General features: G+C 36.9%; 161 protein-coding genes, 2 tRNA genes, 1 pseudogene, 1 CRISPR repeat array, 2 riboswitches and 3 other annotated features (1 of these 170 cut by a window edge). Of the genes and pseudogenes, 144 read left to right on the top strand and 20 right to left on the bottom strand.

What is annotated here, in order from left to right; translation table 11 throughout:
* From H0Z36_RS03540 to pseI, 5 genes are all read left to right on the top strand, one after another.
* A partial coding sequence (locus H0Z36_RS03540; RefSeq protein ID WP_296863848.1) for a DegT/DnrJ/EryC1/StrS family aminotransferase occupies positions 1–449 on the top strand: 449 nt, incomplete at its 5' end.
* Positions 446–1,180 carry a glycosyltransferase family protein gene (locus H0Z36_RS03535; protein ID WP_296863847.1) on the top strand — a complete coding sequence of 245 codons (735 nt, stop codon included), beginning with the start codon at positions 446–448 and terminating at the stop codon, positions 1,178–1,180. The genes H0Z36_RS03540 and H0Z36_RS03535, both read left to right, overlap by 4 nt.
* Positions 1,181–2,245 (top strand): UDP-2,4-diacetamido-2,4,6-trideoxy-beta-L-altropyranose hydrolase, encoded by a 1,065-nt coding sequence (gene pseG / locus H0Z36_RS03530; RefSeq protein ID WP_296863846.1) that lies wholly within the window; start codon positions 1,181–1,183, stop codon positions 2,243–2,245.
* A 57-nt stretch (positions 2,246–2,302) separates the two neighbouring features.
* A complete protein-coding gene (locus H0Z36_RS03525) occupies positions 2,303–2,863 on the top strand; it encodes a formyltransferase family protein (protein WP_296863845.1) in 561 nt (186 codons plus the stop codon).
* A gap of 84 nt (positions 2,864–2,947) precedes the next feature.
* A complete protein-coding gene (pseI, locus tag H0Z36_RS03520; RefSeq protein ID WP_296863844.1) occupies positions 2,948–3,940 on the top strand; it encodes a pseudaminic acid synthase in 993 nt (330 codons plus the stop codon).
* A 155-nt stretch (positions 3,941–4,095) separates the two neighbouring features.
* On the opposite strand, the gene H0Z36_RS03515 is transcribed toward pseI, so the two are convergent.
* From H0Z36_RS03515 to motA, 5 genes are all read right to left on the bottom strand, one after another.
* On the bottom strand, positions 4,096–5,811 hold the full coding sequence (locus H0Z36_RS03515; RefSeq protein ID WP_296863843.1) for an acyl-CoA dehydrogenase family protein: 1,716 nt from the start codon (positions 5,809–5,811) through the stop codon (positions 4,096–4,098).
* Between the two features lie 39 nt (positions 5,812–5,850).
* Positions 5,851–6,609, bottom strand: coding sequence for an enoyl-CoA hydratase/isomerase family protein (locus H0Z36_RS03510; RefSeq protein WP_296863842.1), 759 nt, complete (start codon positions 6,607–6,609; stop codon positions 5,851–5,853).
* Between the two features lie 97 nt (positions 6,610–6,706).
* A complete protein-coding gene (locus tag H0Z36_RS03505) occupies positions 6,707–8,572 on the bottom strand; it encodes a long-chain fatty acid--CoA ligase (protein ID WP_296863841.1) in 1,866 nt (621 codons plus the stop codon).
* Between the two features lie 239 nt (positions 8,573–8,811).
* On the bottom strand, positions 8,812–9,567 hold the full coding sequence (locus H0Z36_RS03500; protein ID WP_296863840.1) for a flagellar motor protein MotB: 756 nt from the start codon (positions 9,565–9,567) through the stop codon (positions 8,812–8,814).
* Between the two features lie 3 nt (positions 9,568–9,570).
* Positions 9,571–10,287 carry a flagellar motor stator protein MotA gene (gene motA / locus H0Z36_RS03495; RefSeq protein ID WP_296863875.1) on the bottom strand — a complete coding sequence of 239 codons (717 nt, stop codon included), beginning with the start codon at positions 10,285–10,287 and terminating at the stop codon, positions 9,571–9,573.
* On the opposite strand from motA, the gene H0Z36_RS03490 reads away from it, so the two are divergent.
* From H0Z36_RS03490 to H0Z36_RS03370, 25 genes are all read left to right on the top strand, one after another.
* The gene (locus H0Z36_RS03490; protein WP_296863877.1) at positions 10,175–10,435 is read left to right on the top strand and encodes a hypothetical protein; all 261 of its coding nucleotides are present in this window, start codon (positions 10,175–10,177) and stop codon (positions 10,433–10,435) included. The two genes, motA and H0Z36_RS03490, sit on opposite strands and share 113 nt — an antisense overlap.
* Before the next feature lie 158 nt (positions 10,436–10,593).
* The gene (locus H0Z36_RS03485) at positions 10,594–11,514 is read left to right on the top strand and encodes a putative sporulation protein YtxC (RefSeq protein ID WP_296863839.1); all 921 of its coding nucleotides are present in this window, start codon (positions 10,594–10,596) and stop codon (positions 11,512–11,514) included.
* A gap of 85 nt (positions 11,515–11,599) precedes the next feature.
* On the top strand, positions 11,600–12,202 hold the full coding sequence (locus tag H0Z36_RS03480; protein ID WP_296863874.1) for a DUF445 family protein: 603 nt from the start codon (positions 11,600–11,602) through the stop codon (positions 12,200–12,202).
* Between the two features lie 39 nt (positions 12,203–12,241).
* A complete protein-coding gene (gene thrS / locus H0Z36_RS03475) occupies positions 12,242–14,152 on the top strand; it encodes a threonine--tRNA ligase (protein ID WP_296863838.1) in 1,911 nt (636 codons plus the stop codon).
* 190 nt (positions 14,153–14,342) lie between these two features.
* Positions 14,343–14,942 carry a translation initiation factor IF-3 gene (infC, locus tag H0Z36_RS03470; protein WP_296863873.1) on the top strand — a complete coding sequence of 200 codons (600 nt, stop codon included), beginning with the start codon at positions 14,343–14,345 and terminating at the stop codon, positions 14,940–14,942.
* Positions 14,942–15,139: a 50S ribosomal protein L35 gene (gene rpmI / locus H0Z36_RS03465; protein ID WP_296863837.1), complete on the top strand. Its 198-nt coding sequence runs from the start codon at positions 14,942–14,944 to the stop codon at positions 15,137–15,139. The genes infC and rpmI overlap by 1 nt, the downstream gene beginning before the upstream one ends.
* A gap of 19 nt (positions 15,140–15,158) precedes the next feature.
* On the top strand, positions 15,159–15,515 hold the full coding sequence (rplT, locus tag H0Z36_RS03460; protein WP_296863836.1) for a 50S ribosomal protein L20: 357 nt from the start codon (positions 15,159–15,161) through the stop codon (positions 15,513–15,515).
* A 95-nt stretch (positions 15,516–15,610) separates the two neighbouring features.
* The gene (locus H0Z36_RS03455; protein ID WP_296863835.1) at positions 15,611–16,399 is read left to right on the top strand and encodes an RNA methyltransferase; all 789 of its coding nucleotides are present in this window, start codon (positions 15,611–15,613) and stop codon (positions 16,397–16,399) included.
* 165 nt (positions 16,400–16,564) lie between these two features.
* Positions 16,565–16,793: a binding site (T-box leader), on the top strand.
* A gap of 105 nt (positions 16,794–16,898) precedes the next feature.
* Positions 16,899–17,921, top strand: a complete 1,023-nt coding sequence (pheS, locus tag H0Z36_RS03450) for a phenylalanine--tRNA ligase subunit alpha (RefSeq protein WP_296863834.1) — start codon at positions 16,899–16,901, stop codon at positions 17,919–17,921.
* A 12-nt stretch (positions 17,922–17,933) separates the two neighbouring features.
* Positions 17,934–19,985 carry a phenylalanine--tRNA ligase subunit beta gene (gene pheT, locus H0Z36_RS03445; protein ID WP_296863833.1) on the top strand — a complete coding sequence of 684 codons (2,052 nt, stop codon included), beginning with the start codon at positions 17,934–17,936 and terminating at the stop codon, positions 19,983–19,985.
* A gap of 103 nt (positions 19,986–20,088) precedes the next feature.
* The gene (locus H0Z36_RS03440; protein ID WP_296863832.1) at positions 20,089–21,759 is read left to right on the top strand and encodes a nucleoside kinase; all 1,671 of its coding nucleotides are present in this window, start codon (positions 20,089–20,091) and stop codon (positions 21,757–21,759) included.
* Between the two features lie 299 nt (positions 21,760–22,058).
* Complete coding sequence (locus H0Z36_RS03435) at positions 22,059–22,766, top strand: response regulator transcription factor (protein ID WP_296863831.1); 708 nt, start codon at positions 22,059–22,061, stop codon at positions 22,764–22,766.
* A complete protein-coding gene (gene pnpS, locus H0Z36_RS03430) occupies positions 22,759–24,534 on the top strand; it encodes a two-component system histidine kinase PnpS (protein WP_296863830.1) in 1,776 nt (591 codons plus the stop codon). The genes H0Z36_RS03435 and pnpS (H0Z36_RS03430) overlap by 8 nt, the downstream gene beginning before the upstream one ends.
* Before the next feature lie 132 nt (positions 24,535–24,666).
* On the top strand, positions 24,667–26,586 hold the full coding sequence (locus tag H0Z36_RS03425) for a long-chain fatty acid--CoA ligase (protein WP_296863829.1): 1,920 nt from the start codon (positions 24,667–24,669) through the stop codon (positions 26,584–26,586).
* Between the two features lie 168 nt (positions 26,587–26,754).
* Positions 26,755–27,618, top strand: a complete 864-nt coding sequence (locus H0Z36_RS03420; protein WP_296863828.1) for a phosphate ABC transporter substrate-binding protein — start codon at positions 26,755–26,757, stop codon at positions 27,616–27,618.
* A gap of 235 nt (positions 27,619–27,853) precedes the next feature.
* Positions 27,854–28,801 carry a phosphate ABC transporter permease subunit PstC gene (pstC, locus tag H0Z36_RS03415; protein WP_296863827.1) on the top strand — a complete coding sequence of 316 codons (948 nt, stop codon included), beginning with the start codon at positions 27,854–27,856 and terminating at the stop codon, positions 28,799–28,801.
* Complete coding sequence (gene pstA, locus H0Z36_RS03410; protein ID WP_296863826.1) at positions 28,788–29,624, top strand: phosphate ABC transporter permease PstA; 837 nt, start codon at positions 28,788–28,790, stop codon at positions 29,622–29,624. Before pstC ends, pstA begins: the two co-directional genes overlap by 14 nt.
* Positions 29,625–29,651: 27 nt before the next feature.
* Complete coding sequence (gene pstB / locus H0Z36_RS03405) at positions 29,652–30,413, top strand: phosphate ABC transporter ATP-binding protein PstB (RefSeq protein ID WP_296863825.1); 762 nt, start codon at positions 29,652–29,654, stop codon at positions 30,411–30,413.
* Positions 30,414–30,427: 14 nt separating this feature from the next.
* Positions 30,428–31,105 (top strand): phosphate signaling complex protein PhoU, encoded by a 678-nt coding sequence (gene phoU, locus H0Z36_RS03400; protein ID WP_296863824.1) that lies wholly within the window; start codon positions 30,428–30,430, stop codon positions 31,103–31,105.
* 142 nt (positions 31,106–31,247) lie between these two features.
* A complete protein-coding gene (gene zapA / locus H0Z36_RS03395; RefSeq protein ID WP_296863823.1) occupies positions 31,248–31,526 on the top strand; it encodes a cell division protein ZapA in 279 nt (92 codons plus the stop codon).
* 6 nt (positions 31,527–31,532) lie between these two features.
* On the top strand, positions 31,533–33,206 hold the full coding sequence (gene polX / locus H0Z36_RS03390) for a DNA polymerase/3'-5' exonuclease PolX (RefSeq protein ID WP_296863822.1): 1,674 nt from the start codon (positions 31,533–31,535) through the stop codon (positions 33,204–33,206).
* Positions 33,207–33,289: 83 nt separating this feature from the next.
* A complete protein-coding gene (locus H0Z36_RS03385; protein WP_296863821.1) occupies positions 33,290–34,021 on the top strand; it encodes a DUF421 domain-containing protein in 732 nt (243 codons plus the stop codon).
* On the top strand, positions 34,011–34,979 hold the full coding sequence (locus tag H0Z36_RS03380) for an NGG1p interacting factor NIF3 (protein WP_296863820.1): 969 nt from the start codon (positions 34,011–34,013) through the stop codon (positions 34,977–34,979). The genes H0Z36_RS03385 and H0Z36_RS03380 overlap by 11 nt, the downstream gene beginning before the upstream one ends.
* Positions 34,980–35,005: 26 nt before the next feature.
* The gene (locus H0Z36_RS03375; protein ID WP_296863819.1) at positions 35,006–37,486 is read left to right on the top strand and encodes a U32 family peptidase; all 2,481 of its coding nucleotides are present in this window, start codon (positions 35,006–35,008) and stop codon (positions 37,484–37,486) included.
* A 1-nt stretch (position 37,487) separates the two neighbouring features.
* Positions 37,488–39,830, top strand: coding sequence for an endonuclease MutS2 (locus H0Z36_RS03370; RefSeq protein ID WP_296863818.1), 2,343 nt, complete (start codon positions 37,488–37,490; stop codon positions 39,828–39,830).
* Between the two features lie 47 nt (positions 39,831–39,877).
* Here the strand turns inward: H0Z36_RS03370 and H0Z36_RS03365 are convergent, their stop codons facing one another.
* The gene (locus H0Z36_RS03365) at positions 39,878–42,277 is read right to left on the bottom strand and encodes a transglycosylase domain-containing protein (RefSeq protein ID WP_296863817.1); all 2,400 of its coding nucleotides are present in this window, start codon (positions 42,275–42,277) and stop codon (positions 39,878–39,880) included.
* A gap of 159 nt (positions 42,278–42,436) precedes the next feature.
* Between H0Z36_RS03365 and tyrS the strand changes: the two genes are divergently transcribed.
* Positions 42,437–43,654 (top strand): tyrosine--tRNA ligase, encoded by a 1,218-nt coding sequence (gene tyrS, locus H0Z36_RS03360; protein WP_296863816.1) that lies wholly within the window; start codon positions 42,437–42,439, stop codon positions 43,652–43,654.
* Between the two features lie 36 nt (positions 43,655–43,690).
* Here the strand turns inward: tyrS and H0Z36_RS03355 are convergent, their stop codons facing one another.
* The 3 genes from H0Z36_RS03355 to flgG all read right to left on the bottom strand — a co-directional run bounded on the left by H0Z36_RS03355 (position 43,691) and on the right by flgG (position 45,310).
* Positions 43,691–43,942 (bottom strand): hypothetical protein, encoded by a 252-nt coding sequence (locus tag H0Z36_RS03355; protein ID WP_296863815.1) that lies wholly within the window; start codon positions 43,940–43,942, stop codon positions 43,691–43,693.
* A 214-nt stretch (positions 43,943–44,156) separates the two neighbouring features.
* On the bottom strand, positions 44,157–44,498 hold the full coding sequence (locus H0Z36_RS03350) for a rod-binding protein (RefSeq protein WP_296863814.1): 342 nt from the start codon (positions 44,496–44,498) through the stop codon (positions 44,157–44,159).
* Positions 44,499–44,524: 26 nt separating this feature from the next.
* A complete protein-coding gene (gene flgG, locus H0Z36_RS03345) occupies positions 44,525–45,310 on the bottom strand; it encodes a flagellar basal-body rod protein FlgG (RefSeq protein WP_296863813.1) in 786 nt (261 codons plus the stop codon).
* Between the two features lie 267 nt (positions 45,311–45,577).
* Between flgG and H0Z36_RS03340 the strand changes: the two genes are divergently transcribed.
* The 12 genes from H0Z36_RS03340 (at position 45,578) to H0Z36_RS03285 (ending at position 54,018) form a co-directional block, all read left to right on the top strand.
* Positions 45,578–45,868: a YlmC/YmxH family sporulation protein gene (locus H0Z36_RS03340; RefSeq protein WP_296863812.1), complete on the top strand. Its 291-nt coding sequence runs from the start codon at positions 45,578–45,580 to the stop codon at positions 45,866–45,868.
* A 77-nt stretch (positions 45,869–45,945) separates the two neighbouring features.
* Positions 45,946–46,398, top strand: coding sequence for a transcriptional regulator NrdR (nrdR, locus tag H0Z36_RS03335; protein ID WP_296863811.1), 453 nt, complete (start codon positions 45,946–45,948; stop codon positions 46,396–46,398).
* Positions 46,399–46,415: 17 nt separating this feature from the next.
* A complete protein-coding gene (gene pgeF / locus H0Z36_RS03330; RefSeq protein WP_296863810.1) occupies positions 46,416–47,231 on the top strand; it encodes a peptidoglycan editing factor PgeF in 816 nt (271 codons plus the stop codon).
* A gap of 10 nt (positions 47,232–47,241) precedes the next feature.
* Entirely contained in the window at positions 47,242–47,949 is a 708-nt protein-coding gene (locus H0Z36_RS03325) for a response regulator transcription factor (RefSeq protein WP_296863809.1), read from the top strand.
* 32 nt (positions 47,950–47,981) lie between these two features.
* Positions 47,982–49,025 carry a two-component system histidine kinase PnpS gene (pnpS, locus tag H0Z36_RS03320; protein WP_296863808.1) on the top strand — a complete coding sequence of 348 codons (1,044 nt, stop codon included), beginning with the start codon at positions 47,982–47,984 and terminating at the stop codon, positions 49,023–49,025.
* Between the two features lie 24 nt (positions 49,026–49,049).
* A complete protein-coding gene (locus H0Z36_RS03315) occupies positions 49,050–49,733 on the top strand; it encodes a YggS family pyridoxal phosphate-dependent enzyme (protein ID WP_296863807.1) in 684 nt (227 codons plus the stop codon).
* A gap of 19 nt (positions 49,734–49,752) precedes the next feature.
* The gene (gene sepF / locus H0Z36_RS03310; protein ID WP_296863806.1) at positions 49,753–50,184 is read left to right on the top strand and encodes a cell division protein SepF; all 432 of its coding nucleotides are present in this window, start codon (positions 49,753–49,755) and stop codon (positions 50,182–50,184) included.
* Entirely contained in the window at positions 50,185–50,991 is an 807-nt protein-coding gene (proC, locus tag H0Z36_RS03305; protein ID WP_296863805.1) for a pyrroline-5-carboxylate reductase, read from the top strand. It begins immediately after the preceding gene.
* A 26-nt stretch (positions 50,992–51,017) separates the two neighbouring features.
* Positions 51,018–51,281, top strand: a complete 264-nt coding sequence (locus tag H0Z36_RS03300; protein WP_296863804.1) for a YggT family protein — start codon at positions 51,018–51,020, stop codon at positions 51,279–51,281.
* Between the two features lie 15 nt (positions 51,282–51,296).
* Positions 51,297–53,207: a U32 family peptidase gene (locus H0Z36_RS03295; RefSeq protein ID WP_296863803.1), complete on the top strand. Its 1,911-nt coding sequence runs from the start codon at positions 51,297–51,299 to the stop codon at positions 53,205–53,207.
* 21 nt (positions 53,208–53,228) lie between these two features.
* Positions 53,229–53,738 carry a DivIVA domain-containing protein gene (locus tag H0Z36_RS03290; protein WP_296863802.1) on the top strand — a complete coding sequence of 170 codons (510 nt, stop codon included), beginning with the start codon at positions 53,229–53,231 and terminating at the stop codon, positions 53,736–53,738.
* Complete coding sequence (locus H0Z36_RS03285; RefSeq protein WP_296863801.1) at positions 53,731–54,018, top strand: DUF167 domain-containing protein; 288 nt, start codon at positions 53,731–53,733, stop codon at positions 54,016–54,018. Before H0Z36_RS03290 ends, H0Z36_RS03285 begins: the two co-directional genes overlap by 8 nt.
* Before the next feature lie 17 nt (positions 54,019–54,035).
* Here the strand turns inward: H0Z36_RS03285 and H0Z36_RS03280 are convergent, their stop codons facing one another.
* Positions 54,036–54,941: a DMT family transporter gene (locus H0Z36_RS03280; RefSeq protein ID WP_296863800.1), complete on the bottom strand. Its 906-nt coding sequence runs from the start codon at positions 54,939–54,941 to the stop codon at positions 54,036–54,038.
* 260 nt (positions 54,942–55,201) lie between these two features.
* Between H0Z36_RS03280 and H0Z36_RS03275 the strand changes: the two genes are divergently transcribed.
* The 10 genes from H0Z36_RS03275 (at position 55,202) to H0Z36_RS03230 (ending at position 66,010) form a co-directional block, all read left to right on the top strand.
* Positions 55,202–55,987, top strand: coding sequence for a basic amino acid ABC transporter substrate-binding protein (locus H0Z36_RS03275; RefSeq protein WP_296863799.1), 786 nt, complete (start codon positions 55,202–55,204; stop codon positions 55,985–55,987).
* An 85-nt stretch (positions 55,988–56,072) separates the two neighbouring features.
* Positions 56,073–56,762, top strand: a complete 690-nt coding sequence (locus tag H0Z36_RS03270; protein WP_296863798.1) for an amino acid ABC transporter permease — start codon at positions 56,073–56,075, stop codon at positions 56,760–56,762.
* Positions 56,759–57,481 carry an amino acid ABC transporter ATP-binding protein gene (locus H0Z36_RS03265; RefSeq protein WP_296863797.1) on the top strand — a complete coding sequence of 241 codons (723 nt, stop codon included), beginning with the start codon at positions 56,759–56,761 and terminating at the stop codon, positions 57,479–57,481. The genes H0Z36_RS03270 and H0Z36_RS03265 overlap by 4 nt, the downstream gene beginning before the upstream one ends.
* A gap of 67 nt (positions 57,482–57,548) precedes the next feature.
* Positions 57,549–58,175, top strand: a complete 627-nt coding sequence (gene nth, locus H0Z36_RS03260) for an endonuclease III (RefSeq protein WP_296863796.1) — start codon at positions 57,549–57,551, stop codon at positions 58,173–58,175.
* 83 nt (positions 58,176–58,258) lie between these two features.
* Positions 58,259–58,485: a binding site (T-box leader), on the top strand.
* A 58-nt stretch (positions 58,486–58,543) separates the two neighbouring features.
* On the top strand, positions 58,544–61,321 hold the full coding sequence (gene ileS / locus H0Z36_RS03255) for an isoleucine--tRNA ligase (RefSeq protein ID WP_296863795.1): 2,778 nt from the start codon (positions 58,544–58,546) through the stop codon (positions 61,319–61,321).
* Positions 61,322–61,749: 428 nt separating this feature from the next.
* A complete protein-coding gene (locus H0Z36_RS03250; protein WP_296863872.1) occupies positions 61,750–62,004 on the top strand; it encodes a DUF5665 domain-containing protein in 255 nt (84 codons plus the stop codon).
* 9 nt (positions 62,005–62,013) lie between these two features.
* Positions 62,014–62,469: a TraR/DksA C4-type zinc finger protein gene (locus tag H0Z36_RS03245; RefSeq protein ID WP_296863794.1), complete on the top strand. Its 456-nt coding sequence runs from the start codon at positions 62,014–62,016 to the stop codon at positions 62,467–62,469.
* Positions 62,470–62,553: 84 nt separating this feature from the next.
* Complete coding sequence (locus H0Z36_RS03240; RefSeq protein ID WP_296863793.1) at positions 62,554–63,762, top strand: glycosyltransferase family 4 protein; 1,209 nt, start codon at positions 62,554–62,556, stop codon at positions 63,760–63,762.
* Positions 63,763–63,862: 100 nt separating this feature from the next.
* Positions 63,863–65,245, top strand: a complete 1,383-nt coding sequence (locus tag H0Z36_RS03235) for a Mur ligase family protein (RefSeq protein WP_296863792.1) — start codon at positions 63,863–63,865, stop codon at positions 65,243–65,245.
* A 30-nt stretch (positions 65,246–65,275) separates the two neighbouring features.
* Positions 65,276–66,010: a glutamine amidotransferase gene (locus H0Z36_RS03230; RefSeq protein ID WP_296863791.1), complete on the top strand. Its 735-nt coding sequence runs from the start codon at positions 65,276–65,278 to the stop codon at positions 66,008–66,010.
* A gap of 40 nt (positions 66,011–66,050) precedes the next feature.
* Here the strand turns inward: H0Z36_RS03230 and H0Z36_RS03225 are convergent, their stop codons facing one another.
* Positions 66,051–67,415 (bottom strand): MATE family efflux transporter, encoded by a 1,365-nt coding sequence (locus H0Z36_RS03225; RefSeq protein WP_296863790.1) that lies wholly within the window; start codon positions 67,413–67,415, stop codon positions 66,051–66,053.
* A gap of 246 nt (positions 67,416–67,661) precedes the next feature.
* Here H0Z36_RS03225 and cas6 point away from each other — a divergent pair, with 246 nt between their 5' ends.
* The 16 genes from cas6 to H0Z36_RS03145 all read left to right on the top strand — a co-directional run bounded on the left by cas6 (position 67,662) and on the right by H0Z36_RS03145 (position 91,792).
* Positions 67,662–68,402 (top strand): CRISPR-associated endoribonuclease Cas6, encoded by a 741-nt coding sequence (cas6, locus tag H0Z36_RS03220; protein WP_296863789.1) that lies wholly within the window; start codon positions 67,662–67,664, stop codon positions 68,400–68,402.
* Positions 68,403–68,425: 23 nt separating this feature from the next.
* Complete coding sequence (locus H0Z36_RS03215; protein WP_296863788.1) at positions 68,426–70,126, top strand: hypothetical protein; 1,701 nt, start codon at positions 68,426–68,428, stop codon at positions 70,124–70,126.
* Positions 70,123–71,043, top strand: coding sequence for a type I-B CRISPR-associated protein Cas7/Cst2/DevR (cas7i, locus tag H0Z36_RS03210; RefSeq protein WP_296863787.1), 921 nt, complete (start codon positions 70,123–70,125; stop codon positions 71,041–71,043). Before H0Z36_RS03215 ends, cas7i begins: the two co-directional genes overlap by 4 nt.
* Positions 71,044–71,082: 39 nt before the next feature.
* Positions 71,083–71,826 carry a CRISPR-associated protein Cas5 gene (locus H0Z36_RS03205; RefSeq protein WP_296863786.1) on the top strand — a complete coding sequence of 248 codons (744 nt, stop codon included), beginning with the start codon at positions 71,083–71,085 and terminating at the stop codon, positions 71,824–71,826.
* 26 nt (positions 71,827–71,852) lie between these two features.
* Positions 71,853–74,156: a CRISPR-associated helicase Cas3' gene (gene cas3 / locus H0Z36_RS03200; protein ID WP_296863785.1), complete on the top strand. Its 2,304-nt coding sequence runs from the start codon at positions 71,853–71,855 to the stop codon at positions 74,154–74,156.
* A gap of 22 nt (positions 74,157–74,178) precedes the next feature.
* A complete protein-coding gene (cas4, locus tag H0Z36_RS03195) occupies positions 74,179–74,676 on the top strand; it encodes a CRISPR-associated protein Cas4 (RefSeq protein WP_296863784.1) in 498 nt (165 codons plus the stop codon).
* A gap of 19 nt (positions 74,677–74,695) precedes the next feature.
* Positions 74,696–75,688 (top strand): type I-B CRISPR-associated endonuclease Cas1b, encoded by a 993-nt coding sequence (cas1b, locus tag H0Z36_RS03190; protein WP_296863783.1) that lies wholly within the window; start codon positions 74,696–74,698, stop codon positions 75,686–75,688.
* 19 nt (positions 75,689–75,707) lie between these two features.
* On the top strand, positions 75,708–75,836 hold the full coding sequence (locus H0Z36_RS03185; RefSeq protein ID WP_296863782.1) for a hypothetical protein: 129 nt from the start codon (positions 75,708–75,710) through the stop codon (positions 75,834–75,836).
* 318 nt (positions 75,837–76,154) lie between these two features.
* Positions 76,155–82,887: a CRISPR direct-repeat array (repeat unit 30 nt; unit sequence GTTTTTAGCCTACCTAAGAGGAATTGAAAC).
* A 471-nt stretch (positions 82,888–83,358) separates the two neighbouring features.
* Complete coding sequence (locus H0Z36_RS03180) at positions 83,359–84,066, top strand: ATP-dependent Clp protease proteolytic subunit (RefSeq protein WP_296863871.1); 708 nt, start codon at positions 83,359–83,361, stop codon at positions 84,064–84,066.
* The gene (locus H0Z36_RS03175) at positions 84,063–84,278 is read left to right on the top strand and encodes a YlzJ-like family protein (protein WP_296863781.1); all 216 of its coding nucleotides are present in this window, start codon (positions 84,063–84,065) and stop codon (positions 84,276–84,278) included. The genes H0Z36_RS03180 and H0Z36_RS03175 overlap by 4 nt, the downstream gene beginning before the upstream one ends.
* Positions 84,279–84,406: 128 nt before the next feature.
* The gene (gene uppP, locus H0Z36_RS03170; RefSeq protein WP_296863780.1) at positions 84,407–85,192 is read left to right on the top strand and encodes an undecaprenyl-diphosphatase UppP; all 786 of its coding nucleotides are present in this window, start codon (positions 84,407–84,409) and stop codon (positions 85,190–85,192) included.
* Positions 85,193–85,309: 117 nt separating this feature from the next.
* Complete coding sequence (locus tag H0Z36_RS03165; RefSeq protein WP_296863779.1) at positions 85,310–87,625, top strand: DNA translocase FtsK; 2,316 nt, start codon at positions 85,310–85,312, stop codon at positions 87,623–87,625.
* 24 nt (positions 87,626–87,649) lie between these two features.
* On the top strand, positions 87,650–88,402 hold the full coding sequence (locus H0Z36_RS03160) for a RodZ domain-containing protein (protein WP_296863778.1): 753 nt from the start codon (positions 87,650–87,652) through the stop codon (positions 88,400–88,402).
* 7 nt (positions 88,403–88,409) lie between these two features.
* Complete coding sequence (rimO, locus tag H0Z36_RS03155) at positions 88,410–89,756, top strand: 30S ribosomal protein S12 methylthiotransferase RimO (protein ID WP_296863777.1); 1,347 nt, start codon at positions 88,410–88,412, stop codon at positions 89,754–89,756.
* 15 nt (positions 89,757–89,771) lie between these two features.
* A complete protein-coding gene (gene pgsA, locus H0Z36_RS03150; protein WP_366508849.1) occupies positions 89,772–90,308 on the top strand; it encodes a CDP-diacylglycerol--glycerol-3-phosphate 3-phosphatidyltransferase in 537 nt (178 codons plus the stop codon).
* Positions 90,309–90,448: 140 nt separating this feature from the next.
* Positions 90,449–91,792 carry an acetyl-CoA hydrolase/transferase C-terminal domain-containing protein gene (locus H0Z36_RS03145; protein WP_296863776.1) on the top strand — a complete coding sequence of 448 codons (1,344 nt, stop codon included), beginning with the start codon at positions 90,449–90,451 and terminating at the stop codon, positions 91,790–91,792.
* 153 nt (positions 91,793–91,945) lie between these two features.
* Here H0Z36_RS03145 and H0Z36_RS03140 read toward each other — a convergent pair.
* Positions 91,946–92,068, bottom strand: a pseudogene (locus H0Z36_RS03140) (DDE transposase); the annotation flags it as partial.
* Between the two features lie 198 nt (positions 92,069–92,266).
* On the opposite strand from H0Z36_RS03140, the gene H0Z36_RS03135 reads away from it, so the two are divergent.
* The 44 genes from H0Z36_RS03135 to H0Z36_RS02920 all read left to right on the top strand — a co-directional run bounded on the left by H0Z36_RS03135 (position 92,267) and on the right by H0Z36_RS02920 (position 134,618).
* Complete coding sequence (locus H0Z36_RS03135) at positions 92,267–92,956, top strand: STAS domain-containing protein (protein WP_296863775.1); 690 nt, start codon at positions 92,267–92,269, stop codon at positions 92,954–92,956.
* 16 nt (positions 92,957–92,972) lie between these two features.
* Complete coding sequence (locus tag H0Z36_RS03130) at positions 92,973–93,335, top strand: STAS domain-containing protein (RefSeq protein WP_296863774.1); 363 nt, start codon at positions 92,973–92,975, stop codon at positions 93,333–93,335.
* A gap of 11 nt (positions 93,336–93,346) precedes the next feature.
* The gene (locus tag H0Z36_RS03125; RefSeq protein WP_296863869.1) at positions 93,347–93,778 is read left to right on the top strand and encodes an anti-sigma regulatory factor; all 432 of its coding nucleotides are present in this window, start codon (positions 93,347–93,349) and stop codon (positions 93,776–93,778) included.
* Complete coding sequence (locus H0Z36_RS03120) at positions 93,775–94,740, top strand: hypothetical protein (RefSeq protein WP_296863773.1); 966 nt, start codon at positions 93,775–93,777, stop codon at positions 94,738–94,740. The genes H0Z36_RS03125 and H0Z36_RS03120 overlap by 4 nt, the downstream gene beginning before the upstream one ends.
* A gap of 2 nt (positions 94,741–94,742) precedes the next feature.
* Entirely contained in the window at positions 94,743–95,528 is a 786-nt protein-coding gene (locus H0Z36_RS03115; protein WP_296863772.1) for a GGDEF domain-containing protein, read from the top strand.
* A gap of 48 nt (positions 95,529–95,576) precedes the next feature.
* Entirely contained in the window at positions 95,577–97,223 is a 1,647-nt protein-coding gene (locus H0Z36_RS03110) for an HD domain-containing phosphohydrolase (RefSeq protein WP_296863771.1), read from the top strand.
* Positions 97,224–97,306: 83 nt separating this feature from the next.
* Positions 97,307–97,795, top strand: a complete 489-nt coding sequence (locus tag H0Z36_RS03105) for a hypothetical protein (protein ID WP_296863868.1) — start codon at positions 97,307–97,309, stop codon at positions 97,793–97,795.
* Positions 97,796–97,937: 142 nt separating this feature from the next.
* The gene (locus H0Z36_RS03100) at positions 97,938–99,191 is read left to right on the top strand and encodes a competence/damage-inducible protein A (RefSeq protein WP_296863770.1); all 1,254 of its coding nucleotides are present in this window, start codon (positions 97,938–97,940) and stop codon (positions 99,189–99,191) included.
* Position 99,192: 1 nt separating this feature from the next.
* On the top strand, positions 99,193–99,753 hold the full coding sequence (gene thpR, locus H0Z36_RS03095; protein ID WP_296863769.1) for an RNA 2',3'-cyclic phosphodiesterase: 561 nt from the start codon (positions 99,193–99,195) through the stop codon (positions 99,751–99,753).
* 73 nt (positions 99,754–99,826) lie between these two features.
* Positions 99,827–100,861 (top strand): recombinase RecA, encoded by a 1,035-nt coding sequence (gene recA, locus H0Z36_RS03090; protein WP_296863768.1) that lies wholly within the window; start codon positions 99,827–99,829, stop codon positions 100,859–100,861.
* A gap of 559 nt (positions 100,862–101,420) precedes the next feature.
* On the top strand, positions 101,421–102,941 hold the full coding sequence (gene rny, locus H0Z36_RS03085; RefSeq protein ID WP_296863867.1) for a ribonuclease Y: 1,521 nt from the start codon (positions 101,421–101,423) through the stop codon (positions 102,939–102,941).
* A 154-nt stretch (positions 102,942–103,095) separates the two neighbouring features.
* Positions 103,096–103,884: a TIGR00282 family metallophosphoesterase gene (locus tag H0Z36_RS03080; RefSeq protein WP_296863767.1), complete on the top strand. Its 789-nt coding sequence runs from the start codon at positions 103,096–103,098 to the stop codon at positions 103,882–103,884.
* A 107-nt stretch (positions 103,885–103,991) separates the two neighbouring features.
* A complete protein-coding gene (locus H0Z36_RS03075) occupies positions 103,992–104,252 on the top strand; it encodes a stage V sporulation protein S (RefSeq protein ID WP_156203513.1) in 261 nt (86 codons plus the stop codon).
* A gap of 123 nt (positions 104,253–104,375) precedes the next feature.
* Positions 104,376–105,302: a membrane dipeptidase gene (locus H0Z36_RS03070; protein ID WP_296863766.1), complete on the top strand. Its 927-nt coding sequence runs from the start codon at positions 104,376–104,378 to the stop codon at positions 105,300–105,302.
* 42 nt (positions 105,303–105,344) lie between these two features.
* On the top strand, positions 105,345–106,181 hold the full coding sequence (locus tag H0Z36_RS03065; RefSeq protein ID WP_296863765.1) for a PHP domain-containing protein: 837 nt from the start codon (positions 105,345–105,347) through the stop codon (positions 106,179–106,181).
* Between the two features lie 84 nt (positions 106,182–106,265).
* On the top strand, positions 106,266–107,105 hold the full coding sequence (locus H0Z36_RS03060) for a C40 family peptidase (RefSeq protein WP_296863764.1): 840 nt from the start codon (positions 106,266–106,268) through the stop codon (positions 107,103–107,105).
* Positions 107,106–107,120: 15 nt separating this feature from the next.
* Complete coding sequence (locus H0Z36_RS03055; RefSeq protein ID WP_296863763.1) at positions 107,121–107,543, top strand: hypothetical protein; 423 nt, start codon at positions 107,121–107,123, stop codon at positions 107,541–107,543.
* A gap of 39 nt (positions 107,544–107,582) precedes the next feature.
* On the top strand, positions 107,583–108,200 hold the full coding sequence (locus tag H0Z36_RS03050) for a uracil-DNA glycosylase family protein (RefSeq protein WP_296863762.1): 618 nt from the start codon (positions 107,583–107,585) through the stop codon (positions 108,198–108,200).
* Between the two features lie 106 nt (positions 108,201–108,306).
* Positions 108,307–110,970 (top strand): calcium-translocating P-type ATPase, SERCA-type, encoded by a 2,664-nt coding sequence (locus H0Z36_RS03045; RefSeq protein ID WP_296863761.1) that lies wholly within the window; start codon positions 108,307–108,309, stop codon positions 110,968–110,970.
* A 69-nt stretch (positions 110,971–111,039) separates the two neighbouring features.
* Positions 111,040–111,900, top strand: coding sequence for a diaminopimelate epimerase (dapF, locus tag H0Z36_RS03040; RefSeq protein ID WP_296863760.1), 861 nt, complete (start codon positions 111,040–111,042; stop codon positions 111,898–111,900).
* The gene (locus H0Z36_RS03035; protein ID WP_296863866.1) at positions 111,897–113,075 is read left to right on the top strand and encodes an LL-diaminopimelate aminotransferase; all 1,179 of its coding nucleotides are present in this window, start codon (positions 111,897–111,899) and stop codon (positions 113,073–113,075) included. The genes dapF and H0Z36_RS03035 overlap by 4 nt, the downstream gene beginning before the upstream one ends.
* 1 nt (position 113,076) lies before the next feature.
* Positions 113,077–113,961, top strand: coding sequence for a YicC/YloC family endoribonuclease (locus H0Z36_RS03030; protein ID WP_296863759.1), 885 nt, complete (start codon positions 113,077–113,079; stop codon positions 113,959–113,961).
* A gap of 33 nt (positions 113,962–113,994) precedes the next feature.
* On the top strand, positions 113,995–114,255 hold the full coding sequence (gene remA / locus H0Z36_RS03025; protein WP_296863758.1) for an extracellular matrix/biofilm regulator RemA: 261 nt from the start codon (positions 113,995–113,997) through the stop codon (positions 114,253–114,255).
* A 21-nt stretch (positions 114,256–114,276) separates the two neighbouring features.
* Positions 114,277–114,870 (top strand): guanylate kinase, encoded by a 594-nt coding sequence (gene gmk, locus H0Z36_RS03020; RefSeq protein WP_296863757.1) that lies wholly within the window; start codon positions 114,277–114,279, stop codon positions 114,868–114,870.
* Complete coding sequence (locus tag H0Z36_RS03015; protein WP_296863756.1) at positions 114,871–115,086, top strand: DNA-directed RNA polymerase subunit omega; 216 nt, start codon at positions 114,871–114,873, stop codon at positions 115,084–115,086. It abuts the gene before it with no gap.
* A 1-nt stretch (position 115,087) separates the two neighbouring features.
* Positions 115,088–116,287 carry a bifunctional phosphopantothenoylcysteine decarboxylase/phosphopantothenate--cysteine ligase CoaBC gene (gene coaBC / locus H0Z36_RS03010; RefSeq protein WP_296863755.1) on the top strand — a complete coding sequence of 400 codons (1,200 nt, stop codon included), beginning with the start codon at positions 115,088–115,090 and terminating at the stop codon, positions 116,285–116,287.
* A 17-nt stretch (positions 116,288–116,304) separates the two neighbouring features.
* Positions 116,305–117,498 carry a methionine adenosyltransferase gene (gene metK, locus H0Z36_RS03005; protein WP_296863865.1) on the top strand — a complete coding sequence of 398 codons (1,194 nt, stop codon included), beginning with the start codon at positions 116,305–116,307 and terminating at the stop codon, positions 117,496–117,498.
* A 96-nt stretch (positions 117,499–117,594) separates the two neighbouring features.
* Positions 117,595–120,003 carry a primosomal protein N' gene (gene priA / locus H0Z36_RS03000; RefSeq protein ID WP_296863754.1) on the top strand — a complete coding sequence of 803 codons (2,409 nt, stop codon included), beginning with the start codon at positions 117,595–117,597 and terminating at the stop codon, positions 120,001–120,003.
* Positions 120,004–120,015: 12 nt separating this feature from the next.
* The gene (def, locus tag H0Z36_RS02995) at positions 120,016–120,471 is read left to right on the top strand and encodes a peptide deformylase (protein ID WP_296863753.1); all 456 of its coding nucleotides are present in this window, start codon (positions 120,016–120,018) and stop codon (positions 120,469–120,471) included.
* Positions 120,472–120,491: 20 nt separating this feature from the next.
* Positions 120,492–121,445 (top strand): methionyl-tRNA formyltransferase, encoded by a 954-nt coding sequence (fmt, locus tag H0Z36_RS02990; RefSeq protein ID WP_296863752.1) that lies wholly within the window; start codon positions 120,492–120,494, stop codon positions 121,443–121,445.
* Positions 121,435–122,187: a DUF116 domain-containing protein gene (locus tag H0Z36_RS02985; RefSeq protein WP_296863751.1), complete on the top strand. Its 753-nt coding sequence runs from the start codon at positions 121,435–121,437 to the stop codon at positions 122,185–122,187. The genes fmt and H0Z36_RS02985 overlap by 11 nt, the downstream gene beginning before the upstream one ends.
* A 4-nt stretch (positions 122,188–122,191) precedes the next feature.
* A complete protein-coding gene (locus tag H0Z36_RS02980; RefSeq protein ID WP_296863750.1) occupies positions 122,192–122,872 on the top strand; it encodes a zinc metallopeptidase in 681 nt (226 codons plus the stop codon).
* A gap of 18 nt (positions 122,873–122,890) precedes the next feature.
* Positions 122,891–124,267 carry a 16S rRNA (cytosine(967)-C(5))-methyltransferase RsmB gene (rsmB, locus tag H0Z36_RS02975; RefSeq protein WP_296863749.1) on the top strand — a complete coding sequence of 459 codons (1,377 nt, stop codon included), beginning with the start codon at positions 122,891–122,893 and terminating at the stop codon, positions 124,265–124,267.
* Positions 124,260–125,333 (top strand): 23S rRNA (adenine(2503)-C(2))-methyltransferase RlmN, encoded by a 1,074-nt coding sequence (rlmN, locus tag H0Z36_RS02970; protein WP_296863748.1) that lies wholly within the window; start codon positions 124,260–124,262, stop codon positions 125,331–125,333. The genes rsmB and rlmN overlap by 8 nt, the downstream gene beginning before the upstream one ends.
* 42 nt (positions 125,334–125,375) lie before the next feature.
* Positions 125,376–126,089 carry a Stp1/IreP family PP2C-type Ser/Thr phosphatase gene (locus H0Z36_RS02965; RefSeq protein ID WP_296863747.1) on the top strand — a complete coding sequence of 238 codons (714 nt, stop codon included), beginning with the start codon at positions 125,376–125,378 and terminating at the stop codon, positions 126,087–126,089.
* Positions 126,090–126,106: 17 nt separating this feature from the next.
* A complete protein-coding gene (gene pknB / locus H0Z36_RS02960; protein ID WP_296863746.1) occupies positions 126,107–127,954 on the top strand; it encodes a Stk1 family PASTA domain-containing Ser/Thr kinase in 1,848 nt (615 codons plus the stop codon).
* A gap of 30 nt (positions 127,955–127,984) precedes the next feature.
* Positions 127,985–128,863, top strand: a complete 879-nt coding sequence (gene rsgA, locus H0Z36_RS02955) for a ribosome small subunit-dependent GTPase A (RefSeq protein WP_296863744.1) — start codon at positions 127,985–127,987, stop codon at positions 128,861–128,863.
* Position 128,864: 1 nt separating this feature from the next.
* A complete protein-coding gene (gene rpe, locus H0Z36_RS02950) occupies positions 128,865–129,509 on the top strand; it encodes a ribulose-phosphate 3-epimerase (RefSeq protein WP_296863864.1) in 645 nt (214 codons plus the stop codon).
* An 89-nt stretch (positions 129,510–129,598) separates the two neighbouring features.
* A riboswitch (FMN riboswitch) is annotated at positions 129,599–129,716 on the top strand.
* Entirely contained in the window at positions 129,689–129,832 is a 144-nt protein-coding gene (locus tag H0Z36_RS02945; protein WP_296863742.1) for a hypothetical protein, read from the top strand. It overlaps the preceding riboswitch by 28 nt.
* Entirely contained in the window at positions 129,823–130,923 is a 1,101-nt protein-coding gene (gene ribD / locus H0Z36_RS02940) for a bifunctional diaminohydroxyphosphoribosylaminopyrimidine deaminase/5-amino-6-(5-phosphoribosylamino)uracil reductase RibD (RefSeq protein WP_366508846.1), read from the top strand. The genes H0Z36_RS02945 and ribD overlap by 10 nt, the downstream gene beginning before the upstream one ends.
* Positions 130,924–130,928: 5 nt before the next feature.
* A complete protein-coding gene (locus tag H0Z36_RS02935; protein WP_296863862.1) occupies positions 130,929–131,582 on the top strand; it encodes a riboflavin synthase in 654 nt (217 codons plus the stop codon).
* Positions 131,583–131,651: 69 nt separating this feature from the next.
* On the top strand, positions 131,652–132,848 hold the full coding sequence (locus H0Z36_RS02930) for a bifunctional 3,4-dihydroxy-2-butanone-4-phosphate synthase/GTP cyclohydrolase II (protein WP_296863861.1): 1,197 nt from the start codon (positions 131,652–131,654) through the stop codon (positions 132,846–132,848).
* Between the two features lie 33 nt (positions 132,849–132,881).
* Positions 132,882–133,346 carry a 6,7-dimethyl-8-ribityllumazine synthase gene (ribE, locus tag H0Z36_RS02925; protein WP_366508852.1) on the top strand — a complete coding sequence of 155 codons (465 nt, stop codon included), beginning with the start codon at positions 132,882–132,884 and terminating at the stop codon, positions 133,344–133,346.
* A 204-nt stretch (positions 133,347–133,550) separates the two neighbouring features.
* A complete protein-coding gene (locus H0Z36_RS02920) occupies positions 133,551–134,618 on the top strand; it encodes a DUF1646 family protein (RefSeq protein ID WP_296863738.1) in 1,068 nt (355 codons plus the stop codon).
* Between the two features lie 32 nt (positions 134,619–134,650).
* Here H0Z36_RS02920 and H0Z36_RS02915 read toward each other — a convergent pair whose 3' ends face one another.
* Genes H0Z36_RS02915 through H0Z36_RS02905 form a run of 3 tightly spaced genes read right to left on the bottom strand, consistent with a single transcriptional unit; the run spans position 134,651 to position 137,207 of the window.
* Positions 134,651–135,469: a MetQ/NlpA family ABC transporter substrate-binding protein gene (locus H0Z36_RS02915; protein WP_296863736.1), complete on the bottom strand. Its 819-nt coding sequence runs from the start codon at positions 135,467–135,469 to the stop codon at positions 134,651–134,653.
* 3 nt (positions 135,470–135,472) lie between these two features.
* Positions 135,473–136,189 (bottom strand): methionine ABC transporter permease, encoded by a 717-nt coding sequence (locus tag H0Z36_RS02910; protein WP_296863734.1) that lies wholly within the window; start codon positions 136,187–136,189, stop codon positions 135,473–135,475.
* Positions 136,182–137,207, bottom strand: a complete 1,026-nt coding sequence (locus H0Z36_RS02905; RefSeq protein ID WP_296863732.1) for a methionine ABC transporter ATP-binding protein — start codon at positions 137,205–137,207, stop codon at positions 136,182–136,184. Before H0Z36_RS02905 ends, H0Z36_RS02910 begins: the two co-directional genes overlap by 8 nt.
* A 70-nt stretch (positions 137,208–137,277) precedes the next feature.
* Positions 137,278–137,387, bottom strand: a riboswitch (SAM riboswitch).
* Between the two features lie 110 nt (positions 137,388–137,497).
* Between H0Z36_RS02905 and H0Z36_RS02900 the strand changes: the two genes are divergently transcribed.
* The 7 genes from H0Z36_RS02900 to H0Z36_RS02870 all read left to right on the top strand — a co-directional run bounded on the left by H0Z36_RS02900 (position 137,498) and on the right by H0Z36_RS02870 (position 143,805).
* Positions 137,498–138,424, top strand: a complete 927-nt coding sequence (locus tag H0Z36_RS02900; RefSeq protein ID WP_296863730.1) for a TIGR01212 family radical SAM protein — start codon at positions 137,498–137,500, stop codon at positions 138,422–138,424.
* A gap of 30 nt (positions 138,425–138,454) precedes the next feature.
* A complete protein-coding gene (locus H0Z36_RS02895) occupies positions 138,455–139,717 on the top strand; it encodes an OFA family MFS transporter (RefSeq protein WP_296863728.1) in 1,263 nt (420 codons plus the stop codon).
* Between the two features lie 101 nt (positions 139,718–139,818).
* A tRNA-Leu gene (locus H0Z36_RS02890) sits at positions 139,819–139,905 on the top strand.
* 115 nt (positions 139,906–140,020) lie between these two features.
* On the top strand, positions 140,021–141,319 hold the full coding sequence (locus H0Z36_RS02885) for a WYL domain-containing protein (protein ID WP_296863726.1): 1,299 nt from the start codon (positions 140,021–140,023) through the stop codon (positions 141,317–141,319).
* A 143-nt stretch (positions 141,320–141,462) separates the two neighbouring features.
* Positions 141,463–142,284, top strand: coding sequence for an amino acid ABC transporter substrate-binding protein (locus tag H0Z36_RS02880; RefSeq protein ID WP_296863724.1), 822 nt, complete (start codon positions 141,463–141,465; stop codon positions 142,282–142,284).
* 101 nt (positions 142,285–142,385) lie between these two features.
* Positions 142,386–143,027: an amino acid ABC transporter permease gene (locus H0Z36_RS02875; protein WP_296863860.1), complete on the top strand. Its 642-nt coding sequence runs from the start codon at positions 142,386–142,388 to the stop codon at positions 143,025–143,027.
* Positions 143,028–143,040: 13 nt separating this feature from the next.
* A complete protein-coding gene (locus H0Z36_RS02870; protein ID WP_296863722.1) occupies positions 143,041–143,805 on the top strand; it encodes an amino acid ABC transporter ATP-binding protein in 765 nt (254 codons plus the stop codon).
* A gap of 36 nt (positions 143,806–143,841) precedes the next feature.
* Here H0Z36_RS02870 and H0Z36_RS02865 read toward each other — a convergent pair whose 3' ends face one another.
* Complete coding sequence (locus H0Z36_RS02865; protein WP_296863720.1) at positions 143,842–145,311, bottom strand: S-layer homology domain-containing protein; 1,470 nt, start codon at positions 145,309–145,311, stop codon at positions 143,842–143,844.
* Between the two features lie 274 nt (positions 145,312–145,585).
* Here H0Z36_RS02865 and dut point away from each other — a divergent pair, with 274 nt between their 5' ends.
* The 4 genes from dut to fusA all read left to right on the top strand — a co-directional run bounded on the left by dut (position 145,586) and on the right by fusA (position 149,997).
* Complete coding sequence (gene dut / locus H0Z36_RS02860; RefSeq protein WP_296863718.1) at positions 145,586–145,972, top strand: dUTP diphosphatase; 387 nt, start codon at positions 145,586–145,588, stop codon at positions 145,970–145,972.
* 215 nt (positions 145,973–146,187) lie between these two features.
* A complete protein-coding gene (locus H0Z36_RS02855; protein WP_296863716.1) occupies positions 146,188–146,736 on the top strand; it encodes a hydrolase in 549 nt (182 codons plus the stop codon).
* A gap of 98 nt (positions 146,737–146,834) precedes the next feature.
* Positions 146,835–147,617, top strand: coding sequence for an enoyl-CoA hydratase/isomerase family protein (locus H0Z36_RS02850; protein ID WP_296863714.1), 783 nt, complete (start codon positions 146,835–146,837; stop codon positions 147,615–147,617).
* A 361-nt stretch (positions 147,618–147,978) separates the two neighbouring features.
* Positions 147,979–149,997, top strand: coding sequence for an elongation factor G (gene fusA, locus H0Z36_RS02845; protein ID WP_296863712.1), 2,019 nt, complete (start codon positions 147,979–147,981; stop codon positions 149,995–149,997).
* Positions 149,998–150,036: 39 nt separating this feature from the next.
* Here fusA and H0Z36_RS02840 read toward each other — a convergent pair whose 3' ends face one another.
* The 3 genes from H0Z36_RS02840 to H0Z36_RS02830 form a co-directional block, all read right to left on the bottom strand.
* Positions 150,037–152,664, bottom strand: coding sequence for a PAS domain S-box protein (locus H0Z36_RS02840; protein ID WP_296863710.1), 2,628 nt, complete (start codon positions 152,662–152,664; stop codon positions 150,037–150,039).
* A gap of 120 nt (positions 152,665–152,784) precedes the next feature.
* The gene (locus tag H0Z36_RS02835; RefSeq protein ID WP_296863709.1) at positions 152,785–153,759 is read right to left on the bottom strand and encodes a zf-HC2 domain-containing protein; all 975 of its coding nucleotides are present in this window, start codon (positions 153,757–153,759) and stop codon (positions 152,785–152,787) included.
* Between the two features lie 3 nt (positions 153,760–153,762).
* Entirely contained in the window at positions 153,763–154,359 is a 597-nt protein-coding gene (locus tag H0Z36_RS02830; protein ID WP_296863707.1) for a sigma-70 family RNA polymerase sigma factor, read from the bottom strand.
* A gap of 150 nt (positions 154,360–154,509) precedes the next feature.
* On the opposite strand from H0Z36_RS02830, the gene H0Z36_RS02825 reads away from it, so the two are divergent.
* The 8 genes from H0Z36_RS02825 (at position 154,510) to H0Z36_RS02790 (ending at position 160,545) form a co-directional block, all read left to right on the top strand.
* A complete protein-coding gene (locus tag H0Z36_RS02825) occupies positions 154,510–154,953 on the top strand; it encodes a DUF296 domain-containing protein (protein WP_296863705.1) in 444 nt (147 codons plus the stop codon).
* 103 nt (positions 154,954–155,056) lie between these two features.
* Positions 155,057–155,899, top strand: a complete 843-nt coding sequence (locus H0Z36_RS02820) for an Mrp/NBP35 family ATP-binding protein (RefSeq protein ID WP_296863702.1) — start codon at positions 155,057–155,059, stop codon at positions 155,897–155,899.
* A gap of 171 nt (positions 155,900–156,070) precedes the next feature.
* The gene (locus tag H0Z36_RS02815; RefSeq protein WP_296863700.1) at positions 156,071–156,217 is read left to right on the top strand and encodes a hypothetical protein; all 147 of its coding nucleotides are present in this window, start codon (positions 156,071–156,073) and stop codon (positions 156,215–156,217) included.
* A gap of 161 nt (positions 156,218–156,378) precedes the next feature.
* Complete coding sequence (locus tag H0Z36_RS02810) at positions 156,379–156,984, top strand: peptidoglycan recognition family protein (protein ID WP_296863698.1); 606 nt, start codon at positions 156,379–156,381, stop codon at positions 156,982–156,984.
* An 84-nt stretch (positions 156,985–157,068) separates the two neighbouring features.
* Positions 157,069–157,144 (top strand) — tRNA-Lys (locus H0Z36_RS02805).
* A gap of 151 nt (positions 157,145–157,295) precedes the next feature.
* Complete coding sequence (locus H0Z36_RS02800) at positions 157,296–157,589, top strand: polyhydroxyalkanoate synthesis regulator (protein WP_296863696.1); 294 nt, start codon at positions 157,296–157,298, stop codon at positions 157,587–157,589.
* Positions 157,590–157,650: 61 nt separating this feature from the next.
* Positions 157,651–159,318, top strand: a complete 1,668-nt coding sequence (locus H0Z36_RS02795; protein ID WP_296863694.1) for an AarF/ABC1/UbiB kinase family protein — start codon at positions 157,651–157,653, stop codon at positions 159,316–159,318.
* Positions 159,319–159,390: 72 nt separating this feature from the next.
* Positions 159,391–160,545 carry a hypothetical protein gene (locus H0Z36_RS02790; protein ID WP_296863692.1) on the top strand — a complete coding sequence of 385 codons (1,155 nt, stop codon included), beginning with the start codon at positions 159,391–159,393 and terminating at the stop codon, positions 160,543–160,545.
* 14 nt (positions 160,546–160,559) lie between these two features.
* Here H0Z36_RS02790 and H0Z36_RS02785 read toward each other — a convergent pair whose 3' ends face one another.
* Complete coding sequence (locus H0Z36_RS02785; protein ID WP_296863691.1) at positions 160,560–160,799, bottom strand: hypothetical protein; 240 nt, start codon at positions 160,797–160,799, stop codon at positions 160,560–160,562.
* 255 nt (positions 160,800–161,054) lie between these two features.
* Positions 161,055–161,256: a binding site (T-box leader), on the top strand.
* 49 nt (positions 161,257–161,305) lie between these two features.
* Here H0Z36_RS02785 and H0Z36_RS02780 point away from each other — a divergent pair.
* The 12 genes from H0Z36_RS02780 to yyaC form a co-directional block, all read left to right on the top strand.
* Entirely contained in the window at positions 161,306–161,794 is a 489-nt protein-coding gene (locus H0Z36_RS02780; protein WP_296863688.1) for an Lrp/AsnC family transcriptional regulator, read from the top strand.
* Positions 161,791–162,966 carry an aminotransferase class I/II-fold pyridoxal phosphate-dependent enzyme gene (locus H0Z36_RS02775; protein ID WP_296863686.1) on the top strand — a complete coding sequence of 392 codons (1,176 nt, stop codon included), beginning with the start codon at positions 161,791–161,793 and terminating at the stop codon, positions 162,964–162,966. The genes H0Z36_RS02780 and H0Z36_RS02775 overlap by 4 nt, the downstream gene beginning before the upstream one ends.
* A 146-nt stretch (positions 162,967–163,112) precedes the next feature.
* Positions 163,113–163,589 carry a hypothetical protein gene (locus H0Z36_RS02770; protein WP_296863684.1) on the top strand — a complete coding sequence of 159 codons (477 nt, stop codon included), beginning with the start codon at positions 163,113–163,115 and terminating at the stop codon, positions 163,587–163,589.
* A gap of 33 nt (positions 163,590–163,622) precedes the next feature.
* Positions 163,623–165,209, top strand: coding sequence for an MBL fold metallo-hydrolase (locus H0Z36_RS02765; RefSeq protein WP_296863682.1), 1,587 nt, complete (start codon positions 163,623–163,625; stop codon positions 165,207–165,209).
* Between the two features lie 204 nt (positions 165,210–165,413).
* Positions 165,414–166,577 carry a DnaD domain protein gene (locus H0Z36_RS02760; protein ID WP_296863680.1) on the top strand — a complete coding sequence of 388 codons (1,164 nt, stop codon included), beginning with the start codon at positions 165,414–165,416 and terminating at the stop codon, positions 166,575–166,577.
* A 55-nt stretch (positions 166,578–166,632) separates the two neighbouring features.
* Entirely contained in the window at positions 166,633–167,997 is a 1,365-nt protein-coding gene (locus tag H0Z36_RS02755; protein WP_296863678.1) for a DnaB-like helicase C-terminal domain-containing protein, read from the top strand.
* Positions 167,997–168,296 carry a hypothetical protein gene (locus tag H0Z36_RS02750; protein WP_296863676.1) on the top strand — a complete coding sequence of 100 codons (300 nt, stop codon included), beginning with the start codon at positions 167,997–167,999 and terminating at the stop codon, positions 168,294–168,296. Before H0Z36_RS02755 ends, H0Z36_RS02750 begins: the two co-directional genes overlap by 1 nt.
* A gap of 21 nt (positions 168,297–168,317) precedes the next feature.
* Positions 168,318–169,145, top strand: a complete 828-nt coding sequence (gene speE, locus H0Z36_RS02745; RefSeq protein WP_296863674.1) for a polyamine aminopropyltransferase — start codon at positions 168,318–168,320, stop codon at positions 169,143–169,145.
* Between the two features lie 60 nt (positions 169,146–169,205).
* Positions 169,206–170,741 carry a sodium:solute symporter gene (locus H0Z36_RS02740; RefSeq protein ID WP_296863672.1) on the top strand — a complete coding sequence of 512 codons (1,536 nt, stop codon included), beginning with the start codon at positions 169,206–169,208 and terminating at the stop codon, positions 170,739–170,741.
* A 42-nt stretch (positions 170,742–170,783) separates the two neighbouring features.
* Positions 170,784–172,088, top strand: a complete 1,305-nt coding sequence (locus H0Z36_RS02735; protein ID WP_296863670.1) for a phenylacetate--CoA ligase — start codon at positions 170,784–170,786, stop codon at positions 172,086–172,088.
* Positions 172,089–172,109: 21 nt separating this feature from the next.
* Positions 172,110–173,213, top strand: a complete 1,104-nt coding sequence (gene hisC / locus H0Z36_RS02730) for a histidinol-phosphate transaminase (RefSeq protein WP_296863668.1) — start codon at positions 172,110–172,112, stop codon at positions 173,211–173,213.
* A gap of 8 nt (positions 173,214–173,221) precedes the next feature.
* On the top strand, positions 173,222–173,345 hold the start of the coding sequence (gene yyaC, locus H0Z36_RS02725; RefSeq protein ID WP_296863666.1) for a spore protease YyaC. It continues 413 nt past the right edge of the window; only the first 124 of its 537 coding nucleotides appear in the window; it begins with the start codon at positions 173,222–173,224; its stop codon lies beyond the right edge, outside the window.

Genomic DNA, 173,345 nt, shown 5'->3' with positions numbered 1-173,345 from the left:
AGTATTTAGGCTTTAACTACCGAATGACTGACATACAGGCAGCCCTGGGCATATCACAGCTTAATAAGCTGGACTGGTTTGTAAAAAGGCGGAAAGAAATAGCCGAAAAATACAGCCGGGAATTAAAAGACCTGCCGTTAGAGCTTCCTTTTACCGGAGAAGGATATCACAGCTCATATCATTTATACACGATAAGGATAAAAGAAGAGGCTGAAATCAGCCGATCTGAACTTTATGAGAAATTAAGACAGAAAGGCATATATTCCCAGGTGCACTACATACCTGTTCACACCTTTCCATATTACAGGGAAAGATTCGGATACAACTGGGGAGATTATCCGGCAGCGGAAGACTGGTATAAAAGAGTATTATCACTTCCCATCTTCCCGGGAATGAGTGATGAAGAAATTAATAGAGTCATAAAGGCGGTAAGAGAGGTAATCAAATGAGAATAGTAATAATAAACCAGGCGAGGATGACATCCACCCGCCTGCCGGGCAAAGTTTTAAAAGAAGTAATGGAAAAACCACTGCTTGAATACCAGATAGAACGATTAAAAAAGGTAAAACTGGCAGATGAATTAGTCATTGCGACTACAGTTAATCCTGCTGACCAGCCGATAATTGACCTGTGTAGAAAACTTAACATAGCTTATTACCGCGGTTCAGAAGAAGATGTCCTGTCAAGGTATTACGAGGCAGCTAAGGAATATCGAGCCGATGCAGTAGTAAGAGTAACATCAGATTGCCCTTTAATCGACCCAGTAGTTATAGATCTAATAATAGATACTTACATAAAAAATTCCGGAAAATATGACTATATTTCAAATACCATAGAAAGGACTTATCCGCGGGGAATGGATACCGAAATACTTTCCTTTGCAGCTCTTGAAGAAGCTCATAAAAAAGCAGTTTTAAAGCCGGAGAGGGAACATGTAACCCTTTATATCTATTCCCATCCGGAAAAATTTAAAATCTTTTCTGTTAAATACAAAAAAGATGAAAGCAAACATCGCTGGACAGTAGATACAAAGGAAGATTTTAAACTGGTAAAAACGATCCTGGAAAGGCTTTATCCTTACAAGAAAGATTTTACCATGGAAGACTGTTTAGAACTTATCGAACAAAATCCGGATATTTTCAATATAAATCAGCATATAAAACAGAAGGCGATAGAATAGATGAAGAAAATAATATTTAGAACCGATTCCGCTTTCATAATAGGGTCGGGACATCTTATGCGCTGTTTAACGTTGGCTGATGAATTAAAGCAAAACGGAGCAGAAATTAAATTCATCTCACGCGACTTGCCGGAAAACCTTACAGAAATAGCTGAAAAAAAAGGATATAAAGTATATAAGTTGCCCTATAAAAATAAAAAAGAGATTATAATTGACGACTATTCCACCTGGTTGGGTACTGACTTCAGGGAAGATGCAGAAGAAACCATAAAAATACTTGAGCAAGAATCGCCCGACTGGATAATAATTGACCATTATGCAATAGACATAAAATGGGAACAAATAGTGAGACCATATGTAAAAAAAATCATGGTAATAGATGACCTGGCTAACAGGCAGCATGACTGTGATCTTCTCTTAGATCAAAACTTAGTAGAAAACATGGAAAACCGTTATAATAAGCTGGTGCCGGCTCATTGTAAAAAACTATTGGGCCCTTCCTATGCTTTGCTGAGACCTGAGTTCAGAGAAGCCAGGAAAAAATTAAAGAAAAGAGACGGGACCGTCCGAAGAATATTAATCTTTTTCGGTGGTTCTGACCCTACCAATGAAACAGAAAAAGCATTAAGAGCTGTGTTAATGCTTAATCGGCCGGATATAACCGTTGATGTGGTAGTAGGAAAAGCAAATCCCCACAAAGAAAAAATAAAAAAACTGTGTGCTATTCATTCTAATGTAAATTACTACTGCCAGGTAAACAATATGGCAGAACTGATGGCAGAGGCAGATTTGGCTATTGGGGCGGGAGGGGCAACAACCTGGGAAAGGTGTTATATGGGGTTACCGTCTGTTGTTATTGATATTGCAGAAAATCAGAAGATTGTAACAGATTATTTATCTAAATCAGGTTTTATAATATATTTAGGCATTAGTGAAGAAGTCGATATATATAGGATTCATGAAGAAATAGCAAAAATTATAGAAAATACAGATATATTACTTTCTATAAAAAGAAAATATTATGAACTTAGAGTCGGAAGTTTTAGAGTATCTCCTTACATTTAATAAGTTAGAGATAAGTATAAAAACTTTAATACGAGAGGGAGCAAAATGCGCATTTTAATGTTGGGGCCCAAAAGAAATAATATTATTCATTATCTTAAATCATTTGGAGATGAAGTGATAAATACCGATAAAAAGATAGATGAGAGATCAGAGTATCTTGAGGACGTAGATTTTATTATAAGCTATGGATATCGATATTTATTGTCTAAAAACGTCATAAACAGATTTAATCGGAAAGCAGTTAATTTGCATATTTCATTGTTACCATGGAATAGAGGAGCAGATCCTAACTTGTGGAGTTTCCTGGAAGATACCCCCAAGGGTGTTACTATTCATTATATGGATAGTGGACTTGATACTGGTGATATAATAGCTCAGCGGGAAGTTGGTTATACACAGCAAGATACTCTACGTACAAGTTACGATCGCTTGATAAAGGAGATAGAAAATCTTTTCTTTGAAGTTTGGCCTTATATAAGAAGTGGTAGGGTTAAAGCATTTCCTCAGCCAAAAGAAGGGACTTATCACCGGCTTATAGATAAAAAACCCTACGAATATTTGTTAACAGAGGGTTGGGATACCCCTGTTACTAAATTAATAGGTAAAGCATTGAAATAGTCATTAAGGGTGATAATTGTGAAATATAATAGCGCTGTTAAAATTGGAAACCAAAAAATAGGAAGAGAATATTCCCCTTTCATTGTGGCAGAAATGTCAGGAAATCATAACCAGTCTTTAGATAGGGCATTGGCGATAGTTGAAGCAGCTGCTAAAGCAGGAGTTAATGCGATAAAGCTGCAAACATATACCCCTGAAACGATGACTTTAGATGTTGATGGGCCTGATTTTTATATAAACGACAGGGAAAGTTTGTGGAGTGGAAGAACTCTTTATGATTTATATAAAGAGGCGTATACTCCATGGGAATGGCATAAACCGATATTTGAAAAATGCAGGGAGTTAGGTCTTATCGTTTTTAGCACTCCTTTTGATGAAACCGCGGTTGATTTTTTAGAAGCATTAGATGTTCCGTGTTATAAAATTGCCTCTTTTGAGAATACAGATCTGCCGCTTATTAAGAAAGTTGCGTCAACCGGAAAGCCTATGATAATTTCCACCGGAATGGCGACAGTGGCGGAAATTGATGAAACAGTAAGGACAGCTAGAGAAAATGGGTGTAAAGATATAATACTTTTGAAATGTACGAGCACATATCCAGCAAGTCCTGAAGACACCAACCTTTTAACTATTCCACATATGAAAGAGTTATTTAATTGTGAAGTGGGACTGTCTGATCATACCTTGGGAATAGGAGCGGCTGTAGCCAGTGTTGCTTTAGGAGCCACCTTTGTAGAGAAACATTTTACATTATCCCGGGCGGAAGGCGGAGTAGATGCTGCTTTTTCCATGGAACCGCATGAGATGAGGATGCTGGTTGAGGAGACCAAGCGTGCCTGGCAGGCCTTAGGAAAAGTAAACTATGGAACAACCGATAATGAAAAAAAATCACTTAAATTCAGGCGTTCTTTATATATAGCGAAGGATATGAAGGAAGGAGAGGTTTTGACAGAGGAAAACCTGAGGATAATAAGGCCAGGTTATGGCTTAGAGCCGAAATATTATGAAACTGTTCTGGGGCGAAGAGTGAATAGGGATGTGAAGAAAGGAACTCCGGTTAGCTGGGATATAATTTAACTTTCCAGATTATATTTTCAGAGCCAATAAGGATGTTTTTTCTGATTTTACATCACCTTTTGCTCCAAATATCTTTGTTTAAATCTTTAACTCTAAATTTATTTTGGGGTCAAAAAAAAGGACACCTTTACAGGTGCCCTTTTTTTTGTTAATTATTACGGATTTTGAACGTATTCATCAACCAGGCTGTATACTTCTTCGTTTAAGACTTTTTCGAATTCTTCTTTATTGGGAACAGGACGCTTGATCATCTTGGGTATTACTGCCAGCTGTGCATCGGTATTGGCAGGTTTGCTGTAGAGGTTTACGGCATATGCGGAGAAGTCTCTTACCAGAAGATCAAACAGCTGGTTCATAACTTCATCTTTTATTCCTTCGATTTCAGCGCTTTCGATAATAAGCTGTCCATATGGGATAAGGGAAAAGATTTCGCCTACTGCCAGGAGATAGTCGAAGTCTTTCATCTGTTCGCCTATGCCCTGACCTGATACCATCAGGTATTCCTTGAATGCTTCTATCTGTTCTTTGAAAACTTTGACATTGGGCAGGTGAGCAACTTTGTTGTAAGCGATGTTGTAATCATGGAATTTGGTTTTTGCATAGCCTCTGGTAGGTCCTTGTCTGAACAGGAAGTCATCGTTTCTGTTATCGGTTATTCTGCCGAATTCTTCAAAGGGCTGTGGCATGAACATGTAGCTGGGGATGAGTTTTGCGACCAATGCCATGTTTACATGACGGGTACCTTCCAGTTTGGGGTATCCTTTTATTTCTACTGCTGCCTGTTCAAAGTAGGTATCTTTTTCGAAGCCTTTGGCAGCGATAATATCGAAAAGCTGTTCAATTACTCTTTCAGCTTCAGTAGAAACTTTCATTTTCATTAGAGGATTGTAAAGCAAATATCTCTTGTCATTTTCGTTGGCCATGCGCATGTAGTCGGTTGCTCTGAGTCCGAAGAGTTTCATGGCTATAAGGCGAAGCCAGGAATCCATGAAAAGCCGTCTGATATGAGGAAATTCGGTAACCCGTTTACCATAGATTACACGATGATAAGCATGGTTTAAAGATTCATAAAAAGCATGGGTTGCTACACCTGTTGAACCAGAACCGATGTTGAATTTGCAGATATTGATGGTGTTGAGCATATCATCCCATGCCTTCTGGCCGCGGGAAATGATATCGGCTTCGGTGATGGGATAGTCGTTCAGGACGAATTCAGCCACGAACTGTTGATTAAAATCGACTATATTTTTTATACATTCAAATTTAGGGTGTTGGGAATCAACCAGGAAAAATACATATTCGCCGGTATCAGCAAATTTACCAAATACGGATATTACATTAGCTATATTCCCGTTTCCTATATAGTATTTCCGGCCTCTTGCTACATAAGTTCCGTCTCCGGCCGGATAAAGTTTGGTTTCGGTGGAGTAGATGTCTGCTCCATGCTCCTGTTCAGAAAGTCCAAATGCGCAGAGCGGATTTTCTTTTAATATTTTGGCTGCCCGGTGTTTTGCCTCTTCGTTATCGCCTAAGAGAACGGGAATTAATCCTAAATGGGATACATGGAAGGTATACCAATAGCCGGTGCCGTAAAAACCACATATTTCAGAAAATTCATAAAGACGGTAGGTGCTGTAATACTGATTGGGGTCTGAGCCGTATCCTTTGGGGAGGAACAAGGTTTCAAAAAAGCCTTCTTTGGTAACGAATTCTTTGAAATCATTGCAGAATTCGCGATTGTGGTATTGTTCTTTTTGTTCAGCGAGTCCTTTTTTTTCAAACCATTCGATAGTTTTCAGCATGATTTCTTTTGACCGTTCATCCGGATAGTTTCTGTCTCTGTATTTTTTTGGATTTAGCAGCAAATTCATTTTAAGACCTCCTCTATTTTAAATTTAAAATAACCTATGTTATGTTAATGGTGTAAACATAAAAACAGGAGACTTGCCTTCTTGGACCGCTTCAGGCTTGTAGTCGATGTATTCAGGATCTTCGTTAATCATTTTGTCAATGATATGTTTATAAGTTCTTCTTTTCATTTCTAAAAGGGTAGTTCTGGATTTGTTGAAGGTTCTGGCGAATGCGACAGCTTCTTCCAATGTTTTTTCAGCGTTTTCGCAGGCCTTGATTATAACATTGTGTTTTTCCAGCTCAGCAGCAGTCATTCTTGCGCCGGAAAATTTCATTTTGACGAATAGGTGATATGGCATAATCCTTTTCATCCATTCAATCATTGAAGGTGTAAACTGGATTCCGAGATCAACTTCCGGAAAGCAGAAAAAGCCTCTATCAGCACGCATGAATCTGAAGTCACATGCCCCGGCCAGCATCGCTCCATTGCCAAAAGCATGTCCTGTAATCGCAGCAATGGTCGGAACAGGAGCCATAAGCATGGAATAAAAGACCTCATTATTGCGGTAGAGCCATTTGCTGATAGCTTCAAAGTCGCCTTCCTGCTGTTTTTTGAATACCCATTCGACATCTACGCCCAGGCAAAAGTTTTTAGGGTCGCTGGAGGTTAGAACAATAGCTTTGATTTCATTATCGGCAATAATCTCTTCATATGTAGAGAGCATTGCCTCACACCATTCCGGGTTGTGACGGTTTTCGCCGTTGTTCATTGTCATGATGGCGACCGTACCGTCTTTTTGCCATTCTACTATAGCCATCCTTTCTATATCCCCCTCTCTGATCAGAGTAATTTTATATAACTAATTATATCAAAAAGATAAAAATATTTGTATCGAAATATTTGAAAGTAGAATTTTATTCTTCATACATTTTGTCTATAATTTCAGAATATTTTTTATTAATTACTTTTCGCTTTACTTTAAGGGTTGGGGTAAGTTCTCCGTCTTCTTGGGTTAATTCTTTAGTCAGCAGGGTGAATTTCTTAATTTTTTCTACCTGTCCTAACGAAGCAGTCCGGTTTTCTATAATTTCTTCGTACATTTTTATTATTGCAGGGTTGTTTACCAAGTCCTCCCGTGAATTGTATTGGATGTTGTTCTTTTGGCAGTAGTCTTCCAAGACAATAAAGTTGGGAACAATCAGTGCAGAGATGAATTTTTTGCCTTCACCAGTTACAACAATTTGCTCTATGAAAAGCTCATCGCCAAACAGGCTTTCAATCTGTTGGGGAGATATATTTTTGCCGCCGGCGGTAATTATAATATCTTTTACACGATCGGTGATTTTGATATAAGTAAGTATTTCTCCGTTTTTTTCTATTTGTTCTATTTGTCCTATATCGCCGGTCTTGAACCATCCATCGTCAGTAAAACATTCTTTAGTAGCTTCAGGTTTTTTGTAATATCCCAGCATGCACATAGGCCCTTTAAGCTGAATTTCTCCTTCATCGGAAATCCGTGCTTGGCAAAGGGGAATCATAGGTCCGCATGCTCCGGGAAGCCCATGATCGTTGAAGCCTACGCATACCGGGAAAAATTCAGTAAGACCGTAACCTTGTATGGTATTTATTCCAAAGGCGAAAAAGAATTCGTTAACATCAGAGGCAAAAGCTGCTCCCCCAACATGATATACATCACAGTGTTCAGTTCCCAGGGTTTTCTGCACTTTAGATATAACCAGCTTTTTGGCCAGTGCATGTTTTATGCGAAGGCTTGCCGAAGATTTTTGGCAGGCGATTTTATTGTGATAAACTTCAAGGGCGGTTTTTTCTGCCCATTTGAAGAGTTTTATTTTTACAGGAGATGCGGTTTTTAAACCTTCCTGAATAGTTCCGTACACCTTATCCCATATTCTTGGAACACTGGTCATAAAGTGGGGTTTTATTTCATTTATATATTCGACAAACTGTTTGGGATCCGGACAGTAGGCAATGCGCATTCCTACTGTCATTGCTCCGTAGGACCACATGCGTTCGAAAACATGGCTCAGCGGTAGAATTGCCATAGTTACATATCCAGGACCAACATGAGGAAAGCGAATTAAAGAAGGATATATGCCGCCCATAAAAGTTCGGTGAGAATGGATCGCCCCTTTAGGTGCACCAGTAGTGCCGGAAGTGTATATGAGAGTTAGAAGATCATCGGGGGTTGCCTCTTGCAGAAGTTTTTTAAGTTCAGCATCTTTAGATGAAGATCTGCCGATTGTGATAAGTTCGTCTAAATATATGCTGTCATCGCCGTTGATTTTGATGTCCCGGTCAAAGGCTATTATTTTTTTAAGATGTGAGCTTTGTTTGATTACCTGTTTTGCTTTATCATACTGCACTTGATCTCCGACAAAAAGAACTTTTATTTCGGCATCCTCAACAATATATAAGGCTTCTTCCACCGAGTTGGTTGCATATATGGGGACTGATACACCGCGGACCGCTAAAATCCCTATATCGGCAATATGCCATTCCGCACGGTTAGCTGAAAATATTCCTCCCATTTCTCCGGGCCGCAGCAGATTAAGTTCCAGGATTCCTTTAGCAACGGCGCATATCTGCTCCCCAAAATCTTTCCACTTAATATGCACCCATTTTCCTTGGACTTTCTGGCTCAGGGCATCGTACTCCGCGAATTTTTCAGTATTTTTCAGAACCAGATTGGCAAGAGTTCGGTATTCTTTGATGAAATCATCCAGTTCTTTTTGGTAGTTTCTTGGTTGGTTTTTGTTCATTATAGATATTCCCTCCCCCTGTATTATTATGCTTCATAATGATTTTATCATAAATATAAAGAGATGTATTATTTGAAGTTAATTTTTACAAATAAATATTTTTTAATTATATACCATTATAAGAGGAGGAAATATTATAACAGGTGTGGCGAACAAGTTATTTGATATAAGTAAATGATAATAGGTAAGTGAATAAAAAAAGCTTCCCTGATTTTTAAACAGGAAAGCATTGAATCAGTTTATTCAAGAGACTGTTTTATCATTTCACTGCTTACCGGATATTTGCGCAGTATAAGGAGCTCTACCCGCCGGTTCAGGGCTCTTCCTTCGACTGTCGCGTTGTTTGCCCGCGGTCTGTATTCGCCATATCCGACTACTGAAAAGCGGGCCGGATCAAGGTCAGGATTCTGCAGCATAAATTTCATAACATTTAAGGCCCGCTGAGTACTGAGTTCCCAGTTGGAAGGGAATTCCGGGGTATGAATAGGAAGATTGTCAGTATGCCCGGAAATCTGAACTTCGTTGTCAAGGCCGGCAAGTATTACCGATAAGTCCCTTAGCACAGGTTCAGCTTCAGGCCTTATATCTGCTTTACCTGAATCAAACAGGGCCAGTTCCTGTATAGTTATCTGCAGTCCCTTGGCTGTTACAGCAGTAGTGATATAACTTTGAAGTCCCTGTTCTTTAAAATAGCGGTCTAACGCTTCTTTATATTGTTCCAGCTTTTGGGTTTCTATAAGGCTGCTGGTAGGAGGGTTTTCCATATTGGGTTTTTTTCCTTCCTCGATTAAGCCCTCCCCGGTAGTCATTATTCCTGGGCCTCCGGCAAATAAAGACTGCAGCATTTGCTTGAATTCCTGGAATTTTTGCTGGTCTACCTGGCTCATGGCAAATAGAACAATGAAGAGCGCGAGAAGAAGTGTAAGCATGTCTGAATAAGGAATGAGCCAGGTTTCATCCATATGTTCTTCATGTTTTTTCTTCATTCTGGCCATCGTTTATTCTTCCTCCAGTTTGCTTCTTTCTTCAGGGGTAAGGAAGACCATCATTTTTTCTTTTATCTGTATTGGGTTGTTTCCGCTTTGCAGCGACACCAGCCCTTCAACTAGCATAGTTTTCAGTATTACTTCTTCTTCCGATTTGCGCTTAAGTTTGGTGGCAAAGGGATGCCACAGGACATAACCGCTGAATATACCAAAAAGGGTAGCAACGAACGCCGCGGAGATAGAAGCCCCGAGTTTATGTGTGTCATCTAAGTGTCCTAAGGCACCAATGAGACCTACAACTGCTCCCATAACCCCGAGCGTAGGTGCATAGGAGCCTGCCTGGGAAAATATTAAGGCTCCAGATTGATGCCTTTCACTCATAGTAGCAATTTCAGTTTCTAAATAATCCCGCAAGAACTGTTCATCCTGTCCGTCAACAATCAGCTGCAGACCTTTTCTTATAAAAGGATCTTCAATTTCAGTTAAACGGGCTTCTAAGGATAAAAGCCCTTCTTTTCTGGCCTGCTGGGCGAGCTCAACAATCAGTTTGACTGCTTCGGCGGGATCCTGCCGTTTAGGTTCAGTAAATATAATTTTGAAAAGGGCAGGTATCCTTTTGATTTCTTTCATTGGAAAGGCATTGAATATAGCTGCTGTAGTTCCGACAAATATTATGATTATAGCAGCAGGGTTGATGAGTATTGCGATATTGGCTCCTTTAGCGATCATTCCGCCTATAAGTGCAAATAGACCCAATAAGATACCTATGATTACTGCAATATCCATAACTTCACCTCTTGATGTTTTTGAAAACCTCTTTAATTATAATGTAAATTTTGTTTTTGTGGCAGATGAGATGGTTAAATTTTTCGACTGATTTCTAATATATTATCGGTAAAAAATTTTTTTCCTGCAGGGTTTTAACAAAAAAATATAATTTTATGCGAGGTTCAGCATAAAGCAGGTATTGAATAACTAAATCATGCTCAACATATAATCATATAATATAGAGTAAACTTTTTCGGAGGTCTATTTATGATTTATGAGTATGAAGTGGCTACAGTAATGAATAAAGATAATTTGGCTGCTGATTTTGATCAGAGGTTATGCTGGATGCGCCAAAAAGGCTATACTGTAAAAATAGATGTAAATAATGGAACTGTTTATGATTTCATGTATTTAAGACTGCAGGGAGAAAAGGGAGATAATATTTTTAAAGAAGAAGATATAATTCATATTTTCCAACATCAAATGGCAGAAATCCTGGCTGAACACATTATTAAGGAATGGGAAGAAAAGCTTATCTGGAAAAAGATTGTAAAGCTGTGCAGAAGATACGGAGCAGAAGAAAAAAAGCAGATTTTTGAAAAAGCTTATAATTTTTTATATCATTTTAATGAAAATGAAAGTTTAAATATGCTTATCAACTTTAATCGTAAAAATCAAATATCTGCCCGTATTTTAGAGTATATTAAAAGAAGCAGCAGAATTATTGTTGATGGGTTTATTAATTTTCGAATGCAGGATTATTTAAAGGACATAAATTATGCGGTGGAAATCGCATTAGAGGAATTTAAAAATGAAAAAGAATTCAACGAATTTGTAAATTTTTTGCGGTGTTTTGTCAATTCTCAGCCCCCTAAAGTTTATGAAGTAAATATTATGGTTAACGATAATGGCGAATTTATTTTCTGGGATAAAGATAAAGGTCGGATAGGATGGAATATAGGTTATTACAATGATCTTTTTTCAGATGAGATAAATTTAGATGATATTCTGGTAAGTGTCTTAATAACTTTGGCCCCCTTAAAGATTGTCTTGCATAATCTCGATAAATGCCGTAAAAATAAAGAAGCACTGGAAATAATAAAGCGGGTTTTTGCCGAACGGATAAATATATGTCTCGGATGTGAACATTGCCAGCCGATGACAAAAGGAAATGATTTACAATTTTGATTTAACTGTTGTTTGAATTTTAGCATTGCGGGACATTGCAAAATTTGTTATATTCGATAAGTAAAAAATAAATAAGGTGATTGAGATGTTCCATCTGGTGATTATACCTCTGGTGAGTGCTTTTATCGGTTATCTTACCAATGTTATTGCGATAAAGCTTATGTTTTGGCCTAGAAAGCCAATTAATTTGGGATTTTTTGTCCTGCAGGGGCTTTTGCCAAAAAGGCAGGCAGATATAGCCAGAAGTGTAGGAGAATTAGTCGAACAGCAGCTTTTTTCGATGGACGAGCTTTTAGATAAAATAGATAATCCGGAAATGCATGATAAGATTACGGACAGGCTTACAGGGATTGTGAAAAATAAGATTGATACAGTGCTTCCTTCAATTTTACCAGGCAAAATAAGCCGGCTTATCACTGATAATTTAGAGCGCATGCTCAGGAAAGAAGTGCCGGGGCTTATAAGGCAGGTTATGGATTCAGGCCGGGATTATTTGACTGAGGAAGTAAAGATAAAGCAGATGATAGAAGATAAGATAAATGATTATGATTTGACCCAGTTGGAAGAGATGATAAAAAGTGTTTCTTCGCCTGAATTGAGGTTTATTGAAGTTTTAGGCGGGGTGTTAGGTTTATTTATTGGACTTGTTCAAGTTTTAATTCTGGTTTTATTTCCTATAGGAATTTAAAGAGGACAAGGCTTAATTGTATCGGGAGGTATACATATAATGGTGAAAATCGAACTTAAAGATGGCAGTATAAGGGAATATCCGGAAGGTATAACTCTTTTGCAGATTGCAGAAGCGATAAGCCCCAAACTGGCAAAAAACGCAGTAGCTGCAGTTTTTAACGGTGCCCTTACGGATTTAAACCGTCAGATTTTTGAAGATGGAACTGTAGAGTTTATTAACTTTGATGATGAAAGAGGTCGGGAAGTTTACCGCCATACTTCCGCGCATATAATGGCTCAGGCGGTAAAAAGGCTTTGGCCGGACACCATTTTGGCTATAGGTCCGGCGATTGAAAAAGGCTTTTACTATGATTTTGACGGAAGTCACAAGTTTAATCCGGATGATCTGGAATTGATTGAAAAGGAAATGCAGAAGATTATCGACGCCGATTATCCGATTGTCAGAAAAGAACTTTCCCGGGAAGAGGCGTTGAGATTTTTTGAAGAAAGAGGGGAAAGGTATAAAGTTGAATTAATAAATGACCTGCCTGAAGATGCAGTTATAAGCATTTATCAACAGGGTGAGTTTGTTGACCTTTGTGCTGGTCCTCACCTGCCTTCAACCGGAAGGGTTAAAGCTTTCAAGCTGATGAGCGTGGCAGGGGCTTACTGGCGCGGCAGCGAAAAGAATCCGATGCTGCAGAGGATTTATGCTACTTCTTTTCCCAAAAAGTCTATGCTGGATGATTATCTGACTAAATTGGAAGAAGCCAAGAAAAGGGACCACCGTAAATTAGGCAAGGAACTGGGACTTTTTGTACTTTTGGATGAAGGACCTGGCTTCCCGTTTTTCCTGCCTAAAGGCATGATTTTGCGGAATGAGCTTGAAAAATTCTGGCGGGAAGAACATATTAAGGCAGGATATCAAGAAATCCGCACCCCTATAATACTCAACCGGGAACTCTGGGAAAGATCCGGACACTGGGAACATTATAAAGAAAATATGTATTTTACCAAAATAGATGATGAGGATTATGCGATAAAACCTATGAATTGTCCGGGCGGAATGCTGGTATACAAACAAAATCTACACAGCTATAAAGAACTTCCTCTGAGAACCTGTGAGATGGGACTGGTGCACCGGCACGAACTTTCCGGGGTTCTGCACGGACTTATGAGGGTAAGGGCTTTTACCCAGGATGATGCTCATATTTTCATGCTTCCAGAACAGATAATTGATGAGATAAAAGGGGTTATCGATTTAGTTGACCGCTTTTACAGTTTGTTTGGTTTCTCTTATCATGTAGAGCTTTCAACCAAGCCGGAAAAGGCGATGGGGTCAGATGAAATATGGGAAATGGCAACTAATGCTTTGATTAAGGCTTTAGAGGAAAAAGGTCTTCCCTATAAGGTCAATGAAGGTGATGGTGCTTTTTATGGGCCCAAGATAGATTTCCACCTTAAAGATTCGTTGGATAGAACTTGGCAGTGTGGAACGATTCAGCTTGATTTTCAGATGCCGGAGAAATTTGACCTTACCTATATAGGTGAAGATGGTGAAAAACATCGTCCGGTTATGATTCACCGGGTAGTCTACGGCAGCATAGAAAGGTTTATTGGCATTCTTACCGAGCACTTTGCCGGGGCATTTCCTGCCTGGCTGGCTCCGGTGCAGGCTAAGGTGATACCGGTAGCTGAAAGACACCATGAATATGCGAATAAAGTGGTAGAGGAGCTTAAAGAGGCAGGAATAAGGATTGAGGCTGACCTGCGCAGCGAAAAGGTGGGCTATAAGATAAGAGAAGGACAGCTCCAGAAGATACCATACCTTTTGGTAGTGGGAGACAATGAAGTTGAAACAAGTTCAGTGGCTGTCCGACACAGAAAATTGGGCGATCAAGGAATTAAGCCGGTTGCTGAATTTAAAGAATTGCTTTTGAAAGAAATAGCTGATAAGGCTATTGTCTGAACATGAAACTTAAAAATTTCAATGTTAAAGGGTAAAAAGGGCTTGTAGCCAGATTTTATATATGATATACTAGTCTAGGTACTAAGCAGGAGCATCGCTTCTCCTCACCTTACAGCTTCGGTTCGTAAGGTTATTGAGATCTCTTTATGGGCTAGACTGTATTTATATGGATTCTTATGCACAAAGAGGGATGGAAGCGAGTTCGTGCGAACTCGCTTTTATTTTTTCAGGAGGTGAACTTCTTATCAGCAAGGATTGGAGAGTTAATGAAGAAATACGGGCTAAGGAAGTAAGGCTTATAAGTGAGACGGGAGAACAGCTCGGCATTGTTTCTCTTAAAGAGGCTCTGGATGTTTCTCTGGAAAAAGGGCTTGATCTGGTAGAGATAGCCCCTCTGGCGAAGCCGCCGGTTTGCCGTCTGATGGATTATGGAAAGTTTAAATTTGAACAGAGCAAGAGGGAGAAAGAAGCACGGAAGAAACAAAAGATAATTGAAGTTAAAGAAATTAAAATGCGTCCTAATATTGAAGAGCACGACCTTATGGTTAAAGCGAAAAATGCACGCAAGTTCCTGAATTCGGGGGACAAGGTCAAGGTCACTATAATGTTCAGGGGCAGGCAGATTACCCATCCCGAATTAGGTGAAAAGTTGTGCCTGCGGTTTGCAGAAGTGTTGTCTGATGTTTCAAATATAGAAAAAAAGCCTAAAATTGAGGGTAAAAATATGGTGATGGTTTTAATGCCGAAACCTGAAAATGAAAAGAATGCAAACAAGAAGGAGGAAGCATAATGCCTAAGATGAAAACCCACCGGGGTGCAGCTAAAAGATTTAAAAAGAGTGCTAGTGGGAAGATAAAAAGAGAAAGAGCTTATGGCAGCCATTTATTAGGCCACAAAACTCCCAAGAGAAAGAGAAGGCTGCGTCAACCTGCACTGGTAAGTAAGGTTGAAACAAAGAGAATTTCCAAACTTTTGCCTTATAAATAAAATACAGGAGGTGTAACTTATGCCCAGAGTAAAAAGGGGTGTAATCAGACATAAAAGACATAAAAAAGTTTTGAAAATGGCTAAAGGCTACTGGGGCAGCAAATCCAAGCTCTATAAGGTAGCCAAGCAGCAGGTGTGGAAATCCGGCAATTATGCTTATGCTCATCGCAAGCTTAAAAAAAGAGAATTCCGCAAGCTTTGGATTGCTCGTATAAATGCAGCTGCCAGAGAAAATGGCACTACTTACAGCCGCATGATACACGGGCTTAAAGTAGCAGGTATAGATATAGACCGCAAGGTTTTAGCTGATTTGGCTGTAAATGATCCACAGGGATTCAAGAAATTAGCAGAGATTTCTAAACAGAGTGTAAAATAAATGAGCTTCGATGTTTAAAAGTATGGCTTTTAGCCATACTTTTACTATATATTGAAATATATTAAAGGGTTTTTATTTTATAAAGGTGTGATGACATGAAAAAGATTACCTCAAAAGAAAATCCTCAGGTTAAACTGGCCTCTAGCCTTAAACACCGCAAGTTCAGGCTTAAAGAGGGATTATTTATACTCGAAGGGAAAAAGATGGTAAGAGAAGCACTTGAATCCTCTGAAAATGCTTTGAAGAGTATTTTTGTATCAGAAAATGTAAGAGAAGAATATGAAAGCTTGGCTGAACAGTATAATTCGGTCAGCTGGTATGTAGTAGATGACAGGCTGATGAAACATATATGTGGGACAGAAACTCCGCAGGGAGTAGCCGGAATAGCCAGGATTCCTTCCTGGGATTTTCATAAACTTTTAAAAAGTGAAAGCTTGATAGTATTAGGGGATAAAATTGCTGATCCTGGTAATTTAGGGACGATTATCCGCACCGCTTTTGCTTTTAATGTCGGAGGTATTTTGCTTACTTCAGGTTCAGCTGACCCTTTTAGCCCAAAGGTAGTAAGATCCAGCATGGGCGGGATATTAAATGTTCCGATATTTACCGATACGGATTTAGGTGAAATAAAGGCTTTTAAAGAAAATGGCTATGTTCTTGCCGGTGCTTCGATTAACAGCAGTCTTTCCTATGAAAATGTTGATTATACTGGCAAGAAAATTATTGTTATCGGAAGCGAAGCCCATGGGATAAGTCCAGAAATAAGGGGTTTGTGTGATGTTTTATTTACGATTCCCATAAATCCTAGGGTCGATTCATTGAATGCAGCGATTGCTTGTGCTATAATTCTTAGCAGGGCCTCTTTGGCAAGAGAAGGCTTGTAGAGGTTATTACGCTATGTTATAATTGTTTTGGGGATTTTGTCCCCCTTTATATAGAAGGGCAGGGGCTAAAATGGGTGAGCAGGTAGACAATTTGTGGATGCTTTTTGAAAAATCAGGTTGTATTATTTATTACCTTTTATATAAAATGTTGATGATGCAATAGTGTTAAAGGCTATGAACAGGAAGAGTAGCCTGCCGGAAACCTTACAGGGAGGCTGTACCGCGACTGGAAGTACGGCTAGGGGGAAAGCAGGTGAATTCGCCTGGGAGCAGCAGGCTGAAATAAGAGTAGGTCTGAACGGAAGTCGCCGTTATCGACGAAGAGTGAGCCCTCCTTTTTTATTTAAAAGGTGGGCTAATTAGGGTGGTACCGCGGAAAACTTTCGTCCCTGAGTGGGAAGAAAGTTTTTTTGTTTTTATAATTTGCTTTGGGATTATCGTATATGTTTTTATTTTTTTAGAAGGGTGCACTTTCTTGTAGTGAGGAGGAAAGGGAAGAATGTTAGAGGAACTTAAAAACATTAAAACTTCGGTGGAATCAAGGCTTAACGAAGTTAAAACTTTAGAGGATCTTAATGAGCTTAAGGTCAAGGCATTAGGGCGAAAAGGGGATATTACTCTTATTTTGAAGAGACTTAAGGATATTCCTCCTGAACAGAGGGTGGAAGTAGGAAAGTTTGCCAATGAAGTTAAAGCATCTTTAGAAAGAATGATTGAAGAAAAGGCTCGTGAACTTAAAAAGTTGGAGCTTGATTTAAGACTGATGGCAGAAACAATTGATGTTACCCTTCCCGGGCTTCCGCTGATCAAAGGGCGCAAACATCCTTTGACTCAGGTTATAGATGAGATAAGGGATATTTTTACGAGTATGGGGTTTGCTGTTGCTGAGGGGCCAGAGATTGAATCAGACTACTACAATTTTGAAGCCTTGAATATTCCGAAAGAACATCCAGCCCGTGATATGCAGGATTCTTTTTATATAACTGAAGAAATCCTCTTGAGAACCCATACTTCACCGGTTCAGGTGAGAACCATGGAAAAAATGGCGCCGCAGATTCCGGTGAAGATTATTGTTCCAGGTCGTGTTTATCGGCGGGATGATGATGCTACTCATTCTCCTATGTTTCATCAGATTGAAGGGTTGGTTATAGATGAAAGGATAACTTTTGCTCATCTGAAAGGGACTTTGATGCTTTTTGCCCAGAAGGTATTTGGAGAAGATGTAAAAGTTCGCTATCGTCCCAGCTTTTTCCCGTTTACCGAACCCAGTGCAGAGATGGATATTTCCTGTGTGATGTGTAAGGGAGAAGGGTGTCGGGTATGTTCTTATACCGGATGGCTGGAAATTTTAGGAGCGGGGATGGTTAATCCGCGTGTTTTAGAATATGGAGGCTATGATCCGGAAAAGGTTAGCGGTTTTGCCTTTGGCATGGGGGTAGAAAGGATTGCCATGCTGAAATATGGGATTAATGACTTAAGATTATTTTTCGAAAATGATAAGCGGTTTTTAACCCAATTTTAGGAGGTTAAAGCGATGGGAGTATCAGTGAAATGGCTTAAATATTATGTGGATTTTGAGATGTCTGCTGAAGAGTTGGCTTATAAGCTTACTATGGCGGGGATTGCGGTGGAAGGAATAGAGAAAAAGGAAGATGATTGGATTTTAGAGTTGGATCTTACCCCTAACCGCGGGGATTGCCTGGGTATGATAAATTTGGCCCGGGAAGTGGCAGCTTTAACCGGAAACGAACTGAAAATTCCTGAGGTTTTTATTAAAGAAAATGAGGAAGATATAAAGGATTACATAAAGGTTAATATCCTTGAACCTGAACTGTGTCCGCGCTATGCAGCCAGGGTAATTAAAAATGTAAAGATAAAACCATCTCCTGAATGGATGCAGGAAATACTGATTAAATCAGGTATAAGACCGATAAATAATGTTGTAGATATTACCAATTATGTGCTTTTAGAAACTAACCAGCCTTTGCACGCTTTTGACTATGACCTCCTTGAAAGCAAGGAAATTAATGTGCGCAGAGCCAGAAATGGCGAAAAGATAGTTACTTTAGATGAGGTAGAAAGAGAATTAGATGAAAATATGCTCCTCATATGTGACGGCGAGCAGGGTGTAGCATTGGCCGGAATAATGGGAGGACAAAACACTGAGATTAATGAAAATACCACAATGGTAATGCTTGAATCTGCCAATTTTGCAGGAGCTAATATAAGGAAAACTTCCCGCAAGCTTGCTTTGCGAAGTGATTCATCCGTTCGTTTTGAAAAAGGTGCCGACCCCAACGGGGTGATTTATGCCATAAACCGGGCAGCATATCTTATCCAGGAATTGGCGGGAGGAGAGGTTGTAGGAGGAATAGTAGATGTTTATCCCTCACCGGTTGAGAATAAAAAGATAAAGCTTAGAACTGATAGGGTAAATTACCTTTTAGGGACTGAACTTACGCCAGATGAGGTTAAAGAATATATTTCCAGATTAGGTTTTAAAATTGAAGATGTTGAGGCAGGTTTTATAGTGGAAGTTCCCACCTATCGCCCTGATATTTCGGTTGAAGTGGATTTGATTGAAGAAATTGCCCGTCTCTATGGTTATGATAAAATTCCGGCTGGTCTGCCGTCAGGAAATACCACTTTAGGAGGGCTCAATCCTTATCAGGCCTTCCGGGAAAATGTCCGCACAATTATGGCTGAAAGCCTTTATGAAGTGGTAAATTATAGCTTTATAAGCCCGGCTTATTTTGACCGGCTTATGCTGTCTGAGGATAGTATTTATCGGAGGACAGTAAAGGTTGCCAATCCTTTGTCTGAAGAGCAAAGTGTCATGCGCACCCTTCTTTTACCCGGGCTTTTAGAAAATTTAAGCCGTAATTTTGCGCGCAAGAACAGCAATTTGGCCTTTTTTGAAATAGGGGCGGTATTTTATCCTACAGAATCCGGACTGCCTGAAGAAAAACTGAAATTGGGAGCAGCCGTATCAGGTAGCAGTGAGATAAACTGGCTTAAACATAAGCTGGCTATGGATTTCTTTTTTCTCAAAGGTATTGTAGAAGATATGCTCAGGCGACTGGGGATAAATGATTATGAGTTCAGGCGGACAGCTCATCCGTCTTTTCACCCGGGAAGAACTGCTGCCGTTTACTGTTCTGGAGAAGAGATCGGGATTATCGGGGAAATTCATCCGGAAGTAGGAGCAAATTTTGACTTGCGGGATAGAGTGTGTGCTTTTGAATTTGACTTGGATAAGCTTTTTGCTTTGAGCGGAAGAAAGATGATGATGGAAAGCATAACTAAGTATCCGGCGGTAGAACGCGATATTGCAGTTCTTTTGAAGTCTGATATAACTGCAGGACAGGCAGTGCAGGTGATAAAGGAAAGTGATGACACCATTCTTAAAGAAGTAGTTGTTTTTGACCTTTATACCGGAGAACAGGTAAAAGAAGGCTATAAGAGCATGGCTTTCCGATTGAAATTCCAGTCTAATGAAAGGACTTTGACGGAAAATGAAGTAAATGAAAAGGTAAATCTGATTTTATCTAATCTGGAAAAGAAGCTGGGAGCTGTGCTCAGATAGAAACAGGAAACCTTTTAAGGCAGGGCTTTTTAATGAAGGAGCCCTGCCTTTTGTTGTGTTATAATAAATAATATTCCTGGAAGGAGGAGAGGGGGAAAAGGCTTTGGATAAGTCAGAAACTGGGGCTATGTTAAAACTCGTGGTAAAGGATAAGGGAGAGTATGAAGTTCCAGCTGGAATTACTTTAAATCAGTTTGTTGCCGGGATAAAAGATAAACTTCATTATCCGGTGACTGCAGCTATTGTTGATAATCAAGCGGTTGGACTGGATTATATTTTTACTGAGGATGCTGAAGTTCAGCTTTTAGATCTTACTAGTGAATATGGACTCAGAGTTTATCGGCGGACGGCAATTTTTATTTTGCTTAAGGCATGTCATGATTTATTTCCGGAAAAGAACATGATAGTCCGGCATTCTCTTTCTAATGGGCTTCTGTGCGAGTTTGTAGAGGGTAATGTTAAGCCGGAAGAAGTTAAGATGGTTGAGGAAAGGATGTCTCAGCTTGTTGAAGATGATTTGCCAATAAATCGCTTTATGATGAACCGTTTTGATGCTATAGAAATTTTCAAAACTCAAAATCAGTCGGATAAAGCAGAAATGCTGAGATTTGTAGATGAAGATGATATATGCATATATGAATTGGATGGATTTTATGAATATTTTTACGGTTATATGCTGCCGCGAACTGGAATGCTTAAATATTTTAAACTTATTCCTTATGATGGCGGAATTATCATGCAGACACCAGAGATGGATTCTCCTTTAAGGATTAAGCCTTATGTGGAGCAGAAAAAGCTGGCTTCAATTTTCAGGGAGTCGAAAAGATGGGCAGAGATGCTGGAAACTCCCCATGCAGCTGCGTTGAATCGACTTGTTGAAGAAGGAAAGATAGATGAAATTATACGAATTAATGAGGCTTTGCATGAGAAAAAGGTAGCTTTAATTGCTGAAGAGATATGCCGCAATGATAAAATCCGACTGGTGCTTATATCAGGTCCTTCTTCATCAGGCAAAACTACATTTGCGCAGAGGCTCTATATTCAGCTTAGAGCCAGCGGGAAAAGGCCGATTACTATTTCTTTAGACGACTATTTTGTAGACCGTGAACTTACTCCCAGAGATGAAAAAGGGGAATATGATTTTGAGGCCTTGGAAGCCTTGAAATTAGATTTGTTTAATGAACATCTTACCCGCCTTATAAAAGGTGAAGAGGTGGAAGTGCCTATATTTAATTTTGTAAAAGGCAGAGCAGAGCCTAAGGGAAGAATGGTAAGACTTCCTGCTGAAGAAGTTATAATAATTGAAGGTATTCATGCCTTGAACGATAAACTTACTTTTAGTATTCCGGCTGAACAAAAGTTTAAGGTTTATGTGAGCGCTTTAACCCAGCTTAATTTGGACAACACCAATCGTATAGCAACTACGGATGCGAGGCTTATAAGGCGAATAGTCCGGGACAGCCGGACCAGAGGGTATAATGCACGTGATACTATAAAAATCTGGCCTTCTGTCCGGCGCGGGGAAGAAAAAAATATTTTTCCTTTTCAGGAAAATGCAGATATTATGTTTAATACTTCCCTGGTATATGAACTGTCGGTTTTGAGGCCTTTTGCCGAACCTTTACTTAAGAAAATAACGTTTGAACATCCTGAATATCATGAAGCGAGAAGGCTTTTGAAATTTTTGGCTCATTTTAAGCCCGTAAAACCTGACGGTGTTCCTCCTAATTCGATTTTGCGTGAATTTATAGGAGGCAGCTGGTTTACCAATTAAGAAAATATAGTTTTAGAAGAGGAAACGGCGAATGGTAGCATAATTTTGTTACGCCGCTTCCTCTTTTGTTTTTAAATATTTGAAATGCATAATAATTAAAAAATTTGTTTCGAAAATAAAATGGTTTTTAATTTTAGAACCGTCCCCAGTTTAAAATAGTTTTTAGTTTCGGAAACGTCCAAGTTAAAATGTAAAGATATTGTAAGTTAAAGGTAAAAAAAGTGCAGGGCTATTTTTTTAAGTCTTTTGACAATATAAGATATAGGTGTAAAAATTATGTTTTATGAGGTGGATATGATATGAAAGGCAAGATATTGGTAGTAGATGATGAGGAATCTTTGGTTCGGCTTATAACCTATAATTTAAACAAAGAAGGTTTTGAAACTTTGAAAGCTTATGATGGGGTTGAAGCATATAATTTGGTAAAGGAAAATAATCCCGACCTTATTATACTTGACCTGATGCTGCCGGAAAGAGATGGATTGGAGGTTTGCAAACAGCTTAGGAGTGAAAATATTAATACCCCTATAATAATGCTTACTGCCAAGGATGAAGAGATTGATAAGGTTTTAGGCCTGGAGCTGGGAGCAGATGATTATGTTACTAAACCTTTCAGTGTCAGGGAACTGGTTGCTCGGGTAAAGGCAGTCTTACGGCGAAAAAATGAGAAAGGCTTGGAACCAGAGACCAAGGATAAAACTGTTGTGGTAGGAAGTTTTACTATAAAACCTGATAGATATGAGATTTTTCACGATGGCAAGCTTTTAGATCTAACTTTAAAGGAATATGAACTTTTAGAAATTTTTTTGCGCAACAGAGGACGGGTTTTGAAAAGGAATTATCTTTTAGAGGTTTTATGGGACTATGCTGATGGAGCCAATACCCGAGTGCTGGATGTTCATGTAAGCAAATTGCGGGATAAGATAGAAAAGGACCCCAAAAATCCGCAGTATATAAAAACAGTAAGGGGGTTGGGCTATAAGTTTGAGGAGGATAAAAATGCTTAATTCTATCCGTTCACGACTTATTGCAACTTATTTAGCTGTAATTGTTTTGATATTAGCGGTGAGCGGAGTTATTCTGTCTCTTACTTTTCGCACTTATTATATAGAAAATGTCCAGTCGAATTTGACTTATGAAGCAGTTTTGATAAGTGAAATGTTTAGTTTTTACCAGCTAGAAAAGGATAATTTTGATGTTTTTCTTAAAGAGGTTGTAGCTAGAGCAGCTAAAGATACTGAAGCAAGGATTACGGTAATAGCAGAAGATGGGAAGGTTTTAGCTGATTCACGGTTTGAGGAAAAGGAAATGGAATCACATGCTGATCGCCCTGAAGTTGTTAAAGCTCTTAAAGATGGAAAAGGTTATGATATAAGGCTCAGCGGTACTGCACGCATTCAGATGGTTTATGCAGCCGTTCCTTTTGCCAGTGGGGATGTAAAAGGGGTTATAAGGCTTTCTAAACCGCTTATAGAAGTCAAAATCCTTTATAAAAATCTTCTTTCTGTTTTATTTTTGAGTATTGCGTTAACTGGCATGGCTGTATTTATTTTGAGCATCGGCATTGCCCGGAGATTTTCTGCTCCTATAAGTGAGATTACTGAAACTGTCAGGGATATTGCCTGCGGTGATTTAAAACGCAGGGTTTTGCATAAATCGGACGATGAACTGGGGGTTTTAGCGGAAGCGATAAATAATATGACCGTTTATCTGGAAAAGACTATTACCGAAATTTCCGAGGTAAAAAACCGTTTTGAAGCGGTTTTGAATAATACAATAAACGGAATATTGATGTTTGATAGTGAGGGAAGGATTGCTTATGCTAACCCGGTTGCTCGGCTGATTTTTGGATTTAAGGATGATTTTATAGGGCGCAAAGGTGTAGAGGTTATTGAGAATTATGAACTGGTGCGGATGTTGGATGAGGCTAAAAACAGGCTTGCCCCGGTGCGCAAAAGTGTTAATTTTTACAGCCGGGGAGAAAAGATACTGGAAGTAAATGTTATACCGGTAATGGAAAGTGAAAATTCGAGTTTAGACAGCATACTGGTAGTTTGTAATGATATTACTGAACTAAAAAGGTTGGAACAGATAAGGCAGGATTTTGTAGCTAATGTTTCGCATGAGCTTAAAACCCCGGTAGCTGCTATAAGCGGCTTTGCAGAAACCTTAATGGAGGAGAAGGGGGAAAATTCGGATAATGTTGAGGAATTTAGCCGGATTATCTATGAGGAGGCTAAACGCCTTAAAAAGATGATTGAGGAGCTTTTAGAACTTTCCCGTATAGAATCAGGTAAGATGCCGACTAGTTTTTTACCAACTGATATTGTAAAAATAGCCTGGGAAGCTGTAGATATTATAAAACAAAGGTTTCCTGAGAGAAGTGAAGATATTGTTCTGAGAAGTGAAGAAAGGAATTTAGTTGTAGAAGCAGATGAGGAACAGATAATGCGCATAATTCTTAATTTGATGGAAAATGCTGTTTATTACAGTCCGGCAGGAACTCCTATAACCTTAAGCATAAGCAGGGAAAATGAATATGTCAGAATTGAAGTAAAAGATGAGGGGGAAGGAATTCCGGAAAAAGAGATTCCCCGCCTTTTTGAAAGATTTTACCGGGTAGATAAAGCACGCAGCCGTAAGACAGGGGGAACTGGTTTGGGACTCGCTATTGTAAAACATCTTGTGGAAAATCATCGGGGAATGGTAAAAGTCAGAAGCCGTCTGGGAGCAGGTTCAGTATTTTCAGTAGTTTTACCTTTAAAACAGAGTTGAATTTTTTGTATTACAGCTTGCCATAAGGTAGGCTGTTTTTTTATAATACAACAATTTAGGAAAATTAATTATACAAATTTGAAATATATTTATGATAAAATGTAATTAGATTGATTTAAAGGGGGAAGGGAAATGGTAAAAAGAGAACATATGAGGGTTTGTACAGTGCCGCAAATGTTTAATGAATCAGTTATAAAATATGGAGAAAGAAAGTGTCAGTGGTTTAAAACTGGATCTGATACTACTTCATTTTTGACTTATTCCGAAGTTGGCATGATTGTGCGGGATTTGGCTGGAGGACTCTTAGCTTTAGGGATGAAGAAACACGATCGGGCAGCTATAATGTCTTATAATTGTCCCCAGTGGCTCTGGGCTGATTTCGCTATTTTGTGCAGCGGTGGTATAACAGTTACGATTTATCCTACTTTGTCTCCCAAGGAAATAAAGTTTATTGTAAATAATTCCGGGTCAAAGTTTTTGTTTGTCCGGGATGAAGCAGGAATAGAAAAGGTTATGCAGGTCATTGAAGAAATGCCGGTTTTGGAAAAAGTCATAGTTATGGAAGAAAATGTTTCACTTCCAGCTCATCCTATGTTTATTCATTTGAAAACTTTAAAAGAGATTGGTATGCGCTATTTGCATAAAAATTCTTATGCATATGAAAGGGCATGGCATGGTATAAAAGTATGGGATCCGGCTACTATAATATATACTTCAGGAACTACCGGTCAGCCTAAAGGTGCTGTACATACCCATCAAACTATAATGACGGCTATCCAGGCAGATAATAACAATTTTGCCCATGCTGGATATATGATAGATGAAAATGATATAAACCTATCTTTTCTGCCTTTATCTCATTCCTATGAAAGACAATGCGGACAGATGGTGTCGATAAATGCCGGATGTACTATTGCTTATGCAGAAAAGCCCCAGACTGTTTTGGCTGATATTCAGCTCTTTAAGCCTACCTGGTTTTGCTGTGTTCCCCGCATTTTTGAACGAATATATATGGCTATAAGGGATGCAGCCGGTACTACTCCCGAGGGGAAAGCTGCATTTGAAAAGGCTGTAAAAATTGGGCTTAAGGTAATTGAAGAGCGTTCTGATGAATACGGATGTGTAGATATGGGGTTTGATGTAGATTTGCTGGAGGGTTTGCCTGAAGATCTTAAAGAAGAGTATAGGTGGGCTGATCAGGCGGTTTTCAGCAAGGTCCGGCAGCTTTTGGGTGGAAATTTTAGGGTTGCTTTCTCTGCTTCTGCTGCCCTCCCGGCTGATCTTTGCAAGCTCTTTATGGCGATGGGAATAAGGATATGCGAAGGATACGGACTTACTGAAACTATGAATGCTGTTAACTTCAACAGCTTAAGAGCAGTAATGCCCGGTTCGATAGGACCTACCCTGTATTTCAGTGAAGAGAAAATTGCTGAGGATGGAGAGCTTTTAGTAAGAGGCGGGACAGTATTTTTAAGTTATTATAAAAATCCTGAAGCTACTGCTGAAGCCTTTACCGAAGATGGTTTTTTTAAAACCGGCGATATAGCAGTAAAATTACCCAACGGTTACTATAAGATAATTGACCGAAAGAAGAGCATAATGGTTTTGGATACCGGTAAAAATGTGCCTAGGGCCAAGGTGGAAAGCAAGTTTGCCACTGCCAAGTATATTGAGCAAATATGTGCAGTAGGTGATAACCGGAAATTTGTAAGTGCCGTTGTGGTGCCTAAATTTGACTATATTATTAATCTCTTGAAAGCTAAGGGAATAGAGTTTGATCAGTCGCAGATTATCTATGAAGGGGAAGGGGAAGAGAGAATTTGTGTTAAGGTAGGGGATGATTTTGTTAAGCATGAAGAGGTAAGGAAGCTGATTGAAGAAGACATTGCGGCTGCCAATGAGGAACTGGAAGATTATGAAAAAATAAAGAAATATCACATATCTAACCGCCGATTTTTAGAAAGCATGGACGAGGTTACCCCTACTTTGAAGAATAAGTATCGTAATATAATTAGGAACTTCAGCAAGGAAATTGAAGAACTCTACCGCTGAGTCAAAAACCAGCCCGTTTTTCAGTTAAATCTGAGAAACGGGCTTTTTATTTTTGCGCATATTTTACATTTTGTATACGGAAAATTTAGAAAGAATGAGCGGCAGTTTTACACAGACCAGTTATTCTTAAGGCAGACGGAATTTAAAAAAATTGAAGGAGGCAAAAAAATGAGAACCAAAAAAGGGAAAAAAATTATCAGTATTTTAGCTTTAAGCATCTTGCTGCTAGCTGCTCTGTGGGTAGGAGGATGCGGACAGAAGAAAGATGCAGAAAAAGGCGAAAACGGACAAACAGAAAAGCTTTCTGGAAGTATTACTGTTGCCGGTTCAACTTCAGTTCAGCCGTTCAGTGAGGTTTTGGCTGAAAAATTTATGGCTGATAACCCTGATATCCAGATTAATGTGCAGGGCGGTGGTTCCAGTCAAGGTATAGCTGCAGCAGCTTCCGGAGCAGCTGATATAGGCGCCAGTTCACGTGAACTTAAGGAAGAGGAAAAAAAGCAGGGGCTTAAAGAATATGTGATTGCTTATGACGGTATTGCGGTTATAGTTCATCCTTCTAATAAAATCGACAACCTGAAAAAAGAAGACATTAAGAATATTTATTTGGGGAATATAACTAACTGGAAAGAGGTGGGAGGAGATGATGCTCCTATAACTGTAATATGCCGTGAAGCAGGTTCAGGAACCAGAGGTGCATTTGAAGAGATTGTAATGGAAAAAGAGGATATTACCAGCAAGGCAATTATTCAAAACTCCACCGGTGCAGTCCGAACTACGGTAGCTGGGGATAAAAACGCAATAGGTTTTGTATCTTTACCGGCTGTAAACGATGAGGTAAAGGCAATTAAGGTAGATGGGACTGAGGCTAATAAGGAGAATGTAAAAAATAAGAGCTATAAGATTGCAAGACCGTTTATTTATCTGACTAAAGGAGAACCGACTGGAGCGGTAAAAGCATTTATCGACTTTGTTTTGAGCGATGAAGGGCAGAAGATTATTGAAGATGAAGGTGCTGTAAGGATAAAGTAATCTTTGCTAAAGTAGCACGGGCACAGACAGGGCTGTGACCCATAAAACCAAATGCTAAAGAGACTGCATGCTGATGCAGCTCTAAGGCGAGTATGAGTTTTAAGCCTGCTTTGGTTACTGGCAGGCTTTTATTTTGTTTTTTACATTGGTTTTACAATAAATAAAGGTTCGATTAAGTGAAGATTAACAGTGGCATATTAAGATTAAACAAGAAATTGACGGGGTTGGTGATATTATGCCTGATTATACGATTGTAGAAAGTGTTAAAAATAAATTTAATATTGTTTGTGCCTGGCAGGAAAAGTATAAAGACAATATACCTAAAAGCAACAGTGAGTTATGGATTGAAAGGGTTTTGATCCTCAGTGCCGGTATTTTTATCTTAGCTATACTTTTGATAACCTTATTTATTTTTGCCAAGGGAATACCTTTAATAGCAAAGACAGGAATATCTGAATTTCTTTTTAATACTGAATGGAATCCTTTAAAAGGGAAGTTCGGCATTGGAAGCATGTTTATAGGATCACTAGCCGTAACTTTTGGTGCCCTTTTGTGGGCAGTACCTTTAGGATTGATAACTGCTGTTTTTATGGCAGAGGTGGCACCAGTTAAAACACGGGATATTTTAGGCAGTTTTATTGAGCTTTTGGCTGGCATACCTTCTGTAGTTTACGGTTTTTTTGGTCTTATCGTGGTGGTGCCTTTTATAAGAGAAAATTTTGGCGGAAGCGGCATGAGTATTCTGGCAGGAGTTTTTATTTTAGGTATCATGATTTTACCTACAATAATTAATATTTCACGTGATTCTATACTGGCTGTACCCAAGGAATATAAAGAAAATTCGCTGGCTTTGGGGGCTACCCATTATCAGACGATAAGACGGGTAATCATTCCGGCCGCCAGATCGGGAATAGTTACTGCAGTTGTTTTAGGAATGGGAAGGGCTATAGGTGAAACTATGGCTGTAGTTATGGTAACGGGAAATGCAGCAATTGTCCCTGACAGCATATTGTCACCGGTGAGAACTATGACCAGCAACATAGTTTTGGAAATGGGTTATGCGGCAGGAGACCATCAGGCAGCCCTTTTTGGCACAGGAACTGTTTTGTTTATTTTCATTGTTGTTCTTAATTTAGTAGTTGATATTTTTGCGAAGGCAGGTATTAGTAATGAGAACCGTTAATTTGCGCGAAAAATTGCTGACCGGAGTTTTTTGGCTGGCTGCTCTGGCTATAGCGGCTATTTTGATGGTAATTATAGGTTATGTTGTTTTGAAGGGGATTTCTTCGGTGAATTTTGAATTTCTTTTCAGTCCTCCAGCTAGAGCCGGCAAAGAAGGTGGAATTTCAACCACAATTATAAGCACCCTTTATTTAGTTTTAGGGTCGCTTGTTCTAGCAGTTCCTATTGGGGTTGCCAGTGCAGTTTATTTAGAAGAGTATGCTCATAAAAACAGCCGTTTTGCTTATCTGGTAAATTTGACGGCAGAGACTTTGGCTGGTATTCCTTCTATAGTATTTGGACTTTTTGGTTTTGTATTTTTTGTTATTTTTTTAGGTTGGGGCTGGTCGATTTTATCTGGTGCTATGACTATGGCAATTATGATACTGCCAACGATTACCCGCACTTCCCAGGAAGCAATTTTGGCGGTTCCGCGTGAATACAGGGAAAATAGCCTGGCTTTAGGTGCAGGAAAATGGCAGACCATAAGAAAGATAGTGCTTCCTTCTGCTCTTCCAGGAATTGCAACTGGTATTATTCTTTCCATAGGAAGAGCAGTAGGGGAAACGGCTGCTCTTCTTTTAACTGCCGGAAGTTCTTTGGGAATGCCTGCAAGTGTTACTGATCCTGCCCGGACTATGGCAGTGCATCTTTATATACTGGCTATGGAAGGAATATCGATGGAACGCGCTTTTGGAACCGCTTTTGTCATTATCTTGTTTATTGTGATTATTAATTATGCGGCTCATTATGGAATGAAGCGTTTATTTCCTTTAAAGAAGTAATTTAATGATTGATTTGAGGTGGATATTATGAAAAATATCATAAAGATAAAAAGCAGGGGATTAAAGGTTTTTTACGGAAATTTCCAGGCGCTTTATGATATTGATATGGATATAGAAAGCAATAAGGTTACTGCATTAATCGGCCCTTCCGGTTGTGGAAAGTCAACATTTCTTCGCAGTATAAACAGGCTCAATGAATTAATCGATGGGGTTAGGATTGAAGGACAAATTTATATAGATGATAAACCTGTATATGAAAAAGATGTAGATGTAGTTGCACTTCGCAAAAAAGTAGGTATGGTTTTTCAAAAGCCTTCTGCCTTTCCTATGTCTATATATGAAAATGTTGCTTATGGCCCGCGAATTCATGGCATAAAAGATAAAAGAACCCTAGATGAGATTGTGGAGAAAAGTTTAAAGGCAGCCAATCTATGGGATGAGGTTAGGGATCGTTTGAAATCACCAGCTACCGGTTTATCAGGAGGACAGCAGCAAAGGCTGGTTATCGCCCGTGTTTTGGCAGTAAATCCTGAAGTTATTTTAATGGATGAACCTGCTTCAGCTTTAGATCCTGTTTCTACTGCCAGGCTGGAAGAGCTTATTGCAGAGCTTAGAACTGATTATACGATTGTAATAGTTACTCATAATATGCAGCAGGCAGCCAGAGTTTCAGATTATACCGGTTTTTTCTTAAATGGAAGGCTTGTTGAATATAATCGGACTGATGAACTTTTTGTCAACCCGCGGGATAAGAGAACTGAAGATTATATAACCGGAAGGTTTGGTTAAAAGGAGGAGTTATTGTGGTTGCTGAAAATCTGCAAAATGAACTTAAACGCTTAAAAGAAGAGATTTTAAAGATGGGAAGGCTTTTGGAGGAACAGGTTTATAAATCTGTAAAATCTCTGGTTGATAAGGATTTGAATCTGGCCAATGAAGTAATTGCCAGAGATGACCTTATCGATCAAATGGAATTCGATATTGAGAAGAAGACCTTGGGGCTTATAGCCTTAAAGCAGCCTATGGCCCGGGATTTAAGACTTATTGCTACTATTTTGCGCATGATAATTGATATGGAGAGAATGGCAGACCATGCAGAAGATATAGCCAGAATTACAATTGCCCTTTATGAACAGCCTTATATAAAAAGACTAATTGATATTCCGCGCATGGCGGATATAGGACAGGAAATGATTAAAAAGGCTTTAGATGCATTTATATATGAAAATGTTGGGACGGCTATGAGTTTAATACCTATGGAAGAAGAGATGGATGCCCTTTATGAGCAGATTTTCAGGGAACTCCTTTCCTATATGATGCAGGATCCCAGAACTATTACACAGGCTACCGAACTTCTGTTGGTAGCTGGCCATTTAGAAAGAATAGGAGATCATGCCACCAATCTTGCGGAAATGGTGATATACATTGCAGAAGGGCGCCGGATAGATTTTAATGAACTGGCCAGAAAAAATAGAGACTGATTTGTCTTAAAACAGCATTTGGGATTAGTGCCTAAATGCTGTTTTATTTTATCATCTGTCCCTTTTTGTTTATATCCCGGGAAGGAAAAGATATAATGGTTATAGAAATAAACCGTGACTGCAAGAGGGGGAGGCATTTGTTTTGGACAACAGCAAGGGAAATATTAATAAGGTTAATGTAGAAATTTTTGGTGAAAATTATGTGGTAAAAGGGGAGGAGAGTCCGGAGTATATTGAAATGCTGGCTGCTTATATTGATAAAAGAATGAGGCTTATTCATCAGCGCAATCCTAACTTTTCAACTGCTAAAATTGCGGTATTGACTGCGCTTAATCTGGCCGATGAACTTAATAAGTTGCAGGATGAATATGACAAGTTGCTTAAGAGATTTGAAGAAGAAAGAAAGAACAGGATGGGGTAATTATATATGACTAATCGCCAGGTTGCAGATATTTTAAATCGTATAGCCGACATACTTCAGATAAAAGAAGAAAACCCTTTCAAGATCAGGGCTTATCGTAATGCTGCCCAGTCAATATATTATTTGGATGAAGATCTGCGTTCTCTATATAAGAAGGATAAAATAGGAGATGTCCCAGGGGTAGGTAGGGCAGTAAAGGGAAAAATTGAAGAGCTTTTAGAAAAAGGAAGTATGGAATATTATGAAAATCTTTTAAAGGAAGTGCCGCAAGGCGTTCTGGAAATGTTGTCTGTTCCCGGCATAGGACATAAAATGGTTAAGCTTATATATGAAAAAACCGGTATCGATAATATCGATGATCTTCTGAAAGCTGCCGAAGAGCACAGGCTGCGAGAAATTCCCGGAATAGGTGAAAAAACTGAAGAAAATATTAAGAAAGGAATTGAGATGCTTAAAAAGAACAGAGGAAAGGTTAATCTGGGAATAGCCCTGCCGCTTGCTGAGAAGTTTCGGGATTTTCTGCTGGAAGATGAAAGGATTTTGGCTGCTTCGGTGGTAGGCAGCCTGCGCCGGGGAAAGCCATTAGTCAACGATATAGATATACTGGTAGCAGCTGAAGACTATCTGGCAGTTCATGAGAAAGCAGAGCAGTTTACGGAGATTAAGAAAATAAACAGGAAGGATAAAGAGAATGTAAGCGGCAAGCTTATTTTTGACATAGATTTTGAGCTTATAATAGTTCTCCCTGATGATTATTATCATAGTCTGGTATGGACGACTGGTTCCAAGCCTCACCGTGCAGTTTTATTTTCAGAAATTGGGCGCAGCAGTTTTAGGGGAGCTGTTTCGGAAAAAGAAATATATGAAAAGCTTAATATGCAGTTTATACCTCCTGAGCTAAGGGAAAATCGAGGTGAGATTGAAAAAGCGCGTTTAAATGAGCTGCCTGTTTTAGTTGAGTTAGGGGATATAAAGGGAGATTTACATGTTCACTCTGATTGGAGCGATGGTGCCCATGAAATAATGGAAATGGTGAGAAAGGCTAAAGAAAAAGGATACAGCTACATGGCGGTGACTGATCACTCTAAATCCCTGCCTATAAGCGGGGGACTTGATGAAGAGAGGCTTTTAGCCCAAGGTAGGGTTATTGATGATTTAAACCTTAAAATTGAAGATTTTAAAATTCTGAAAGGGATTGAAGTTGATATTTTGAAAGATGGAAGCCTGGATTTCAGTGATGAGGTCCTGGAAAATCTTGATATAGTTGTAGCTTCTGTTCATTCAAATTTTAAGATGGATAAAGAAAAACAGACAAAGAGGATACTTAATGCCATTAAGAGTGGAAAAGTAAATATTATTGGGCATTTGACGGGAAGGCTTTTAAATCGGAGGAGCGGGTATGAACTGGACATAGATGGAATACTTAAAACAGCTGCCCGTTATAATGTAGCTTTAGAGATAAACTCTCATCCGGAAAGGTTGGATATTGATGAAGAAACTGCTTTTAAGGCCAAGGAATATGGAGTAAAGATAGCGATTAACAGTGATGCACATAATAAAGAAGACCTTGATTTGATAAGATATGGGGTAATTAATGCCCGGCGGGGATGGATTACCCCTGATGATGTAATTAATACCTGGCCTTATGATAAACTTGTAAAATTTTTAAAAAAGGAATAAAAGGCTGTAAAGCCGGGAATAAACCTTTATAGACTGGCGAAATAATAAGCCATAGAATATTATTAAGCAGGTGGGTAAATGTTTTGCTGGATTTTATGTTAAAGGCTGCCGTTATGTATTTTATGGCTTTGCTTATGATTCGCCTTTTGGGGAAGAGGGCTTTAGGAGAACTGGGCCCTTTTGATTTTGTAGTTATGACTGGAGTTGGACATACGGTAGTTTCCGTTGCTTTAGATAAGAGTATACCTTTTTATGAAGGAATAGTTATACTTTTTACTCTGGCTGTTTTAGAATATCTGGTAGGTTATGCAGCGCTTAAGAATCAGAAGCTGTCTTATTTGATAACCGGCAGACCAGTTATCCTGATTGATAATGGAAAGGTTATAAAAGAAAACCTGCGAAAAGAGAAGTTCAATATTGATGATTTGATGCAGGAATTGCGTAAACAGGGAATAAAAAATATTGATGTAGTTGAAAAAGGAATACTTGAGCCGTGTGGGGGTTTTAGCATTCTTTTGAAGGATGAAGATGAACCTGTAACCTACCGCGATTTAGGACTAAAGGGGGCTAAAAGATTTGTTGTGCCCACCTTTAATGACCTTTCACGCCAGGAAATATTTGAACTTTTAGAGGAGGATTCTTATGCTGAAAAACCTGAGGTAATATTGCCTGAATTTCTTAAGAAAATCGAAAATAGGCTTGATTGTATTGAAGATAAGCTTAAGTCTTTGGAAGATAAGTTGTCTAAAGATGGAGTAAAAGGAGAATTTATTAAAACTGGGGACAAAAAGGAGGAGAAAAGGAATGAAACTTAGAGAGATATATGAGCTGGCGGTTGAATTAGGCAAGAAGTATGATGTAAGGGGAAATTATCTTCAAAAGTTACTGGAGGATGAAGAAAAGGAATATGAAAAATTGAGCGAAGAAGAAAAAGAGCTGTTTGATATAGAAAATCTGGTTAATCCTTTTAGCGATACCCGCATTTTGGTGGGGACAGGAGAAGAGGAAATAAAAACAATTCTCTGCGGGATAGATATGGAAACGGCTGAAGTGCTTTTAGCTGACAGGTTAAGGGAAAAAGGCCATAACATTGATCTTATAATGTCCCACCATCCGGAAGGAATTGCTTATGCTGCTCTGCATGATGTTATGCACTTACAGGAGGATATGTTGCATCGATTCGGAGTGCCGATAAATGTAGCTGAAGGGATAATGGCAGCCCGCATTGCCGAAGTGGAAAGGAATATTATGCCGGTTAATCATCAAAGAGCGGTAGATGCGGCAAGGCTTTTGGATTTCCCTTTTATGTGCGTACATTCTCCTGCTGACAACCTGGTCAATAATTATTTAGGCGAAATTTTTGAGCGAAAAAAGCCTTATACATTAAATGATATTTTAGATATTCTTCTTGATATTCCTGAATATAAAAAGGCTAAAGAAATGAAAGCCGGGCCTAAAATTATAGTGGGAGAAAAGAAGAGAAGAGCCGGTAAAATTTTAGTCAAAATGACCGGCGGAACATCAGGGGCAGTTCAATCTTATGAAAAGCTGGCTCAAGCCGGGGTAGGTACTGTTATATGTATGCATATGCCTGATAAGCACAGGCAGGCTGCCAAAGAAAATAATATAAATGTTGTTATAGCCGGACATATGGCAAGTGATTCTTTGGGTATGAATCTTTTCTTGGATGAATTGGAAAAAGAAGGGTTGAATGTTATTCCTTGTTCTGGCCTTATAAGAGTTAAGCGGTTTACTGAAACTGATTTGCACTAATAAGAAACAGGAGGAAGGAACACATAATGGAATTGTTGGCTCCGGCAGGAAATTTTGACTCTTTTGTTGCCGGGATAGAAAATGGAGCAGATGCTGTATATCTGGGCGGAAAGATCTTGAATGCCCGTCAGGGAGCAGAAAACTTTAGTGAGAATGAGATAAAAGAGGCTGTCCACTATGCGCATATCCGCGATAAAAAGATTTATATTACTATTAATACCCTGATTGATAATAAGGAGTTTGAACCTGCCCTTGATTATCTTTATAAACTTTACTGTTTGGGGATAGACGCAGTGATAGTTCAGGATTTAGGATTTATGAAGGCAATTTTAAAAATACTGCCTGATATGAGGGTTCATGCCAGCACTCAAATGACGGTTCATAATGAAAAGGGAGCAGAATTACTTTATAATGAAGGGGTTAAGCGGGCGGTTTTGGCAAGGGAAATGACCTTGCCTGAGATAAAGTCGGTTCATGAAAAGGTTCCTGAATTGGAGCTGGAGGTTTTTGTTCATGGTGCCCTTTGCTATTCTTATTCTGGACAGTGTTTGTTCAGCAGCATGGTAGGAGGAAGAAGCGGAAATAGAGGAAGATGTGCCCAACCGTGCCGTTTAAGCTATGAGCTTTATTCCGGTAGAGATAAAAAACCTTTGGCTCAGGATAAAGGAAGGTATATTTTAAGTCCGGCTGACTTGTGCTTGATTGATTATCTTCCACAGTTAAAAGAAGCCGGTGTTACTTCGCTTAAGATTGAAGGGCGCATGAAAAGACCGGAATATGTAGCGGTAGTTACCAGGACTTACCGCAGAGCATTGGATATTTTAAAAGAAGGGAAAGATTATACGATAACCTCGGAGTTAAAAAAGGATCTTTTAAAAATATTTAACCGCAATTTATCTACCGGGTATTTATTTTTGGATGACAATTTTTTAAGCGCAATGCGTCCCAATAACCGCGGAGTAAATGTAGGACGGGTCTTAAAACAGGATAAAGATTTTACTACTTATATAAAGCTTACTGATGAAGTCCGTCTGGGTGATGGATTGGAAATATGGGTAAGTAAAGGTCCAAATCCGGCTTTTATTGTAAAAGAAATGAAAGTAGATGGTGTCCAAAAAGCTGTTGCAGGTAAGGGAGATATAATAACAATAAGGCTGGATGCTCGGGTATTTCAAGGTGATCGGGTTTTTAAGACCCATGATGAAAAACTTATTTCTTCAGCTTTATCGACTATAAAGCCTGATCAAACTGCCAGAATTGGGCTTGAAGTAAAAGCCTATCTAGAGGAAGGAAAACCTTTAATTCTCGAGTTTACTGATGAGAATGGACATAATGTTATAAAAGAGACTCGGACGTTGCTTGAGAAGGCAGATAAGCACGGACTTAACAGGGAAACCTTGCGGGAAAAAATTGACCGATTGGGGAATACCCCTTTTTACCTAAAAAAGTTTGATTTTATTGGTCTTGAAAACAGTCTTATTGTCCCTTTCAGTGATATTAACGAAACCAGGCGCAGAGCTTGTAAGGACTTGTGCCGGATTTATGCCGGTGTTTCTGGTCGATTAAGTGAATTGGAATATAATGATAGTAAACAAAGATATTTTAAAGAATATGCTGTTAAAGACAAAAATAAAAAGGAGAGAAAAATACCCTGTTTAAGTATAACAGTGAGCGGGATTTCCGAGGCGTATGCTGCAGCAAGAGCAGGAGCTGATCGGATATATTTGGCTTTGGAGAAAATTGCAAAGCCGAGACAGATTGATTATAAAAAAATTAATCAAAAACTGTTGAAGCTTAATAAAGAATATCCTATCATTATTCCTGCTCTCCCGCGTATACAAAGGACAGGGGATTTTGTCCGGGAAATACTTCACGGTTTTGAAGAGGTTTTGGCCGGCAACCTGGGAACGATGAAATGGTGTTTAGACCAAGGGACAAAGGTCAGGTTGGATTACAGCCTCAATGTTTTTAATCAGCATACTTTAGATTACTTTGTCCAAAAAGGAGCAAAAGGGGTATGTTTATCGCCTGAACTGAGCTTTAAACAGCTTGAAGATTTTGAGGATTTGAGCAAGGCTGAGCTTTTAGTTCATGGTGAACTTGTTATAATGCTTTCAAGATATTGTCACCTTCCTTATTTGCTGGGAGGAAGCCGGGATAAATGTCCGCGCCACTGCCTCAAGGATGATTATTATATAAAAGATGCCAAAGGCTACGAATTTCCGGTAATGACTGATGCTTATTGCAACTACTATGTTTTTAATTCGCGTACCCTTTGCCTTATAGAAGATCTGCCCAGGATTAAGAGGCTTTTTCCAGAAGGTATACGTATAGAAGGACGCAGAATGAATGCCCATCAAGTTGAAGAAACAGTCAGAATATACCGGAATGCTTTAGATAAATGGGAAGAAGGACAGGGATTTGAAGGGGTAAAATATAAGGAAAGGCTTAAAGAATTGAGCAACTCACAGTTTACCAAATGTCATTATTATCGTGGGGTTTTGTGATATGGACAGAAAGATGATGGAGAGATTGGAATTTGATAAAATTCAAGATATGCTTATGAGATATACTCACTTCGAAGGCGGCAGGCTCAAGGTGGCTGAAATCAGACCGTCATCGGATTGTGAACAGGTTAATCAGTGGCTTGATGAAACTGCTGAAGCCATGGAGATGCTTCGCTTTCATGAGCCGTCATTTTTAAGCGGTTTGAAATGGGTTAAAGATTGTCTCAACAGGGCTGGAGTTAAGGCTTTACTTAACTCAGGCGAGCTTTATGAAATTTATCTTTTAATAAGAAACTCACATCTTGCCAGAAAATATTTATTGAATGAAAATTATCCTCGCTTAAAAAATCTGGTTTCAAATATAGCTGAAATGAAGGATTTAGAAGAAGCAATAGATAAAGCAATAGATGAAGAAGGAAATATTAAGGATGATGCTTCTTTAAAGCTTAAAGATATAAGGCAGCAGATAAATGTTAATCGTTTGAGAATAAGGGAATACCTGCAGAATTTTATCCGTGCCGAACATAATCAAAAGCTCCTGCAGGATACTTTGGTTACAGAAAGGGACGGAAGGTATGTAGTGCCGGTTAAACAAGAATACCGCCATGAGGTAAAAGGAATAGTCCATGATGAATCAGCCAGTGGAGCTACTGTTTTCATTGAACCTTTAGCAGTTGTAGAGCAGAATAATAAAATACGGATTTTAAGGCTGGAAGAAAAGCGGGAAGTAGAAAGAATATTGAGGGATCTCAGCGATAAAGTAGCCGTATATGCCGAAGAATTAAAATTAAATTTGGAAATTTTAAGCCGCCTGGATTTTATTTTTGCCAGGGCTTATATGGCTTATAATACTGATTCTTACAGGCCTTTAATAAACGAAGAGGGAATTATTGAAATCGAAAAAGGCAGACACCCGCTTTTGGGAAAAGAGGCGGTTCCTCTTAATATAAGGCTGGGACGCGATTTTGACATTTTGGTTATCACCGGGCCTAATACAGGAGGCAAAACAGTCACCTTAAAAACGGTGGGGCTGTTGTGCCTTATGACTATGTGCGGACTTTTTATTCCTGCCCGGGAAAAAAGCTGTATATCATTGTTTAAGTCTATATATGTTGACATTGGTGATGAACAGAGTATTGAACAGTCACTCAGCACTTTTTCGTCCCATATGACTAATATTATTTCTATTTTGGAAAGAGCAGATGAAAATTCGCTGGTTTTATTAGATGAACTGGGAGCAGGCACTGATCCTACCGAGGGTGCCGCTTTAGCCCGGGTCATATTGGAAGAGCTGTTGGAAAAGAAGGCTAAGGTTATAGTTTCTACTCATCAGAGTGAGCTTAAGAATTTTGCTTATCAGCGCGAGAGGGTAGAAAATGCATGTGTCGAGTTTGATCCGGTTACATTAAGACCTACTTATGAGCTTACTATTGGTATGCCGGGGCAGAGTAATGCTTTTGAGATTGCAGCACGTTTAGGCCTTGATGCAGAGCTGGTAGAAAAGGCCCGCGGGATGGTTCCCGAGAATGAGGCTGAAATAAGCTATGTTATAAAAAAATTAAAAGATACCAGAAATTATTACCAGAATATGCTGAAAGAGATGGAAACAGAGCAAAGGAAACTTAAGGAAGAAAAAGAAAATATTGCCAGAGAAAAAGAGAAGCTTATGGAAGAAAAAGCTGAAATTTTGGCAAAGGCTAGAAAAGAGGCGGAAGATTATGTCCGCCAGATAAGGAGGGAAGCTGAAGAGGCCGTTCAGGAATTAAAAAAGCTCTTAAAGAGAAAGGAAGAGCCGCCTAAATGGCATGAGATTGAAAGAAGCCGGCATAAATTGAAAGAAATCGATTTTGACAAACTGCGGGTTAAGGAAGAAATCCGGTTTAAACCGGCAGAAGGAGTAAAAGCAGGGGATTATATTTATATAAAAAGCTTGGGACAAAAAGGGTATGTAGTAGAGCCTCCCAACAAGCAGGGAGAATTGATTGTACAAATAGGTATAATGAAACTTACTGTAAAAGACAAGGATATAAGCCTGTGTGAATCTCCGGAAGAAAGGGAAAGTAGGCTTAAAAATAATACTTTTCTTAAAAAAGCCCAGCATATATCAGCTGAAATAGATGTGAGAGGAAAAGTTGCCGAAGAGGCTATACTGGAAATTGAAAAATATTTAGAAGATGCTAATCTGATTGGACTTAGTCCTGTCCGCATAATCCATGGAAAGGGAACTGGAGCCCTGCGCAAGGCAGTCCGGGAATATCTGAAAAATCACAGATATGTGCGAAGTTTCCGTGATGGAATGCTTAATGAAGGCGGTTTTGGGGTTACGGTAGTTGAGCTGAAATAAAAAGCAGCGGGTAGAGAACAATCGCAGTTTTCTACCCGCTGTTTATTTTATCTTCCATTAAAATTATCTATTATATCTTTGACTTTGCGCTTTTTAACCTGATGGTCTTCTAAAGGACAGTAGGGAATATCCTGTCCGGGAGGAAGTATTATTTTCTCAATATATTCTTTAGGACATCCTCCTTCCTGAAGAGGCCCTGGTATATTAGCCCGGTAAAGTTTACCTTCATGTCTGGGATCAGTGCAGATATAAACTTCATCTTTAAATATCCCTGATATATTAGGTTCATTGTGGATGTCGCATTTTTCAGTCGGAATTTTATCTGGTTCGGCGCTTCCCTCCGGAGCCCGGACTAAAACCTTGAGTTCCGGATTTGGACAGTATTTTCCTGCCAGTTTTCCTGACTCTGGGCATATATACACTGCTTCATGGATATCACATATCTCAGTCGGCACAGCATCTTTGCGTGCATATTCGCTAATTACCTGGTTATCAGGACATATATCAGAAGGTAATTTCCCTGATTTTTTGCAGATTGAAACCCGGACTATACCAGGAGGTATGGCGCGCGGTTTAGGCTTATAATTTTCATGTGCCTTTGTTAAAACCTGCCTGAATATTCCGGCAGGATAGCCGCCTCCGTACACCTTATTCATAGTATAATGCTTGTCATATCCCATCCATACAGCACAGGCATATCCAGGAGTGAATCCGCAGAACCAGGAATCTTTATATTCTTCGGAAGTCCCTGTTTTGCCGGCGGTTACTACTCCGGGAACCTTTGCTCTGGTGCCGGTTCCCGCATTGACTACGGTCTCTAACATATTGCCCATTAGCCATGAAGTTTGTGAAGACATCACCCTTTTGGCTGCTGGTTTATAACTGTATATTTCTACTCCATTGTCGTCAATTATTTTTCTTATGAAGTGAGGCGGATTATAAACTCCATCGTTGGCAATAGCTGCATAGGCAGCAGCCATCTGAACAGGAGTAACCCCTTTAGTAAGCCCTCCTAAGGAGAGGGGAGCCAAACCCAAGTCATTGGTGCCGGGAGAGTCTACCAGAAGGAGCCCCATAGCTTTCCCAAAGTCAAAGGCAGTTCGGATTCCTACTTTATCTAAAAGCTGAACAGCATAGGTATTGATTGACCACTGAACGGCTGTTCGCATTGTTATAAGTCCGCGGTATTTGCCATCATAATTTTTTGGCGACCATATGCTGCCGTTGCTGAGTTTAAATGAAACAGGTGAATCATCTAAGACATAAAAAGGCATATAACCTGCTTCTAAAGCCGGGGAATAAACAGTTATAGGCTTAATGGACGAACCCGGCTGGCGGTAGGCTGAAGTTGCCCGATTGAATCCGCGCCTTTGTTCATATTTTCTGCCCCCGATTACTGCTTTTACTTCTCCATTGTGGTGGTCTATCACAGCCATGGCAGATTGAATTTGTTCCCCGTTTTTACTTTGGCTGGGGAAATTAGCCGGATTAGCATATACCTGTTCGGCATAGCTTTGTAAATCTTTATTCATGGTTGTATATATTTTTAAGCCTGCTTTGTATATGGCATTATTGGGGTCGTCGTATATCTGAAGTTTACCTAGAATATCAATGGCTTCTTCAATTACTGCGTCAATGAAATAGCCGTATTTTATATTATTGTTCTGAATAGACTTGAAGACTAAAGGCTCTTCATAGGCCTTGTCGGCAGTATCAGCGTCTATATATCCGCATTTTACCATATTGTTGAGGACAATTTTTTGTCTGGCTTTAGCCGCTTCTAAATTCTGTAATGGGTTGTAGTAGTTTGGACTTTGCGGCAGACCTGCTAAAAGTGATGATTCTGCCAGGGAAAGTTCACTTACATCTTTGCCGAAATAAGTGTTGGCAGCTGCTTGAACACCGTAAGCCCCGGCTCCGAAATATATTTTGTTTAAATACATGCAGAGTATTTCATCTTTACTGTATTTGGATTCAATTTTGAAAGCCAGGACTATTTCTTTTACTTTTCTTTCCCATTTTTTATCAAAAGACAGAAAAGCGTTTCGCGCCAGCTGCTGGGTTATAGTGCTTGCCCCTTGGCTGGTAAGGTCGCCGGATGTGATGTTTACAACAATAGCTCTTATTATGCCTTTAAAGTTTACGCCATGATGTTCATAAAAGTCCTGATCTTCTGTAGCTATAAATGCATTTATGAGGTCAGATGGGATTTTATCTAAGGTTACTTCAGTTCGATTTTCTGCGGCATGAAGTCTGCTTACCAGATTCCCTTTGTCATCATAGACCAGGGTTGATTCTGCACCGGTAAGCTGCTCGGGATTAAATGCCGGCAGATCATGAACTGCATACACAAAAACCCCAGCTAAAATCCCCAGCCCTATTAAGAAAATAAATAAAAAGGCTTTTAAGATATTATGTGGTTTAGTTTTCTTTTTTGGTTTTGCCATTTTAGATTTAAGCCTCCTGAATTTATTTTTTGATGTAAACAAATGTATAATATGATTTTAAATCAGTATTAAAAAGACAAAAATTAACCTTATCCTCCTAATTATTGCATATATCTAGCTCGTTATGCTATCATTTTTTTTTAGTAAGGAGGTAATTTTATGGAAGAAAATATAAAAAAACAGGTAGAAGAACAGATGAGAATTATTTCACGTGGAGTAGCCGAAATTGTGCCGGAAGATGAACTTAAAAGCAAGCTGTATCGTTCTATAAAAGAAAACAGGCCTTTACGAGTAAAATTAGGGCTTGACCCTACTGCACCTGATATACATTTGGGGCATACCGTGGTTTTAAACAAACTGCGCCAGTTTCAGGATTTAGGACATGAGGTTCATCTTATAATCGGTGACTTTACTGCCCGTATAGGTGACCCTTCAGGAAAATCGGAAACCCGGAAACAGCTTACGGAAGAACAGGTTAAAGCCAATGCAGCTACTTATCAGGAGCAGATTTTTAAAGTTCTCAATCCTGAAAAAACTACCGTATATTACAACAGCGAGTGGCTTATGCCGTTAAATTTGGCTGATGTTCTGACCTTAGCCAGCAAATATACGGTTGCCCGTATGCTTGAACGTGACGATTTCCATAAAAGATATACATCAAATATGCCCATCTCCATTCATGAATTTATGTATCCCCTGATGCAGGGATATGACTCGGTTGTTTTGAAGGCAGATGTTGAACTGGGAGGGACTGATCAAAAATTTAACCTTCTGGTAGGCAGGCATCTGCAGAAAGAGTACGGATATGAGCCGCAGATTGCTTTAATGATGCCAATCCTAGAAGGTACTGATGGAGTGCAAAAGATGAGCAAGAGCCTGGGCAATTATATTGGCGTATATGAAGAACCTTACGAAATGTTTGGCAAGATTATGTCTATTCCTGATGAATTGATTATCAGATATTTTGAACTTTTAACCCAGGTACCTATGGAAGTTATAAACGACTATCGCGAAGGGATGGAAAAGGGCGAATTAAATCCACGAGATGTTAAAATTAAACTGGCCAAGGAAATTATTACCATGTATCATAATGCTGAAGAAGCGGAAAAAGCAGAAGAAAGGTTCAGACTGGTATTTTCAAAACGGGACATACCTGATGACATTCCGGAAGTTGAGCTCGAAGAAAGTGAAATATGGCTGCCTAAATTCTTGTATGAAAATAAGATGGTGTCTTCTACCAGTGAAGGCAAGCGGATGATAAGCCAGGGAGCAGTAAGAGTGGATGGAGAAAAATATGAAAACGAAAATTTGGTTATAGATCGCTCGCTGGTGATTCAAGTAGGCAAAAGAAAATTTGTGCGCGTGACAAAAAAATAGAAGAAGATAAGCGCCGGTTATAACCGGCGCTTAGATTTAGCATCCGCGTTTAAGGTTTCTGAGGACTTTTCCCATTTCATCTAAATGTCCTTCAAAGAAAATGGCATATCCTTTTATATTTTTAAATTCGGGAGATATAAGATTTATAACGGTAAATCCCGCATCTTCCAGCTGTTCACGGGATAAGGTGCGCAAGGTTTTGAGCTGGTCGTCATTTACTTTGGGAATGGTGCAGTAGATTTCGCGACCTTTTGAATTATAAAGTACAGTAGCGACTAATGTGCGCATATTTTCACCTCATTCTGTTTATTTTTTATTTCCATAAATTTATATTGAATAAGCATCTATTTTAGTCTTATGTACTTACGATACCATATATGCAAAACTAAAAATTAAAAAAATTTTTGTAAATGATGATGCTGAAAGACAATAATTAAGCGTTAGTGCTCCTGTTTTGATAAAAAGCAGCTAACGCTTAATATCGAGATGTAGTTATTAAGTTTTATTTGTTTTTAAGCTGTTTATATATTATATCTGCAATGCCTGTAGCTGAGGTTTGGCTTATTTTTTCGGCATATTCATCATAAAGCATGCTTTCAAAGGTATCCATGGCAAAGCTGTGTTCAATAAGATCGCTGTGAACTATCGTAGCCCGCATAGCCTGCAAAACCTTGCTTAAAAAAACGCTTTCTAATTCCTGGCAGGCAGCATATAATTTTTTGTCGTCTTTTTCTTTGACTGCTTTCTCTAACTGCCTGAGAAATTCATTTTCTTCAGTTGTTTTAACTGCTTCATCTTTAAGGGTTGAGAAGCTTGAGTAATTATTAAGGGGATTTATTTTCATATTTTATCCCTGCCTGTTCTTCAGAATTAACGGCGCAGATTACCGGCTGTCTGCAGCATTTCATCTGCTGATTGTATTACTTTGGAATTAATTTCATAAGCCCTTTGAGCAGTTATGAGATTTACCATTTCTTCAACAATCTGTACATTGGACATTTCTAAATAGCCTGCCTCTAAACGAATAGTATGGTCTTCTTCTGGATCCCAGTCAACAGGCTCGCCGGAATTAACTGTGGGAACAAAAAGACCAGAGCCGATTCTTTGAAGTCCAGCAGGGTTTATAAATTTAACCAGCTCGATCTGTCCAGCTTCTACCGGCTCTTCCTCTCCCGGTAACATATAAGTGACATTTCCGTTTTTATCAATTACTATATCATAAGCTCCTTCTTCAAATGGGTCAACCCCAACTACAATATATCCGTCAGATGTTACCAGGTTGCCTTCAGAATCGATTTTAAAGGCTCCATTGCGGGTATATAAAGGTTCATCGCGCCCCGGGATTTCCACTTTAAAAAATCCTGGTCCAACGATGGCAACATCAAGAGGATTATCAGTGGGCTGCGGGTTTCCTTGAGCAAAGATGGTAGTGATTGCAGATGGCCTTACTCCTAGACCTACTTCCATCCCTACCGGCTGATTGGTATCTTCGTTGGCAGCCGGTCTTTTTAATGTTTGATAGAGAAGATCCTGAAATTCAACCCTTTGTCTTTTGTAGCCTGCTGTATTTACATTGGACATGTTGTGAGCTAGTGTGTCAACATTAAGCTGCTGTGTATACATGCCTGTGCTTGCCGTGTAAAGAGCCCTCATCATAAAAGTGCTTCCTCCTTTAAGGATTGTTAATAATACAATGCTTCAGTCGTTCAGCATTGCAGGGCCCCTCATTAAGAGTCCAGCCCTCATTTTAATGTACATCATAATATATTATCGCATAAAAAGGAAATGTGTTTAGTGAATTTTTATTTTTATTTAAGAACTCTTGAAGATTAATGAAGGGCAACTTTTGGTTTTTTTTTTCATATATTAAAAATACCTACCTGCAAAACTGTTTTAAATAATAAAAGAAAGGGGAAAAGGCTAATGATAAAAATATCTGATCTTAAAACCCGGGATGTAGTAAATATTTTAGATGGAAGAAAATTAGGGAACATCATAGATATTGACCTTGATTTAGAAAACGGACGGGTTACAGCTCTTATACTTCCGGGGCGCAACCGTGGTCTGGGCATTTTTTCTAAAAGAGAGGAACTGGTAATCCCCTGGGAGAAGATTATTCGCATCGGACGGGATGTAGTTTTAGTAGAAGTTCCGTCTGCTACGGAAATAGATGCTTACCGCAGAGATTATCTTTTAGATGAGGAGAACCTCTAAATTTTTAGGACTATCGGTTGAACTGAAGGGCTAATTTTTGCATAATAAGCTAAAGAATATGTTTTGGGGGTGGTAAGATGCGCTGCCCTTATTGTAATGAATATGAAAGCCGGGTAGTAGATTCGAGGGCCAGTGAAGATGGCTCCTGCATAAGGAGAAGGCGCGAGTGTAATTCCTGCAAAAGAAGATTTACAACTTATGAGCGGATTGAGGAAAGACCGCTTCTGGTTATAAAAAATGGAGGAAACCGTGAACAGTTTAATAGAGAAAAACTTTTAAACGGTATTACTAAAGCATGCGAAAAGCGTTCTATAAGCATGGAAGAAATTGAAAATATTGTTGCCGATATTGAAAGGGAGCTGCGTGATCATTATGATCGGGAAGTAAGCAGCAAGATAATAGGTGAAATGGTGATGGACAGGCTTAAGGAAATTGATGAAGTAGCTTATGTTAGATTTGCTTCAGTTTATCGCAAATTTGCGGATTTGGACAGTTTTATAAAAACTATTGAACAGATGAAGGGAAAATAGCAGGAAAGGATGTTTTGATGAAAAAATGGATATGGCATAATGAAGGTGAACTTTCTTATATTACTTTACCTGAGTGGGAGAAAAAGGGAGTTAAAGCTTTATTTTCTACCCGAAAAGGAGGAGTGAGTAAAGGGCCTTTTTCTTCACTAAATGTGGGGCTTCATGTAGGTGATGAAGAAGTTTATGTCCTTGAAAACCGCAGAAAGATTTTAAATTTACTGGGTGCAAAGCTCGATAATGTAGTCTGCTGTGAGCAGGTTCATGGCGATAGAATAGCAGTTATAGGAAAAGACCATAAAGGGTGTGGAGCTTTTAGCCTCAAAACTGCTCTGCCCGGATATGATGCTATGATTACCAATGTCTCGGATATTTTTCTTATGGCTTTTTATGCTGATTGTTACAGTATTTATTTTTTTGATCCGGTAAAATATGTAGTGGGACTTGCCCATAGCGGATGGAAAGGTACTGCACTGCGTATTGCCTGTAAAACGGTGGATAAAATGGCAGATGTTTTTAAAAGTAATCCTTCTGATATCGAAGTTTTTATAGGTCCCGGAATCAAGGAGTGTTGTTTTAAAATAAGCCCTGAACTGGCGAAACAGATGAAGCAGGAATTTGATGATTTTGATAATATTATAACCGATAAAGAAGGTTCTATTTACTGGGATCTGACCGAAACTAACAGAAGGCTATTAGTTGAATATGGTATAAAACCGGAAAATATTGTTATATGCGACCTGTGTACTTTATGCAATGAGAATAAGTTTTTTTCTTATCGTCGTGATAATGGAATTACCGGGAGAATGGCAGCGGTGATTGGACTTAAGGAATGAGGTGATATCTGTGTCTGCTCCTAAAATTCTGGTTGTAGATGATGAAGCTCATATAGTTGAGCTGGTTAAGTTTAATTTGGAAAAAGAAGGGTATAAGGTTTTAGAAGCTTATGATGGTTTAACAGCGGTGGAGATGGTTGAAAAATATTTGCCCGACCTTATCATACTTGATATTATGCTGCCTAATATGGATGGACTTGAAGTTTGCCGGACTTTGAAACAAAAGCTGGAATACTGCACTATACCTATTATAATGTTGACAGCAAAAGGAGAAGAAATTGATACAGTTTTAGGTTTGGAAATGGGAGCAGATGATTATATCAAAAAACCTTTTAGCCCCCGGGAAATGGTGGCCCGGGTAAAAGCAAGGCTTAGAGCGCTTAAAATACTGCAGGCTGAAAAAGCTATGGGCAAAAAGGCGTATGTTTTTAAGGATTTAACTGTTGTTCCTGAAAAATATGAAGCTTTTTTAGGAGAAGAAAAGCTGGATCTTACTCCAAAAGAATTTGAGCTTTTGACTTTGATGGCATCTAACCAGGGAAAGGTTTTCACTCGGGAGGTTCTTTTAGAAAAGGTATGGGGTTATGAGTTTTCCGGAGATACGCGAACAGTTGATGTTCATATTCGCCATTTGCGCCAAAAGCTTAAGGATGATTCCAACTATCCCCAGTATATTGAAACTGTCCGAGGGGTAGGATATAAATTTGTAGATTCATAGTTTGAAGATTCCGGGGAGAAGGGGTTTTTGAAATGTTTAATTTGATGAACAGCGGCCGAAAAATGCAGACTATAATAGACAGCATGATTGATGCAGTTGTAGTTTTTGATGTAAATGAATGTATAATTTTGGCTAACAAGGCGGCAGAAAGCCTTTTTTTAGTAAAAGAAGGAGGCCTTTTAGGTAAAAAAATAAAAGAAATAAGCAACAATCATAAAATATCTTGTATGATTGGAGAAGTAATAAGAACCGGAAAAGAGGTATTTACAGAAACAGAAATTGTGCCTGGAACTTATATATATAGAGTTCATGTAGTTCCAATAAAGGATGATGATGGCAATATAGAAGCAGCAGTGGCTGTTTTTCATGATGTTACTGATGCGCGAAATTTTGATCAGATGAGATCGGAATTTGTAGGGAATGTTTCTCATGAATTGAGAACCCCTTTAACCTCAATTAAAGGTTTTGTAGAGACTTTGCTGGATGGGGCTATGGAAAACAGCGATACATGTCGACGTTTTCTCACCATCATTGAGGCTGAAACCCAGAGATTAACTAGACTTATTGATGATTTGCTTAATCTATCGGCGCTTGAATCAAGGGAAAGGATAATAAGGCCTAAGCCTGTCTGTGTTCAACGTGCTATTCGCAGTGTAATGAACATATTAGGACCACAGATTACTGAAAAAAACCTGTGTGTTAAGCTGGTTTATACTCATGATTTGCCGCGGATTTTTGCAGATGAGGATCTTTTTGGACAGGTTATGATTAACCTTTTAGATAATGCCATAAAGTATACACCTAAAGGAGGAACCATAACTATAAGATGCCGGCAGCGCGACAGCCGGGTGGTAATTACAGTTACTGATACCGGAATGGGTATACCGCAGGAAAGTATACCCAGGGTATTTGAAAGGTTTTATCGGGTGGATAAAGCCCGCAGCCGTAACCGGGGTGGGACCGGACTGGGACTTGCTATTGTAAAACATATAGTAGAGTCGCATGGGGGAGAGGTTTTTGTTGACAGTCAGGTAGGAAAAGGGTCGACTTTTGGAGTAAGTTTCCTTGCTGTATAACTTTTAAAGGGCAGGTGATAAAGTTTGGAATATCTAAAGGATAATCTGGAAAAGGTTTATGGTAGAATAAAAAAGGCTTGTGAACGGAGTGGAAGAAATCCAGCCGATATTACTCTGGTTGCAGTGAGCAAGACAGTAGATATAGAAACAGTAAAGAAAGCTTATTCTCTTGGAGTAACTGATTTTGGAGAAAATCGGGTGCAGGAACTGAAAAATAAAATACCTCTTTTACCTGAGGCCAACTGGCATATGATTGGGCGGTTACAGACTAACAAGGTGAAGGATATAGTTGGAAAAGTAGTTTTAATTCACTCATTAGATCGCTGGAACTTGGCGGAAGAAATTAACAAAAGGGCTAAAGCTATAGGAATAAATGTGGCAACCCTTTTGCAAATAAATATATCTGGAGAAGAACAAAAGGCAGGATTATCACCTGATGATGTAGAATATTTTCTAGAATCAGCAGGAGCTCTGTCAAATATTCGTATTTTAGGCTTTATGACTATGGCTCCGCTTTTAGAAAATCCTGAAAAAGCGCGACCGATTTTTCGAGAGCTTGCCAATATGAAGAATAAATTCTCTGCCCGCAGTTATCCTAATGTAGATTTAAAATATCTTTCCATGGGTATGTCGCAGGATTTTGAAATAGCAATCGAAGAAGGGGCTAATATTGTTCGAATTGGGAGTTCCATTTTTAGTGAAGAATAATATTTAGGAGGTTAAAAAAATGGCAATAACCGACAAATTTTGGAGATGGCTGGGAGTAGAAGAAGAGCTAAAAGAAGAAAAATTGGCTTTGCCAGAAAGCACTTCTGCTCCTGAAACAGGCAAAGCGAATAAAAATGTAGTAAGCCTCCATAGCAATAAGACTTTAAAGGTTGTAGTATGTGAACCGGAAAGTTTTGAAGAAGTGCAAGTTTTAGCTGATCACCTTAAGAGCAGGAGACAGGTTATTTTAAATTTTGAAAATACCAGCCCTGAAGTTGCTCAGAGAATAATTGATTTCTTGAGCGGAACGACTTATTCTTTAGATGGACACAGCCAGCAATTAGGGCCCCATATTTTTATCTTTACTCCGAGTAATGTGGAGATTTCTACCGATCACCGCACCATAATTAGGAAACATGGATTAGGTTCTTCGTGGGGAGGCAATAAATAAGTGGCAAAAAAATTAGGTATAATAGGTTGCGGAAAAATGGCTTATGCCATAGCTAAGGGGCTTTTTTCCGCTTCTTCTTTTTCTTGGACTGAGCAGCTGGTATATGATATAGATGTGGAAAAAACTGAAAAATTTAGGCTGGAATTTGGCAGTGTTCCGGTTTCACTTGCTATGCTTATAAAGGAAAGCGATGTTATTATTTTAGCGGTAAAACCGGACAAGGTGGGGGAAGTGCTCTTATCAGGGTGCGATTTATGGTCTGAAGATAAGCTTTTAGTGTCGGTAGCGGCAGGAATAAAAACTTCATCTCTTGAAGAGATTTGTGGTATTAATATGCCGGTAGTTCGGGTAATGCCTAATACTCCTGCTTTAGTAGGTCAAGGAGTAGCAGCTATAGCAAAAGGAAAATTTGCTAAAGATGAACATATAGATTTGGTTTATCGAATTTTCTCTACTTTGGGAACTGTTGTTGTAGTCCAAGAAAAAATGATGGATGCAGTAACGGCTGTTTCCGGAAGTGGACCTGCTTATATTTATTTGATAGCTGAAGCCATGATAAATGCTGCTGTTCAGATAGGACTGGATATTGATACTGCACGTTTTTTAGTTTTGAATACAATTAAAGGATCTTCTGCGATGCTTATTGAGACCGGAGAACATCCGGCTGTTTTGCGGGAAGCAGTATGTTCTCCTGGCGGGACTACCATAGCTGCCGTGCGAAAATTGGAAGAAAGCGGATTGCGCAAAGCGTTTTTTGAGGCAGTAGAGAGTGCTTATAAAAGATCTCTGGAACTGGACAGCAGATGATATGCTTATAAAGGAGGAATTTTAAGGTGCTTCTTATAGCTGATCTTATAGATATTGCGTTTTCTGTTTTAGCGTGGCTTATTATTGCGCGTTGTGTATTATCTTTTATAAGGCATAATCCTTATCAGCCGATTATAAAGTTTATTTACGATGTAACTGAACCGGTTATGGCACCATTTCGCAGACTTCTGCCTCCGGCGGGAGGAATTGATTTTTCTCCTATTTTGGCTATTTTGGCTGTTTACCTTGTTCAGAGATTGGTGTATGACCTTTTTATGATGTTTTTATAAGGAGTAAATAGGGATATGAGTCATAAAGAAGTTGAATTGCTTGCTCCAGCTGGTAAGTGGGAGGTAGTAAAAGCGGTAGCTGAAGCAGGAGCAGATGCTGTGTATGTTGGAAGCAAAAAGTTTAATATGCGTCTTCTCATGGCCGATTTCAATTTTACAGATAATGAGCTTTCAGATATAGCCAAATATCTGCATGATCAGGGCAAAAAGATGTATGTTACGGTTAACAATTTGTATTATGAGAATGAACTCACAGAAATAAAAGATCATCTTTTATTTCTGCAGGAAATAGGAGCAGATGCAGTTATCATTCAGGATGTAGCCTTAATTCCTCTTTGTGAAGAACTAGGGCTTGACATTCCGCTTCATGCCAGTGTGCAGATGGGCGTTGGCAGCAGTGAATCTGCCAGGTTTATGCAGAATTTAGGTTTCAGTCGGGTGATACTTTCTAAAAATTTATCTCTTCAGGAGATAAAAAAGATTAGTCAGGAAACATCTATTGGTATTGAATTTTTTGTTCATGGGGATATATGTATTTCACATACAGGTCAGTGCTATATGAGCAGCTTCATTGCTGGAGAAAGCGGAAACCGCGGAAGGTGTATAAAACCTTGCCGGTGGCCTTATTATGTAGAGAAGAATGGGCAAAAAGGAGCTGAAAAGTTATATTATTTAGCTCATAAGGATTTGTGTCTTTATCCTTATCTTAAAAAACTTATAGAAGCTGGAGTCCTTTCTTTCAAGATTGAAGGAAGAATGCGCAGTGCCGATTATTTGTCGCATCTGGTCAGGATATATCGGCAGGCTTTAGATAAATTGGAAGCATCATGTGACGAAGAAGAATTCGATAAGAAAGAATATGAGAAGCTTTACGAAAAAAGGGTAAGGGATTTTACTGTAGGCAGTCTATTTAAAAGGCTGGATATAGAATCAATAGGGATTACTGGGGAAAGAGAACCTTTTTTTCCTACTGCCCCCCGAATCTTAAAAAAGTTGAATGAAGATAATTATGTGGATGAGGATATTAAGATTTTAGCTGAATGCAGTATTGAAGAGATTAGTGTTAAGGTAGGAAGCCTTTCTGCTTTTGAAATTGCCCTTAATATTGGAGCAGATAATCTGATAGTAGAATATGGTCATTTATTTCCAGATGATTGTGGATGGAAGAATGAAAATATAGATGAGGCTTTAAGTTTGGCGCGTTCTCATACTTCCCGGGTATTTTTAGAACTTCCCCGTATTATGACCGAACAGGACTTATCAATATTTGAAGAATTGCTTGAGCTTAAGAACATGCCTTTTTTAGATGGTTTCATAGTTCATGACTGGGGAAGTTTAAGGTTATTACAAAAGACGGGTAAAGAGATAAGAGGAGGATGGGGATTTAACATCTGTAACCATAAGGCAGCGGAATTCCTTAATAAGATGGGGATAAAACGTATATATGCTTCTCAGGAGCTTAATTTTTCAAATTTAAGTTTGTTGCTTAAAGAAAATAATAATATTGAGTTTATGGTGCAGGGACCTCTTTGCGGTATGATAACTGACTTTTGTGTTCCTAAAGGTGAATCTAAAATTAAATCTGAATTGAAATGCGGATTGTGTTATCATAACACTTATGCTTTTTATGATGAGATAGGGCAAAAATATCCGATAAAAACAGATGACAGGTGCCGCAATTATATTTTTTATCCCCACGAGTTGTGTTTGTTTCCTTATCTTCCCCGGTTGGCTGCTGCCGGACTCAAATATATCAGGATAGACGGACAGTTTTATGATGATGAAAAGCTCTCTAAAGTTTTGAGGATTTATAAAGATGCAGTATATCAGATTAAAAATGGGGTTTTAAATTTAAAGCCGGGATTTATGAAGCTTTTAGAGTTGTTCCCGCAAGGGTTAACTTCACATCCGTTGTTTTTAATTTAATTGAAAGGGGAGGCAGCATATATGATTACACCTATGGAAATAAGGAACCAGCAATTCAGCCGGGCAATGAGAGGATTTAAGGAGGAAGAAGTAAAGAATTTTTTATATCATATTGCACAGAATTATGAATCATTATACAGCGAAAATGCGCGTTTGAAAGAAAATATTCAGCAATTAGAATATGAGCTTGCAAAGTATCGTAAATTAGAGGAGACCATGAATAACAGCCTGCTTTTAGCCCAGCAGGCAGCCGAGGAATATAAGAATAATGCACGCAAAGAGGCAGAATTTATCTTGGAGAATGCTAAACAGAAAATAGCGGAAATGCTTTTTATATATCAAGAGATTATAAAAAGATTAAATATTTTCGGGGCGGAAATGAAAGCCCAGATTACCAGTGAACTTGAGCTTTTAGAGAAAAATCAGCGTAAGATTGATGAGATGTCTGAGTTTTTTTACAGCAAAGATGTAAAAGATATTATGGAAAAGCTTGATAAATTAACTTTGAAGAAGGAAGAGGCAAATGATTGAAATAGTTAACACTGATGATGGAGTACGTTTTAATGTTAAAGTAATTCCGCGCTCTTCTCGCAATCAGATTGTGGGAGATGAAGCCGGAATCTTGAAAATAAAACTTAATGCACCACCGGTTGAAGGAGAGGCTAATAAGGCTTTAATCTCATTTCTTGCTGATGTGCTGAGGATTGCAAAGAGCAATGTCCTTATATTAAAAGGTGAAAATTCACGCCGTAAGGTTATTGAAGTAAGAGGTATAAATGAGCAGTATTTTCGGGAAAAGATAAAATGTTGAAAAATTCAGAAGAGGTTTCAGGCAGATTCGTCTAAAACCTCTTCTTTTTTTGAATGGGTTGGGAAAAGGACTGATATAAACATTGAAATCAAGATAAATAAAGCACCGATTATGCCGCGGGTAGATAAGATTTCTCCTGCCCACAGATATGCAGTTAAAGCAGCAAATACCGGCTCAGTGGTAAGGATTATGGCGAACCTGGTTGGAGTGCTGTGTTTTTGCATACTGTTTTGTAAAAGAAAAGCTAAATCAGTAGCTAAAATTGAAGTTATAAGAATAGCACTTACTGCATTGTAAGTAAGAGAATGAGGAAAAGGTTCGACGAATACTGCGATTAAAAGCGAAAAAATGCCTACAAATAAAATTTGCACTCCGGTTATAGCCACTGGATTATGCTTATGAGAATATCTGTCTACTAAAATAATATGCAGGGCAAAACCCAATGAACATATAAGAACTAAAAAATCTCCGTAGTTTAAGTTAAAGCTGTTAGTATAGAATGAAAGCAGAAACAAACCAATTAAGGCCAGCAAGGAGGCCAGGCAAGTTTTAAATTCCGGGATTTTTTTGTACATTAAAGAATATATAACCGGTACTAAAACTACGCTTAATCCAGTAATAAAGCCTGCATTGGAAGAGGTAGTATATTTAAGACCGACAGTTTGAAAAGCAAAGCCTATAAAAAGAAAGAAGCCGATAACAGAGCCGTAAAATATGGTAGAAGAATTTATGGATTTTATACTATCAAATGCCAGAAAGGCTAAAACTATAAATGCAATTATAAAGCGAAGGGCTAAAAACCAGAACGGACTTATATCGGCTAAAGCATTTTTAACCACTACGAAAGTAGCTCCCCATATAAAAGCGACAAAAAGCATACTTGTTTCAGCTTTAAGTTGTTTGTTGCTGGTAAAAAGCTGCATATTGTTTACCTCGTTTCTATAAAAGATTTACTCCTGATGAAGTTACAACTGCCTACATATAATAACATATTTTGACGCAGAAAATGTATAAAAATTTTTAAATGATAATAATTATTCAAATTAAGGATATTTTGAAAAAATATACATAAAAAAATAGGAGAAGCAAATAAATATAAGCATTTAATGATAAACTATTGTCGAATAATACATCTAATTGTATAATTATGATTGTTAAGATAAAGTGACAGGAGTGATAAAAATTGAAAAGTAAATGGCGTCTATTGTTAAGCAGTTTATTAATTTTAGGCCTTATGTTTACTGTTATTGGCTGTGGAGGGGAAGCAGCTGATAATTCCGAAGAAAAGGCTAAGAAGATTATAGTGGGGACTAATGCTACCTTCCCGCCGTTCGAGTCTCAGGAAAAAGGGGAATTAGTTGGGTTTGATATTGATCTGATTAAGGCTATTGGCGAAGTTCAAGGATATGAAGTAGAAGTGAAACATATGGCGTTTGAAGCTTTAGTTCCTGCCGTTCAGCAGGGCAAAATTGATGCTGCAATATCCGGCATGTCTATTACCCCTGATAGGCTGGAAGTGGTAGATTTTACTGAACCTTATTTTGATGCCGGATTAATTGTTGCAGTTCGAAACGATAACACTGATATTAATGGAACTGAAGATTTAAAAGGCAAAAGGTTGGCAGCTCAGACTGGAACAATAGGGGCAGCTTACTGTGATAAAGTTAAGGAAAAAGATCCTTCTACTGAAGTAAAGCTGTTTAAAGATGTAGGAGAGGCTTTTATGGAGCTTAAAAAAGGCGGTGTTGATGCGGTTATTAACGATCATCCGGTTACCTTGAACTATATATTAACCACTGAAGATGCTAATATAAAGATGGTAGGAGAAGTATTTTCTGCTGATGACAAATACGGTATAGCTGTAAAGAAAGGAAACACCGAGCTTTTGAACATGCTTAATGAAGGTTTGGCCAAAGTGAAAGAAAATGGCACTTATGATAAGATTTATAAAAAATATTTTGAGAAATAATGATTAATAATCAGTTATCAGGTATAATACTAAAAGCGCGAGAGCGGACTCGCGCTTTCAGTTTGTTTGATAGGAGGAATAACCGTTGTCGGGATTTTATGGCATAATAGACAGTCTTTTTGAAATCAGAGGATTTCAGGTTGTATATGAAAATATGCCGTATTTTTTGGAAGGAGCCTGGATAACAATTGAGGTTACGGCTTTATCAGTGGCAATGGGTATGGTTTTAGGTTTGTTTGCTGGTTTGTTCAGGCTTTCGAAGAATCGGATTTTGCGGTCAATTTCTGTTGCTTATATTGATTTTTTCCGGGGAACACCTCTTTTTGTGCAGATACTGCTCCTGCATTTCGGAGTTTTACCTTATTTTGGTGTAGATGAGGCTTTTACTTCGGCTATTATTGCCTGTGGTTTGAACAGCGGAGCTTATATAGGAGAGATAGTCCGAGCTGGTATTCAGGCAGTTGACAAAGGTCAGATGGAAGCTGCCCGTTCGTTGGGAATGAATGAGAGACAAGCCATGACCTATATTATACTGCCCCAGGCTTATAAGATTGTTATACCTCCTCTTATAAACGAATTTATTGCTCTTTTGAAAGATACTTCTTTGGTATCAACTATTGCGGTGGCAGAGCTAACCTACCGGGGGAATTTAGTTTATGCCAATACCTATCAGGCAGCATGGGTATGGGGTGCAGTGGCTATTATCTATTTTGTTATAACTAAGAGTTTGGGTCTTCTGGGTGATTATGTGGAAAGGAGGTTAGCTACCGGGTGATAGATATAGTTGGTGTATATAAAAGCTTTGGCAAATTAGAAGTATTAAAGGGTATTAACCTTCACATAAAGCCACGTGAGGTAGTATGTGTTATAGGACCTTCAGGTTCGGGCAAAAGCACTTTGCTCAGGTGTATAAATCAGCTGGAAAAGGTAAATAAAGGACATATTTATGTTGATGGAGAAGAAGTAACTGATCCTAAAACAGATATAAATAAAGTGCGCCAAAAAATGGGCATGGTTTTTCAACATTTCAACCTTTTTCCTCATAAAACTACTTTGGAAAATATAACTATTGCGCCTATAAAGATAAAAGGCATGCCTAAGAATGAAGCAGATGATTTAGCCATGGAGCTTTTAAGAAAAGTAGGACTGGAAGATAAAGCCCATGTTTATCCGGCTAATTTGTCTGGAGGCCAGAAACAGAGGGTTGCAATTGCCAGAGCGTTAGCTATGCAGCCTAAAGTTATGCTCTTTGATGAGCCTACTTCTGCTTTAGATCCAGAAATGGTAGGCGAGGTTTTGTCGGTAATGAAAGATTTAGCCTTAGAAGGAATGACTATGGTAGTGGTGACTCATGAAATGGGTTTTGCCCGGGAAGTTGGAGACAGGGTTATATTTATGGATGAAGGACAGATTGTAGAAGAAGGACTTCCTGAACAGATTTTTACTGATCCTAAAAATCCGCGAACCCAGTCTTTTTTAAGCAAAGTTTTATAAATTTCAAAATTAATGGTTCTGCCTGCCTTTATATAAAAGGTAGGCTTTTGCTTTAGGGGGATTTGAGGTGGATAAAAAAGATAGGTGCAGCCTTATACTTGAAAGGCTTTTCTTGGAATACCCTGATGCGGGGACTATGCTTAAATATAATTCTTTTTTTGAGCTTTTGGTGGCAGTTATATTGTCGGCTCAAACTACTGATAAACAGGTGAATAAAGTTACCCCGGAGCTTTTTGCTGTTTATAATACTCCGGAAGCTATGGCAAAAGCAGATTTAAAAGAGTTGGAGGAAAAGATAAAAAAAGTGGGGCTTTACAGGAGCAAGGCTAAAAATTTAAAGAATATGGCCAGGTTTCTGATTGATTTTTATGACGGCAAGGTGCCGGATGATTTTGAAGAGCTTATGAAACTGCCCGGGGTGGGACGAAAAACGGCCAATGTAGTTTTATCAGTAGGTTTTGGCAAACCGGGGTTAGGTGTAGATACTCATGTGCACAGGGTAGTCAACCGCCTGGGTTTAGTCCAAACAGATAATCCAATCAAAACTGAATATGAGCTTAAGGATTTGATTTCAGTTGAATTGTGGGGCAGGGCTCATCACCTTTTTATTTTTCATGGACGCCGGGTGTGCAAGGCCCGCCGGCCGGAGTGTATAAAATGCATAATAAATGATTTGTGCTGTAAAAATTTTTGATTTTTTGTGCTTAAAAAGCGGTAATAGTTGCCTTGTAAGGTGGTATATGCTACAATAAATACGATTTTCAGGTAAAATGAATATTCATGGCGATGAGCGGGAGAGTAGGCGGATTTTTCAGCTTTAAGCGAGTCCGGGATGGTGGAAGCCGGATAGCTGATTTCTGGCTGAAGATCACCCGTGAGCTTTCAAGCCGAAAGTTGAGATTGACGAGTAGGTTTGAACGCTGCTCGCGTTATGGAGCATGAGAGTGGTGTTTTTAAAAACACTATAAGGGTGGTACCGCGGAAGCAAACCTTTCGTCCCTGGAGGATGAAAGGTTTTTGTTGATTTAAATGAAAATAATCTGGCGAGGTGGTAAGAGGAAAATGGGTAAAGGCAAGTATGACAGCACTTTAAATTTACCGCAAACTCAATTTCCTATGAAGGCTAATTTGCCTAAGAGGGAGCCTGAATTTTTGAAGTTTTGGGAAGAAAATGATATATATCATAAAGTTCAGGAGAAAAACGTAGGAAAACCTAAATTTATTTTGCATGATGGACCTCCTTATGCCAACGGTAATATACATCTAGGCCATACTTTGAATAAAGTCCTCAAGGATATAATTGTGAAATATCGTTCGATGAGCGGATTTGATGCTCCTTATGTTCCCGGCTGGGATACGCATGGCCTTCCCATTGAACAGCAAGCTATCAAGAAGATGGGTATAGACCGGCATAAGACTGATGTGGTGGAATTCCGGCGTCAGTGCAGGGATTACGCATTAAGTTATGTAGATATCCAGAGAGAACAGTTTAAAAGATTGGGAGTAAGAGGGGATTGGGAGAAGCCTTATCTTACTCTGGAGCCTTATTTTGAAGCCATTCAAATAAAAGTTTTTGGGGAAATGGCTAAAAAGGGATATATATATAAAGGGCTTAAGCCGGTTTACTGGTGTGCAGATTGTGAAACTGCTTTAGCTGAAGCTGAAATTGAATATAGCAGCAAAATTTCACCTTCAATATATGTAAAATTCCCGGTAAAAGACGGACGGGGAGTACTTCCGGAAGATTCTTATGTAATCATATGGACAACTACTCCATGGACTATTCCTGCCAATACAGGGATAGCTGTTCATCCTGATTTTGATTATGTCCTTATAGAGGTAAATAAAGAAAAATATGTGTTGGCAAGAGGACTGTTAGAAAAGGTTGCCGGCGAAATAGGCTGGAATGCTTATGTTATCTTAAACGAATATAAAGGGAAAGACCTGGAAAGGATTGTATGCAGGCATCCTATTTTTGAAAGGGATTCTCTGGTGATATTGGGCACTCATGTTACTTTAGAAGCTGGTACCGGATGTGTTCATACTGCTCCCGGACATGGGGAAGATGACTTCTATGTTGGCAGGCAATACGGTCTTGAAGTTATATCACCGGTGGATAACAGCGGACACTTTACTGAAGAAGCTGGAAAGTTTAAAGGGCTTTTTGTACATGATGCCAATAAGGATGTTATTGCTGAGCTCGAAGCTTTAGGTATGCTTTTAAAGTCTTCAAAGATTGAGCATCAGTATCCATATTGCTGGAGATGTAAAAATCCTATAATTTACAGAGCTACTGAACAGTGGTTTGCCTCTATTGAAAACTTCCGTAAGGAAGCATTAGAGGCTATTGATGAGGTAACTTGGATTCCGGCCTGGGGACGCGATAGAATTTATAATATGGTCAGAGACCGCGGAGACTGGTGTATCTCAAGGCAGCGCACTTGGGGTGTGCCTATACCCATATTCTACTGCACAGAATGTGGTGAAACTGTAATTAATGATGCCACCATTGAGAGAGTAAGTCAGCTTTTTGCCGAATTTGGTTCAGATATATGGTTCGAAAAAGATGCGAAATATTTATTACCTGAAGGATATAAATGCGAAAAATGCGGGAGCTTAAGTTTCCGTAAGGAAACTGACATTATGGATGTGTGGTTTGATTCAGGTTCCAGCCATATGGCAGTTTTGGAAACTCATCCTGATTTAGTGTGGCCGGCAGCTCTTTATCTGGAGGGAAGCGACCAGCATCGCGGATGGTTCAACTCATCATTGTCTACGGCAGTGGCAGTTAAAGGCAGGGCACCTTATCGCAGCGTCTTGACCCATGGTTTTGTAGTGGATGAACAAGGACGCAAGATGTCAAAGTCTTTAGGCAATGTGGTTGATCCCTTGCAGATGATTGAAGAGATGGGGGCAGATATTTTAAGGCTTTGGGTTTCTTCGGCTGATTATCGATCTGATGTAGCAGTATCAGAAAATATAATAAGGCAGAGTGCAGAAGCTTATCGTAAAATAAGAAATACCTGCCGTTTTATATTAGGAAATCTTTTTGATTATGATCCGGATAAACATAAGGTAGAATATGAAAAATTGTCTGAAATGGATAAATGGATACTTATAAAGCTAGATAAACTGATTGAGCGGGTTACAAGGGCTTATGAAAATTATGAGTTTCATGTGGTCTTCCATTCTATCCATAATTTCTGTACAGTTGATTTAAGCAACATTTATTTCGATATCTGTAAAGATATACTTTACTGTTCGCATCCTGACGATATAGGAAGAAGAGGAGTGCAAACCGTTTTATATGAGCTTATTAATGCTCTGGTTGTGCTTTTAACTCCTATTTTAGCTTTTACTACGGAAGAAATCTGGAGTTATCTGAGAAGAGAAGGACAGCCTATAAGTGTCCAGCTTTTAGAATGGCCTGAAGTTAAAGGATACGAAGATCATGATATTGAAGACAGAATGGAAAAAATACTTAAAGTTCGGGAAGTAGTTACTAAAGCTATGGAAGAGGCCCGGGCAAATAAGATTATAGGACATTCATTAGGGGCATGGGTAACCATTTATGCTGAAGAAGATTGGCTTAAGGTTTTAAATGAAGTTTCTTTCTTGGATAAGATTTTTATTTCTTCCCGGGTAGATATAAAACCGGCGGGAGAAAGGCCGGAAGATACCCGCTCTCTTCCTGAAATTGAAGGGGTCTGGGTTGAAGTTAAAAAAGCGGAAGGAGAAAAATGTGAACGTTGCTGGATAATATCTCCTTCGGTAGGTCAGAATAGTGAATATCCTACCCTTTGTTCACGCTGTGCCGGGGTAGTTGAAAAACTCAAATAATAACGTACACTAGAAAAGCAGAGAGCATAAGTTTTAAATAACCCTTTAGTATGAAGAATTTTTCAAATTTATGTATTTTGAAAGTGGGGAAGAGGAGACTCTTCCCTTAAATCTTATAGTAAACTTTAAAAGGCCTATTTCTGTTCTAGGCAAAAAAGGTGATTAGGTAGAGTTTGCAGAACTTTTAGGGAAAGCGTCGGTTATGGCAGTTAATAATTTTAGTTCTGAAAGGTTTATAAATCGGCGGGAAAATCCACAAACATTAAATAATAGATAAAGGTATGATAATGTAGTTTAAAGGCATACTAATAAGTAGACTGGAGGGGGGGATTATCCTGTCGTTTAAAGATGGTAAATCGGGAGATAATGAAAATACTAATCTGGTATTGCAAAAACTGTCGGATAAATTAGATGAGCTGGCGGTAAATATGGAAAAAATGCGGCTGGCTGAGTATGTTGAGTTGCTTGAAAATCCTCGCCGTCTGCTGTTTCTTAATTTTCTTATTGGGGTATCCCGTGGCTTCGGAACTGCTATCGGATTTACCGTTTTGGCAGCTTTGGTTCTTTATTTTTTGCAGCAGATGATTGTTTTGAACATTCCTGTTATCGGCAGCTTTATTGCTGATATAGTAGCTATTGTTCAGGCTCAGCTTAAGGTGGGAGGGTTCATTATTTATTTTTAATGAACCGAGGTGTTAAGTTTGAATAATTTAGAAAGTTTAATGGCCAAAAAAAAGGAAATCGAAAGTATAATCGGACAGAAAAGAAAGCAGCTTATGATGCCGCAGGCAGAGTCTACAGATGAGCTTTCCCTGTATGATCAACATCCGGCAGATGCGGCATCTGATCTGTATGAAAGAGAAAAAGATGCCGGACTTCTCGAAATGCTGGAATTCGAGTTGGAAAAGGTAAATGATGCTATCGAACGATATAATACGGGACAGTATGGGATATGTGAAAATTGCGGAAAAGAGATTGAACCACAAAGGCTTAAAAGATTGGTTAATACTACCCTTTGTGCGAAATGTGCTGCCGAGATTCAGGATAAGTTTACCAGGCCGGCAGAAGAAGATATTACTTCAACTGGAAGTATGGCTGATAAAGGGGAAACTTTTCAAATTGCCGGTTATGAATTTTATGAAGAATAATGTAAAATGGAGGTTAAAATACTTGCCAGAATTTGATCCACAATATAATATTTATTTTGAGAAAGGTGAAGGGGGGATTCAGTTTTGAAAATAGGAGTTTTTACCGACAGCTATAAGCCTTATACCAGCGGTGTAGTAACATCTATAACTACTTTTAAATATGAACTTAATAAATTAGGTCATGATATATATATATTTGCTCCCAGTTATCCCGATTATGAAGATGAGGAAGAGAAGGTTTACAGGTTTTTTTCTCTACCTGCTCCTACTAATCCTGATTATACCTTGGCTGTCCCAGTTCATCCGGGACTTAGCATGCTCATAAAGAGGCTGGATTTAGATATAATTCATGTTCATTCCCCCTTTACTATGGGAAGGGTTGGTCTTCATAATGCAAAAAGGCAGGGTATCCCCCTCGTTTTTACTTATCATACTTTGTATGATCAATATGTGCATTATGTACCAATTGCCCAAGATTTGGCCCGGGAGATAACTATAAAATACAGCACCAATTTCTGCAATCAATGTGATCATGTAATAGTTCCCAGCACAGAAGTAGAAGCAAAATTAAAGGAGCTTAAAGTAAAGGCTCCAGTATCGGTAATTCCTACCGGGGTTCCTTTACACAAATTCCAGAATGGTGATAAAGAATATCTTAGAAAACAGTATCCATCTATACCAAAGGATAACAAAATACTTCTTTTTGTAGGCCGCCTTACTAAAGAAAAAAATCTGGGATTTCTGATAAATGCTTTTAATCTTCTAAAGAAAGAACGACCGGATACTACATTGGTTTTAACTGCTCAAGGACCTTTGGAGCATGAGCTCAAGAAACTGGCAGTTTCATTAGGATTGTCTTTGGAAAAAGATGTTATATTTACCGGTGCTTTGCCTTTTGATACCTTGGTAAATGTATATTTTTCGGCTGACCTTTTTGTATTTGCGTCCCTGACTGAAACTCAGGGGTTGGTTCTGATTGAGGCTATGGCAGCAGGCTTACCGGTAGTTGCGGTAAAAGCCAACGGGGTAATAGATATGGTAGATGATGGAGTAAACGGTTATCTTACCGGATGTGATATGGAGGAATTCGTGAGTGCTATAAAACGAATACTGGTTGATGAAGAAACTTATGCTTCTTTTAAGGATAATGCTTATAAAAAGGCTGACCTTCTTTCTTCAGCCAATATGGCAAAAAAACTGGAAAATGTGTATCTTGAGCTTTATGAGAAGTCAAGGCCTAAAAGGATGCGCAAATACCATGTCATAGATTGGATTTACCGTTTAGGGTCATGATGAAAAATTTTCGTTTATAGATAAAAACTATAATTTACAAAAGGTATGCGGATTTAATTTTTAAAGCATACCTTTTAATTCTGTAAATGAGGTTAAAACTATGAGAGGCTTGCGTAAAATAACGGCTATGTTAACAGGAAAAATATTGCTCCTTTTAATGAAAGTCTTGGGAAGACAGGGAACTGTTTTGCCTGGTAAAATTGCCCGCCGAATTGATCCGGACATTTTAAAAAAACTGGCTAAAAACATAACTGAAGAAATAATTGTAGTAACAGGCACCAATGGCAAAACTACTACATCCAACATGATTGCCCAGATACTCACGGAAGAGGGGTATTCTATTATACACAACCGAGCAGGGGCTAATATGCTGACAGGTATTACTACTGCTTTTATTGCCGGAAGCGATTTTACAGGCAGGCGCAGATATCATTATGCGGTTTTGGAGACGGATGAGGCTAATGTTCCTCTGCTTTTGAGGGAAGTGAAACCCAGATTGCTGCTCATCACTAATTTTTTTCGTGATCAACTGGACAGGTATGGAGAGCTTGATTATACCGTAAAGATGATAAAAGATGCAGTCCGGGAAAGCAGTATAGAACTGGTATTAAATGCTGATGACCCTTTGATGGCAGATTTTGAGCGTTATACTGGGCTTTGTGTCTGGTATTACGGTTTTGATGATACTGATTATGATACTTTGGTAAGCAGTGAAAGCAGGGAAGGCAGATACTGTGTTTTTTGTGGAAATGAAATCAGCTATCGCCGTTATCATTATGCACAGCTGGGCAGTTTTTACTGTAACAAATGTGGAAACCATAATCCAGAGCCCAATTTTTTAGCCAGAGATTTAGTGATGAATCCGCATTTACGGTTTAAAATAAACAATATAGAAATAGAAAGTTATTATCAGGGCTTTTATAATGCTTATAATATATTAGCTGCAGTTTCGGCAGCCAAACTTTTAGGAGTGGAGAATGAAACAATAAGGAAGGCAATCAAATCTTATATACCGCGTGCGGGGCGCATGGAGGTTTTTAATATCAACGGAAAAGAAACGATACTTATTTTAGTAAAAAATCCTGCCGGTTTAAACCAGACTTTAACTGCTATGAAACATGATAAGAGGAGGAAAAACATATTTTTGGCTTTGAATGATAATGCAGCTGATGGGCGTGATGTTTCCTGGATATGGGATGCAGATGTAGAGATTATAAATGAAACAAATTATGAAAGAATAGTTTGTTCAGGCAAAAGAAGCGGGGATATTGCAGTTCGTATAAAGTACAGCGGAGTAAGTGAAAATACCATACTTATTAAAACTCCTCTTAAAGAAGGAATAGAAGCTGCCTGCAGTGGAGAAGGCGAAACTACTTATATTCTTTCTACTTATACTGCACTTTTTCCCTGCCGGAAGATTTTAAGGAGAATGCACCATAAAAAGGCAAGTAAAGAGGGAGAGGTCTTTCGCTTGACAGAATAAAATTATGATAAACTGAGATGAGGGGAAAACATGGGAGAAATTAAAATAGCTCATATGTATCCGGATTTAATGAATCTATATGGTGACAGGGGAAATCTTATCTGTCTTAGCCAGAGGTTAAAGTGGTATGGTTTTAATTGTAAGATAACACCGGTTAGTTTAGGAGAGGATTTGGACTTTAATGATATAGATTTTATTTTTATGGGGGGCGGGTCAGACCGGGAACAGGATTTGATTTACCGGGATTTATGGAAGAGAGCAGACCGTCTGTGGATAGAAATTGAGGAAGGCATGCCTATGCTGGCGATATGTGGAGCTTATCAGCTTTTAGGTAAATATTATCAGGCGCTTGATGGTAAAATTATGCAAGGGCTTAGTTTTTTCGATTTTTATACTGAAGGGGAAGAAAAGAGGCTTATAGGCAATATAATCCTGGAAGCTGAGGTGACAGGGGAAAAAGTCACAGTAGTTGGATTTGAGAACCATGGAGGCAGAACTTATTTGAATGATTCAGCTATAGAGCCTTTTGGAAAAGTTATAAAAGGATATGGGAATAATGGATATGATAAAACAGAAGGAATATTTTATAAAAATCTTATAGGAACCTATTTGCATGGACCTCTTTTACCTAAGAATCCGGATATTGCTGATTTTTTCATTAAAGTTATCTTAATGCGAAAAGGGATAAAATTAGATAAAAAACTTGATAATACTATTGAAAATTTTGCACATGAACAGGTAAAAAAGATGATACTTGCAGGTTAAAGCCTCAGAGAAAAGAACTCTGAGGCTTTTATGTTCAATATTAAATTTTGTTTGCCTGTTTTTCTAAAGCTTTGTTAAGCCAATTCTGACGGAGAATGATTGCAGAATATACCAGGGTTCGCAAAGTCCAGTCGATTACAAAAGCTATCCATACATAAGTTACAGGTTTATGCAGGACTATTATTAAAAAATAGGTTAGTGGCAGACGAAATCCCCATGTAAATAAAGTGATTATAAGCATGGGAGTTCGGGTATTGCCGGAGCCTCTTAAAATACCTCCCATAACCATACTGGAAGCCATGGTGATCTGTTCCAGGGAAGCAATGCGGATAAGGGTTCCAGCTACTCCAATTATTTCCTGATCATTGGTAAAAAGAGAAACGATCTGGTGAGGGAGAAGTGCGAACAAAAGGCCGAAAAAACCCATTATAATGACAGCAAATTCTATAGTTCCACGGGCGTATTTTTTTGTCATGTTTCGGTCTTTTGCTCCTATACTATGACCTACCAGCACACTGGCAGCAACAGCAATCCCAAAACCGGGCATAAAAGAAATTGATTCTATGACTACTGCTAGTTGGTGGGATGCATAAGCTAATGTTCCCGCATGGACAATTAAAAAGATTGAAATTATATTGCTCAAAGACCAGAAAAAGTTTTCTCCCAAGCTGGGGATTCCTAGAGTTAATATATCCCGAAAAACAGTGATTTTAATTGTTTTTTTGGTTTCTTTATAAGGGAAAAAACTTTTACGGTTAATCTTAAAGAAGTAGAAAGCCAGAATTACTCCCAAAATATGCGAAAATGATGTAGCATAAGCAGCACCTGCTACTCCTAGAGCAGGTAGTCCTAATTTACCATAAACCAATATATAATCACCTATGGCGTTAAAAATATTCATTACAAGAGATATTTTCATGGGAATGTCGGTTCGACCCAATCCCCGGAAGATTGAATGCAGCATATACAAAGTAACTGCAAAAGGAGTAATTTTAAAGGTTATGAGAAGATAATGCAAAGCTTGGTCATGAACTGACTTTTCTACTGAAAAGAGTTCTATTATCTGGGTAGCCAGATTTAGACCGATTATACCGGTTATTGTGCCTGTGATTATTGCCATAATTACTGTATGTAAAATAATGCTGGCAATTTGCTCATAGTTTTTAGCTCCTCTGGCCTGGGCTATTAAAACAGAAGAGCCTGTTGATAGGGCTTCGAAAAGAAGGACAATTGAAAAAAATATTTCTGCTCCCAAACCTACCGCGGCAAGGGGTGCAGCACCTAAGCGTCCTACTATGGCTACATCTACAATTCCTACTATCATATACATAATCATTTCTACCATAGCCGGCCAGGAAATTTGCCAGATTTCTGTGCGAAGCTTTTGATTTTTTAATACGAGCATATCTATTACCTCAACTCAGCAGTTTTAAATATAATCAGACCTATCGGTTAATAAGTATAGCTTTTATAAAAATTAAAAGCCAGTAATAAAACAAAAAAATTTTTTTAGGGTGACAAAAAGATGTCACCTTATTTAGTTATACTGTTCATAAAAATTAAAGCAGGATTATGGAAGATTTAAGAAGAATTTAGTATAATATTGCTATTTAAGGGAAATTATGATGTTAAGATGAGAGGATGGCAGATAATGCGTATTACCATTACTATGGGTTCTGACCAGGACATAGTTTTACCTGTCCACTATCATCATATTTTACAGGGTTTTCTTTACAAAAACATATCAGACAGTGATTACCGGGAATTTTTGCATCAAGAGGGGTTCAGCTACCAGAAAAGGCGTTTCAAACTTTTTACTTATTCTAGTTTAAGAGGAGAATTCAGATTAAACAAGGAGAAAGGAGATATAATTTTCAAATCACCGGTGGCCCTTACGGTTTCTTCACCTCTAGAACCGTTTATTACCGACCTGGCGGAAACCTTGATGAAAGCGGAAGAGCTCCATCTGGGCAGCAACCGTGTGGAATTAAAGTCGATAAATGTACCTAAGGCGGTAGTTTTCTCTGAAAAAGTGCGCATAAAAATGCTGTCCCCGGTGGTAGCACATACTACTGAAGAAGTGCAGGGAAAAAAAAGGACTACCTATTTTTCACCCTGGGATACTCCTTTCGACAGCCTTATTCTCGGCAATTTACAAAAGAAATACTGGGTGTTAAAAGGGGAATATTCCAAGGGTGAATTAAAGGTTATACCTTGTGACAACCGCAAGGATAAATTCCTGAAAATCATAAAATATAAGGATTTTATCATCAAAGGTTATAGCGGAATTTACTGGCTGGTAGGGGATCCGGAACTGATGGAAATAGCTTATTATACAGGCCTGGGCTCCAAGAATTCGCAGGGGTTTGGGTGTTTTGAGGTAGAGGATTAAGAGGAAAAGGAGGTGTTGGGGTCATGTCAAAATTGTACAAGATTTATGTTCGCAAGCATTGGTGGTTTGATGCAGGTATAGCCGGTTTATACAACATAATTAAGGAATTACAGCTAGAAGCAAAGTATGGTATAGGGGTTAAATTGGTGAATGATGGATTAGAGTTTGAGTACGATAATGAAGATAAATTAAGGAATTTATTGAGTGAAAGTTATGAAGAATTGGCTAGCCGATATTGGAATGTATCTGATAAAAAGCAAAAAGAAAATCCAGTGTTGGTTTTCTATGATTTGGATAAGGATCAAATTTTGTTGAAACCAAAAAAGAATCCTACCCCGATACCTGCATTGTTTATCAAAGGTAGTAGTTGGGGTAAAACTCATGCTGTTCCTATTGAAGAAATATCTGATTCCAAGTTGCGAAAAAGAGTGGAAGACTTTTTGAAGGAAAACGATAAAGCAGAACTTTGGGGCAAACAAAAAAAGGTTTTATTTGAAGAACCTTTTTGTCACAGAAAAATCGACATTTTACCTGTAAGAACAGGGAGAGAAAGATTAAAAGTTTGTTCTGTGTGTGGACAAAAAAGTTTTAAGTGTTATGAGGTAAGCCAGCCTTCTTTTCTTCTATTTGCCAGTGGAACTGCTACCAGGTCATTTAATTCCCAAGGAAAGAATCCTGCACAGATATGTTGGGAGTGCGATTTGTTGGGACATTTTGCTGTAGAGGCGGCAACTTATAAAAAAACATCTGATTCTTTATTTATAGTACAGGTTAGTTCTTCAAATTTAAAAAAATTATTTCAAGTAAATGAAAAAATTGGATTTACTTCTCATATGAGATTAATGAATGAAGAAACTTTTTGGACTAATTTGAGGATGGACGATAATTCACCTTTGCTTTATTCCCAATATCCTTATGAATTTTTATGGGCTTTTTATTATCAGGCATACAAAATTTTAAGGAAAGAAAATGAATTTTCATTAGATGAACTACTTGCTTTTTCGTTATCAAATGCTCCTGTACAAATAGTTTTGCTTTTTGTTGAAAGTAAAAGAGATACTTTTAAAACTAATAATGTAATTTTTTACAATGATACTGCCTATATTTTTAGGTTGTTACATTTGCTGGTAGATAAGAATGATTATAATTTTCCCAAATTACTATTTGATAGCTTATATATAGGGGGATTAAAGAATACCAGATATTCTTATTTCCGCGATTATTTTTTTAGAAGAGTTCTGTATAAAAAAAGTGTTTTATTAGATGCGGAGGATTTTGCTTTTTATGTATCTATGCGGGAAGGGGGGTACTTAAAGGCTTTGTTAGATTTTTTAATGCTTTACGAAATGGAAATAGGAGGTGTAAAAATGAACAGTGAGCAGGTACAAAAAGCTGTAAATTTAGGCAAATCGATCGTGATGCGTGCAAAAGAAAAGTTGTTAGAAGAAGGAACAGTAAAGCTTGAAACGGATATAAAGAGAATAAAAGGAGATTTGTATGCTTTACGTAAAAGCCGAACCAAGGAAGATTTTTTGAATCAAATTAATAATTTGCAGATGAGATATGGGCTTATTACTTCCAAAGATATAGAAGGAGGTCTTCTTGAAGAGGTTCCTTTTGAAGAATTTAAGGCTTATTGTGTTTTAGGCGCTTTAAATGTTTATAATTCTTTATTACCTAAATCTGATAAATCTGATAAAGAAGAAGGGGGCATACAGAAATGAAAAATGAAATGAAAAATAATGAGAATAAAATGAAAGATGCCAAATGTTTAACCATATCCTATCTTACATGGGCATCTTATACTTCCTTGAATGCAGGAGATAAAGAGGCTGATAATATAACTAATTTGAAAAAAATACAGATGAATGATGGGAAAGAATATCCGTACTGTTCTTCACAGGCAGTAAGAAGGGCCTTAAGAGAACAGTTGGCAGTTTTAGGCTGTAAATTATCTGAGGGAGTCACTGCGGTTCAGAAAAAAGGTGCTGCTACCACTATGTGTAACCCTCAGGAATATATTGATGATGATTTATTTGGTTTTATGAAGGCAGATACTGCTACTGTTAAAAGAATTAGTCCGGTAAGAGTCTCTCCATTGATTGCTTTAGAACCTTATAGAGGAGATTTAGATTACGGAACTAATTATATGGCTGTTAAAGCAGGAGGAGATCCCAATATTTTTGAAACAGAAATTCATTCTGGGTTTTATAAAGGGACTATACTTATTGAATTAGACAGAGTAGGGGAAAAAACAGCAGGTGATCTTTATAAATTAGAATTGGAAGCAAAACAAAAAGCAGAAAGAGTAAAAGCTTTGTTGACAGCTGTCCAAAATCTTTGGACAGTAGGCAGACAGAGCAGATTTTTAACTGATATTTCTCCCAAATTTGTCTGTGCAGCCTTGATGAAAGTCAAAAATCCTATTTTTATGGAAAGTATTAGGATTGAAAAAGGAAAGCCTGATATTAATTTAATTAATCAAACAATTAGTGATTTTGCATATGTAATTATTGACCATGTTATAGGAGAACGCAAAGGATTTTTCCCGGAAGATAATGAACAGTTTGCTACTTTGGGACAAGCTTTTGATAAGATGAGACAGTGGATAGATGATATTTTTGGAGAAAAAACTGAGTAAGGTTTATTCTTAATAGGTTACAGGAAAGGAGAAACCTTTATGTACGGTTTTTATGTACATTTAAAGGCAGATTTTGCTTCGTTTAGAGACCCAGGGGGACAGCTTTATCATTCTTGTCTCCCTTTGCCTCCCTTTTCTACCTTAGTAGGGTTGGCTGGAGCTGCCTTAGGAAAAAATTTCAAAGAAGTTCTGCAGTTTTTTAAGGAGAATAATATAAAAACCGGGGCAGCAGGTATGCATTGGGGAAAAGGAATTGATTTGTGGAATTATTCTAAAATAAAAAGCGGCAACAAAATAGAAAAAGATATTGTTAACAGGGAATTTTTAACATTTATAAGTCTGTGGGTATTTTATGCAAATGAAGATAAAAGTGTTTTGGAACAGTTACAAGAGGCTTTTCAGAATCCGGTTTTTTGTTTAACTATAGGCACAAGCGATGATTTGGTAAAGATATTGGAAGTAAGTCCATGTTTTATGATTGAAAAGTTAAATTCTTCACAGTTTAGTACTGGTATGGGGTTGGAAGGCTTTGTTTTATTTCCGGGGGATATTGAAGATAATTATAGGTTAGATTGGGATGAAATAAAGCAGAGTAGGTTAGATGTTATTTTAAGTACACCTGTTGTCAAAAAACTGCCGGTAGACTATAGCTTTGATGGTGAGGTGCGTAAAGGGGAAAGGTATGAGGTTTTTAGTTTTTTACCTGGCTGGGTAAATCTGAAAGAAGAAACTGAAGTTTATTGTTTTGAAAAGTTTAAAATTCCTTTATTTTCTTTGGCTTGAAAAAAGAGTTTTGGCAGGTGTATGACATGTATAGAGCAAAGCCTTTTGTGTCTTATGAGGAACATGTAAATGATTGCTATAGGATATGGAGTGATATATGGGATTCATGCCATAAATTGATAAAAATTTGGGCTGATGAGATAAATATTCCTTATGAGATTATGAGACAAAAGAGCCTGATTAGTGTGTTGTTTCATGATACAGGTAAATTGTTAGATATTTTTCAGGAAAATATGGAAAAGATTGAAAAGGGAGAAAGACCAGATTATAAAAATAACTTTAGGCATGAGATTATATCATCTTGTCTTTTGTTTCATTGGTGGCTTAAACGTATAAAAAATGGTGAGGAAGAATATTTACCTTATGAAGTATGGGCTGTACTCGGACACCATAAAACACTTGATAAACAATGGGATAGTTTTTTACGTGAAAGATTAAGAGAGGTTTGGCCTAAATTTGAGCAGGAAAAGATTATCTATGCTTTTTCGATAGTAGAGCCCATCTTAAAAAGAGAAGGTATTTGTGTTGAAGTCTTAAAAAATACTAATTTTGATATTAATTTGTATAAAAAGAATTTTTTTAAAGTAATGGAAGAAACAGCCTCTAAAGCTTCTAATATAACTGATAAGTTTAATTATAATCAGCGGAGACAAATTTATTCAATTTTAAAAGGAATATTGCATTATTGTGATTGGACTGCTTCTTCCAATTTGCAAAAGAGAAATAACTATTGGTTGTATCATGACTTAGATACTATGCGTTTAAGGATAAGACAGAAGGTTGAAAAAGAGAATAAAAATTATGAAGAAAGACCTTTTCAAAAAGCTTGTTCGCAAGTAAAAGGGGACCTTTTGGCTGTTGCGCCTACTGGTTCTGGAAAAACGGAGGCTGCTGTTTTGTGGTCTCTTAACAGTGATTTTAGAAAATTAATTTTTTTAATGCCTACCATGATTACTTCTAATAATTTGTATAAGCGTATAAGTGAGGAATATTTTTATGATTCCCCCTGTGGTATATCGCATTCTGGAGTTCAGTCATTTTTGTTTTTAGAAAATGAGGAAAATGAAATAAAAATTGATTTAATAAGGGAACAGTTATTGCGTGGAAAAGCTTTTATGTTTCCAGTTATGATATCTACAATTGATCAGATACTTTCGACAGGGTTTAATACAGGTTTTTGGACTCAAAAAGAATTTTCTTTAATAGGCGCTTCCGTTGTTATTGATGAAATACAAGCTTATGATACCTATACTCTAGCTCTTATAACCAAAACTGTGGAAAAGATAAAAAAATTGGGGGGAAGAGTAATGATTATGAGCGCAACCTTCCCCCAAGCGGTACGCGAACACTTTAGTAATGTACTAGGAAATCCTCAAATAGTTATGGCTGAAGAAAGGTTAAGTCTGGTCAGAAATAATTGGAAGTATATTGATGTTAAAATTGAAGAATTAGATGAATATGTAGAAACATATTTAAAGAAAAATAAGCGAGTAGCAATAATTGTAAATGATATTGAAACTGCCAAGAAAACCTATAAAAAATGGAAAGATAGATTGGTAAATGATAATAAAGAATTGATGTGTTATCATTCTGAATTTACTCTTAAAGACCGAAAAAAGAAAGAAGATATATTGACAGGAAAAAAGGAAGATGGTTCAGAAGAAAATTTAAAAAATTGTGATTTACTCATTGCTACCCAGGCTGTAGAAGTTTCATTAGATATAGATTTTGATATTATGTTTAGTGAGTGTGCCCCCATAGATTCTTTGATTCAAAGAGCAGGTAGATGTAATCGAAGTTATAAAAAAAATGATTCTGAATTTATAATTTTTGATTTTTCTGATGTATCAATAAACTATGTCTATAAAAATAGCAAGGATATTCTAGAGCGAACCAAAGAAATTATTAAAGAAAAGCAGGGAAGATTAACAGAAAAAGATTTATTGGATATAATGGATGAAATTTACAAAGATTATGATATATATGACTCTGAATATAAAGATGGGGAAAAAGTTTATGAAAGGGTAGCAATTGCTGAATTATTTTATGATGTGCCTATATCTGAGGAAAAAACAAGAAATTTTGAAACTGTTAAGGTTAGTGTGATACCTATTAAGTTTTTGGATTTAGTGGAAGAATTTTATGAGAAGAATGAGTTTTATAAAATTAGTTTATATGAAATTCCGATAAATTTAGGAAAATACAAGAAATTACAGAAAAATGGGAGGATTTGTGAAAATAAGTACAGGCTGCCTATAGTTAATATAAAATATTCTACTGAAACTGGATTAGATTATTCAGAGTTAGAGAAAACATTTTTGGAGTATTAACATTGAGAAATGAGATGATGGTATGGATTTTTATGTAACCGGAACCCTTATATGGTACTATTATATATGTAAGAGGCAGGTTTGGCTGTTGGCACATGGCCTGGAGCCGGATCAGGAAGATGAAAATATAAGGATTGGAAGGCTTATTGGGGAAACCAGCTATGAAAGGGAAAGGAAAGAGGTAGATATAACTACCGGGAAATTTGATGTAATGCGAAGAGAAGGAGAAAATCTGGTGGTAGGGGAGATAAAAAAATCTTCCCGCTTTGTGGAAAGTGCAGAGAAACAGCTGCTGTTCTATTTATGGCAACTTAAGGAAATGGGAATAGAAGCCAGAGGTGAGCTTTTAATTCCGGAAGAGAGGAAAAAGATAGAGTTTATTCTAGATGAAGAAAATGAAAAAGAAATAAAAAATGCAGTCAAGCAAATAGAAAAAATTATTGCTAACCCCCTGCCACCACCTCCGGAGAAAAATAAATATTGTAGGAAATGTGCTTATACTGAATTTTGTTGGGCTTAAAATAAAAGCAGGTGATGGGATGAAAAAAACTATTTATGTTTTTAATGATGGAGAATTTAAGCGCAAAGACAATACAGTTTATTTTGAAACTAAGGGAGACAAAAAATACCTGCCGGTGGAAGATTTAAAAGAAATTTATATATTTGGGGAGGTAACACTTAATAAAAGGTTTCTGGAATTTATAACCCAAAAAGAAATAATACTTCATTTTTTTAACAATTACGGCTATTATGCCGGAAGCTATTATCCGCGTGAACACCTTAATTCTGGTTTTATGATATTAAAACAGGCTGAATTTTATCTGGATGCAGAAAGAAGGATAAAATTGGCCCGGGAATTTGTCCGGGGGGCAGTCTATAATATGCTGGCTGTCTTGCGGTATTATCAAAACCGGGGAAAAGATTTAGAAAACGTAATAGAACATATAAAGGAACTTGAAAAAAGTATCGACAGGTCTTTTACTAATGAAGAATTGATGGCTATAGAAGGGAATATAAGGGAAACCTATTACGAAGCTTTCAATGTAATAATTGACAAACCTGAGTTTACATTTAATGGGCGCAATCGCAGACCTCCCAGAGACCGGATAAATGCACTGATCAGCTTTGGTAATACTATACTTTATACCGCAGTTTTAAGCGAAATCTATAAAACACATCTTGACCCGCGTATAGGATATTTACATACTACCAATTTCAGGAGATTTACTCTTAATCTTGATGTGGCAGAAGTTTTTAAACCTATACTGGTAGATAGGATTATCTTTAGTTTATTAGGCCGTAATATGCTTAAGGCATCCCATTTTGATAGCAAACTGGACAGCATTTTGCTCAACGATAACGGTCGCAAGTTATTTTTACAGGAATGGGAAGAAAAAATAAAAACTACTATAAAACATAGAGAACTGGGACGCGAAGTATCTTATAGGCGGCTTATAAGGCTGGAACTTTATAAACTGGAAAAACATCTGATGGGAGAAAAAGAGTATGAACCTTTTGTTTCACGCTGGTAGGATAGGAAATGATTTATAGATGTTTGTCATAATGGTCTATGATGTGGAAGAAAAAAGAGTAGGAAAAGCCTTAAATTTTCCTGAAAATATCTTTGCTGGGATGAAGTTCTATTCTGAAAGGATAAACGAGCGAAAGCAATTTATGTAAACGAAAATATGAATTAAAAAAAGTCATAGATGAAGAACATGATTCGATAATATTTTATATATTTTGTAGCACCAATTATTACCAGTGTGAGATGATGAGAGTAAAAAAGGCGGAGCAGAAAACTTTTTTATATTTTTATAAAAGGAATATGGACATTAAAATTGTCGTCGACCTCCAATAATGTAAAAACCCCTGGGGGTCGACGACAATTTTATTTGCCTAAAAACCTTGACATACAGGGATTTTGTTATTAAAATTAGACTAAAATAGGTGAATATGGTTAAGGGTAAAAGCTTGAATTTATGGGATGTTTAATTGGTTTTTAGCCTACCTAAGAGGAATTGAAACATAAACACGGCGACATGATTGACGAAGAAGACTTAGAGTTTTTAGCCTACCTAAGAGGAATTGAAACTTTGGTTTCAAAAACTATGAATTTGTTTTTGGCGGCGAGTTTTTAGCCTACCTAAGAGGAATTGAAACTTTTCATTCGTTCCAAGAAAAAGGGGATGGGATTGATGTTTTTAGCCTACCTAAGAGGAATTGAAACTTAGTCCATTTTCCTGTTGATATTCGCTCCAATTCGGTTTTTAGCCTACCTAAGAGGAATTGAAACTCATTTATTCCCCTCTCCTCTTTTTTGGTCTCTTTCCTGTTTTTAGCCTACCTAAGAGGAATTGAAACCAGTTGCTTGCTTTGTGAGCCGTTCTCTTGCAGCTTTGGGTTTTTAGCCTACCTAAGAGGAATTGAAACTGTGAAAATCAATAAGAAAAGGCGTCCCTAGGCTAGTTTTTAGCCTACCTAAGAGGAATTGAAACAAAAAAATAGACCTGGTTGATAATCCGGCAAATCCTCAGTTTTTAGCCTACCTAAGAGGAATTGAAACATTCCGATGCCTGTTGCCAAAGAAGTTTCAGAAGATGGTTTTTAGCCTACCTAAGAGGAATTGAAACTTTCCAGCGGAGCAGATTCTGTTCAAAAAGGTTTTTGTTTTTAGCCTACCTAAGAGGAATTGAAACGAGGGGAGGCATATAGATTACCATTGTCTGTATCTAGTTTTTAGCCTACCTAAGAGGAATTGAAACCCGGTGTGTTTCCGGCAGCCTATCTAATGCTCTTTCGTTTTTAGCCTACCTAAGAGGAATTGAAACCATCTACAGGAATATATTCGGATGCAGGACGAATAGTTTTTAGCCTACCTAAGAGGAATTGAAACTGGAAGAATTTCGAGAACCGTTTTTTAATACCGGTTTGTTTTTAGCCTACCTAAGAGGAATTGAAACCCTGCGGGTTGGAATGCTGTCTCAAATCCGCCATTCCTGGTTTTTAGCCTACCTAAGAGGAATTGAAACTAGAAAATATTGTGATAAGAAAAAGAAACATATGAGTTTTTAGCCTACCTAAGAGGAATTGAAACATGCTGCCTCAAATTTCGGTATATTGTTCTCCAATCCCGTTTTTAGCCTACCTAAGAGGAATTGAAACGAACCATGAGAAAAGGCCATTTAAATTCCTCCTTTTGTTTTTAGCCTACCTAAGAGGAATTGAAACTTTTCTTTATACCTGAATAAAGGAATTATCATTATAGGTTTTTAGCCTACCTAAGAGGAATTGAAACGTCAAGAAAACGGAAATTGTCCAATAATATGTTCTGGGTTTTTAGCCTACCTAAGAGGAATTGAAACTAGAATCTCATCAACAGCACCAGTATCTCCATCATATAGTTTTTAGCCTACCTAAGAGGAATTGAAACAGCTTAAGCCGGGGGATGAGGTTATTCTAATTCCTTCGTTTTTAGCCTACCTAAGAGGAATTGAAACGGAGCACCTTCTATAGTTTGGGTAGGAACAGATATGGTTTTTAGCCTACCTAAGAGGAATTGAAACGCAATTACCTTTCGCAATCGTTGAATAATTCTAGTGGTTTTTAGCCTACCTAAGAGGAATTGAAACATATTTCCTCATTAACCCAGGCATTAACCTTATTAGTTTTTAGCCTACCTAAGAGGAATTGAAACGAACAGATAAAAGAAAACTTGGCACGTACAGCTCGAGTTTTTAGCCTACCTAAGAGGAATTGAAACACCGATGACAACGGCATCCTCATAGTTGACAATCCTGTTTTTAGCCTACCTAAGAGGAATTGAAACGTGGATAAAGTATTTTGTTTTACAGGTGAATCTATAAAGTTTTTAGCCTACCTAAGAGGAATTGAAACTAAGCCTCTGTCGCATTAACAGTTTCAATGTAATAAGTTTTTAGCCTACCTAAGAGGAATTGAAACGTATAACAGATACTAGGCAAAACAAAAAAGAAATGGTTTTTAGCCTACCTAAGAGGAATTGAAACTGGGTTTGGCTGCTTTTAACCGAAAGAGAAGGGAGGCTGTTTTTAGCCTACCTAAGAGGAATTGAAACCAGAAAATGGGGAAGTAATTAGGACTTTGAAATCTCCGTTTTTAGCCTACCTAAGAGGAATTGAAACGCGATGGCACAAGCTGCACCCCAATACTGTGAAAGCACTGGTTTTTAGCCTACCTAAGAGGAATTGAAACTCGGATGGAACTCCTGTTTATGATGTGGATGGTTCTTGGTTTTTAGCCTACCTAAGAGGAATTGAAACGCTATATCAAAAGCAATGTTCATATTTCACTACCTTGTTTTTAGCCTACCTAAGAGGAATTGAAACAATGATGTGTATGGGATATATGTTGTAATTTTAGCCAAGTTTTTAGCCTACCTAAGAGGAATTGAAACGCTGTGCGGGCGGAATGGATACTTAATAATGTATATGTTTTTAGCCTACCTAAGAGGAATTGAAACAATTAATACTTATACCGTATTTAACGGAAAACTCGTTTTTAGCCTACCTAAGAGGAATTGAAACTTTTTTAGCATTATTCAGGTTATACTGGATATAAGTGTTTTTAGCCTACCTAAGAGGAATTGAAACCTGCATAACCGTAAATCTTATGCCAATATGGACATGAGTTTTTAGCCTACCTAAGAGGAATTGAAACTATCTTTGGCGAACTGGATTTTCAGGAAAATACCTGGTTTTTAGCCTACCTAAGAGGAATTGAAACATGAAATTCAGAATGAATATGATTCCACTAAGTGGGTTTTTAGCCTACCTAAGAGGAATTGAAACTAGAAAGAACGCCAGTGTTCCTGCATTTCATCCAGGTTTTTAGCCTACCTAAGAGGAATTGAAACCTTCTCAGGAGGTTTCTCCTGAGAGTGAGGTTTCGGTGGTTTTTAGCCTACCTAAGAGGAATTGAAACTTTTCTCAAAAACCCTTATCTTCTACACTATCTTCGTTTTTAGCCTACCTAAGAGGAATTGAAACTAATCTTCTAGACTAATTTCAGGTTTATTAGTATTGTTTTTAGCCTACCTAAGAGGAATTGAAACTAGTTACTGCTAATTTAAGAGAGTGGAGACATATATGTTTTTAGCCTACCTAAGAGGAATTGAAACTTTCCAGCGGAGCAGATTCTGTTCAAAAAGGTTTTTGTTTTTAGCCTACCTAAGAGGAATTGAAACGAGGGGAGGCATATAGATTACCATTGTCTGTATCTAGTTTTTAGCCTACCTAAGAGGAATTGAAACCCGGTGTGTTTCCGGCAGCCTATCTAATGCTCTTTCGTTTTTAGCCTACCTAAGAGGAATTGAAACCATCTACAGGAATATATTCGGATGCAGGACGAATAGTTTTTAGCCTACCTAAGAGGAATTGAAACATGTTTATCGCGCTGTTCGGCGGCGTGAGCGGGTTTTGTTTTTAGCCTACCTAAGAGGAATTGAAACAAGCGTGAAAGAGAAAAATACAAAGACTATAACGAGCTCGTTTTTAGCCTACCTAAGAGGAATTGAAACTTAACCCCCGGTCTGCCATTTCCCGCACCGGGAACTTGTTTTTAGCCTACCTAAGAGGAATTGAAACCCTCCTTTAGTTAAAATAGTATGAATTTCATTTAAGTTTTTAGCCTACCTAAGAGGAATTGAAACTCTCTTTCTCCAGTATTTGTTTCTGTCGGGATTGTGTTTTTAGCCTACCTAAGAGGAATTGAAACTACTTTTTTTTTCTGGCAATACTTGACATGATACGTTGTTTTTAGCCTACCTAAGAGGAATTGAAACTAATCTTCTAGACTAATTTCAGGTTTATTAGTATTGTTTTTAGCCTACCTAAGAGGAATTGAAACTAGTTACTGCTAATTTAAGAGAGTGGAGACATATATGTTTTTAGCCTACCTAAGAGGAATTGAAACCCAAAAAAGCAAGCAAAATAAAAAATGCCGGACAGAGTTTTTAGCCTACCTAAGAGGAATTGAAACTGAAAATATTTTCCATTGATGAAATACCGGAAGAATGTTTTTAGCCTACCTAAGAGGAATTGAAACCCCATTCGAAAACTAATTCATTTTCAATGCGGCCACAGTTTTTAGCCTACCTAAGAGGAATTGAAACTACGGAGCGGCTATTAAATTTAAGGATACTCTCAGTTTTTAGCCTACCTAAGAGGAATTGAAACTTCATCGTACTTATATATGTGGATTGAGAACTATGACCAGTTTTTAGCCTACCTAAGAGGAATTGAAACCTGTTATGCTGCCGTTCTGTATGCCAAAATCGCTACGTTTTTAGCCTACCTAAGAGGAATTGAAACGTAGGACAAACTGTAAATCCTAGCGGGCGTGCAGGGTTTTTAGCCTACCTAAGAGGAATTGAAACATAACTGGTAGAACAATAGGTTTTTCTGTTTTTGTAGTTTTTAGCCTACCTAAGAGGAATTGAAACTGGTACAGTTGCAGCTAGTATGGGTGGTAGAATTTCGTTTTTAGCCTACCTAAGAGGAATTGAAACTCGCGTTTCTGTTTTTTTTTATACATTTTTTTTCTGGTTTTTAGCCTACCTAAGAGGAATTGAAACATACTATATATGTAAGAGCATATAACAGCGAAATTAGTTTTTAGCCTACCTAAGAGGAATTGAAACCTATTTTTATCAGATTTTTTACTGTTTATATAACTATGTTTTTAGCCTACCTAAGAGGAATTGAAACTGTCTAAAAACATCATCATATAATATCCTTTCTTTTAGTTTTTAGCCTACCTAAGAGGAATTGAAACGTAGCCAATTACTGGGCACGACGGTATCAGGCTACGTTTTTAGCCTACCTAAGAGGAATTGAAACTTCCCCTTTCTCTTTTACATAGAATTCATCAGCATGTTTTTAGCCTACCTAAGAGGAATTGAAACCGCTTTTTGCATACGTCCGATATTGGAAGGGAGGAAAGTTTTTAGCCTACCTAAGAGGAATTGAAACTTTTTCTCCTGACGCTTCTTTCTGGGTTTCTGATTTGTTTTTAGCCTACCTAAGAGGAATTGAAACCCTGATAACCAGGGTTCGCTAATAGTCGCTCTTCTTCTGGTTTTTAGCCTACCTAAGAGGAATTGAAACCTGGATAATCCCATCATCATAACGATTTTCTCAGCAGTTTTTAGCCTACCTAAGAGGAATTGAAACTAAATTTGGTGGCGAAGGTGAAAAGCTGGCGCAGGTGTTTTTAGCCTACCTAAGAGGAATTGAAACCCGACCCCTTACAGGTGGCAAATGGGTGGCATAGAGGGTTTTTAGCCTACCTAAGAGGAATTGAAACTTACCTAACAATACTTGAAAATTATCCCCTGATTCAAGTTTTTAGCCTACCTAAGAGGAATTGAAACAAATTAAATCCGTTTCAGGCAAACCTAATTTTTTCAGTTTTTAGCCTACCTAAGAGGAATTGAAACACTGCACGTTCCAGATCGTTGAGATTAACTTTTCCCGTTTTTAGCCTACCTAAGAGGAATTGAAACAAGGTTTCCAGATATTCAGAATGCTGGACAAAGAACGTTTTTAGCCTACCTAAGAGGAATTGAAACAAGCAGATGGGATGCAGATGGAACCCCGAAGAAAAGTTTTTAGCCTACCTAAGAGGAATTGAAACTATGAAGTCGGCAATGACGACATAAGGAGGCCATATTGTTTTTAGCCTACCTAAGAGGAATTGAAACATACTGGTTTTCCAGGATTAGTTTTAGCATGCTACGTTTTTAGCCTACCTAAGAGGAATTGAAACATGCTTCTGAAGAGCAGTAAGGAGGGAGTAAATTGAAAGTTTTTAGCCTACCTAAGAGGAATTGAAACGAGAATTTAGTTAAACTTTTAGGGATGGCTTATTTTGGTTTTTAGCCTACCTAAGAGGAATTGAAACTGTTTAGGTATTCCCAATACGCAGCTAAAGCGAAGCGTTTTTAGCCTACCTAAGAGGAATTGAAACCATTCTTGGATTGTGAACAATCCAAGGATTGATAATAGTTTTTAGCCTACCTAAGAGGAATTGAAACATATTTTCCATCATGCCAGCTTTGGCATTAACGTAGTTTTTAGCCTACCTAAGAGGAATTGAAACCAAGCATTAAATAATTATGGAGAGTCTTTAAATATTCGTTTTTAGCCTACCTAAGAGGAATTGAAACCAAGCATTAAATAATTATGGAGAGTCTTTAAATATTCGTTTTTAGCCTACCTAAGAGGAATTGAAACAATTCTTTTTTATTATCAAATTTTCGTAACCACGAGTTTTTAGCCTACCTAAGAGGAATTGAAACTCAATCTCGCTTTCAGCTTGTTCAAAACCTTTTTGGTTTTTAGCCTACCTAAGAGGAATTGAAACCTTCTAGGGGGTTGAAAAAACCCATTGAAACATATGTTTTTAGCCTACCTAAGAGGAATTGAAACTAGGGCCACCCAAACAGATGGGGGGTGACGCTGAGTGGTTTTTAGCCTACCTAAGAGGAATTGAAACGAAGAGGCATACAGTTTTGACGAAGAACTGTATCTGGTTTTTAGCCTACCTAAGAGGAATTGAAACCTCGATGCTCTTCTTGCGCTTGTAAGGCTAGTTGGTTTTTAGCCTACCTAAGAGGAATTGAAACTCACTTCGCTTTTTTGATAAAGGCCATCAGCTCATCGTTTTTAGCCTACCTAAGAGGAATTGAAGTAAAAGTAAAAAGCATTTCTGTAATAAAGAATAAAAGCTTTGAGAGGAAATAAAAAACCTGGTATAAGGAATATAGCGACCTGAAGTATCTTTAGATACTAGTACGGGCTTGCTAATTCTAAATACCAGGAGTTAATCAAAATAAAAAAAGAAAATTGACTAAATTAATCCCAATAGTTTAATAATTGAAATAGACATTGCCAAATAAGTCCACTGGGGCAATGATATTTTAAGGAAGGCTATTAGGAAAAGTTTTTTCTATACAGAATAAAAGAGAAGGCCTCGAAAATTTAGTCCAAACTCTCGCCTGACCAAAAGGTCAAGTTTTTTTATTGGAAAGCTTTGAGGTTTTATAAGAGGTTATAAGAGTTTGCTTTTGTTTTTTGGTATATTATTTGGTTTCGGGGTAATTATAAATGTAAGCAGTAAACGAGTGAAAGGAGCTGTTAACTTGCAACATTTTTTATCCGGGTTGGAAAATGAGGAACATGAAAATAGAAATTCGGAAAATAGAAATGAACAAAAACTTGATAACATCAAGGAACTAGGGCAAACCCAAATTCCTGATTTTAGAAGTGACATTCATTGTCTTACTATAAGTGGACAGATTGAGGGACACATGGTTTTGCCGCCGCAGAATAAGACTACCAAGTATGAGCATGTTATTCCTCAACTGGTTGCAGTGGAAGAAAACCCCAATATTAAAGGGCTTCTTATAGTTTTAAACACTGTTGGAGGAGATGTAGAAGCAGGTCTGGCTTTGTCTGAAATGATAGCAAGCCTTTCTAAACCTAGCGTTTCCATAGTTTTGGGAGGAGGACATTCAATTGGGTCAAGTATAGCAGTTAGTGCTGATTATTCTTTTATTGCACCTTCTGCTACTATGACTATCCATCCGATAAGATTAACAGGACTGGTTATAGGAGTTCCACAGACCTATGAATATTTGGATAAAATGCAGGATAGAGTTATACGATTTATTGTTGAACATTCCAGTATTACCGAAAAAAAACTCAGGGAACTTATGTTTAGAACAGGTGAACTGGCACGGGATATAGGTACAGTTCTTGTAGGTAAGGACGCGGTAGAATGTGGTCTTATTGATGAGGTTGGAGGTATTTATGATGCCATTCGAAAGCTGAAAGAGCTTAAGAACAAAAAAGGAGCGATATTACAGTGATAATATATATTCCTGAACCTATGGAACTTTTATATAATAAAGAAGCTCCTGAATTGATTACTTTAAAACTTGCTTCAGGAGGTTTTATAACTGCTGAGCGTTATGGGAATGATAAAATCAGGATTTTAAGCCTAAACAGCACTGATCCCATGGATTATATGAATGAGAAATATCGGCCGGGTAGTATTATAGAAATGAAGATAAGTTTATAGTATTTTAAAAGCTATTATGAGTATTAATTTGTGCACGCCTGAGCGTGCTTTTTCATTTTTTGCATAATTTTTAATCATCTTTGTGTTATACTTTTAAAGGTATGCGGTAAAGAGGAGGAGGAACAAAATTGACAACTTTACAGGCCTTTATTTTAGGTATGGTACAGGGCTTGACTGAATTTTTGCCCATCAGCAGTTCTGGTCATTTAGTAATATTTCAACATTTATTTGGTTTAGAAGAAGCTCCGCTTACTTTTGATGTACTCCTTCATATGGGCACATTGGTTGCAGTTTTTATAGCTTTTTGGAGGGATATAGTCGCTATTCTTAAAAAGCCTTTTGATAAATTAACTTTTCTCATACTGGTAGGGATTATTCCTGCCGGATTAGCGGGATATTTTTTAGAGGATTATGTGTCTATGGCTTTTGAATCTTTACTGGTTGTAGGTTTAGGGCTTATTTTTACCGGAGCTATACTTAAAATTTCAGAAAATTATGCCAATAATAACATTTTATTAAAAAAAGCGGAAGAGATTTCATATAAAGATGCTCTTTTTATTGGGATATTACAGGCTTTTGCTATATTGCCAGGTATTTCCCGTTCAGGTTCTACTATTGCAGCAGGACTTTTTGCAGGATTAGATCGGGATTTTGCAGCTAGATTTTCTTTTCTGCTTTCTATACCGGTTATACTAGGAGCGGGAATATTTCAACTTAAAGATTTGAGTTTTGCAGTAGTGGAAGCTGCAGATATTGCTCCTTATGTGGTTGGCATGCTTTCAGCAGCTTTATTTGGTTATTTTGCCATAAAAGTAGTTTTAAGGCTGGTTAAAAGGGGACGACTGGCGGTATTTTCGTATTACTGCTGGATAGTGGCAGTTTTTTCTCTGGCTATGTATTTTGTAGGAAAATAATATTATGTTTTTATTTTAAAAGTGGTTAACTTAAGAAGGAATAAAAAAACGTTAGGAGAATTTATAGGCGAGATATAAAATTTTTTATCTATTAGGCATAAAGCTGGAGTGAACGATATGGTTGCTAAAAACAAGGCGAAGAGTAAACAAGAAAAAAAAAATAAGTTAAAGACAGCGGATTATAGTAAAAAAAACAGTTATTTAGATAAGATAAATAATGAGATATTTTCGGTTCTTATTTTCATGCTGTCAGTATTTGTCTATATATGTTTAAACAAGGCTAAAGGTCTGCCGGAAGATACTCAGGTTATTGGAATAATAGGGACTTATCTGGCTAAAGGATTAGAAAAAGCTTTTGGTGAAGGAGCTGTTCTGACTTCTTTTTATTTGCTGGCATGGTCTATACATATGGGTGTTTTTCAAAAGAAATGGTCAGTTCGCATGTGGGGCATAAGCCTTATTTTCATATCTCTGCTGATCGGGATTGCTGTCTATGATATACCTATCGGGCTGGATCCTCTAGATGCAGGGGCTAGAGGTATGGGAGGAGGCTATGCAGGAGGAGCTTTAGCTTATTTGTTTTTAAAATTGGTAGGCAGAATGGGTATAGTAATTTTTTTGGTGGTAGGCTTGCTAAGTGGGTTAATTATGGTTATAAATCGTCCTTTAGCCGTGATTATAAAAACTTTAAAAGATATATGTAAAAAAGTGAAAGATAAGATAGAACCGTTATTGTTTGAGGAAGTAGAGGAAACTGAATTTAAGAAAACTGGCAAGAAAAACAAAGTAGCCGTTAAAGATAAAAAAAGCGAACCTGTGGTTGTAGAACAGATTGATAAGAAAAAAGAAGATGAGGAAGATGAAAAAAATTTCAACCAATCAGTTAAGATACTTTCTCCTTTGGAAACTAAGAAAGAAGTAACTGATACAGTTCCTTTAAATGAAGAGGTTGGTAATACAAAGGAAACAGATGTTGCTGTTCAGGAAGAATGTCATGGAGAAAATTCTTATCAGAAGCCTCCATTAAGTTTATTGAGTGACATTGTTCAGGAAAGAACCATTGACAAGAAAAATATAAAAAACAGTATTGCTGTCTTGGAAGAAACCTTTGCCAATTTTGGCATAAAGGTAAAGGTTAATCAGGTAAGCTGCGGACCAACAGTTACCCGTTACGAAGTTACTCCTGCGCCAGGTGTTAAAGTAAGCAAGATATTAGGCCTTACTGATGATCTGCAGCTTAATCTGGCAGCTCCGGGCATACGAATAGAAGCACCTATACCTGGGAAGTCTGCAATTGGTATAGAGGTACCAAATAATAAGATACTAAGGGTAGGACTTAAAAGTTTGCTGTTATCCCATGATTTTAAAAAACTTAATAGTCCTTTAGCTTTTGCTTTGGGAGAAGACGTTGCGGGGAATACTATGATAGCAAGGCTTGATGATATGCCGCATCTCTTAATTGCAGGTTCTACTGGTTCGGGCAAAAGTGTTTGTTTGAATTGTATAATTATGAGTTTTTTATATAATGCTTCTCCTGATGAACTAAAGTTAGTTTTTATTGATCCTAAAATGGTAGAGTTAACTATTTATAACGGGATTCCTCATCTGCTCACACCGGTGGTAACTGATCCCAAAAAAGCTGCCCTTATTTTGCGCTGGATGGTTACGGAAATGGAAAAAAGATACCGCCTTTTTGCTGAATATGGAGCAAGAGATATAAACAGATATAATCAGATAGCAGAAAATAAACTGCCTTTTATTGTTATAATAATAGATGAACTGGCAGATTTAATGATGGTTTCTCCGGTTGAAGTTGAAGATGCTATTTGTAGGCTGGCTCAGATGGCCAGAGCGGCAGGTATGCATTTGATCGTAGCAACTCAGCGCCCTTCAGTTGATGTAGTAACAGGAGTTATTAAGGCCAATATACCTTCACGCATTGCTTTTGCAGTTTCTTCGCAGGCTGATTCGCGCACTATTCTTGATTGCAGTGGGGCAGAAAAGCTTTTAGGTAAGGGTGATATGCTGTTTTTGCCTATAGGTGCTAATAAACCGATGCGAGTTCAAGGTGCTTATGTATCAGATCGTGATATTGAAAAAACCGTAGATTTTATAAAAAAATATAATCAATTTGAAGATTCGGCAGAAGAACTGCAGGAACTGGAGTTCTCTTTATTAGATGAAACAGAAAGTTATGATGATGAATTATTCTGGGACGCAGTAAAGATTTTCGTTGAGACCAAAAAGGCTTCAGTTTCTTTATTGCAAAGAAAGCTCAGAATTGGGTATTCGAGGGCAGCGCGTTTGGTAGATATTATGGAAGAAAGGGGAATAGTTTCAGAACCTGATAATAATAAAAGACGGGAAGTTTTAATAGACAGCGAGCAGTTCAATGAGCTGGTTGCCCGCTCTAGCAAACATAAAATAGGATAAATGAAGAGCGCAGGGGTGAGATGAATGGGTATAGGCGAAAAGTTAAAAAAGGCACGGGAAGAAAAAGGCTTAACTTTAGAAGATCTTGAGGAAGAAACTAAGATTCGTAAGCTGTACCTGGAGGCTTTAGAAGAAGAACAGTTTGATGTTTTACCTCCCAAGGTTTATGCAGTGGGATTTTTGCGCCGTTATGCCAGAACCCTTGGTTTAGCTGAAGAAGAAATGATAAAAGAATTTAAATCTTTAGCTTATTCTGGGGAAGAAAATGAAGAACTGGATTATGAGAAAGTGGAAAAGGTGAAAATCTCAAAGTTTGATGTAACGCAATTTTCTGTTAAAAACATTTTGGCTGGAATTATTTTTTTGATAATAGCTATATGGATTGGAAATTATATTGCAGATTATTTTGCCGGTAAAGCGCAAGAAGGCAATAAAAACATCTCACCTCCGCCTGTTGTTGAAAGAGAAAATCCTGTCAAAGAAAAAGAACAAATAAAGGAACAACCTAAACCTGTTTATACAGGAGTTAATCTGGTTATTAAAGCAAATCAAAATTGCTGGCTTAATGTAAAAGTAGACGGAAACGAGGTATTTAGAGCTGTACTTCCGGCTGGAGAGAGCAAAAGTTTTAAAGGAAATGAGGAAATATATATAAAGGCAGGTAATGCTGGCGGTATTGATATAACATTTAATGGTGAAAAATTAGGCTCTTTAGGAAAAACAGGACAAGTTATAGAAAAGAAATTTACAAAAGGTAACATTGAAGAACAGGAGTAGAAGCAGGATGAATATAGGTTTCATAAGCTTGGGATGTTCTAAAAATCGGGTTGATACTGAAATTATGATGGCAATTTTGAAGAGGGCAGGATACAAGATAGTAAACAGAATCGAAAAAGCAGAGCTGGTAATAATAAATACATGTGGTTTTATAAATGATGCTAAAGAAGAAGCAATTGATACTATTATTGAAATTGGACATTTAAAAGAAGCAGGAATAGTCAATTATATAATTGCCACCGGTTGTTTGGCTCAAAGATATGGAAAGGAGCTTTTAGAAGAGATGCCGGAACTTGATGCAGTTGTTGGCATCTCATCTTTTATGAACATAGACCGAATTGTTGAGATGGTTGTAAAGGGCGAAAGATTAGCTGAAACTCCTCCACCTCCTATGTTTTTTGTTGAAAAAGGTGAAAGGATTTTAACGACTCCACCAGGTTCAGCTTATCTTAAGATAACAGAAGGTTGCAACAATCGTTGTTCATATTGTGCTATACCTCTTATCAGAGGAAACCTGCGCAGCAAGAGCTTGGATGATATTGCAAAAGAAGCTTCTTTTTTGGTAGAAAAAGAAAAAATAAAAGAATTAGTTTTAGTAGGGCAGGATACAGCTGCATATGGTATGGATTTATATGGTAAGAGTATGTTGCCTGATGTTTTGCAGATTTTATCTGAAATCGACTGTTTAGAGTGGATAAGGATTATGTATCTTCATCCTAACCATATAAGTGATGAAATTATTGAGAAAGTTGCTTTGCTTGAAAAGGTCGTTCCTTACCTTGATATTCCGATTCAACATTTTGCTGATGATGTATTAAAAAGAATGAATCGAAAGCATAATGGAGAACATTTAAAAAAAGTCATAACCAGGCTGCGGGAAGCCAAATATAATTTGGTTTTGAGAACTACTGTGATGGTAGGATTTCCAGGAGAAACGGAAGAAGATTTTAAAAAACTTTATAATTTTATAGAAGAAACTGAATTTGATTGGCTTGGTTGTTTTGCGTTTAATCCAGAAGAAGGAACTGCAGCTTATAACATGTCAGGTCAAATTGATGATGAAACAAAACAGGAAAGATTGTCCGAGCTAATGAAGCTGCAAAAAAAGATTACGCGGAGAAAGAATATAGGTCGTCTTAATAAAGTCGAGAATATATTAATATCTTCACAGATAGATAAAAACCTGTATCTAGGCCGCGGGTATTTTCAAGCTCCAGAAGTTGATGGAGTGACTCTGGTAAGAAGTGAGAAACCTTTGTCTAAAGGTGAATTTACAAAAGTCTTATTAAAAGGAGTAAGGGAATATGATATTATAGGGGTAGTTGTTGCAGAAGAAGATCAGTATATAAGTTAGGCAGGAGAATTTGTGATGATGAATATTCCAAATATATTGACTTTGGTGCGCATTATTCTCATTCCATTATTTGTAATAGTTTTGCTTTTAAAGATTCCGTACGGAGATTATATAGCTGCTTTTATTTTTATTATAGCAGCGTTGACTGATAGTCTTGATGGTTATCTCGCCCGCAGATTAAAACAGATTACTAAACTGGGAATAATTTTGGATCCTCTAGCGGATAAACTTTTAATTACTGCTGCTTTGATAAGTTTAGTTCAATTAGGAAGGTTGCCCGGGTGGATTGCTATAGTTATATTAGGCAGAGAATTTGCGGTTTCCGGCCTTAGAGCAGTAAAGGCTGAAGAAGGAGTTATAATACCTGCCAGCAAATGGGGAAAAGCAAAAACTGTAAGTCAGGTTTTAGCAGTACTGCTCATAATTATGGAACCCCTGTATATACCTTATATTATATGGCCTGTAGGTATGTGGGCTATGTATCTGGCGGTTGCAATAACAATATTTTCTGGAGCAGAGTATTTTTATCGATTTTATGTCCAGCAGTCTTAACTTCTATTAAGGCTTTATTAGATTGGCAGTTTATCTGCCATTTTTATTTTTGTGAAAAAGTATTTTAAAAAAATAATAAATAGGTTAAAATTTTGTCTAATAAATTTAGCTTTTGAAACATATGTGAAGGAGGATAAATAGTGGACTGGATAAATGAATATAAGCGCAAGCTGGTTACTGCTGAAGAAGCTGTTAAGGTAGTTGAGTCTGGTGACTGGATTGATTACGGTTTTGGATTGGCTTCTCCTAATGAGCTGGATAAGGCTTTAGCAAAGAGGAAAGATGAGCTCAGAGATGTAAAAATTAGAGTTGATCTGGGAGTATGGCCCCATTATACTTTGGATGCTGATCCTTCAGGAGAGCATTTTTGCTGGCATTCCTGGCATTTTGGAGGGCTTGAACGCAAGTATTATGAAAAGGCCAATATTTATTACATACCCATGAAATTTCATGAATGTCCGATTATGACCCGCAAGGATGCCGCTAAGAATCGGATATATATGGGAACAGTAGCACCTATGGATAAACATGGATATTTCAATTTTGGTGCAGGTGCTCCTTCAGCTATGGCAGCTATTGAAAATGCGGAATATATAATTTTAGAAGTTAACGAAAATATGCCGAGGGTTTTAGGTGGAAATCAAGAATGTATTCATATAAGTCAAGTTAGCTTTGTGGTAGAAAGCAGCAATCCGCCTCTTCCTACATTAAAACCGACTCTCCCAAGTGAAACAGATGTTAAGATTGCAGAGTATATTATACCTTTAATTCCAGATGGAGCCTGCATCCAGCTGGGAATAGGAGGTATACCCAATGCGGTTGGAACTCTTGTGGCTGATTCTGATCTAAAAGATTTAGGGGTTCATACTGAAATGTATGTGGATGCTTTTCTGGAAATGACTAAAGCAGGGAAAATAACCGGAAAACATAAAAATATTGACCGCTATAAACAGGTATTTTCTTTTGCTTTAGGCAGCCAAGAGCTTTATGACTTTATCGACGATAATCCGGGAGTGGCAGCCTATTCAGTGGATTATACTAATAATCCTGCAGTTATAGCTTTAAATGATAATGTTATTTCAATAAATGCATGTTTGGAAATCGATTTGTTTGGCCAGGTATGTTCGGAAAGTGTAGGAACCAGGCATATAAGCGGAACTGGAGGGCAGCTTGATTTTGTGGAGGGGGCTTATAAATCTAGAAATGGACAGAGTTTTATCTGTATGCATTCAACTTGGACTGATAAAGAAGGAAATACTATTTCTAGGATTAAGCCGATTTTAACTCCGGGAGCGATAGTCACTTCGCCGCGGACTGCCACCCATAAAATAGTTACTGAATTTGGAATAGCTGATATGAAAGGAAAGAGCACCTGGGAAAGGGCTGAAGCGTTGATAAATATTGCTCATCCTGACTTCAGGGATGAATTGATTAAAGAGGCGGAAAAAATGAAGATATGGCGGAGAACATCTAAAATAAAATAAGGCTTGTCCTGCTCCTAGTAAAACTTCCCCAGGAGCAGGATATTTTTTATTCAGCTTTTTGCATCAAATTAGGAAGGAATTTGTCTTCATGGTCTTTAAGGGTGGATACAACTACGGTTGAGAGTGCTAATACTTCAATAAGGTGGTACTGAACAATCGTGGATCATCTTTTGCCTTTGTCTTAACTACTAGTTCATAATTACTGCTGGAACACCACGAAGAACCAAATGGGTAATCACATTTGCCGAGTACATGGGAACAACGAAACTTGTTTGTGTAATTACTTGTTTCCCAGTATACCATATGCGATGTTCAGCAGAACAGATAGGTATCAAGGATTATCTTTAACCTGGAACAAGGTTCAATTTTTAAAGCATCCCGAAGGAAAAAATATAATCCTTGTCGAATTTATGCTAAAATAGCTATATAATTAAGAATAAAATATGATTTTTAAAACAAGGGGGATTTATTTTAATGAAAGAGCAGATTCTGAAAAATCTATCAAATTATTTGGAATTATTACAAGAAAGATTTGGACATGAAAAAATATGGGAAGAACTTTTGATTTCAGTAGCTGAATATGGAGATAGTGATATATATCATAACTCTATAAAAGAAAGTTTAGAAAAAATTTTGGAAGTTATGAAAATAGATGAGGTTTTATGTGCTTTAGATATTATAACCGATAAGATAGAAGGTTTTCCAAAAGAAGATCTGCTCAAGTATATAATATATATTAAAAATGAATATTGTTTGGAAAAAGAAAATAATTTGCGAGAAGTTAAGGAAGCATTGACTGAACTTGCTACCCCTATTATTAGAATTTGGCATGATATAGTTTTAACTCCTCTTATTGGTACTCTGGATAGTGAGCGGGCCCAGGCTATGGCAGAAAAGTTGTTGCTTTTTATAGATGCTAATAAAGCTAAATATGTCATATTAGATGTTACTGGAGTACCTTATATTGATACAGTGGTTGGCGGGTTTTTAATGGAAATGATAAAGGCAGTTAGATTTTTAGGCGCAGATGTAGTAATTACAGGAATAAAGCCTGATATTGCTCATACTTTAGTTAAGCTAGGGGTAGATTTTAATAATATAATCGTAAAGAGAGATTTAGAAACAGCTTTAAAGTATGTGATTAATCTTATTGAAAAAAGATAAGCGAGGTAGAAAAAGTATGCAAGAGCGGGTAGTACCTATTATAAAGATTTATGATTGTCTTGTAGTTCCCATACAGATAGAATTGGATGATACTACTGTTGAAAAAATCCAGAAACAGATACTGAGTGAAATTGAAAATAATGATGTCAAAGGCGTAATTATTGATGTAAGTATGGTAGATATTATAGATAGTTATATTTCCTATACCTTGTCTGAAACAGCCACTATGGCAAGGATGATGGGATGTTATACGGTATTATGTGGTATTCAGCCTCAGGTAGCTTTGACTTTGGCTCAGATGGGGGTAAATATAAAAGGCATATATTATGCTATGAATTTAGAAAATGCCTTGGAAATACTTGCTGGAATAGAAGAGTAGTTGGGGTGAGTATGTTGATTTCTATTAAGCCCGAAGAGTACGATTTTTTCGTAAGGATAAATGAAGAAAAAGATATAGTTATAGCCAGGCAGATGGTAAAAGATATTGCTAAGAAACTAGGCTTCAGCCTGGCCGATATAACTAAGATATCTACGGTAGTTTCTGAGCTTGCACGTAATATTTACAGATATGTAGGTGAAGGTTTTATATATATCAGAGAAAGAAAAGAGGGAAAAGATGTTTATATAGAGCTGGTGGCTTATGACAGAGGACCAGGAATTGAAGATATTGATTTGGCTATTACTGGAGGGTTTACTACGACAAAAGGAAGCTTGGGATTAGGTTTGTCAGGAGTTAGAAGGCTTATGGATGAATTTTCTATAAAATCAGAGGTAGGAAAGGGAACCTTAGTAATTGTTGCCAAGAGGAGGCGCAGTTTTTGATTGATTTTTTAAAGGTAAATATTGATAGTGTTTTAGATATAACTATCTTAGAATACCGCATAAAAAAAATGTTGGAAAAAAATTTTACCAATGTTCCGGAAGTTTTTTTAGTAGCCAAAGAACTGGCTACCAATATATTGAAATATGGAACTAAAGGTTATATTGAAATAGATTTACATTCGGATAAGATAACGATTACTGCTGTAGATTATGGGATAAAAAAAGATGATACTCGTTATTTTGATGAAAAAAATAAAAGTTTAGGATTGGGACTTAAAATTGTACGAAAAAATAGTGATGAATTTAGCTTTATGCCTAATGAATATGGCGGAATTACGGTTAAAGCAGTTATATGTTTAAACAGTAAATCTAGGAAGTCCTTTTATATTAACTGGGGAGTAGCTGGAAGACCTCATCTTTTGGAAGAAAAGAGTGGGGATTTGATATCTATAAAAGAAGTAGGAAAGGGAGAATTTTTAGTTTTACATGCAGATGTTTTAGGGCATGGCTTAGAAGCCAATAAGTTAGCAGAAAAAATAGGAGTTTTCTTTGACGAACAGCCATTTACTAATTTAGAAAGATTTTTTTTAGATTTGCAACATTTTATCTATGATAGTCGGGGATGTGCTTTATTTCTTGCTTTAGTGTCTGAATATGGGCTGGAATATATTAATATAGGCAATATAAGGGTTTGGATTATAATGGATGGCAAAATTAGAAGATTAGTGGAAATGCCGGGAATAGTAGGCAGAAATATAAATAGATATAAAATATTCCGGGAAAATCTTATGTTGCATAGAGTTTTACTTATTTCTTGTTCAGATGGGGTTTCTTCTCGATTTTCTCCTGCTCTTTTAGATCTAAACAATGTTTATGATATCCAGGTTTTGGCAGAAGACATTGCTGAAAGGTTTGGGGTAAAAAATGATGATGTTTCAGTATTGGTTTTAAAGGGGGATTAAGGTTGAAAGACTATATTAATAAATATAAAGAATATTTAAAGGAATATATGTTAAATGGAGGAGAAGAAAGAGTATTGGTAGAAGCATTTGAAGATTTAATTGATCCTAATGATTCATATTTTTCTGAAGCGGTAAATATTTTAGATGTACATATTAATGCTTTGAAAGATGTTTTAGGGGTAGAAAAAGATAACGACCAGGTACAGTGGCTTTATATAGAAAGGGCTAATGAATTTTTGGCCCAGATTTTTATGTCAGTAGACAATATAATGTTTAATTTGCGTGAACAATTGGAAAGAGATGTATTAACAGGGCTTTACAATCGTTTAGCTTTATCTAGGGTGCTTTCTTTATTATGGCTAGATGCTCTTAAAAAAGGTAAAAATTTTACTGTTGGCATGCTTGACCTTGATAATTTTAAAAATATAAATGATGTTTATGGACATGGAATTGGTGATGAAGTGTTAAAAACAGTTGCCGATGTTTTGCGCAGGGATGTCAGAGGAAATGATATGGTTTTTCGTTTTGGAGGCGAAGAATTTATTTTGCTTTTTAATAATTCAGATTATGAACAGGCAATTATTCCAGCGGGGAGGATAAGAGAAAAGATTGAAAATTTGATTGTAAGTGATTTTAATATAAAAGTTACTGTGAGTATAGGACTATCTTCTTATTCAGAAGATAAACCTGAAAGTGCGGATGAACTTATAAGATTTGCTGATTTGGCTATGTATGAAGCAAAGCGTAAAGGTAAAAACAGAATAGAAATGTATCGCAATATAAAGTAAAATATTAGTAAATAAACTATTTTATATACATTTTAATGGAGGATTTGCATGAAGGCAGAATATAAGCCAATTGAAATTTATTTTGCTAAAGATGATATAAAGGATGAAATCAGCCGGTTTCTTAAATATTCGGAGGCTGATTTTTGTATTTTATATTTTTTTAATGGGAACCTGGCAGTAAGGTTATTGGCAATAGCAGTAGATAAACATTTGAATTATAATTTTTCTGAATTTATTGATTTTGACTTAACTCATAACATTTTATATGAAGTTTATACCACAGGAAGGACATTAGAAAATACTATATTAAGCTCGGACACTTTGGTAAAAGGGGCTAGTAAAGAATGGTATTTTCCTTTAGTTTTTAGGGACAAGGTTATAGGGGTTATTTGTATAGGGACTTTTGAAGAGAAAGATTTAAATGTAGATATTAGAAAGCTGCAAGAGATTGTTAATAATAATATTTATCTTTTGCTGATGCTTAGTTATAAGAAATTTGGCTATAAAGGTTTAATTGATATTATTATACTTATTCATGAAATATTTTCGGAAAAATCTCCTTTTATGGTAACTCATATTTATAATGTAGCTGCTTGGGCAGTACAAATTGCTAGAAAACTAGGTTATTCTGACGAAGAGCTTACTGAGATTTATTTGGCAGCTTTGATGCATGATATCGGTAAGATTTTTGTGAACATGGATATAATAAATAAGAAAGGTAAATTGACAGAAAAGGAATTTGAAGAAGTAAAGAAACATGTTGATATAGGTTACATGTTAGCTAGAGAAATGTTTTTATTTGATCAAAATTCTCCTATTCCCCTTTGGATATATCAGCATCATGAAAAATGGGATGGAACAGGCTATCCGAAAGGAATAAAAGGGGCAGATATTTTTAGAGAAGCTAGGATTTTAAAAATAGCTGATGCACTTGATGCTATTCTTTCAGATAGAAGTTATAAAAAATCTATGAGGTTGGATGAGGCAATAGCTGAAATTAAAAGATGCCGGGGAACCGATTTTGATCCAGAAATAGCTGATGTAGCGATAGAAATATTAGGTAAAAAGCTCAATTATTATACTTATGATATTTTTGAAGATGTAGTTTTACCTGCTACTGTAGTTGTTAAAAATAGCAAGGAATTTTACTCTTATGAAGGAATTATAACTAAAATTGACAATGAACTTGTTTTTAATTCAGCTTATCTTATAGAGGGGTTAGAAAACGATAAATTATATGAATTTAATTTAGTGTTGGAAAAGTTTAATATGATTTTTGAATATGTTGCCCAAGGTAAAAAGGTTGAAAAAAATAAGATCGTATTCCAGTATATATCCCCTTATGAGACTAAGTCTTCCTTTGGTTTACTCTGGCTCTTGCCAGGGCACATCGTTTTTTCTGACATTAAAGAAGCCCACGAAATAACTATTACCCGCATATCAGGTGAAGGTTTAGTTTTTTGTTTTCCAGAAAAAGAATATAAATTAGACATGAATAAGATATATATTGTTGTACCTTATTTCGATGATGGAACTAGAGTCCCCCTGCCGGGTAGGATAATTGAAAAGTTAAAAGTTGGGCAAAAAATACATTATAAGTTTTCTTTTGTAGGGTTAAAGGAAAATCATAAAGACGAAGTTTTTCGTCAAATTTTTAGAAAGGAAATAAGTTTGCGAAAAGTACTCAATAACTAATATTTTATTCAGATTTTGCCTTTTGTTTAAAAGGGAGAGTATAATGAAAGAGGCAGCACTTGAATTAAGTTGAAAGGGTAAGCATTCATGAGATAGGACATGCCCTGGTGAGTGAACTGGTTGAACCCGGTTCAGTTGCTTCAGTTACTATTGTTCCCCGGGGTAAGTCTTTAGGGTATATGAGAAAATCGCCGGGGAATGACAAATATTTATATACCCGTGAGGAGCTGGAAAAGCAGATTATGATTGCCCTGGCAGGTGCTGTCGCTGAAGAACTAAAATATGAAAATCGCAGTACAGGAGCCAAAGGAGATTTTGCCAGCGCCTGGGATACGGCTAAGGAAATAATCGCTTCTGGATTATCTTCTTTAGGAGTAATAAATATGGAAGATGTGCCGGATAAGCTGGTATATGATGAGAGCAAAAGAATAGTTCGAGAGTTGGAGGATAAAACCCGGGATATTTTAAATGCAAACAAGGATTTACTCTATATTATGGCTGAACGAACAAGAGAGGAAGAATTTTTTACAAGAGAGCGTTTTATTGATTTTATATCTGGGAAAAAAGCCTGACATAAGTCGGGTTTTTTATTTTTAGCAGGGAAATATTAATTTTAAAAGAATTTATTATATATATGTATATTAAAAAAATAGCTGACAGCATACACTTATTAGGTGAATTTAACAATATTTGCTGCTTTAAGGGGATGAAATAGTGAAAAAGGCTTACGTTATATCTACTGGAACCGAACTTATTACCGGAGAGACATTAGATACTAATTCGGTGTACATATCAGAGAAGCTTACTGATTTAGGGATAAAGGTTATAGGCAAAAGTACAGTAGGTGACACCAGGGAATTTATATATAATGCTTTTGTTGATGCTTTGGAACAGGCTGATATAGTTGTTTCCACAGGTGGTTTGGGGCCAACTACAGATGATTTGACTAAAGAAGTAGCCTGTGAAGTTATGGATGTGAAAATGGAACTTATAGATGAAGAATTAGAAAGGCTTAAAGAATTTTTTGCCCGCCGGAATCGTGAAATGCCGGAATGTAATAAAAAACAGGCTATGTTTCCTAAAGGGGCTGTACGCTTAAAAAACTATAAAGGCACTGCCTCTGGTATGTATCTTATTAAGGATGGCAAGGCAGTTATATTACTGCCAGGTCCGCCTGCTGAAATGTCCTCAATGTTTGATAATGAGGTGATTCCTCTTCTTAAACGGGATTTTAGCCTGTCAATATCTAAGGCAGTTCAAAAAACGATTAAGGTTTTTGGATTGGGAGAATCACAGATAGAAGAAAAAATGGCTGATATTATTAATAATTCGCGTGGAGTGAATATTGCTTTATTAGCTCGGCAGGGGGAAGTTTATATAAAACTGACTGTTGAAAATGAGAGCGGAGAAGATAGCGAAAAAATATTGGAAGAGATAGCCGGTGAAATTGAAGAAAGAATTGGTGAATATATTTATGGTTTTACCGATGATACCTTATCATCGGTAGTGGCAAAACTGGCCAGGAAGCGAAATATTAATTTAGCTTTTGCCGAATCCTGTACCGGCGGTCTGCTGGCCAAAATGATTACAGATTTGCCCGGAAGTTCCGAATATTTTTGGGGTGGAGTTGTTACTTACAGCAATGAGGCTAAAGAAAAGATTTTAGGAGTTAAATCCCAGACTTTAAGCACTTATGGCGCAGTTAGTGAAGAAACTGCCCGGGAAATGCTTAAAGGAATTCTTGAACTTTCTGGAGCTCAGATGGGTGCAGCAATTACCGGGATAGCTGGGCCTGGAGGTGGAAGTGAAAAAAAACCAGTAGGATTAGTTTACATCGCTGTGGGAAGCTTGGAAAGAAATGTAGTTAAAAAGATGAATTTTGCAGGTGACCGCGAGATAGTAAGAATATTATCAGCTAAAACTGCATTAGACCTTATAAGAAGAGAATTACTAAGAGGAGAGATTTAGAATGCGGCTTTTTGTAGCTATTCCTGTACCTGATGAAATAAAACAGTATGCCTATAGTATAAAAGAAGAACTGAAAGCTTTGAAAGGCGATGTCAAGTGGGTGGAATATGAAAATTATCATATAACCTTAAAATTTTTGGGAGAAGTAGATGATTTTAAAGTGCCTAAGATAAGGAATTGTTTGTCAAATGCAGCAGAAAGCTCAGAACCATTTAATTTAAAGCTTGATAGTATGGGGTTTTTTCCTGATCGTCATTGTCCCAGGGTTTTATGGATTGGTGTAAATGGTGAGCTTGATAAAGCTCATTTTCTTGGTGAAAGAATAGATGCTTATCTTAATGAGCTTGATTTTGAAAGTGAAAGGAAAAGGAATTTTCATCTGACTTTAGGAAGAATACGATCAGAAGTTAATCAAGATAAGATTATAGGCAAAGTTTATGCTATGAATCAAAAGTTAAAAAATTATGAATTCAGGGTAGAAAGTTTTGCCCTTATGGAAAGCTATCTTTATCCAAGCGGACCGGTTTATAAGGTTAACCATAATTTTGTATTAAAAGGGTAAGATATTTTGCCTTGACATTTTAAGGGAATGTGTTTTAGAATAAAATTCGAACATATGTTTGAGGAGGACGCTTATGGATAATTTAGAAAATAATCAGGGGAAAATAGAGGCCTTAAACAGTGCTATTAAAAATATTGAGAAGCAATTTGGTAAAGGTTCAATTATGCGGTTGGGAGAAGCTGCTGCTATGAATGTTGAAGTTATCCCTACCGGATGTATTTCGCTTGATTTAGCTCTAGGAGTGGGAGGACTGCCGCGGGGCAGAGTAGTAGAAATATTCGGTCCGGAATCATCAGGGAAAACTACGGTGGCCCTGCATGTTATTGCCCAGGCTCAAAAAGATGGAGGAATGGCTGCTTTTATCGATGCGGAACATGCTTTAGATCCCCTTTATGCTAAAAAATTGGGGGTTGATATAGATAATCTTTTGGTGGCACAGCCTGATTCAGGGGAACAGGCTTTGGAAATTGCCGAGGCATTGGTTAGAAGCGGTGCTATTGATGTAATAGTTATAGATTCTGTAGCTGCTTTAGTTCCTAAGGCTGAACTTGAAGGAGAAATGGGAGATGTGCATGTAGGTTTACAGGCCAGATTAATGTCTCAGGCTTTGCGTAAATTAACTGCACATATTAGCAAATCGAGAACAGTTTGTGTTTTTATAAATCAGATTAGAGAAAAAGTAGGAGTAGTTTATGGAAGCAATGAAACTACCACCGGAGGAAGAGCTTTAAAATTTTATTCTTCAGTAAGGATTGAAGTTAGGAAAGGAGATCCGATAAAGCAGGGAACTGAACTTATAGGTAACCGGACTAAAGTTAAAGTAGTAAAAAATAAGGTAGCTCCGCCTTTTAAAACTGCTGAGTTTGATATAATGTATGGGACAGGTATATCAAGAGAGGGAGATTTGTTGGATATTGCTGTTTCACTTGAGATAATTCAGAAAAGCGGATCCTGGTATTCCTATAATGGAGAGCGCTTGGGGCAGGGTAGAGAAAATGCAAAAGAGTATATAAAGAATAACCCTGAGTTTTATAATATGCTTGAGCAAAAGATTATCGACATGCTAAAAAAAAGTGAAGCAAATCTTAATGTAGGTGAGGATGCTTGACACTTATGTATAAACTTACTAAAATCTAAATAGAACTTCGGTTGGAAGTCTTAAACCTATTTAACTTGACCATAGAGACAAATAATTTTTTATATAAATAATGAAAGTAATGGTTTGATATATATTGCTTTGCGGGTAAACCAGTTAAAAGAAAACTATCCGATTTATTGATAAATACAACCGGTTTATATGGTATAGAGGGTAATAGAGACACCGGTTATATTATTTTACTGGTGATATTAATGTATTAAGATTTATAAATGTTATAAAGGGCTTCATCAGTAGAATTTGTTATAAATTGGTAAACTGGTTTGAACGAAAGGGGTATATATTTCAAATGTCTATTAGGTTAAGGTAATAATGAGTTATTTTTATGTTTATTTAAAACAATAAATGAACATTTTATGAAAGTAACTGAATTTTTAAATAGGTTTTTTAGACTTCTGTAAAACCGAGTTTACTCGGTTTTATTTTTTATATTTAAATTTTTTAAAATTGAATAAAATGTAAAATTTTATGTAAGGGAGGTGAGTTCAGGATTAGTTCGTTTGTAAGTTTTATAATTATAATTATTTCTCTGGTAGTAGGCCTTGCTGCAGGATATTATGGACGAAAATTCATAGCTGAGAGCAAAATAGGTGCGGCAGAAGAGGAAGCGGCAAAAATTGTAGAAGAAGCTGTAAAGAAGGCTGAAGCCAAACAAAAAGAAATGCTTTTAGAAGCTAAAGATGAAATACACCGTAACCGTCAGGAAGCGGAAAGAGAGCTTAGAGAAAGAAGAAGAGAACTCGACCGTTTAGAAAGAAGAGTAATTCAAAAAGAAGAACTGCTGGATAAGAAAACCGAAAATATTGAAAAAAAAGAGGCCTTACTTAATGAAAAGGAAAGAGAAATAGAGAGAACTCAACATGATATAGAAATTATTCGCAGCCAGCAGCTTAAAGAATTAGAACGTCTTTCAGGTTTAACCTGTGAAGAAGCGCGTGAGCTGCTGCTCAACAATGTAGAGCAGCAAATCAGGCAAGAAACTGCAGTAATGATTAAGAATATTGAGGCAGAAGCAAGGGAAGAGGCTGAGAAAAGAGCCAAAAACATTGTGACTCTTGCTATCCAAAAATGTGCTGCTGATGTAGTTTCTGAAACTACAGTATCAGTAGTGGCATTGCCTAATGATGAAATGAAAGGCAGAATAATAGGTCGTGAAGGAAGAAATATTAGAGCTTTTGAAAGTTTATCTGGAGTGGATCTTATAATAGATGATACGCCGGAAGCAGTTATCTTGTCTTCATTTGATCCTATTCGTCGTGAAATTGCAAGACTGGCTTTGGAAAACCTAGTTTCAGATGGGAGGATTCATCCTGCCAGGATTGAGGAAATGCTGGAAAAGGCAAGAAAAGAGATTGAGCAGGAAATCCGCGAAACTGGTGAACAAGCCGCTTTTGAAGTAGGGGTACACGGTCTTCATCCAGAGCTTATAAAGCTTCTAGGAAGATTAAAATACCGCACCAGCTATGGACAGAATGTTTTGAAACATTCGATTGAGGTTGCTCATCTTGCGGGCATTATGGCTGCTGAGCTGGACGTTGATGTAATGCTGGCAAAGCGTGCCGGTCTTTTGCACGATATAGGCAAAGCAGTTGACCATGAAGTTGCTGGACCTCATATTGAAATAGGTGTAGATTTAGCGAAAAAATACAGGGAAAGCAAAGAAGTAATCCATGCGATTGCTGCTCATCACGGTGATATTGAAGCTGAAAGCATTGAAGCAGTTTTAGTACAAGCTGCCGATGCTATATCGGCATCACGTCCGGGAGCCCGCAGAGAAACTTTGGAAGCATATATTAAGCGTTTGGAAAAATTGGAACAGCTGGCTGATTCCTTCCCGGGAGTAGAAAAATCTTATGCTATTCAGGCGGGAAGAGAAGTCAGAATAATAGTTAAACCAGAAGAGATTGATGATTTAGAAGCTATCAATCTGTCGCGTAATATAGCTAAAAAGATTGAGGAAGATTTAGATTATCCGGGACAGATTAAGGTAGTGGTTATTCGGGAAACTAGAGCAGTTGAATATGCGAAGTAATTTTCGGCTTTTAAACAGGGTTAATGATAGCCCTGTTTCTTTTTGAAAAATATTTTATGGCAGGATTTTTTGGAGGAATGTAGAAGTTTCAGTTATCAATTTTTAGGGTAAAATTTTTTATGTATTTCATATTTTTGTATGTGGAGGTTGAACCTTGAACATCTTAGTAATTGGAGATATTGTAGGAAGACCTGGAAGAAGAGCAATAAAAAGTATTTTATCTAATGTCCAAAAGGAGTATAATGTGGTTTTTACTATTGCCAATGCAGAAAATGCTGCCGGTGGCAGAGGACTTTCCCGCAGTGTAATGGAAGAACTTTTGAGCTGCAATATTGATGTGTTGACAATGGGTAACCATGTATGGGATAACAAAGAAATAAACACTTTTATTGATGATGAACCGAGGCTTATAAGACCTGCTAATTATCCTCCTTATTGTCCAGGACAAGGATATCATATATATAATGCTGGTTTAGGGGTGAAAATAGCAGTAGTAAATTTATCAGGACGGGTTTTTTTGCAATCTTTGGATTGCCCCTTTAGGGTTATGGAGGGAATTTTAAAAGAAATAGAGGGTAAGGCTGATATTATTATTGTTGATTTCCATGCTGAAGCTACATCGGAGAAGTTGGCTTTTGCTTATTATTTTGATGGGAGGGTAACTGCTGTTCTGGGAACTCATACCCACATACAGACGGCAGATGAAAGAATTCTTCCTGAAGGAACGGCATATATTACTGATTTGGGAATGACCGGGCCGCGTGATTCAATATTAGGAATGGAAAAAAAGTCGGTTATTGAAAAATTTTTGACACAAAGACCGACAAAATTCGAGGTAGCAGGAGGATCTGCTCAGCTACAGGGGGTTTTAATAACACTCGATGATAATAATAAATATGAAGTCGTGGATATAATGCGTCTTTCATATATGCTGGATGATTAAATATTTTAAAATTGTTTTTTAAACAAGCAGGAATTTTTTTTGGTACTTAGAATATTTATTTACAGAGCAGACTATCTAATTATTACAATATATGAGGGGGTAATTTGATGGAGGTATTAAAGGTTTCAGCTAAATCTAGTCCAAATTCAGTGGCAGGAGCACTGGCAGGGGTTTTAAGAGAAAAAGGTGCCGCAGAGATTCAGGCAATTGGTGCCGGAGCTATTAATCAAGCTATTAAGGCCATTGCCATAGCTCGAGGGTTTGTAGCACCTAGCGGTATGGACTTAATTTGTATACCCGCTTTTACAGACATAATGATTGATGGAGAAGAAAGAACTGCTATTAAACTAATAGTTGAACCCAGATAGCTCTGCTCATGGGAGAGGGAATGAACCTCAAATAATAGTGAACCTGCTTTAAAGCAGGTTTTTATTCTTTATATTTATAATTATACATGTGAATACTTATACTTTTGCTTAAGGAGGATAAAGTTGAACATTATAGATTTACATTGTGATACTATTTATCTGTTACTCAAAACTAATGAAGGATTATGGGAGAATACCTGTCATTTTGATTTGAAACGTGCTTTAAACGCAGGTATTTTTCTGCAATTTTTTTCTCTTTTTTCTATGCCTTCGGACAGCAACATAGTTTTGCGTGATATTTTAAAGCAGATAGAAAAGTTTTATTATGAATTTGATAAAAATCAGAATTATTTGTATCTGGTAAAAAGTTATAAAGATATTCAGGATAATATGGACAACATAAATAAAATAGGATGTGTGCTTCATTTAGAAGGAGCTGAAGCAATCGGTCCTGATGTTGACATTTTATATTTACTCTATCGTCTGGGACTGCGCAGTTTAGGATTAACCTGGAACAGGCGCAATCTTTTGGCTGATGGAGTAGAAGAAGGAGAAGGTGCTGGCGGGTTAAGCAAATTGGGAAGGGATATTGTGAATAAAGCGGAAAAACTGGGTATAATTATTGATTTATCCCATATATCTCAAAAATCTTTTTTTGATGTTTTAGAAAATTATAATAAACCGATAATGGTTACTCATGCCAATGCCTACAAACTTTGTCCTCATCCTAGGAATTTAAATGATGACCAGCTTAAAGCATTAGCTCAAAATAAAGGAATAATAGGGATTACTCAAGTTTGTAGTTTTGTAGCTCAAGGATCAGCTGCTTTAGAAGATTTGTTAAATCATATAGTATACATATCAGAACTTATAGGAACGGAGTATATTGGGTTAGGTTCAGATTTTGATGGTGCCGATAATATTGTTATGTCAGGAATAGAGGAATATTCAATTTGGACAGAATTGCTTAAAGGAAAAGGTTTTACGAAAAAAGAAATTAAAGGCATATTAAAAGATAATGCGTTACGAGTTATTAGTTCAGTTTTATAAAGTTTTATTTATGCGGAAAATTTCTTGAGGAGTTTGGGATTGATGTATGATTTGCATGTTCATTCAACTGCATCAGATGGAATATTAACCCCTGAGGAAATAATCGATAAAGCGATTAATATTGGACTTGAAGGCATAGCTATTACCGATCATGATACAGTAGACGGACTGGCCTCAGCAGAAAAGTATAATATGGAAAATAAAAACGATTTATGGTTTATTACCGGGATAGAATTAAATACTGAATATGAAGAAGATGAAGTTCATATACTTGGCTATTTTATAGATTATAATAATGAATCACTGGTAAAGCGATTAGTTGAAATAAGGCAGGAAAGGTTTGAAAGGGCCCGCAAAATGGTAGATAAATTGAGGAATATGGGGTTTAATATAAGTTTTGAGCGGGTGAAAAGGTTGGCTCAAGGTGATTTAATCGGAAGACCCCACATAGCTCAGGCTTTAGCCGAAGTAGGCTATGTTTTTTCTATAAAAGAAGCTTTTGATAAATATATCGGAAAGGGCAGACCTGGCTATATACCGCGATATAAGTTTGAACCTGAAGAAGCAATAGCTTTAATAAATGGTGCTGGAGGCATTGCTGTTTTAGCTCATCCCGGCCTTATAAAAGATCAGAAAAAAATAATGGATATTATAGCTATGGGAGTAGAAGGGCTGGAAGTTTATTATCCTGAACACAGTGAAAATCAAATTGCCAGTTATCTGAATTTATGTAAGTTAAAAGGCCTTTTGATAACGGGAGGATCTGATTTTCACGGAACAGGTAGCGGGGAAGATAAAGGTAAAATGGGATGTACAGGAATAGAAAAAGATTTAGTGCTGAAATTAAAAGAATTTCATGAAAAAAAGTATAAAAGATAAAAAAATATATTTTTAGGCAGGAATATTCAAGAGTTTTATAGAATATCCAACCTGATAATGTTTATGGTGAAAGGTTGGATATTGATGAGAAAGTTTTGGGCAATATTAATCGTATCCCTGGCTTTTATTATTATTTATAATACTAACCTTATGGCAGCAGATGTGACCTATGTTGTTAAATCAGGCGATTCTTTATGGAAGATAGCGGTTAATAATGGGACTACAGTGGACAAGCTTAAGCAGCTTAATAATTTAACTTCTGATTTGCTGTTTCCGGGACAGGTTCTTTTGCTTTCCAAAGATATTCCTACCGATAAAGAAATCTCCTTGGAAAATAATAATGAATCAACAGATGACCAGTATTCAGTTTATAAAGTGCAGCCAGGTGACAGTTTGTGGAAGATTGCTAGGGAAAATGGTATGGATATTGAAAGCTTAAAAAAAATAAATAATTTAAATTCAGATAATTTAAATATAGGTGATAAGCTTTTAGTTATAAAAAAAGGTGAAATAAATAATACAGTTCTTCCTTCTAGATCAGGATTAATGCTGACTGGAGAAAGAATAATTGAATTTGCTGCTTCATATTTGGGGACTCCCTATCGTTATGGAGGAAATGCTCCTGGAGGTTTTGATTGTTCGGGATTTGTCCAGTATATTTTTGGGCAATTTGGTTACAGACTACCTAGGACTGCTGCTGACCAATATCAGTGTGGAATTTGGGTAGATAAAAATGACCTTATACCGGGTGATTTAGTGTTTTTTACCTGCTATTCTAGAGGAATTGATCATGTAGGCATATATGCTGGCGAAGGGAAGTTTATACATTCCAGTTCACCTAGAAGTGGTGGGGTAATTTATTCTTCTTTAAGCGAAAGTTATTATGTTCGTTCTTATGCGGGAGCGAAAAGATTAATACGCTAGTATTGGGAGGTTATTATGAACGATAAAGACAGAGAACTGATAAGCGATGAGGAAATACTCGGTGTTTTAGGCATACCTGCAACAGTAATAGGAAGTCGTGAATGGAAAGAATTAGAGAACAGAGGATTTAGTATAGGAGAAGATAATTTATTAGATGAGATTTTAAAGAAAAAGGTATGGTCAAATACTGAAATTATTTGGGTAATCAAACGGCTCATATTTTACTATGGCAAAAAAGATGAACTTTTATTAAAGGTGCCTAAAGAACGCCTATTTATGAATATGGTAGATATACTCAGGGCTTTTTTTATTTTGTTTGATAGCTTGAATCCTTCGTTGGATGATAATATCCGCAGTTATATATCAGCTAAGCTTACTGATTCTACATGGGGTATTACTTCTCATACTCGTAATTACTTGGCTAAAATAAAGGACTGAGGGTGAAAGTCGGTACGGGGGGCGCAGGAGGTTTTTACAGTGGTAAAGAAAGAAGAAAAAATTTGGCAGATTATAGCCCTGGAAGATCGTATAGTTCAATGCAAGAAGTGTAAATCTTTAATCAGCTGCAATCGCAAACCGGCAAAAGGCAAAGGCGATTTGGAGCCGGATATTCTTTTGGTGTTTGAAATGGAAAATGAATTTACCCAGGATTTAAATAAATTAATAGAGCTGAGGAATTTGATAAAAGAAACTTTTAAAATCAACAAAATATATCATACTTTTATGGTAAGATGTCAACCAAAGGCTTGTCCACTTCATAATGATAGAATATGGTATGGAGATATAAAGCTTTTAGATAGAGATTATAATTGTGTATTGACTGGTAAAATGTGTGAAGGCACGCCAGTAAGTCCTAGCAATGATGATATTCTAGCCTGTTTACTCTTTTTGTTAGAGGAAATAAGGATATTGCAGCCTCCAATAATTGTGTTGTTTGGGGAAAAAGTAAGCAATTTTGTGCTTAAGGCTTTTGGGGTATTAGAAGATATTAAAATTGACCAAAAATATCAAACAGAAGATTTTATTTTTTTTACTGTTAATTACCAGGATGTATTTTCACCTGATGAATGTAACATTATAAAAAGTTTAATTTAAAGTTTTAAAAGCCTCCATTCAGGGGATAGGCATTAGCCTGTCCCCTGTTCTTTTATGAATGTTTATTGAATAAATTTGGTGAAAAAGGGCAAATGGAGGATTTTTGATGAAGGATATTTTCTGGTATCGGGAAAGTATAGAAGAAACTTTAAATAAACTCGGAAGCAGCAGGAGAGGGCTTACAAATGTAGAAGCCAAAAAGAGGCAGTTAGTTTATAAAAATAAGCTGGATACGGAAAAACCAGCAGGTCTTATGAAGATTTTATTAAGCCAGTTTACTGATACTATGGTTTTGATTTTGCTTGGAGCAACCTTGGTTTCCTGCATAATTGGTGATATAGCTGATGCAATTACTATTATGACTATAGTTATAATAAATGCGTTTTTAGAATTTTTTCAGGAATACCGAGCCGAAAAGTCTTTAAATGAGATAAAAAAACTTGCTTCACCTTATGCAAAAGTTATTCGGGATGGTGAAAGACAGAAGATACCTTCTTCTGAGTTGGTACCTGGAGATATAGTGTTCATCGAGGCAGGAGATAAAATTCCAGCTGATGTAAGGCTGATTGAAGTTTTTTCTTTAGAAGTAGATGAAGCAGCTCTTACCGGGGAGTCAGTTCCGGTAGAAAAGAGAATTGAAAAATTAGAAGGAGAAGTTTCTTTAGCAGAACAAAGTAATATGGCTTTTTTAGGCACGGTTGCTACCAGAGGTAGAGCTACAGCAGTAGTAGTAGCAACCGGAATGGACACAGAGATGGGGAAAATTGCGGCTATGCTTAAGGAAGCTGAAACCCCTATGACCCCTTTACAGCTTAAACTCGACCAGCTAGGTAAGGTACTTATAGCTATATGTATTTTAGTATGCGGGATAGTAACTTTTTTAGGCATATACAGGGGTGAGCCTCTTTTAGTAATGTTTATGGCCGGGATAAGTTTAGCTGTTGCTGCTATACCGGAAGGGCTGCCTGCTGTTGTAACCATAGTTCTAGCTTTAGGTGTGCAAAGAATGGCTAAGCGAAATGCGATTGTTCGTAAACTTCCTGCTGTGGAAACATTGGGATGCACAACAGTAATATGTTCTGACAAAACCGGGACTTTAACCCAGAATAAAATGGTGGTTCAAAAGATTGCTGTTTATTCACAGGTTTTTGAGGATAACATAAAAATTCCCGCGATGTTTAAGGGAAAAAGTTTATCTTCTTATAATCCGTTAGAGTTGTTAATCAGTATTGCTTTTAACTGTAATAATTCAGCAGAGGAAAGAGAAGACAATAAATGGACAGTTAAAGGAGATCCCACGGAAACTGCTTTATTTGTTATGGCAAAGCAAGTGGGAATAACTCCTCAACTTTTGCGGATAAGGGAAATTCCTTTTGATTCTTTGCGGAAAAAAATGAGTGTGGTAGTTGTTGATAATGGAGAATATTTTGTTTTAGTAAAAGGTGCCTTAGATGTTTTGATGGATTCATGTAGTTATGTTTTAAAAAACAGTCAAGTGGTTAAGCTTACTGAAGGATATAAAAATTGGTTTTATGGAGAAGAAAAGAAATGGGCTAAACAAGCTTTAAGGGTCTTGGGTTTTGCTTATAAAAAAATTACGAAGGAGGAGGCTTTAGAACTCAGTGATGAGGAATTGGAGAATAACTTGATTTTGGTGGGAATGTGTGGAATGATTGATCCACCGCGTCCTAATGTAAATAAATCAGTTAGACAGTGCCTAAATGCCGGTATTGTTCCTGTGATGATTACCGGAGATCATCCTTTAACGGCCAGTGCTATTGCGGCTCAGATTGGAATCGGCAAAACTGGAAGGGCAATAACCGGAAAAGAGATAGATAAGCTAAATGATAAGGAGCTTTACCAAATGGCAATGAATGATAGGGTGTTTGCACGGGTTTCTCCTGAACATAAGCACCGGATTGTCCATGTACTTAAAAAAAATAACCAGGTAGTAGCGATGACGGGAGATGGTGTAAACGATGCGCCGGCAGTAAAAGCGGCTGATATAGGTATTTCTATGGGGATAACCGGCACTGATGTTACTAAAGAAGCTTCTGATATGATTTTAGCTGATGATGATTTTTCGACTATAGTCAAGGCAATTTATGAAGGCAGGGCGATTTATGATAACATTCGCAAGTTTATCCGGTATCTGTTAGGATGTAACATAGGAGAAGTTCTAGTTATGTTTCTGGCTTCCCTATTTGCACTGCCGCTTCCCCTTTTGCCTATTCAGATTTTATGGGTTAATCTGGTGACTGATGGACTGCCGGCTATGGCTTTAGGATTGGAACCTCCTGAACCGGATATTATGAAAAGAAAACCCAGGTCAAAAAATGAAAGTATTTTTGCCCACGGGTTGGGGTGGATAATATTTGGACGCGGTTTATATATAGGTATTATAACTATTTTAGTTTTTATAACAGGCCTTGTATTTTGCCGGTTAAATGGTATGGATTCGCTTGAGATACCTCGGACTATGGCTTTTACCACATTAGTTTTTGCTCAGCTTTTTTATGTTTTTGAATGCAGGTCGGAAAAATATTCTCCTTTTGAGTTGGAGTTTTTTAAAAATAGGTTCCTTGTTTTAGCCGTTTTATGTTCAGTAGCAATGCAGCTCAGCGTGGTATATTTGCCTGCTTTGCAGGATGTATTCCATACAGCAGGTTTGGGATTATGGCAATGGGTGATTATTCTGGTGCTGGCCGGAGCCAAGTTTATCTGGCGATATATTTTGTATACTTTTAGAAAGATTTTCAGCTTTAAATGAAATATGTGTTAGAATTTTAAAAGAAAAAGGAGAATAAGATAATCAGATTCTAATGCATGGAGGGAAAACATGGAATTTGTTAAAATGCATGGATTAGGCAATGATTTTATTATTACCAAAGCTTCTTCATTTGAAGAAGCTGCCGAATTTCAGCCTTTTGCCAGATTTTTATGTAATAGAAATTTTGGCATTGGTGGTGATGGTTTAGTTATAATAGGAAAAGACAATAAGGCTGATATATTTATGCGCATATTTAATTCTGATGGATCTGAAGCTGAAATGTGTGGGAATGCTATAAGATGTGTTGCTCGTCTGGCTTATGAAGAGAAAATGGGGAGAGAAAAAATTTCTGTTCGTACTTTAGCAGGTTTGCGTTATCCAGAAATTGTTTTTGATAAAGAGGGCAGAGTGGATGCAGTGAAAGTAGATATGGGAGAACCAATGCTGGAAAGAAAATTTATTCCCATGACAGGAGAAGGGTCTGCAGTAGGAGTTGAAGCTGATATTTCGTCTGGCGCAATTAAATTTACTGCGGTTTCTATGGGTAATCCCCATTGTATAGTTTTTGTAGATAATATAAATGACGTTCCGATTGAGGATTGGGGGAGAGAATTAGAAAATCATCCTTTATTTCCTCAAAAAACCAATGTTGAGTTTGTTCAGATATTAAATAAAAACGAAGTGATTATGAGGGTTTGGGAAAGAGGGGCTGGGATAACTTTAGCCTGCGGTACAGGTGCCTGTGCTACAACGGTAGCAGGAGTTCTAAATAATAAAACTGAGCGACAGGTTACTGTTCATCTCTTAGGAGGAGATTTATATATCGAATGGAATGAAGAGGATAACCATGTTTATATGACAGGAGGAGCAGTTGAGGTTTTTCGAGGAAAAATTGATTTAAATAAAATTTCTTTAATGGAGGCGAGATAATGTTGAGAGAAAATCAGGCTATGCAAAATTTACCCCCTTATCTTTTTGCCCGAATTGAGCAGAAGATTGCGGAGGCCAAGGAAAAAGGTGTAGATATAATTAACCTGGGAATTGGTGATCCCGATCTTCCTACCCCAAAATATATAATTGATAAAATGGCTGAGGCTATTTATGATAGCGCGAATCATCAGTATCCGAGTTCGGTAGGATTATTAGAATACAGAAAAGCAGTTGCAGAATGGTATAAAAAGAGGCATGGGGTAGATTTAGATCCAAAGACAGAAATTGTTTCTCTTATAGGTTCAAAAGAAGGTATTGCACATATTTCTTTTGCTTATCTGGACAAAGATGATATCAATCTGGTTCCTGATCCAGGTTATCCGGTATATAACATCGGAACTATCTTAGCTGGAGGAAAATCATATTTTATGCCATTAAAAGAGGAAAATGGATTTTTACCGGTTTTGGAGGATATTCCTTCAGATATAGCGCGAAAGGCCAAGCTTATGTTTATTAATTATCCTAACAATCCTACTGGAGCAGTAGCTTCTTTAGATTTTTTTGAAAAAGTAGTGGAGTTTGCCAAATCTTTTGACATACTGGTATGTCATGATGCTGCATATTCTGAAATTGCCTTTGATGGAATTAAACCTCCCAGTTTTTTAGAAGCAAAAGGGGCTAAAGATGTAGGTATAGAATTTAATTCTTTATCTAAACCCTTTAATATGACAGGATGGCGTATTGGCTGGGCGGCAGGTAACCGTGAAGCAATTGAAGTACTGGGCAGGTTTAAATCAAATATAGATTCCGGGGTGTTTCAGGCGGTGCAGTATGCGGCTGTTGAAGCTTTAAAAGAACCGGAAGATCATTTAAATCAATTAAGGAAAGTATATCAGGAAAGGCGCGATGCGGTATTGGAGGGTCTTAACAAAATAGGCCTCAAGGCAAATCCTCCCAAGGGAAGTTTTTATTTTTGGGTGCCTGTACCTGATGGATTTACTTCTGCTTCTTTTGCGGAAATGATTTTGGAAAAGGCAGGAGTCATTGTTACTCCTGGCAATGGGTATGGCGAGTATGGAGAAGGATATTTTAGAATTGCCTTAACAGTAAGTAAAGAAAGAATTTGTGAAGCATTTGAAAGAATTGAAAAAGCTGTGGGAAAGGTAGAGTTTTAAAATGATTAAAAGTATGACAGGTTTTGGTCGCAGCCAGGTGCTGGAAAAAGGTTATCAGATAACCTGTGAAATTAAAGGAGTAAATCATCGTTATTTTGATCCTTATATCCGCATTTCACGCCGTTATAATATGCTCGAAGAAAAGATAAAGGAAGAACTTAAAAAATATGTAAGCCGAGGTCGACTGGAAGTAAATATAAATATAATAAAAACAGAAGAAATGACGAGAAATATCAAGCTTGACAAAGAATTAGCGATAACTTATTATAAATATCTGAAAGATTTGGCCGAAAATCTTAATATTTCAGCGGAATTGAACGTTGTTGACATATTTAGACTACCAGAAGTTTTCACTTTGGAAGATGAAGAAGAAGATTTGGAGATAGTTTGGGAAGTTTTACAAAAGGCTATTGAAGAAGCGATTAAAAGTGTCCTTGCGATGCGAATAAAAGAAGGGAACCTGCTTAAAAAAGATATTCTGGAAAGAAACCAAAAAATACTCGAGATGGTAGAAAGATTGGAAGAACGTTCTCCTCAGGTTGTAATTGAATATACGGAAAAGCTACGCAGTCGCATTTCAGAGATTTTAAACAAGGAAATTCAGGAAATTGATGAACAGAGGATTTTGCAGGAAGCAGCCATTTACGCTGACAAAATAAATGTTACTGAAGAGATAGTCCGGCTTAAGAGTCATGTCAGACATTTATATGATTTATTGGAACATGGAGAAGCCGTTGGAAGAAAATGCGATTTCCTGGTGCAGGAGATGTTCAGAGAAATTAATACAGTAGCTTCTAAGGCTAATGATTTGGAAATGAGCCATATTGTGGTAGATGTAAAATCAGAATTGGAAAAAATAAGAGAGCAATTGCAAAATATAGAATAAATTTGGAGGTGAACCCGGTTTAGTCCGGTATGTATGGATATTAAACTAGTAAATATAGGTTTTGGCAATATTGTAGCAGCTAATCGGATAATAGCTATTATAAGTCCTGAATCTGCTCCTATTAAGAGAATTATTCAGGAAGCAAGAGAAAAAGGCATGTTGATAGATGCTACATATGGCAGACGAACCAGAGCAGTAATTATTTCTGATAGTGCTCATGTTATTCTTTCAGCAGTTCAGCCAGAAACAGTTGCTAACAGACTAGCTTCAAAGGATATAACTGATGAAGAATAGAGGGTAGAAAGTGGGAGAATAATGAGGCGTAGAGGAATTCTTTTTGTTATTTCTGGTCCTTCAGGTGTAGGCAAAGGGACTATCCGGGAAGCCTTGCTTAAAAGAATGGATGATCTGAAAGTATCAATATCAGCAACTACCAGACCTCCCAGACCAGGTGAAGTTGATGGGAAGGATTATTTTTTCTTAAATCAGGAACAATTTAAAAAGATGATTGAAGAAGATAATTTTTTGGAGTGGGCCAAGGTATATCAAAATCTTTATGGAACTCCACGAGATTTTGTGCTTGAAAACCTTGAAAAAGGACAGGATGTTCTTTTAGAAATTGATATTCAAGGTGCGATGCAGGTAAAAAATAAAATGCCGGAAGGGGTTTTTATTTTTATTTATCCTCCGGATATTGCAACTTTATCGAAAAGGTTGTGCGGCAGAGGAAAAGATTCTATCGAGAGCATAAAGCACAGGCTTGCTGCATGTGAAGAAGAACTTAAACATGCAAAATATTATGATTATGTTGTGGTAAATGATGATTTAGATGTGGCAGTTAAAAAAACAGAAGCTATTATAATAGCTGAACGCTGTAGAATAAAATATATAGATCTGGAGGTGATGTGATTGCTTCCTCCTTCTACGCGTGATATTTTAAAAATTGCTGGCAGCAAGTATGCAGTAGTAGTCGCAGTAGCGAAGAGGGCTCGCATTTTATCTGAAGAAGCTAAGAATGACGAAAATTATAGATTATCCAGCATAGTTACCCGGGCATTGGATGAAGTGGTTAATGGTGAAATTGTGATTTCTTTTGAGGGAGAGCGTGAAAATAAGGGGGCATAATATGAAAAAAACAGTTGGAGTGGGGATAACTGGTGGAATTGCATCCTATAAAATAGCTGATTTAGTTAGCAGACTCAGCAAAGATGAGGACATAAATGTTATTGTAATAATGACTGAAGCAGCTACTAAGTTTATTACTCCGCTTACTTTTCGCACTTTGTCTGGTCGTGATGTTGCAACTGACTTATGGCAGGAATCAGGTGAATGGAAGGTTCAGCATATAGGTATAGCTGAAGCATTGGATTTGATGGTGATTGCTCCGGCTACGGCTAATTTTATTGCCAAGATGGCGCATGGTATTGCAGATGACCTGCTTTCTACTATTATGCTTGCCAATACAGCCCCAGTTCTGGTGGTTCCCTCAATGAATACCAATATGTATGAAAATCCTATTGTCCAGGCTAATCTTACTAAATTGGCTGAATATGGCTTTGAAATTATGAATCCAGCAAGTGGAAAGCTGGCGTGTGATGCCGTAGGAAAGGGGCGTTTACCTGATATAGAAGAAATTTATGAAAAAATCAGGCAGATGCTTAATGATAAAAAGGATCTTAAGGGTAAAAAAGTTTTAGTAAATGCAGGGACAACCTGTGAAGATATTGACCCGATAAGATTTATATGCAACCGCAGCACAGGAAAGATGGGATATGCAATTGCCCGAGAAGCTTTATTAAGAGGTGCGGAAGTTATTCTCGTAAGCGGTAGGTCTACATTAACTCCACCGACTGGAGTTGAATTTATTCCGGTTTGGAGTGCTGATGAAATGTGTGAAGTTATGCTTCAAAAACAGCCGGAATGCGATATAATAATTGGAGCAGCTGCAGTGGGGGATTTTAAAGCTGCTAATAAATCAGAGATTAAAATAAAAAAAAGGGAGCATAAGGAAGACAAGCTCCTTTTAGAATTAACCAGCACCCCGGATATTTTAAAAGAGCTGGGAAAACGCAAAAAAACGGGTCAGATTATGGTAGGGTTTGCAGCGGAAACTAATAATCTCTTAGAATATGCTAGAAGAAAGCTGGAAGAAAAAAACCTTGATTTTATTGTAGCCAATGATGTTTCAGAAGAAGGGGCCGGCTTCGGCAGTGATACCAATATTGTAACCATTATTGACCGTCGCGGTGAGGTGAAGCCTCTGCCTCAAATGAGCAAGGAAAGAGTGGCGGCTGCTATTATTGATAAAGCGGTTGAATTATTTTAAGTAAGGAGATGAAAATGTTGTACAGAAATTTATTTACATCGGAATCGGTCACCGAAGGTCATCCTGATAAAATAGCTGACCAGATTTCAGATGCTGTTTTAGATGCGATTATTGCCCAGGATCCTAACGCCAGAGTAGCTGCTGAAACCATGGTTACTACGGGGTTAGTTATAGTTTCGGGGGAAATAACTACCTCTTGCTATGTAGATATACCAAAGTTGGTAAGAAACACAATCAGAGAAATTGGCTATACCCGTGCAAAATTTGGTTTTGACTGTGATACCTGTGCAGTTATAACTACATTGGATGAACAGTCAGGCGATATCGCGATGGGTGTTGATAAGGCTTATGAAGCCAAAAAAGGCGAGATGACTGACGAAGAGATTGAAGCTATCGGTGCCGGAGATCAGGGGATGATGTTTGGCTATGCCAGCAATGAAACTCCTGAACTTATGCCTATGCCTGCTTTATTAGCTAGCAAGATGGCGCAAAGACTAGCCCAGGTGCGTAAAGAAGGCATAATTCCTTATTTGCGTCCAGATGGAAAGACTCAGGTAACAGTAGAATATGAAGGTAATAAGCCGGTAAGGGTTGATACAGTAGTAGTTTCTGCACAACATCATCCTGAAGTTGACCATGATGTTATAGAGCGGGATATAATTGAATATGTTGTAAGATATGTAATACCGAAAGAAATGCTTGATGATAAAACCAGATTTTTTATTAATCCTACTGGAAGGTTTGTTATTGGAGGGCCACAGGGAGATTGTGGGCTTACTGGACGCAAGATAATTGTTGATACTTATGGTGGTATGGCTAGACACGGCGGTGGGGCTTTTTCTGGTAAAGATCCCACTAAGGTTGACCGTTCAGCTGCCTATGCTGCACGTTATGTAGCTAAAAACGTTGTGGCTGCAGGCTTAGCTGATCGCTGTGAAATCCAGCTTGCATATGCTATAGGAGTAGCTAAACCGGTTTCTGTTAGAGTTGAAACGTTTGGTACCAATAAGATACCGGAAGAAAAGATTGCCGAGCTTGTTACCAAACACTTTGACCTACGCCCAGGTGCTATTATTCGCGATTTAGATTTGAGACGGCCGATTTATAAAAAAACTGCAGCTTATGGGCATTTTGGGAGAAATGATGCAGATTTTACCTGGGAAAAAACTGATAAAGCAGAAATACTCAGAAAAGAAGCCGGGCTTGAGTAGAAATTATTGACATATTTGAGATACAATTAAAGGCGGGGATATTCCCGCCTTTAATTATGATAAATATTTATGGTTTTTTATTTGAGGAGGCAAAATGTGAAGTGTGTTGATGTTTTGATCAATTTGCCTGATACAAGATTTGATAGTCTTTATACTTACTTTATTCCAGAAGGTTATTCAATTATGCAGGTTTTGGGCAGGAGGGTTTTGGTAGAACTAGGCAGAAAAAAGGTAGAAGGTTATGCTGTAAAGGAGAGTACTCTGTCCAGTAAAATAATGACTGACTTAAAGCCGATAATAAAAGTTTTGGATAAGGAACCTGTTTTTGATGAAGAACTGTTCAGACTTGCGGAATGGATGTCCGAAAATTATATATGTCCGCTTTCTATGGCTTTAAATATTATTGTTCCTAGGGCTATTACCCGTAAAAAAGATGAAGTTGTAATTCCTAATGTTTGTGCAGATGAGGTATTTGACTTAGAATTAAACCAGTTTATTGAAAAATATACAGTTTTTTTTGAACAACTCTGGAAAAAAGGTGAGATTAGTTTAAGAGAGGCTAAAAAAATTTTAGGTTCTGATGTTTTAGAACAGCTTAAATTTAAAGGATTAGTGTCAACTACCGGAACTTATTCAGGTTATTCTGCGGCTAAGGCTGGGTATATTTATAAAATAGATAAATTTGATTTTGACAGGGATATGCCTTACTTATGCAGAAAAGCACCGCGTCAGGCGGAAGCACTTGAGTTTTTGCTATCTGAAGGAGAAGCAGAATGTGAGGTATTTGATAAAATTATTCCTAAAGCCAGTATAAATGCTCTCTTGAATAAAGGCTATATAAAAAAAGTAAGAAAAAAACCAGAGTTTACTTATATGCGTCCAGTTTTGACAGATGAACAAAAACTGGCAATAGAAAGTATAGTTGAGGATTTGGGAAAAGGCTATAAAGAGTATTTGCTTTTTGGAGTTACCGGAAGTGGTAAAAGTGAAGTTTATCTTAATGCGGCTGAGTTTTGTATTAAAAAGGGAAAGAGTGTGATTATACTGGTACCGGAAATTGCCTTAACCCGGCATCTGGTAGAGATGTTTTCTTTAAGGATTCCAGATATTGCAGTTATGCACAGCGGAATGACTTTGTCGGAGAGATATGATGAGTGGCAGAGGATTAAACGGGGAGAAGCCAGACTGGTTTTAGGTACTAGGTCAGCAGTTTTTGCCCCAGTACATAATTTGGGGCTTATAATAATTGATGAAGAACAGGAAAATACTTACAAACAAGAGGAAACACCGCGCTATCATGCAGTAGAAGTTGCCCGAAAAAGGGCACAGATTGAATCAGCACTTTTAGTTTTAGGCAGTGCTACTCCATCTATTGAAACCTTTTATAGGGCTATGCAGGGCGAAATGAAACTTTTAGCGCTTTCGAAACGGGTAGGAGAGGCAGTTATGCCACGGGTTTATATTGAAGATATGCGTTTAAATAAAGGCTCTGCTAAAACTCATAATCTGGTAATATCAGGTTTTTTATATAAAAAGATACAGGAGAATTTAGATAAGGGAGAGCAGAGTATTTTATTTTTGAACAGACGCGGGTATTCCCTTCTTACAATATGTGCTCAGTGCGGAAATGTAATCTTATGCCCTAACTGTTCGGTGGGTATGACTTATCATAATGATATTAAGCTTAATATATGCCATTACTGCAATTTTTCGGCTAAACCTCCTGTTTTTTGTCCAGAATGTGGCAGTAAGTATTTAAAACAGGTAGGGTTTGGGACTCAGAGAGTGGAAGAAGAGCTTAAAAGGTTATTTCCGGAGGCTAAGATTAAGCGTTTAGACATAGATATAAGCCGGCGGAGGGAAGAACAAAAAAATATTCTTAAAGCTATGCAAAACAAGGAAATAGATATCCTTATCGGCACTCAGATGATAGCCAAAGGCTTTAATTTTCCAGCTGTATCACTGGTGGGTATCATTGATGCTGATGGTATGCTTAATCTGCCTGATTTTCGTGCTGGGGAAAGGGCTTTTCAGCTTATCGTGCAGGCGGCGGGAAGAGCAGGAAGAGGGGGGATTCCGGGTGAAGTAGTAATTCAGACTTATCAACCTGACAATCATATTGTAAATCTGGCAGCCAGGCAGGATTATATCGGTTTTTATTATGAGGAGATAAAACAGCGCAAGCTTCTCGATTATCCTCCTTTTACCAACATTTTGCGCATGGTAGCTTCTTCATTAAATCAGAATGTATGTGAGGAAGAAGCCCAAAATCTAGTTCAGTATATAAATGAAATCATCGACGCCAAGGAAGATAGATTGGAGATTTTAGGGCCAGCCCCCTGTCCGATTATGCGTCTTAGAAATAGATTTCGTTACCAGGTTATCATAAAGTGCGAAAATATATTATTATTAAGAAGTATAGGAAGACATGTAGTAAAAAACAGGATAAAATTTAGCAGTGATGTAAGGATTGAAGTGGATATAAATCCGCTCGTCCTGATGTAAGGAGGGATTTTTTTGGCTGTATATAAAGTAGTTACTGTGCCTAACGAAGTTCTCAGAACTAAAGCTAAGGAAGTTACGCGAATAAATGATGGGTTATTAAGGCTTTTAGAAAACATGAAAGATACTATGTATGAGTTTGATGGAATTGGATTGGCTGCTCCGCAAATTGGGGTGTTAAAAAGAGTAATTGTAGTTGATCCTGGAGATAATTATATGGAGCTTATAAATCCGGAAATTATATATAAAGAGGGAGAACAAACGGGAAGAGAAGGTTGTTTGAGCATCCCGGGGGTTTATGGTAAGGTAAGCAGAGCTAAAAAAGTTATAGTAAAGGCTTTAAATCGACATAATGAAACTATAACGGTTGAAGCAGAAGACTTACTGGCAAGAGTTTTGCAGCATGAAATAGATCATTTAGATGGAATACTTTTTATTGATAAGGCAACTGAGATAATAAAAGAAAAGTAATTGAGGGAGGCTATAAAGAATTGAGAATAGTATTTATGGGAACATCTGATTTTGCGGTTCCTTCTCTTAAAAAGCTTGTTGAGGAAGGGTATGATATTGCGGGGGTAGTAACTCAGCCTGATCGGCCTAAAGGAAGGGGGAATAAGATAATTCCTCCGCCTGTTAAGGAAATTGCCCTACTTAACGACCTTCCGGTTTATCAGCCGGAAAACATAAAAAAAATTGAAGCGGTGGAATATATTAAATCCTGGGAACCAGAGCTTATTGTTGTAGTATCTTATGGGCAAATTTTGCCCAAAACGCTTCTGGAATTGCCGCCTTTAGGATGTATAAATGTCCACGCTTCATTACTTCCTTTTTATCGAGGTGCAGCTCCTATACAGAGAGCTATAATGGATGGAAGAAAAGAAACTGGGGTCACGACTATGTTTATGGAAGAAGGTTTGGATACCGGAGATATAATTATGCAGCTTAAGGTGCCTATTGAGGAGAATATTACCCATGGCGAATTAGAAGCTATTTTAGCCTGGAAAGGTGCCGATCTTCTTATAAAAACCATAAAATCACTTAAAAGTGAAAAGATAAAGCGTCAGAAGCAGGATGGCTCTAAGGCTACTTATGCAGCTATGCTTACGTATGCTGATGAAATTATAGACTGGAATAAGCCGGCTTCAGCAATACATAATCAGGTAAGGGCTTTAAGTCCTAAACCAGGAGCTTACACAACGATAGGGAAGAATAAAATCAAGATTTTCAAAAGCCGAATAGCTGAAAAAGATACAGAAGGTAAACCGGGAACTATACTGACAGTTAATAAAGATAGCTTCATTGTTCAAACAGGAAAAGGAAGTCTTGAGATACTGGAACTGCAAAGAGAAGGTAAAAAACGCATGCCTGCTTCTGAATTTATAAAAGGAAATCGAATTATTGAGGGTTTAGTTTTGGGAAGGCAGGAAAATTTTGATGAAAATTAAAAAAAGGGTGTATGTAGGACTTTTAGGAGGAAGCCTTCTTTTTCTGATATCAGCAATTTTGCTTTTATGGTATCTTATGGTTAATCATAATATTGTTTTAAGCCAGGTAATACTTATCGCTTTGACTATTATTGTAGCTGGATTATTTGTTGTTTTTGGTACAGGTATAATAGCAATTATAATAATGATTTTTAAATCAAAATCTATACCTTCATTAGAAATTTTAACCAAGACAGTCAGTGATATTTTATTTCCAATAACTTTAATGGTGGGAAGGTTTTTAGGTGTTCAAAAGGAAAAAATTTTAAGTTCTTATATTGAAGTAAATAATTTTTTGGTTATGGCTAAAAAATTGGTGTTGCCTGGAGAACAAATTATGATCTTAGCTCCCCACTGTTTGCAAAATGCAGATTGCCCTTTTAAAATTACTATAAATATTGAGAATTGCAGAGAATGCGGCAAGTGTAAGATAGGTGAATTAAAAAAACTTGCCCGGGAATACAACGCAGTTTTAAAGGTAGCAACCGGGGGAACTTTAGCCCGCAAGTTTATAAAAGAAGTCAAACCTAAAGGAATAATAGCGATTGCCTGTGAAAGGGATCTTGTTTCAGGAATTCAGGATACCGGGTCTCTTCCGGTTGTAGGAATATTAAATAATCGTCCTTTTGGACCTTGCTATAATACGGATGTTGATTTAGAATTGGTTAAAAATGCTTTAATTGCTTTTAAAAAAGGAGGATGAGGTTATGGCCTATTTGATATTTATATTACCTGCATTTGTTCTTTCACTTTATGCACAGTTTAAAGTTAAATCTACTTTTGAAAAGTATTCCAGGGTAAGAAACAGAAGGGGAATGACAGGTGCAGAAGTTGCATCTGTGTTGCTTAGAAGAAATGGAATAAACCGGGTAAATGTTGAGCCGATAGGGGGAAGCCTTACCGATCACTATGATCCATCCGTCCAGACAGTCAGGCTATCGGAAACGGTTTATGGAAGCAGTTCCTTAGCAGCTATAGGAGTAGCTGCCCATGAAGTAGGCCATGCTATTCAGCATAGTCAGCAGTATGGACCATTAGAGTTGAGACACAAGCTGGTTCCGGTTACTAATTTTGCATCTTCTGCTTCTTTTCCTATACTTTTAATTGGGCTTTTTATGTATAGTGCCGATTTAATATTGTTAGGAATAATATTGTTTTCGGCGGTAGTTTTATTCCATCTTGTAACCTTGCCGGTAGAATTTAATGCTTCAAGGCGGGCTATTGCCCAATTGACTGAGGCAGGCATTATATCGATGGATGAAGTTCCGGCGGTAAAAAAGGTTTTAAGTGCTGCTGCTTTAACTTATCTTGCTGCAGCTCTTTCTGCTATTGCCAACTTGCTCTATTATTTAACGATATTTTTAGCTGCCGGTGGCAATGATGACTGATTTTGAGGTGTTTTAGAAATGAAGAAAACAAGGTCTGAATCAAGAAATCTTGCAGCACGGATTGTGCATGAAGTAACGGAAAAAGAAGCTTATACTAATTTGGCTTTAGCTAAATTTTTAAGTGAATCTTCATTAAGCAGAGAAGATAAGAGATTGGTTACTGAAATGGTTAACGGAACTGTCCGTATGTTAAAGCACCTTGACTGGGTGCTTAATCTTTTTTTGTCACAAAATATTGATAAACAACATCCCTGGATAAGAACGGTTTTGAGAATTTCAGTTTATCAAATATTGTTTATGCAAAAAATTCCTGAGTATGCGATAGTAAATGATGCGGTTGAATTAGCCCAGCAAAAAACTAACCAGGCTTTAGCACGGGTAGTTAATGGAGTTCTGCGCAATATTCTGCGCAACAGAGATAAGATAGAATATCCTGTTTCAAATACAGTTGATTATTTATCAATCTATTATTCTCATCCAGAATGGATGGTCAGAAAGTGGCTTCTTGAAATGGATAGGGAAGAATGCGAGAAAATACTGATTTATAATAATTCAAGGCCTAAAGTTTATCTGCGAACTAATGTGCTCAAAATTACTAGAGATAAGCTTATTGATATGTTGGAAAAAGAGGGTATATTTTGCAGCTCCGTTTTTTTGACTCCCTGGGATATAGAAGTTGATGATATGCAGGTTTCTTTAGAAGATACTGATTTATTTCAAAAAGGATATTTTTATATTCAAAATCCTGCTTCTATGTTGGCTGCCCCTATATTAAACCCGCAGCCTGGAGAAACGATATATGACCTTTGCTGTGGCGTAGGCGGAAAAAGTACACATATGGCAGAATTAATGGAAAACAAGGGAAAAATAAAGGCTTTTGATCTTTATCCCCGAAAATTGAAGCTTTTAGAGGAAAACTGTCATCGTCTTGGTATTGATATAGTCGAAGGAGAAGCAGCAGATATAACTTTGTTCAGCGATATGCCTAAAGGAAATAGGGTGCTTTTGGATGCACCATGCTCAGGATTAGGGGTATTGAATCGAAGGTCAGATTTAAGATGGAAAAAAAAGGAGGAAAATATTGCTGATTTGGTATCTTTACAGTTAAAATTATTACAAAAGGCTGCTGAACTGGTAGAAGAAGGAGGAATCCTATTATATTCTACCTGTACCATTAATAAGTCGGAGAATGAAGAGGTAGTTACTACCTTTCTTAAAAAACGGGGTGATTTTATTCTTACCAGTTTTGCCGAAAAAATAAGCTTTTTTCTTCTAGATGAAAAAGATCGGAGAGCGGCGGAAAGTGGTATGCTTACTATTTTGCCGGGCAAATATAGAACAGACGGTATGTTTTACGCACTTATGAGGAGGAAGAAAAGAGATAGAGATGGTTAAAAAAGATAAAATCGAATTATTGGGTATTGGTATATCGGAGTTAGAAGAATTTGTGACGTCATTAGGCGAAGCACGATTTAGAGGCAGACAGATACACAAGTGGATTTACCAGAAGGATGAAGACAGTTTTTATGCGATGAGTGATTTGCCTAAGGAGTTAAGAGCTAAGCTGGATGAAGTTGCCATCATTTCTTTTCCTAAAGTTTTAAAACAGAGGGTGTCTAAGGATGGAACCAGAAAGTATCTATTGGAATTTCCAGATAAGAAAAGAGTAGAAACAGTATTAATTCCACAGCGAAATGATAATGAAAAAGATATAAGATATTCTCTGTGCTTGTCTACTCAGGTTGGATGTCCTGTTGGCTGTGCTTTCTGCGCTACGGGGTTGAATGGGTTTCAGCGCAATTTGACAGCTGGAGAGATTGTAGGGGAATTTTTAAGTTCACGGCGAGAACTTAAGAAAAAAGTGAAATTGAAACATGAGCAGCCAATTAGCAATGTGGTTTATATGGGCATGGGTGAACCAATGTTTAACTATGATGAAGTAATAAAATCTATCTATATTTTAAATGACCATAAGGGAATCAACATAGGCCAAAGAAGCATTACTATATCAACTTCAGGGGATGTAAAAGGTATAGAAAAACTGGCCCTGGAAAATTTACAGGTTACTCTTGCCGTATCTCTGCATGCATGTGATAATGAATTGCGCGATAAACTGGTTCCGATTAACCGCAAGTATCCCTTGGAAAGTTTGTTTAAGGCAGTAGAATTTTATATTGCTCAAACTAACCGCAGAGTAACATTTGAATATGTTATGCTAGATGATGTGAACATCAGCCGCAAAGATGCGGATAATATGATTAAACTGGTAAAACCTTTATTGGCAAATGTAAATTTAATTCCTTATAATGAAGTGGAAGGTTTGCCTTATCAGAAGCCGGCCAAAGATAAGATACTTCAGTTTTATAATTGGTTGGTTGAAGGTGGGCTTAATGTTACCATAAGAGAAGAAAAAGGTGCTGATATTGAAGCAGCTTGTGGACAATTGCAGGCTAAGCGCTAGAATATGCAGTTTGGCGCTTGCCTGCAGGGACAGAGGTGAAGTATGAAAAGTGTAGGTATTTCTGATCAGGGACTAGTGAGACATCGGAATGAAGATAATTATCTTATTAAAGAGTCCCAAGGCTTATTTGTGGTATGTGATGGTATGGGTGGTCATAAAGGCGGTCATATAGCTTCCAATTTGGCTGTACAAATAATAGCTGATGAAACTGAAAATTTAGATACCAAACAGATTATAGATCTTATAGACCAGATAATAAAAAAAGCTAATAGCCGAATCTGGGAGATAGGACAGAATGATCCGGAATGTTATGAAATGGGAACTACTATTACCGCCTGTGTGATTGACCAGAACAAGCTGCATATTTGGCATGTAGGAGATAGCAGGCTTTATATTATCAGAAATAATGAAATAAAACAGATTACAAGAGATCATACTTTAGCTGAACAAATGATAGCTGATGGACTTTTTAAGGATGGGGAATCATCAAATACATTGTTCAGCCATATATTGACCAGAGCTTTGGGAATTTCTGAGGAAATTGAAGTTGATCATTATACTGAAGAGATATCATGTAATGATATTATACTTATTTGTACTGATGGCTTAAGTAATATGCTTAAAGATGAGGAAATACTGGCTATAATTATTACCTCAGCAGATAACTGTATTGAAAAAACTGCCCGAGAACTTTTGAATAAAGCCCTTGAGAATGGTGGATATGATAATATTACCTTGATTTTGATACAGATATAATTGGGAGGTAAAATATTTTGGTAGGAACAGTTCTGGGTGAAAGATATGAGCTTTTAGAAAAAACCGGTGAGGGCGGAATGGCAGTTGTTTATAAAGCCCGCGACCGGGTTTTGGGACGGATAGTAGCTGTAAAAATATTGAAAGAGGAGTTTTCGAAGGATATAAGTTTTGTAAATAAATTTAGAACTGAAGCGCAGGCTGCTGCCAAATTGTCTCATCCCAATATTGTCAACATATATGATGTAGGACAGGATAAAGATATATATTATATAGTTTTGGAGTTTGTAGAGGGCTGTACCCTAAAAGAAATTATTGATCGTGAAGCCCCTTTGGATATAAAAAAAGCAGTTGATATTACCATAATGGTATGTGATGGAATACATCATGCCCATGAAAGGGGTATTATTCATAAAGATATAAAACCTCACAATATTTTGGTTACATCGAACGGTTTAGTTAAGGTAGCTGACTTTGGTATTGCACAGGCTGTCAGTAAAAAAACTATAACCTTTGGTGGGAATGTATTGGGATCAGTACAGTATATATCTCCAGAACAGGCTAAAGGGGAACCTGTTTCCCGCAAAACTGATATATATTCTTTAGGATGCGTGCTTTATGAAATGCTTACCGGCAAAGTGCCGTTTGATGCAGAAAGTCCAATAACCGTAGCTTTAAGGCATATACATGATGAACCGTCTTTCCCGGAAAAAATGACTCAAATTATACCTATGGAGCTTCAAGAAATAGTCTTAAAAGCTATGGCTAAAATACCTGCTTATCGTTTTTCTACTGCTGAAGAGATGCGCAATGCTCTAATCAGCTTTTATCAAGGAAGAAAAACAAATTATGTTTTAAGCAACGATTACGATGATACTATTATAATACCTCCCATTTCTAATGAAGGGATAGAATACGGATCCATGAAAAAGCGAAGAATGCGCCCACAGGCGGTAATTTTAATTATTGCAGCCGTAATTGGTTTACTATCAGGCATTTTTTATGTTTTAGGTGATGGTTTATTTGGACAGGAGGTTGAAGTTCCTAATATTGTAGGGATGGACAGTAAAGATGCCAAGGAAAAACTGGATGAGCTGGGTTTAAAAATGGTTGTTCTCAGCGAGGATGTAAATAGTGATCTGGAACCTGGCAAGGTTGTTTCCCAGAATCCTCCATCCGGTATGAAAGTAAAAAAAGGGCGTGAAATAGAAGTAGTTTTAAGTAAGGGAACTGCAGTGGCTAAAGTGCCTATTCTGGTGGGGGTGTCATTAGCTGATGCTAAAATAAAGTTGGCTAATGCTAACTTGAAGTTGGGAAAAGTAGAAGAAGAGTATGATACTAAATATTCCGAGGGAATTATTATTTCTCAAAGTCCAAAAAGCGGAACCAGGATAGAAGAAGGAAGCAAGGTTGATGTTTTGGTAAGCAAAGGGCAACCCCCTGAAAGAGTTAAAATGCCTAATTTAGTAGGGCTTAATTTTAATGATGCTAAGAAAAAGCTGGAAGATATAGGTTTGTTATTGAATAATGTTGTAGAGGAGGAAAGTGACCAGTATTTTACTGACCAGGTAATAGGCCAGGATACAGAACCTGGGGTTATGGTAGAGAAAGGAAGCAGTATAACCTTAACTGTAAGTAAAGGTCCGGGGCCATCTGCTCAGACAAAGGCTCTTGAAATCAATCTGCCTCTTGATCAGGACTATTACAGGGTAGTTATAGAAGTAAATGATGCCAAGGGCAAGAGGGAAGTATATAACCAATTGCATCAGGCAGGTGAAACTATATTTATAGGTGTTAGTTATTTCGGAATTGGAAAAGCTGATGTTTATCTTAATGGGAAACATTACAGAGCATATGACCTTAACTGAAAGTTAATTGTATATTTTTGGAGGGGATTTATGAACAGGTCTGAAAGAGAAGGGGTAATATTAAAAAAATACAGCGGTTTTTATTATGTACAGCAGGATGCGAAAATTTATGAATGTAAGCTGAGAGGGAAAATAAAAGAACAGGTTTTAACAGGGGATAAAGTGGCCATTTCCGTTTTAGATGATGATAGAGGTATTATTGAAAAAGTATTTCCAAGGAGAAATGAACTTATAAGACCTAAAATAGCTAATGTAAGCCTGGTTTTAATTGTGATGTGCAATAACAAACCTGCCCCGAGTTTGAATCTTTTAGACCGGATTCTTTTCTTGGCTTGTTATAACGGCATTAAACCTTATATAATACTTAATAAAAACGATCTTGCCCCGGATCCAAAGGCTGTCCTGATTAAAAATTATTACCCTTATGCGGGTTTTAATTTTTTAGAAACTTCAGTAATAAAAAATACAGGCATACAGGAATTAAAAGAGATAATAAAAGGAGAGATTGCAGTATTTGCTGGACCTTCAGGGGGAGGCAAATCGAGCCTTTTAAATCTTATCACCGATGGGGTGGAAGCTAAAACTGGAGAGGTCAGCAGCAAAATTGGCAGAGGAAGGCATACTACCAGACATGTAGAGCTTTATCCTTTAAGTTCGGGAGGATTTATTGCTGATACTCCCGGTTTTAGTGTTTTGAATATGCCTGATATAACTAAAAATGAATTTCCCAGATATTTTCCGGATTTTGCAGATTTTGCAGAAGAGTGCAGATTTCCGAATTGCTTACACTGGAAAGAAAAAGAATGTGGAGTAAAGGAAGCGGTAAAGCAGGGAGCCATTGCTGAATTTCGATATAAAAACTATTTAACTATGTTGGAAGAAGTAGCAAAGAATGAGAGGTGTTATTAGATTGGTATTAGTTGCTCCTTCAATTTTATCAGCTGATTTTGCTAGTTTGGGAGAGGAAATACACAAGGTTGAAAAAGCAGGAGCAGATTGGCTGCATATTGATATAATGGATGGACATTTTGTTCCTAATTTAACGATAGGACCTCAGGTGGTTGCTGATATTAGAAAGAAAAGCTCGCTTTTTTTTGATGTGCATCTTATGATTGAAAGACCGGAAGAATTAATTCCTGCTTTTGTTGATGCCGGTGCAGATTTAATAACTGTTCATCAGGAAGCATGTATTCATCTACATCGGGTAGTCAGTATGATCAAGGGATATGGGAAAAAGGTTGGGGTAGCAGTAAATCCGGCTACTTCGGTTTCATTACTTGCTGATATAATTTCTGAAGTGGATCTGGTTTTAATAATGAGTGTAAATCCTGGTTTTGGCGGACAAAAGTTTATTCCAGGGGCAGAAGAAAAAATAAAAAGCATAAAGAAAATGATTAAAAACAAACATTTAGGAATCCATGTTCAGGTTGATGGAGGAATAAATGCCGAAACCGGTCGCAGGGTGGTAGAGGCTGGAGCTGATGTCCTAGTAGCAGGCTCTTATATTTTTAATTCACCTAATGTAAAAGAAGCCATAAAAAGCTTAAAACTATAAGACTTTTGGACGGGATTTTTAAGATTAATATAGATAACTTGACCATATGAATAGGTGATGCTAATATTAAGTAAACAGAATATCGATAAACCTTTCTTCGGGGACGGGTGGAATTCCCTACCGGCGGTAAAGCCCGCGAGCCTTTTAAGGCATGATCCGGTGAAATTCCGGAGCCGACAGTGAAAGTCTGGATGGGAGAAGAAGGGATGGTATGTTATGCCATTATTTCTTTCTGCCTTTTAACCCGAATATTCGGGTTTTTTTTATATCTTCTTAAGCCAGATAAATTTTTTAAAGAAGGGAAAGATATAATTTGGCAGTAGAAAACGATGTTTTATTTATGAAAAGGGCGTTAGATTTAGCTTCTAAAGCTTTGGGAAGAACCAGTCCTAATCCGGTTGTAGGTGCAGTAATCGTTAAAGATGGCAAGATTGTGGGTGAAGGATATCATCATAAAGCTGGGACCCCTCATGCCGAGATACATGCTTTAAATCAGGCAGAAAATTTAGCTAAGGGAGCAACTATGTATGTAACTTTAGAACCATGCAGCCATCATGGAAGAACTCCTCCATGTGCTTATGCGCTGATAAAAGCAGGCATACATAAAGTAGTTGTTGCTACTCTTGATCCTAATCCTAAGGTGGCAGGCAGAGGAATTAAAATACTTGAAGAAGCTGGCATAGAGACAGTAGTTGGAGTTTTGGAAAGCGAAGCTAAAAAGCAAAATGAAGTCTTTTTTAAACATATAACTACTGGGATGCCTTTTGTAAGTTTAAAATATGCCATGACTTTAGACGGCAAAATTGCTACTTTCACTGGTGATTCAAGATGGATAAGCTCGGAATTTTCACGAAATTATGTACATAAACTGAGAAATATTTATGATGCTGTTATGGTAGGCATTAATACGGTCTTGAAAGATAATCCCATGCTTAATTGTCGTTTAGAAGGAGAAAAGCGTGATCCGGTGAGAATAATTGTTGATGGAGGTTTAGAAATTCCTCTTGAAAGCAATATTGTTAAAACTGCTCATAAACAGAAAACTATTGTTTTAACTTCTTTATCGGTCGATGAACAAAAATGCCATCTATTACGGGAAAAAGGAATAGATATTTTAAAAGTTGGAGGTGAGAGCGATAATTTAGATTTGCGGCAGGCATTTAAGGAATTGCTTAAGCAAGATATATGCAGCATTTTGGTAGAAGGTGGTTCTAAGCTCAATTCGTCTCTTATGGAACAGAAATTGGTAGATAAAATTTACTGTTTTATTGCTCCTAAAATAGTAGGTGGGAAAGGAATAACTCCGGTAGAAGGGAAAGGAAAAGAGTTTATGCAGGATGCATATATACTCAAATCACCGGAATTTACGCCAATGGGAGATGACATTTTGATTACAGCTTATACTGGGTGGTGATAAAGATTTTCACAGGCATTGTTGAAGAATTAGGTGTTATAAGCCGTATTCAGCCGGGAACTCAATCGTTCAAGCTTACAGTTAAGGCTCACAAAGTTTTAGAAGATGTTAAAACAGGTGATAGTATTGCTGTAAATGGTGTTTGTCTTACGGTAACCCAGTTCGTAGTTGATTATTTCACGGCTGATGTTATGCCGGAAACTGTGGAAAAAACTAATTTAAAATATTTAAAATCAGGCGATTTTGTAAATTTGGAGCGGGCATTAAGGTTAGGAGATAGGCTGGGAGGTCATTTAGTTCAAGGACATGTGGATGCAGTAGGAGAGATAATAAAAAAGGAAGCAATAGATATAGCGTTTATTTATTACATAAAGGCACCTGACAATGTTTTAAAATATACGGTTCCTAAAGGTTCAATTGCAATTGATGGCATAAGTTTAACAGTAGTTGATGTATTTAATGATGGCTTTACGGTTTCTTTAATACCTCACACGGCTCAAATGACTACTTTGGGCTTAAAAAAAGCAGGTGATAAAGTAAATCTGGAGAGTGATATTATAGGAAGATATGTAGAAAAACTCTTACGTTATGAGGGACGTGATGAGAAAGTAAAGAAAACCTTAGATCTTAACTTTTTGTCGGAAAACGGATTTATTTAAAGCATTCCTGTAATGAAGAATATAAGCTTTGATAGGAGGGTGAATATAATGACTGAAAAGGTGACCTATATGTTTAACCGCATCGAAGAAGCAATTGAAGATATTAAACAGGGCAAAATGGTGATTATAGTAGATGATGAAGATAGAGAAAATGAAGGGGATGTAGTTGTAGCGGCTGAGAAGGTTACTCCTGAAATTATAAATTTTATGGCTACCCATGCAAGGGGACTTATCTGTGTACCTATGTTAGGCGAGAGATTGGATGAACTTGACATAAATCCTATGGTAGCAAAAAATACAGACAATCATGAAACAGCCTTTACGGTCTCAGTAGATTATAAAAAAGTTACTACCGGCATATCAGCCTATGAACGGGCAGCTACGGTAAAGGCACTTATTGATCCTAATAACAAACCTCAAGATTTCAGGAAACCAGGTCATATCTTCCCCTTAAGATATAAAGAAGGCGGAGTTTTGCGGCGGGCAGGACATACTGAAGGCTCTATTGATTTAGCCAAGTTGGCAGGTTTATATCCAGCAACGGTTATATGCGAAGTTATGAATGAAGATGGCACTATGGCCAGAGTTCCTGAACTTATGGAGTTTGCCAAAAAACATAATTTGAAGATAATTACCATTGCCGACCTGATTGAATACAGAAGACGAAGAGAAAAATTGATAAAAAGGGTTGAAAGCACCTATCTGCCTACAATATACGGGGATTTTACTGCAGTTGCTTATGAATCTTTGCTTGATGGACAAGGGCATATTGCATTGGTTAAAGGTGAGTGGGAAGAAGATGAGCCTATACTGGTACGGGTACATTCAGAATGTTTAACCGGAGATGTTTTTGGTTCTAAAAGATGTGATTGTGGAGAACAGCTGGCAGCTGCTCTGACCATGATTGAAGAGGAAGGCAAAGGGGTATTGCTTTATATGCGGCAGGAAGGAAGAGGTATTGGACTTGTAAATAAAATACGGGCTTATAAATTACAGGATATGGGAAGAGATACAGTAGAAGCAAATCTAGAATTAGGTTTCCCGGCTGATTTGCGCGATTATGGAATTGGAGCCCAGATTTTAAGTGATTTAGGGGTTAGAAAGATGCGGCTTATGACTAATAATCCAAAAAAAATAAAAGGTTTGGAAGGATATAATTTGAAAGTTGTCGAAAGGGTACCGATTGAAATAAAGAGTAAAAAGGAAAATCGAAGATATTTACAAACTAAAAAAGAAAAGATGGGACATTTGCTTTCCAATCTTTAAATAAAAGCAAAGGAGGCATTATTAATAGCGATGGTGCAGGTATATGAAGGCAAACTTTTAGGTCAGGGACAGCGAATAGGCATTGTTGTATCAAGATTTAATGAATTCATAACCAGTAAGTTGCTTTCCGGGTGTTTGGATGCGTTAAAAAGGCACGGAGTAGAAGAGAAAAATATAGAAATTGCCTGGGTTCCCGGAGCTTTTGAAATGCCTTTGGCAGCTCAGAAGATGGCGGCAAAGGATTATGAAGCAGTTATCTGTCTGGGAGCTGTTATACGAGGTGCAACTCCCCATTTTGAATATGTTTCAGCTGAAGTAACTAAAGGCATTGCTCAGACCAGTCTCTCCAGCGGCAAGCCGATCATATATGGAGTAATTACAGCTGATACAATCGAACAGGCAATAGAAAGAGCTGGCACAAAAGCGGGAAATAAAGGTGCTGATGCAGCGGTAACTGCGATAGAAATGATTAATTTGCTAAAACAAATAGGGGAGTAAAGTTTTATGTCTAGATTGTTTAAAAACGCACTTTTGGTAGTGCGTTTTTATTTTTTTTACAAAAAATATATAAAGTAATATAAAATTATAAAATGTTATAAAATTTTGATTTATCAATAATTTATTATTGATTATTGTCGAAGAATAAGCGATAATTTTTTATAAATAATTTTTAGTTATATTTTTATAAAGGGGGAGATTCCATTGGTTGTAACAGGCCTTGTAATTATTTTACTACTTGTTCTGGTGCTGCCTTTTGTTTTTAAGCAAGTGGAAGAACAGCTTGAAATTTTTCTTTTTATCATGGGAGTTGCGGCTGCCATCATTTCAGGAGTTATGAATAAGGAACTCCTCATTGCAGCTCTTGAACATCCTATCATGATAGCCTCTGCTGTTTTGATTGCTGGTGCTCTTTTTCACATCCTGCGTGAACAGTTTACAGCTTTCATGCAAAAGGTTTTTGAAAAAATTTCCGTGTCAGTAGTAGTTTTTTTGGTGATAACAATACTAGGTTTCTTATCCAGTATCATTACAGCAATCATCGCATCCATAATTTTGGTAGAAATTATATTCCAATTGCCTTTAGGCAGAAAAGATAAGATTATAATATGCGTAATTGCCTGTTTTTCAATCGGTTTAGGGGCTGCTTTAACTCCAATAGGAGAACCTCTGGCAACTATAGCTATTGCAAAGCTTGATCAGGAATTTTTATACCTGGTAAAACTGCTGGGTAAATATATTATCCCTGCTGTGCTAGTTTTCGGGTTGCTAGGTGCAGCTTATGCCGCTCGGGCTCAAAAAAAAGAAAAGAATGTTCCTACTGCAGATGAATTGGCAGTTACAGTTGATAAGGAGTCTTTTTCTGAAGAAGAAATTGAACAGGATACCTGGCGTGGTATAATAATCAGAGCGTTAAAGGTATACCTTTTTGTTATGGCTTTAACCTTTTTGGGAGAAGGATTTCAACCGCTTATAGATCTTTATATTTTAAAGTTGGATTATCGCTTGCTCTACTGGGTAAATACAGTTTCGGCTGTGCTTGATAATGCGACACTTACTGCTGCCGAAATAAGTCCTAAAATGACTACTATGCAAATAGAAGCGATTCTTATGGGACTTATTATTTCCGGAGGAATGCTTATCCCTGGCAATATTCCAAATATCATATCTGCTTCCAAACTGCGCATTACCAGCACTGAATGGGCAAAAATTGGGTTGCCTTTGGGGGCTTTAACAATGGGAATATTCTATATTATACTTTTTGTCATATAAAAAAAAAGGGGAATACCCCCTTTTTTTATTCTTTAAAAAGCAGGAATACATGAACCGTTGTATTTTTCTTCCAGGAATTTTTTAACTTCAGGTGATTGTAATGCTTTTGCCAGTTTTTGAATATCTTCCCGCTTTTCATCTCCCGGTCTTACAACAAGTATATTGGCAAAAGGAGAATCTTTAGGTTCCATAAAAATCGAATCTTTTACCGGATTTAAATTGGCTTCCAATGCATAATTGCTGTTTATAACACAGACATCTAAATCTTCTAAAGCTCTAGCAAGCATGGGGGCATCCATCATTACTATTTTGACATTTTTGGGATTTTTAATTATATCTTTTTCGGTTGCAGTCACTCCTGCACCTTCTTTAAGTTTGATAATGCCAGCGTGTTCCAAAACCATAAGTGCTCTACCGCCGTTGGTTGCATCATTAGGGATACCTATCTGAGCACCTTTCGGAACATCAGCAATATTTTTTATTTTGCTCGAGTATACTCCCATCGGTTCAGTGTGAACTTTTACAACCTCATGAAGATTTGCATTATTTTTAGCGTTAAAATCATCTAGATAAGGACGATGTTGAAAGAAGTTGGCGTCAATTTCTCCTTCTACCAGTGCCGGATTAAGAAGTACATAATCGGTAAATTCTTTTATTTCAAGATCAATGCCTTCTTTGGCCAGCATGGGCTTAACTATTTCTAATATTTCAGCATGAGGTTTGGCCGTTGCACCAACTACCAGTTTTTTAGGAGCATTTTCATTTTGGGCAGCATCTTTTTGTCCGCATCCGGCAATCCCTGTCAGAATAAGGGTAAGGGATAATAACATTACAATAAGTTTTTTCTTCATAATTTACCTCCTTTTTTCATTTAGTTTGGCGGTTGCTTTATCACCAAGCGATTGAATTCCCTGAACCATGAATATAAGGACTATAACTGTTGTCCAAAGGATCAGGTTGTCATATCGCTGGTAACCATAGTAATAAGCAAGGGTACCTAATCCTCCACCGCCGACTATACCTGCCATAGCTGAATACCCTACTAAATTAATAGTAGTTATAGCGATGCCCAGGGTTATTGAAGGTAGAGCTTCAGGTATCAGCACTTTAGTTATTATTTGCCAGTTGGTTGCTCCCATGGAAAGGGCTGCTTCAATTAAACCCCATTCAATTTCTTTTAGAGAGGTTTCAACCAGCCTGGCGACAAAAGGGATAGCGGCCAGGGTCAAAGGGACGATAGAAGCAACAGTTCCAATTGAGGTTCCTACAATTAAACGCGTAAGAGGGATAATGAGTATTAAGAATATGATAAATGGAATAGAACGCACTGTATTTACTAAAAAAGCTAAAATTCGGTTTACGGAAGTATTTTCTGCAATGTGTCCGTTTTCAGTAATTACCAGGATTATACCAAGAGGAAGACCGACAACATAGCTCAGTCCGGTAGAGATAATTATCATATAGATTGTTTCCCAGGTAGCTTTTATAACTTTCTCTGCCACGATTCCGTACTCGCCTGAAAAAACAGTCAAAAAAATATTTAAGTCAATTTCGTTTAATATATCAAACATGTTTCAGCACCTCAATTTCTAATCCATTATCTTTAAGGAAGTCAAGAGCGGCAGTAATAGCCTGAGGTTCTCCGATAATTTCCATTACCAGATTGCCAAACGGCGTATCTTTGACCCGGTCAATATTGCCATACAGGATATTAGCCTTGATGGCGAAATTCTTAATCATGTTGGATATTATAGGTTCACCAGCTGAAGCTCCGATAAAGGAAACCCGGATTAATTTTGAATTGTTTGAATTATTTTTTGCCAGATGCAAAAGGTCCTCCGGAACCTCACTTTTTATTATCGCATTAAGAAAGCTACGTGAAGTAGGGGTGCCGGGATTAGAAAAGACAGTTAATACATCACCTACTTCAACAATGCGTGAATTGTCGATTACCGCAACTCTATCGCATATCTGTTTTATAACATTCATGTCATGGGTTATAAGCAAAATAGTAATATTCATCTGTTTATTTATATCTTTCATCAATTTTAGAATTGATCGCGTGGTTTCAGGATCAAGGGCAGAAGTTGCTTCATCCGATAAAAGTATTTTAGGTTCATTTGCTAAAGCCCGAGCTATCCCCACCCGCTGTTTTTGTCCGCCGCTTAGCTGAGAAGGGTAAGCTTTAGCTTTGTCAGAAAGACCTACTAGTTCCAAGAGCTCTGCTGCTCTCTTTTTAGCCTGGCTGTGTGGTACTTTGGCAATTTCTAATGGAAACATTACATTATCCAAAACAGTACGGGATGATAAAAGGTTAAAGTGCTGAAAAATCATGCCGATTTTCTGCCTTGCCAGGCGCAGTTCATTTTTATCCAGCAAAGTTATATCTTGACCATCGATTAATATGCTTCCTTTAGTAGGTTTTTCTAACATATTAATACAGCGGATTAATGTGCTTTTTCCAGCTCCGCTCAGACCGATTATGCCGAAAATTTCACCTTTATTTACTGAAAGGTTTACATTATCTAAAGCTAAAATTTTTTGAGTAGGAGTAGTATATATTTTGGTTAAATTTTTTATCTCGATCAAAAATCCTTTCCTCCTTAAACTATTAATGCCTCTTTGTTATGGCACAAAGAGGCAAGATATGCTATCTTATCTCTTATCTGCCAGATAATAAATCTGCAGGAATTGGCACCTTACCAGGTTGAATTTTCTGGCGGTTGCCGGGCGTCATTGGGCCAGTCCCTCAGCCTCTCTGGATAAGAGGTAGTTTTTATTATTGTTTGATTTTATCGTAAATAATATTATCATTGTATAAAATTATGGTCAACAGTAAACTTTATATTATTTTTTTGAAAGGCTGGTGGTTTATATATATGCCATTATTCTGGGATAATAAGAGATATCACAGCTTAAATTATCATCTCAGGTATAAATTTGGACAAAAGGTATTTAAACTTCCTCTTGATGCTGGATTTACTTGTCCTAATCGCGATGGAACCCTTTCCAGAGAGGGATGTTATTTTTGCAGTGCACGTGGGTCAGGCGATTTTGCAGGTGAAAGGGGTGCCGATATAAGGAAGCAGATTGGACAGATGCAGGAAGTTATGCATAAAAAATGGAAAAATGGTTTGTATATTGCTTATTTTCAGGCTTTTACCAATACTTATGCTCCGGTAGAAAGACTTCGCATTTTATATGATACGGCCATTTCATGTCCGGGAGTAGTTGGGCTGGCAATTGCTACTAGACCCGACTGTTTACCTGATGATGTATTAGATCTTTTGGCAGAATTTAATCAGCAAACTTATTTATGGGTAGAGTTAGGACTGCAGACTGTCCATGAAAAGACTTCCAGGCTGGTTAATTTAGGCTATACTTATGATACATTTTTAAAAAGTTTATCTAAACTTAATGAGCGTAAAATAGAAGCAGTTGCTCACATAATATTAGGGCTTCCAGGGGAAACGGAGGAAGAAATGCTTACAACAGGCAAGACGGTGGCATCCCTTCCTATTCAAGGTCTAAAAATTCATCTTCTGCATCTGATGAAAGGGACTCCTCTGATGAGGTTTTACGAGGAGGGAAAGCTTAAATTTTTAACCAAAGAAGAATATGTAAGAATGGTGGTAGATATTTTAGAATATGTTCCGGAGAATGTGGTAATTCATCGTTTAACCGGTGACAGCCCCAGGGATTTACTGGTAGGTCCAAAGTGGAGTCTTAAAAAATGGGAAGTTTTGAATTCTATTGATGAAGAATTTATAAAGCGCAATACTTGGCAGGGGAGATTGGCTTTATGATTATAAAATAAAAAAACGGGGAGGATGAACATGCTCGTTCGCAGTAACAGACGGCAAAGGATCTTGGCCTTTATAAGTGCTTCCTTAATCAGCTTGTGTTTAGGTTCAGTTTACAGCTGGAGTGTTTTTGCGGCCAGGTTGCAATTAGAAAATCCAGATTGGACACTGGCACAAATTTCGCTTATTTTTTCTATTATGGTTATGACTTATACTGTAACTGCCGTATGGGCAGGGCTAATGCAGGATAAGTTCGGTCCGCGGCCGGTGGCTCTTCTAGGAGGTTTAATTTTGGGAATAAGCATGCTTTTGGCTGCTAAATGCCGAACTTTACTTGGTCTTTATATATTTCATGGGATTTTAGCCGGTATTGGACGGGGAATGGCTTATGCTACTCCTCTGCCTACTGTTTTAAAATGGTTTCCTGATAAAAGAGGGTTGGCTGGAGGGATTATATCCGGCATATTTGGAACAGGAGGACTGGTTTTCAGTTATATAGCAGGACTGATAATAAGTAGAACTTCATCAGTTTATGCTGCTTTTGGATGGACAGGTCTAATTTTTCTGCTGGTTATAGCTGTGTGTGCTATATTTTTGCAGAATCCTCCCTCTGAATCAAATTTATTGCATAACCAGATTGGATGTAACCAAAGCCAAGATTATACTCCCAGAGAAATGCTAAAAAAACCGGTATTTTATATTATACTCCTGATTTTTATTCTGGGAGCTTTTCCGGGACTTGTCCTGACAAGCAATGCCCAATTGATAGCCCAGGTATTTGCAGGACTTTCTTCCGGCGAGGCGGTTCGTTTAGTAGGAATAATTTCTGTAGCAAATGGGATAGGAGGTCCTTTATTTGGCTTTTTACTGGATAAAGCAGGGGAGAAAAAAGCTTTGCTATCTCTTTTATTAATTTCTGTTTTCGCCCAGCTGATGCTGCCCCGGGCTGATAATTTTTACTACTTCCTGATTTGTTCCGGAACTATAATGATGTGTTTGGGCGGGTTATTTGGGATATTCCCCAGTTTGATTGCTAATTTTTTTGGTACTAAATATATAGGAACTAATTATGGATTACTTTTTTTAGGTTTTGGAATATCATCATTTTTATCACCACGGATAGCAGCTGTTTTAGCTGACAATGCGGTTCAGGCTGCTAAAGAAATGGGCAAAATAGCCTTAAATTCAGCTTTGTCTTCTGCTTTTCAGCAGGTATTTATTATAGGTATTGGACTTGCTCTTTTTGCCTCAGGCTTAGTTTTAGTTATTAATAAACCGGAAAATGAAGGAATATAGGCATATCTTCAAAAGCATGGCTGATATTGTTAAATTGCTTGACAATAGTAGGTTATATATCTTATAATTAACCTTGCTTGGGAAAACAAGTAAATATGGATGCGGCAGTGGCGGAACTGGCAGACGCGCTAGATTCAGGTTCTAGTCCTGGTCACAGGGTGGGGGTTCAAGTCCCTTCTGCCGCACCAGACAAAGAAAAAATGAGCCGTGAAGGCTCTTTTTTTTCTCGTTTTTATTTTTGTTTGGTATAATATACCATAAAGCTATTCTGCTTAGCAAATAAAGCCAGAGGGAGAGGAAAGGATGGCGGTTTTAAAGAATAAAGTGGTAACCATAAGTCACTGGACAGCAAATATAAAGGATTACATAACCTCTAGTCCTTTTTGTGAAGAAGAAAAATTGTTGTCAGATTTAAATATAAACAGAAGAACTTTATACAGTATTTTAGCTGGCTTGGTCGAAGATAATTCTGTATGTATGGATAAAAAGCAGTTTAAAATTATAAAGAATGGGAAAAATCTAAGCATCGACGAAGTAATCGAATATCTTCAGAAGAATAATTCCAGGAGGACAAAGCTTCAGCAAACTGAAAGGCTTCTTTATCTTTATAATCTTCTGCACAGCAATATCCCTAATGGCGGAATTGAGATGAACAAAATAATTGAGAGCTATAAAGAACTTATGCTCAATTCTTGTGAAGAAATTCCTGCAGATTCAGCTTTACGCAGAATGATATACCGTGACCTTAATGCTTTAGAAAACATGAATATATCTTTAGTGCGCCCCAGGGAAAATCGTCGGGGAAAATACGGATTAAGAGAAATTTACCTTCCCAAGCTTCCTGCAGAAAGTGCTGCTTTAGTGTACACATCCATGCTTCCTTATCGCAATACCCTTTTAGAACCGGTTGTGGCTGCTGCTCAGGAAGAATTAGAAAAGGCAATAAGAAGAGCCAAACCTGTTCCAGATTATATTGAAAAAATAAGACAACGGATTTATGTAATAGGGGATACTTTGGTTTCGCCCCAGAAGTTTGGTGATACATTAGGAAAATTAATAAAGGCAGTAACACATAATTTTAGAATCAAGATTATATATTCATATCGTGATGGAAGTGAGGAAGGTCGTGTTCTTGACCCTCTCGGCATGGTTTGCAAGCGTTCAGTATGGTATTTAGTCGCCCGTAAAGTTGTTGATAACAAACCTGAATATAGAGTTTATCGGGTGGATCAAATTAAACATGTATATTTGCGAGAAAGTGAAGTTTATGAATATCCGGAGAATTTTTCATTGCATAATTATATAAGCTCAAGTTGGGGTGTTTTTTGTAATGATCCAATCCGAACTGTGCGGGTAAAGTTTATGCCTTCAGTAGCTTTCAGGTTAAAGAATGTAAAATATCATCCTACTCAGAAAATTGTTCAGGAATGTGATGATGGAAGCATAATAGTCGAATATGAAGTGTGCGGCCTGGTTGAAATGAAAAGCTGGATGATGCAGTGGGGAGATGAAGCTGAAGTTATAGAACCTGAAGAATTGAGAAAAAGTATCGTAGAAACTGCAGCAAAGATACTTAATAAGTATAGTTCGAAATCTTTATAGTTCCTGAATTATGAAAAATCGGTTAATGCAAATCTCCTTTTTAATAGTTTAATTTTGTTTTATATTAACTATTTACTTATTTAACAAACTAAAGTAAAATATTGGCGTAAATAATCACAATAATGCAGAAGGGGGATTTGCAAATGAGAAAAAAAATCGCACTTATTTTAGTATTATGTTTTACTTTGGCCATTTTGCTTACAGGATGTGGGGCGAAAGATACAGGTTCAGATGCCCAAAAAGAAGATACTTCCTGGGAAGAAATTAAAGAAAAAGGATATTTTGTTGTAGGTTTGGATGATGCCTTCCCGCCGATGGGTTTTCGTGATGAAAATAATGAAATTGTAGGCTTTGATGTAGATTTGGCTAAAGAAGTGGCCAAGAGATTAGGAGTAGAAGTAAAGTTTCAGCCTATAGTTTGGGAAACTAAAGTAGAAGAACTTAACGGCGGAAATATTGATGTTATATGGAATGGATTTACCATAACTGAAGAAAGAAAAAAACAGGTTTTGTTTACTAAACCTTATATTGAAGACCATCAGATAATAGTAGTAAGAGCAGATTCTGATATTAAAACCAAGGAAGACCTGATAGGAAAGAAGATAGGGATCCAAGCTGCAAGCAGTGCAGTAGATGCAGTTGAAGATGATCCCATTTATGAAAAAATTAAAGACAATATTTTAGAGTTCGAAAGCAATGATCTGGCTCTTCGCGACCTTAAAGGCGGTGGGGTAGATGCAGTAGTGGTGGATGAAGTTGTAGGAAGATACTATATATCAAAACATGAGGAAGATTACAAAATTCTTAAAGATAATTTTGGAACCGAAGAATTTGGAATTGGACTCCGCAAAACCGATAAAGCATTCTTAGCAGAATTAGAGAAAGTTTTAGATGAAATGAAAAAAGACGGAACTGCTGCTGCCATTTCTCAAAAATGGTTTGGTGAAAATATAATTAAACAGTAGTTTTTTAACCGAAATCTGTTATAATAAAGCAGGCAGGCTAACGGTATTATTTGATGCTGTTAGCCTGTAATTATGTTATTTTGAAGAAGCAGGGGATAAGCATGGATTATGTACTTAAACTTTTACCTCACATGCTGGAAGGCTGGAAAACAACTTTATCATTATTTTTCTTAACTTTAATTTTATGCCTTCCTTTAGGCACAATTATGGGTATAGCCCGTATTTCTAAATTTAAGCCTTTGCAGTGGTTTATGGAATTTTATGTATGGATTTTTAGGGGAACTCCGCTTTTACTTCAACTGTTGTTTGTTTATTTTGGACTTATGACCGTAGGTATAAGGCTGGAGCGCTTTACTGCCGCCTTGTTAGCTTTTGTGCTTAATTATGCTGCCTACCTGGCAGAAATAATAAGGTCAGGTATACAGTCTATTGATAGAGGGCAGTATGAAGCCGCCGATGTCTTAGGGTTAACCCGTTTTCAGACTATGACCAATATAATACTTCCGCAAGTATTTAAAAGGGTTGTCCCGCCCATCGGCAATGAAGTAATAAATCTGGTTAAAGATTCAGCACTTATTTATGTTTTGGCTATAAGTGAACTTTTAAGGGTAGCTAAAACTGCAGTAATGAGAGATGAAACTTTTGTCCCGTTTATAATGGCAGCTGTTTTTTATCTTTTTATGACAGCAGTTGTGCAGCAGTTTTTTAAGTGGGTAGAACATAAATTTGACTATTATCGTTAGGAGCGAAGCTTATATGTATATGCTCAGAGCATTAGATATATATAAAAGTTTTGATCATTTAAAGGTTTTAAAAGGAGTGTCCCTCACTGTCCAAAGAGGAGAGGTTATTGCTATAATTGGGCCATCAGGTTCTGGAAAAAGCACCTTTTTAAGGTGCTTGAACCGTTTAGAAACAATAGACAGGGGGACGATTGAAATTGAGGGCGAAATAATGGTTCAGAATGGACCAGATGGCAGAGCTGTTTACAGCGGTGAAAAGGAAATTGCCCTTATACGCAGAAAAATGGGGATGGTATTTCAAAATTTTAATCTTTTTCCCCATAAGTCAGTTCTGGAAAATTTAATTTTAGCTCCGGTTATTGTTAACAGGGTTCCGAGGGAAGAAGCAGAAAAAACGGCGTTGGAATTATTGAGAAAAGTAGGTTTGGAAAATAAGGCCAGAAATTATCCCTTTGAATTATCAGGAGGACAGCAACAGAGGGTGGCTATTGCAAGGGCTTTAGCTATGAACCCTGATATTATGTGCTTTGATGAACCTACTTCAGCACTTGACCCCGAACTTACTGGCGAGGTATTAAAGGTTATGCAGGATTTAGCTGCTGAACATATGACTATGATTATAGTAACTCATGAAATTGGGTTTGCCCGTGAAGTTGCGGATAAGGTTATATTTATGGATGAAGGGATTATTGTAGAGCAGGGAAAGGCTAAAGAAGTAATAGATAATCCTAAACATGAAAGAACCCGGGAATTTTTAAGCAAAGTTCTGCGCGTTTAAAATAAAGAGGCATGATTTCGATCATGCCTCTTTATTTTAATATCGTTCAATTTTTATAATAAGCCTTTCGTTTTCAAAATATGCATCGTTTATAATGTACTGGATTTCAGGATAATTATATTTTCTAATCAATTTATCTTTGAGCATATACCGATGGTCGTCATAGATTATTAAATCCTGGCTTATAAGAGACAAATCCATAAAACTGTGCCACCTTGAGTTTATTTTTATATCCAAATCTTCTGCATACCAGTTGAGCCTGTCCCCATCTTCATAAAATACAATGTCATCTAGAGCTGCTACATATTCACTTTTTGAGAGTGTTTCCAGATATATTTTCAATTTACTTCCATAATAGCTTGTTCTGTAGACTTTGTACTGTTTGTTGTTATATAAACAATAAAGGTAAAGGTCGGTAATTTCATAAGTTTTGTTTTTATATTCGATTTCATCTTCGTTCAGTATATCGAGAGATGAATCGGTCATTTTGATCCATCTGCCATTTAGATATACACTGAGATCATAAATATCAAAAGAGGTTATGCGATCATAGTTGGTATCGTAAAAGCATATATCATAATATTTGTCAATATATATGGAACTTCTTTGGTAACAGTCGAAAACCAGCTGGTTATTTTTTGTATATATATCTTTAAGGTGGTATTCATATTCGTAGCTTGAATAATTTTTTCTAACCAGGATTTGTATATTGCTGACATCGTATTTTACATTGTTTATTATTATGTAATCATATTCTGGATCAACTTTTATTTCATCTAAATCATATAAGGTGCTTCGGTTGTTAATCCGAAATCTTAAACGGCTTATACTTCCAGATGATATTTTATTTCCTGCCTTATCATATACCGCATATACATCTGACAGAGTAAGGTTTTCCCAGTAATGTTTTTGTATAGTTGGATATGAGTAGGGATTGTTATTATAACTGGCGATTTTTTTATCTAAAAATCTTTTAAAAATTACACAGGCCTGGGCACGGGTAATTTTATCGTAAGGTTTAAATTCTCCGGAAGGGTAACCGGTTATAATGCCTTCTTTATATATAGCTTTTATATATGGTTTATAAGGATTTGAATTTATTTGTTCTATATCTTTAATGAAATTAATCGGACTGTAATCAGGTTTTATGTTAAGGGAACGAGCTATAAAAGCAGCAGCTTCTGCCCGATTTATAAATTCATATGGATTTATATCTGTTGGATATTCACTGGGATTTAATATGCCCTGTTTTACGGCTTCATCTAAAATTACTTCTGCCCATGAACTACCCGAAATATATGATATGTAAGCAGGTTTACGCTGTATACAATTGAGAAGAACACTTAAAAATTCAGCCCGGGTCATGTTATTGTCCGGTCTAAAAGTGCCGTCTTCGTAACCTCTTATATATCCAGCATTATTTAAATAATCAATATAGTATTGAGCCCAGTGGTTTTTAGTATCCTCATACTGAGCCGCATTGGCTGATGATAAAGAAAAAGACATGAAAAATAACAAAGCGAAAATAAAAATTCTGCAGCTTGTTTTTTTTAAGTTTAGCAAAGTATCAACCTCCACAGTTATTAAAGAGATGGAAAAAAGATGTTTATATAATTGTAGCAGATAATAGGATTAATGATGTTAAAAAGCAGTCAGTGTCTTAAATTTTTATGCATAAATTTTTAAAATATTTGTCAGCATAAAAAGGAACTGAGGAAGAAAAGTAGAATTTTTTTTTATATATAGCAAACCGGAAAATAAAATGTAGGAGGTAATGACAATGGAGAAAGTAAATGTACAATTCAAAAAACTCGTAGAATGGGCAAGAATTCCAGAATATGAAACGAAAAACGCAGCAGGATGTGACATAAGCTTAGCTATAACCGAAGAAGTAGTGCTGTATCCAAATGAAGTCAAAAGTTTTCCAACTGGTTTTGCTATAAGAATTCCCGAAGGATATGAAGCTCAAATCCGAAGCAGAGCCGGAATGGCTCGAAAAGGGATAGTAGTTGCCAATGCTCCGGGAACTATCGATGCAGAACATACAGATGAAATACACATTCTGCTTTTAAATGTAAACGATAAACCGGTAAAAATTTTTCCCGGTCAAAAAGTAGCACAAATGGTTATAAGTCCTGTAGTCCAGGCTAATTTTGTCCAAAGATAGAAATACAGATATAAATATACGTAACCTTAAAAATTATATATTATATTTAAGGTAAAATCAAGAGATTGAATAAGAAAACTAGGCTATTTTATTGAATAAAATAGCCTGATTTTTGTGCAAGTATTTTGAAATTTAATTTTTGAAGATTTATTTTTCTGTCATTGCTTAATAATTCTTAATGACTACAGAAAAACATCCAGAAAGGAAGGTATTTTATGAATAAATTCACCTTAGATAGTAAACAAGCAGTTTTACTGATTATTGACTTGCAGGAGAAATTGATGCGGGTTATGAAAGATCGGGAAGCGGTGTTCAAAAATACTAAATTACTTCTGGCGACTGCTAGACAACTTGAAATTCCAGTGGTTTTAACTGAGCAGTATCCTAAAGGGCTAGGATCAACGGTTGAGGAAATAAAAGAAGCAGCCGAAAATTATCATTATTTAGAAAAAATGAGTTTTACTGCTTGTACTGATGATTTGAGAGAAATTTTGAACAGATTAGGTAGAAAATATGTGATTGTAGCTGGAAGCGAAACTCATGTTTGTGTATTTCAAACCGTGAGAGATTTAATTGAAACAGGGTATATTGTGCATGTGGCCAAAGATGCAGTTTGTTCCCGCTTTGATCTGAATTATGAAAATGGGCTTATGCTGATGCGGGATGTAGGTGCCGTAATTACCAATACTGAAACCGTTGTTTTTGACTTGTTAAAGGTTTCAGGTACTCCAGAATTTAAGGCTATATCTCCATTATTAAAATAAGAAAATATTTTATTGTGTAATTTCAATTGACAATATATTCAAAATAGCAGTATAGTATCTTTAGTGATGGATAATTTTATTGTACTGGGGGTATGAAGATGAGCTACGGGGATAGTATAGTCTATGAAAAACAGGAGAATATAGGAATAATAACTTTTAATAAGCCGGAAATGATGAATCTGGTTACCCAAGCTTTTTTCAAAGAACTTTATGAAATTCAGGAGGAAATTGATAATGACAAAAGTTTGCGGGCGGTAGTTATAAAGGCTAATGGTCCTCATTTTTCGGCTGGAGTTGATTTAAGCATTTTAAAGTCTATTGATTCTAAATTTATTATGGACAACCTGGCCTGGCTGCAAAGACTTTATGGGAGATGGCAGGAAATGCCTATACCGGTGATTGCAGCTGTACATGGATTATGTTACGGTTCGGCTATGGAGTTAATATTGGGCTGTGATATAAGAATTGCCTCACGTGATGCGCGTTTTTCGATTCCGGAAGTTCGGTTTGGACTTTCACCGGATATGGGGGGGACAGTCCGGCTTACTAAGCTGGTAGGGATAGGACAAGCTAAAAGGCTTATAATCGGCTGTGATGAAATAAGTGCAGAAGAAGCTTGGCAAATTGGTTTAATTGAGATACTGGTAGAAAGAAAAGAGCTGGAAGAAAGAGCTATGAAAATGGCTAAACGTATTGCTAATCTGCCACCGGTTGCTGTAAGGTTTGCTAAAAAAGGCATTAATGTGGCAGATGAAAGCAGTGTAAATGCGGGATTATTGTTTGAACAAGCCCAATCTACCTTCTGTTGCGGAACTGAAGATCAAAATGAGAGTATTGATGCTTTCTTTGAAAAGCGCAAACCGGTTTTTAAAGGAAAATAATTAAATGATTTTAAGCGGAAGCTTTAAGCTTTCGCTTTTTTTATTACCAGAATTAACATAAATTACTTCATTATTTTTAGAAAAAAATAAAAAAAATATGGGAAGAATAAATATAAAATTAAATTCTTTAAGAAAAGGACGGATCAAAGAATAATAAGGAAATATTTATTATATATGAAATTAATTTAAAGGTAAAAAAATTTTTAGTTTTTGTTTGACAAAAAGATACAATAAACATATAATTCTACATTGGATGCTATTTTATTTTGAAAAGTTTGAAGAATTAGCAGCTATCGGCATTACTTGAAGGTATGCCGTTAATTTTTTGGTTATTTTGGTTTTCGAAGGAGTGAGTTATAAAATGAAGGATCTTCGCAATATTGGAATTATTGCTCACATTGATGCAGGAAAGACAACTACTACGGAAAGAATTCTTTTTTATACCGGTTTGACCCATAAAATTGGTGAAACTCATGACGGGCAGAGCGTTATGGATTATCTTGAAGCTGAAAGAGAGAGAGGCATAACTATTACATCGGCTGCAACCAAGTGTGTATGGAAAAATCATGCTATCAATATAATCGATACGCCGGGACATGTTGACTTTACGGCTGAAGTAGAAAGAAGCCTCAGGATTTTAGACGGTGCAGTAGTTATTTTTTGTGCCAAAGGCGGCGTAGAACCCCAGTCAGAAACAGTATGGCGTCAGGCTGATAAGTATAAGGTTCCACGTATTGCCTATATTAATAAGATGGATGCTGTAGGCGCTAATTTTTATAGAGTAGTAGATCAGATTAAAACAAGGTTAGGTGCTAAACCTCTGGTTCTTACTATTCCGGTTTTTGTTAATGATAATTTTGCTGGTATAATTGATCTTATAAAGATGAAGTATATTACCTTTGAAGGTGATTTGGGAACTCAAATAAAAGAAAACGAAATACCGGCTGAGTATGTTGATGAAGCAGAAAGCTTACGTTCATCTCTGTTAGAGTCGGTAGCAGAAACTGATGAAAAACTTTTAGATATGTATTTTAACGGAGAAGATATACCTGAAAATATGATGATTGAAGCCATTCGCCAGAACACTATAGATGGCAGTATAATTCCGGTGCTTTGTGGAAGCTCTTATCGCAATATAGGAGTACAAACTTTACTTGATGCAATAGTAAATTATTTGCCTTCTCCCTTAGACATTAAACCGGCGGTTGCCACAGTGGTTGATACCGGAGAAGAGAAAGAAATTATTTCTGATCCTTCAGAACCTTTTACTGCTTTGGTATTTAAAATTGTTACTGATCGCCATGTAGGTAAATTGGCATTTGCACGTATTTATTCAGGGACAGTAACTGCAGGAAGCTATGTTTATAACGGAAGCAAAGGCAAAAAAGAAAGAATAGGACGCATTGTTAAAATGCATGCAAATCACCGTGAAGAAATTGAAAAGGCTTTTGCTGGCGATATTGTGGCTTTTATAGGGCTTAAAGATGTAAGCACCGGAGATACCTTATGCACAGAAGATAATCCTGTTTTGCTTGAAGCTATTGATTTTCCGGAACCGGTTATACAGATTGCGATCGAGCCTAAAACTCAGGCTGATCAGGCAAAATTAGGTGAAGCGCTTAACAAAATTGCTGCAGAAGACCCGACTTTTAAAATATCTTATGATAAAGAAACCGGGCAGACCTTGATTGCAGGAATGGGAGAGCTGCATTTAGAAATAATTACTGATCGTTTGGCCAAAGAATTTAAAGTTGATTTTAATGTAGGACAGCCCCAGGTAGCGTATCGTGAAACTATTGGTGCATCTGCCCAGCATGAAACCCGTTATGTAAAACAAACTGGTGGTAAAGGTCAATATGGACATGTAGTGCTCATGATTGAGCCTTTTGAAGGTTATGCCTTTGAGAGCAAGATCGTAGGCGGCGTAATACCTAAAGAATATATTCCAGCTGTAGAAGCCGGGGTAAAACAGGCTATGGAAGAAGGGGTATTAAAAGGATATCCTGTAGTTAATGTAAAGGTTACTTTGCTTGATGGTTCTTATCATGAAGTTGACTCTTCAGAAATGGCATTTAAAACCGCCGGTATGATGGCAATGAAAGAATGCCTTAAAAAAGCTAAACCTAAACTGCTTGAACCTATAATGAAGCTGGAAGTTACTACACCGGATGAATTTACAGGAAGCATCATAAGTAATATAAATAACCGGCGTGGCCGTTTAGAATCTATGGAAATGGAAAATAACACCCAGATTATAAAGGCTTATGTTCCTTTAGCTGAAATGTTTGGTTATTCAACTGTGCTTCGTTCCTTGACTCAGGGAAGGGCAGGGTTTTCCATGGAATTTTCCCATTATGAAGAAAGAAAAATTGATGATTAAATCCATTTGTGAAAAAATGCTTTTATAGCAGTTCAATTGCTATAAAAGCATTTTTATTTGTTCAATGTTTTCCAGCATATTTTGATATATTTCGTGTATTCGGGATATATTTGGTTCTAAAGCTGCTTTTCTGATTTCGGCTGCTAGATTGGATAGATGGTGAAATCCATATAATCCCGCAGTTCCTTTTATATCGTGAGCAATACTGGCCAGTTCTTTTGTATTATTTGTTTCGATGCTGGTTTTCATACTGGTCATCAAATTTCCCAGATTGTTTAAAAATTCTGGTATGAGATTTTTGATAAACTGCCTGTTTTTTTCTTCAATATTAGCAGAATCTGAAGATTCGTTAAATATCTGGTCTAATTTCTCATATAACTGCTGGCTTGATACAGGTTTAGCCAGATAATAATCGCATCCTGCCAAGCGACATTTTTCCTTGTCACCTTCCATAGAGAAAGCAGTAAGTGCGAGTATAGGGGTGTTATTTTTATATTCATTTCTTATGCGTTTGCATGTTTCATATCCGTCAAGGATTGGCATCTGCATATCCATTATTATCAAATCAAAATTTTTGTTTTGAAGAATATTGAGACAGCTGATTCCATTTTCTGCAACTGTTACTTCATATCCGACATTTGTCAACATATAAAATAAAATTTTGCGGTTAACTGGATTATCTTCTACTAAGAGAATTGATTTATTTGATGTTGGAATTGTTTTTTTGTTTAAGTTCATGAGATCTACCCTGGTTTCAAAGGTTCCCATTGATTTTTCCAATGGAAGATAGAAACTGAAGATAGAGCCTCTTCCTAAAGTGCTTTCTGCCCATATATCCCCTCCCATATTTTTTACCAGTTGTTTGCATATGGCAAGTCCCAATCCGGTACCGGACGCGGGAAAAGTGTCAATTTTTTCAAAGGCTTCAAAAATAGTATCAATTTTATCTTTTGGGATACCTATACCTGTATCACTAACCTTAAAAAGGATAAACACCTTGTTGTCATCGATGCTTTTTATTCGGTCATACAATTTAATTTCTATTTTTATTTCTCCTTTCGTTGTAAATTTTATTGCATTGCTTAGGAGATTCAAAATTATCCTTCTTATTTGTAACTGATCTCCGTATAAATTTAAAGGAACATCAGGTGCTACATATGTATACAGTTCTACTTCCGCCGGCAATTTACCGTATATAGTTTGAACACATTCATTTAAAATTTGATTAAGATTGAAATATTTTTTAGTTCCAAGGGAATATCCTGCTTCAATGCGTGACAGATCGAGAATATCGTTGATAAGCTCGTGCATTTGTTCACCGCACTGTTTTATAGTTTGAATCAGTTCAGTTTGGTAAGGAGATAATTTTTCTTGACATAAAAGGTCAACTGCTCCTAAGATGCCGATCATGGGGGTGCGTATATCGTGGCTTATGTTGGCCAAAAAATTAGTCTTGGCCAGATTGGCAGCTTCAGCCTGCTTTTTGGCTTTTATAATTTCGGTTAAATCGGAGATAACTATTGTTATGTTGCGTAAATTGTTGTAGTAATCTTTTACTGGGGTAATAGAAAGGCGAACATATTTTTGCTGTCCTTCATTATCGGTCAATTCTGCTTCGGTTTGCCATGTTTGGTTTTTTAATACAGCCTTTTCTATTTTTCGGTAATCAATTTCTAGATTATATAATTTAGTCAGCTCATCTATGTTTTGGTTTAAAAATTTTTCGCTGTCAATATTCAATATCTGCTGTGCTCCTTTGTTCATGTATATTAAAGCGCCTTTTTCATCGGTGACTATAATGCCTTCGCTTAAATTGGAAAGGATATTAGCCTGGGATGTCAACCTGTATTCAGTTTCTTTGATTTTTGTTAAGTCTTTAACTATGGCAAAGCAGCCGATTATTTGTCCATTATCAATAAATGGTGTGGGAGATATATGGGTAGGAATAATTTTGCCGGATTTGCTGCGCAAGCTCAGTTCATAGCTGTCATTTATGTTTTTTAACCTTTTTTTCATCCCATTTAAAAGAGAGATTGTATCTTTTTCATAGGCAGCCAGTTCTAATAGGCATTTTCCTTCTAATTCCTCAATTTCATATTCCAGCATTCTAGCAAAGGCCTGGTTTATCTGGATTATTTTAAAGCCTGTATTTACGAAAACAAATCCGTCCTGCAAGTTCTCTAAAAGGCTGCGCTGTCTTTTTTCTAATTTTTCTAGAATATCCATATTAGATTCAATTTTTTTTTGAATTTCGATAAAATGGGTGATATCAATAAGATTTCCCTGTAAAGCATATTTGCCATCGTAGTTTATTGAAGATACTGCTATTTCAAAAGTTTTGGTTTGACCGCTTTTGCATGTTAGTTTGCTTACAAAACGGTCTGAATAAGGGGTTTGATTTTTGAAATAATTATATGCTGTTGGATAGAGCCTTTCGCGATAATCAACAGGCATCAGATCCCAGATAGTGAGGTTGTTTTTCCAAAAATCTTCAAGTTTATAACCTAGATTTTCTTCGATATATTTATTGCAAAAGTAAATTTTGTCCATATCAAAAATAAAAACTCCAAACATGGCATTTTCCACTAAACGCTGATATTTTTGTTCTGATTCATTAAGCATAGCTTCTGTGCAAATGATGTGATGATAGTTAAAAAAGTTGTTCATAAATTCCTCCGTATTCATATTTTTTATCCCTGTAATTATAATAATAAAGAAAAGAGGGTTTTGTCAAAAAAACCCTCAAATACATGATTATATAAATTTTATAAAAATTCACAGTTTGTGTTATTTATCAATTTTTATATTTTCGGCTATGCTTTTCAGTTCTTGGGAATTTACAGTTCCTTCTATGGTAAGATTATATTTTTCATTATTAAAAACTTTAATTTTTGTTATATAATTATTATTTTCATTACCGAATGTCGCCACATTTTCAGAAGAGATGGAAGATGTCGGGAGACTTCGGCTAGATGATTTAACCTCATCAGGAATGAGGACTAATTTTATAGTAATAAGGTTTTGGGTTTGGGTATCAAAGTATATATAAACTGCTTCATTATTTGCAGTTTGTTCGGCTTTTTTTAAGATGTATTCTTCAGGTAAACCGGTTAAGTTCCATAATGGCGGTTTATTATTCGGAGTTTTAGAATTTTTAATCCGGGTTTCTGGGATTTTTTCGTCATCAGGTTGTGAATATGTTGTGCCATTTTGGACTTTATCATCGATGCATGATGATGTCATTGTAATTTGGTCTTTTGGTTCAGCAGGTGTTGACCTGAATTCTTTTTTTAAATCTGCTGTTTGTTCTAATTTTACTTGATTAAGCGATACTAATTTTTCTTTTTTGGTTTGTGACGAAGATGGATTGTTTTTTATATCGGAAATTTGAACTTTTTCGTTGATAAATAATGTTTTTATATAACTGTTAACTCCGGGAATCAGTAGTATAAATATAATGCATGTTATCACAGCTGTTAAGGCATATATTGGGGCTTTGCTGTTTTTAAATGATGAAGACTCTGAATTTTTTTCAGGTTCGAAACTATCAACCATTTTAAGCAGATTTTCTGTGAAATCAGGTCTTATTTCAGGAATATTTGAAGTATCCTTTAATATAGAATTTTCAAGCCTGGTTAAGACCAGATTTTTTTGACATATATCACAGTTTTTTATGTGTGCATCTATTTCTTTTTTAAGCTCAGGGGGAAGATTATCCTCAGCATAGTCCAGCCAATATTTTTTAATCTTTTTGCAGTTCATAATTTACCCCCTTCCTGTTTGCTGTTCCAAGAGAATTTTGCGCAAGGCTTTACGGGCTCTATGTACTTTTACTTCGACATTTTCTTTTTTTATATTAAGGATTTGGGCTATTTCCTGATTGTTTAATTCTAACTGATACCTTAAAAGAATTATTATTTGATAGTTTACAGGTAATTTCATAATAGCTTTTTGGATTTCTTCCTGCAGTTCAATCCTTTCCATATTTAAAAGAGGATCGATAACAGCTGGAGGGTGATAAATATTGTATAGATTAGTATAAATTTCGTCAAAGTTTAGGATAGTAGTTTTTTTGTTTTTTCTCAAATGGCTTATAGCAGTATTAGTTGCTATTTTGTAAATCCAGGGAGCAAACTTTTTTTGCGGATCAAATTGATGTAATTTAGTATATACATTAAGAAAAACTTCCTGGGTTATATCTTCTGCCTCCTGGTATTGGCCTACCATTCTATATATAAGTCCAAAAACCTTATTTTTATACCTGTTTATAATTTCTTCAAATGCAGTAATATCACCATTGAGACAGTGAACGGCAAGCATTTCATCACTTAACAAAATAATCAGCTCCTCAACCCCGTCCAATATTTAATACGCTTCCCATCATATTTTCTTACAATTAAAAGAAAGGTAATAGTTTCTAAGGGTTATAATAAAACTAAGAATTTTAATTTAAATACATAAACTATCTTTTTATGTTACACTATTCCTAATTATAAAGTGTGGAGGTAATTTATGAAATATCAGGAAGGTAAAATCGGACGTATTTTTGTAATTAAATTTGAACATGGTGATGATGTGCTACAGGAGATAGTGAAATTAGCCGAAAGTAAAAATATTTCAGCAGCTTTGGTTTTCATGTTGGGAGCATTAAAAAGCGGTCAGCTGGTAGTGGGACCAAATGAATGCGTTATTCCTCCTGAGGGAATTTCATTTAAGTTTGAAGATGGAAGAGAAATTCTGGCTTTAGGAACTTTGTTTAAGGATGAAAATAGGAAACCTTCTCTGCATATCCATACCGCAGCAGGTCGTGAAGAAAAGGTAAGGGTAGGGTGTTTGCGTGCTGATGCTGAAGTTTATCTTACAGTTGAAGCTGTGATTCTTGAACTGGATGGTTTAAAAGCTGCCCGCCTGTTTGATCCGGATATGCAGTTGAAATTGCTTACTTTTTTGATATAATATATCAGATTTATAATAAGAACATATGCACATTTATCTTGATAATGGTTTAAAACAGGTGTATATATTAAAGTACATGGAGTTTAAGAAAGGAGAGAAAAAAATGTCAGATCAGTGTAAAACCTGTTCATCGCAAAATGAATGCACTTCTAATCCGGAGAATTGTGGAGTCGGTTCGGAAAAAAGCCTTTTAGGAACATTTAATGACATCAAAAATGTTATTGCGGTAATGAGTGGGAAGGGTGGAGTAGGTAAATCATCGGTAACTGGACTTATAGCTTCAACTTTAGCTAAAATGGGCAAAAAAGTGGGGGTTTTAGATGCTGATATTACAGGCCCCAGTCAGCCCAAGGCTTTTGGTATAAGCAATGAGGAAGGTCTTAAGGGTAGTCAGTTTGGAATAATTCCTCCAGTAAGCAAATTAGGTATTAAAATTATGTCGATTAATTTTTTCCTGCCTAACGAAGATGATCCAGTAATATGGCGTGGGCCGTTGCTGGCAGGAGCAGTAAATCAATTCTGGGGTGAAGTAGACTGGCAAGATTTGGATTATATGATAGTTGACCTTCCCCCAGGAACAGGAGATGTTCCTCTTACAGTAATGCAGTCTTTGCCTGTAAACGGAATAGTAATTGTATCATCGCCCCAGGATTTGGCTTTCATGGTAGTTAAGAAAGCTATAAAAATGGCAAAAAAAATGAATATACCAATATTGGGATTGATTGAAAATATGAGTTATGCAATATGTCCCCACTGTAATGAGAAGATTGAGATATTTGGAAACAGTCAGGGAGAAAAAGTTGCTGAAGAAGCAGGGATTGATTATTTAGGTGCACTGCCGTGGGATTCTAAACTTAATATGCTGGTAGATCAGGGTAAAATTGAAGAATATGAATCTGCTGAAATAAAAATGATAGTAGAAAAAATAATATCTAAAATTTCCTAAAACTCGATACAATATTAAAGCCTGGTTTCTGATGATCCAGGCTTTAATATGTTGTAAATATAAAATTATAAACAATCATTGATTAAAATGTTTAAATATATTATAATGAATTAATATTCAAAGAGGAAAATCATCATCAGCAGGTATGGTGATTGGGGGTAGATAAGTAAGATGGTAAATGAGTTGTTTATGGAATTAAAGCGTCTGTTTGCTGAATTGGCTTCGACTTTAATTTTAGGTAAAAATAAAGATGCAGCTGACTTGGCGCGAATTTTGTCTGAAAAGAGTAAAGCTCTGGCAGATGAATTAGCTAAATAAAAATTTCGAGGATTTATATTGAAATTGTATATAAATATAAACTGCCTTTAAGAAGGGAAAATCCTTTTTGAAGGCAGTTTTTTTATTTAAAGTTAAAATGCATTATCACCTCCAAAATTTAAGTTCAATATATTAGTCAGTAAAAGAGAGGAGGAAGAAAAATGCAGATTAAGGAAACTAATTTAAAGTTTAATGGTCAGCTTAAAACGAGAAGAACTACAAGAAGGGTTATTATTCATCATACAGCTACTAATGGAGATGTCCCAGCAGAGACTGTACACAACTGGCATCTAAGTCGGGAATGGTCAGGTATAGGATATCATTATTTGGTAAGACAGGACGGCACGATTGAGAGGGGGAGACCGGAAAACACTATTGGAGCACATGCTGGATCTGAAGCGAATAAAGACAGCATAGGTATAGCTGTGGCAGGAAATTTTGAGATAGAAAAGCCAGATGAAAGACAAATAGAAGCATTAGTTGCATTAATCAAAAATATAATTAAAAGGTATGGTAACCTTGAAATCCTTGGGCACCGGGATATAATGCCAACCGTCTGTCCTGGAAAACTGTTTCCTTTAGAAGAGGTCCGGAAAAAGGTTAAAGAAGAGGACATATTAAAAAGTGAAGCTTGGAAGCTGGATATTATAAAAGAAGCAAGAGATAAAGGATTGATTACAATTGACCATGATCCTGATGAGCCGGCGAGTAAATGGTTTGTTTTAGCAGTAAGTTTGAATTTACTGAATTTATTGAACAAAAAGTAAAATTATTTAACATAATTGAGCAAATTTCTTAAGAAAATATGCTTGATTTCTGAAGAATGTGGAGTTATAATTTACATTGTCCACGGGCCATTAGCTCAACTGGCAGAGCAGCTGACTCTTAATCAGAAGGTTGTAGGTTCGATTCCTACATGGCCCACCATTAAAATGATAAAGTAAAGCCGTGCTATCAGGCACGGCTTTTTGCTTTAAGTGAACTAAATACGGATTTATTTGTATGCTGGCTTAAAATGTAGCATAATATAATAAGCAGGATGATTTTTACTTTTAATTAAGCTTAAGGAGGGACAAGTGTGAATAGTATATTTAAAAAAGCCTTATATTTTGGAATTGGTGCTATGAGTATGACCCGGGAAAAAGCGGAGAAATTTTTTAATGAAATGGTAGAAAAAGGAGAAATGACCAGGGAAGAGGCTAAACAATTTATAGATGAAGCGATTAAAAAAGGTGAAGAGGAAAGAAATGAAATACGGAAAATGGTTCAGGAAGAGATTTTAAATCTTAAAGATGAATTATCAGTAGCTACCAAGTCAGAAATTGCAGCTTTGGAGGCTAGAATAAGGGAACTGGAAAACAAACTACAATAGATATTTAGCATCACTGCCGGGATTCCGGCAGTGATGCACTTTAAGCGGCAGGGGTGATTGTATGCCGATTAGGAAAATGAATCTTAATCATTTAAAACATGTTCCCAGATATCGAGAAGTTGCTAATATTTTAATTAAGCATGGATTTGGATTTGTAGTTGATGTATTAAATTATAAAGGTTTTTTTATATCTAAATTTTCAAGACGGAAAGAGGCAGAATTTATTGGACCTCCTGGACGATTTAGGGCTCTTTTAGAAGATTTGGGACCTACATATGTTAAGTTAGGACAAATATTAAGTACCCGGCCGGATATTTTAGGGAAAGAATATATCACAGAATTGGAAAAGCTTCAAAATGATGTTCCCCCTTTTTCGTTTGAGATTCTTCGTGCTTTATGTTTGGAAGAGGGGATAGATATTGATAATGAATTTGCTTATTTTAATCCTGAGCCGATTGCAGCTGCTTCTATTGCCCAGGTACATGAAGCAGTGTTAAAAACAGGAGAAAAAGTAGTAGTAAAGGTTCAAAGGCCGGGAATTCAGAAATTAGTGGAAACTGACCTGAAGATATTAAAAGAGATAAGCTTGGTCTTGGAAAAAAGAACCGCATGGGGGAGTTTTTATAAAATAAGTGAAATAGTGGATGAATTGGGCGAAGCTTTACTCAATGAACTTGATTTTCGTAAAGAAGCCCGTAATGCTGATAAATTTTACAATAATTTTAAAAACGATAAACATGTGCTTATTCCTAAAGTATATTGGGAGTATTCCTCAAGCCGAATATTAACTATGCAGTATGTTGAGGGGATAAAGATATCAAATTTAATCGAACTGAAAAAAGCTGGCTTTAATACCCGAAAGATTGCGCAAAATTTAGTTGATTCACTTTTTAAACAAATATGGGATTATGGCTTTTTTCATGCTGATCCTCATCCCGGCAATATTGCCATAGCAGAAGGGGAAAGAATAATTCTTTATGATTTTGGGCAAGTAGGGGTTATTGATGATGTTTTAAAAGAAAAAGGAATGAACCTTATAATAAATATGATGCGTTATGATACTAATGGTGTTACCCGCGCTTTACTGGATATAGGGATAGGGAGCCAATATGTTAATCAGGAAGAATTGAGGCGTGATGTCTCAAAATTGCAGCAGAAGTACTATGGAATGCCTCTTTCAGATATTAATGTGGCTGAAGCTTTAGGGGAGTTGGTAGAGCTTTCAATTAAATACCAGATGCGGCTTCCGGCTGAATTGTCCCTAGTGGTTAAAATGTTGATGACCGTTGAGGGAATAGTTTCGCAGCTTGATCCGCAGTTAAGCATCGTTGATATTGCCGAACCTTATGGTAAAAAATTGCTTATGCGCAAATTTTCTCCTGATAACATCAAAGGTCATATAAAAGATTTATTTATGGATTATGGCAGTTTAGCCAAATCTTTTCCCCGGGATATGGAAAATATTTTAAAAACCATAGAAGATGGACAACTTAAGATAAGAATGGAACATACTAATTTAAAAAAGCTTGCTGATCGTATTGATATAGTGTCTAATCGGCTTTCTTTAGCTATAATTCTGGCCAGTATAATAATTGGAACTTCCCTGGTGATAGATAAAGCAAGCAGCAATATTTTAAGCCGCATACCTATAGTTGAAGTAGGTTTTGGTTTAGCTGTAGTTTTAGGATTTGTTCTTGCCTATTCTATATTTAGAAGTGGAAGATATTAACAAATATCGTTCTGCATAAACTTATTTTCTCCCCAATACAAATTATACTAAATCGGCGGGGGAGGAATAAAAATGAAAACTGGAAGGGTAGGGTTTTTTTTATTATTTATTTTTTTTATACTTTGTAGTTCACCCTCTAAACTGGCTGTTGCCGAGGAAGATGAAAAGAACAGTTTTCCAGAATATGTTTTTATAATAAGTGTTGATGGATTAAGCTATGAAGGGTTTGCCAGCACTTCATGCAATAATATTAAGCATTTAGCAAGTGAAGGGTTTATGGATGAAAAATCTTTGGCTTTAAAAATTGAAACCGTAGAAGCAGCTCAGGCCTCACTTTTGACCGGGTGTTTACCTGAGGAACATAAATTTATTACTAGTCATGATAAGGTAGAGGTGGAGTCTTTATTTGATGTAATAAAAAAGCAGAAAAAAACTGTATTGGTAGTAGATGGGTCAGGGGGAAAACTTAGAACCTTTGCACACAGTGAAGAAGAATATTTCATGCTTGATAGTATGAAATCTGATAACGAAGTAATGGCAGAAGCTATTAAACTATTTAAAGAACGAAAGCCATTTTTTACATTTATTTATCTAAATGATTGCTTGGAAAATCTTCTTTCATTAGATGAAAAAGAATATTACAAATCTGTAAAAAGTTTTGATCAGGCTTTGAGCAGCTTTATAGCTGAACTGCGCAATGAAGATATTTATTATCGTTCCCTTATTGTTGTAGCTTCACCGCGCAGTTCATCTACAAGTAACTTTACACCTTTGATTATTCATACACCGGGATGTGTTGAAAGTGTGAGAATTTCGGGAACTACGGTGTTAGATATTGTTCCAACTGTCTGTAAGCTTACGGGCTTGAAAACACCTTACAATGCAGTTGGAATACCTGTATATGAAAGTTTAAATATAAAAAAAGAAGAAAGGTTATATATTCTTGAGGCTCAGATTAAGGATCTTAAAGCGGAAAGAATAAGATTGTGGACTAGACTATTTGATTTACAGGATGAGCTTAATCGGGCTTATAATCGGATAAACTCTATAAAAGAAGAAAAGCAGAATATATTTAATTTTGCGGGGGAAAGGGAAAAAATAATTTACGACCTTCAAAATCGGATTAAATATGAAAGGATATTGGGTTTGAGTATATTTCTTTTGATGCTTGCCGGGTACTGGATAGAATATAAAGTTTTGAAAAAGCGTTTTCTATTATTTAAATAGCTGGTTTATATATTCTATAAATTTTTATCTAATGTATTAAGTTTTTTAAGCAAGCTGTCAAGAGTATTTTTAAAGTGAATAATCTTGAGCTTTTCGGCTTCACTGCAAAAATGATGGCCTTCTAATTCATGTTGGGCAATAAGAAGGGCATTGAATACTTTGTCCCGAAAATTCATATTGGTGGTTTTAAAATAATCGTCAACTTTGCGGGCTATTTCTTTTTCTTCCGAGCTTAAATTTATCGCTGTATACATTTTTCAGAATCCCTCCTAATAAAATCTAAAGAAATAATATGCATTTTAACTTTAATTAGTGCAAAAAAAGATTGTTATTTTTGGATAAAATTAGGCTTCAAATGACGGATTTTGTAAATGAAAGAATAGGAATTTAATAAATGAAAGAATAGGAATTTAATATATAATTATTTTTTATAATCATGACAAACATGTCTTTATCGGAATATGTTGACTTAAATAAAATTGTTATGTTAGGATTATAGCAATTGAATATAAAAAGCGATGATCAGAAGAGTAGCTGTATGACTGTTTACAGAGAGCCGGAGGTGCTGAAAACCGGTAACAGTTATATAGTGAAGGCCACCTGAGAGCGCCGGTGAATTAAGCCGGACGGTTGTTACCGTTAAAATAAATTAAGCTGGGCATGTTTTGCCAATTAGGGTGGTACCGCGGGAGTACGGCTCTCGTCCCTTGCCAGGGATGAGAGCTTTTTTAATACAAAAATTATAGGAGGAGGATAGATAATGAATCTTGAGAAAAAGATTCTTAAGCTTTTAGAACATGATGCTAAAATGAGTTCTAAAACAATTGCTGCTATTCTTGATAAAGATGAAAATGTCATTAAAGAGATTATAGAGAAATTAGAAAAAGACAAAATTATTCTGGGATATAACACTATAATTAACTGGGAAAGGTTAGGCGAAGATGGAGTTACGGCCATGATTGATGTAAAGGTTGCTCCTGAAAGAGAAGTAGGTTTTGAAAAAGTGGCGGAAAGAATATGCAGATTTCCCGAAGTTAGGTGCGTGTATCTTATGAGCGGAACTTACGACCTTTCCGTAGTTGTAACGGGTGAAACCATGAAAGATATAGCATGGTTTGTTTCTCACCGTCTTTCAACATTGGAACAGGTGCAGAGCACCGTCACCCATTTTGTGCTTAAGCGTTATAAACAGGATGACTTTATTTTTGAAGAACCTGAAGAAGATAAGAGGTTGGTGGTAAGTCCATGAGCGATATGAATAAGTACTTGGCCAAGACGGTGCAGTCAATTCCGCCTTCGGGTATAAGAAAGTTTTTTGATCTGGTGACTCAGACTAAAGGGGTCATTTCCTTAGGAGTTGGGGAGCCGGATTTTGTTACTCCTTGGCATATAAGAGAGGCTTGTTTTTATGCTTTAGAAAAAGGTTATACGATGTATACCTCTAACAGTGGCTTATTAGAATTGAGAGAAGAAATTGCCGTTTATATGAAAAAGAAAATCGGAGTTGAATATTCGCCGCAAAGAGAAGTACTAGTTACAATTGGGGTGAGCGAAGCAGTTGATTTAGCTCTTAGAGCTTTATTAAACCCGGGAGATGAGGTATTAGTTCCCGAGCCCTGTTTTGTTTCTTATGCTCCGGGGACAGTTTTAGGCTATGGTAAAGCAGTTTCAGTGCCTACTTATTTTGAAGATGAATACCGGCTTAAACCTGAAATCCTGGAAAAATATATTACTCCCAAAAGCAAGATACTTATTCTGGCTTACCCTAATAATCCGACTGGTGGAATAATGGAGAAAGAAGATTTAGAAAAATTAAGGGAAATAATTATAAAAAATGACTTAATTGTTATATCTGATGAAATTTACAGTGAACTTACCTATAACGGGGAACACGTTTCCATAGCTGCACTACCGGGTATGCGGGATAGGACTATTGTTCTTAACGGTTTTTCAAAAGCGTATGCAATGACGGGATGGAGGATAGGTTATGCATGTGGAAACCCTGATATTATTGCTGCTATGACTAAGATTCACCAATATACAATAATGTGTGCTCCTATTATGAGCCAGATGGCAGCCATTGAAGCTTTACGACACGGAGAATCAGAAATGAGAAGGATGATAGATGATTATAATAACCGCCGCAAAATTATGCTTTCTGGTTTTAAAGAGATTGGTTTGGATTGTTTTGAACCTAAAGGCGCATTTTATGCTTTCCCTTCAATAAAAATATCGGGAATGACCAGTGAAGAATTTTGTGAAAGACTTCTTTTTGAAGAAAAAGTTGCTGTTGTTCCGGGGAATGCTTTTGGTGCTAATGGGGAAGGACATATAAGATGTTGTTATGCTGCGAGTATAAAGAATATTGAAACTGCTATTGAAAAAATGGGAAATTTTCTAGATCGACATAGAAAAGGATAATCTGCCATTATGTGCACATTGAACATGGTGAATTATAGCGAATAGCATTGAATAAGTACTGAATAATACGATAATTAAATGCAGGAATTAAGCGGGTCAGGATGGAAAACCTCCTTTAAGCTAAAAAGCTAAAGGGGGTTTTTCGTATGCTGGCTGAGTTATCTTTAAAAGAAATTGAGCTTTTAAAGGCATTTCAAGCGTTAGGTCCAGTAGGGCAGAAAGAGTGTTCAGAATATATAAAATATCTTTTGACTAAACAATATAAAAGAGAATTGATGATGTCTATATTTAATAATAAATTAATACATAATCTTTTACACGGACTCTTACATATGGTGGAAAAAGACGATTTTGATGTCATTCAGGCTCAAAAGAGGGTTATGCAAATAAAAGAACTTTATTACGGAATATTTGAAGACGTTCATACTAAATATACTGAATTAGTTGACGATTTGGATACTAATGAGATAGTCAGGGAATTTGGCAAGAACGGTTTTACCAGTCTCGAGAATGCTTTTGTTTCAGGAGATATTGGAAAAATAAGATATGAAGTTATTGATTTTTTTCAGCAGTATGAAAAATTTTCTCAGAAGAAAGACATAAAGCATGTAGTTGCAGTATAATTTAATAAAAATTTACTAAGACGGGGGAAATATATGAAGATTAAGTTTTTAGGAGCAGCTAAATCCGTTACAGGTTCTTTTTTCCTTATTGATACAGAAAATACCCGCTTAGCAGTAGATTGTGGACTGTTTCAGGGCAGTAAAGAGATAAAAGAAAGGAATTATGGAGAATTTCCAGTTGATCCTGCTTCCATCGATTTTTTAATCTTAACTCATGCCCATATTGATCATATAGGATTAGTTCCCAAACTCTGCAAAAAAGGCTTTAAAGGAACTATATACTGCAGTTATGCCACCCGTAAGCTTGCCGAAATCCTCCTTCCGGATTCAGGCCATATACAGGAAATGGAAGTTGAACGTAAAAATCGAAAATACAAAAGAGCAGGTAAACCTTTATTAGAACCTATATATACGGTCGATGATGCAATAAAGTGCCTTAATCAATTTGTATCGCTTAATATTGACGAAATAATACCTTTAACTCCTTCAATAGAAGTCCGTCTGCGGGATGCTGGACATATATTAGGTTCTAATATTATAGAGCTGTGGATTAAAGAAAATGATCAAAAGGTAAAACTTGTGTTTTCCGGAGACCTAGGGCGTCCTAATCAGCCTATAATAAAAGATCCAGCGATTATCGAAAGTGCTGACTATGTAATAATAGAGTCTACTTATGGTAACAGATTGCACAAGGGAGTAGGACAAAGAAAAGAACAGCTGAAGGAAATTATTGAAAAAACCATGAAAAAAGGCGGCAATCTTATAATACCATCGTTTGCAGTAGAACGCACTCAGGATTTACTGTATGATTTGAATTATCTTTATCATAATGGTTTTTTGAATCCGGATATCAAAATTTATATCGATAGCCCTTTAGCAGTAGCCGCTACGCGGATTTTCCAGGAAAATACAGAATATTACGATAATGAAACTAAACAGCTTTTAGCAGAAGGCAAACATCCCTTAAAGCTTCCCAACCTTCATTTTTCTACCACTCAAGAAGATTCAACTCTTTTGAATAAAATAAAAGGTGGGACTATAATTATTTCTGCTAGCGGAATGTGTGATGCCGGCCGTATTAAGCATCATCTTAAACATAATTTGTGGCGACCTGAGTCAACCATATTATTTGTTGGATACCAGGCGGAAGGAACTTTGGGCAGAAGGATATTAGAAGGGGAAAAGTTGGTCAAAATTCATGGAGAAGAAGTAGCGGTTAAAGCAGAAATCGCGACTATTGAAGATTATTCCGGACATGCTGATAAAGATGGGTTGCTCGCATGGCTTAAAGGTTTTGTTTCACCTCCTAAAGAAATATTTTTGGTGCATGGAGAAGAAGAAGCTCAGCTGGCTTTTGCAGAAGCGATAAAAAATGAGCTGAAAGTGCCTGTATATATTCCTGAGTGGTTGGAAGAAATAGAATTGCCGCATTATCATGAAGGACAAGTTAAGTTCCAGAGATCTGACGAGAAGATTCAAAAGGCAATGGAGGCAGAATCTATGTATATTCAAACTTCCTTGAAACTACACACTATATTTAAAGAAAAGTGGATGAATGCGGAATATGATAAGATAATTGCTTATTTAAGCAGAATAGAAGAAATTTTAAATGAGCAGTAGTCTATGTTATTATGGTTTATATGGTTCCCATTTTAATTTTTATTGAGTCAAGCTTATTTTTAATGCAAAAAGCCGATATATTTCAGTTTTTTGTTGGTTAACAAACTAAATTTAAGTTTAATCTAAATATTATATGTTTGTTAACCGCAATTTTGGAGTGATATAATTTCCTTACTTCGTGTGATGGGAGCCAGAGGTGTTATTATGGATAAATGTGCTTCTTTAGAAATGATGCGTTGGGGTTATGCATGTGTCCCCGGGGTTATTTTTTCTTATGCTAAAGAGCTGGATTTGGATATGGAAGATATAGGGGTAATTGCTACTATATTTTATGCTTTGGAAAAATCCAAGCCTTTGTATCAGACAGGTATAAATACAGGACAGATATTGCAGTCATGTCCTTCGCTAACTAAGCAAAAACTTGCCAGGAAAATTGCCCGTTTGGCGAAATTGCAGCTTATCATGGTAAAAGACAATAACCGTTCGTTTAATGACAAAGAAATATATTTGGAACCACTTATAGAAAAAATTGAAGCTCTTATTTTAAGAGATCATCCTGAACTATCAGGACATACAACTGATGATACCAAAAGACAGGAAATGGAAGAATTATTGGATGAATACCGGGAAAAAATTAAGCAGCTGGAACTACAGTTGGAAGAAAAAACATCAAAACCGCTTTTAGATTTAGAGTTATATGAGGTTAATGATGAAAACTATAAAAAAGTAGCTGATTTTATTGCGAAAAAAACCGGCAATTTACTCAGTGTGAAAATGGCCAATGAATTGAAAAGATGGCTTAATGAGATGAAGTTTACTCCTGAATTTTTGCTCTGTATGCTTGAACTTTGTTTTGAAAGACAGATTTATAATCCTAAAGAAATAACTAGAATAGCACGCGATCTAAAAGAGTATTCTATCAATACTGTTGAAGGAATGGGTCTTTATTTTGAGAAATATGTTGATGTTCAAAAAAATACGGTTTTAAGAACTTCTCAGTTTGATCCTGAAATAATCGAATTTGGAAATTTTACAGGTATTGATATGAGTGCAGAAGCGCGCAGGCGAGTTTATTATAAATGGAGATATGACTGGGGATTTTCTCATGCTATGATTATGAAAGCAGGGGAAATTATGTGCCAGCGCACAAAAAATGGGGGATTGGAATACATAGACAGCGTGCTTAACAATTGGATGCGTAAAGAAATCAGACAGCTGGAGGATGTTGAAAGGGAAATAAAAGAATTTAAAGCAAAAAGTAGAAATGATAAAAATCCTTCTAAATCTGAGAAAAAAACCAAGTTTGAACCTGAGTATGAAATTTATGTACCTCCTGCTGCCTTGGAAGAGTTGAAAAGTAAAGTATAATATAATATTTTTAAAAACGGGATTTAAATCCCGTTTTTGATTTGGTGGTGATATTTTGTTTATCGAAAATTATGAAAAAATACGCGAGAACCTTTATGACTTAGAAAGTGAACGAAGGGTTCTGTCAGCTATGATACATGCGGAGGAGGCCTGTATAGAAGCCCATTCATCTCTTCAGGCTTCTGATTTTTATTCTCCCAAGCATGCAACTATTTTTGAACTTGCCTGCAACCTTTATGAACGGGATATAAAGCCTACTTATGTCGAAATATTAAAAGAAGGTCATTCCCTTGGCATATTTACTAATCCGAAGGATATAGAAGAGTTGAAATATATTGCTGAACATTATATTGATGACGAAAATATCAAATATTGGATAAAAAAAGTTAAAGATAAGTCTAAGCTTCGCCGATTTGAAACTTTTCTTCGCCGTAGCTATTTTATGTTGGCAGAAAATCCGGAAAGTGATGCGGAAGAAATACTGCTTTCGGCAGAAGAAGAGCTCACTAATCTTACTGCTTTTGACATTGATGAAAAAATTGATACTCCAGCTGACCTTGCTAAATTAGGTTATGAAGAAGTAGAAAAAAGATTTATTCGTTTTAAGGAAATAAAAGAACTGCATAAAGGGGTTCTGCCTTTAGAAGGACTTCCCACCGGTTTTTCTTATCTGGATCATATTACTTTAGGTTACAAACCGGGTGATTTAGTAATTTTAGGTGCGCAGACTGGACATGGAAAAACTGCTTTTGCTCTGCATACTGCTAAAGCAATAGCCGTTGACTTTGGGAAAAAAGTGCTTTATCTTAATACAGAAATGAGCCGTACCCAAATAGCTTTACGGTGGGGATCTATTTTATCGGGGATTGAGCATGAGCGCATTCGCAGCGGAGATATAAATGAAACGGAATTATCCATAATTTTTAATGCTTATTCTAAGCTCAGAGACAGCGGGTTTTATTCTTATCCTTGTCCGAATCTTACACCGGAAAAGACTGTATCAATAGCCCGTAAATTTAAAGCGCAGAAAAACATTGATATGATGATAATTGACTATGTTGGAAGAATGGAGAAACAGGATCCTAAGCTTTCTGAATGGCAGATACTTGAACAGATAGTAAAAACCCAAAAAATGTTGGCGCAAAATCTTCAGATTGTGGTCATGTGTTTGGTTCAGCTCAATCCTGACGGGACTTTACAGGGAGCCAAGCGGATGAAAAATGAATGTGATCTTATGCTTAAGCTGACTCCCATATCCAAGGAAGAACTGGCAGAAAATGAAGAATTAAAAAAATACTTGAATCCAAATTATTATATCTATATTGAAAAAAACAGGGATGGCAGAAGCGGAGTTTCTCTTCCCATTCAATTTGATTTAAAACGACAAATTATGAAGGATGCAGAGAGGATTCAGTTATAATGTTTAATGACAAAGAAAAAATAAAAAAAATATATGATGAAACAGCTACGGTTATTGCAGATCTTGCTTTTAGGCGGGAAATTACCGATGAGGAAATGTATTTTTTGTTAAATATGCTGGAAGCGATTATTGATAATCGTAATCTTTCTGCTCTAACCGAAGTTTTGTTGGAATGGATAAAAAAAGAGGATAAAAATGAATTAAATGAAGAAATTAAAAAGGAACTTTTTAAGATAAATTTTAAAGATGAAGATTCTGTAAATGAGGTAACTCATAATATAAAAAAGCTGCTTGAATAAAAATTTAAGGAGGCTGTGAAAATGAGTGAATACTGGATGGAAGAAAAACATACTGATGGATATAGGGTGAGTTGGAAGATAACCAATATTTTGCATGAAGAAAAAACACCTTTTCAGGAACTGGCGGTAGTAGAAACGACAGAATGGGGGAAAGCTTTGATTTTAGACAATGCAGTTCAGATTACAGAAAAAGATGAGTTTATATACCATGAAATGATAGTTCATCCTGTTATGTATATCCATCCTAATCCGGAAAAAGTATTAATTATCGGAGGAGGAGACGGGGGAACATTAAGAGAGGTTTTAAAACATAAAAGAGTAAAAAAGGCTGATATGGTTGAAATTGACGGAAAAGTAGTAGAAGCGAGCAAAAGGTTTTTCCCGGAAGTATCTTGTTCTTTTGATGATCCGAGGGCAAACTTGTTTATAGAAGATGGAATTAAGTATGTTAAAGAAACAAAGGAAAAATATGATATTATAATCGTTGATTCTTCCGATCCAGTAGGTCCGGCAGTTGAATTGTTTGGGATTGATTTTTACCGGGACGCTTATCGTATTTTGAATGAGGATGGGATTATAGTAGTTCAGTCGGAGTCTCCTATATTTTTTAAGGAAACATTTTTAAAGGTTCAGTCTTATTTAAAACAGGTATTTCCAATGGTTTATGTATACTGGGCAGTATGTCCTACATATGTTAGCGGTCCCTGGACTTTTACTATGGCTAGCAAAAAATATGTTCCTGATAAATTTCCAGGTGACAAAGAGCTGGTTGATGGTTTAAAATACTACAATGAAGGTATTCATACTGCAGCGTTTAACTTACCCCGTTTTATAAGGGAAATGCTGTAGAAGGACGGCAGGGTTTAAGTAGGAAGGTAGGAAAGCTTTAAAAAAAAGTTGGACGGGAGGATGGTAGAATTGATGATGAAATTCGGAATGGTAGCTTGTTTTGTGGCGGTGATTATTGGTTTAAGCCTTTACACTAGAACCAAAACAGCTACCATTAATGATTTTGTGGTGGGCAACAGGTCAATAGGTCCTTGGATGTCTGCTTTTTCTTTTGGTACTACGTATTTTTCAGCGGTTCTTTTAATAGGATTTGCTGGAAAAGTAGGCTGGGGATATGGATTATCTGCTTTATGGATTGCTTTGGGTAATACTTTACTTGGAACCTTTTTGACTTGGAAAGTTATGGGTTCAAGAACCAGGGAAATGAGCAGCCGTTTAAATGTTCTCACTATGCCTTCCTTTCTTGAAGCCCGCTATGCTTCTACTAATATGAAGATATTTGCCAGCCTTATAATTTTTATATTTTTCATTCCTTATTCAGCTTCAGTTTTTATGGGATTAAGTTATCTTTTTGAACAGATTTTTAATATTCCCTATGCAGTAGCCTTAGTTATTATGACAGTGCTTACTGCTCTTTATTTAGTTTTAGGAGGTTATATTGCTGTTGCTTTAATTGATTTTGTTTTAGGCATTATTATGCTGGCAGGAGTAATATTAATGGTTAATTATATTGCAGGTAATGAGGCAGTTGGGGGAATTATTAACAGTATAAGTTCTTTGCGGGCTGTTGATCCTAAACTGGCTGCTCCGGTTGGCCCTGGAGGATTGATAGGATTAATATCTTTGGTTGTGCTTACCAGTTTAGGAACCTGGGGTATGCCTCAAATGATTCAAAAGTTTTATGGTATTAAAAGTCCGGATGTAATCCCAAAAGCAACTATAGTTTCCAGTTTGTTCGCTCTGATTATTACCGGCGGGGCATATTATTCAGGCGCTTTAAGCCATCTATATTTTGCAGAATTACCGATATTAAACGGTAAACCTTCACCAGATCTCTTAATGCCCAACATTATGAACCAGGCTTTACCGGAAACAGTAGCTGTACTTATTTTGCTTTTAGTATTATCTGCTTCTATGTCTACCCTTTCAGGACTAGTTTTAGTATCTAGTTCTTCAGTTTCGATAGATTTACTTCAAGGAGCTTTACTGCCTGATATGAGTGAAAAACGAACTATGAATATTATGAAAATACTATGTGTTGTTTTTATTGTTCTGTCTTTATGGATTGCTTTAAATCCTCCGGGAGTAATATTAACCCTTATGGGACTTTCCTGGGGAACAGTAGCCGGTGCTTTTTTAGCTCCCTTTTTATATGGTTTATTCTGGGAAAAAACTACCCGAGCCGGAGCATGGGCTGGTATGATTACTGGGGTTTTAATTTCCATTGGCGGATATTTTACAATAAACTGGTTTCCGGTGTGGATAGAAAGTCCGGTTTTGCAACTGCTTCAGCAGTGGGGAACTCCCTTTTTCGGTTCTCTAGCTATGCTAGTTCCTCTGGCAGTTGTGCCGGCAGTAAGCCTTTTGACTCCTGAATATTCCGAAGAACACTTGGCTAAGGTTTACGGGAAAGAAGAATTAGTATTTGAAAATTAATTTTGACTTTAATTTAAATAGCTGAATTGGGGAGGATTTTTAATGCGAATATGGAATAAGGAAATGGAATGTATGCCGCGTGAAGAAATGGAAAAACTGCAGCTTAAGCGCCTTAAGGAGACTTTACACCGGGTTTATGAAAAATCTTCAGTTTATCGAAGAAAGTTTGATGAAATTGGCTTTAAACCTGAAGATTTTGAAAGCCTTGATGATTTAAAAAAACTCCCTTTTACCGTAAAAGACGATTTTCGGGATAACTACCCCTTTGGAATGTTTACAGTTCCTGTGAAAGATGTAGTTCGTATTCATGCATCTTCTGGAACTACCGGGAAGCTTACCGTAGTTGGTTTTACCAGGAATGACCTTGAGATATGGTCAGAACTTGTTGCCCGTATGGCTACTATGGCTGGAGTTACCGATGAAGATGTTACCCAAATTGCTTTTGGTTATGGACTTTTTACTGGTGCTCATGGGCTCCATTATGGTTTGGAAAAAATAGGAGCTACAGTGATACCTATTTCCGGCGGCAATTCGGAAAAACAAATAATGATTATGAAAGATTTTGGAACGACTGTTTTGGTAAGTACTCCAACCTATGCTTTGCATTTATCTGAAGTTGCTATGAAAATGGGAATAGATCCTAAAAATGATCTTAATGTAAGATTAGGACTTTTTGGAGGAGAAGCATTTTCTGAAGAATATAGACGGGAAATTGAAGCGAGATGGGGAATGCTAGCTACTGATAATTATGGATTAAGTGAAGTTGGTGGTCCTGGTTTTTCCGGGGAATGTGAACTTATCTGTGGTCAGCATGTAGCGGAAGATTATTTTATTGTTGAAATTGTTGATCCGGTAACCTTAGAGCCTCTTCCTCCAGGAGAAAAAGGAGAAGTCGTTATCACTACCTTGGGGCGTGAAGCCCTGCCGGTGATAAGATACCGGACTAAAGATATAAGTTCAATTACTTATGAACCTTGTGCATGTGGAAGGACAACTGCCAGGTTGAGTAAGATTACAGGCAGAACGGATGATATGCTTATTATCAGAGGAGTAAATGTATTTCCTTCCCAGATTGAGAGTGTTCTGGTTAATATCGAAGGCTTAGAACCTCATTATCAGATTGTAGTTTATAAAAAAGGTTTTTTAGATGAGATAGAAATAAAGGTAGAGATATCTGAAGATATATTCAGTGATAAATATGCTGACTTGGAGAGAATTGAAGAAAATCTGCGTCAGCAGCTGTATAAAACCTTATCAATAAATCCTAAAATAAAACTGGTTGAACCGCACAGCATAGAAAGAAGTGCTGGCAAGGCAAAAAGGGTTATTGACCTGCGCAATTCTTGATTTCAGGAGGTTTTAGTTTAGATGAGAGATTTTGTAAACAGCAAGGCAAGGCCGGAGATTTTCAACTTAAAACCATATGTGCCGGGAAAGCCGATTGAAGAAGTAAAGAGAGAGTTAGGAATTGAAGATATAATCAAAATGGCATCCAATGAAAATCCTTTAGGTGCTTCCCCTTTAGCAGTTGAAGCGATAAAAAAATCGTTAGACAGGCTGCATTATTATCCTGACAGCAATAATTTTTACTTGAAGCAAAAATTAGCCCGTGTTAATGATATAAGTGAAGATGCAATTATTATAGGCAATGGGTCCGATGAACTTTTAAAGCTTTTAGCTGAAACTTTCTTAAGTCCTGGAGATGAAGTTATTTTTGGTGATCCTTCGTTTGTTGAATACGAATTTACTGCTACAATAATGGGAGCTAAATGTATAAATGTTCCTTTAAAGGATTTTCGCCATGATTTAAGAGCTATGCTCGATGAAATTACAGATAAAACTAAAATTATATATATCTGTAATCCAAACAATCCTACCGGGACTTATTCTACACGGGCAGAAATTGAAGAATTTATGAGAAAAATCCCATCTGACGTCTTGGTAGTTTTTGATGAGGCTTATTTTGAATATGTAGATGCGAAGGATTATATAAGCGGAATCGATTATGTAAAAGAAGGAAGAAATGCGGTAGTTTTAAGAACTTTTTCTAAAATATATGGTTTAGCTGGGCTAAGGGTAGGCTATGGGTTTACTAATCCAGAAATTGCTAAGGCGGTAGAAAGAGTTACTGAGCCTTTTAATGTCAATTTATTGGCTCAAATTGCGGCTGAAGCAGCTTTAGATGATATTGAACATGTGAAAAAAAGCTGTCGCTTAAATAGAGAAGGGAAAAACTATCTATATTCTCAGTTTGAAGAAATGGGACTTAAATATGTTCCTACTGAAGCCAATTTCATTTTTGTTGACACAGGAAGAAACAGCAGGGAAGTATTTCAGAAGCTTTTACAATTAGGGGTAATTGTTCGTACTGGCGACATTTTTGGTTTTCCTTCTTTTATAAGGGTAACTATCGGGACTGAGGAAGAAAACAAGAGATTTATAAATGCCTTGAAAGAGGTTTTGGGAGAATAGTCTTCGGTATGTATCTGTTGGCTCAACACTATGAGGATGAGGACATAAGAGACAATATTATAATCACCTTAGATGAGATAATAGATGTTTCCAGAGAAGAGCCGATATTTATTTGTATCGGCTCTGATCGGC

It is taken from the genome of Thermosyntropha sp., assembly GCF_017656155.1.
Taxonomy (GTDB): Bacteria; Bacillota; Syntrophomonadia; order Syntrophomonadales; family Syntrophomonadaceae; genus Thermosyntropha.
This window is presented reverse-complemented; position numbering and strand designations above follow the sequence as displayed.

Coding starts and splice junctions, on each gene's coding strand:
- H0Z36_RS03535 (WP_296863847.1), top strand. CDS start 446: ATGAGAATAGTAATAATAAACCAGGCGAGGATGACATCCACCCGCCTG.
- pseG (WP_296863846.1), top strand. CDS start 1,181: ATGAAGAAAATAATATTTAGAACCGATTCCGCTTTCATAATAGGGTCG.
- H0Z36_RS03525 (WP_296863845.1), top strand. CDS start 2,303: ATGTTGGGGCCCAAAAGAAATAATATTATTCATTATCTTAAATCATTT.
- H0Z36_RS03515 (WP_296863843.1), bottom strand. CDS start 5,811: ATGAATTTGCTGCTAAATCCAAAAAAATACAGAGACAGAAACTATCCG.
- H0Z36_RS03510 (WP_296863842.1), bottom strand. CDS start 6,609: ATGGCTATAGTAGAATGGCAAAAAGACGGTACGGTCGCCATCATGACA.
- H0Z36_RS03505 (WP_296863841.1), bottom strand. CDS start 8,572: ATGAACAAAAACCAACCAAGAAACTACCAAAAAGAACTGGATGATTTC.
- H0Z36_RS03500 (WP_296863840.1), bottom strand. CDS start 9,567: ATGGCCAGAATGAAGAAAAAACATGAAGAACATATGGATGAAACCTGG.
- motA (WP_296863875.1), bottom strand. CDS start 10,287: ATGATCGCTAAAGGAGCCAATATCGCAATACTCATCAACCCTGCTGCT.
- H0Z36_RS03485 (WP_296863839.1), top strand. CDS start 10,594: ATGATTTATGAGTATGAAGTGGCTACAGTAATGAATAAAGATAATTTG.
- H0Z36_RS03480 (WP_296863874.1), top strand. CDS start 11,600: ATGTTCCATCTGGTGATTATACCTCTGGTGAGTGCTTTTATCGGTTAT.
- thrS (WP_296863838.1), top strand. CDS start 12,242: ATGGTGAAAATCGAACTTAAAGATGGCAGTATAAGGGAATATCCGGAA.
- infC (WP_296863873.1), top strand. CDS start 14,343: ATGGAAGCGAGTTCGTGCGAACTCGCTTTTATTTTTTCAGGAGGTGAA.
- rpmI (WP_296863837.1), top strand. CDS start 14,942: ATGCCTAAGATGAAAACCCACCGGGGTGCAGCTAAAAGATTTAAAAAG.
- rplT (WP_296863836.1), top strand. CDS start 15,159: ATGCCCAGAGTAAAAAGGGGTGTAATCAGACATAAAAGACATAAAAAA.
- H0Z36_RS03455 (WP_296863835.1), top strand. CDS start 15,611: ATGAAAAAGATTACCTCAAAAGAAAATCCTCAGGTTAAACTGGCCTCT.
- pheS (WP_296863834.1), top strand. CDS start 16,899: ATGTTAGAGGAACTTAAAAACATTAAAACTTCGGTGGAATCAAGGCTT.
- pheT (WP_296863833.1), top strand. CDS start 17,934: ATGGGAGTATCAGTGAAATGGCTTAAATATTATGTGGATTTTGAGATG.
- H0Z36_RS03435 (WP_296863831.1), top strand. CDS start 22,059: ATGAAAGGCAAGATATTGGTAGTAGATGATGAGGAATCTTTGGTTCGG.
- pnpS (WP_296863830.1), top strand. CDS start 22,759: ATGCTTAATTCTATCCGTTCACGACTTATTGCAACTTATTTAGCTGTA.
- H0Z36_RS03425 (WP_296863829.1), top strand. CDS start 24,667: ATGGTAAAAAGAGAACATATGAGGGTTTGTACAGTGCCGCAAATGTTT.
- H0Z36_RS03420 (WP_296863828.1), top strand. CDS start 26,755: ATGAGAACCAAAAAAGGGAAAAAAATTATCAGTATTTTAGCTTTAAGC.
- pstC (WP_296863827.1), top strand. CDS start 27,854: ATGCCTGATTATACGATTGTAGAAAGTGTTAAAAATAAATTTAATATT.
- pstA (WP_296863826.1), top strand. CDS start 28,788: ATGAGAACCGTTAATTTGCGCGAAAAATTGCTGACCGGAGTTTTTTGG.
- pstB (WP_296863825.1), top strand. CDS start 29,652: ATGAAAAATATCATAAAGATAAAAAGCAGGGGATTAAAGGTTTTTTAC.
- polX (WP_296863822.1), top strand. CDS start 31,533: ATGACTAATCGCCAGGTTGCAGATATTTTAAATCGTATAGCCGACATA.
- H0Z36_RS03380 (WP_296863820.1), top strand. CDS start 34,011: ATGAAACTTAGAGAGATATATGAGCTGGCGGTTGAATTAGGCAAGAAG.
- H0Z36_RS03375 (WP_296863819.1), top strand. CDS start 35,006: ATGGAATTGTTGGCTCCGGCAGGAAATTTTGACTCTTTTGTTGCCGGG.
- H0Z36_RS03370 (WP_296863818.1), top strand. CDS start 37,488: ATGGACAGAAAGATGATGGAGAGATTGGAATTTGATAAAATTCAAGAT.
- H0Z36_RS03365 (WP_296863817.1), bottom strand. CDS start 42,277: ATGGCAAAACCAAAAAAGAAAACTAAACCACATAATATCTTAAAAGCC.
- tyrS (WP_296863816.1), top strand. CDS start 42,437: ATGGAAGAAAATATAAAAAAACAGGTAGAAGAACAGATGAGAATTATT.
- H0Z36_RS03355 (WP_296863815.1), bottom strand. CDS start 43,942: ATGCGCACATTAGTCGCTACTGTACTTTATAATTCAAAAGGTCGCGAA.
- H0Z36_RS03350 (WP_296863814.1), bottom strand. CDS start 44,498: ATGAAAATAAATCCCCTTAATAATTACTCAAGCTTCTCAACCCTTAAA.
- flgG (WP_296863813.1), bottom strand. CDS start 45,310: ATGATGAGGGCTCTTTACACGGCAAGCACAGGCATGTATACACAGCAG.
- H0Z36_RS03340 (WP_296863812.1), top strand. CDS start 45,578: ATGATAAAAATATCTGATCTTAAAACCCGGGATGTAGTAAATATTTTA.
- nrdR (WP_296863811.1), top strand. CDS start 45,946: ATGCGCTGCCCTTATTGTAATGAATATGAAAGCCGGGTAGTAGATTCG.
- pgeF (WP_296863810.1), top strand. CDS start 46,416: ATGAAAAAATGGATATGGCATAATGAAGGTGAACTTTCTTATATTACT.
- pnpS (WP_296863808.1), top strand. CDS start 47,982: ATGTTTAATTTGATGAACAGCGGCCGAAAAATGCAGACTATAATAGAC.
- sepF (WP_296863806.1), top strand. CDS start 49,753: ATGGCAATAACCGACAAATTTTGGAGATGGCTGGGAGTAGAAGAAGAG.
- H0Z36_RS03295 (WP_296863803.1), top strand. CDS start 51,297: ATGAGTCATAAAGAAGTTGAATTGCTTGCTCCAGCTGGTAAGTGGGAG.
- H0Z36_RS03290 (WP_296863802.1), top strand. CDS start 53,229: ATGATTACACCTATGGAAATAAGGAACCAGCAATTCAGCCGGGCAATG.
- H0Z36_RS03285 (WP_296863801.1), top strand. CDS start 53,731: ATGATTGAAATAGTTAACACTGATGATGGAGTACGTTTTAATGTTAAA.
- H0Z36_RS03280 (WP_296863800.1), bottom strand. CDS start 54,941: ATGCAGCTTTTTACCAGCAACAAACAACTTAAAGCTGAAACAAGTATG.
- ileS (WP_296863795.1), top strand. CDS start 58,544: ATGGGTAAAGGCAAGTATGACAGCACTTTAAATTTACCGCAAACTCAA.
- H0Z36_RS03250 (WP_296863872.1), top strand. CDS start 61,750: ATGGAAAAAATGCGGCTGGCTGAGTATGTTGAGTTGCTTGAAAATCCT.
- H0Z36_RS03235 (WP_296863792.1), top strand. CDS start 63,863: ATGAGAGGCTTGCGTAAAATAACGGCTATGTTAACAGGAAAAATATTG.
- H0Z36_RS03230 (WP_296863791.1), top strand. CDS start 65,276: ATGGGAGAAATTAAAATAGCTCATATGTATCCGGATTTAATGAATCTA.
- H0Z36_RS03225 (WP_296863790.1), bottom strand. CDS start 67,415: ATGCTCGTATTAAAAAATCAAAAGCTTCGCACAGAAATCTGGCAAATT.
- cas6 (WP_296863789.1), top strand. CDS start 67,662: ATGCGTATTACCATTACTATGGGTTCTGACCAGGACATAGTTTTACCT.
- H0Z36_RS03215 (WP_296863788.1), top strand. CDS start 68,426: ATGTCAAAATTGTACAAGATTTATGTTCGCAAGCATTGGTGGTTTGAT.
- cas7i (WP_296863787.1), top strand. CDS start 70,123: ATGAAAAATGAAATGAAAAATAATGAGAATAAAATGAAAGATGCCAAA.
- H0Z36_RS03205 (WP_296863786.1), top strand. CDS start 71,083: ATGTACGGTTTTTATGTACATTTAAAGGCAGATTTTGCTTCGTTTAGA.
- cas3 (WP_296863785.1), top strand. CDS start 71,853: ATGTATAGAGCAAAGCCTTTTGTGTCTTATGAGGAACATGTAAATGAT.
- cas4 (WP_296863784.1), top strand. CDS start 74,179: ATGGATTTTTATGTAACCGGAACCCTTATATGGTACTATTATATATGT.
- cas1b (WP_296863783.1), top strand. CDS start 74,696: ATGAAAAAAACTATTTATGTTTTTAATGATGGAGAATTTAAGCGCAAA.
- H0Z36_RS03185 (WP_296863782.1), top strand. CDS start 75,708: ATGTTTGTCATAATGGTCTATGATGTGGAAGAAAAAAGAGTAGGAAAA.
- H0Z36_RS03165 (WP_296863779.1), top strand. CDS start 85,310: ATGGTTGCTAAAAACAAGGCGAAGAGTAAACAAGAAAAAAAAAATAAG.
- H0Z36_RS03160 (WP_296863778.1), top strand. CDS start 87,650: ATGGGTATAGGCGAAAAGTTAAAAAAGGCACGGGAAGAAAAAGGCTTA.
- rimO (WP_296863777.1), top strand. CDS start 88,410: ATGAATATAGGTTTCATAAGCTTGGGATGTTCTAAAAATCGGGTTGAT.
- pgsA (WP_366508849.1), top strand. CDS start 89,772: ATGATGAATATTCCAAATATATTGACTTTGGTGCGCATTATTCTCATT.
- H0Z36_RS03135 (WP_296863775.1), top strand. CDS start 92,267: ATGAAAGAGCAGATTCTGAAAAATCTATCAAATTATTTGGAATTATTA.
- H0Z36_RS03130 (WP_296863774.1), top strand. CDS start 92,973: ATGCAAGAGCGGGTAGTACCTATTATAAAGATTTATGATTGTCTTGTA.
- H0Z36_RS03125 (WP_296863869.1), top strand. CDS start 93,347: ATGTTGATTTCTATTAAGCCCGAAGAGTACGATTTTTTCGTAAGGATA.
- H0Z36_RS03110 (WP_296863771.1), top strand. CDS start 95,577: ATGAAGGCAGAATATAAGCCAATTGAAATTTATTTTGCTAAAGATGAT.
- thpR (WP_296863769.1), top strand. CDS start 99,193: ATGCGGCTTTTTGTAGCTATTCCTGTACCTGATGAAATAAAACAGTAT.
- recA (WP_296863768.1), top strand. CDS start 99,827: ATGGATAATTTAGAAAATAATCAGGGGAAAATAGAGGCCTTAAACAGT.
- H0Z36_RS03075 (WP_156203513.1), top strand. CDS start 103,992: ATGGAGGTATTAAAGGTTTCAGCTAAATCTAGTCCAAATTCAGTGGCA.
- H0Z36_RS03065 (WP_296863765.1), top strand. CDS start 105,345: ATGTATGATTTGCATGTTCATTCAACTGCATCAGATGGAATATTAACC.
- H0Z36_RS03060 (WP_296863764.1), top strand. CDS start 106,266: ATGAGAAAGTTTTGGGCAATATTAATCGTATCCCTGGCTTTTATTATT.
- H0Z36_RS03055 (WP_296863763.1), top strand. CDS start 107,121: ATGAACGATAAAGACAGAGAACTGATAAGCGATGAGGAAATACTCGGT.
- H0Z36_RS03045 (WP_296863761.1), top strand. CDS start 108,307: ATGAAGGATATTTTCTGGTATCGGGAAAGTATAGAAGAAACTTTAAAT.
- dapF (WP_296863760.1), top strand. CDS start 111,040: ATGGAATTTGTTAAAATGCATGGATTAGGCAATGATTTTATTATTACC.
- H0Z36_RS03030 (WP_296863759.1), top strand. CDS start 113,077: ATGATTAAAAGTATGACAGGTTTTGGTCGCAGCCAGGTGCTGGAAAAA.
- remA (WP_296863758.1), top strand. CDS start 113,995: ATGGATATTAAACTAGTAAATATAGGTTTTGGCAATATTGTAGCAGCT.
- gmk (WP_296863757.1), top strand. CDS start 114,277: ATGAGGCGTAGAGGAATTCTTTTTGTTATTTCTGGTCCTTCAGGTGTA.
- coaBC (WP_296863755.1), top strand. CDS start 115,088: ATGAAAAAAACAGTTGGAGTGGGGATAACTGGTGGAATTGCATCCTAT.
- H0Z36_RS02985 (WP_296863751.1), top strand. CDS start 121,435: ATGAAAATTAAAAAAAGGGTGTATGTAGGACTTTTAGGAGGAAGCCTT.
- H0Z36_RS02980 (WP_296863750.1), top strand. CDS start 122,192: ATGGCCTATTTGATATTTATATTACCTGCATTTGTTCTTTCACTTTAT.
- rsmB (WP_296863749.1), top strand. CDS start 122,891: ATGAAGAAAACAAGGTCTGAATCAAGAAATCTTGCAGCACGGATTGTG.
- rlmN (WP_296863748.1), top strand. CDS start 124,260: ATGGTTAAAAAAGATAAAATCGAATTATTGGGTATTGGTATATCGGAG.
- H0Z36_RS02965 (WP_296863747.1), top strand. CDS start 125,376: ATGAAAAGTGTAGGTATTTCTGATCAGGGACTAGTGAGACATCGGAAT.
- rsgA (WP_296863744.1), top strand. CDS start 127,985: ATGAACAGGTCTGAAAGAGAAGGGGTAATATTAAAAAAATACAGCGGT.
- H0Z36_RS02930 (WP_296863861.1), top strand. CDS start 131,652: ATGTTTAACCGCATCGAAGAAGCAATTGAAGATATTAAACAGGGCAAA.
- H0Z36_RS02915 (WP_296863736.1), bottom strand. CDS start 135,469: ATGAAGAAAAAACTTATTGTAATGTTATTATCCCTTACCCTTATTCTG.
- H0Z36_RS02910 (WP_296863734.1), bottom strand. CDS start 136,189: ATGTTTGATATATTAAACGAAATTGACTTAAATATTTTTTTGACTGTT.
- H0Z36_RS02900 (WP_296863730.1), top strand. CDS start 137,498: ATGCCATTATTCTGGGATAATAAGAGATATCACAGCTTAAATTATCAT.
- H0Z36_RS02895 (WP_296863728.1), top strand. CDS start 138,455: ATGCTCGTTCGCAGTAACAGACGGCAAAGGATCTTGGCCTTTATAAGT.
- H0Z36_RS02885 (WP_296863726.1), top strand. CDS start 140,021: ATGGCGGTTTTAAAGAATAAAGTGGTAACCATAAGTCACTGGACAGCA.
- H0Z36_RS02880 (WP_296863724.1), top strand. CDS start 141,463: ATGAGAAAAAAAATCGCACTTATTTTAGTATTATGTTTTACTTTGGCC.
- H0Z36_RS02875 (WP_296863860.1), top strand. CDS start 142,386: ATGGATTATGTACTTAAACTTTTACCTCACATGCTGGAAGGCTGGAAA.
- H0Z36_RS02870 (WP_296863722.1), top strand. CDS start 143,041: ATGTATATGCTCAGAGCATTAGATATATATAAAAGTTTTGATCATTTA.
- H0Z36_RS02865 (WP_296863720.1), bottom strand. CDS start 145,311: ATGTCTTTTTCTTTATCATCAGCCAATGCGGCTCAGTATGAGGATACT.
- dut (WP_296863718.1), top strand. CDS start 145,586: ATGGAGAAAGTAAATGTACAATTCAAAAAACTCGTAGAATGGGCAAGA.
- H0Z36_RS02855 (WP_296863716.1), top strand. CDS start 146,188: ATGAATAAATTCACCTTAGATAGTAAACAAGCAGTTTTACTGATTATT.
- H0Z36_RS02850 (WP_296863714.1), top strand. CDS start 146,835: ATGAGCTACGGGGATAGTATAGTCTATGAAAAACAGGAGAATATAGGA.
- fusA (WP_296863712.1), top strand. CDS start 147,979: ATGAAGGATCTTCGCAATATTGGAATTATTGCTCACATTGATGCAGGA.
- H0Z36_RS02840 (WP_296863710.1), bottom strand. CDS start 152,664: ATGAACAACTTTTTTAACTATCATCACATCATTTGCACAGAAGCTATG.
- H0Z36_RS02835 (WP_296863709.1), bottom strand. CDS start 153,759: ATGAACTGCAAAAAGATTAAAAAATATTGGCTGGACTATGCTGAGGAT.
- H0Z36_RS02825 (WP_296863705.1), top strand. CDS start 154,510: ATGAAATATCAGGAAGGTAAAATCGGACGTATTTTTGTAATTAAATTT.
- H0Z36_RS02820 (WP_296863702.1), top strand. CDS start 155,057: ATGTCAGATCAGTGTAAAACCTGTTCATCGCAAAATGAATGCACTTCT.
- H0Z36_RS02815 (WP_296863700.1), top strand. CDS start 156,071: ATGGTAAATGAGTTGTTTATGGAATTAAAGCGTCTGTTTGCTGAATTG.
- H0Z36_RS02810 (WP_296863698.1), top strand. CDS start 156,379: ATGCAGATTAAGGAAACTAATTTAAAGTTTAATGGTCAGCTTAAAACG.
- H0Z36_RS02795 (WP_296863694.1), top strand. CDS start 157,651: ATGCCGATTAGGAAAATGAATCTTAATCATTTAAAACATGTTCCCAGA.
- H0Z36_RS02790 (WP_296863692.1), top strand. CDS start 159,391: ATGAAAACTGGAAGGGTAGGGTTTTTTTTATTATTTATTTTTTTTATA.
- H0Z36_RS02785 (WP_296863691.1), bottom strand. CDS start 160,799: ATGTATACAGCGATAAATTTAAGCTCGGAAGAAAAAGAAATAGCCCGC.
- H0Z36_RS02780 (WP_296863688.1), top strand. CDS start 161,306: ATGAATCTTGAGAAAAAGATTCTTAAGCTTTTAGAACATGATGCTAAA.
- H0Z36_RS02775 (WP_296863686.1), top strand. CDS start 161,791: ATGAGCGATATGAATAAGTACTTGGCCAAGACGGTGCAGTCAATTCCG.
- H0Z36_RS02770 (WP_296863684.1), top strand. CDS start 163,113: ATGCTGGCTGAGTTATCTTTAAAAGAAATTGAGCTTTTAAAGGCATTT.
- H0Z36_RS02765 (WP_296863682.1), top strand. CDS start 163,623: ATGAAGATTAAGTTTTTAGGAGCAGCTAAATCCGTTACAGGTTCTTTT.
- H0Z36_RS02760 (WP_296863680.1), top strand. CDS start 165,414: ATGGATAAATGTGCTTCTTTAGAAATGATGCGTTGGGGTTATGCATGT.
- H0Z36_RS02750 (WP_296863676.1), top strand. CDS start 167,997: ATGTTTAATGACAAAGAAAAAATAAAAAAAATATATGATGAAACAGCT.
- speE (WP_296863674.1), top strand. CDS start 168,318: ATGAGTGAATACTGGATGGAAGAAAAACATACTGATGGATATAGGGTG.
- H0Z36_RS02740 (WP_296863672.1), top strand. CDS start 169,206: ATGGTAGAATTGATGATGAAATTCGGAATGGTAGCTTGTTTTGTGGCG.
- H0Z36_RS02735 (WP_296863670.1), top strand. CDS start 170,784: ATGCGAATATGGAATAAGGAAATGGAATGTATGCCGCGTGAAGAAATG.
- hisC (WP_296863668.1), top strand. CDS start 172,110: ATGAGAGATTTTGTAAACAGCAAGGCAAGGCCGGAGATTTTCAACTTA.